The organism is Streptomyces sp. 1331.2 (genome assembly GCF_900199205.1).
Taxonomy (GTDB): domain Bacteria; phylum Actinomycetota; class Actinomycetes; order Streptomycetales; family Streptomycetaceae; genus Kitasatospora.
In genome coordinates this window covers 4,232,095-4,454,718 of record NZ_OBMJ01000001.1, presented here as the reverse complement: position 1 = coordinate 4,454,718, position 222,624 = coordinate 4,232,095, and the positions used below count along the sequence as shown (strand labels likewise).

The window sequence follows — 222,624 nt, the reverse complement described above, 5'->3', positions numbered from 1 at the left end:
GACCAGAACATCCCGGTGGACCAGGCGTCCTCGGGGAAGAGCCGCAGCTCCAGTTCCATCACCGGCGCGATGTCCCACCAGCGCATCGGGCGCAGGGTGGTGCCGTGGTTCACGCCGGGAGCACCGCCTTGTAGCCGGCCGGGACCTGGGCGTCGGGGCGTCGCAGGTACAGCGGGACGTTCGGCAGCAGCTCGCGCCCGGCGGCCAGCTCGGCGGCGGCGAAGCCGGCCAGGGCGCCGGCCGACACGTGCTCGGGGCCGTGCGCGCCCGGGAAGGCGTCGGGGTAGAGCAGCGCGCCGGCGCCGACGGAACGCCTCTGCGGGGTCAGCTCGGCCGGACGGTCCACGCCCGGGCCCTCGGTGCGGCGGCCCTCGGCGTCGTACGAGGCCCAGTAGACCTCCTTGCGGCGCGCGTCGGTGGCGACGGTGAACGGCTGCCCGGCCAGGCCCTCGGCGCGGGCCTGGAAGGCGATCGCGTCCAGGGTGCAGACGCCGTACACCGGCAGCCCGAGGGCGTGCCCGAGCGCGGCGGCGGTCACCAGGCCGACCCGCAGGCCGGTGTACGGGCCCGGGCCGACGCCGACCGCGATCCCGGTCAGCCGGTGCTTGTCCACCCCGGCCGTCCGCAGGACCCCGTCGATCGCGGGCAGCAGCAGTTCGCCGTGGCGCCGGGCGTCGACCTGGTGGGTCTCGGCCAGGACGGCGGTGCCGTCGTGGACGGCGGCGGTAACGGCGGGGGTAGCGGTGTCGAACGCGAGCAGCAGCACGGGTCAAGGTTAGACCGACGTTGGGCCGACCGGCCGATCGGCAGGGCGTACCACCCGGGAACACACATCCGAGGCACTGCGAGCCGGACGGACGGACCTGGCACGATAGGCCGGTACGAAAAGGGACGGCGGCGGGAGCAGCACGTGGCGAAGATGGGTCCTGGAGTTGTGGTCACGGGGCTGACCCTGGGGGCCCTGGCGGTGGTGAGCCTGCTGGCCTTCCAGGCCAACGGCGCCCAGGACCGGGCGGGCGGTGCCAAGCCCACCGTCACCACCACGGCGACCGGCACGGCCACCGCCTCGGCGCCGAGCGCCACGCCGACCCCGGTCGCGCCGCCGCTGCCGGCCACCTCGGGCACCGGCACCCGGGTCGTCTACTCGATCGGCAGCCACTACGTCTGGCTGGTCGACCCGAAGAAGAGCCCGCAGGTCGCGGCCGCGTTCCAGGTCGTCCCGGGCTCGGTCGAGCCCACCCCGGGCAGCTACGCCGTGTACAGCCGCACCCCGACCGGCACCGGTGCGGACGGCCGGCAGATCGAGCACGTGGTGCGCTTCGCCCAGCAGAACGGCGTGGTGTTCGGCTTCGGCGCGGCCGTGGACGGCGCGATGCCGACCGCCGACCCGAAGGCCAAGACCGGCGGCATCCGCAGCGGCCGCGCCGAGGGCCAGCTGCTCTGGGACTTCGCGCCGAAGGACACCAAGGTGGTCGTGGTCGCCTGAGCCACGTCCTGAGGCCCGGGGCTGGCTCGGGGCTTCGGCTTTCGGGGCGGCTCAGGCGGCCCGGGGCGTCTCCGTCCCGGGCTCCTCGGCCTGCCCGGGCTTCGGCTCGGGCGGGGTGGACACCGCCTCGGCGGCCGCGCAGGCGGCCAGCAGCGCCCGCATCGGCTCCCCCGCAGCGCGGGGGGCGGACTCTCCGGCCCCGGCGTCGCGAACGGCGCGCTCCGGGGCGGGGGTGGTGCTCGACATGGCGCCTCCCTAGTTAGGCAGACCTAACCGCAGCACCCATCCCACCACGCGCGGCAGCCCGCCCGCAACATCTTGCCGACAGCCTGTCGGGAAGTCGAGACGCCCCGTGGGCCGGACAGGCCCTACGCCAGCTCCGCCAGCTCCACGCCCGCCCAGCGCGGGCCGATGCCGGTCAGCAGCACCCGGCGCGGGTCGTGGTCGTCCCCGGCGGCGGTGTCGCCCAGGGCGCGCTCGATCCGGACCTCCAGCCGGTCCTCGGACAGCCGCTCGACCTTGCCCTCGCCCCACTCGACGACGATCACCGACTCCGGCAGCGAGACGTCCAGGTCGAGGTCCTCCATCTCGTCCAGGTCCCCGCCCAGCCGGTACGCGTCCACGTGCACCAGCGACGGGCCGCCGACCAGCGAGGGATGCACCCGGGCGATCACGAAGGTCGGCGAGGTCACCGCCCCGCGGACCTGCAGCCCCTCCCCCAGGCCCCGGGTCAGCGTGGTCTTCCCCGCCCCCAGCTCGCCGGAGAGCAGCACCAGGTCCCCCGGCCGCAGCAGAGCGGCCAGCTCCCGGCCGAGCCGGCCCATCCGCTCCGGGGTGGGGACGGTGAGAGTGGCGTGCGAGCCCATGCGCGTGTCTTGCCCTTCGGTCCGTACCGGCGCGCCGACCACCGGCCGCCACCGCTACCGTGCCACATCGCCGCCCCCGGATGCGCCGGGCGGCAACTCCTCGCGAGAACCTGCGAGAACCGGGCGCGCGTCAGGGGGGCGTCAGACGGGCTCGGGGGCCGCGTCGGCGGCCTGCTCCCGGGCCAGGTCGAGGACGGCCGCGGGCAGCGGCGCAGCCCCGGCGACCTCGGCGGCCCGGCACAGCAGCCGCGCCAGCTCACGGTCGACCAGCTCCGGCCGCTCCAGCATCACCAGGTGCCCGGCGCCCTCGGCCAGGACCAGCTCCGCCCCCGGCAGCCGCTCGGCCATCGCCTCGCTGTGCGCCGAAGGCGTCAGCAGGTCCTTCGTCCCGGCCAGCACCAGGGCCGGCAGACCGCGCAGGGCGGCCAGCGCCTCGTACTTCTCGTGCACGCCGAACACCGGGTAGAACTCGGCCACCACGTCGATCGGGGTGCCGTCCAGCAGCTGCTCGGCGAAGCGCACCACACCGGGGTCGACCTCCCGGCTCCCGAAGGAGAACCTGCGGTAGAAGACCGAGGTCACGTCCGAGCCCAGCCGCCTGGTCGCCTCCACCAGGTCCACCTGGCGGCCCAGCAGCTTCACCACCCCGGGCGCGACCTTCTTGAACAGCTTCGCGCCGGCCTTCGGCAGGCCGAGGTTCACGTCGTTCCAGCCGCCCGCGAGCGTGCCGACCAGGGCGACCCCGGCGACCCTCTCCCGGAACAGCTCCGGGTGCTGGTCGGCCAGCGCCATCACCGTCATGCCGCCCATCGAATGGCCCACCAGCACCAGCGGCCCGGTCGGCGCCACGGCGTCGATCACCGCCTTGAGGTCGCCGCCCAGCTGGTCGATGCCGGCCGGCTCGCCCGCCAGGTACGAACGGGAGCGCTCGGAACGGCCGTGGCTGCGCTGGTCCCAGAAGACCAGCCGCATGCCCTCGCGCAGCGCGGCCCGCTGGAAGTGCCAGCTGTCCTGGCTGAGGCAGTAGCCGTGGCAGAAAACGACGGTCAACGGCTCGGGGCTGCTACCCGCCCACTCGCCTCCGGGGCGGGTACTACTGCCGTCCGGCGCGTCCCAGCCGGTGCCGTCCAGTTCGACGTACAGCTCCGTGCCGTCCGGTGCGGCCACCGTCCTCGGGAGCCCGCGCAGCGAGCCGTACGGGGCGCCGGCGTCCAGCTCGGCCCGGGCCCGGCGGCGCATCGCCCGGCCGACCGTCAGCCGTTCGATCGCCACCCCGGCGGCCGCCCCGGCCGCCAGCACGCCGACCGAGATTCCGATCACACCCGCCCGGCTCACCCCGGAGGCGGCGCCGGCCGCCTTGGCCACCGCCGCGACCGCGCCGTCCCCGACCGGTGCCTCCGTCATGCCGACGCACCCTCGGAGTGGCTGCCGCCCAGGTAACGGCGGGGCACCCGGGCACCGATCCGGGTGACGATCTCGTACGAGATGGTGCCGCAGGCGCGGGCCCAGTCCTCGGCGGTCGGCTCGCCGCGCTCGCCGTTGCCGAACAGCAGCGCCTCGTCGCCGATCCCGGGGCTGTCGCCGCCCAGGTCCACCACGAACTGGTCCATCGCCACCCGGCCGGCCACCGTGCGCCACTTGCCGCCGATCTGCACCGGGCCGGTGCCGCTGCCGTGCCGGGGGATGCCGTCGCCGTAGCCGACCGGGACCAGGCCCAGCGTGGTCGGGCCAGGCGTCGTGTAGTGGTGGCCGTAGCTGACCCCGTGCCCGCCGGGGACCTCCTTGACCAGCGCCAGCCGCGCGGTCAGCGACATCACCGGGCGCAGCCCGAAGTCGGCCGGCGAGCCCACCTCGGGCACGGGCGACAGCCCGTACGCGGCGAGGCCGGTGCGGACCAGGTCGAAGTGTGACTGGGGCAGCAGCAGGGTGGCCGGCGAGTTCGCCAGGTGCCGCAGTTCGGGGCGCAGCCCGGCGGCCTCGGCCGTGGCCAGGGCGGCGTGGAAGGAGTCCAGCTGGGCCTGGATCGACGGGTGGCCGGGCTCGTCGGCGGCCGCGAAGTGCGACCAGACGCCGACCACCGTGAGCAGGCCCTCGGCCTCGGCGCGGCGGGCGGCGGCGACCAGCTGCGGCCAGTCGTGCGGCTGGCAGCCGTTGCGGCCGAGGCCGGTGTCCGCCTTGAGGTGCACGCGTGCCGGGATGCCGGTCTCACGGACGGCCGGCAGCAGCTCGTCCAGCGCCCACTGCCCGCTGACCGAGATGTCCAGGTCCGCGCGCAGCGCCTCGCGCCACGGCCCGCCGGGTGTCCACAGCCAGCACAGGATGCGGGCCTGCTCCGGGCGGATGCCCCCGGCCCGCAGCGCCAGCGCCTCGTCGGGCGTCGCGCAGCCGAACCAGCCGACCCCGTTGGCGACCGCCTCCCGGGCGCACTCGACCGCCCCGTGGCCATAGGCGTCCGCCTTGACCGCGAGCATCACCGCCGTGCTGCCGACGCGCTCGCGCAGCGCGGCGAGGTTGCCGCGCAGGGCGCCGAGATCGATGGTCGCCTCGGCCCGTACGCCGTCGGTCAGGGGGCTGTGCCGGTCGTGTTCGCAGTTGTCATCAGGGTCAGTCTCCCAGACGTCCCGGAGTCCTCGCCGAACGGCCCATCGGCGCGGCGGCCGATGCCCGGGCCCCATCGCCCACGCCGACCTGCGACGACCGTTCACCCCCCGCTACAGGGACGCCCGATCGGACTCCCCGGTTCCGCGTGCCGGGGCGTGTCAGACACGCCTTAGGGCCTGTCCGGCGGATCTTGTCGGATCAGCGCGCGGCGTCGGGCGCCCGTCTGGGCGTGCGCCCGAATCGCCCTCGTACTGGGTGTACTTGGACGATTCGGGCGTGCGTCCAGGCGGGATGATCCGGCGTCGTGCGCCCGGCAAGATCCGCCGGACAGGCCCTAGCCCCTCCGCACCGCCCGCCAGACCGCCGGCAGCGCCGCCGCCACCCCCAGCGCCGTCGTCGGCGCGCCCGGGTCGCCCGCCGCCGTGCGGCCCGCCAGCCCGTGCAGGTACGCGGCCACCGACGCGGCGTCCAGCGGCGGTAGACCCGCCGCCAGCAGGGAACCGGCCAGGCCGGCGAGCACGTCGCCGCTGCCGGCGGTGGCCAGCCAGGAGGTGCCGGTGGGGTTGACCCGGACGGCGCCGCCGGGGTCGGCGATCACCGTGGTGGAGCCCTTCAGCAGCACGGTCGCCCGGTAGGCGGCCGCCAGTAGGCGGGCGGTGGCGAGCCGGGTGGCGGCCAGGTCGTCGGCGGCCGGGGGCGCGGTGCCCTCGGCGCCGGCGAGCAGCCGGGCGGCCTCGCCGGTGTGAGGGGTGAGCAGGGTGGGCGCGGTGCGGCCGGCCAGCGCGTCCGGGCCGAGCCGGCCCAGCTCGGTCAGCCCGTCCGCGTCCACCAGCACCGGGACGTCGCCCGCTAGCGCCTCGGTCAGCGCCTGCCGCGCCCCCTCACCGCCGCCCGGCCCGACCACCCAGGCCTGCACCCGCCCGGCCCCGGCCGGCCCGCCCTCGGTGACCAGCGTCTCCGGGAAGCGCCGCACCACCTCGTCGGCCGCCGTGCCCACGTACCGGACGGCGCCCGCGCCGCCCCGCAGCGCCCCGGCGACGGCCAGCAGCGCCGCCCCCGGGTAGGTCGCCGAGCCGGCCGCCACCCCGACCACGCCGCGCCGGTACTTGTCGCTCTCCGCGCCGGGCAGCGGCAGCAGCGCCGCCGCGTCCGCGTGCTGCAGTGCCGTCACCTCCGCCTCAGGCAGCTCCAGCCCGATCCCGACCAGCTGCACCGCGCCCGCGTACGAGGCGCCCGGGTCGACCAGCAGCCCGGGCTTGTACGTGCCGAAGCAGACCGTGACGTCCGCGCGCAGCGCCTCCCCCGGCACCTCGCCGGTGTCGGCGTCCACCCCGCTGGGCAGGTCCACCGCCACCACCACCCCGCGCCGCTCGGCCCGCGCGTACGGCACGGCCTCGGGCCGCAGCCCGCCCCGCCCGCCGATGCCGACGATCCCGTCCAGCACCAGGTCCGCGCGCGAGAAGTCGGCCAGGCCGACTTCCTGCTCCGCCGTCACCCGCCCGCCGACGGCCCGCAGCGCGGCCAGCCCACCCGGGTGCGCCTTCTCCGGCACCAGCAGCACCGCCGTCACCCGCGCCCCGCGCCGGGCCAGCGCGGCCCCGGCGTACAGCGCGTCACCCCCGTTGTCCCCACTGCCCGCCAGCACCACCACCCGGCTGCCGTACACCCGCCCCAGCAACCGGGCACACGTGGCGGCCAGCCCGGCGGCCGCCCGCTGCATCAACGTGCCCTCCGGCAGCCGCGCCATCAGCACGGCCTCGGCAGCCCGGACGGTTTCCACAGGGTGTGCATGACGCATGGCGGGACTCCTCCGACCGTCGACGTACGGACGACGCTAGCCCGCGTCACCGCCCCGCGGCAGCCGCCCCTGCGGCACACTTTCGAGTGACACCCACGTCGATCCCCCGCCGGTGTCGGTCCGTACGCCTACCGTGTGGCTCGGCACGGACCCACAGGAGGGAGAAGGGCCATGGTCGCCATGCCGGCAGTCGAGCACCCGCTGGGCGAGGACGGTCTCCTCCAGACGTTCCTGGAGCTGGACACCCCGCTGGGAAGCAAGGCCGAGTTCATCGAAGGGGAGATCGTCGTGACACCGCCACCGGACGGACACCACGAGGGTGCGGTCTCGAAGCTCGCCAAGCAGTTCTTCCGAAACGCCGCGATCGATCTGGACATCGCCGGTGTCAAGGGCCTGATCACTCCCAAGGGACGGTTCATCCCTGATGGCACGGTCGTCCCGGCCGACCACTTCGACCATCTGGATTCCTGGGCCCCCGCGGGAGGCGTCCTACTCGTCTTCGAGGTCACGTCGATCAACCCGCACAAGGACCGCGAGCCCAAGCGCAAGGGCTACGCCGCCGCAGGAATCCCCTGCTACCTGCTGATCGACCGCAGCGACGGCATGGTCACCCTGTTCACCGAACCCGACGGCGAGGACTACATCACCCAGACCAAGGTCGAGTTCGGCAAGACGATCGACCTGCCTGCCCCCTTCTCCTTCACGCTCGACACGGCGCCCCTGCGGTAGGGCACAGCCACCGCAGGGGCGCCGTAGGAGCCGCTACTCGACGGTGACCGACTTCGCCAGGTTGCGCGGCTGGTCGACCTCGTGGCCCTTGGCCGTGGCCAGCTCGCAGGCGAAGACCTGCAGCGGGACGGTGGAGACCAGCGGCTGGAGCAGGGTCGGGGTGACCGGGATGCGGATCAGGTGGTCCGCGTACGGGACGACGGCCTCGTCGCCCTCCTCGGCGATCACGATCGTGCGGGCACCGCGGGCCCGGATCTCCTGGATGTTGGAGACGATCTTGTCGTGCAGGATCGACCGCCCGCGCGGCGAGGGCACGACCACCACGACCGGCAGCCCCTCCTCGATCAGCGCGATCGGGCCGTGCTTGAGCTCGCCCGCCGCGAAGCCCTCGGCGTGCATGTACGCCAGCTCCTTGAGCTTGAGCGCACCCTCCAGGGCCACCGGGAAGCCGACGTGGCGGCCGAGGAAGAGCACCGAGCGGGCGTCGGCCAGCGAGCGGGCCAGCTCGCGCACCGGCTCCATGGTCTCCAGGACCTGCTCGACCTGCTTCGGCGCGTCGCCGAGCTCCTTGATGATCGTGAAGATCTCGTCGCCCCACTTGGTGCCGCGCACCTGGCCCAGGTAGAGGGCGACCAGGTAGCAGGCGACCAGCTGGGTCAGGAACGCCTTGGTGGACGCGACCGCGACCTCGGGACCGGCGTGCGTGTACAGCACGGCGTCCGACTCGCGCGGGATGGTGGAGCCGTTGGTGTTGCAGATCGCCAGCACCTTGGCGCCCTGCTCGCGGGCGTGCCGCAGGGCCATCAGGGTGTCCATGGTCTCGCCGGACTGCGAGATGGCGATGACCAGGGTGCCCGGGCCCATGATCGGGTCGCGGTAGCGGAACTCGGAGGCGACCTCGACCTCGCAGGGGATGCGGGTCCAGTGCTCGATCGCGTACTTGGCGATCATGCCGGCGTGGAAGGCGGTGCCGCAGGCGACGATGACGACCTTGTCGACGGAGCGCAGGTCGGCGTCGGAGATCCGCAGCTCGTCCAGGGTGAGCCGGCCGTCGGTGCCGATCCGGCCGAGCAGGGTGTCGGCGACGGCCTTCGGCTGCTCGGCGATCTCCTTGAGCATGAAGTAGTCGTAGCCGCCCTTCTCGGCGGCGGAGGCGTCCCAGTCGACGTGGTACTCGCGCACGTCGGCCGCGGTGCCGTCGAAGTTGGTGACGGTCACGCCCTCGCGGCGCAGCTCCACGACCTGGTCCTGGCCCAGCTCGATCGCCTCGCGGGTGTGCGCGATGAAGGCGGCGACGTCCGAGGCGAGGAAGTTCTCGCCCTCGCCGCGGCCGACGACCAGCGGAGAGTTGCGGCGGGCACCGACGACGACGTCCGGCGCGTCGGCGTGCACGGCCACCAGGGTGAAGGCACCCTCCAGCTGACGGCAGACCACCCGCATCGCCTCGGCGAGGTCGCCCTGGTAGGCCTCGCCCAGCAGGTGGGCGACGACCTCGGTGTCGGTCTCGGACCGCAGGGTGTGGCCGCGCTCGGCGATCTCGGCGCGCAGCTGGGCGAAGTTCTCGATGATGCCGTTGTGCACCACCGCGACCCGCTGCTCGTCGTCCAGGTGGGGGTGGGCGTTGGCGTCCGTCGGGCCGCCGTGGGTGGCCCAGCGGGTGTGGCCGATGCCGGTGGTGCCGCCGGGCAGAGGGGTCTCGGCGAGCGACTTCTGGAGGTTGGCGAGCTTCCCGGCCCGCTTGTCGGTGGACAGGCTCCACTGCCCGTCGGAGTCCTGGACCTGCACCGCGACACCGGCCGAGTCGTAACCCCGGTACTCCAGGCGCTGCAGGCCTGCAATTACTACGTCGAGGGCGGACTGCGCGCCCACGTATCCAACAATTCCGCACATGCGTGCCAGCATAAGGGCGGTTCTGTGGCCCTTTTCCCGCTCTGCGCGAACGCTGCGTGACCGACACCACAACCACCGTGAACGCCGCGACGGCTCACAATGGAGCATGTGCTGACCGAACTCTGTACGCGGGGCGCCACCGCGCCCGGCCCGTCCCCGTCCCCCTACGTGGACCTCAGCCGGGCCGAATGGAGCGCGCTGCGCGAGCGTACGCCGCTGCCGCTGACCGCGGAGGAGGTGGAGCGCCTGCGCGGCCTCGGCACCGCCCTCGACCTGGACGAGGTCCGCGACGTCTACCTACCGCTGTCGCGACTGCTGAACCTCTACATCCACGCCACCCACGAACTGCGCGGCACGCTCGGCACCTTCCTGGACACCCCGGACACCGAGCGCACCCGCACCCCGTTCATCATCGGCGTGGCCGGCTCCGTGGCCGTCGGCAAGTCCACCACCGCCCGGCTCCTGCAGGCCCTGCTCGCCCGCTGGCCCGAGCACCCCCGGGTGGAACTGGTCACCACCGACGGCTTCCTGCTCCCCAACGCGGAGCTGCGCCGCCGCGGCCTGATGGCCCGCAAGGGGTTCCCCGAGTCGTACGACCGACGGGCGCTGATGCGTTTCGTCGCGGACGTGAAGGCGGGCAAGGAGCGGGTCAGCGCGCCGGTCTACTCGCACCTGGTGTACGACATCGTGCAGGACGAGCGGCTGACCGTGGAGCGCCCGGACATCCTGATCGTCGAGGGCCTGAACGTGCTCCAGCCGGCCCTGCCCGGCACCGACGGCCGCACCCGCCTCGCCGTCGCCGACTACTTCGACTTCTCGATCTACGTCGACGCCCGGACCGACGACATCGAGCACTGGTACCTGGACCGCTTCCGCAAGCTGCGGCAGACCGCCTTCCAGGACCCGAACTCCTACTTCCGCCGCTTCACCGAGGTGCCGGAGGAGGAGGCGATGGAGTACGGCCGGCAGGTCTGGCGCACCATCAACAAGCCCAACCTGCTGGAGAACGTCCTGCCGACCCGCGGCCGGGCCACCCTGATCCTGCAGAAGGGCGCGGACCACAAGGTCCGCCGGGCGCTGCTGCGCAAGCTCTGAGGCACACCGAAGGCCCCCGCCCGAACTCAAGGTTCCGGCGGGGGCCTTCGGCACGTACGGGCTCAGCGCAGGTGCACGGACCGGCTCAGCCCAGGTGGGTGCGCACGGCCTCGGCCAGCCGCTGCGCGACCGCCTCGGCCTGGGCCGCGTCGGCGGCCTCGACCATCACCCGGACCAGCGGCTCGGTGCCCGACGGGCGCAGCAGCACCCGGCCGGTGGCGCCCAGCTCGGCCTCGGCGCCGGCGACCGCGGCGGCCAGCTCGGTGCTGGTCCTCACCCGGCTCTTGTCGACGCCCTTGACGTTGATCAGCACCTGCGGCAGCCGGGTCATCACGGCGGCGAGGTCGGCGAGCGGCTGCTTGGTGGCGGCCAGCCGGGCGCCCAGCATCAGGCCGGTCAGGGTGCCGTCGCCGGTGGTGGCGTGGTCCAGCAGGATGACGTGGCCGGACTGCTCGCCGCCCAGCGCGAAGCCGTGCTCCTTCATGGCTTCCAGCACGTAGCGGTCGCCGACGGCGGTCTCGACCAGGTCGATCCCCTCGCGCTCCATCGCCAGCTTGAAGCCGAGGTTGGACATCACGGTGGCCACCGCGGTGTTGCCGCGCAGGGTGCCGGCCTCCTTCATGGCGACCGCGAGGATGGCGATGATCTGGTCGCCGTCCACCTCGTTGCCGTCGGCGTCGGCGGCCAGGCAGCGGTCGGCGTCGCCGTCCAGGGCGATGCCGAAGTCGGCCTTGTGCTCCTTCATCGCGGTGCGCAGCCGGTCCAGGTGGGTGGAGCCGACGCCGTCGTTGATGTTGAGGCCGGTGGGCTCGGCCCCCAGGGTGTGGACGACCTCGGCGCCGGCCCGGGCGAAGGCCTCGGGGGCGACGTAGGCGGCCGCGCCGTGGGCGCCGTCGATGACGACCTTGACGCCGTCCAGGCGGTTGGGCAGCACGCCGATCAGGTGGGCGACGTACTTGTCGAAGCCCTCGGTGTACTCGCGGACGCGACCGACGGCGGCACCGGTCGGACGGTTCCAGTCCTCCTCGCCGAGCGTGTGCTTGCGGTAGTGGGCCTCGATCGCGTCCTCGATCCGGTCGTCCAGCTTGTGGCCGCCGCGGGCGAGGAACTTGATGCCGTTGTCCGGCATGGCGTTGTGGCTGGCGGACAGCATCACGCCGAAGTCGGCGCCGAGCGCGCCGGTGAGGTACGCCACGGCGGGGGTGGGCAGGACGCCGACCCGGAGCACGTCGACGCCGGCGCTGGCCAGACCGGCGATGACGGCGGCCTCCAGGAACTCGCCCGAGGCACGCGGGTCACGGCCGACCACCGCGACCGGCCGGTGGCCGTCGAAGGCGCCGGCCTCGCCGAGCACGTGCGCCGCAGCGACCGACAGCCCGAGCGCGAGCTCCGCCGTCAGGCCCTGGTTGGCCACCCCGCGTACGCCGTCCGTACCGAAGAGTCGTCCCACTGTCCCGTCCTCCATCACCACTGCTCGGAACCCACCGATGATCCCGGCCGCCGCACAGTAGCCGGGGAACACGTCGCCCCGGAGTACACGGGGTACTCCGGGGCGACGGTTTCGCGCATCCAGGGGGTGCGCCGCCAGGGCGGACCGCACCCCCGGGGACGCGATTAGCGCTTGCTGTACTGCGGCGCCTTGCGGGCCTTCTTGAGACCGGCCTTCTTGCGCTCGACGGCGCGGGCGTCACGGGTCAGGAAGCCGGCCTTCTTCAGCGCGCCGCGGTTGTTGTCCACGTCGGCCTCGTTCAGGGCACGGGCCACGCCGAGGCGCAGCGCGTAGGCCTGGCCGGAGACGCCGCCACCGGTGATGCGGGCGATGACGTCGTAACGGCCGTCCAGCTCCAGGAGCTTGAAGGGCTCGTTCACGGTCTGCTGGTGCACCTTGTTGGGGAAGTAGCCCTCAAGGGTGCGACCGTTGATCTTCCACACGCCCGTGCCGGGGACGATGCGCACGCGGGCGATCGCCTCCTTGCGACGGCCGAGGCCGGCGCCGGGGACGGCCTCGCCGAAGCGGCCGGCCAGGGACTCGGAGGTGTAGCTCTCCTCGGAGGTGTACTCGCCCTCGACGACGTTCTCGTCGAAGTCGACCTCAAGGGTTTCAGTGGTCTCGGCCACGGTGTTCCTCAGCTCTTTTCAGTGTTGGGGGGCTTGGTGGCCGAATTACTGCGCGACCTGGGTGATCTCGAACGGCACCGGCTGCTGGGCAGCGTGCGGGTGCTGGTCGCCCGAGTAGACCTTCAGCTTCGAGAGCATCTGACGGCCCAGGCTGTTCTTGGGGATCATGCCCTTGATGGCCTTCTCGACGGCCTTCTCCGGGTTGTTCGCCAGCAGGTCGTCGTAGCGCACCGACCGCAGACCGCCCGGGAAGCCCGAGTGGCGGTAGGCCAGCTTCTGGGTCTTCTTGTTACCGGACAGGTGCACCTTGTCGGCGTTGATGATGATGACGAAGTCACCAGTGTCAACGTGCGGCGCGTAGATCGCCTTGTGCTTGCCCCGGAGGAGGTTGGCGGCCTGGGAGGCCAGGCGGCCGAGCACGACGTCGGTCGCGTCGATGACGTGCCACTGACGCTGGACGTCGCCGGGCTTGGGGCTGTACGTACGCACGGTCGTAGCCTTCGCTTTTCAGTGAGTGAGTCCTGACAGGAGCACCCGGACGGAAGAGCAGCCTGATCACCCTTGGACGCAATTCAAGGGGGACCGCTGGTCGTCGACCTGATGTCTCCGGCGTACCGACCTCTCACGTGAGATAGAGCGAGCCAATACGCACATCAAGCGTCCAGGTTACCGGCCCGGCCCGAAGGGGTCAAAAATCGCCGTGGACCCCCCGGGCCGTCACTCAGCGTTCGCGGTCCACCCGGGTGACGTCCCACACCGGCTCCGCCGACTCGTACACCCGGCCGTCGGCACCGAACACCAGGAAGCGGTCGAAGGTCCTGGCGAACCAGCGGTCGTGGGTGACGCACAGCACGGTGCCCTCGAAGGCCTCCAGCCCGGCCTGCAGCGCCTCGGCGCTCTCCAGGTCCAGGTTGTCGGTCGGCTCGTCGAGCAACAGGGCCGTCACACCGGAGAGTTCGAGCTTGAGGATCATCAGCCGGGCCTGCTGCCCGCCGGACAGCGACTCGAACTTCTGCTCCTCCTGGCGGTCCAGCTCGTACCGGCGCAGTGCGCCCATCGCGGCGCCGCGACTGAGCGCGTGCTCCTCCTCGACGATCGAGCGGACGGTACGGCCGAACAGCTCGGGGTGCGCGTGGGTCTGCCGGAAGTGGCCGGGGACGACCCTGGCGCCGAGCTTCCAGTTCCCGGTGTGCGCCACGGTCTCGTCGCCGGCCAGCAGCCGCAGCAGATGCGACTTTCCGGCGCCGTTGGCGCCCAGCACCGCGACCCGCTCGCCGTAGAAGACCTCCAGGTCGAAGGGCTGCATCAGGCCGGTGAGCTCCAGCTGCTCCAGGGTGAAGGAGCGCACGCCGGTGCGCCCGCCCTTGAGCCGCATGGTGATGTTCTGCTCGCGCGGGGGCTCCTCCGGGCGGCCGGCCTCCTCGAACTTCTTCAGCCGGGTCTGGGCGGCGGCGTAGCGGGTGGCGAGCGCGTGGCTGACGGAGGCGGCCTGGCGCAGCGTGACGACCAGCTTCTTGAGCTTGGCGTGCTCCTCGTCCCAGCGCCGGCCCAGCTCCTCGAAGCGGGCGAAGCGGTCCTTGCGGGCCTCGTGGAAGGAGTCGAAGCCGCCGCCGTGCACCCAGACGCTGCTGCCGGCCGCGCCGGACTCGACCGAGATGATCTTGTCGGCGGTCTTCGAGAGCAGTTCGCGGTCGTGCGAGATGTACAGCACGGTCTTCGAGGTGGCCTTGATGGCCTCCTCCAGCCAGCGCTTCGCCGGGACGTCCAGGTAGTTGTCCGGCTCGTCCAGCAGCAGCACCTCCTCGGGGCCGCGCAGCAGCGCCTCCAGCACGAGCCGCTTCTGCTCGCCGCCGGAGAGCGTGTTCAGGCCGCGCCACTGGGCCTTGTCGAAGGGCATGCCGAGGGCCGCCATGGTGCAGACGTCCCAGTCGGTCTCGTAGTCGTAGCCGCCGACGTCGGCCCAGTCGGAGAGCGCCTGGGCGTACGCCATCTGCGTCTTCTCGTCGTCCTGGGCGATCATCGCCAGCTCGGCGGCGTCCACCGCGCGGGCCGCCGTGGCGATCCGCGCGGGGGCGACGGAGACGAGCAGGTCCCGTACGGAGGCGTCGGCGGGCAGCGCGCCCGGCGTGTCCCGCTGGTCCTCGCGGCCGGTGGTGCCGACGAACTGGCGCATCACACCGAGACCGCCGCTGATCGTCACCGAGCCGCCGTGCGGCTGGATGTCCCCCGCGATCATCCGCAGCAGGGTGGTCTTGCCGGCGCCGTTCGCGCCGACCAGGGCGACGGCAGCGCCCTCGCCGACCCGGAAGGACGCGTCGTCGAACAGCACCCGCCCGTCCGGCAGGTAGTACTCAAGGTGCGAAATCTCGACGTGTCCCATGCGGACGATTGTCCCAAGCGGACGCGCCCGGCCAAAACGGATTACCCGACGACCGCCCTGCGCGAGGAAACACGCGGCGGGATGCGCGGCGAAACAGGCGGTGGAACGAGCGGCGCCTACACGCCGGCGACGGGCGGCTGCCCCGGCAGGGTGCGCATCCGCCGCGCCTGGCGGTTGCGCTCGGCCAGCTGGTCGTCCGGCGGGTAGCCGACCTCCTCCAGCGTGAGCCCGTACGGCCGGATCACGTTGACCGCGGAGTTGCGCACTCCGCCGGCCAACACCTCGCCGGGGAACTCCACCGGCCGGTGCCCGTCGCCGACCAGCAGCATCGCGCCGACCAGCGCTCGGACCATGTTGTGGCAGAAGGCGTCGGCCCGGACGGTGGCGACCGCGAGCGAGCCCTCCTGGGCGGCGTAGGAGTCCACCGGGACGCGGTCCCAGTGCAGCTCCAGCAGGGTGCGGATGGTGGTGGCGCCCTCGCGCTTCTTGCAGTACGCGGCGAAGTCGTGCTCGCCGAGCAGCAGCTTCGCGGCGGCGTTCATCCGGTCGACGTCCAGCGGGCGGTCGTGCCAGAGCACGTGGCCGCGCAGCAGCGGGTCCACCCCGCCCGGATGGTCGGCGACCCGGTAGGCGTACCGGCGCCAGATCGCCGAGAAGCGGGCGTCGAACCCGGCCGGTGCCTCGCCGACCCGGTAGATCCGGACGTCCCCGGGCAGCCGGCCGGCCAGTCGGCGCAGCAGCTTCTCCCGGTGCGCCTCCCACAGCTCGGCCGGCAGGTCGACGTGCGCGACCTGTCCGCGGGCGTGCACCCCGGCGTCGGTGCGGCCGGCCACGGTCAGCGGGAACAGCTCCGGACTGCGGGTGACGACCTGCAGCGCGGTCTCGATCTCCTCCTGGACCGTCCGGCGGCCGCCCTTCTGGCGGGCCCAGCCGGAGAACTCGGCGCCCTGGTAGGCGAGGTCGAGCCGGACCCGGACGTACCCGTCGGCCGGGCCGTCCTTCACCGGCGGCTGCTCGGCGCAATCGTTGACCACTGCTTCTCTTCTCCCGGGGGTCCTCGAAGACAAGGAACGGGCCCGCTCCCCCATCGCTGGGAGAGCGGGCCCGCGGAACACCTAGAGGTGTCAGGCCTGCTCGGCGGCCTCGGCCTCGTCGGCCTTGGTCTCGACAGCAGCGGCCTCGTCGGCCTCCTTGACGGCACGCTTGGTGGCGGCCTCGGCCTCGCCGACGGCGGTCTGCGCGACGGTCAGCGCCTCGACCAGCTCGATCACGGCCATCGGGGCGTTGTCGCCACGACGGGGACCGATCTTGGTGATGCGGGTGTAGCCACCCGGGCGGTTCTCGTAGCGCGGCGCGATCTCGGTGAAGAGGGTGTGCAGCACCGACACGTCGGTGATGGTCTTGCGCACCAGGCGACGGTTGTGGATGTCGCCCTTCTTCGCCTTGGTGATCAGCTTCTCCGCCAGCGGGCGCATCCGACGGGCCTTGGCCTCGGTCGTGGTGATGCGGCCGTACTGGAACAGCTCCCGGCACAGACCGGCGAGCAGCAGCGGCTCGTGGTGCGGGCCGCCGCCGAGGCGGGCACCCTTGGTGGGACGCGGCATGGATTACTCCTCGAATCTCCGACTACGGCCGTATCAGGTACCGCAGCGGGCGTACGGGCACTGTGCCCGCACGACTTTCACGACAGCGGAGGCGGTTCCGGAGAACCGCCCCCGCGGTCAAGTCTCTCAGTACTGCTCGGTCTCGGCGTAACCCGCGTCGTCCAGGTCGTCGGCGCCGAAGGCGTCGGCGGCCGCGGTCGGGTCGAACCCGGGCGGGCTGTCCTTGAGGGCCAGGCCCATGCCGGCCAGCTTCGCCTTGACCTCGTCGATCGACTTCGCACCGAAGTTGCGGATGTCGAGCAGGTCGGCCTCGGAGCGGGCGACGAGCTCACCCACGGTGTGGATGCCCTCGCGCTTGAGGCAGTTGTAGGAGCGGACCGTGAGCTCCAGCTCCTCGATCGGCAGCGCCAGGTCGGCGGCCAGGGCGGCGTCCGTCGGGGACGGGCCCATGTCGATGCCCTCGGCGTCGATGTTCAGCTCGCGGGCGAGGCCGAACAGCTCCACCAGGGTCTTGCCGGCCGAGGCCATGGCGTCGCGCGGACGCATGGCGGGCTTGGTCTCGACGTCGACGATCAGCTTGTCGAAGTCGGTCCGCTGCTCGACACGGGTGGCCTCGACCTTGTAGGTGACCTTCAGCACGGGGCTGTAGATCGAGTCGACCGGGATGCGGCCGATCTCCTGGCCGGAGGCCTTGTTCTGGACGGCGGAGACGTAGCCGCGACCGCGCTCGACGGTCAGCTCCATCTCCAGCTTGCCCTTGCCGTTCAGGGTGGCCAGGACCAGCTCGGGGTTGTGCACCTCGACACCCGCCGGCGGGGCGATGTCGGCGGCGGTGACGACACCCGGGCCCTGCTTGCGCAGGTACATCACGACCGGCTCGTCGTGCTCCGAGGAGACGACCAGCTGCTTGATGTTGAGGATGAGGTCGGTCACGTCCTCCTTGACGCCCGGCACGGTGGTGAACTCGTGCAGGACGCCGTCGATGCGGATGCTGGTGACAGCGGCACCCGGGATCGAGGACAGCAGCGTGCGGCGCAGGGAGTTGCCGAGGGTGTAGCCGAAGCCCGGCTCCAGCGGCTCGATCACGAACCGCGAGCGGAACTCGTCGACGACCTCTTCGGTCAGCGAGGGACGCTGAGCGATAAGCATGGGGGTGTTCCTCCAGTTGTCTTCGGCACCCACTATTTGATGCCGACAGGACCAAGCGTACGGGGTCCCGCAAACAGTGACCGAATCAACTGCGCAGGACCCCGTACGTGGTTTAAAGCAGAACCCAGCGTGCCCGAAGGCGCTGCGTCAGACGCGGCGGCGCTTCGGCGGACGGCAGCCGTTGTGCGGGGTGGGGGTGACGTCCTGGATCGAGCCGACCTCCAGGCCGGTGGCCTGGAGCGAACGGATCGCGGTCTCGCGGCCGGAGCCCGGACCCTTCACGAAGACGTCGACCTTGCGCATGCCGTGCTCCTGCGCGCGACGGGCAGCGGCCTCGGCGGCCATCTGCGCGGCGAACGGGGTGGACTTGCGCGAGCCCTTGAAGCCGACGTGGCCGGCGGAGGCCCAGGAGATCACGTTGCCCGAGGGGTCGGTGATCGAAACGATGGTGTTGTTGAACGTGCTCTTGATGTGCGCGTGGCCGTGAGCGACGTTCTTCTTTTCCTTGCGGCGGATCTTCTTCGCGCCGGCAGCCTGACGACCCTTGGGGGGCATAAGTCTGTTCTCCTACTGAGGTGGTCGGTCCGCTGACCCGCGGGCCGGAGGGATGTCCGGTTACGGGACGGACTACTTCTTGCCCGGCTTCTTCTTGCCGGCGATCGCGCGACGCGGGCCCTTGCGGGTACGCGCGTTGGTGTGGGTGCGCTGGCCGCGGACCGGCAGGCCACGGCGGTGACGCAGACCCTCGTAGCAGCCGATCTCGACCTTGCGGCGGATGTCGGCGGCCACCTCACGGCGGAGGTCACCCTCGACCGTGTAGTTGGCGTCGATGTACTGGCTCAGCTTGACCAGGTCTTCCTCGGAGATGTCGCGAACGCGGACATCCGGGTTGACGCCGGTCTCGGCGAGGGTCTGCTGGGCGCGGGTACGGCCGATGCCGTACACGTAGGTGAGGGCGATCTCGATCCGCTTCTCACGGGGGAGATCAACGCCGGCGAGGCGTGCCATTCAAGGCTCCTGTGTTTCTTCAGAGGTCTTGCGTGCTACCTACTCCGACACCTCACGGTGAGGGAGCCCCGGCCTCTGACCGGGGGCGGCAGTCCGTCCGGGACGGATCGGGTAGCCCGCTCATGACGTTTTCGCGTCGCGCGAAGTACTACGAGAAATGCTGGGGAGAGATCAGCCCTGGCGCTGCTTGTGGCGCAGGTTGTCGCAGATCACCATGACCCGGCCGTGACGGCGGATCACCTTGCACTTGTCGCAGATCTTCTTGACGCTCGGCTTGACCTTCATGTTTCAGGTTCTCCGGGTCTAGATCTGACGTTCTTACTTGTAGCGGTAGACGATCCGGCCGCGCGTGAGGTCGTAGGGGCTGAGCTCCACGACAACCCGGTCGTCCGGCAGGATGCGGATGTAGTGCATGCGCATCTTGCCACTGATGTGCGCGAGGACCTTGTGACCGTTCTGCAGCTCGACCTTGAACATCGCGTTCGGAAGAGACTCGATCACGGTGCCCTCGATCTCAATGGCGCCTTGCTTCTTAGCCATGAACTGCGAGATCCACCTTCCGGGACCGGCTACCGTATGCGGAACGCTCGTGCGAACCTGGGTTCACCCCGTCCACAGAGGGAAGAGGGCGTGCTGAAGCACGCTACGAGTGAGCCGACGGTCCATCCTACGCCAGCGCGAGGGATGCGCCAAAACCGGGGTTGGGTCGGGTCGGAACGGGTCAGCGCGGGGACATGACCCGGAGCGGCTCGACGTGCGAGGTGCAGGCCGAGCAGCGGCGCGCCTCCTCCGGGATCTCGGTCAGGCACTCGGGGCAGGGGCGCTTCGGGGCCTTCGGCTTCTTGGGCAGGTACCGCGCGGTGGCCTTGGTCACCGGCAGGACGACGCAGAAGTAGAGCACCGCGGCCGTCATCACGAAGGCGATCAGCACGTTGAGGAACTGCCCGTACGGGAACGTGACACCCGCCACCGTCGCCTTGTACGAGCTGAAGTCGCCGGCCGCGCCGACCACCACGCCGACGAGCGGGGTGAGGAAGGCGGACACGAAGCCCGTCACCACGCCGGTGAAGGCGGCGCCGATCACCACACCGACCGCCATGTCGACGACGTTGCCGCGCATCATGAAGTCGCGGAATCCCTTGAGCACGTGCTGTCTCCTGCTCGCTCGTAAGCCGTTGCGGACCACTGCCAGCCGATAAAAATAGGACAAAAGCCCTGGAGGTCCAAACCTCCAGGGCTTCTGACGCGGCGTCAGGACTACGCGAGCGGGTCCGGAGCTGCGGTGATGCCCAGCTTCGCCAGTTCGGCCTTGCCGCCGTCGAAGGCGGTCAGCACCAGCGGGCCCTGCTCGGTGACGGCCACCGAGTGCTCCCAGTGCGAAGCCCAGGTGCCGTCGTTGGTGACGACCGTCCAGTCGTCCTCCAGCACGGTGGTGTGCGGGGTGCCCAGCGAGACCATCGGCTCGATCGCCAGCACGGTGCCGGGGACGAGCTTCGGCCCCTTGCCGCGGCCGCGCTCCACGTAGTTCAGCACGTGCGGCTCCATGTGCATCGCGGTGCCGATGCCGTGGCCGCCGTAGCCCTCGGTGATGCCCCACTTGCCCTTCGGGGGCAGCGGCTGGCGCCGAATGAAGCCCTCGATCGCCTTGGAGACGTCGACCAGGCGGTTGTTCTTCTTCATCTGGGCGATGCCGGCCCACATCGAGCCCTCGGTCACCCGGCTCAGCATCTCGACCTCGGGGCGGACCTCGCCGACCGCCACGGTGATCGCCGCGTCGCCGTGCCAGCCGTCCAGGATGGCGCCGCAGTCGATCGAGATGATGTCGCCCTCCTGCAGCACCCGGTCGCCCGGGATGCCGTGCACGACCTCGTTGTTCACCGAGGCGCAGATCACACCCGGGAACCACAGGCCGCCGTGGTGGGCGCGGAAGTTCGAGGTGGCGCCGTGCTCGGTGATGACCTTGTCCGCGACGTCGTTGAGCTCCTGGGTGGTCACCCCCGGAGCGACCGCCTCGCGGCAGGCCTTGAGGGCCTCGGCGACGACCAGCCCGGCCGCTCGCATCTTCGCGATCTGCTCGGGGGTCTTGATCTCCACCATCTGGTCACGCCTTCCAAGTCCGGATTACCACTGCCTACCACCGTACGACGCCGAAACGGCCGGGCCACCCGCTGGGCGGGCGACCCGGCCGTACCGTCGTACGTTCGCCGAGAGACTCAGCTGTCCTGCTTCAGCGCCTCGATCGCGCGGGAGGTGACCTCTTCCACCTTGCCGAGGGCCGGGATGGTCACCAGGAGCCCCTGCTCCTTGTAGTAGCCGATGATCGGCTCGGTCTCCGTGTGGTAGACCTCCAGGCGGGTGCGCACCGCGTCCTCGGTGTCGTCCGAGCGCTGGTAGAGCTCTCCGCCGCACTCGTCGCAGACGCCCTCGACCTTCGGCGGGTTGTACGCGACGTGGAACACGTGGCTGCCGTTGTTGCGGCACAGGCGACGGCCCGCGATCCGCTTCACGACCTCGTCCTCGGGGACCTCCAGGTCCAGGACGCCGTCCAGCTTGATGCCCTGCTCGGCGAGGAAGACGTCCAGCGCCTCGGCCTGGCCGAGGTTGCGCGGGAAGCCGTCGAGCAGGAAGCCGTCGGCGGCGTCCTCCTGGAGCATGCGGTCCTTGGCCATCCCGATGGTGACCTCGTCCGGCACCAGCCGGCCCGCGTCCATGTAGCCCTTGGCCTCGAGCCCCAGCGGGGTGCCCTGGCCGATGTTGGCACGGAAGAGGTCGCCGGTGGAGATGTGGGGGATGGACAGGGTCTTGGCGAGCAGGTGCGCCTGTGTACCCTTCCCGGCCCCGGGAGGTCCGACGAGGACGATACGCATCAGCGGAGGAACCCTTCGTAATTGCGCTGCTGGAGCTGGCTCTCGATCTGCTTCACAGTTTCGAGTCCGACGCCGACGACGATGAGGACGCTGGTGCCGCCGAACGGGAAGTTGGTCTGCTGTCCGAAGGCGACCAGGGCGATCATCGGGATCAACGCGATCAGGCCCAGGTAAAGCGAACCCGGCCACGTGATCCGGGTCAGCACGTAGTTCAGGTACTCGGCCGTCGGGCGGCCGGCCCGGATGCCCGGGATGAAGCCACCATACTTCTTCATATTGTCGGCAACTTCTTCGGGGTTGAAGGAGATGGCCACGTAGAAGAAGGCGAAGAAGACGATCAGCAGGAAGTAGGTGGCCATGTAGATCGGGTGGTCACCCTTGACGAAGTTCGTCCGGATCCAGGTGGCCCAGCCCGCCTGGCTGTTGGTCAGCTGGACCACCAGGGCCGGGATGTACAGCAGCGACGAAGCGAAGATGACCGGGATGACACCGGCCTGGTTCACCTTGAGCGGGATGTAGGTCGAGGTGCCGCCGAACGCCCGGCGGCCGATCATCCGCTTCGCGTACTGGACCGGGATCCGGCGCTGGGCCTGCTCCACGAAGATGACCAGCATCACGACGATGACGCCGACCGCGACCACGGAAAGGAACTCGACCCAGCCGCCGCCGATGGTGCCGGAGGTCTTGATCGCCCACATCGAGGACGGGAACTGCGCCGCGATCGAGGTGAAGATCAGCAGCGACATGCCGTTGCCGATGCCGCGGTCGGTGATGAGCTCACCCAGCCACATGATGACCGTCGTGCCGGCGGTCATCGTGAGGACCATGACGGCGATCCGGAACACGCTGGTGTCCGGGACGATCTGGTTGGCCAGCGGGCAGCCGGAGAACAGCGCACCGCTGGAGGCCGTCGCCACGATGCCGGTGCCCTGGAGCACGGCGAGCGCGATGGTCAGGTAACGGGTGTACTGGGTGATCTTGGCCTGGCCGGCCTGCCCCTCCTTCTTCAGCATCTCCAGTCGCGGGATCACGACGGTGAGGAGCTGGAGGATGATGCTCGCCGTGATGTACGGCATGATGCCGAGGGCGAAGATCGTCAGCTGGAGAAGCGCGCCGCCGCTGAACAGGTTGACGAGCCCGAAGAGGCCACTGTTCTTGGTCTCCTTCACGCACTCGTTCACGGCCGTGAAGCTCACGCCCGGCATCGGAATGTGCGAGCCCAGGCGGAACAGCACCATGATGCCCAGCGTGAACAGCAGCTTCTTGCGCAGGTCGGGCGTCTGGAACGCCCGCGCGAACGCACTGAGCACGGTGCCTCCTGCGCCTCCCGCGCGTCGTCGGCGGGAGGGTCGGTCCTGAATGGGGAGTTTGCGGTTCGGGCTCCCGTACAGACGGCACAGGCGAGCCTACGCGCAGCCTACAAGGGAACTCCACGGACTCTAACAGTGCGCAGCCACTCGGAAGAAGCGCGCACCGTCCCTCCCCCACTCACGGGGTACGGGATGCCCGGGTTTGCCACACAAAAGAACGAGGGCCCCGCCGCGGGAAAAGGACGGGAAAAGGCGTGAGCCCCGCACCTCCCGAAGGAGGTGCGGGGCTCACGGCTGAATCAGCGGGCTCAGACGAGCTCGGTGACCGTACCGCCGGCGGCGGTGATCTTCTCGGCGGCGGAGCCGGAGACGGCGTCGACCGTCACCTGCAGCGCGACCGAGATCTCGCCGGTGCCGAGCACCTTGACGAGGGAGTTCTTGCGAACCGCGCCCTTCGCGACCAGGTCCTCGACCGTGACCTCGCCACCCTGCGGGTAGAGCTCGGCCAGCTTGTCGAGGTTGACGACCTGGAACGTGATCTTGAACGGGTTCTTGAAGCCCTTCAGCTTCGGCAGGCGCATGTGGAGCGGCATCTGGCCACCCTCGAAGCGCTGCGGAACCTGGTAGCGGGCCTTGGTGCCCTTGGTACCACGACCGGCGGTCTTACCCTTGGAACCCTCACCACGACCCACACGGATCTTGTCGGTCTTGGCACCCGGGGCGGGACGCAGGTTGTGGATCTTGATCGGGTTGTCGCCCATGATCAGTCCACCTCCTCAACCGTCACCAGGTGACGGACCGTGTGGGCCATCCCGCGGATCTCGGGACGGTCCTCCTTCACCACGACGTCGTGCATGCGCTTGAGACCAAGCGAACGCAGGGTGTCACGGTGGTTCTGCTTGCTGCCGATGTACGACTTGGTCTGCGTGATCTTCAGGCGAGCCATCAGGCGCTCACCCCAGCAGCACGCGCCCGCAGCAGAGCAGCGGGGGCCACGTCCTCCAGCGGCAGACCACGACGGGCGGCGATCTCCTCGGGGCGCACGAGGCCCTTCAGAGCAGCCACGGTGGCGTGCACGATGTTGATCGCGTTGTCCGAGCCGAGCGACTTCGACAGGATGTCGTGAATGCCGGCGCACTCCAGGACGGCGCGCACCGGACCACCGGCGATAACACCGGTACCGGGGGCGGCGGGCTTCAGCAGCACGACGCCGGCGGCCTTCTCACCCTGGATCGGGTGCGGGATGGTGCCCTGGATACGGGGAACCTTGAAGAAGTTCTTCTTGGCCTCCTCAACACCCTTGGCGATGGCGGCCGGAACCTCCTTCGCCTTCCCGTAACCGACACCCACGGTGCCGTCACCGTCGCCCACCACGACCAGCGCGGTGAAGCTGAAACGACGACCACCCTTGACAACCTTGGCGACACGGTTGATCGCGACGACGCGCTCGACGTAAGCGGTCTTCTCGACGGCGGGGGCGTTGCCCCGGTCGTCACGCTTACGGTCGCGCCGCTCGCCACCGCCGGTGCCACCGCCGGCGCCGCTACCGCGGCGCTGGGGTCCAGCCATTGGAATTACCTCTCTCGTTTACGTCCGTCGACAGAGTCGACGAGCGGCTTAGAAGTCGAGCCCGGCCTCGCGAGCCGCGTCCGCCAGGGCGGCGATGCGGCCGGCGTACCGGTTGCCCGCGCGGTCGAAGACGACCGACTCGATGCCGGCGGCCTTGGCGCGCTCGGCGACCAGGCTCCCGACCTTCTTGGCCAGCTCGGTCTTGTCGCCCTCGGCGCCCTTGATGGACACGTCGAGGGTGGACGCCGACGCCAGGGTGTGACCCTTGGCGTCGTCGATGACCTGGGCGACCATGTGACGGTTCGAGCGCGTCACGACGAGGCGCGGACGCACCTCGGTGCCGACGACGCGCTTGCGAACGCGGATCGCGCGGCGCTTGCGAGCGGCGCTCTTGTAGGCGTTGCCCTTGCCGATCTTGACAGAGACGCTCATCGCTTACTTACCACTCTTTCCGACCTTGCGGCGGATGACCTCGCCCGCGTACTTGACGCCCTTGGCCTTGTACGGGTCGGGCTTGCGCAGCTTGCGGATCTTCGCGGCGACCTCGCCGACCTTCTGCTTGTCGATGCCGTCCACGTGGAACTTGGTGGCCGACTCGACGACGAAGGAGATGCCCTCGGGCGCCTCGACGAGGATCGGGTGGCTGTAGCCCAGCTGGAACTCCATGTCGGAGCCCTTCGCCAGAACTCGGTAGCCGACACCGCTGATCTCCAGCGACTTGCGGTAGCCCGCGGTCACGCCGGTGATCATGTTCGCCACCAGCGTGCGGGAAAGACCGTGCAGGGCCTTCGACAGACGCTCGTCGTTGGGGCGGGTGACGAGCAGCGTGCCGTCCTCGCCCTTACCGATCTCGATCGGCGCGGCGACGACGTGGGTGAGGGTGCCCTTCGGGCCCTTCACCGAGACCGCCTGGCCATCGATGGTGACGTCCACGCCAGCGGGGACCTGGATGGGCAGCCGTCCAATGCGCGACATTGCTGTACCTCCGTTTCCCGAATTACCAGACGTAGGCGAGAACTTCTCCGCCTACGCCCTTCTTGGCGGCCTGCTTGTCGGTGAGGAGACCCGAAGACGTGGAGATGATCGCCACGCCCAGGCCGCCGAGCACCTTCGGCAGGTTGGTGGACTTTGCGTAAACGCGCAGACCCGGCTTGCTGATGCGCTTGATGCCGGCGATGGAGCGCTCACGGTTGGGGCCGAACTTCAGCTCGATGGTCAGCTTCTTGCCAACCTCGCCCTCAACGGGCTCCTCAACCTTGTAGGAGGAGATGTACCCCTCCTGCTGCAGGATCTCGGCGACGTGCGCCTTGATCTTGCTAGCCGGCATCGCCACGGAGTCGTGGTACGCCGAGTTCGCGTTACGCAGACGCGTGAGCATGTCTGCGATGGGGTCGGTCATGGTCATGATGGCCTCAGGCCTCTCTCGCCGTGGTTTCTCCGCACCAGGTCCCCCTTCCGCACTCTCGCGAGTTCGTCAGGGGCACAAGCGCAGGGGACCTACGACGTAGTAAGACTGGGTGCGAGCCTTCCAGAAGGACCGCGGGCATCCATGGGGAAGCCGCGGCAGGGGGCCCGACCCCACTACCTTACGGGAAGCCGTACGGCAGGCCCAAAACGGGCCGGTGTGGGATCGGGCACCTCTGCTTCGCTGGGTGCCTAAAGCGCCTGGATTACCAGGAGCTCTTGGTCACGCCCGGCAGCTCGCCGCGGTGCGCCATCTCACGGAGGCAGACACGGCACAGGCCGAACTTGCGGTACACCGAGTGCGGACGGCCGCAGCGCTGGCACCGGGTGTAGGCCCGGACGCCGAACTTCGGCTTGCGCTCGGACTTCGCGATGAGGGACTTCTTCGCCATTGGCTCACGCCTCCTTGAACGGGAAGCCCAGAGCGCGCAGGAGCGCCCGGCCCTCGTCGTCGGTCTGAGCGGTGGTCACGACGGTGATGTCCATACCGCGCTGACGGTCGACCTTGTCCTGGTCGATCTCGTGGAACATAACCTGCTCGGTCAGACCGAAGGTGTAGTTGCCACGGCCGTCGAACTGCTTCGGGGAGAGACCACGGAAGTCACGGATACGCGGCAGGGCCAGCGACACCAGACGGTCCAGGAACTCCCACATGCGGTCACCACGGAGGGTGACGTGGGTGCCGATCGGCTGGCCCTCGCGCAGCTTGAACTGCGCGATGGACTTACGGGCCTTGGTCACGGCCGGCTTCTGACCGGTGATCGCGGTCAGGTCGCGGATCGCGCCCTCGATCAGCTTGCTGTCACGGGCAGCCTCGCCGACACCCATGTTGACCACGACCTTGACCAGGCCGGGGATCAGCATGACGTTCTCGTACGAGAACTGCTCCTGCAGCTGACCCTTGATCTCGGAGCGGTAGCGCTCCTTGAGACGGGGGGTCACCTTCTCAACAGTCGTCTCAGACATCAGATGTCCTCACCGGTTCGCTTGGCAACGCGGATCTTGTTGCCCTCGTCGTCGAAGCGGTAGCCAACGCGGGTGACGACCTTCTTGCCGTCCTTCTCCACGACCAGCTGGACGTTGGAGACGTGCACCGGGGCCTCGACGGTCACGATGCCACCCTGGGTACCCGGACCCGGCTTGGTGTGCTTCTTGACCCGGTTCACACCCTCGACCAGGACCTTGTTCTCAGCCGGCATGGCCTGGATGACCTTGCCCTGCTTGCCCTTGTCCTTGCCGGTGATGACCTGGACCAGGTCACCCTTCTTGATCTTCATGCTGTTCGCCATGGGTTAGAGCACCTCCGGCGCCAGCGAGATGATCTTCATGAACTTCTTGTCGCGCAGCTCGCGGCCCACCGGGCCGAAGATGCGGGTGCCACGGGGGTCACCCTCGGTGTTCTTCAGCACGACAGCGGCGTTCTCGTCGAAACGGATGTACGAGCCATCCGGACGACGACGCTCCTTGACGGTGCGGACGACGACGCACTTGACGACGTCACCCTTCTTCACCGAACCACCGGGGATCGCGTCCTTGACGGTCGCGACGATGACGTCCCCGATACCGGCGTAGCGGCGACCGGAGCCACCGAGAACACGGATGCAAAGGATCTCCTTGGCACCAGTGTTGTCGGCAACACGCAGTCGCGACTCCTGCTGGATCACAGCTTTCTCCTGATCGTCAACGAGAGTCGACGGGCCGGCCGCTGCTCACACCGGCGCCCCCGGGGGGACCCGCTGCACATACGGCCGTACCTCATCGGCTTCGTTACTTGGCCTTCTCGAGGATCTCGACGACGCGCCAGCGCTTGGACGCGGACAGCGGGCGGGTCTCCGCGAGGAGGACCCGGTCGCCGATGCCGCAAGCGTTCTGCTCGTCGTGCGCCTTCAGCTTGTTCGTACGGCGGATGACCTTGCCGTACAGAGCGTGCTTGACGCGGTCCTCGACGGCGACGACGACGGTCTTGTCCATCTTGTCGCTGACGACGAGACCCTCGCGGGTCTTGCGGAAACCGCGCGTCTCGTTGGTGTTCTCAGTCATCAGGCGTTCTCCACCGTCTCGATGCCCAGCTCGCGCTCGCGCATCAGGGTGTAGATCCGCGCGATGTCCTTGCGGACGAGCTTGAGCCGTCCGTGGTTGTCGAGCTGCCCGGTCGCCGCCTGGAAGCGGAGGTTGAACAGCTCCTCCTTGGCCTCGCGAAGCTTCGCAACGAGACCCTCGTTGTCCAGCTGGCGAAGCTCAGCAGCCTTGGTAGCGGCCGACATCAGCTCTCACCGTCCTCGCGCCGGACGATCCGGCACTTCATCGGCAGCTTGTGCGCGGCGCGGGTGAGCGCCTCGCGAGCAACCTTCTCGTTCGGGTACGACAGCTCGAACATGACCCGACCCGGGTGCACGTTCGCGATCCACCACTCCGGCGAACCCTTACCGGAACCCATGCGGGTCTCGGCCGGCTTCTTGGTGAGCGGGCGGTCCGGGTAGATGTTGATCCAGACCTTGCCGCCACGGCGGATGTGACGGGTGATCGCGATACGAGCGGACTCGATCTGACGGTTCGTCACGTAGGCCGGGGTCACGGCCTGGATGCCGAACTGGCCGAACGCCAGCTCGGTGCCACCCTTGGAAGCGCCACGGCGCTTCGGGTGGTGCTGCTTGCGGTGCTTGACCCGACGGGGGATCAGCATTTGGGTCAGGCCTCCGTTCCGGTGTTCTCGGCAGCCGGAGCCTCGACGGCCGGGGCCGCGGGGGCCTCGGCAGCGGCGGGACGACGGCCACGGCCACCGCGCTCGCCACCACGGCGCTCGCCACCGCGGGCGGGACGACCACCCTCGGGACGGGCCGGGCGGTTGCCCGAGCGGGCAGCGGCGTTCTCAGCGCGGACCTCGGCGATGTTCTTGACGTCGCCCTTGTAGATCCAGACCTTCACGCCGATGCGGCCGAAGGTCGTCTTGGCCTCGAAGAAGCCGTAGTCGACGTTCGCGCGCAGGGTGTGCAGCGGCACACGGCCCTCGCGGTAGAACTCCGAACGGCTCATCTCGGCGCCGCCGAGACGACCGGAGCACTGGACCTTGATGCCCTTGGCGCCGGACTTCATGGTGCCCTGCATCGACTTGCGCATGGCACGACGGAAGGAGACGCGGGAGGACAGCTGCTCCGCGACGCCCTGAGCCACGAGCTGGGCGTCCAGCTCGGGGTTCTTGACCTCAAGGATGTTCAGCTGGACCTGCTTGCCGGTCAGCTTCTCCAGGTCGCCGCGGATGCGGTCGGCCTCGGTGCCACGGCGACCGATGACGATGCCGGGGCGAGCGGTGTGGATGTCGACGCGGACGCGGTCGCGGGTGCGCTCGATCTCGACCTTGGAGATGCCGGCGCGCTCCATGCCCTTCGTCATCATGCGACGAATGGCAACGTCTTCCTTGACGTAGTCCTTGTACAGCTTGTCGGCGTACCAGCGGGACTTGAAGTCCGTGCTGATGCCGAGGCGGAACCCGTGCGGGTTAACCTTCTGGCCCATTACCGGGTCCCTTCCTTGCTGCTGACGACCACGGTGATGTGGCTGGTCCGCTTGCGGATCCGGTAGGCGCGGCCCTGGGCGCGCGGACGGAACCGCTTCAGGGTCGGGCCCTCGTCAACGTACGCCTCGGAGATGTAGAGGTCGTCCACGTTGGAGTGGTTGTAGTTGTGCGCGGCGTTGGCGATGGCGCTGTCGAGCACCTTGCCGACCGGCACGGTGGCGGCCTGCGGAGCGAAACGCAGGACGGCCTGGGCCTCCGTGGCATTCATGCCACGGATGAGGTCCACCACGCGGCGGGCCTTCATGGGCGTCACGCGGATGTACCGCGCCTGTGCCCTGGCTTCCATGGTTGTCCCCTTAATGGAGTAAGTCATTGAGTCTTATTGGCGCGCAAGCTCAGCCCGTGGCCAGAGGCCACTGATGGGCTCTCTAGCGACGCTTCGACTTCCGGTCTTCCTTCACGTGGCCACGGAAGGTGCGGGTCGGAGCGAACTCGCCGAGCTTGTGGCCGACCATCGACTCGGTGACGAACACCGGGACGTGCTTACGGCCATCGTGAACCGCGATCGTGTGGCCGAGCATGCTCGGGGAGATCACGGAACGACGGGACCAGGTCTTGATGACGTTCTGGGTACCCGCCTCGTTCTGAGCGTCCACCTTCTTGATGAGGTGGCCGTCGATGAAGGGGCCCTTCTTGAGACTGCGCGGCATCTGACCTGCTCCTAGCGCTTCTTGTTGGTCTTGCGGCGGCGCACGATGAGCTTGTCCGACGCCTTGTTCGGGCGACGGGTACGGCCCTCGGGCTTACCCCACGGCGAGACCGGGTGGCGACCACCGGAGGTCTTACCCTCACCACCACCGTGCGGGTGGTCGATCGGGTTCATGGCGACACCACGCACGGTCGGGCGGACGCCCTTCCAGCGCATGCGGCCGGCCTTGCCCCAGTTGATGTTCGACTGCTCGGCGTTGCCGACCTCGCCGACGGTGGCACGGCAGCGCGCGTCAACCAGACGGATCTCACCGGAGGGCATGCGCAGGTGCGCCATCTTGCCCTCACGCGCCAGCAGCTGGATGCCGGAACCGGCCGAGCGGGCCAGCTTGGCACCGCCGCCGGGACGCAGCTCCACCGCGTGGATGGTGGTACCGACCGGGATGTTGCGCAGCGGCAGGTTGTTGCCCGGCTTGATGTCGGCGCCAGCGCCGTTCTCGATCCGGTCACCCTGCGCGATGCCGCGCGGCGCGATGATGTAGCGCTTCTCGCCGTCCGCGTAGTGCAGGAGCGCGATGCGCGCGGTGCGGTTCGGGTCGTACTCGATGTGCGCGACCTTGGCCGGCACGCCGTCCTTGTCGTGACGACGGAAGTCGATCACGCGGTAGGCGCGCTTGTGACCGCCACCCTGGTGGCGAGCGGTGACACGACCGGCGTTGTTGCGGCCGCCCTTGCTGTGCAGCGGGCGAACCAGCGACTTCTCCGGGGTGGACCGCGTGATTTCTACGAAGTCGGCCACGCTGGAGCCACGACGGCCCGGCGTAGTCGGCTTGTACTTGCGGATGCCCATTTGGCTCTCTCGTCCTCGTCCTAATCGACGATCACGATCTCCTTGTTCAGGAGACCGGACCACCGAAGATGTCGATGCGGTTGCCCTCGGCCAGCGTCACGATGGCGCGCTTGGTGTCCTTGCGCTTGCCAAAGCCCGTCTTGGAGCGCTTGCGCTTGCCCTGACGGTTGATCGTGTTGACAGCCTCGACCTTGACCGAGAAGACCGCCTCGACGGCCTGCTTGATCTGGGTCTTGTTGGCGCCCGGCGACACGATGAACGTGTACTTGTTCTCGTCGAGGAGCGAGTAGCTCTTCTCCGAGATGACCGGCTTCACCAGGACGTCACGGGGGTCCGTGAACGTCTTGCTCGTAACGTCGCTCATCAGGCGGCGCTCCCTTCGAGCTCGCCCTCAGCGGCAACGGCCTTGGCGGACGCGGCCGGACCGGCCACGAAACGCTCGAAGGCGGCCTGGGTGAAGACCACATCGTCGGAGACGAGCACGTCGTAGGTGTTCAGCTGACCGGCGTCCAGGATGTGCACGTGCGGCAGGTTGCGAGCGGACTTCAGGCCCAGCTCGTCCTCGCGCTCGACGACCAGGAGGACGTTCTTGCGCTCGGTGATCTTGCCGAACAGGCTCTTGGCGGCCTTGGTCGACGGCGCCTCGGTCGCGGTCACGCCGGTGACGACGTGGATGCGGTTGTGGCGGGCCCGGTCGGTGAGCGCACCGCGCAGGGCGGCGGCGATCATCTTCTTCGGGGTCCGCTGCGAGTAGTCGCGCGGCACGGGACCGTGCACGACGCCACCGCCGGCGAACTGCGGCGCACGGGTCGAGCCCTGACGGGCGCGGCCGGTGCCCTTCTGGCGGTACGGCTTCTTGCCGCCACCGCGGACCTCGCCACGAGTCTTGGTCTTGTGGGTGCCCTGACGGGCCGCAGCGAGCTGCGCCACGACGACCTGGTGCATCAGCGGAACGCTGACCTTCGCGTCGAAGATCTCGGCCGGCAGCTCGATGCTGCCGGTCTTGTCGCCAGCCGGCGACAGGATGTCAATGGTGCTCATTTCCTCACAGCCCCTTCGCCGCGGTGCGGACGAGGACGAGGCCGCCGTTCGGGCCCGGGACGGCGCCCTTGATGAGCAGCAGACCCTTCTCCGCGTCGACCGCGTGCACGGTCAGGTTCTGGGTGGTCACACGCTCGTGGCCCATCCGACCAGCCATGCGCAGGCCCTTGAACACACGGCCCGGGGTGGCGCAGCCACCGATGGAACCGGGCGAGCGGTGCTTGCGCTGGGTGCCGTGACCGGCGCCGAGGCCCTTGAAGTTGTGACGCTTCATGACACCGGCGAAGCCCTTGCCCTTGGAGGTGCCGGTCACGTCGACCTTGACACCCGCCTCGAACAGCTCGGCGGTGATCTCCTGGCCCAGGGTGTACTCGGAGGCGTCCGAGGTACGGAGCTCGACCAGGTGGCGGCGCGGGGTGACACCGGCCTTGGCGAAGTGGCCCGCGAGGGGCTTGTTCACCTTGCGGGGGTCGATCTCGCCGAAGCCGATCTGGACGGCGTCGTAGCCGGCCGGGCTGTCGGCGGTGTGGACCTGGGTCACGACATTGGGCCCAGCCTTGACGACGGTCACCGGAACGACCCGGTTGTTCTCGTCCCAGACCTGGGTCATGCCGAGCTTCTCGCCCAGGATGCCCTTAATCTGCTTAGCCATCTTCGGTGCGCCTCTCAGAGCTTGATCTCGATGTCGACGCCAGCCGGCAGGTCGAGACGCATGAGCGAGTCAACCGTCTTCGGCGTGGGGTCGAGGATGTCGATCAGACGCTTGTGAGTACGCATCTCGAAGTGCTCGCGCGAGTCCTTGTACTTGTGCGGCGAGCGGATGACGCAGTACACGTTCTTCTCAGTGGGCAGCGGCACCGGGCCTGCGACCTGCGCACCAGTACGGATCACCGTCTCGACGATCTTCTTCGCCGAGGAGTCGATGACCTCGTGGTCGTAGGCCTTGAGCCGGATGCGGATCTTCTGTCCCGCCATGGCTACTCAGTAGTCCTTTGTCCTTAGTCACTTCACGACCCCCCTCCGACCCCCGCGCTCGGGCGTGTCGCCCTCGCGCTTGCAAAAAACCGGCGAAATAACTCGTCGGTTTCGAACTTCGGAATGGGGGGAGCCGGGCCGAGGCCCCGCATACGCTTCCCGGAAGATTCCCGTACTTTCGCCCCGCAGCTGCCGTGGCGTAGAACTCACGCTTGACGGCCATCACGGGAACGACGAGTACATGGGACTCGCTTCCGGTCCTCCCGGCGGGAGGCGCGCAGCATCGGCACTCAACCGAGCAACTTGGACATACTGCCACATGGAGCAGCCCGGATGCCAATCGGGGCCGATGAGGTGCTCCTCACCGGCCCCGATTGGGTGATCACGCAGGTCAGTCCTTGCGCCAGAGGACCCAGCCGTGTTCCTTGCTGTACTTCGCGACGTGCCAGCCCGGGCGCGGCGTGGACCAGCTGGCCTCCGGCGCGACGTCCTGGCCGACCGCCAGCAGCATCGCGGTGGCCTGCTCCGGCGGGTTGTTGCCGTTCTTGACGTTGTCGGTCCAGACCCGGCCCCAGTAGACCTCGTAGGCCAGCGCCATCCGGGTGCCCCAGTCGAGGTCCCAGTCCAGGATCACGTTGTCGCCCTTGCGCAGCCCGGCCTCCTTGGCCAGGCCGACGGCCGGGTACTTGCGGAACTTGGCGTGCGGCTCGGCGACGTTGTCGGTGATCGCGACGGTCGCGTAGGCGGCGAAGAGCGTCACGCAGCCGACCACGGCGGCCACCACCCGGCGCCCGCCGGCCACCCGCAGCAGCAGGCAGGCGGCCAGCACCGCCAGCGCGCCGAGGGTCGTCCGGCCCATGTGCAGGTTGTCCCAGCTCGACGCCAGGAACATCGCGTCCGGCACGGTCCACGGCAGCGCCCAGTCCTTCAGCGCCTTGCCGGCGTACCCGGTGACGGACACCTGGATGATCGCGATCACCGCCGCGCCGACCAGCGCCGACCAGAGCAGCGACCGTGTCCGGGCCCGGAACAGCGCGGCCAGACCGACGACCAGGAACAGCGGCACCAGCACCGCGCAGTACCGGGCGTACACCCAGTTGTCGACGCGGTCGGTGTCCGCCAGGCCCGCCGCGGAGGCCAGCGCGGTGCCGAACAGCATGGCGAGCATGCAGAAGGCCACCACGCGGTCGGCCACCGTGAACCGGCGGCGGAACACGGCCACCACGCACAGCACGAAGGCGATCGCCCCGAAGCCGTACGTGGAGGTCATGAAGTACCAGAGCTGCCCGAAGGTGCGGGCGATGATCGTGCCGATGAACCTGCTGTCCTCCAGGTTCTCGAAGACCTTGTTGCCGACCGTGCTCGGCGGCACGTCCTTGAACTGGTTCTCGACGAAGCCGGCCAGCAGCTTGGCCCCCAGGACGGACGCCCCGAGCCCGGCGAGCCCGGCCAGCGCGGAGAGCCGCGGCGCCCAGCCGACGGCCAGCACCACCAGCAGGGCCAGCGCGGTCAGCGCCACCACCACGCCGCCGCGGTCGTGGGTGGCCATGGTGTAGCCGGCCGCCAGGCCCATCGCCACCGCGTGCAGCGAGCGGCGGCGCGGCGATCCGGGCGAGAGCCAGCCGTGCATCGTGACCAGCCAGGCCAGCAGGAGCACCGGGAGGACGGTGTCCGACATGACGAACTGGGAGTAGAAGATCACCGGCGGCACCAGCGCCACGGCGGTCGCCGACAGGTACGCGTGCGTGCGGGACAGGCCCAGCCGGCGCGCGGCCACGAAGGCCAGCGGGAAGACCAGCGCGTTGAGCACCGCGTTGATGCCCATGATCAGGTGGTACGCGGTCGCCGGGTTGTCGGCGATCCGCAGCGCCGGCGAGATCAGCAGCGGGTACCCGCCGGGGATGACCACACCGACGGGCATCTCGGTGGTCGGCCGGCCGGCCAGCACCCTCGCTATCACGAGGTACGAGTCCTCGTCCGCGTGCACCGACGGGAAGTAGTTGTGGATCGACAGCGCCAGCCGGAACGCCGTCTGCCCGAGGTAGCCCAGCAGCAGTGCCGTCGGCCAGAACCACCGGTGGGCGGCGAGCGCCCGCAGCCGGACCAGAGCGGCCGGCGGCCGGGTCGGGTCGGCGGCCGCGGTCCCGCCGTCCTCCCCCGGACTCCGCCCGTCGGGCGCTTGGGCAGAGTCGATCAGCGGCTGCACCGGGACACTTCCCTACTTGAGTGAGTGGACGATCTCGTCATGGCCGTCTTGACGCGGCGTCGCGAGCTCCGGCCCGCCCCCACCGCTCTTCGGATCGCATCGGCAGTCTGCCACGGGCCGTTCGACCGGGGCCAGCACATCCTGCCCGTCACAGACGACAACGACCGGCCCCGGAACGGCGGTTCACCCTGCGGTGCCGCGCCCGGAGCCGGTCGTACGGCTCAGCCCTCGTGCCGCTGCCCGGAGGTCAGCGCGTGCCGGAACAGGGCCTTGGCGCCGTCCCGCTGACCGCGGCGCAGCGCGCCCGGCAGCATGGTCAGCGCGTGCAGCCGGGAGGCGCTGCGGACCCGGGCCGCACGGGCGGCCTTGGGCCAGCCGCGGGCGTCCATCCGCTCCGCCACCGCGTTGAAGTACCGCTCCGCCTCGGTGAACCGGGTACCGGAGAAGGCCTGCACCGAGGACTCGCTCACCGCGTGCCGGCGGTACTGGAAGACGACCGTGGTGTTGTCCACGATCATCTGCTCGCCGCGCTCCAGCAGGTCGACGACCAGGGCCAGGTCCTGGATCACCGAGTAGTCGTCGCGGAAGTTCACCGCGCGCAGTGCCTCGCCCCGCCAGCAGATCGACGGGAAGTAGAGCCAGTTGCCGCGCAGCACGCTCGCCGCGAGCTCCTCGCCGCCCATCAGGCGCCGGCCCTTGACGGTCGGAGCGTAGATCCGCTCCTTCACGTTGTCGGCCAGGCCCGAGACGGGCGCACCGTTGCCGTCGATCACCTCGACGCCCGGCTGCACCATGCCCACGTCCGGGTTGTCGCGCAGGACGGCCCGGACGGTCTCCAGGTAGTGCGGGTGCAGCAGGTCGTCGCAGCCCATGATGACCACGTGGTCGGCCCGGGACAGCTCCACGCACTTCTGGAAGTTCTTGGTGATGCCGAGGTTCTGCGCGTTGCGCTGGTAGTGCACCCGGTCGTCGCCGAGCTCGGCGAACCAGCCCGGGACGTCCGGCTCCTTGCCGTCGTCGAGGACGGTCAGCCGGAAGTCCCGGTCGGTCTGCGCGAGGATGCTGCGGACCGCGGCCTGCATCAGTGCCACGTCGCCGTAGTACGGCAGCATGAACTCGAAGGTCGCCACGGGATCAGGCCTTGCTGCGGTCGACCGGGGCCGAGACCGGCAGGTCCAGGTCGAAGCGCTCCTCGTTCAGCCGGGCGCCCTCGTTGATCGCCACGGTGCGCGCCAGGTCGGTGAGCTTCTTCTCCAGCGAGCGGAAGCGCAGGAAGGTGTTGAGGGTCAGGAAGCCCATCGCCAGCACCATCACGTACAGAACCAGGTCGGTGCCACGGCCGACGCCCAGCTGGTGGGCGAGCCAGGTCACGTCGGTGGGGCGCAGCACCGCGTAGATGTTCACGACCACGAAGACCGAGAACGCGATGCGCTTCCAGGCGCGGGTGTTGGCACGGTCCCAACGCCGGATGAACATGAAGGCGAGAGTGACCGAGCCGAGAATGAGAACCAGCTGGATCCAGAAGAATTTCATCGGCGGCTACGCTCCCGCAGCGAGATGTCGAAGATGATGTTGACGCCGTTGATCAGGGACTGACCCTTGGCGCGTGAGTAGTCGGTGTACAGGATGTCCACCGGGAGCTCGGCGACCCGCAGGTCGGAGCCGGCCAGGAAGCTGACGATCTCCGAGGCGTGCGCCATGCCGTTCATGGTGATCCGCAGTCGGCCGGCGGCCTCGCGGTTGAGCACCCGCAGCCCGTTGTGGGCGTCGGTCAGCTTGAGCTTGCGCGCCGTCGGGCTGACGGTCGCCGCGGTCCGCAGGACGACCCGCTTGATCCACGGCACCTGGCCGTTCTGCTCGATGAAGCGCGAGCCGAGGACCACGTCGGTCTCGCCCTCGCGCAGCAGCGCGACCATCTTCTCGACGTCGGCGGTCTGGTGCTGACCGTCCGCGTCGAAGGTGGCGAAGTACTTGGCACCGGGCTGGGCCAGGGCGTACGCGAGGCCGGTCTGCAGCGCCGCACCCTGTCCGAGGTTGACCGGGTGGCGCACCAGGTGGGCACCCGTGCCCATGATGTGCTTGGCCGAGTCGTCACCGCTGCCGTCATCGACCACCACGATGTTCGGGAACGTCTTTCGCGCCCCCTCCACAACGTCGGCGATCACCTGGCCCTCGTTGTAGGCCGGGATCACCAGCCAAACATCGTCGTACTGGGACACGGAGGCTCCATGAATGGGGTCTGGCCCGCGCTGCTGCGCGGCGATCTGAAGATGGTGGGCGGACACGGTCATTCACCGGCCGTCCGGCTGCTCAACACCGCGGCGTCCTGGTCGCCCGACTGCTGGACGAGGCCTGCGGAAGTCGTCGCCGAACGGGCGAAACTCTGCCTCAGGACCGCCAGCATACCGACGACGGTGGCCACGGAACCGGCCGCGTAGGCCAGGATCACGCGGGTCGACACCTCCCCCGGCAGGAAGGTCACCCCCGCGAGGACCGCGGTGCCGACCGCCCAGCAGAGCAGCTGGAGGTTGTGCCGTTTGAATACCATCAGCGCCTGGCCGAGCACCATCGCGAACATGTACGCCACGGTTCCGGCGGACAACCAGAAGAAGTCGAGGCAGCCGAGGACCGGCTTCGCCCCGAACAGCACCTGGATCAGCCAGGGGCCGAGGGCGACCGCGGGGATGCCGCCGAGCAGCCCCAGCAGGCCGACCACCGCACCGATCCGGCGGAGCATACCGGTGAACGCGGCCCGGTCCCCCACCGCGATGGCCGCGGAGAGGCCGTTGAGCAGCGAGGCCTGCAACGATCCGAAGACGAACAGCGGCACACGGGCCAGCACCAGCGCGTTGAGCAGGGCGGCGATCAGCGCGGACTCGGTGGGCGCGAGCAGCTTGGTGCTCACCACGGCGGCGTTGACCACGACCTGCGAGAGCAGGGTCGAGCAGATCAGCAGCCCCAGGCCGGAGCAGAGCTCCGACCAGCCGACCTGCTCGCCGGGCTTGACCGCCCGCAGCAGCGGCGGCAGCGTGGCGATGGTGGCCAGGATCGGCGCGACGGCCAGGATCAGGCTGAACGCGAGCGCCGAGTGCACCCCGGCCGCGCCGCAGCCGAAGGCCAGGCCGATCCGCAGGCCGCCGTCCAGCCCCAGCTGGGTGCCGTACGCGCCGAAGCGGCCGAGGCCGGCCAGCACGCCGCGGGTGAGGTAGCAGACCGCCATGCCGGTGAAGGCTCCGCCGAGCGCCAGCACCAGCGAGCGGTCGCCGTGGAACATCGCCCGGGCGATCGGGCCGGAGGCGGCGCCGAGGACGAGCAGGGTCGCGCCGAGGATCCCGCCGGTGAGCAGGGTGGCCCGGCGCAGCACCGGTGCGGCGCCGTGACCGAGCGCGGCTCGTGCGGAGACGATCCGGGTGAGTTCCTGCTCGATCGGGAAGAAGACGCCGATGCCGACGGACATCACGATCGTCCACAGCAGGGAGACGTTCGCCATGTCGTCGACCGACAGGCTGTGGCCGGCCACTCCGAGGTGGATGTAGGAGGCGGCGCCCAATACGACGGTGCCGCCGGCCACCGCCAGGGTTCCCGGCGGCAGCGCGGCAGCGACCTTCGTCAACGCTTTCTTCACTGAGGTCTGTCGCTCTCGGTGGTCCGGGCCGTGGCGGCCAGTTCGGCGAAGACGGGCCGGGCCAGGGCCTCGGCCAGCATGGCCCGCCACTCGGGCAGCGGGGCCAGCCCGGCGGCGGCCCAGCGGTCGTGGGCCAGCACGCTGAAGGCGGGGCGGACGGCCGGGCGGACGAACGCCTCCGAGGTGGTGGGGCGGATCCGCTCCGGGTCGAGCCCGCTCAGCGCGTAGGTCTCGCGGGCCAGCCCGCACCAGGTGGTCCGGCCGCTCGCGGTGCCGTGGTAGACCCCGGCCGGAGCCTCGCCGGCGAGCGCGGCGCGGCCGAGCTCGACCAGCCGGCCGGCCAGCGCGTACGACCAGGTCGGCTGACCGTGCTGGTCGTCGACGACGTCCAGGGTGTCCCGCTGGGTGGCCAGCTTGAGCATGGTGGCCACGAAGTTCGGGCCGTGCTCGCCGTACAGCCAGGCGGTGCGCACCACGTAGCCGTGCTCGGGGAGGAGCTCGGCGACGGCCCGCTCCCCCACCAGCTTGCTGCGGCCGTACGCGTTGACCGGCGCGGTCGGGGCGTCCTCCGGGCAGGGCTCGGTGGCGTCGCCCGGGAGGACGTAGTCGGTGGAGACGTGCAGCAGCCGGACGCCGGCCTTGGCGCAGGCCGCGGCCAGGAGGCGCACGCCGGTGCCGTTGACGGCGGTGGCGGCGTCCTCCTCGGTCTCCGCGGCGTCGACGTTCGTCCACGCGGCGCAGTTGACCACGAGGTCGTGGCCCTCGACGGCGGCCTGCACGGCCGCCGCGTCGGTGATGTCCAGGTCGGCCCGGCGCAGCGCGGTGACCTCGGCGGTCGGGTCGGCGGCGAGCACCGCCAGCACGTCCCGCCCGAGCATCCCGGCCGCGCCGGTGACCAGCCAGCGCACCCGGCCGGCGGCGTTCGCGGTCACTTGGCCAGGGCCGCCTTCTGCTTCAGCGGCTCCCACCAGGCGCGGTTCTCGCGGTACCAGGCGATGGTCGCGGCGAGGCCGTCCTCGAAGCGGACCTGCGGCTCGTAGCCGAGCTCCTCGCGGATCTTGCTGATGTCGATCGAGTAGCGCAGGTCGTGGCCCTTGCGGTCCTCGACGTGCTCGACCATGTCCCAGCCCGCGCCGGCGGCCTCCAGCAGCAGGCCGGTCAGCTCCTTGTTGGTGGCCTCGGTACCGCCGCCGATGTTGTAGACCTCACCCGCGCGGCCGCCGCGCATGACCAGCTCGATGCCCCGGCAGTGGTCCGAGACGTGCAGCCAGTCGCGGACGTTGCCGCCGTCGCCGTACAGCGGAACCTTCTTGCCGTCGATCAGGTTGGTGGTGAAGAGCGGGATGACCTTCTCCGGGAACTGGTAGTGCCCGTAGTTGTTGGAGCAGCGGGTCACCACGACGTCCATGCCGTGCGTGCGGTGGTAGGCCAGCGCCAGCAGGTCGGAGGAGGCCTTGGAGGCGGAGTAGGGGGAGTTCGGCTCCAGCGGCCAGGTCTCGGTCCAGGAGCCCTCGCTGATCGAGCCGTACACCTCGTCGGTGGAGATGTGCACGAAGCGGCCGACACCGTGCTTGCGGGCGGCATCCAGGAGGACCTGGGTGCCCACGACGTTGGTCAGCACGAACGGGCCCGCACCGGCGATCGACCGGTCCACGTGGGACTCGGCGGCGAAGTGCACGACGACGTCGTGGCCGGGCATGACCTGGTCGACCGCGTCGACGTCGCAGATGTCGCCCTGGACGAAGGTGTAGCCCTGGTGGTTCGCCACCGGGGCCAGGTTCTCCAGGACGCCCGAGTAGGTGAGCTTGTCAAAGACGGTGATCCGGGCGCTCTCGTCCGCTCCGAGGAGCTGACGGACGAACTCCGAACCAATGAATCCGGCGCCGCCGGTCACGAGGATGCGCATAATGCGCGTAGTCTACCGCCGCCCGAGCGGCCTCCTGTCCCGCCCCCACCGGCCCCCACCACCCCCCGAGTTCTCGAATAGGGTGCACCCATGCGTGGAATCCTCCTGGCCGGCGGCACCGGCTCACGGCTGTGGCCCTTGACCCGAGCGGTGTCGAAGCAGCTCCTCCCGGTCTTCGACAAGCCGATGATCTACTACCCCCTCTCGACCCTGGTGATGGCCGGGATAAGCGAAATCCTGATCATCACCACCCCGAACGACCGGGACCAGTTCGAACGGCTGCTGGGTGACGGTTCCCAGCTCGGCCTGAAGCTCCAGTACGCCGTCCAGGAGAAGCCCGAGGGCATCGCCCAGGCCTTCGTGCTCGGCGCGGACTTCATCGGCGACGAGCCGGTGGCCCTCATCCTCGGCGACAACATCTTCCACGGCAGCGGCCTGGGCACCGCCCTGACTGAGCACTCCGACATCAAGGGCGGCCGGGTCTTCGCCTACCCGGTGGCCGACCCGACCGCGTACGGCGTGGTCGAGTTCGACGAGAGCGGCCAGGTCATCTCGATCGAGGAGAAGCCGGCCGAGCCCAAGTCCCGCTACGCCGTCCCCGGCCTGTACTTCTACGACAACCGGGTCGTCGAGATCGCCCGCAACCTGAAGCCGAGCGCCCGCGGCGAGCTGGAGATCACCGCCGTCAACGACGCGTACCTGCGCACCGGCGACCTGCACGTCACGATCCTCGACCGCGGCACCGCCTGGCTGGACACCGGCACCTTCGTCTCGATGGTCCAGGCCTCGGAGTTCGTCCGGGTCATCGAGGAGCGCCAGGGCTTCAAGATCGGCTGCATCGAGGAGGCGGTCTGGCGGGCCGGCCTGATCGACGACGCGCAGCTGCGCGAGCTCGCCGAGCCGCTGCTGAAGAGCGGTTACGGCCAGTACCTGGTGACCCTGCTCGACGAGGCGGCCGGCCGGTGAAGTTCCGTGAACTCTCCATCGAGGGCGCCTTCGAGATCACCCCTCAGGTGCACGGCGACCCGCGGGGCCACTTCACCGAGTGGTACCGCTTCGACCGGCTCGCCGAGGTCGTCGGCCACCCGCTGACGCTGGCTCAGGCCAACCTGTCGCTCTCCGCCAAGGACGTCGTGCGCGGCATCCACTTCGCGGACGTGCCGCCCGGCCAGGCCAAGTACGTCGCCTGCACCCGCGGCGCGGTGCTGGACGTCATCGTCGACCTGCGGGTCGGCTCGCCGACCTTCGGCAAGTGGGAGGGCGTGCGCCTGGACGACACCGAGCGCAAGGCCGTCTACATCCCCGAGGGCCTGGGCCACGGCTTCTGCGCGCTCACCGACGACGCGACGCTGACCTACCTCTGCTCGGCGACGTACAACCCGACCGGCGAGCACGGCGTGCACCCGCTGGACCCGGACCTCGGCATCGAGTGGCCGGCCGAGGCCCCGCAGCTGTCGGCCCGCGACGCGGCCGCGCCCTCGCTCGCGGAGGCGATCGCCAGTGGCCTGCTGCCGGACTACGAGGCCTGCAAGGCCTACACGGAGTCGCTGAAGCAGCAGTGACGGCGGCGGTGACGGCAGAGCCCGGAACCACGAAGGGGACGCGTGCCGCGGCACGCGTCCCCTTCGTCGTCACTGCCGCCGTCCGGCCGGCCGTCGTCAGCGCTTCCGGAAGACCCAGACCTTGAGGAGCACGAACCGGGCCACGGTGGCAAGGCCGTTCGCCACGACGAGGCCGGTCACCTCGACCACCCGGGAGGCGTCCGGCACCGCCGCGTCGAGCAGCGCCAAGGCGCCGCTGCTGAGGCCGAGCCCGATCACGAAGGCGACCGCACCCTGGAGCTGGTGGCGCACCGCGCCGTCCGAGCCGGTGATGCCGAAGGTGAAGCGGCGGTTGGCCGCGGTGTTGGCCACCGCACTGACGGCCAGCGCCACCAGGTTGGCCACCTGGGAGGAGGCGAGCAGCCGCAGCAGGACGAACAGCGCCAGGTAGAAGAGCGTGCTCAGCACGCCGATGACCAGGAAGGACGGCAGCTGCCGGCGCATCCCGGGCGAGCCGGGGGCCTGCCCGCCGCGCTCGTCGTTCCCGCCGTGCTCACCGTGCTCGTCGCGGTCGGCGGAGAGGATCTCGTTCACTTGCCCGTCCCGTACCGGTCCTGCTCCTCGGCCGAGTCGTAGCCGACGAAGTAGGCCGGCCGCGCCTGGACCGCCGAGTAGATCCGGCCGACGTACTCGCCGAGCAGTCCGACGCAGACCAGCTGGACGGCGCCGAGGAACAGCATCCCTATGAACAGCGAGGACCAGCCCGGCACGGTGGAGCCGACGGCGTACGCGATCGTGGTGTAGAGCGCCAGCGCGATGCAGACCAGGAAGCTGAACAGCCCGAGCCAGGTGGCCAACCGCAGCGGGGCCGCGGAGAAGTTGGTGACGCTGTCCAGCGCGAGCCGGACCATCTTGGACAGCGGGTAGTGGGTGCTGCCGGCGACCCGCTCCTCGCGGACGTAGACCACCTCGCCGCTGGGGAAGCCCAGCCACGGCACCAGCAGCCGGTAGACCGGCTGGTGCTCGGGCATCGCCTTGAGCGCGTCCACCGCGGCCCGGCTGAGCAGCCGGAAGTCGCCGGCCTGGTTGGGCATCCGCTTGCCGACCAGCTTGCGCATCAGCCAGTAGTACGCCCCGGCGCTGTGCCGTTTGAAGGAGGTGTCGGTGCCGCGGTCGCCGCGGACGCCGTAGACGATGTCCAGGCCCTCCTCCCGGGCGAGCGCCAGCATCTCGGGGATCTTCTCCGGCGGGTCCTGCAGGTCGGCGTCGATCGAGACGACGTAGTCGCCGAAGGCCCGGTGGATGCCGGCGGTGAGGGCGGCCTGGTGCCCGGAGTTGCGGGCGAAGCGGACGATGCGGAACTCCGGCCAGTCCTGGCGGATCTTCTGCATCAGCACCGGCGTCGCGTCGGCGCTGCCGTCGTCGACGCCGACCACCTCGTAGGCCACGTCGAGCCCGTCGAGGATCGGCCGCAGCCGTTCGACGGTCAGCGGAAGCGCCTCCTGCTCGTTGTAGATCGGCATCACGACCGACAACAGCGGTGTGGTTGACATGCGGTGGGTCCCACTTTCCGCGACGGCGGGAGCTTGTTGGTGGCCCGACCATAACAGTCGGCGATGAGCGGTCCGTGAAAGGAGGCACGCCCCCGTGAGTGCCTCATGAAGGAACGCCGAAGGGCCCCGCACACCGAGCGGTGCGCGGGGCCCTTCGGACTCAGCCTGTACGAGGCAGGCAGGTCAGATCGTCAATTACTTGAGGATCTTGGTGACCTGGCCGGCGCCGACGGTGCGGCCACCCTCACGGATGGCGAACTTCAGGCCCTCCTCCATGGCGATCGGCTGGATCAGCGCGACCGTCATGGCGGTGTTGTCGCCCGGCATGACCATCTCGGTGCCCTCGGGGAGGGTCACGACGCCGGTCACGTCCGTGGTACGGAAGTAGAACTGCGGGCGGTAGTTGTTGAAGAACGGGGTGTGGCGGCCACCCTCGTCCTTCGACAGGATGTACGACTGGGCCTCGAAGTCGGTGTGCGGCGTGACCGAACCCGGCTTGATGATGACCTGGCCGCGCTCGACGTCCTCGCGCTTGATGCCACGGAGCAGCAGACCGACGTTCTCACCGGCCTGGCCCTCGTCGAGCAGCTTGCGGAACATCTCGATGCCGGTGACCGTGGTGGTGGTCTTGGTCTCCTTGATGCCGATGATGTCGACAGTCTCGTTGACCTTGAGGATGCCACGCTCGATACGACCGGTGACGACGGTGCCACGACCGGTGATCGTGAAGACGTCCTCGATCGGCATCAGGAACGGCTGGTCCACGGCGCGGGCCGGGGTGGGGATGTTCTCGTCGACGGCGTGCATCAGGCCGACGAGCTTCTCGCCCCACTCCTTGTCGCCCTCCAGGGCCTTCAGGGCGGAGACGCGGACGACCGGCAGGTCGTCGCCCGGGAACTCGTACTCGGAGAGCAGCTCACGGACCTCGAGCTCGACGAGCTCCAGGATCTCCTCGTCGTCCACCATGTCGGCCTTGTTCAGGGCGACGACGATGTAGGGGACGCCGACCTGGCGGGCCAGGAGGACGTGCTCCTTGGTCTGCGGCATCGGGCCGTCGGTGGCGGCGACCACCAGGATGGCGCCGTCCATCTGGGCGGCACCGGTGATCATGTTCTTGATGTAGTCAGCGTGACCCGGGCAGTCGACGTGGGCGTAGTGACGCGCCTCGGTCTGGTACTCGACGTGCGCGATCGAGATGGTGATACCGCGCTGACGCTCCTCCGGCGCCTTGTCGATCTGGTCGAACGGCGTGAAGGGGTTCAGGTCCGGGTACGCGTCGTGCAGCACCTTGGTGATGGCCGCGGTCAGCGTGGTCTTGCCGTGGTCGATGTGACCAATGGTGCCGATGTTGACGTGGGGCTTCGTCCGCTCGAACTTCGCCTTCGCCACTGAGTCCTCCTGAGGACAGTTCCTGTACGCCGTGCTGACGTCAGTTGGTCTTGATCGGGCTGGGTCCGTGGTGCCGGAAGCACCTCGCACCGTCCCGCGGGTAGGGGCCGGAGGCCCCGGGAGGATCCGTCCGGATCCTCCCGGGTCGCCTCCTAATAGCCTAAGGGGTCGGAATCATCCCGAATGTCGGGCTGGTTCCGAGGCCGGCAGAGCCGGACCTACTCGCCCTTGGCCTTGGCGATGATCTCCTCAGCCACGGCCTTGGGGACCTCGGCGTACGAGTCGAACTGCATCGAGTAGCTGGCGCGACCAGAGGTCTTGCTGCGCAGGTCACCGACGTAGCCGAACATCTCGGAGAGGGGCACCAGCGCCGTGACGACGCGGGCACCGTGACGCTCGTCCATGGACCGGATCTGGCCACGGCGAGAGTTGATGTCGCCGATCACATCGCCCATGTAGTCCTCGGGCGTGGTGACCTCGACGGCCATCATCGGCTCAAGAAGGACCGGCTTGGCCTTCTTCGCGCCTTCCTTGAAGGCCATCGAGCCGGCGATCTTGAACGCGAGCTCGGAGGAGTCGACGTCGTGCGACGCACCGTCGAGCAGCGTGACGCGGACACCCTGCAGCGGGTAGCCGGCGAGCACACCGAACTCCATGGCCTCCTGGCAACCGGCGTCGACCGAAGGGATGTACTCCTTCGGCACGCGGCCACCGGTGACCTTGTTCACGAACTCGTAGCCCTCGGCCTGCTCAAGCGGCTCGATCGCGATCTGGATCTTCGCGAACTGGCCCGAACCACCGGTCTGCTTCTTGTGCGTGTAGTCGATGCGCTCGACGGCCGAACGGATCGTCTCGCGGTAGGCGACCTGCGGCTTGCCGACGTTGGCCTCGACCTTGAACTCACGCTTCATACGGTCGACCAGCACCTCAAGGTGCAGCTCGCCCATACCCGCGATGATGGTCTGGCCGGTCTCCTCGTCCGTGTTGACCTGGAAGGACGGGTCCTCCTCGGCGAGACGCTGGATGGCGACACCCAGCTTCTCCTGGTCACCCTTGGACTTGGGCTCGATGGCGACGCGGATGACCGGGGCCGGGAAGTCCATGGACTCCAGGATGACCGGGTTCTTCTCGTCGGCCAGCGTCTCACCGGTGGTGGTCTGCTTCAGGCCCATGACGGCGACGATGTCGCCGGCGCCCACCGACTCGATCTCCTCACGCTTGTTCGCGTGCATGCGGTAGATCTTGCCGATGCGCTCCTTCTTGCCCTTCACGGCGTTCAGCACCGAGGTGCCGGACTCCAGGCGACCGGAGTAGATCCGGACGAAGGTGAGCTTGCCCAGGTGAGGGTCGGACATGATCTTGAACGCCAGCGCAGCCAGCGGCTCGTCGTCCGAAGCCTTACGGGAGATCTTGGTCTCCGGGTCGTTCGGCTTGGTGCCCTCGATGGACTCGATGTCCAGCGGCGACGGCAGGTACTTGACGACCGCGTCGAGCAGGGGCTGAACGCCCTTGTTCTTGAAGGCGGTACCGCAGAAGATCGGGGTGAAGTCCGAGTTCAGGGTGCCCTTGCGGATCGCGTCCTGCAGCAGCTCGACCGGGATGTCCTCGCCCTCAAGGGCGAGCTCCATGATCTCGTCGCTGACGTTCGAGACGGTGTCGATCAGCGCCTCGCGGTACTCCTCCGCCTGCTCCTGCAGCTCGGCCGGGATGTCGACGATGTCGTACATCTCGCCCTTGGCGGCCTCGGCCGACCAGACCAGCGCCTTCATGCGGACAAGGTCGACAACGCCCTTGAAGTCCGCCTCGGCACCGATCGGGAGCTGCATGACCAGCGGGGTGGCGCCGAGGCGGTCCACGATGGTCTGCACGCAGAAGAAGAAGTTCGCGCCCGTGCGGTCCAGCTTGTTGATGAAGCAGATGCGCGGGACGCCGTAGCGGTCAGCCTGCCGCCACACGGTCTCGGACTGGGGCTCGACACCGGCAACACCGTCGAACACCGTCACGGCACCGTCGAGGACGCGCAGCGAACGCTCCACCTCGACGGTGAAGTCGACGTGACCCGGGGTGTCGATGATGTTGATGGTGTGGTCGGCGTCGTCGACCGTCCAGTGACAGGTCGTCGCGGCCGACGTGATCGTGATGCCGCGCTCCTGCTCCTGCTCCATCCAGTCCATGGTGGCAGCGCCATCGTGGACCTCACCGATCTTGTACGAGACACCGGTGTAGAACAGGATCCGCTCGGTGGTGGTGGTCTTGCCCGCGTCGATGTGCGCCATGATCCCGATGTTGCGGACCTTGGCGAGGTCAAGGGAGGTTGCAGCCATGGTGGCTCGTTCTCTCTCTGTCTAGTGACGGGGTACGGACTACCAGCGGTAGTGCGCGAAGGCCTTGTTGGACTCGGCCATCTTGTGGGTGTCCTCGCGACGCTTCACGGAAGCGCCCAGGCCGTTGCTGGCGTCGAGGATCTCGTTCATCAGGCGCTCGGTCATGGTCTTCTCGCGACGGGCGCGGGAGTAACCGACCATCCAGCGCAGCGCCAGGGTGCTGGCGCGGCCCGGACGGACCTCGACCGGAACCTGGTAGGTCGCGCCACCGACACGGCGGGACTTGACCTCAAGGGCCGGCTTGACGTTCTCCAGCGCGCGCTTCAGCGTGACGACCGGGTCCGAGCCGGTCTTCTCACGGACGCCCTCAAGGGCGCCGTAGACGATCCGCTCGGCGGTGGAGCGCTTGCCGTGCAGCAGGATCTTGTTGACCAGCTGGGTGACGACCGGGGAGCCGTAAACCGGGTCGATGATGACCGGGCGCTTCGGGGCGGGGCCCTTACGAGGCATTCTTACTTCTCCTTCTTGGCGCCGTAGCGGCTGCGAGCCTGCTTGCGGTTCTTGACACCCTGGGTGTCGAGCGAACCGCGGATGATCTTGTAGCGGACACCAGGAAGGTCCTTCACACGACCACCGCGCACCAGCACGATGGAGTGCTCCTGCAGGTTGTGGCCCTCGCCCGGGATGTAAGCGGTGACCTCGATCCCGCTGGTGAGGCGCACACGGGCGACCTTGCGGAGAGCCGAGTTCGGCTTCTTCGGGGTGGTCGTGTACACACGCGTGCAGACCCCACGGCGCTGCGGGGAACCCTTCAGCGCGGGAGTCTTGTTCTTCTCGACCTTGTCCTGCCGGCCCTTTCGGACCAGCTGCTGGATCGTAGGCACCGTTTCTCCGTTTTCTGTGTGCCAAGGCTTGGTGGAACTAACCTGCGGTGTCTCCCGCACACACGGCCCCGTGGTCGACCCACGCGGTCGGGTGTGTTGGGCTTGTTACGACACGGAATCCCATGGCTGATGTACAGCGACGGCGCTCTACGCGCGGAGCGCCAGGAGGCGCTCCGGCTCGGCGCGGCGACCGGTGTGCATGCACGCACAAGGACCCGGGGACACCCCAGGCACAAGGTCAGAGCGTACCTAGCGCATGGGGCGCGGTCAAAACAAATGCAACGCCGCAGGTCGCGGGGCTTGTGCCGGAAGCGGTACCGGAGCCGACCCGGAACGGGGCCCCACTACCACAACCGCCCACTCCCCGCACGGCGAAACCCTACGCCTCCGCGTGGGCCCCGGCGAGCCGAGTACGGCCCCCCGCGTCCTCGGCCCCGGCCGCCCCGGACGGCTGCGGCCCGGTCCGCTCCCGGTTGTCCGAGACGGCCGCGAACAGCCCGAACGCGAGCGCTGTCAGCGTGTACACGAGCAGCCAGAGCGGCCAGCTGCCGGGCGGCGACCAGTGGGCCGGGCTGATCAGCAGCGGGCCCTCGGTGCCGTCGGCGTTGCGGCGCAGCGCCCACAGGAAGGCGGCGGCGTTGACCAGGCCGAGCGAGAAGCTGGAGATCACCAGCAGCCGGCGCCAGGCGAAGCCGCCCCAGGGCAGCCGCTCGTGGCAGAGCGCGGCGCACATGATCGGCAGTCCGACGGCGAAGGGCAGCAGGTAGCGGCCCTGCCAGATCATGCCGAGCTGGCGCGCCTGCATGGCCTGTGCCGCTATCGGTATCACCACGATGCCGACCATCACGCCGACGATCGCCAGGGTGTCCCGGAAGCGGGCGTAGCACAGCGCGAGCATCGCCAGGGCGAGCACCACGGCGCACCAGACCAGCAGCGTCGCGGCCGGCGGCTGGGCGTCCAGCCAGCCGAAGTAGCCGATCATGTGCTTCATGTAGAGCAGCCCGTTGTCGAAGGTCTTGCGGGCCGCGTTCAGCGGGGTGAGGTCGCTCGGGGTGTTGATGACCGAGTTGTCCGGGTGGCTCGACGACCAGACCAGGGCCGAGCCCGCCGCCGCCACCGCCAGACCGCCCCAGACCCAGGCCACCTTGCGGCGCAGCACCTCGCGCACCGCGCCCTTCTGGCTCAGCAGCAGTCCGAAGAACAGGGCCCCGGCGAACCAGATCAGCCCCAGCGGGCGGATGCTGATCAGCACCAGCGCGCCGATGCCCAGCCGGGCCAGCCGGCGGTTCAGCAGGTACGGGTCCGGGCTCATCAGCATCGGCAGCCCGGCGCTCCAGACCAGGATTCCCGCCGCGATCTCCGGGCCGCTCGGGTTGACCACGCCGAACATGAACAGGGCCATCGGGGTGGCCGCGGTGATCACTCCGAGCAGGGTGAAGGAACGCCGCCGCCACTCCGCCGCCGAGACCACCGCGCTCGCCACCAGGGCGGAGCAGATCAGCGCCGACATCAGGCGCATCAGGTAGAAGGCCGCCTCGCCGTGGACCAGGAGGCTGGGCCAGCCCACCGCGAAGTAGTACGCGGGGTGGTAGCGGCCCGCGGCCGTGGTGACCAGGGCCGTTCCCGGGCGGTCCTTGAGCGTCGGCGCGCAGGACGCGGACCGCTCGGACACGAAGACGTAGCAGGCGTTGACGTCCTTCAGGTCCTGGTAGATGCGCGGGAGGACGACACCGGTCTCGGCGAACTTGCCGTCGATCCCGCCGACCACGTGCGGGACCATGACCTCACGGCCCTCGACCTGGCCGCGGGCGACCGCTGCCGCGCGGATGAGGTGCGCGTGCTCGTCCGGCGAGGCGCCGGTCGGTGTGGAGAGCGACCAGGAAGCGCTCAGTACGAACAGGATCGCGAACGCCACGGCCCACAGTCGCCTCGGCGAGGACGCGAGCCGGTCGGCGAGGGACTTGACTGCGGTGATCATCATCTGGAATGGGGCCTTCGGGTCAGTCCGAGCTCACGGGGCGGGAACTGGCGCTACTTGATCATGCTGATCCATGACTGGTCGCCGTCCTTCGAGCACTGCCCTCCGGGCGCGAACTTCGGGCAGCTGCCGTCGAGGTTGCGAACGGTGTGCGACACCCACGGCAGGATGCGGTACGTGTTCTCCTTCGCCGGCATGTAGCGGTCGGACATCGACGAGGAGACCGTACCGAACAAGAACAGCAAGGCGAACAGCGTACCGATCACGGCGGCCTGCGGTCCGGGAGGGCCCGCAGGTGCGGGGCTTCCCGCGGCCTCGGCGGCCCGCCGGCGTTCCGCGATCCGCAGTGACACCAGGTGGGCCACCAGGGCGCAGAGCAGCAGGCCGCAGTAGAGCATCTGGTTGTTGGTGCGGGTGTAGAGCTGCACGGTCTGGGTCTCGTACATGTGCGAAGCGATGTACATCCGCATCACCCAGGCGCTCGCGAACATGCAGCAGATGGTGACGACCAGTGGCTTGCGGATGCCGAGCCAGAGTGCGGCGCCGAGTGCGACGAACATCACCACGGCGAACAGGTCCATGCCGCCGAACTCGCCGGGCAGCGGCCATTCGGTGACCTTGCCCGGCATGTCCGTGCGCCACATCAGGAAGTACGCCGGGTCGGTGAAGTTGTCGAACCGGAACGTGGCGTCCTTGGTGTCCTGCCCGTCGGTCAGCATCGTCACCAGGTAGCTGCCGCAGACCAGCAGGTAGGCGGCAACGGTGACGCCCAAGTAGGCCAGGCCCTTGCGGCGGTCGGCCTGCCAGGGGAAGTACATCAGCGCCGCGACCAGCACACCCGCCGCGCTCCACAGGAACCAGCCGGAGTAGGTCAGGAACAGCAGCCCCAGCAGCGCGCCGAAGCCGGCCCCCTTCAGCAGCAGCGACCGCCAGGCCGCCGTCCCGCTGCGGCGCAGCTGCACCACCAGCGCCACGAGGACCGGCACCAGGACCACCAGCACGGTCTGGCTGTACGGCTTGTAGGCGTCGATCAGCGCGAAGGCCGGCAGCACGCCGAAGGCGAGTGCGCGGACCGGGCTGAGCAGCATCCGCCAGCAGAGGTAGACCAGCGGGCCGAACGCGGCGGCGCCGAGGATCTGCAGGTCCTTGAAGGCGTACGCGGTGTTGCCGCCGCGGAACCACTCGGCGTAGTAACCCAGGGTGTACAGCGGCGCCGGCGGGTAGACCGGCGAGCCCGAGGGCTGGCCGTTCGCCACCGCGTGGGCCCACTCGACGATGCGCCCGCTGTCGCCGTTGAGGCCGAACATCGGCCAGGGCGTGCCCAGCAGGGCGATCACCGCGCCGGCCGCCACGAAACCGCTGGCGAGGCCGGCCAGTGCGGCCGAGGAGAAGCGCGCCACCAGGCCGAAGTGCCGGCCGGAGCGGACGCGCCACGCGATCACCACCGCGCCGAGCAGCAGCAGGCCGATCACGGCGAACCGCAGCTGCAGGGCGGCGAGCCCGCTGACCTGGGCGATCCGGTTCAGCGGGTCGAGCTGGAAACCGCGGGCCATCACGGGGAGGATCAGCGCGGCCAGGAAGGCGACCAGCGCCTCGCCCGCGAGCAGCACCGGCGAGGAGGACCAGAACCCGCTGCCGGACCGGCGCTCCGAACGCCCGGTCAGCGAACGTCCGCCCGGCGACGGGACGCGGGAGGCCTCCTGGGCACTGACTGTCACTGGAACGGTCCTCGACTCGTGGTTGCTCACCCGGCCCGCCCGGCGCCTCTTCGCCGACGGGTCGCGGAACGTACGGGGTTCAGGTGCGCGTGGCTGCCCCGGGCATCATAGGTGCTTTGCCCGGCGATGGGCGTCCCGGTCCACGGGCCGTGGCCGCCCGCGGACGCTACGCGAGGGCCAGGAGGATCATCAGGGTCCAGAACGCGCTGCCCATGTAGCCGATCACCAGGCCGAGGACGGCCGCCCAGTCGCCGTCCATGTTGTTCCGGCGGATCTGCGAGCGGGCGATGTGGCCGGTGACCACGGCGGGCAGGGAGAGGCCGGTCACACTGCAGACCAGGGAGAGCACGGCCAGCACGTTGGTCGGGCGGGCCTGCGGGTACGGCGGGGTGGGCAGGAAGGTGGCCGGAACGGGCGGGGCGAGCGGCGCCGACATCGGGCCGGCGGGCAGGTCGGCCACCAGCGCGGCCAGCTGGCCGTAGGTCTGCGCCACGGTGACGGCCTCGTGGCGCTGCTCGTACTCCTCGGCGGAGAGCCGGCCCTCGGCGAACGCGGCCTTCAGCACGTCGACCGTGCGGTCGCGGTCCGCGTGGCCCGCCCGCATCGCGGACTGCGGCGTCGGCGCGGGCTGCGGGACCGGCGCGGGCCACCGGGCGGCGGGCCACCGGGCGTCGCCCCGGCCGTGCTTGTGACCGGGACCGGGTTCGCCCCACGGTTGAACGGACATCCGCCACCTCCCGGTGCCACGGCACCCCCGCGCACGTTCACTGCTCCTCATAGTGCAGGACGAACGACCGCTCCGAGTAGTTGCCGATTCGGCCCGGCAGCCGCCGGGAGGCGGATTCCGGACGGCGCGCCTCACCCGTTCGGCGGACACGCTCAGGGGATCCTCAACTCGGGCGACAGCTCCGTCCGCCGGTGACAGGCTGAGCCCGAGACCTCCGTCCGACCCGAGCAGAGAAGGCCGCGATGCAGCCGTCAGCACCACCGTCCTCCGACCTCCCCGGGCCGGGCACCCCGTCCGCCGTCAGCATCCGAGGACTGTGGAAGCACTTCGGCACCCAGGCCGCCGTGGCCGGGCTGAGCCTGGAGCTGCCCGCCGGCGCCTTCATCGGCCTGGTCGGGCCGAACGGCGCCGGCAAGACCACCACGCTGTCGATGGTCACCGGCCTGCTGCGGCCCGACCAGGGCGCCGTGCTGATCCACGGCACCGACGTGTGGGCCGACCCGGTCACGGTCAAGGCGCGGATCGGCATCCTGCCCGAGGGCCTGCGGATGTTCGAACGGCTCAGCGGGCGCGAGCTGCTGCAGTACACCGGTCGGCTGCGCGGCCTGCCCGGCGCCGAGGTGGACCGCCGGGCCGAGGAACTGCTGGCCGTACTGGACCTCGGCCGGGACGCCGACAAGCTGGTCGCCGACTACTCCACCGGCATGCGCAAGAAGATCGGCCTGGCCGCGGCGCTGCTGCACAACCCCGACGTGCTCTTCCTCGACGAGCCCTTCGAGGGCGTCGACCCGGTCTCGGCGCAGACCATCCGCGGCGTGCTCAAGCGGTACGCGGCGGCTGGCTCCACCGTCGTCTTCTCCAGCCACGTGATGGAGCTGGTCGAACAGCTCTGCGACTGGGTCGCCGTGATCGACGCCGGCCGGGTGATCGCCCAGGGCCCGCTGGACACCGTGCGCGACGGGCAGAGCCTGCACGAGGCCTTCCTCGGCCTGATCGGCGTCCGCGAGGACGACGGCCGGGCGCTCGGCTGGCTCGGCGGCGGCCAGGCCGGGAGCGGGCAGTGAGCGCGGCCGCCACCCCCGTACCCGACGGGCGGACGGTCGTCCGCGCGCTGGTGGCGCTCAAGCTGCGGCTGCTGCGCAACGGGCTGCGGCGCAGCCCCGGCCGTACCGCCGTCTACGTCATCGGCGCCGCCCTCGGCCTGGCCTTCGCGGGCGGCATCGCCTTCGCCATGGCCATGCTGAACGGCCGCTACGCCGGCTCCGGGGACGCCGGCGTGATGCTGCTCGGCGTGCTCTGCCTCGGCTGGGCGGCGCTGCCGCTCTTCCTCTTCTCCAGCGACGAGAGCGCCGACCCGACCCGGCTCACCATGCTGCCGCTGCGGCCGGGGCCGCTGCTGCGCGGCTCGCTGCTGGCCGCGCTGATCGGGCCCGGGCCGCTGGTCAGCCTGGTGCTGGTGACCGGCGCCGCGCTGTCCGGCGCCGACGGCGGCGCCTCGGCCGCGGCCGCGCTGGTCGGCGTGCCGCTCGCGGTGCTCTGCCTGGTCACGCTCTCCCGGGCGGTCGCCGCCGGCAACGCCCGGATGCTCTCCAGCCGGCGCGGCAAGGACTTCGCGATCTTCGGCGGGCTGCTCTTCGCCCTGCTCGTCCAGGCCGCCAACATCGGCTCGCAGAGCATTTTCGGGCGGCCCGGCGATCAGCTCGACCTCAGCCCGCTGAAGCCGATCGCCTCCGTGCTGCGCTGGATCCCGCCGGTCGGTGCGGCGGACGCGGCCCGCACCGCCGGCGAGGGCCGGTACGGGCTCGCGCTGCTCCAGCTCGCGGCGGCCGGCGCCCTGCTCGTCCTGCTGCTGCGCTGGTGGCGGAGCAGCCTGCAGGAGCTGATGGTCACCGCCGACTCCTCCACCCTGGAGGTGGCCCGCGGAGTGCAGGACTCCCGCGGCTGGCGCCTCCTGCCCGGGGGGCGGGTCGGCGCCGTGATGCAGCGCCACCTGCGGTACGCCTGGCGCGAGCCGCGGGCCAAGGCCGCGGTGTTCACGAGCATCGGGATGACCCTGGTGATCTGCGTGCTGTCGATGGTCCAGGGCTGGTCGAGCGTCTACCTGCTGGCGATGACCGGGACCTTCCTCGGGCTGCAGATGCTCAACCTGTTCGGCATGGACGGCTCGGCGTTCTGGATGGTCGCCGCCACCCTGCGCACCGCGGCCGACGCCCGGGACGAGCTGCGCGGCCGGGCGTACGCGGTGCTCTCGTACGCCCTCCCGGTGACGCTGGTGCTCGGCCTCGTGCTGGCCGCCGCCACCGGCGACTGGACCCGCCTGCCGTCCGCGCTCGGCCTCGCGCTGGCGCTGCTCGGCTGCGGGGTGGCGCTCGGCGCGGTGTTCAGCGTGCTGGCGCCGTACACCATGCCCGCCGACAGCAACCCGATGCGCAACGCCGCCCCCGGGCAGGGCGGGCTGATCCTGCTCAACCAGTTCGGCTCGATGGTCGGTGTGGCACTGCTCACCCTCCCGGTGGGCGGCTACCTCGCCTGGGCGCTGCTCTCGGGCGGGCCGAGCTGGCCGGTGCTCCTGATCGGCGCGCTGTACGGCGCGCTGGTCGCCGTCGTCGGGGTGCGGCTGGCGGCCGCCCGGCTGCTGGAGCGCATCCCGGAGATCCTCGCCAAGGCCATCGAGCGCTGAGCCGGACTGCTCCTCCCCGGTTGTACGGTCCCGGGCACCGGCCCGGGCTCCGGCATCATGGGCAGGAGGGATCAGGCCGTCGAGGCGCCGTCGAGGAGAGCAGGGACACACCGTGGGCAAGCGCGCGCAGCAGGGCGGAGACGCCGGACCGCTGCTGGAGCAGGCCGTACGGTCGGTGCTGACGGCCCCGGACGAGGGGCTGGACCTGGCCCTGGACACCGGGGCGTCACTGCTGGCCGCCTCGCCCGGGCAGTGGCCGGCGGTCAGCCGGGCGCTGCTGGTCCACGCGGACACCGCCGTCGGCCGCTGCTGGTCCGCCGGGTGGCGCCCGGCCGACCTGGCGCGGGTGGTGCGGCGCGGGCTGAAGCCCGTCCACCTGGCACTCGCGATCGACCTGATCGCCGCCGAGCACCGCCGCCACCCCGCGGCGGCCCTCGACCGGCGCTGGCAGGAGCAGCTGCGCGAGCTGGAGACCGAGACCTGGTGGCCCGGCGACGAGCAGTACCTGGGCGCCTTCGCCCACCGGCACCGGCTGGACCGCTTCGCGCTCGCCACCGCCGTCCTGGAGCTGCTGCGCACCTGGGGACGGCTGCCGCCGATCGCCCCGGTCGGCCCGGCGCCCGGGCGGGCGCCCCGAGCCGAACGGGCCGGCGGCGGGCCGGTGCCCGGCGAGCCGCGGATGCTGGCCCGGATCCGGGCCCTGCTGGCCAAGGCGGAGTCCACCGAGTATCCCGAGGAGGCCGAGGCGCTGACCGCCAAGGCCCAGCAGCTGATGGCCCAGCACAGCATCGACGAGGCCCTGCTGGCCGCCGCCGGCACCGACCGCGACGCCCCGGCGGCGCTGCGGATCGGCGTGGACAACCCGTACGAGGGCCCCAAGACGATGCTGCTGGACGCGGTCGCCGCGGCCAACCGGTGCCGGGTGGTCTGGGCGAAGGAGTTCGGCTTCTGCACCGTGGTCGGCTTCGACGGGGACCTGGACGGCGTCGAACTGCTCTACACCTCGCTGCTGGTGCAGGCCACCCACGCGCTCAACAAGGCCGGCTCCGGCCGGGACTCGCGCAGCAAGGCCTTCCGGCAGTCCTTCCTGGTCGCGTACGCGGCGCGGATCCGCGAGCGGCTGACCGCCGCCACCGAGCGGACCACCAGCGCCGCCGCGGCCGGCCGGCACCTGCGCGAGGACGGCACCGAGGAGCAGCTGCTGCCGGACGAGCGGCTGCTGCCCGCGCTCGCCGCCCGCTCGGAGGCGGTGGACGAGGAGGTCGGCCGACTGTTCCCGAAGCTGGTCTCGCAGCGAGTCCGGGTCAGCGACGGCGAGGGCTGGGCGGCGGGCCGCGCCGCCGCGGACCGGGCCGCGCTGCACGGGCGCGCCGGGCAGATCCGCGGTTAGGGCCTGCCCGGCGGATCTTGCCGGGCGCCGAGATCCACCGGACGGGCCCGAAGACTCGACGCGAGGTCCCTGGGCACGAAGGAAGACCTGATAGAACGTACTCCGCCACGAACGAAGGGGGATTCGACGTGACGGAGCCGGCGGCCGAGTCGGGGTACCGGGACCGGGTGCGCGGAGCGCTGCTCGGCGGAGCGATCGGCGATGCGCTGGGCTGGCCGGTGGAGTTCCAGCAGCTCCACCAGATCCAGGACCGGTACGGCCCGCAGGGCGTGACGGCGCTGCCGGCCGGCCCCGGGCCGGTCGAGGTCACCGACGACACCCAGATGACCCTGTTCACCGCCGAGGGCCTGATCCGCGGCTTCGTCCGCGGCTGGACGGGCGGCGGCGGCTCCGTCCCCGAGGCCGTGCACGGCGCCTACCGGCGCTGGCTGCTGACGCAGTACCAGCCCGCGCCGGACGCCGAACCGCAGCCCCACCCGTACGACGGCTGGCTGCTGCGGCAGCCGTTCTTGTACGCGCGGCGGGCACCGGGCAACGCCTGCCTCAGCGGGGTGTCCGAGCACCCGGTCTTCGAGGCGCCGTCCGCGATCGGGCGGCCGGGGCCGATCAACCCGGGCTCCAAGGGCTGCGGCACGGTGATGCGCTCGGCGCCGTTCGGGCTGGCCCGGCTGGGCACCGAGCAGGCCTTCGGACTGGCTGTGCAGTGCGCCCAGCTCACCCACGGGCACCCGACCGGCTACCTCGCGGCGGGCGCCTTCGCGGCGCTGGTCGAACGGCTGGCGAACGGGACGGAGCCGTGGGCGGCGGTCGGCGAGACCGTCGATCAGATCCGCGAGCTGCCCGCGTCCAAGGAGACCGTCCAGGCGCTGGCCCGGGCGGTGCGGCTCGCCCAGGAGGCCGAGCCCTCGGCGGAGACGGTGGAGCGGGTCGGCCTCGGCTGGATCGCCGAGGAGTGCCTGGCCGTCGCGGTGCACTCGCTGCTGGCGGCCACCCTCGACCCCGACCCGGTGCGCACCGCGCTGCTGCTGTCGGTGAACCACTCCGGGGACAGCGACTCCACCGGCGCGGTCTGCGGCAACCTGGTCGGGGCCGCGTACGGCGCCTCGGCGCTGCCCGCCGAGTGGGCCGGGGCCGTCGAGGGGCGGGCCGAGCTGCGGCAGGTCGCGGACGACCTGCTGGTGCTGTTCGGCAGCCGCGACCCGCTGCACCCGGGGCTCGGCGGGCGCTACCCGGCCCGGTAGCTACTTCGCCTGCGGATCGACGACCTGGCCGAGGAACAGCGGCCGCCCGCCCGAGGTGTCCCGGATCAGGAACAGGAACGGCCGGTCGATGTGCAGCTGGGCGGCCTGTTGTGGGGCGGGCGCCGCCGCCACGCCGATCCCGACGCCGCTGCCGGCCGCCGCGACCGTGCCCTCCTCGTCCACCTGGACGGTGGCCTTCTGCACCACCGTGCTGACGGCGAGCGGCTGGTCCTTGGCGATGCCGCTGAGGTCGGCGTTGTCGAAGGCCGAGTGCACGCCGAGCGAGCGCAGCGCGGGGGTGAGCTCGTCGGAGGTGTCGAAGTGGAAGCGCGGCAGCTGCAGGTCGACGGGCTGCTCGGCGAGGGCGCCGAGGATCCGGTCGAGCTCGGGCTGGTCCAGCTCCTTGGTGAAGGCCGCGAAGCCGCCCTGTGCGGGGACGATCAGGTCCATCGCCAAGTTTCCACCCGCGTAGGGGAGTTCGATGGCCTGCCAGGGCTCGCCGAGGATCCCGCCGGAGCCGTCGGCGTACTTGAACTCGCCGGTCCGGCTCATCGTGGAGACGTTCGCGGCGGTGCCGTCGAGCTTGTGGAACGGGCGGTCCTCGGTGTGCGAGGGCTTGAACTCGGAGGCCCACTTCGCCTTGAGGTAGAGCGCGTCGGTGAGGACCAGCCTGGTGTCCGGGTTGATCGCCTTCGGGGCGAAGAGGTCCTTGATCCGCCCCTCGGTGGCCTTCTCCACGGCCGCGTTGACCGCCTTGCGGCTGCCCTCGGGGTCCTTCTTGAAGTCGGTGGTGTGCACTCCGGCGTCGAAGTCGGCGGCGAGGGTGGCCAGGTAGTCGGGCTCCACCGGAAAGCCCTGCTGCGTCCAGACCTGGTCGCTCTGGCGCAGGGTGACCTGGTCACCGTTCTTGGCCTGCTGGTCGGACGCGCCGACGGCGAGGGCGTACTGCTTCGGGTCGAGCTCGGTGTGCAGGGCCTTGGCCAACTCGTCGGCCGTCGCCCCGCGGGCGCCGGGGAGCACCATGGCGAGCACGGTGGCCAGGCCGGTCGGGGAGACCACGAGGTTGCGCCCCGCGTCGTCCGGCTTGGCAGTGAGGACGTGCAGGAGGTCCAGCCCGAAGGCGGCGGTGGCCTTCGCGGTAGCCGCCACCTGGGCCGGGTCGACCGCGGGCCGACTCGCCGGCGCGGAGGCCCTGACCTCCGCACCGGCGCCGGCACCGGTACTCCCACAACCGCTGAGCAGCGGCGCGGCAAGCACGGCGGCGAGGAGCAGGGCGGCGCGACGACGGTTTCCGGTGCTGCTGTTCGTCATGGCCCTTCGACGCGCCACCCCCGCTCCGGGTTCCCCGGATCAGTCCCAGAGCGCCCCGAGCTCCAGCAGCTCGTCCCGGTGCTCGATCCGCGCGACCCACTCCCCCGGCCAGGCCTCCTCGCCGTGGTGGGCGCCCGCGAAGGCGCCGGTCAGGCAGGCGAGCGAGTCGGAGTCACCGCCGGAGTAGGCGGCCCGACGGACGGCGGCGACCGGGTCGTCCGGCAGCAGCAGGAAGCAGAGCAGGCCGGTGCCGAAGGCCTCCTCGGCGACCCAGCCCTCGCCGGTGGCCAGGCACGGGTCGGCCTCGACGTCGGGTGCGGCGAGCGCTGCCTCCAGCTGGTCGAGGACGGCGAGGCAGTCGTCCCAGCCCCGGGCGATGACGGCCTGCGGCGAGGCGCCGTACCACTGGTCGGCGAGGTCGCCGAGCCAGAACTCGTCGTACCGCTCGCGGCTCGCCAGCGCGTACGCCCGCAGCACGGCGGGCAGCACGGCCGGCGGAACGCCCTCGGCCAGCTTGCGGACGGCGTACGCGGTGAGGTCGCTCGCGGCGAGCGCGGTCGGGTGGCCGTGGGTGAGCGCGGACTGCAGCTGGGCGGCGCCGGCGGCCTGCCGGGCGTCGAGGTCGCGGATCAGCCCGACCGGGGCGACCCGCATGTTGGCGCCGCAGCCCTTGGAGCCGACGTCGCTGGCCTGCTGCCAGCGGACCTGGTCGTGGCTGAGCCGCTCGCAGGAGCGCAGGCAGGTCATGCCGGGGGCGCGGTTGTTCTCCGGGGAGCGCCACCAGTCGACGAACTCCTCGCGGACCGGCCGCTCCAGGCGCAGGGGCGTCAGTGGCCCACGGGCCAGGGCGGTGCGCAGGCCGCGGCCGAGGGCGAGCGTCATCTGGGTGTCGTCGGTCACCAATGCCTTGGCCGGCAGCGGGAGTTGCCGCCAGTCGGGGTGGTCGGCGGCGATCCGGTCGACGTCCTGGAACTCGGTCGGCCGGCCGAGTGCGTCCCCGATCGCCAGCCCCAGTAGTGCGCCCGTCGCCTTGCCCACGGCAGCCCCCCTCTTTCCGTCACACCTCGACCAGCAGCTCCTTGAGCCCGCGGATCACGTAGCCCGGGTTCCACTCGGGCTCGCGGACCAGCCGCAGGCCCGGGGCCCGGCGCAGCAGTGTGCCGTAGGACTCGGTGAGCTCCAGTCTGGCAAGGGGCGCGCCCAGACAGAAGTGGATTCCGGCGCCGAAGGTGATGTGCGGGTTGTCGGTGCGGCCGAGGTCGAGGCGGTCGGGGTCGGCGAAGCGGTCGGGGTCGCGGTTGGCGGAGCCGAAGAGCAGGGCGATCTCAGCGCCGCGCGGGATGGTGACGCCGCGGACCTCGATGTCCTCCAGGGCCCACCGCTCGAACATCTGCAGCGGGGTGTCCCAGCGCATCAGTTCCTCGACGGCGGTGGGCAGCACTTCGTCCACCGAGCCGCGCAGCCGGGCGAGTTCGTCGGGGTGGCGGAACAGCGCCCACCAGCCGTTTCCGGTGGTGTTGACGGTCGCCTCGTGGCCGGCGTTGAGCAGCAGCACGCAGGTGGAGACCATCTCCTGCTCGCTGAGCGCGTCCGAGCCCTCCTGGGCCTGGATGAGCGCGCTGATCAGGTCCTCCCCCGGGGTCTCCCGGCGTTCGCGGATCAGGGCGCGCAGGTAGTCGGAGAACTCGGTGCTCGCGGTGACGGCCCGGCGGGCGGCCTCCTCGCTCGGGTTGAGCTCGAACATCCCGGTGATGTCGGCGGACCAGGGCCGCAGCAGGTGCCGGTCGCCCTCGGGGATCCCGAGCATCTCGGCGATCACGGCGACCGGCAGCGGCTCGGCGACGGCGGCGATCAGGTCGCCGCCGCCGGTCGCGAGCAGGCCGTCGACCAGTTCGCCGGCGAGGCGCCGGACGGTCGGGCGCAGGCCCTCGACCATGCGCGGGGTGAAGGCCTTGGAGACGAGCCGGCGGATCCGGGTGTGGTCGGGCGCTTCCAGGTCGAGCAGGCCGTGGTCGTTCAGGGTGTGGAAGGGCTCGTGCGCCGGGTCGGGCTCGGGGCGGCCGAACTCCGCGTGGCTGAACCGGTGGGTGTAGGTGCGGCCGAGCCGCCGGTCGCGCAGCAGCGCGCTGACGTCCTCGTGGCGGGAGACGAGCCACTGGTTCGTCGGCTCGAAGTACGTCACCGGCGCGTGCGTGCGCAGGTCGGCGTACGCGTCGTACGGGTGGGCCACGAACGCCGCCGACCAGGGGTCGAACTTCGCCGTCGTCGTCATCGCTCGATCACTCCAGGCCGTGAGAGGAAGCCGGGACGATCATCGTATGCAGGCGGTACGTCCGTAAAGGGTCCTTACGCCCCTTCCCTGACCAGCCTCCGCACCAGCTCGGGCAGCGCCTGCGAGATCGGCTCCCGGATCACCTCGTCCGCGGCCTCGTCGAAGGGGGTCGGCTCGCCGTTCACGACGACCAGCCGGGCACCGCCCTCCAGGGCGATCTGCGGCAGCGAGGCCACCGGGTAGACCTGCAGACTCGTCCCCACGGCGATGAACAGGTCACAGCCCTTGGCGATGGCGTCGGCCTGCTGCAGCACCACCGGGTCCAGGTGCTCGCCGAACATCACCGTGCGCGGCTTGAGGATCCCGCCGCACTCCCGGCAGGCCGGGTCCGGCTCCCCCGCCTCCACCCGCGCCAGCGCCTCCGCCATCGGCCCGACCGCCCGGCAGTCCAGGCACTGCACCTCCCGTGCGGTGCCGTGCAGTTCGAGCACCTTGCGGGCGCTCAGCCCGGCCGCCTGGTGCAGCCCGTCGACGTTCTGGGTGAGCACCCGCAGCGGCAGCCCGGAGCGCTCCAGCTCGACCAGCGCCCGGCGTTCGGCTCGGCGGCCAACGCGCCCGTCTCCAGCCGCAGCCGCCAGGACCGCCGCCGCACCTCCGGATCGGCCAGGTACGGCCCGAGGGTGACCAGCCGCTGGGCCGACGGGTCCTGCTGCCAAAGCCCCTGCGGGCCGCGGTAGTCGGGGATACCGGAGTCGGTCGAGATGCCCGCGCCGGTGAGCACGGCGATCAGGGGGCGCTTCGCGTTCATGCCCGGACGGTACGGCCGCCGGCCCGCCCTCGGCCACCAAAAATGCGGGTGCGCCGCCCCAACTCGGGCCGCACACTGGGCCGGTCAGCCGCCGTACCGCGAAGGAGCCCCGTGCAGGGAGCAGTCAGCGTCTCGCCCGCCCAGATCCCCGAGCTGTTGCTCGGACTGGCCACCGTCCGCCCGGTGTTCCTCTGGGGGGCTCCCGGGATCGGCAAGTCCTCCCTGGTCAGGGCGTTCGCCGAATCGCTCGGCCTGGAGTGCGTGAGCCTGGTCGGCACCCAGCTCGCCCCGGAGGACCTGATCGGCGTCCCGCAGCTCACCCCGGAGGGCCGCTCCCGGTTCTGCCCGCCCGAGCAGATCGCCCGCGACGAGCCGTACTGCCTCTTCCTGGACGAGCTCAACGCGGCCTCGCCGGACGTCCAGAAGGCCTTCTACTCGCTGATCCTGGACCGCCGGATCGGCTCGTACGAGCTGCCGCCCGGCTCGATCGTGATCGGCGCCGGGAACCGCGCCACCGACGGCGCACTGGCCCGCCCGATGGCGTCCGCGCTGGTCAACCGCATGGTCCACGTCCACCTGCGAGCCAACGCCGAGGACTGGCTGCGCTGGGCGGCCGGCGCCGGCATCCACCCCTGGGTCCTCGACCACCTCACCGACCGGCCCGATCACCTGTGGTCCGCCCCGCCCAAGACCGAGGAGCCGTTCTCCACCCCGCGCGCCTGGCACATGCTCTCCGACGCGCTGCACTCCTTCGGCCCGACCCTGGACGAAGAGACCCTCAAGGTGGTCGCGCACGGCCTGCTCACCCCCCAGCACGCGATCGCCTTCTGCGGCTACGCGAAGATCGTCCGCAACTCGTACGGCCTGGAGGCGATCCTCAAGGGCGACGCCCGCTGGCCGCACCGGCTGGAGGACCGGGACCTGCTCTACTACCTGGCCGACGCCTTCCGCGGCCGCCTCGTCAAGGAGCTGCCCGCAAGCAAGGAGCACGCCTCCGGGGCGCAGCGGCAGACCGCCTTCCGGGCCAAGTCGCTGCTGGTGCAGCTGGCCGAGATCTCGGTGGAGGTCGCCCAGACGGTGATCGCCGACGGCGCGGACGGCAACCCGGTGCTGCCCTCCTGGTTCCTGATCGAGGCCGCCCGGGACATGCCCAGGCTGGTCGAGGCCCGCCGGTGAAGCCCGCGGCGGCGAAGGCGAAGAAGCCCGACCCGGGCGCCGAGGTCTTCACCCAGGGCCTCACCCTGCTGCGCCGCAACCCGGCGCTGGCCGCCCTGCCCGCCCAGGTCTGCCGCAGCGAGGACTGCACGGTCGCCCCGCCCGGCGGCTGGGCGGTGGTCGACTCCGACGGCACCGTGCACGTCAACCCGCGCCGCCGGGCCGAGCCCGAGGAGTGGGCCTGGGTGCTCGCGCACTGCCTGCTGCACCTCGGCTTCGGCCACGTCCCGGCCGCCCGCGGCACCCGGGTCCAGCCGGACGAGTGCGCGGCCGCCGCCCGCTGCGCGGTGGTCAACCGCTTCCTCGCCACCTTCCCGGTCGGCCGCGCCCCGGTCGTCCTCCCGCAGGAGTACCCCGGCGGCGACGAGGAGGAGCTGGCCGCCCGCTGGCGCCGCGACGGCCTGCCGTCGGCCGGGACCGCCGGCACGGCCGGGACCGCCGACCGCGACCAGCTGCTGGTCGAGTGGCCCCGCCACGACCGCGTGCCCAAGGACTGGGAGACCGCCTTCGCGGCCGCGCTCACCCGCACCATGTCCGCCGCGATGGACCGGGCCGGCGGCCGGATCGACGAGCAGACCGGCGAGCGGCTGCCCGAACGGCCCTGGACCAGGGCGCTCAACTGGTTCGTCTCCTCGTACCCGCTGCTCGGCGGCATCGCGGCCGCCTTCACCGTGGTCGCCGACGCCGAACTCGCCCGGGCCCACGGCATCGCGGTCGCCGCGGTCAACGCCGAGGTCGGCGAGATCTACGTCAACCCGCTGCGCCGGCACACCGACGAGGAGTGGCGGTTCATCCTCGGCCACGAGATGCTGCACGCCGCCCTGCGGCACGGCGAGCGCCGTGGCGGCCGGGACCCGTTCCTGTTCAACGTCGCCGCCGACTACGTCATCAACGGCTGGCTGCTGGAGATGGGCGTCGGCGACATGCCCGAAGGCCTCCTGCACGACCCGCGGTTGAAGGGCCTGTCGACCGAGGAGGTCTACGACCGGATCGTCGGCGACCAGCGCCGGATCCGCCGCCTCGCCACGATGGCTGGGAAGAACCGTCCGGACATCCTCGGCGAACCGCTGGACCGCGGCCCGCGCGACTACGTGGACCTCGACGACTTCTACCGGCGCGGCCTGCAGCAGGGCTTCGAGCTGCACCAGCGCCAACGCGGCCTGCTCCCGGCCGGGTTGGTCCAGGAGATCCGCGCGCTCGCCCATCCGCCGCTCCCCTGGGACGCACAACTCGCCCGCTGGTTCGACGAGTTCGTGCCGAGCCCGGAGCCGGTGCGCAGCTACTCCCGCCCCGCCCGCCGCCAGTGCGCGACCCCGGACATCCCGCGAGCCGGCCGCTACCGCCCCGAGGAGGAGGTGCCGCGCTGCACCTTCGGGGTCGTCCTGGACACCTCCGGCTCGATGGACCCGACACTGCTCGGCAAGGCGCTCGGCGCGATCGCCTCCTACGCCGCCGCCCGGGACGTCCCGGCCGCCCGGGTGGTGCACTGCGACGCCGCCCCGCACGACGCCGGCTACCTCCCGGTCGAGGAGATCGCCGGGCGGGTCCGGGTGCACGGCCGCGGCGGCACCGTGCTGCAGCCGGGCATCGACCTGCTGGAACGGGCCGAGGACTTCCCGCCCGGGGCACCCGTCCTGGTCATCACCGACGGCGAGTGCGACGTCCTGCGGGTGCGCCGCGAACACGCCTACCTCGTCCCCCGCGGCGCCGGGCTGCCCTTCACCCCGCGCGGCCCGGTCTTCCGCATGACCTGACGGACGCCGCGCCCGCCGTCACGCCGTGCTCGGAGCCGGGCTCAGAGCAGCACCAGCTGCGGTGTCGCAGCGGCCGGCCGGGCCAGCGGGCTCAGCGCCACCAGGAAGCAGGCGGCGGCGAGCGGGATCAGTGCCAGGTCGACAGCCGAGGCGACCGTCCCGAGCAGCACCAGCACCGGGCTCCACCAGCGCAGCGCCCGGGCCGGGCGCACCGCGGCCGCGACCAGCAGCGCCAGCAGCCCGACGTAGAAGAGCAGCGGACCCACCTGGTAGACGGCGGGCAGCACGCCCGGCACGCCCTGCACCCGGTCGAACAGGCGCGACTGCTCGGCCTTGTCCGCCGCCACCAGGCCGACGACCAGGTCGATCCCGATCTGCACCAGGGAGGCCGCGAGCCCCGCGAAGGCCGTTCCCAGCACCGCGCCCGCCGCCACCCGCCCGACCGCCGTGCCGCGCGGGGCGAGCAGCCGGCGCAGGGCGAGGAAGACCGGGGCGAACAGCAGCAGCCCGGCGAACATCGCGGCGTGGCCGGCCGTCCAGCCGAGGCCGGGCTCCCGGGAGCCCGGCACCAGCCGGATCCCGCCGTAGAGGGCCATCAGCGCGGGGGCGCCGACGACGGCGTACGAGGTGACGCGGCTGCTCGGGGTGGCGTTCATCTGCGATCTCCCTGAGTGTCCGTGATCCGGCGATCCGTGATCCCGGATCCGTGGTCCGTGGTCCGTCTGCGACACCGCACAGCCTGTCCGCCGGCCCCCTCGTCGCGGATCGCCCGTACCGGCGAACCGGCCGCCTCCCCCGCAGGGGGGAGCCCGACTCAGGCCTCCCCCGCCACCACCGCCCCCGCCTCGTACGCGAACACCACCGCGTGCACCCGGTCCCGCAACCCGAGCTTGCTCAGCACATTGCTGACGTGCGTCTTCACCGTGTGCTCGCTGACCACCAGCTCCGCCGCGATCTCCGCGTTGGACAGCCCGCGCGCGATCAGCCGCAGCGTCTCCTGTTCGCGCAGGGTCAGCTGCTCCAGCAGCCGGGACGGCGGCCGCACCGCCCGCTCCGGCGCACCCGGGCGCCGGGCGGCGAACTCGCTGATCAGCCGCCTGGTCACCGAGGGCGCGAGCAGCGCCTCCCCCGAGGCGACCATCCGCACCCCGTGCGCCAGGTCGTCCCGCCGGACGTCCTTGAGCAGGAAGCCGCTGGCCCCCGCGTACAGCGCGTCGAAGACGTAGTCGTCGATGTCGAAGGTGGTCAGCATGATCACCTTGGTGGCCGGGAACTCCGCGCACACCCGGCGGGCGGCCTCCAGCCCGTCCATCACCGGCATCCGGACGTCCAGCAGCAGCACGTCCGGGCCGTGCGTGCGCACCGCCTCGACCGCCTCGGCGCCGTCACAGGCCTCGGCCACCACCTCGATGTCCGGCTGCGCGTCCAGGATCATCCCGAACCCGGCCCGCACCAGCTCCTGGTCGTCCGCGACGACCACCCGGATCGGCTTCATCCACCCGCCCTCTCCACCACGCCGTCCGCCCCCAACGGCAGCCGGGCACTCACCACGAAACCCTTGCCCTCCGGCCCCGGGCCGGCCTCGGCCCGCCCGCCGCAGGCCGCCGCCCGCTCCCGGATGCCCACCAGCCCGCGCCCGCCGGACCAGCCGACCACCGTACGGCCGAGGGCCGCCGCCACGCCACGGCCGTTGTCCGACACCACGACCTCCAGCTCCCGGCCGCCCCGCCGCACCCGGATCGCAGCCCGGTCGGCCCCCGAGTGCTTGACCGTGTTGGTCAGCGCCTCCTGCACGATCCGGTAGGCCGTCGCCTCCACGTCCGCGGGCACCGCACCCAGCCCGTCGGCGACGTCGAGGTCCACCCGCAGACCGGCCCGGCGCACCCGCTCCGCGACCTCGCCGAGTTCGGCCAGCCGGGGCTGCGGGGCCAGCTGCGGGCCGGTCCCTTCCTCCTTCAACACCCCGAGCACGCGCCGCAGTTGGACCATCGCGTCGCGCCCGGCGTCGGCGATGGTGTCGAAGGCGCGGATCGCCCGGTCCGGATCGTTGCGCACCACCACCGGCCCGGCCTCGGCCTGGATCACCATCAGGGAGACGGCGTGCGCCAGGATGTCGTGCATCTCCCGCGCGATCCGGGCCCGCTCCTGCGCCACCGCGCGGCCCGCCTCGCTGGCCGCCCGCTCCCCGGCCTCCTGGGCCCGCTCCGCCTCCAGCCGGGCCAGCTGCCGCTGGGCGCGCACCAGCGAGCCGAAGACGTAGGAGCCGACCGAGGTGAGCAGGCTGAAGACCGCGCCGTTCGGGGAGTGCGTCCCGACCAGGTTGCCGACGACCGTGAGGGCCAACACTGACCAGCGCACCCGGTCCGAACACCGTTCCGCCACCGTGTAGAGGCCGATCACACCGGCCAGCGGGACCTGGGCGTTCGCCGAGTGCGCCAGCACCGTCAGCGCGATCTCGGCGGCGCTGTACAGCGCCAGCACGGTCAGTGGCGCCCTGCGCCGCCACGGCAGCGGCAGGGCGGTGGCGACCGCCAGCAGGTAGACCCAGGCCGGCCAGTGCGGGTCGTCGTTGTAGACCGCCCAGGCCGCGACGCCCGCGGACGTCAGCGCCAGCAGCGAGTCCAGCAGGTACGGGTTCAGCCCGGCCGCCCGCATCCGCCACTGCGCCGTACGCTCCACCCCGTCGCCTCCCCCGTGACCAGGGGCGCCGCCCCCGCGGAGAAGATCATGCCCTACCGGGAGGACCTCCGGAACGGCCCGGTCAGACACCCCGGACCGTCACTCCGCCGGACCCGGTCGTCGCCGTGATGCTGTGCGGCGCCCCCGGCTGCGAGGGGATCTCGACATCCACCCCGCCGGAGCCGGACCGCGCGTCCACCGTGTACGCCTCCCCGCCCGGCACCTTCACCGCCACCCCGCCGGCCGAGGTCTTCGCCTCCACCTTCGCGGGCGCCGACGCGAAGTCGACCCGCACCCCGCCGCTCTCGGCGCTCAGCCGGACGTTCTGCGAGGTCAGCCCGGTGGCTTCGACCCCGCCGCTCTGCACCGAGGCCTCCACCTCGGCGGCCAGGCCGGCCAGCCGTACCCCGCCGCTCTGCTCGGTGATCCGCACCTTCGTCCCGGCCGGCACCTGCACGGTGTACCCGACGCCGCAGTCGCTGCAGTCGTACGTCAGCCGCAGCACGCCGTCCTTCACCTCGTGGGTGGTGTTCGGCGGGGTGCCCTGGTAGCTCTGCTTCTCGACCACGTGCACCGCGTCACCGCCGCCGTTCACCACGACCCCGCCGCTGAGCCCGTCGACCACCAGCTCCCTGACCGGCTCGGCCACCCCGTATTCGACCGTCCGGTGCTCCCGGTCGTCCCCGATCGGCAGACAGGCCGACATCCCGACCAGCACGCCCGCCGTGATCGCCATCGCGCCCAGCACCCGCTTCATCCCCGGCCCCCTTCGCAAGCCCGTCATCCCGACGTCGAAAGCCTCCCGCGCCGGCCCCCTCCCCCGCCTCCCTCGCCGGAGCGGTTCGCCGGCCTCCCCCGCACGACGGAGTCGGGGGCCGCCCCGGGAACGACCGGCCCCGGGAACGACGAAGGGCCCGGAGGCTGACTGCCTCCGGGCCCTTCGTTGCTACTGAGTAGCGGGGACAGGATTTGAACCTGCGACCTCTGGGTTATGAGCCCAGCGAGCTACCGAGCTGCTCCACCCCGCGTCGGTGAACACGACCTTACGCGACTTCGCCCGGATTACCTAACCGGATTCCCACCGCCCCCGCCCGGGCCTCCGGAAACGCCCCCGCCCGGGCCCCGGAAACGCCGCAGGGCGGCCACCCCGGAAGGGGTGACCGCCCTGCGATCAGTGACGCGCGACTCAGCCGGTGTACGGGCCGTAGTCGTAGTCGTCCAGCGGAACCGCCTGGCCGGAGCCGGCGCCGAAGGGCGACAGGTCGTAGTCGTCGTAGCCGACGGCCGAGTACATCGCGGCCTTGGCCTCCTCGGTCGGCTCGACCCGGATGTTGCGGTAGCGGGGCAGACCCGTACCGGCCGGGATGAGCTTACCGAGGATGACGTTCTCCTTGAGGCCCAGCAGCGGGTCCGACTTGGCGTGGATCGCCGCGTCGGTGAGGACCCGGGTCGTCTCCTGGAAGGAGGCGGCCGACAGCCAGGACTCGGTGGCCAGCGAGGCCTTGGTGATACCCATCAGCTGCGGACGGCCGGAGGCGGGGTGACCGCCCTCGGCGACGACGCGGCGGTTCTCCTGCTCGAAGCGACCGCGCTCGACCAGCTCGCCGGGCAGCAGCTCGGCGTCGCCCGACTCGATGATCGTCACGCGGCGGAGCATCTGCCGGATGATGATCTCGATGTGCTTGTCGTGGATCGACACACCCTGCGAGTTGTAGACCTTCTGGACCTCGGCGACCAGGTGGATCTGGACGGCACGCTGGCCCATGATGCGCAGGACGTCGTGCGGGTTGGTGGCACCCATGGTCAGCTTCTGGCCGACCTCGACCGCCTCGCCCTCGCTGACGAGCAGCTTGACACGCTTCGAGACCGGGTAGGCGATCTCGTCGGTGCCGTCGTCCGGCGTGATGACCAGCTTGCGGGTCTTCTCGGTGTCCTCGATCCGGACGCGGCCCTGCGCCTCCGAGATCGGGGCCACACCCTTGGGGGTGCGGGCCTCGAAGAGCTCGACGACACGCGGCAGACCCTGGGTGATGTCGTCACCGGCCACACCACCGGTGTGGAAGGTACGCATCGTCAGCTGGGTACCGGGCTCACCGATGGACTGGGCGGCGATGATGCCGACCGCCTCACCGATGTCGACCAGCTTGCCGGTGGCCAGCGAGCGCCCGTAGCACATGGCGCAGGTGCCGACGGCCGACTCACAGGTCAGGATCGAGCGGGTCTTGACCTCGCTGATGCCGTGGCGGATCAGCTCGTCGATCAGCACGTCACCGAGGTCGGTGTTCGCGGTGGCCAGCAGCTTGCCGTCGACGGTGATGTCCTCGGCGAGCATGCGGGCGTACACGCTGGTCTCGACGTCGTCGGCCTTGCGCAGCACGCCGTCCGCACCCACGGAGCCGATCGCCAGCTTCAGGCCGCGCTCGGTGCCGCAGTCCTCCTCGCGAATGATGACGTCCTGGGAGACGTCGACCAGACGACGGGTGAGGTAACCGGAGTCGGCGGTACGGAGGGCGGTGTCGGCCAGACCCTTACGGGCACCGTGGGTGGAGATGAAGTACTCCAGCACGGACAGACCCTCACGGAACGACGCCTTGATGGGTCGCGGGATGGTCTCGTTCTTGGCGTTCGACACCAGACCACGCATACCGGCGATCTGGCGCATCTGCATCATGTTTCCGCGAGCGCCCGAGTCGACCATCATGAAGATGGGGTTCGTCTTCGGGAAGTTCACGTTCATGGCCTCGGCGACCTCGTTGGTCGCCTGGGTCCAGATGCCGATGAGCTCCTGCTTGCGCTCGTCGTTGGTGATCAGACCGCGCTCGTACTGACGCTGGACCTTCTCCGCCTTCGCCTCGTAGCCCTCCAGGATCTGGGGCTTGTTCGGCGGGACGACGACGTCGGAGATCGAGACGGTGACACCCGAGCGGGTCGACCAGTGGAAGCCGGCCGCCTTCAGGTTGTCCAGGGTCGCCGCGACGACGACCTTGGGGTAGCGCTCCGCCAGGTCGTTGACGATCGCGGAGAGCTGCTTCTTGCCCACCTCGTAGTCGACGAACGGGTAGTCCTCGGGCAGCAGCTCGTTGAAGAGCGCGCGGCCCAGGGTGGTGGTCAGGCGGAAGGGCTCGCCGTCGAACCAGTTCGACTGGCCGTCCTCGTCCAGCGGCGGGGTCCAGCCGCGCGGCGGGACGGTGCCGGCCGGCAGACGCAGCTCGATCGGGGCCTGGACGTCCAGGTCGCGGGCGTCGAAGGCCATGATCGCCTCGGCGGTCGACGAGAAGGTGCGGCCGGCGCCCTTCACGTTGTCGCGGTCCGAGGTCAGGAAGAACAGACCGAGCACCATGTCCTGGGTCGGCATGGTGACGGGGCGACCGTCGGCCGGCTTCAGGATGTTGTTCGAGGACAGCATCAGGATGCGGGCCTCGGCCTGCGCCTCCGCGGAGAGCGGCAGGTGGACGGCCATCTGGTCACCGTCGAAGTCCGCGTTGAACGCGGTGCAGACGAGCGGGTGGATCTGGATGGCCTTGCCCTCGACCAGCTGCGGCTCGAAGGCCTGGATGCCGAGGCGGTGCAGGGTGGGCGCACGGTTCAGCAGGACGGGGTGCTCGGCGATGACCTCTTCGAGCACGTCCCACACGACCGGGCGGGCACGCTCGACCATGCGCTTGGCCGACTTGATGTTCTGCGCGTGGTTCAGGTCGACCAGGCGCTTCATCACGAACGGCTTGAAGAGCTCCAGCGCCATGGCCTTCGGCAGACCGCACTGGTGCAGCTTGAGCTGCGGGCCGACGACGATGACCGAACGGGCCGAGTAGTCGACTCGCTTGCCGAGCAGGTTCTGACGGAAACGACCCTGCTTGCCCTTGAGCATGTCGCTCAGGGACTTCAGCGGGCGGTTGCCCGGGCCGGTGACCGGACGACCGCGGCGGCCGTTGTCGAACAGCGCGTCGACGGCCTCCTGGAGCATGCGCTTCTCGTTGTTCACGATGATCTCGGGGGCGCCGAGGTCGAGAAGCCGCTTCAGGCGGTTGTTGCGGTTGATGACGCGGCGGTACAGGTCGTTCAGGTCGGAGGTCGCGAAGCGGCCACCGTCCAGCTGCACCATCGGACGCAGGTCCGGCGGGATGACCGGGACGCAGTCCAGCACCATGCCGTTGGGCTTGTTGGTGGTCTGCAGGAACGCGGAGACGACCTTGAGGCGCTTCAGCGCACGGGTCTTCTTCTGGCCCTTGCCGGTGCGGATGATCTCGCGCAGCCGCTCGGACTCCTCGGCCAGGTCGAAGGTCTCCAGGCGGTCCTTGAGGGCCGCCGCGCCCATCGAGCCGGAGAAGTAGGTGCCGAAGCGGTCGCGCAGCTCGCGGTAGAGCAGCTCGTCGCCCTCCAGGTCCTGGACCTTGAGGTTCTTGAAGCGGGCCCACACCTCGTCGAGACGGTCGAGCTCGCGCTGCGCGCGGTCGCGCAGCTGCTTCATCTCGCGCTCGGCGCCCTCGCGCACCTTGCGGCGCACGTCGGCCTTGGCGCCCTCGGCCTCCAGCTCGGCCAGGTCGGTCTCGGCCTTCTTGGCGCGGGCTTCGAGGTCGGCGTCGCGGCGGTTCTCGATCTGCTGGCGCTCGACGGAGACGTGCGCCTCCAGCGACGGCAGGTCGCGCTGGCGGCGCTCGTCGTCGACCCAGGTGATCATGTAGGCGGCGAAGTAGATGACCTTTTCGAGGTCCTTCGGCGCCAGGTCCAGCAGGTAGCCCAGGCGGGACGGGACACCCTTGAAGTACCAGATGTGGGTGACCGGGGCGGCCAGCTCGATGTGGCCCATCCGCTCGCGGCGCACCTTGGCGCGGGTCACCTCGACGCCGCAGCGCTCGCAGATGATGCCCTTGAAGCGGACGCGCTTGTACTTACCGCAGTAGCACTCCCAGTCCCGGGTCGGGCCGAAGATCTTCTCGCAGAAGAGGCCGTCCTTTTCGGGCTTCAGGGTGCGGTAGTTGATGGTCTCCGGCTTCTTGACCTCGCCGTGGGACCACTGGCGGATGTCGTCGGCGGTGGCCAGGCCGATGCGGAGCTCGTCGAAGAAGTTGACGTCAAGCACTGGTCGTCAAGCCCTCTTTCGTAAGTCGAGAGTCGTTCATGTGGTCTGAGGGGGGCCTGGGGGCGGGCCGGCCGCGGTCGTGCGGCCGGCCCGACCTCCGTCAGACCTCTTCGACGCTGCTCGGCTCGCGCCGGGACAGGTCGATGCCGAGCTCCTCGGCGGCGCGGAACACGTCCTCGTCGGAGTCCCGCATCTCGATGGACTGGCCGTCCGAGGACAGCACCTCCACGTTGAGGCAGAGCGACTGCATTTCCTTGATGAGGACCTTGAAGGACTCGGGAATGCCGGGCTCGGGGATGTTCTCGCCCTTGACGATGGCCTCGTAGACCTTCACGCGGCCGAGCACGTCGTCGGACTTGATGGTGAGCAGCTCCTGCAGCGCGTAGGCCGCGCCGTACGCCTCAAGGGCCCACACCTCCATCTCACCGAAGCGCTGACCACCGAACTGCGCCTTACCACCGAGCGGCTGCTGGGTGATCATCGAGTACGGGCCGGTCGAGCGGGCGTGGAGCTTGTCGTCGACCAGGTGGTGCAGCTTGAGGATGTACATGTAGCCGACCGAGATCGGCATCGGGAACGGCTCGCCGGAGCGGCCGTCGAACAGCCGGGCCTTGCCGGTGGAGTTCACCAGGCGCTCACCGTCACGGGTGAGGGTGGTGTTGTCCAGCAGGCCGGTGATCTCGTCCTCGCGGGCGCCGTCGAAGACCGGGGTGGCGAGGTTGGTGCCACCGTCGACCTGGTCGGCGCCGATCGCCTGCAGGCGCTGGGCCCACTCGTCGGCGAGGCCTGAGACGTCCCAGCCCTGCTTGGCGAGCCACCCGAGGTGGATCTCCAGGACCTGTCCCGGGTTCATTCGGGACGGGACACCCAGCGGGTTGAGGATGATGTCGACCGGGGTGCCGTCCTCCAGGAACGGCATGTCCTCGACCGGCAGGATCTTGGAGATGACGCCCTTGTTGCCGTGACGGCCGGCGAGCTTGTCACCGTTGGTGATCTTGCGCTTCTGGGCCACGTAGACGCGGACCAGCTGGTTGACACCCGGGGGGAGCTCGTCGCCCTCCTCGCGGTCGAACACGCGCACGCCGATGACCTTGCCGGACTCACCGTGCGGGACCTTCAGCGAGGTGTCACGGACCTCACGGGCCTTCTCGCCGAAGATCGCGCGGAGCAGACGCTCCTCGGGGGTCAGCTCGGTCTCACCCTTCGGGGTGACCTTGCCGACCAGGATGTCGCCGGTGACGACGTCGGCGCCGATGCGGATGATGCCGCGCTCGTCGAGGTCGGCGAGGACCTCCTCGGAGACGTTCGGGATGTCCCGGGTGATCTCCTCGGGGCCGAGCTTGGTGTCACGGGCGTCGACCTCGTGCTCCTCGATGTGGATCGAGGAGAGGACGTCGTCCTGCACGAGGCGCTGCGACAGGATGATCGCGTCCTCGTAGTTGTGACCCTCCCACGACATGAACGCCACGAGCAGGTTCTTGCCGAGGGCCATCTCGCCCTCGTCGGTGCACGGGCCGTCAGCCAGCACCTGGCCGGCCTCGACCCGGGCGCCCTCGTCCACGAGCACCTTCTGGTTGAAGGAGGTGCCCTGGTTGGAGCGGGTGAACTTGGCGGCGCGGTACGTGGTGTACGTGCCGTCGTCGTTGGCCACGGTGACGTAGTCGGCCGAGACCTCCTGGACCACACCGGCCTTCTCGGCGGTGATCACGTCGGCGGCGTCGACGGCACAGCGGTACTCCATGCCGGTACCGACCAGCGGGGCCTCGCTCTTCAGCAGCGGCACCGCCTGGCGCATCATGTTCGAGCCCATGAGCGCGCGGTTGGCGTCGTCGTGCTCAAGGAACGGGATCATGGCGGTCGCGACCGACACCATCTGGCGCGGCGAGACGTCCATGTAGTCGATCTCGGTGCCGGGGATGTAGTCGATCTCGCCACCACGGCGGCGGACCAGGACGCGCGGCTCCGCGAAGGTCAGCTCCGCCGTCAGCGGGGCGTTGGCCTGCGCGATGACGTAGCGGTCCTCCTCGTCGGCGGTGAGGTAGTCGACCTGCTCGGTGACGACACCGTCGATGACCTTGCGGTACGGGGTCTCGATGAAACCGAACGCGTTGACCCGGCCGTACGAGGCCAGCGACCCGATCAGACCGATGTTCGGGCCTTCCGGGGTCTCGATCGGACACATGCGGCCGTAGTGCGAGGGGTGCACGTCACGGACCTCGAAGCCGGCGCGCTCACGGGAGAGACCACCGGGGCCGAGGGCGGACAGACGACGCTTGTGGGTCAGGCCCGACAGCGGGTTCGTCTGGTCCATGAACTGCGACAGCTGGCTGGTGCCGAAGAACTCCTTGATGGAGGCGACGACCGGCCGGATGTTGATCAGGGTCTGCGGCGTGATCGCCTCGACGTCCTGGGTGGTCATGCGCTCGCGCACGACGCGCTCCATGCGGGCGAGACCCGTACGGACCTGGTTCTGGATGAGCTCGCCGACGTTGCGCAGGCGACGGTTGCCGAAGTGGTCGATGTCGTCGACCTCGACCACGATGTCGCGGCCCTCGCCGTCACGCCACTCGGTCTCGCCCGCGTGCAGCTTCACCAGGTACTTGATCGCACCGATGATGTCGGGCTCGGTGAGCACGCCGGAGTCCAGCGACTCGGCGTTGCCCAGCTTGCGGTTGACCTTGTAGCGGCCGACCTTGGCCAGGTCGTAGCGCTTCGGGTTGAAGTACAGGTTCTCCAGAAGCGTCTGCGCGGCCTCGCGCGTCGGCGGCTCGCCCGGACGCAGCTTGCGGTAGATGTCCAGCAGCGCGTCGTCCTGGCCCTGGGTGTGGTCCTTCTCCAGGGTGTTGCGCATCGACTCGTACTCGCCGAACTCTTCGAGAATCATCTCGTTGGTCCAGCCGAGGGCCTTGAGCAGCACGGTGACGGACTGCTTGCGCTTGCGGTCGATGCGGACGCCGACCATGTCGCGCTTGTCGATCTCCATCTCCAGCCAGGCACCACGCGAGGGGATGACCTTGCAGGAGTAGATCTCCTTGTCGGAGACCTTGTCCAGGGTGGAGTCGAAGTACACACCCGGGGAGCGGACCAGCTGCGACACGACGACACGCTCGGTGCCGTTGATCACGAACGTGCCCTTGTGGGTCATGAGCGGGAAGTCGCCCATGAAGACCGTCTGAGACTTGATCTCACCGGTCTCGTTGTTGGTGAACTCGGCCGTGACGAAGAGCGGAGCCGCGTACGTGAAGTCGCGGTCCTTGCACTCGTCAATGGAGTTCTTCGGCGGCTCGAAACGGTGGTCGCGGAAGGTCAGGGACATCGACCCGCTGAAGTCCTCGATCGGCGAGATCTCCTCGAAGATCTCCTCCAGACCGGACTTGGTGGGGACGTCCTGACCGTTCTCCAGCGCCGCCTCGACCCGGGACTTCCAGGCCGCGTTGCCGAGCAGCCAGTCAAAGCTCTCGGTCTGCAGGGCCAGGAGGTTCGGGACCTCAAGGGGCTCCTTGATCTTCGCGAAGGAGACGCGGAGCGGGGCGGTGGATGCGGCGGAATTGTTCGAGGCGTTGCGCGGCGCGGCCAAGAGGGGGGTCCTTCCGAGGGCTCGGAGCTCACTACGCGCGTACCAGCCGGGCCTTCACGGGCTTGGTCCCGCCTCCTCGCCACTGGCCTCTGCCGGGGTCGGAACCCCAAGTCAGAGCCGCTTTGCGGAGGCGATGCCAGACCCCTTCAGGGCAACGCAAACTCCGGGCGACGAGTCACGGAGCAGCTAACAGGCAGCGCAAAGGGACAGTGTAGCCAATGGCCACACTGCTGTCCAGCTCTGATTCGGAGACCGAATCGGAGACTCCTCCCGGTAGCCGGCGAGCGCGGGCGCCCACCGGGTACTGCTCTAACTCACGTGGAGTCATTTCCCGCCGGAGCCACTGGTTATGCATCCAGCGGCGGACCAACCGGGCGGACTCGCGCCTTGAGAATCGCGCGCCGCGCCGGGTTCGTCAAGGGCCCGCCGGCGGCGCGGGCCTCGACCCGTCTATCGGTCCGGCCCCCTCCGGCGTTACAGAAGCCGTGGTGGGGGCCGCCCTGACGATGGTGATCACCATACCTCCCGGCACCGACAGTGCCGAGTGGGTCGTCGGCCACACCGGTGGGCCCCGCGGGCCCGAACTGCGGAAGGGGCCGGTGCCACCAGGGGCCCCGGGAACGCGAAAAAAGGCCGGGCCGACCACCCGCAAGGGTGATCGGCCCGGCCGCACGCCCCCTCAGAGGGGGCGCAAGATCACTTGACGGTGACCTTGGCGCCGGCGGCCTCAAGGGCAGCCTTGGCCTTCTCGGCAACGTCCTTGGCAACCTTCTCCAGGACCTTGGCACCAGCGGTGTCAACGAGGTCCTTGGCCTCCTTCAGGCCGAGGGAGGTCAGGGTGCGCACCTCCTTGATGACCTGGATCTTCTTGTCGCCGGCACCGTCGAGGATGACGTCGAACTCGTCCTGCTCCTCAGCGGCCTCAGCGGCGCCACCGGCGGCACCGGCAACGACGACGGCGGCGGCCGGGGCGGCAGCGGTGACGTCGAACTTCTCCTCGAAGGCCTTCACGAAGGCGGCGAGCTCGATGAGGGTGAGCTCCTCGAACTGCGCGAGCAGCTCGTCCTGGGTCAGCTTCGCCATGATGGCGTCCTTCCACTAATTCGGCAGGTGGTGCCGTATGTACGGGTTGGGCGGGCACGGGCCCGCAGCGAGGCGTGAGCCTGCGGAATTACTCCGCGGCCTCGTCCTCGGCGGCGGGAGCCGGCGTACCGGCACCGCCCTGCTCGACCTTGTCGCGCAGCGCGTCCACAGTGCGGACGAGCTTCGACGGCAGGGCCTGGAAGAGCGCGGCAGCCTGGGACTGCTTGGCCTTCAGGGCACCCGCCAGCTTGGCGAGCAGCACCTCGCGGGACTCGAGGTCCGCGAGCTTCTTGATCTCATCGGCGGACAGCGCCTTACCGTCAAGGACACCGCCCTTGATGATGAGAGCGGGGTTCTCCTTGGCGAAGTCACGCAGAGCCTTCGCCGACTCCACCGGGTCACCGGTGACGAAGGCGACAGCCGTCGGACCAGTGAACAGGTCGTCGAGCTCCGTGATCCCGACCTCATTGGCCGCAATCTTGGTCAGCGTGTTCTTCACCACGGCGTACTCGGCGTTGTCGCCGAGCGAGCGACGCAGGGTCTTGACCTGCTTCACCGAGAGACCGCGGTACTCGGTGAGCAGCGCCGCGGAGGAGCCACGGAACTTGTCCGTGATCTCGGCGACGGCGGCAGCCTTGTCGGGCCTGGCCATAGGCTTACGCCTCCTTCCGTGATGTCGAAGTCAGGCCGACCACGAAAGTCGACCAATTCTGCCGGGGACCGGCTGGACGGAAGGAAAGCTCCTGCGAAAATGCAATGAGCCCCGGTGCGCAGGGGCACGGGGCTCGGAACGACCTCGACGGGCGGCCGCGCGGACGCGGTACCCGGAAGTCGAAGCTCCAGACACACCTGCGCGGGCTGCCTGCGACGAAGCGCAGATCCTTCGGCCACCGACTCCCTGACGGGCGCGGCGACAACCAGCGGTCTTTGGCTTCCGACAGACTAGCCGGAGCCGTTCGCAAGGTGCAAATCGCCCTCGGACGGAGTAACCCGGGAGCACCCCCGGGCCCGCGCCGGCCCGGCTCAGCGGGCCAGCGGGGAGACCGTCCGGACGCCGGTGTCCACGGTGTCCGTCTCGGCCGGCGCCTGCGCCGAGAGCAGTGCCCCGGCGAGGTCCGTGTAGAGCACCGAGTCGTCCGCCCGGCCGCTGTCCCCGGTGCCGGTGCGCTGCAGCCTGACCAGCTGGTCCTTGTCGTTGAGCCAGAGGTCCAGGGTGAGCGAGATCGAGCCGCCGGGCGCGAGCGCGGCCCGCAGCCCGTCCCGCCGGGCCTGCGGCAGCTGGGTCTGGGCGGCCGCGTACCTCTCGGCGGTGGTGGTGACCCGGTAGTGCTCGACGGTCGAGTCCTCGTACTTCTCCTCGCCGACGAAGACCGGGTCCACCCCGTCGGCGCCGGCCGCGGCCAGCGCCTCGACCGGGTTCAGCAGGTCGACCAGCCCCGCGTACGGGACCTCCTTGCGGCCGTCCGGGTCCGGCGGGACGGTGAAGCGCTCCCAGTGCTTGCCGCCCTGCCGGGCGGCGGTGGCGGCGTCGCCGCCCTGGTAGGCGACGGTGTCCACGACGATCAGCTGCTCGGCCTCGGCCAGGGTGGAGCGCTTGATCTGCAGCGCCGTCTTGGGCTGCCAGAACAGCGGGCCGGATCCGGCGTCGGCGCCGAGCCGGTAGCTGACCTTGGCCCGGCGGGCGGTCTGCATGGCCAGTTGGGCGGAGAGCAGCACCCCGTGCGGCGAGCGGTCGGTCGGCTTGGCCGGGCTCGGGGAGGCGCTGCTCGGCGGGGCGCTGCTCGGGGACGGGCTGCCCGAGGCGGCGGCCGAGCCGTCGTCTCCCCCGCTGCAGCCGCTCAGCCCGCTCGCCAGCAGGGCGACGACGGCCACTGCCGCCAACCGCTGCCGTCCTGCCACGCCCGTTCCCTTCCTCGCCCTGCTCCCGGCCACCATGCCACCCCTGCCCGCCCGGCCCGGTGGCGGCCCCCTGGCTGAGTCCTTCGAGCCGGGCGGATCCACCGGGTCGGCCGAGTCGGGCGCCGGTGCGGCGCGATCAGCCGGTGGCGCCCTTGTCGAGCTTCGCCAGCTCGGAGAGCTCCACGGTGTCGGACGGGTCCGGCGCGGTCGTGCTGACCGGGGTGCCGTAGTCCGAGTAGCTGACGGTGGCCGTCATCGCGCCGACCTTGGTGTCCGCCTGCTCGGTCCGCTTGACCACCAGCTTGTCGGCGTCGACCCAGACGTCGATCGTCTCGCTGGTGACGCCGGCCGTGGTCAGGTTGTCCTTGATCTGCGCCAGCTCGTCCTGGGTCAGGCCGGTGCCGGTGGCGCCGGCGATGTCGTCGGCGCTGAGCTCACCGGTGTAGTGCGTGGTGGCCTTGCCGTTGACGGTCTCCTGGCCGACCTCGGTCACCTTGCCGCCGGCGATCAGCGTCCGGACGCCCTGCACCGGGTCGGCGCTCTTGAGCTGGTCGGTCGACCCGCCGGAGGCCTTGGCCATGTCGGTCTTGCTGTAGTGCAGCCAGTGCCGCCCGCCGAAGGCGTCGACCGCGTCGCCGCCCAGGCGCATGTACATCGCGTCCTTGGTGTAGCGGTACGGCGCGGTCTTGCCGCCGGTGACCGGCGCCAGCACGCTGCCCAGCGGGGAGTCGGACAGGTCCATGGTGATGTCGCCCTGGAGGCCGTCGGCCCAGGACACCGCGCCCTTGCCCTTCAGGGTGACCTGGCCGACCGTGATCACCTCGGAGATCTTCGCGGACTTCGCGGCGGTGGTCTTCTGGGTGACCTGCTCCAGCAGGACCGCCGGGGTCAGCTTGACCGGCTTGGCGCCGGTGGACGGCGCGTCGGCGGACGGCGTGGTGGAGGTCGGCGCGCCGACCACCGCGGCCGCGGTGGTCGGCGCGGCCGGGGCGGCGTTCCGGCCGCCGTCGTTGCTGTCGTTGCACGCGGTCGCGGTCAGCGCCAGGGCGGCGAGGACGACAGCGGTGGCGGTCTTGCGGGTTCCAGCCATGATTCCCCCCTTGAGGACCCCCGGGCGCGCGGTGCGCCCGGGGTGGTAGCCGGTCGTGCGGGTGGAGCCCCCCGGGCTCCGTTCGTGACCCGGCCGATCAGCCGATCAGCCGAGCAGCTTGAGGAGGTCGGCCTCGCTGCCGAGGTCGGTGGCGGCGGGCACGGTGATCGCGGCGGCCTTGCCGAGCCCCGAGTACTTGACGGTGACGGCGTCCTTCGCCCCGTTCGTGTCGCCGTACTCCTGGTACTGGACGAGCTCCTGCTTGGCGTTCAGCCAGAAGTCGAAGGTGAGGGTCTTGCCGTCCTCCTCCAGCGTCTTCTGGACGGCCTGGCGCTGGTCCGCCGGGAGCGCCGACATCCCGGCCACCAGGGCGGAGGTGTCCTCGACGGCCCGCAGGTGGGTGGTCTGGGCGCCGTCCAGGCTCTCCTGGCCGACCTTGGAGAGCTTGCCGCTCTGGGCCGCGACGGTGAGCACCACGACCGGGTTCAGCATCTGGCCCGCGGCCCGGAAGCCGTCGCCGGCCTCGTTCCCGGCGGGCAGCTTGACCCAGTGCTTGCCGGCCAGGGCCGCGTCGTCGCCGCCGAGGTAGGCGTCCGGGCCGATCACCCGGATCTTGATCTTCTTGCCCCCCATGTCGCCGGCGAGGTCCACGGACGCCTTGCCCGGGTCCTTCCAGTCGGCGTCGCCGGTGCCGCCGCCCTTGGCGTCGCCGGGGCTGATCATGCTGACCTTGCCGTTCCCGGCCTTCTGCATCACCAGCGCGGACGCGGCCAGGGCCGCCTTCGGGTCACCGGTCAGCGCGGCCGCGATCGGGTCACCGCCCTTGGCGTCGCTGCCCTTGGCGTCGCCGGTCTTGGTGTCGTTGCCGCCCTTGCCGCCGCCGCAGGCGGTGGCCCCGGCGAGCAGGAGGGCCGTCGTCGCGACGACCGAGGCGAGGCGCACAGCGCGCATGGAGGTACCCCCGTGAGATCAGATCCGATCCATGGAAGAGCCGATTTTCAGCTCTTCTCAGGCCTTGCTCAGGCGGACTCTAACGGATCGCCGGAGCCGCCACGCACCGGATATCCCTCTCCTGTCAGCCAGTTGCGGCAGGCGCCGGATCGCCCGTCCCCATGGAGGGGACATCCGTCGTGGTCACGATGGTTCCGGCACTGCCCCGGGCCGTCTCACGCAGTCTCAACAGCCGCTCGCCGGGCCCGACCCAGACGTCGAAGCCGATCGCCGCCACCCCGCGCTGCCGGTACCACTCGACCGTCGCCGAGCGCCGCTGCGGGCTCAACTCCTTGTCGGCGCCGAAGAATTCGTCCACCGGGGCGGAGCCCTGGTAGTGCGCGACGGTCGTTCCGGCCAGTTGCTCGCCGCCCAGCGAGCCCAGCCTGACGGTCTGCGCGATCGCGTAGGCGCGGCTGCCCGGGTCGGTGACCAGCGCGGTCATCCAGCCGCCGGCGTAGCCGTCCGGGGCGGGGCCGGCCTGAGGGTCGAGCGACTCCGCGGTGTAGCGGTCGGCGTGCTTGGCCGCGCCGCCCTGGTAGACCAGGTCGACCGCGCCGTCCTTCAGGGCCAGGTGCCCGGCGCCCGCCTCGTCGGTGAGGGTCAGAGCGCCCTCGTCAGAGGCTCCCCAGACCAGCGTGCCGCTCGCGGTGCGCCGGCCGTCCGGGCCCTCCTGCACCACCTCGATCCGGGCGCCGCCGGTGTCGTCCAGCGCCTGCGCGGCCGTCAGCACCACCTGCTTGGGCGGGACGGGCGCGGGGTTGCCGGGGGTGCGGGTGTCCGGGGCGGCCAGCAGGCTGCAGCCGGTGGCGCCGCCGAGCAGCAGCAGGGCCGCCAACAGGGCGGCGGAGCGGGGGGCGGGCGGCACGACACTCTCCGACGGTCATGGATTCTCCACATGATCTGACCGGCAGAGCGTACGACGCCCCGGGCAACCGTTCCCATCCGCCCGGATCCCGATCCGGCAACGACGACGGGCCCGCACCCCCGGTGAAGGGGTACGGGCCCGTCGTACGGACTGCTCTAGAGCACGGAGGCTCAGACCGCGGCCGGGTCCTCCTCGACGAGGAGGTTGCGGGTGCGGTTCGGGTCCACCTGGATGCCGGGGCCCATGGTGGTCGAGAACGCGGTCTTCTTGATGTAGCGGCCCTTGGCGGCGGACGGCTTGGCGCGGAGCACCTCGTCCAGCGCGGCGGCGTAGTTCTCGACCAGCTGCTCGTCGGTGAAGGAGGCCTTACCGATGATGAAGTGCAGGTTCGAGTGCTTGTCGACGCGGAACTCGATCTTGCCGCCCTTGATGTCGTTGACAGCCTTGGCGACGTCCGGGGTCACGGTGCCGGTCTTCGGGTTCGGCATCAGACCACGGGGACCGAGCACGCGGCCGAGGCGGCCGACCTTGCCCATGAGGTCCGGGGTGGCGACGACGGCGTCGAAGTCCAGACGGCCCTTGGCGACCTCGTCGATGAGCTCGTCGGAGCCGACGATGTCGGCGCCGGCAGCACGCGCGGCCTCGGCACGGTCGCCGGTCGCGAAGACCAGGACCCGAGCGGTCTTACCGGTGCCGTGCGGGAGGATCACGGTGCTGCGGACCATCTGGTCGGCCTTGCGCGGGTCGACGCCCAGACGCATGGCGACCTCGACGGTGCCGTCGAACTTGGTGGTGCTGGTGGCCTTGGCGAGGCGGACGGCCTCGAGGGGGGCGTAAAGGCGCTCGCGGTCGACCTGGGCGTCCGCGGCCTTCAGAGCCTTGCTGCGCTTCATAGCTGCTCCTGAATGGTGAATGGAGTTGTGGTGTCACGGGCCTGCGCAGGCCCTACCACAGGGACGAAAAGAGCTGGTCAGCCCTCGACGGTGATGCCCATCGACCGGGCGGTGCCGGCGATGATCTTCTCCGCCGCGTCCAGGTCGTTGGCGTTCAGGTCGGGCATCTTGGTGGTGGCGATGTCGCGGACCTGGGCGCTGGTGAGCTTGGCGACCTTGGTCTTGTGCGGCTCGCTGGAGCCCTTCTCGATACCGGCGGCCTTCAGGATGAGGCGCGCGGCCGGCGGCGTCTTCGTGATGAAGGTGAAGGAACGGTCCTCGTAGACCGTGATCTCCACCGGCACGATCATGCCGCGCTGCGACTCGGTCGCAGCGTTGTAGGCCTTGCAGAACTCCATGATGTTGACGCCGTGCTGGCCCAGCGCGGGGCCGACCGGCGGCGCCGGGTTGGCCGCACCGGCGTTGATCTGGAGCTTGATAAGCCCCGTGACCTTCTTCTTCTTGGGAGGCATGTCTCTCCGGGTCCTTCCGAGAGGTGATTGCTGGTGCGTGCGGAACCGGGGCGACACCCGGCCGCCAGCACACACATCGGACCAGGCTAACGCGTCTGCGCCGCTGGACCAAAACGGATTCGGGGCAGGGCGCTCGGCCCCGCCCCGAATCCGAAGACGGTATGACTAGTTCTTCTGGATCTGGTCGAAGGAGAGCTCGACCGGGGTCTCCCGGCCGAAGATCTCGACCAGGCCCTTGACCTTCTTCGAGTCGGGGTTGATCTCGTTGATGGTCGCCTGCAGGGTCGCGAACGGGCCGTCGGTGACGGTGACCGAGTCGCCGACCTCGAAGTCCAGCACCTGGATCTCGCTCGGCTTGACCGGCGAGGGCTTGCCGGCCTCCTTGGCCGCCTGGCGCTCGACGTCCGGGGCGAGCATCTTGACGACCTCGTCCAGCGTCAGCGGGTACGGGTCGTAGGCGTTGCCGACGAAGCCGGTGACACCCGGGGTGTTGCGCACGACGCCCCAGGACTCCGGGGTGAGGTCCATGCGCACCAGGACGTAGCCGGGGAGCTTGTTCTGGCGGATGGTCTTGCGGTCGCCGTTCTTGATCTGGACGACCTCCTCCTGCGGCACCTCGGCCTGGAAGATGTACTCCTCGACGTTCAGCGAGACGGCGCGCTGCTCCAGGTTCTGCTTCACCCGGTTCTCGTAGCCGGCGTAGGTGTGGATCACGTACCACTCGCCCGGCATGAAGCGCAGGTCCTCGCGGAACTTGGCGACCGGGTCGACCTCGACGGCCGGCTCCTCGGCCTCGACCTCGGCCTCGGTCTCCTCGGCGGCGGCCTCGACCTCGCCCTCCTCGGCGGCGGCCTCGACCTCGCCCTCCACGTCCAGCGCGGCCTCCCCGGCGGACTCGCCGGCCTCAGCCTCGTCGTACGCCTCGACCTCGTCCTCGTCGCTGTCCGCGGCGTCCGCGATCTGCTCGGCGGACTCGGCGTCGACAGCCAGCTCGGCCGCGTCCAGCTCGGCGGCGACATCCGCCTCGCGGACGGTCTCGTCGGCGTCGTACAGGGGGGACTCAGACACGGTGGCTGCTTCTTTCCTGGAGATGGTGAAGGTGGCGCGCTCCGGAACCGGCCCCGGCACGCTGCCGCTGACGCGGGCGCCTGGTTGAGGTCTCGGAGACTTCAACAGTACCGAGTCAACGGTAACGGCGCGTACGACCGCCACCGACAGCTCGACCCGGGCCGAAGGTCGGCCCGGGTCGGGAAGCTGTTTCGAAGGTGGGCGGCTGCGTCAGCCGAAGATCCAGAGGCTCAGCTTGGAGAAGCCGTAGTCCAGACCGGCCACGATGGCCATCATGACCACGACGAACGTGACCACGACCGCGGTGTAGTTGGTCAGCTCGCTCCGGGTCGGCCAGACGACCTTGCGCAGCTCCGCGATGATCTGGCGGTAGAACAGGCCGATCCGGGCGAAGAGGCCCTTCTTGGCCCGCTTGCCGGACTTCTTCTCCCGCTTGCCCGACTTCTTCTCGCCGTCGGCAGGCGTGGTCTCGGCAGCGCCGTCGGCACCCTCAGGGTTGCCGCTCTCAGGCGTTGCGGTGGAGCCCGTGGTCTCCGTCACTCGTCCTCACCTGAATCCGGGTCCTGCCGGTCTTCGCCGCGCACCCGAAGGGGGCACGACCAGAGCCGGCGTAGCGGTGCTGATCGGTGCCATCTCCGCATCAAGCCCGCTCGCTCTGTGGAGCGAACGGGCTGAAAACGGATCTAGCAGCAGGGCAAGAGGGACTCGAACCCCCAACCGCCGGTTTTGGAGACCGGTGCTCTACCAATTGAGCTATTGCCCTACGGTGCCTCGCGGCTCCGGTGGCGACCAACCTACCGCATCTCCCCCCGCTGTCCGTAACAGCGGTGAAAGCTCCGGTCTTTTTCGGCGGGCCGTCGAGCAGCGAGTGTACGTGGTCGAGGGGGGTTTGGTCGAACGTCTTCTCCCGGGAGGCTGCGACGCCCGGCGGATGTGCGGTCCGACGGGGCGTCCGCCGACGGATCGCCAGGGGCCGGGATCCGGACGGAACCGTACGGATACTGGAACCGCGCCGCCCGGTACGTCCGGGTTCTGCGACGATGCAGGCATGAGCGCTTCCACCCCGCAGCCCGACCAGTCCATCCGCCCCGCCGACCGCCGGGTCTCCGCCCGGATCGGCGCGATCGCCGAGTCCGCGACCCTCGCCGTGGACGCCAAGGCCAAGGCCCTCAAGGCGGCCGGCCGACCGGTGATCGGCTTCGGCGCCGGCGAGCCCGACTTCCCGACGCCGGACTACATCGTCGAGGCGGCCGTCGAGGCCTGCCGCGACCCGAAGAACCACCGTTACACCCCGGCGGGTGGCCTGCCCGAGCTGAAGGCCGCGATCGCCGCGAAGACGCTGCGCGACTCCGGCTACCAGGTGGACGCTTCCCAGGTACTGGTCACCAACGGCGGCAAGCAGGCGATCTACGAGGCCTTCGCGGCGATCCTGGACCCGGGCGACGAGGTCATCGTCCCGGCCCCGTACTGGACCACCTACCCGGAGTCGATCCAGCTCGCGGGCGGTGTGCCGGTGGAGGTCGTCGCGGACGAGACCACCGGCTACAAGGTCTCGGTCGAGCAGCTGGAGGCCGCCCGCACCGAGAACACCAAGGTGGTGCTCTTCGTCTCGCCGTCCAACCCGACCGGCGCGGTGTACACCCGGGACGAGGCCGAGGCGATCGGCCGCTGGGCGCTGGAGCACGGCCTCTGGGTGCTCACCGACGAGATCTACGAGCACCTGGTCTACGGCGACGCGACCTTCACCTCGCTCCCGGCCCTGCTGCCCGCGCTGGCCGACAAGTGCATCGTGGTCAACGGCGTCGCCAAGACCTACGCGATGACCGGCTGGCGGGTGGGCTGGGTGATCGGCCCCAAGGACGTCATCAAGGCCGCGACCAACCTGCAGTCGCACGCCACCTCGAACGTCTCCAACGTCGCCCAGCGCGCCGCCCTGGCCGCCGTGGCCGGCGACCTGTCCGCCGTGCACGAGATGCGCACCGCCTTCGACCGCCGCCGCCGGACCATCGTGCGGATGCTCAACGAGATCGACGGCGTCGTCTGCCCCGAGCCCGAGGGCGCCTTCTACGCCTACCCCTCGGTCAAGGGCCTGCTGGGCAAGGAGATCCGCGGTCAGCGCCCGCAGACCTCCGCCGAGCTGGCGAGCCTGATCCTGGACGAGGTCGAGGTCGCCGCCGTCCCCGGTGAGGCCTTCGGCACCCCCGGCTACCTGCGGTTCTCCTACGCGCTCGGCGACGAGGACCTGGTCGAGGGCATCAGCCGGATCCAGAAGCTGCTCGGCGAGGCCCGCGACTGACGCCTGTCGTCAAACCGACATACGGGATTCACCCGGCACACCGCCCTCTTTCACCCCTTCGGGGGATGAAAAGAGGGCGGTTCCCGTTCGGGGCCGCATACGGCAGTATCGGGAGATGGAACGCCTGTTGAACCCGCGAGACGTCAGGGGCCTCCCGAAGGCCCACCTGCACCTGCACTTCACCGGCTCGATGCGCCCCGCCACCCTGCTGGAGCTGGCCGACAAGCACGGCGTCCGGCTGCCGGAGGCGCTCAGCTCCGGCGAGCCGCCCAAGTTGCGGGCCACCGACGAGCGCGGCTGGTTCCGCTTCCAGCGCCTGTACGACACCGCCCGCTCGGTGCTGCGGGACGAGCAGGACATCCGCCGGCTGGTCCTGGAGACCGCCGAGGACGAGCGGCGGGACGGCTCCCGCTGGCTGGAGATCCAGGTCGACCCGACCTCGTACGCGCCCCGGCTGGGCGGGCTGATCCCCGCCCTGGAGCTGATCCTGGACGCGGTGGAGCACGCCGCCGCAGCCACCGGGGTGGGCATCCGGGTGCTGGTCGCGGCCAACCGGATGAAGTCCCCGATGGACGCCCGGACGCTGGCCCGGCTCGCCGTCCGCTACGCCGACCACGGGGTGGTCGGCTTCGGCCTGTCCAACGACGAACGCCGGGGCCTCGCCCGGGACTTCGACCGGGCCTTCGCGATCGCCCGCAACGGCGGGCTGCTGGCCGCCCCGCACGGCGGCGAGCTGGCCGGCCCGGAGTCCGTCCGGGACTGCCTGGACGACCTGGGCGCCACCCGGATCGGCCACGGCGTACGGGCCGCCGAGGACCCGCGGCTGATGCAGCGGCTGGCGGACCGCCAGGTCACCTGCGAGGTCTGCCCCTCCTCCAACGTCTCGCTCGGGGTCTACGAGCACCCCGAGGAGGTCCCGCTGCGCCGGCTCTTCGACGCCGGGGTGCCGCTGGCACTGGGCGCGGACGACCCGCTGCTGTTCGGCAGTCGGCTGGCCGCCCAGTACGAGCTGGTCCGGGACGTCCTGGGCTTCAGCGACGCCGAACTCGCCGAGCTGGCACGGCAGTCGGTGCGCGGCTCGGTCGCGCCGGAGTCGGTCCGCAAGGAGCTGCTGGCGGACATCGACGCCTGGCTGGCGGACGGCCACGCCGCCCCTGTGGACGCGGCCGACGCGACCGCCGTCACCGCCTAGGGCCGGTCAGAGCGCGACGCCCACCATCACCGGCTCGTTCACCAGCTCCACCCCGAAGGCCTCGCGGACCCCGTCCCGGATCTCCCGGGCCAGCTCCAGCAGGTCCTCGGCGGTGGCCGAGCCACGGTTGGTGAGCGCCAGGGTGTGCTTGGTGGAGAGCGTCGCCGGGCCGCTGCCGTAGCCCTTGCCGAAGCCGGCCCGGTCGATCAGCCAGGCCGCGGAGGTCTTGGTGCAGCCCTCCGGCGCCGGGTAGGCGGGGGCGTTCTCGGTGCCCGGGCGGGTCCGGAACGACTCGTACTGGGCGGCCGTGAGCACCGGGTTGGTGAAGAAGGAGCCCGCCGACCAGGTGTCGTGGTCCGCCGGGTCCAGCACCATGCCCTTGCCGGCGCGCAGCAGCAGCACCGCGTTCCAGGCCGCGCCGACCGGCACCCGGTCGCCCTGCTCGACGCCCAGCTGCCGGGCCGTCTCGGCGTAGCGGATGGGGGTGGAGAGCCCGCCGTCGTCCTCCAGGCGGAAGCGGACCCGCAGCACCACGTAGCGGTCCGGCTCGGCCTTGAAGCGGCTGTGCCGGTAGGAGAACGCGCACTCGGCGTTCGAAAGGGTGACCACCTCGTCGGCCGTGCGGTCGTAAGCGACCACCTCGGTGATCGACTGCGCGACCTCCTGGCCGTACGCGCCGACGTTCTGCACCGGGGTGGCGCCGGCCGAGCCGGGGATGCCGGCCAGGAACTCGATGCCCGCCAGGTCGTGGTCCAGCACCGTCCGGCGGACCACCTCGGACCAGGTCTCGCCGGCCGCGACCTCCAGCGCGGTGCCGTCCAGGACGAAGCCCTCGGTGGCGATCCGCAGCACGGTGCCGGGGAAGCCGGCGTCGCCGATGACCAGGTTGGAGCCGCCGCCGAGGACCAGCAGCGGCTCGCCGGCCGCGTCGGCCTCGCGGACGGCGGCGACCACCTCGTCGTCGGTGTGGGCGGTCACCAGCCGGCGGGCCGGGCCGCCGAGCCGGAGCGTGGTCAGCGGGGCGAGGGGGGCGTCGTTTTCTACCAGCACGCCCACCAGCGTACGGGGGAAGGTCCCGCCGAAAGGACACGCTTTCCTTTCGGCGGGACCTTCCGCTCCGCACCCGCTCGGACGCTCAGGCGCTCAGGCGCTCAGGCGCTCGGACGCTCGGACGCTCGGACGCTCGGACCAGGGACCGGACGGCTCAGCCGAGCCGGACGACCGCCCGGGACATCCCGAGGACCTTCTGACCGCCGGTGGTGGCCAGCAGGTCGACCTGCACCCTGCGGTCGTCCAGCTTCTTGGCGACCTTGGCGGAGACCTCGACCACCGCACCGACCCCGTCGTTGGGCACCGGCACCGGACGGGTGAAGCGCACGCCGTACTCGACCACCGCGGCCGGGTCGCCGACCCAGTCGGTGACCACCCGGATCGCCTCGGCCATGGTGAACATGCCGTGCGCGATGACGTCCGGCAGGCCGACCTCCAGGGCGAACTTCTCGTTCCAGTGGATCGGGTTGAAGTCGCCGGAGGCGCCCGCGTAGCGCACCAGTGTGTCGCGGGTCACCGGGAAGGACTGCGCCGGCAGCTCGGTGCCGACCTCGACCTCGTCGTAGCTGATCGCCATCGCGCTCACTCCCCTGCCTCGTCGGCGGCCCGGGCCACCAGCGTCATGACCGACGTCACCACGTGCTCGCCGGTCGCGTCCGTCACCTCACCACGCACGGTGAGCACGTCATTGCCCGCCAGCGACTTGATGTTGTCGATGGTCACCGCGACCGACAGCCGGTCGCCGGCCCGCACCGGGCGGGTGTAGGCGAACTTCTGGTCGCCGTGCACCACCCGGCTGAAGTCCAGACCCAGCTCCGGGTCCTGGACGACCTGGCCGGCCGCGCGGTAGGTGATCACGAACGGGAAGGTCGGCGGGGCGATCACGTCCGGGTGGCCCAGCGCCTTCGCCGCCTCCGCGTCGGTGTACGCCGGATTGGCGTCGCCGATCGCGGTCGCGAACTCACGGATCTTCTCCCGGCCGACCTCGTACGGCTCGGTGGGCGGGTAACTACGCCCGATGAAGGAGGGGTCGAGTGCCATGGCAGCTCCTCGGAACGCGGGTGGATACGAAGCGGACGGATACGAAAATGACTCCGGGCCACACCCCTCATGAGGGATGCGGCCCGGAGTCGAAGACCTGATTTCACACAGGCCCGATGCCCTGCGAGAGGGTCAGCGGGTCTCGCGGTGCGCGGTGTGCGAGTTGCAGCGGGGGCAGTGCTTCTTCATCTCAAGACGGTCCGGGTCGTTACGCCGGTTCTTCTTGGTGATGTAGTTCCGCTCCTTGCACTCCACGCAGGCCAGCGTGATCTTCGGGCGGACGTCGGTGGCAGCCACGGGAGTGCCTTCCTTGGACAACGAATAAGAACACAACAAGAGTAGCCGACCGGGAGTGCGATCTCCCGACCGACTACGCGGGGTAGCGGTGACCGGACTTGAACCGGTGACACAGCGATTATGAGCCGCTTGCTCTACCAACTGAGCTACACCGCCACAGTGATCCGCAGCACAGCCGAAGCTGACCACTTCTCACCAGAGCCCCCATGCGGAATCGAACCGCAGACCTTCTCCTTACCATGGAGACGCTCTACCGACTGAGCTATAGGGGCGAACGAGGAAGAGATTACACGTTTCGCGCCCGGAGGTGAAATCCGTATCCCGCGGCGAAGACCGCAGGTGGGCGACGTGCACGGACGAGCGATCCAAGGCCGGGCGTTCGATCGGCCCGCGAGCCGTAGGGCCGGGGGCGGCAGGAACACGGCCCGACCCGATACGACTATTGCCCGCCTCCCGGCGCCCCGCCCCCGTGCGCCATAGGCTCGACCCTCATTGATCGGGATCGACCGGCCGACCGCACGGGGCCGGCACGAGAAGGAGCCGGCGATGGACAGCGCAGCCGCGGACGGGCCGCACCACGGGCCCGGCTCGGCCGCCAACCCGCTCGGACACGGACCGGTCCTGCTGCTCACCGGCGCCCGGCTGGCCGACGGGCGGGTGGTGGACGTCCGGATCAGCGGCGACCGGATCCAGGCCGTCGGCACCGTGGGCAGCCTCGGCCCGCTGCCCGCCCTGCCCGGCGCCCCCACCGTCACCACCGGCGCCCGGATCGACCTCAGGGGCTACCTGCTGCTCCCGGCCCCCGCCGAGGCTCACGCCCACTACGACAGCGCCTTCTCCGCCGCCCTGCCCGCCCCGCCGCCGGACACCCAGACCGATCTCACCCGCCGGGTCACCGAGGCCGCGCTCACCTCGCTCGGCTACGGCGCCACCGCCCAGCGCACCCACGTCCGGATCGGCGACGTGCACGGGCTGCGCCGGCTGGAGGCGGTGCTCACCGCCCGGCAGGCGCTGAGCGGGCTGGCCGACCTGCAGGCGGTGGCGATGCCCCGGCTGCTCACCGGCCGGGCCGGTGCGGACGGCCGGGCGCAGCTGCGCGAGGCGCTCAAGCTGGGCGCCACGGCGGCCGGCGGCTGCCCGGAGCTGGACCCGGACCCGGCCGGGTACGTCCAGCTGCTGCTGGAGGCCGCCCGGGAGGCGGACTGCCCGGTGGACCTGCACACCACCGCCGGTGACGCCGCCCAACTCGCCCGGCTGGCAGGGGCCTTGGCGCCGCTGCGGCCGCGGGTGACGCTCGGGCCGTGCGGGGCGCTGGCCCGCGGTGCGTCGACGGTGCTGGCGACCAGCGGGGTGCGGGTGGTCTGCCTGCCGCAGAACGGCGGCTGCACCGGCCTGGAGGGCCGGGCGGCGGGCCTGCGGCCGGGCCTGCTGAGGGAGTTGGCGGCGGCGCAGGTGCCGCTGGCGGCGGGCAGCGGGGCACTGCGCGACCCGTCCAACCCGGTCGGCCGGGCGGATCCGCTGGAGTCGGCGTACCTGCTGGCGGCGGGCGGGGAGTTGGGCCCGGAGGCGGCGTACGACGCGGTGGCGAACCAGGCCCGGGCGGCGCTCGGGCTGCCGCCGGTCCGGGTGGACGCCGGGTTCCCGGCGGAGCTGCTGGCGGTGCGCGGGGACAGCCTGACCGGGGCGCTCGCGGGCGGGCACAGCCGGCTGGTGGTGCACAGCGGCCGGGTGGTGAGCCGGACCAGCGCGGTGCGGGAGTTCGCCGACACCGTGGCGCTGGCGCTGCCGCGGCAGTCCGGAAGCACCGAGGACTGACCCAGGACTGACCGACGTGGCCCGGCAGGGCTCGGCGGGGCTTGGCAGGGCTTGGCAGGCAAAGGGGCGCGCGACGGATGGTCGCGCGCCCCTCCCCCACCTGCTGGCCGTCCGTGGACGGCGGCGCGAGCGGCCCCAGGCTTCCCCCACACGGAGCAGGGCCGCTCGCTTCGGTACCGACGCTACGCCCACGGAGCACCGCCGCCGACCGGCCTTGACGCCCTCCTGTCGGCGAACCGGCCGCTCTTGACGGGCCGTTGACGGGCGGGCCCGGTCAGGGCACGTACCGGTACCCGATGCCCGGCTCGGTGATCAGGTGCCGCGGCCGGGCCGGGTCGCGCTCCAACTTGCGGCGCAGCCCTGCCAGGTAGACCCGCAGGTAGTTGCCGCGCCCCTCCTGGGCGGGCCCCCACACCTCGCGCAGGATCTGCCGGCCGGGCACCAGCCGGCCGGGGTTGGCGAGCAGCAGGGTGAGGATCCGCCACTCGGTCGGGGTGAGCCGCACGGTGCCGTGGGGGCCGTGCACCGTGGTGGCCGCGAGGTCCACGGTGTGCTCGCCGATCACCGGCCGGCCGGGGAGGACACCGCTCGGCGGGCGGCGCAGCACGGCGCGCAGCCGGGCCAGCAGCTCGTCCATCAGGAACGGCTTGGTGAGGTAGTCGTCGGCGCCCGCGTCCAGGGCCCCGATCTTGTCGGCGGCGTCGCTCCGGCCGGAGAGCACGATGATCGGCGCCGCGCTGTGGGTGCGCAGACCGCGCAGCACGTCCATCCCGTCGAGGTCGGGCAGGCCGAGGTCGAGCAGCACGGCGTCCGGGGCGGAGTGCGCGGCCCGGTCCAGCGCCTCGCCACCGCTGGCGGCGGTGCGGACGGCGTACTGCCGGGCGCTGAGGTTGATCCGTAAGGTGCGCAGGAGGGCGGGTTCGTCGTCGACGACCAGGATTTCACTCATGCGGCAGTTCCTCCCGGGGTGCGGCGGGCAGGGTGAGCAGCATCGTGGTGCCGCCGCCGGGGGTGTCCTCGACCTCCAGGCTGCCGCCCATGGCCTCGGCGAGGCCGCGGGAGAGGGCGAGGCCCAGGCCGACGCCGGTGGTGTTGTCGGTGTCGCCGAGGCGCTGGAAGGGCAGGAAGACCCGGTCGCGGTCCTCGGGGGCGATGCCCGGGCCGCGGTCGATCACCCGGAGCTCGACCTGCTCGGCGTGGTGGCTGGCGGTGACCAGGACGGGCGCGCCGGGGGCGTTGTGGCGCAGCGCGTTGGTGATGACGTTGGCGAGGACGCGTTCCAGCAGCGGCGGGTCGGCGAGCACCGGCGGGGCGGTGTCGAGGTCCAGCGGCTGGATCGGCGCGTACGGGTCGGTGAGGCTGTCGAGCGCCCTGGGCAGGATCTCGTCCAGGTGGATCTCGGTGACGTGCAGGGTGAGGGCGCCGGCCTGGAGGCGGCTCATGTCGAGCAGGTTGTCCACCAGACGGGTGAGCTTGACCAGGGACTCGTCGGCGGTGGCGAGGAGTTCGGCCTGGTCCTCGGGCGAGAACTCGACGTCGGGGCTGCGCAGCGAGCCGACCGAGGCGCGGGCGGCCGCCAGCGGGGTGCGCAGGTCGTGGCTGACGGCGGCGAGCAGGGCGGTGCGCATCCGGTCGGCGGCCTTGATCGGTTCGACCTCGGCGGCGACCACGGCCAGCCGGTCGCGTTCCAGCGCGGCGCCGACGTGGGCGGCGAAGGCGGTGAGCACCCGCTGGTCGGCGGCGGGCAGCCGGCGGCCGGTGAGCACCAGGAGGGCGTCCGGGCCGACCGGGACCTCGGTGGTCTCGTTCGGCCCGTCGGCCGGGTCCGAGGGGTCGGCCGGGTGCTCGCCCTCACAGTGCGCGAGCACCTCGCCGTCGCCGCGGGAGAGCAGCGCGACGGCCCGCATGCCGAAGGCCGTGCGGGACTTCTCCAGCAGGGCGGGCAGGGCATCGGCGCCGCGCAGCACGCTGCCGGCCAGGGTGGAGAGGGTCTCGGCCTCGGCGGTGGCGCGGGCGGCCCGGGTGGTGAGCCGGCCGGCGTGGTCGACCACGGTGGAGACGGCGAGTGCGATGGCGGTGAAGACCACCAGGGCGACGATGTTGTTGGTCTCGCCGATGGTCAGGCTGTGGACCGGCGGGATGAAGTAGTAGTTCAGCAGCACCGAGGCGATGACCGCGGCCACCAGGGCGGACATCGCGCCGCCGAGCAGGGCGACGATGACCACGCCGAGCTGGAAGATCAGCGCGTCGGTGGTGAGGTTGATCCGGTGGTGGGCCTGGGACAGCAGCGCGGTGAGCACCCAGGGCATGACGAAGCCGGCCGCGTAGCCGAGGACGGTGCGGCGCCTGGAGTGGCGCCGGCCGAGCGAGGGCAGCCGGCCGCGGCCGGTGAACTCGTGGGTGACCATGTGGACGTCGATGTCCTCGGAGCTGTCCACGGTGGTCTGTCCGGTGCCGGGCCCGGTGAGGAAGCGGTTGATCCGGCCGCGGCGGCTGGTGCCGAGCACCAGCTGGGTGGCGTCGTGGGCGCGGGCGAAGGCGAGCAGCGCGGTGGGGACGTCGTCGCCGACCACCACGTGGTAGCTGCCGCCCAGGGTCTCCACCAGCTGCCGCTGCTGGGCGAGCGCGCCGGAGGAGGCGCCGGCCAGGCCGTCGCTGCGGGAGACGTGGACGGCCAGCAGGTCGCCGCCGGCGGTGCGGTCGGCGATCCGGGCGGCGCGGCGGATCAGGGTCTCGCCCTCGGGGCCACCGGTCAGGGCGACCACGACGCGTTCGCGGGTCTCCCAGACCCGGTCGATGCTGTGGGCCGACCGGTAGTCGCGCAGGCCCTCGTCGACCCGCCCGGCGACCCAGAGCAGGGCGAGCTCGCGCAGGGCGGTGAGGTTGCCGACCCGGAAGTAGTTGGAGAGCGCGGCGTCCACCTTCTCGGCTTTGTAGACGTTGCCGTGGGCCATCCGGCGGCGCAGTGCCTGCGGGGCCATGTCGACGAGTTCGATCTGGTCGGCCCGGCGGACCACCTCGTCCGGGACGGTCTCGCGCTGGGGGATGCCGGTGATCTTCCGGACGACGTCGTTCAGCGACTCCAGGTGCTGGATGTTGACGGTGGTGATGACGTCGATCCCGGCGGCGAGCAGTTCCTCGACGTCCTGCCAGCGCTTGGCGTGCCGGCCGCCGGGGATGTTGGTGTGCGCCAGCTCGTCCACCAGGACGACGGCCGGGCGGCGGGCGAGCGCGGCGTCCAGGTCCATCTCCTCGAACTCGGCGTCCCGGTAGGAGCGGTGGGCCCGCGGCAGGACCTCCAGGCCGGCCAGCATGGCCTCGGTGTGGCGTCGGCCGTGGCACTCGATGAACCCGACCACGACGTCGGACCCGCGTTCCTGTCTGCGCCGGGCCTCGTCCAGCATCCGGTAGGTCTTGCCGACCCCGGGGGCGGAGCCGAGGTACACCCTCAGCCGACCGCGGCGCACGCCGGGGCCGGGGGTGAGGTCGCGGGCCATGGGCACTGCTCTTTCCATCGGGAGGTGGTGCACGTCTGCGGACACGGGGCGGCCGGCCCGGACGCGGGGATCCTCCCGTGCCCGGGCCGGCCCGGTCACCAGCTTGTCTGAGCCGGTGTCACTTCTGCTCGCTGAGCGCCTTGTTGAGGAGCACGACGTTGACCGCCTCGTTGCCGAGGAAGCCGGCCGATCGGCTCTCGGTGTACTTCTCCACCAGTGCGGCCACCTTCTCCACCGGCAGGTTGCGGGCCTTGGCGACCCGGTTGACCTGCTCCTTGGCGTAGGCCACCGAGATGTCCGGGTCGAGACCGGAGCCGGAGGCGGTCAGCGCGTCGGCCGGGACGCCCGCCGGGTCGACCCCGTCGAACGCGGCGACGGCGGCACGGCGGTCGTTGACGGCCTTCAGCAGGTCCTCGCTGTTCGGGCCGAGGTTGGAGGCGCTGGACGAGGACGCGTCGTAGCCCGCCCCGGCGGCGGAGGGCCGGGGCTGGAACCACTTCGGGTCCGGCTTGGCCTCCTCCTTCGGGTCGTCCGGGTTCACCTTGGGCAGGTTGTAGTTCTGGCCGATCAGGCTGGAGCCGACCTCCTTGCCGTCGGCCTTCACGATCGAGCCGTTGGCCTTCTCGGTGAAGGCGACCTGGGAGATGCCGGTGACCAGCAGCGGGTAGGCGACTCCCAGGATGACGGTGAGCACGAGGAGCACGCGCAGGGCGGTGAAGTGGGTCCGCACGGTGGCGGGCAGGGGCTTGGACATGGCGGTGGACTCCTCTCTCAGCTGAGGCCGGGGATGAACTGGACGATCAGGTCGATCAGTTTGATGCCGACGAACGGCACCACCAGACCGCCGAAGCCGTAGATCCCGATGTTGCGGCGCAGCAGCGAACTCGCGTCCGAGGGACGGTACTTCACGCCGCGCAGGGCGAGCGGGATCAGGCCGATGATGACCAGGGCGTTGAAGATGATCGCCGAGGTGATCGCGGACTGCGGGCTGTGCAGGCCCATGATGTTGAGGTGGCTCAGGCCCGGGTAGACCCCGGCGAACATCGCGGGGATGATCGCGAAGTACTTGGCCACGTCGTTGGCGATGGAGAAGGTGGTCAGCGCGCCGCGGGTGATGAGCAGCTGCTTGCCGATCTCCACGATCTCGATCAGCTTGGTGGGGTTGGAGTCCAGGTCGACCATGTTGCCGGCCTCCTTGGCCGCCATGGTCCCGGTGTTCATCGCGACGCCGACGTCGGCCTGGGCGAGCGCGGGGGCGTCGTTGGTGCCGTCGCCGGTCATCGCGACCAGCTTGCCGCCCTCCTGCTCCTTCTTGATCAGGGCCATCTTGTCCTCGGGCGTGGCCTCGGCGAGGAAGTCGTCCACGCCGGCCTCCTCCGCGATCGCCTTGGCGGTCAGCGGGTTGTCGCCCGTGATCATGACGGTCTTGATGCCCATCCGGCGCAGCTCGTCGAAGCGCTCCCGCATGCCCTCCTTGACCACGTCCTTGAGGTGGATGACCCCGAGGACGCGGGCGGGCCGGCTGCCGGTCTTCGTGGCCACCACCAGCGGGGTGCCGCCGGCCGCGGAGATGCCGTCGACCAGCGCGGACACCTCGTCGGTGACCTTGCCGCCGTTCTCGGTGACCCAGTTGGACACGGCGGCGGCCGCGCCCTTGCGGACCTGGTGCACCCCGTCGGCCTCGTCGAGGTCGACGCCCGACATGCGGGTCTGGGCGGTGAACGGAACCCAGGTGGCGTGCGTCAACTCGCCCTGGGCGCGGGCCCGCAGACCGTACTCGGTCTTGGCCAGGACCACGATCGAGCGGCCCTCGGGGGTCTCGTCGGCCAGCGAGGAGAGCTGCGCCGCACTGGCCAGCTCGTCCGTGGAGACCCCGCTCACCGAGAGGAACTCGGCGGCCTGGCGGTTGCCCAGGGTGATGGTGCCGGTCTTGTCGAGCAGCAGGGTGTTGACGTCGCCGGCGGCCTCGACGGCCCGGCCGGACATGGCCAGCACGTTGCGCTGCACCAGGCGGTCCATGCCGGCGATGCCGATCGCGGACAGCAGCGCGCCGATGGTGGTCGGGATGAGCGCCACGATCAGGGCGACCAGGACGATCATCGACTGCGGGGCGCCCGCGTAGGTGGCCATCGGCTGGAGCGTGACGACCGCGACCAGGAAGACGATGGTCAGCGAGGCCAGCAGGATGTTGAGCGCGATCTCGTTCGGCGTCTTCTGCCGGGCGGCGCCCTCGACCAGGGCGATCATCCGGTCGATGAACGACTTGCCGGGCTCCGAGGCGATCTTCACCACGATCCGGTCGGACAGCACCTTGGTGCCGCCGGTCACCGCGGAGCGGTCACCGCCGGACTCGCGGATGACCGGCGCGGACTCGCCAGTGATCGCCGACTCGTCCACTGAGGCGACGCCCTCGACGACGTCGCCGTCGCCCGGGATGATCTGCCCGGCCTCGACCACGACGTGGTCGCCAAGTCGGAGCGCGGTGCCGGGCACCTCCTCCTCGTCCTGCGTGGCCGGCCAGTTCGTCAGCCGGCGGGCGACGCTCTCGGTCTTGGTCTTGCGCAGGGTGTCGGCCTGGGCCTTGCCGCGGCCCTCGGCGACGGCCTCCGCCAGGTTGGCGAAGATCGTGGTCAGCCAGAGCCACACGGTGATGGCCCAGGCGAAGACGCTGGGGTCGGCGATCGCGGAGACGGTGGTGACCACCGAGCCCACCTCGACCACGAACATCACCGGGTTCTTGATCATCACCCGGGGGTCGAGCTTCCTCACCGCGTCCGGCAGGGACGCGACGATCAGCTTCGGGTCGAGGAGGCCGCCGGAGACTCTGTGCGGCGCCGCGGGCTCGGCCTGGTCGACCGGCGCGGGAGTGAGCGTGGGAGTGGACATCAGGAGGTGAGACCTTCCGCGAGCGGCCCGAGGGCCAGGGCCGGGAAGTAGGTGAGGCCGACGACGATCAGGATCACGCCCGACAGCAGGCCCACGAACAGCGGCTTGTGGGTGGGCAGGGTGCCCGGGGTCGCCGGGACGGGCTGCTGCTGCGCGAGCGAACCGGCCAAGGCCAGGACGAAGACGATCGGCAGCAGACGGCCGAAGATCATCGCCAGGCCGAGCGCGGTGTCGTACCAGTCGGTGTTGACGGTGATGCCGCCGAAGGCCGAGCCGTTGTTGTTGGCGGCGGAGGTGAAGGCGTACAGCACCTCGGAGAAGCCGTGGGCGCCCGAGTTGAGCATCCCGGCCCGCTCGCCCGGCAGGGCCATCGCCACACCCGTGCCGACCAGCACGATCGTCGGGGTGGTGAGGATGTACAGCGAGGCGAACTTCATCTCCCGGCCGCCGAGCTTCTTGCCCAGGTACTCGGGGGTACGGCCGACCATCAGGCCCGCGACGAACACCGCGACGATCGCCAGGACGAGCATCCCGTACAGGCCGGAGCCGGTGCCGCCGGGCGCGATCTCGCCCAGCATCATGTTGAAGACCGCCAGCCCGCCGCCGAACGGCGTGAACGAGTCGTGGAAGGAGTTCACCGCGCCGGTCGACGTCAGCGTGGTCGAGGCAGCGAACAGACCGGAAGCCGCGATGCCGAACCGCTGCTCCTTGCCCTCCATCGCGGCGCCCGCGGCCTGCAGGGCGCTGCCGGAGTGCTGCGACTCCGCGAAGGTCAGCAGGGCGGTCGAGGCGACCCAGAACAGGCCCATCACGGCGACGATCGCGTAGCCCTGGCGGTTGTCGCCGACCATCCGGCCGAAGGTCCGGGGCAGCGCGAACGGGATCACCAGCAGCAGGAAGATCTCGACCAGGTTGGAGAAGCCGTTCGGGTTCTCGAACGGGTGCGCCGAGTTGGCGTTGAAGAAGCCGCCGCCGTTGGTGCCGAGCAGCTTGATGACCTCCTGGGACGCCACCGGGCCGCCGGGAATCTTCTGCACCTCGCCGCTGAGCGTGGTCACCTCGTGGAAGCCGTGGAAGTTCTGGATCACCCCGGAGGCGGCCAGGACCAGGGCGAACACGATCGAGATCGGCAGCAGCAGCCGCAGGTTGATCCGGACCAGATCCACCCAGAAGTTGCCGACCCGGTCGGTCCGGTTGCGGGTGAAGCCCCGGATCAGCGCCGCCACGACGGCGATGCCGACGGCCGCGGAGACGAAGTTCTGCACCGCCAGGCCGGCCATCTGCGCCAGGTGGCCCATCGCCTGCTCGCCCGAGTAGGACTGCCAGTTGGTGTTGGCGACGAACGATATCGCGGTGTTCCAGGCCTGGTGGCCCTCCATCTGCTGGACACCCAGGCTCAGCAGCAGGTGGTTCTGGAGGCGGATCAGGCCGTACAGGAAGAGGACGGAGACCGCCGAGAAGGCCAGCACCGAGCGCAGGTACACCGGCCACCGCTGGTCGGCGTCACCGTCGACGCCGATCACCTTGTAGATGCCGCGCTCGACTCTGAGGTGCTTCGAGGTGGTGAGGAGCTTGGCGATGTAGTCGCCAAGGGGGCGGTAGCACAGGGCCAGCGCGCCGACGAGGGCGAGGGCCTGCAGCCAGCCCGCGAGAGTGGAGCTCATGTCAGAACTTCTCCGGGTAGATCAGCGCGACGACGAGGTAGCCGACGAGGGCGACGGCCACGATGAGGCCTGCGATGTTCTCGGCGCTCATGCGTCCACCTCGCTGCGCTCGCCGGTCGCTTCGCGCGACACGCGCCCCTGGATGGTCCGCTCGCTACGCTCGCTCACAGCTTCTCCACCCCCGCGCGATCAGGGCGATGACGGCGAACACGACGACCGTGACACCGACGTAGATGAGATCGGACATGGGCTCCACCAGCGCGGTTCGGAAGATGCCGCGACCTGGCCGGAGGGCTCGCGCGGCGCCGGCGGACGACCGGCAGATGCAGCAAATCAGCGGTCAGTGGCACGTTTCGGAGCCCTGACGCCCTCCATACGGGTGATAGCGCCGCGTTGACGCGACCTTGACGCCGACCGGTCGGGAATGGCCGCCGGGACGGGCCCTCGTACGCCGAACGGCCCCTGACAGCGCGTGCTGTCAGGGGCCGTTCGGCGGGCTCTCTCCCCTTGCGACGTCACATCCGCATCCGCAACCGCAGCCGGCAGACCACCGCGTCGGTGTGCGGCGCAGGGCGCGGTCGATCACGGCGCCGCGCCGGTTCTGCAGCGCTTCTGCAGCGCTTCTGCAGCGCCTGCTGCCACCGGCGGGCGGGCTCCACCTCGGGGATCAGTACGGTCAGCCGGTCGTAGGCGTGCTCCGCGCCGAGCTCGTTGACGAAGGCGGCGATCGGCGGGCCCAGCCTGCGGTGACCGCCCGGGATCTCCACCAGCGGGACGCCCGGCTGCCACAGCTCCCGGTCCCGGCGCAGCGCCTCGGCCGCGGCCGAGGCGTGCACCACGGTCACGAGCGGCTTCGACGCCCCCTTGACGCGGCCGCCGCGCCACCTGCGGGCCTCCGGCCCGACGACTGTTGGCGGGGGTGGGGTGAGCCGTTGTCCCGGCGGGCGCCGGTTGGGAAGACGATCAGCTCGGTCGAAGGACTCCCACCCCCGGCCCCCCACTCTGCTGCCTGCCACCCGTAATTGCAAGCAATGCGCAATAACTGCCCCTGCCGACAGCCCGGGCGGGCGGCGCACCACGGCGGGCGCAGCCAACGAAAAAGCCCCCGATCCGCGTTTCCGCAGATCGGGGGCCGTTTCTCTATCCTGTGGCTGGTGCAGGGTTCGAACCTGCGTAGCTTGCGCGACAGATTTACAGTCTGCTCCCTTTGGCCGCTCGGGCAACCAGCCAGGATTTTTGCCGCCCGGGGCGTTTGCCCCGTTCGACTTGGTAAACCATACCTGATGCCATGGGGTGCTCCGCCACTCGATAGATCACGCGATGATCAAGGAGCGCGGTGCGGTCGGCGCGGGCGGGCGCGGGGTGGTGCTGGATAGGCTGGGGCGGCGGTCGCCCCGTGGGGCGGGCCGTGCCAGTGAAGCCAGAGCATCAAGGAGACCAACACCCATGGCCGACTCCAGTTTCGACATCGTCTCGAAGGTCGAGTGGCAGGAGGTCGACAACGCGATCAACCAGACCTCCCGCGAGATCGCGACGCGCTTCGACTTCAAGGGCGTGGGCGGCGAGATCAGCCGCTCGGGCGAGAAGATCGAGATGAAGGCCAACGGCGAGGAGCGCGTGCGGGCCATCCTCGACGTGCTGCAGACGAAGTTCATCAAGCGCGGCCTGTCGCTGAAGGCGCTGGACGCCGGTGAGCCCCAGCTGTCCGGCAAGGAGTACAAGATCTTCGCCGACATCAAGGAGGGCATCACGACGGAGGACGCGAAGAAGGTCGCGAAGATCATCCGTGACGAGGGCCCGAAGGGCGTCAAGGCGCAGGTCCAGGGCGACGAGCTGCGCGTCAGCTCCAAGAGCCGCGACGACCTCCAGGCCGTGCAGGCCCTGCTCAAGGGCAAGGACCTGGACTTCGCGATCCAGTTCGTGAACTACCGCTAGTCGACCGCGTCGGCCTGCGTCGACGCCACCAGGCGGACGGCGGAACGGCTCCGCTCCCGGGTTCGGGAGCGGAGCCGTTTGCGTGTCGGTGGTGGGGCGGGACGAGGCGGGGCGGGTCAGCCGGTGGCGGGGTGGCGGTGCGGCGCGGTGGTCAGGGCGTGGGCCTGGGCGCGGAGGGTGTCGAGTTGCTGTTGCAGGGTGGCGGTGGTGCCGGGTGACGTGGGCGGGGTCGGGACCGTCACCGGCGGGATCGTCACCGGCGGGACGGTCACCGGCAGGGTCGGGAGCTGGCCGATCAGGCCTTGCAGGGCGCTCAGCAGGGCGGCGATGAGCTGTTGGAGGGCGCCGAGGTCGAGGGCACCGGAGGTCACCGACGAGATCAGGCCGGTGAGCTGCTTGATGATGTCGCCGATCGCGGCGGTCGGATCCGGCACGGCGGGGACGGCAGGGGTGTCGGGGACAGCCGGAATGGCGGCGTCGACCGGGTCCGCCGGGTCCGCCGGGTCGGCGGCCGGGAGGGTCGACGGTGCCCCGCCGAGGAGGGCGGCGAGATCGGCGGGGAGGACAGGGGCTGCGGGAACGCCGGGGACACCGGGGACACCGGGGACGGAGACGGTGGTACGGGAGGCCGCGGCTCCATGGCCGGCGGCGGTGGCGGACGCCGTGGCGACCATGGTCAGCACGACGACCATCCGGGTGGCACGCATGGGGACTGCTTCCTCTCACTGTGGATCAGGCGAGATCGCCTGCTTCACAAGGTCGGGCAGTCGTACGGGCACAGCCACCGCAGGTACGCCGAACGGTGCGGGCAGGCCTTCAGTCGGCGGCGGCCGTCGCCCACTCGCGGGTGCTGCGGTGCCGTCCGAGGCCGACCGCGGCGAACTCGTCCGTCCCGCCGTCGCCGGGGTGCGCGCCGAGCAGGCGCAGGGCGCGGGAGATCGGGGTGCCCTCGGGCGGCGCGGGCTCGAACTCGCCGCTGCCGAGCGGGCCGAGGACGATCCGGCCGTCCACCCAGACGGCGGCGCGCTGGGTGCCGCTGCCGCCGGAGTACTCGGCCTCCACGCAGGCGATCGGGCCGGCCTTCGACCAGGCGGCCAGCCGGAGTTCGAAGCCGTCCGCGTGCCGGCCGAACCCGGCCCCGCCGACGGGTTTGTCGGCGCTGCCGTCGCCCTGGAGAGCGGCGAGGACCGAAGAGGTGACCGGGATCAGTGCCAGCCCCTGCCCCAACGGCACCACCCGGGCCGCCGACACCTCCGCCGCCGCCACCTTCAGCAGCTCCAATGTTCCTATCAGCGCCTGGAGTTCATAGGACATGCCGGACATCGTGTCCCACCGCACCGACAGTCGGCCCGGTATTTATGATTCCGTGCCCGCTCGGAGACCGTAGAGCAGGCTGAGCACCGTCACGAATCGGTCTGGGGCCATGACAGTCCGACGGCAACCCGGCGGCAGCCCGACGGCAGCCCGAATGCGCTCCCCGCCTCCCCGTGGCAGGTCACCCACTCGGGTGCCTGCCGCATGCGGCGGCCCCGGCCCCCGGGTGGACTGGCCGGGTACGGCCCGCCCCGGGGGTCTCCCCCGGCTCTCGCCTCGCCGACCGTCGCCGCCCCCCGTTGACGCCGACCGCCACCGGCCGCGCCGGGCCGGGCCGCAGCCGACCGGGCCGTACCGGAGGAGGACAGATGAGTTCCACGGACGCGCCCCCGCCCGGCCGGAGCAGCCCCGACGGCGCCCCGGCAGCAGTTGCCCCGGCAGGAGCCCCGGCCACCCGGGAGCGCACCGGCTCGGTGGCCGGCCGCCTGGCTGCCGCCCCGCGGATGTCCTGGGTGACGCTCGCCCTGATGACGACCAGTTCGGTGGCCAGCCTGCGCTCCGCCCCGACCATGGCGGTCTACGGCCTGGCCTGCGTCTTCCTCTACCTCGTCCCGGCGGTCGTGTTCCTGCTGCCCACCGCGCTGGTCTCGGCCGAGCTGGCATCCGGCTGGGAGGGCGGCGTCTACCGCTGGGTGTCGGAGGGGCTATCGAAGCCGCTGGGCTTCCTCGCGGTCTGGTGCCAGTTCGCGATGACGATCTTCTACTACCCGTCCCTGCTGGCGTACGTGGCCTCGACCATCGCGTACGTGGTGAACCCGAGGCTGGCCGGAAACGGCCCGTACACCGCCCTGGTGATCATGGTGCTGTACTGGACCGGGGTCTGGGTCTCCTCGCGCGGGACGAAGGCGGTGGCCGGGCTGTCCTCGATGGGGCTGGTGATCGGCACGCTGGTCCCCGGCACGCTGCTGGTCGTCCTCGGCTTCGTCTTCCTCGGCGAGGGCAACCCCTCCGCCGCCCCGATGGACGCCGCGCACCTCTTCCCGCAGTGGACCGGGCTGGCCAGCCTGGTGCTGATCGTCAACAACTTCCTCAGCTACTCCGGCATGGAGATGAACGCGGTCCACGTCTCCTCGCTGCGCGACCCGGCCCGGGAGTTCCCGCGCTCGATGTTCACCGCCTCCGCGATGGTGCTGGCGATCTTCATCCTGCCCGCGCTGGCGATCAGCTGGGTGGTGCCGTCCAGCGAACTGAGCCTGACGGCCGGGGTGATGCAGGCCTTCGACGCCTTCTTCCAGTACTTCCACGTCGGCTGGCTCACCCCGGTCATCGCGGTGGCGCTGATCGCGGCCTCGCTCGGCGGCATGCTCACCTGGCTCGCCGGGCCGTCCAAGGGCCTGCTGATGATCTCCCGGCAGGAGGGCTACCTGCCGCCGTTCCTGCAACGGCTCAACAGGGAGGGCGTCCAGCAGAACCTGCTGGTCACCCAGGGCGTGATCACCACCGCCATCGCCCTTCTGTACGCCCTGATCCCGAACGTCTCCAGCGCCTACTGGATCTTCTCGGTGATCACCACACAGGTGTACCTGATCGTCTACCTGCTGATGTTCGCCGCCGCGATCCGGCTGCGCCGCACCCAGCCCGACCACCCGCGCGGCTACCGCGCCCCCGCGCTGGTGCCGATGTGCGTGATCGGGCTGTTCTCCTCGGCCGCCGCGATGGCGATCGGCTTCGTACCGTCCTCGCAGTTCGGCAGCGGCAGCGTCTGGTCGTACATCGGGATCGTCGGCGGCGGCCTGCTGGTCCTCGGGCTGGTGCTCCCGTACTCGTTCCTGCGGCTGCGCAAGCCCGGTTGGCGTTCCCCGGACGCCGCGGCCGAGTTGGCCGCGCAGGAGGCCGCCGAGCTGCACGGCGCCGAGCCGCACGGCACCGCAGGAGGTGCGGCATGACCGCCAACCCGATGGCCTCCCGGCACCGCTGGATCTACCTGGGCTCGATCGCCCTGCTGGTCGCGATGCTGGTCACCGGCCTGCTCTCGTTCACCCAGCTGCACGCCACCGACCTGGCCGACCGGAAGGCCAGGAAGCTTTCCGAGGCGCTGAGTTCGGCCGGCTATCCGGTGCCGACGCAGGAGCAGATCGTGCACACCCTCGGCGAGGACGGCGGGGCCGTCTGCGCGGACCCGGCGAACGCGCTGACCCAGGCGCAGTGGAAGTACGGCATGTCCAACGGCGCCGGCGGGCCCGGCCAGCGGCCGGTGCTCTCCGACCGCGAGGTGGTGCGCGGCGAGGCGATCGTGCTCTCGGTGTACTGCCCCGACAAGCTCGCCGCCATCCAGGACCGGATCGACGACCTCGACCTGCGCGACACCGTCCGCAGGTAGCCCACGCCAGGCAGCCCACGCCGGTAGCCCACGGGAGCTCGAATGACCGACGAACTCGCCCTCCGCATATCCGAGTTGATGCCCAGGGCCCAGGCCGACCTGGCCGAGCTGGTGGCCATCCCGTCCGTCGCCGACCCCCGGCAGTACCCGCCGGAGAAGTGCCGGCAGGCCGCCGAGTGGGTCGCCGCCGCCTTCACCGAGGCCGGCCTGCGCGACGTCCACTTGGAGGAGACCCCGGACGGCAGCCACGCCGTGATCGGCCACCGCCCGCCGCCGCCCGGCGCCCCGACCGTGCTGCTCTACAGCCACTACGACGTCCAGCCCCCGCTGGACGACGCCGCCTGGGAGTCCCCGCCGTTCCGGCTCACCGAGCGCGACGGCCGCTGGTACGGGCGCGGCGCCGCCGACTGCAAGGGCAACATCGTCATGCACCTCACCGCGCTGCGCGCGCTCGGGGAGGACATCCCGGTCGGCCTCAAGCTGGTGGTCGAGGGCTCCGAGGAGCAGGGCACCGGCGGCCTGGAGCGGTACCTGCCCCCGCACGCCGGGGAGTTGCACGCGGACGCGCTGCTGGTCTGCGACACCGGCAACGCCGCCGTCGGCGTCCCGACCGCCACCACCTCGCTGCGCGGGGTCGCCAACGCGGTGGTCACCGTCCGGGCGCTGAAGGGCGACCTGCACTCCGGCATGTTCGGCGGCGCCGCCCCGGACGCCCTCGCCGCGCTGGTCCGGATGCTCGACGCGCTGCGCGACGCCGACGGCGGCACCCGGATCGACGGCCTGGACTGCGACGGGACGTGGAGCGGCGCCGGCTACGACGAGGCGGCCTTCCGCACCGACGCCGGCGTCCTGGACGGCGTCCGGCTGACCGGCTCCGGCACCGTCGCCGACCGGCTCTGGGCCCGCCCCGCCGTCACCGTCCTCGGCATCGACTGCCCGCCGGTGGTCGGCTCGACCGCCGCCGTCCCGGCCACCGCCCGGGCCCGGGTGAGCCTGCGGGTGCCGCCCGGCACCGACGCCGGCACCGCCCTGGACGCGCTGATCGCCCACCTGGAGGCCGCCGCACCCTGGGGCGTACGGGTGGAGTTCGTCCGGGAGAGCGCCGGCTCGCCGTTCCGGGCCGACACCGGCGGGCCCGGGTACGCCGCGCTCGACCAGGCGATGCAGGAGGTCTACGGCCGGCCGATGTCCTTCCTCGGCCAGGGCGGTTCGATCCCGCTCTGCAACGTCCTCGCCGCCACCTACCCCGACGCGGAGATCATCCTGATGGGCGTCGAGGAGCCGCGCTGCCTGATCCACGCGCCGAACGAGAGCGTCGACCCGGGCGAGATCGCGAACATGGCCCGCGTCGAGGCGCTGTTCCTGCGGAACTTCGCCGACTCGGCCGGGCGCTGAGGGAGTTCGAGGAGCATGGAGGCCCAGCAGAGCCCGTCCGCCCCCAGAGGAGGAACCGCCGTGCCCCGACCCTTCACCGTCGAGGACTACGCCGCCCGGATGGCCCGCGCCACCGCCGAGGCGACCGCCGCCGGGCTGGCCGGCCTGGTCGTCGCCCCCGGGCCCGACCTGGCCTACCTGTGCGGCTACACGCCCACCGCGATCACCGAGCGGCTGACCACCCTCGTCCTCACCGCCGGCCGTCAACCCGCCTTGCTGGTGCCCAAGTTGGAGCGACCGGACGCCGCGAAGGCGGTCGGCGCCGCGGCCGTCCGGCTGCTCGACTGGGCCGACGGCGAGGACCCGTTCGCCACCGCCGGCCCGCTGCTCGACCCGGCAGGGCGGTACGGCGTCTCCGACAACGCCTGGGCGATGCACCTGCTCGGTCTCCAGTCCGCGCTGCCCGGCGCCGCCTTCACCTCGCTCACCGAGAGCCTGCCGATGCTGCGCGCGGTCAAGGACACCGAGGAGCTGGAGCGCCTGGCCGCGGCCGGCGGGGCCGCGGACGCCGCGTACCGCAGGATCCTGGAGGTCGGGTTCGCCGGCCGCCGGGAGAGCGACATCGCCGCCGACCTCGGCGCGCTGCTCATCCAGTACGGGCACAGCCAGGTCGACTTCACCGTGGTCGGCTCCGGCCCCAACGGCGCCGACCCGCACCACGAGGCCGGTGACCGGGTCATCCGAAAGGGTGACACCGTGGTGCTGGACTTCGGCGGCCTCAAGGACGGCTACGGCTCCGACACCACCCGGACGGTGCACGTCGGGCCGGACGTCCCGGCCGAGGTCCGGACGGTCCACGACCTGGTCAGGACCGCCCAGCAGACCGCCTTCGAGGCCGTCCGCCCCGGCGTGAGCTGCCAGGAGATCGACCGGATCGCCCGCCGGGTGATCACCGAGGGCGGCTACGGCGAGTACTTCATCCACCGCACCGGGCACGGGATCGGCACCACCACGCACGAGCCTCCGTACCTGGTCGAGGGCGAGGAGCGGCCGCTGGTGCCGGGCATGTGCTTCTCGATCGAGCCCGGGATCTACCTGCCCGGCCGGTTCGGGGTGCGGATTGAGGACATCGTCACCGTCACCGGTACGGGCGGCCGCCGCTTCAACAACACCCCGCACGAGCTGGGCATCGTGGCATGACCGCCCGGCTGACTCCGATACGGGCCTCCGTCGGGCCCGGGACCGGGCCCGGGCCTGGGGTCGGGCCCGGGCCTGGGGTCGGGCCCTGGGCCGGCCGTATGGTCGGCCGGGCCGGCGTCGACCCGACCGCCGTCGACCGGGCCGGCGTCAACCGGCCCGTCAACCGCGCCGCCGACCGGTTCGGGCGTTCTTACGATCCGGTCATGCTTCACCCAGAGTCCTCCAAGTTTGGGTTGCTATTTTCGGTGCGCATGACCAAGACCCTCTCCCCGGCCGCGCCACCCGCGCGGACCGGGCAACCGCGCCCGGTGCCTCCGCCCCGCCCCCGCGGGACGGGCTGGTCGAGACTCCGGTTCCTGGCCTGGCCGCTCTACCTGACCGGCCTCCTCTGGTTCCTGCGCACCGAGGGCATCCCGGCCGCCAACGACGTGCTGTTCCTCTGGCTGATCGGGGCCCTGCTCACCGCCGCCGTGCACAGCGGGCACGGCCGCCGCGGCTTCCTCCTGGTCCTGCGCGACTGGGTCCCGGTGATGGCCGTGGTGTGGACGTACTCGCTGCTGCGCGGCTACGGCGCGCACACCCCGTGGGCCCCGCACTGGCTGCCACAGCTGCGCTTCGACGAGGCGCTGGGCTTCGGCGAGACCTGGACCGTCCGGCTCCAGCACGCCCTCTACACCCCCGGCTCGCCGCACTGGTACGACTACGCGGCGGTGGGCGTCTACCTCTCGCACTTCTTCGTGGTCTTCCTCCTGCTCGCGGTGCTCTGGCGGCGCGCGCACCACCGGTTCCGGCAACTGCTCGCCTGCTACCTGACGCTCACCTTCGCGGGCTTCGCCACCTACCTGCTCTACCCGGCCGACCCGCCGTGGCTGGTCGCCCAGCAGGGCAACCTGCCGCACCTGTCCCGGGTGGTCTGGGAGGTGATCTCGGCGAGCGGGCTCCCGCAGGCCGACTCGCTGCTGGAGAACGGCAGTCAGTTCGCCAACGACGTCGCCGCGATGCCCTCGCTGCACTCCGCCTACCCGGCGATGCTGCTGTTCCACTTCTGGCCCACCGCCCGGCCCTGGCTGCGGGCGGTGCTGGTCGGCTATCCGCTCGCGATGACCTTCACCCTGGTCTACGGCGCGGAGCACTTCATCATCGACGTCTTCGTCGGCTGGGCGTACGCGGCCGCGGTGGTGTTCGGCCTGCGGTGGCTGCGCAGCCGCCGTACGACGCCGTCGAAGGGCACGGCAGACTTGGCCGGGTGAAGTCGCAGACGCCGAGGGAGCCGAGCACCCGGCCCGCCGCCAAACCCGCCGCCAAACCCACCGCCGAACAGCTGCTGGCCGCCAAGGACACCACCATCCCGGACGTCACCGGGCCCGGGCTGCGGGTGCTGTTCTGCGGCATCAACCCGGGCCTGTGGTCCGGCGCCACCGGGCACCACTTCGCCCGCCCCGGCAACCGCTTCTGGCCCGCCCTGCACCGCTCCGGTTTCACCCCGCGCCAGTACCGGCCGGACGAACAGGGCGAACTGCTCGCGCTCGGCCTGGGCATCACCAACGTCGCCCCGCGCACCACCGCCAAGGCGGACGAGCTGACCGCCGAGGAACTGCGGGAGGGCGGCGCCGCGCTCCGCGAGCGGGTGCTGCGGCTGCGCCCGCGGGTGCTGGCCGTGCTCGGCATCGGCGCCTACCGGACGGCCTTCGGGCAACGGCGGGCCGCGATCGGGCGCCAGCCGGAGGGCCTCGGCTCCACCGAGGTGTGGGTGCTGCCCAACCCCAGCGGGCTCAACGCGCACTACACGCTGGACGCGCTGGCCGAGGAGTTCCGGCGGCTCCGGGAGGCCGTGGAGGGCCGAGCGGGCGCCGGGAGCTGAGCGGGCGCCGGGAGCTGACCGGTCTTCGAGAGCTGAGTAGCCGTCGCGAGCTGAGCGGGCGCCAGCCCCACCGGCAGCGGGACGTCGCGCAGTTCGCGGATCAGCGCCCGGACGGCGGCCGTCCCCGCCAGCTCGGGCGTGGTGACGTACCCGACGAAGCGGCTCGGCGGGCGCGGCCCGAGGTCGGTGACGGCGAGCCCGGCCGGGGCGCCGAGCAGGGCGGTCCGGGGCATGATCGCCATGCCGAGGCCCTGGGCGACCAGCGAGAGGGCCACCGTGTCGTCCTCCACGTTCACGGTCGCGGGCGGGATCCAGTCCTGCCGCTGCCACCAGTCCCGGGTGTACGAGCCGCAGTTCTCGTCCCAGTCGACCAGCGGCAGCTCGCGCGGCGCCCGGTGGCCCTGCGGGTGTGCGAGCGCGTACGCCTCCTCGTACAGCCGCACCGCGACCAGCCCGGGCACGGCCGGCGGGCCGCCGGCGTCCAGAGTGGCCAGCCCGAGGTCGGCGCGGCCGTCGGCGACCTCCCCGGCGGTGCCGCGGCCGATCTCCCGGACGATCCGGACGTGCGTGCCGAGCCCGGGGTGGCGCTCGGCGAGCCGGGCCAGGACGGACGGCAGCAGGTGGGCGGCGGCGCTGCGGAAGGCGGCGATCCGCAGGGTGCCGGTCAACGGCCCGCCCGTGCCCGCGCCGCGGACCTCTGGGCCGATCGCGTCCAGCAGCCGTAGGATCCGGCGGGCGTACGCCACGGCGCGGGCGCCGGCCGCGGTGGGGCGTGCGCCGTGGCGCCCGCGCTCGAAGAGCACCGCCCCGAGCTTCCGCTCGCAGGCGCGCACGGCGTGCGAGACGGCGGACTGGGTGGTGTCCAGGCGCGCGGCGGCCGCCGTGAAGCTCTGCTCCTCGTCGACGGCGACCAGGATCCGCAGCTCGTGCGGGGCGAGATCGGTCATGCCCCCGAATCTATCGGCCGGTGGGCCGATCCATCGATCCCGCTCATGGAAAGCGCCGTTCCATCGACGGATGCCCCTGCCCGACCGCTCCCCCGCTTCCTACGGTGGTCACATCCCGCCCGTCCTCACCCGTCCGGAGCACCGATGTCCCGCCCCACCGCCCGCGCCGTCCACCTGGTCTCCCGCCCCGACGGCGCGCCGACCGCCGAGAACTTCGCCTTCGTCGAGGAGAGCATCCCGGCGCTCGCGGCGGGCGAGGCCCTGGTCGAGAACATCTACCAGTCCGTCGACCCGTACATGCGCGAGGAGATGGACGAGGGCGGCTGGGACCTGCACGCCCCGTTGGAGGGCCGCACCGTCGGCCGGGTGGTGGAGTCCCGGACCGACGCCCTGCCCGTCGGGACGGTCATCCTCCACCGCCAGGCCTGGCGCACCCACTCGGTGGTCACCGCCGAAGGCTCCTTCGTGCTGCCCGAGTTCGACGGCGTCCCGCTCAGCGCGCACCTGTCGGTGCTCGGCGGCACCGGCCTGTCCGCCTTCGTCGGTCTGACCCGGGTCGCCCGGCTCCAGCCCGACGAGACGATCTTCATCTCGGCAGCCGCCGGCGGCGTCGGCACCGCCGCCGGACAGCTCGCCCGGCTGCTCGGCGCCGGACGGATCATCGGCAGCACCGGCTCGGCCGCCAAGGCCGCCCACCTCACCGAGAAGCTCGGCTTCGACGCCGCCTTCGACTACCACGACGGCCCGATCGCCGACCGCCTGCGCGAGGCCGCCCCCGAGGGGCTGCACGTCTACCTGGACAACGTGGGCGGCGACCACCTCGCGGCCGCCATCGACACCCTGCGCGACCACGGCCGGATCGCCTGGTGCGGCGCCGTCGCCCAGTACAACAACCCGCAGACCCCGCCGCCCGCGCCGCGCAACCTCTACGACGTCGTCGGCAAGAGCCTGCGGCTGGAGGGCTTCCTGGTCCGCAACCACCTCGACGCCCGGCCGGAACTGTACGACTTCCTCGTCCCGCACCTGCGCTCGGGTGCCGTCGTCCCGGACGAGACGATCGTGGACGGCTTCGACGGTGTGGTGGACGCGTTCCTCGGCATGCTGCGCGGGGCCAACACCGGCAAGATGCTCGTCCGCATCGCCGACTGACGCACCGCCGCCTGACGCACCGCCGCCTGGCGCCACCTCGGGCGGCGCCACCTCGACTGGCGCGGCGCCGGCCGACCCCCTGAGCGGTCGGCGCCGCGTCGGCACACTCCCGCAGCGTCGGCACACTCCGGCAGCACGGCCGGGCTCCTGCACGTCGTCACCGCCGAGCTCACCCGGGCCTCGGACGCCCCCGCGCTGAACGGCCTCCACCCGCTCGCCGTCGAGTCACCGGCGGCGGCCGAGGCAGCCCTCGACGAACTGGCCGCGCCGCTCTGAGCGGTCAGGGCGTCGGCCCTGCACTACAGCGGGGTGACGGCCTTCAGCACCACCAGCAGCGCCACGGCGGCGTTGAGCGCGCACAGCGCCGACGCCGCCGTACCCGCCGCGGCGACCATCGCCGCCAGGCCCGCCGGGGTCTTGGCCGGCGGCCAGTTGCGGGAGGTCGGCACCGGGCCGAGCAGCGCCGCCACCCGGCGCGGCACCGGTCCGGCCGCGGCGGCCGGGGCGGCGAAGGCCGCGAAGCCGGGCGCCGGCACGGCGTGCGAGACCAGGGCCGCCCGGGCCACCGCCCGCGCGGTGATCCGGCGGTCCCCCACGGCCTGCGCCGAGTCCTCGTCCGCCCACCGCTCCGCGCTGTACGCCACCGCGTCCTGCAGCGGCCGCAGGAAGGGGTTGACGCAGGCGGCGAGCTGGGTGGTCAGCAGGTACCGGTGGTGGCGGTGGCGCAGGTGCGCCCGCTCGTGCGCGAGCAGCGCCTCGCGCTCGTCCGCGGCGAGGCCGTCCAGCATCCCGGTGGAGACCACCACCCGCCCGGGCGAGCCGGGCAGCGCGTAGGCGTACGGGCTGCGGTCCGGCAGCACCGCGAGGTCGTCGGACGGCCCGGTACCGGCGGGCAGTCCGGCCAGCGCCCGGCGGGCCCGGGCGCGCACCCGCAGGTGCCGGACGACCGTCCGGGCGCAGGCGAAGCACACCAGCGCCAGCAACCACATCGCGGCCGTGCCGACCGTCTCGTGGTACGGCAGCGCGGCCCGCACCTCCGGGTCGGACCAGCTGTCCGGCAGCGGGTTGCCGGGGATCTGCGCGGTGCCGACGACCCCGATCAGCCCGAGGCAGAGCACGCTGCACACCGCCATCACCGCGCTGATCACGGTCATCAGCCGGGCCGCGCCGCGCGGGTGCAGGTGCTGCTCGGTCAGGCGTGCGATCGGTACCGCGGTGAGCGGCAGGACGAGCGGGAGGAAGACGAAGAAGCCCACGGGTCAGCTCTCACGGTCGGTCGCTGCCGGATCGGCGGACGTCTCCGGATCGGCGGACGTCTCCGGGCCGGTGGACGCGGCGTCGAGCAGCGCCCGCAGCAGTTCCTCGTCGTGCGGCAGCAGCGCGCTGACGAAACTGGCCAGGACGGCGTCCCGGTCCGCCTCCCCGTCGAGCATCCGGCGCATCCGCAGCGCCGCCAGCCCGGCGGCGTCGGCGGAGGCCTGCCACAGGTAGGAGCGGCCGGAACGGGTCCGGGAGACGGCGTTCTTGGCGTGCAGCCGGGACAGGATGGTCATCACCGTGGTGTACGCCAGGTCGCCGTCCAGGCGCTCCTGGACCCACCCGGCGGAGGCCGGGCCGGGCGCCTGCTGGAGCACCGCCAGCACCTGCGCCTCCAGCTCGCCCTGACCGCGTCGTCGGGCCGGCGCGTCCCCGGTCGCCGGGGCGTGCCTCTCGTCTGCCATGACGGCCCACTCCCTCCGGATGCCGCGCCCGGACCGACGGGCGCGCCTTCATCCTAACGAGCGAGGGGCCGCGCCGAACCGGGCCGCGCAAGGGTTCCGGGCGTACGGCGCGGGCCCGGGGGGCCGTACGGCAGACCGCAGCCGGACGGCCGTACGGCCCGCCTCCGGGCGTACGGCGGCTCAGGTCCGGGCGTACGGCGGCTCAGGTCCGGGCGTACGGCGGCTCAGGTCCGGGCGCGCTGGGTCACCGCGATGCAGACCAGCACCACCACCGCCGTGACCGGCGCAGCCGCCGGCAGGTCCTCGCCGAGCAGCAGCACCGACCAGACCAGCGTCAGCAGCGGCTGCGCCAACTGCAGCTGACTGGCCCTCGGCACCCCGATCCCGGCCATCCCCCGGTACCAGAGCACGAACCCTCCGAACTGCGACACCCCCGCGATGTACAACAGCCCCGCCACCGCCTTCGCGCCGAACCGCACCGGCTCGGTGGACAGCCCGAACGCCGAGGTCAGCGCCATCACCGGCAGCGCTGCCAGCACCGCCCAGGCGATCACCTGGGCGCCCGGCAGGTCCCGGGACAGCCGCCCGCCCTCCGCGTACCCGGCGGCGCAGACCACCAGCCCGACGAACAGGTAGAGGTCGGCGACGGTCGGCCGCCCGTGGCTCTGCAGCAGGGTGAAGACGAGTACGGCCGACGCCCCGGCCAGCGCCGCCGCCCAGAACGCCCGGGACGGCCGACGCCCCGTCCGCACCGCCGAGACCACCGCGGTGGCCAGCGGCAGGACGCCGATGACCACCGCCGAGTGGGCGGTCGAGGAGGTACGCAGGGCGAGCGTGGTCAGCAGCGGGAAGCCGAGCACGCAGCCGGCGGAGACCACCAGCAGGCCGGGCCACTGCCGCCGCGTCGGCAGCGGGGCGTCGGAGGCCAGCAGGTAGAGCCCGGCCAGCACCGCGGCCAGGACGCCGCGCAGGCCGGTCGAGGACCACGGGCCGAAGCCGGTCAGGGACCACGCGGTGGCGGGGAAGCTGAGCGAGAAGGAGGCCACCCCGAGGGCGGCGAGAGCGGTACCGGAGGTCCGGTCCTGCTGCGGTGCTACTGCTGCGGGGCGGATAGCGCTATCTTGTTCCGTCATGAACGAGCGTAGCAGTGTGACCGAACTCGCCGACAGTCTGCGGCGGGAGGTCGAGCGCTACCCGGAGGGACGGAAGCTGCCCTCCAGCCGGGCCCTGACGGAGCGCCACCAGGTCAGCCCGGTGACGGTCTCCCGGGCCATCGCGGTGCTCGTGGCCGAGGGCCTGGTGGTCTCCCGGCCGGGCGCGGGGGTGTTCCGGGCGGCAGCCTTCGCCGCGGCCCCGGCCGTCCCCGCCGCACCGGCCGGACGAACCGGCGACCTCTCCTGGCAGGAGATCGCGCTCAGCGCCGACTCCGGCCCGCGCGACCTGCTCGCCGCCCCGGTGTTCGCCACCCTCCGGGTGCCGCCGCCCGACGTGATCGACCTCAACAGCGGGTACCCGCACGCCTCGATGCTGCCCGAGCGCCTGCTCGCCGCCGTCCTCGCCCGGGCCGGCCGACGCCCGGGTGCCTGGAACCGGCCGCCCACCGACGGCCTCACCGAACTGCGCGGCTGGTTCGCCCGCGACATCGGCGGTCACGGCGGACCGATCGGCGCCGGGGACGTCCTGATCACCTCCGGCGGCCAGGGCGGGCTCACCGTCGCCATGCGCGCGCTCGCCGCACCCGGCGCACCCGTCCTGGTCGAGTCGCCGACGTACTCGGGCATCCTGGCCGTCATCCGGGCGGCCGGACTGCGCCCCGTCCCCGTCCCGATCGACGCCGACGGCGTCCGCACCGACCTGCTGGCGGACGCCTTCGCCGCCACCCGGGCCCGGGTCTTCGTCTGCCAGCCGCTGTTCCAGAACCCCACCGGCGCCGTACTCTCCCCCGCCCGACGGGCCGACGTGCTGCGGATCGCCCGGGCGGCCGGGGCCTTCGTGGTCGAGGACGACTTCGCCCGGCTGCTGGTACACGCCGACTCCCCCGCGCTGCCCCGACCGCTCGCCGCCGAGGACCAGGACGGCGTCGTGGTGCACCTGCGCTCGCTCACCAAGGCCGCCTCCCCCAACCTGCGGGTCGGCGCCCTCACCGCCCGCGGCCCGGCCCTCGCCCGGCTGCGGGCCACCCAGGTCGTGGACAGCTTCTTCGTACCCCGCCCGCTCCAGGAGGCGACGCTGGAACTCGTCGCCGACCCGGCCTGGGCCCGCCACCTGCGCACCCTCGGCGCCGAACTGCGCGACCGCCGCACCGCCGCCGTCGCCGCCCTGCACCGCGAGCTGCCCGGCTTCCTCACCACCCACCGCCCCGGCGGCTACCACCTGTGGCTGACCCTCCCGGACGGCACCGACGACGGCGCCCTCACCGCCGACGCCCTGCGCGCCGGCGTCCAGATCACCCCCGGCCGCCCGTACCACGCCGCCGAACCCCCGGCCCCGCACCTGCGCCTCAGCTACGCCGCCGCCGAGAACCCCGCCCAACTCGTCGACGGCATCCACCGCCTCCGCACGGCGTACGAGAAATCGGCCCCCTGACCCCGACGGACACCCCACCACGGCCACGCCGCCCCGGGCAGCGGCCCCTACCGCCCGCGCCCCGCCATCCCCTCCAGCCGGGCGATCCGCTCCGCCATCGGCGGGTGGGTGGAGAACAGCCTCGCCCCGGCCTCGCCCGGCCGGAAAGGGCTGGCGATCATCATGTGGCTCGCCGTCTGGAGCTGGGGCTCGGGCGGGAGGGGGAGTTGCCGGGTGCCGGCGTCGAGCTTGCGCAGGGCGCTGGCGAGGGCGAGCGGGTCGCCGGTGATCCGGGCGCCGTCGGCGTCGGCCTGGTACTCGCGGGAGCGGCTGACCGCCATCTGGATCAGCCCGGCCGCGAGCGGTCCGAGGATCATGATGGCGAGCATCCCGAACAGCCCCGGGCCGTCCTCGTCGTCGTCCCGCCCGAACGGGATCAGCCAGGCGAAGTTCACCAGGAACATCACCACCGAGGCGAGCGCCCCGGCGACCGAGGAGATCAGGATGTCCCGGTTGTAGACGTGGCTCAGCTCGTGCCCGAGCACGCCCCGCAGTTCGCGTTCGTCCAGGATCCGAAGGATGCCCTCCGTGCAGCAGACCGCCGCGTTGCGCGGGTTGCGGCCGGTGGCGAAGGCGTTCGGGGCCGGGGTCGGGGAGATGTAGAGGCGGGGCATCGGCTGCCGGGCCGAGGTGGAGAGCTCGCGCACGATCCGGTACAGCTGGGGCGCCTCGAACTCGCTGACCGGCCGGGCCCGCATGGCCCGCAGCGCGAGCTTGTCACTGTTCCAGTAGGCGTAGGCGTTGGTCCCGAGGGCGATCAGCAGGGCGATCACGAGGCCGGTGCGGCCGAAGAAGCTGCCGATCACCAGGATCAGCGCCGAGAGGCCCCCGAGCAGGACGGCGGTCCTCAGTCCGTTGTGCCGGCGGTGCACGTCAGGCCCTCCTGTGGTGCGGTGGGGAAGCCCTTTCTGCCTCGTCCCTCTTGCCCGCTCAACGGGCGGGGCCAGGGACCTTGTTCCCTTGTGACCGACGTGACACCACCGCGCCACGCCATCGCGACCCGCCACCGCGGCACCGCACTGTCCGCCGCGCCGCTCCCGCCCGGGCGGCGCCGGCTCAGAACAGTGAGCCGCCCGCGACCTGGAGGACCAGCTGGGGTGCCACCGAGAGGACGATCGCGGCGGAGGCGGTGAGCCCCAGCGTCGCGGTCAGGCTGACCGGCAGGCGGCGCTCGTCCGGCGCCTGCGCACCGTCGCCCACGGGGGCGAACAGCCGCGCCGTCCACAGCAGGTAGTAGTACAGAGCGACGACCACGTTGGCGGCCATCACCACGGCCAGCCAGCCCAGCCCGGCGTCGACGGCCGCGCGGAACACCACGACCTTGCCGAACAGGCCGATCACGCCCGGCGGCAGCCCGGCCAGGCAGAGCAGGAAGAAGGCGAGGGCCAGCGCCGTCCAGCGGCGGCGGGCGAACAGGCCGCGGAAGTCGTCCACGCTGGTCCCGGCCCGCCGGCCGACCGCCGCGACCACCCCGAAGGCGCCGAGGTTCACCACGCCGTAGATCAGCGCGTACGCGGCGGTGGCGCCGAGCGGGTCGGCCCCGGTGGGCGCGTAGCCGGCCGCGGCGAGCGGCACCAGCAGGTACCCGGCCTGACCGACCGAGGACCAGGCGAGCAGCCGCACCGCGCTGTACCGGGTGTCGAAGCGCTGCCGCAGCGCGCCGACGTTGCCGACGGTCATGGTGACGGCGGCCAGCACCGCGAGCACCAGCCCCCAGGTGTGGGCGTACGGGCGGAAGGCGATGGTGGTGGCGAGCGCGAGCCCGGAGAGGCCGGCCGCCTTTCCGACCACCGAGAGGTAGCCGGCGACGGGCAGCGGGGCACCGGTGTAGGTGTCGGGCACCCAGAAGTGGAACGGGACGGCGGCGACCTTGAACGCGAAGCCGACCAGGGTCAGCACCGCCCCCGCCTCGGCGAGCGGCTTGAGCTGCCCGGGGGCGTGCTCCAGGCCCTGGGCGACGGCGGCCAGGTGCAGGCTGCCGCTCGCGGCGTAGACGAAGCCGATGCCGAGCAGCATCACGGCGGTGGCGGTGACGGAGGAGACGAAGAACTTGAGCGCGGCCTCGGCGCCCCGGCCGTCCCGGCGCAGCGCGACCAGGGCGAAGGCGGGCAACGAGGCGACCTCCAGGGCGATCACCATGGTGGCGAGGTCGCGGGAGGCGGGCAGCAGGGCGGCGCCGGTGGCGCTGGAGAGCAGCAGGAACCAGTACTCGCCGCGCGGCAGGTCGTCGTCCTCGACGGCGTGGGCCGAGAGCAGGGCGGCGATCAGCGCGCCGCCGAGGGCGAGCAGCTGGAAGACCAGGGCGAAGTGGTCGGCGACGTAGGAGCAGCCGCCGTTGTCAGACCCCCCTGCTACGTTCTGCACGCAGAAGGTCGCTCGGGGTGACCCACCGGTGAGGGGGAGGAGTGCGATGAGGGCGAGGGCGAGTCCGGCCGCGGTGAGGCGGCCGAGCCACTTCTTGTGCCGCTCTGGCAGGAACAGGTCCGTGACCAGCACGGCGAGGGCGGCCACGGCGGCGATCAGCGGGGGCGCGATCGCCACCCAGTCCACGGACTGGATCAGGCTGCCCGGGTTGGCTACGGCGAGGGAGGTCACAGTGTGCTGCCCCGTGGAGTGAGGTCCGAGTGCGGCGGTCTGGGCTGCGAGCACGGTCAGCCACCTCCGAGGAGGTGCTTGACGGCCGGGTTCGAGAGGCCGAGCAGCAGCGCGGGCCAGAGGCCGGCGAGCAGGGTGAGCGCGGCCAGCGGCATCCAGCTGACGGCCTCGTACGGGCGCAGGTCGGCCACCTCGGCCACCGGCGCGGGCTGCTCGGGATCGCCCATGCAGACGCGCTTGACCACGATCAGCAGGTACGCGGCGGTGAGGAGGGTGCCGAGGCCGGCCAGGACCATGTAGGTGACGAAGGCGGGGCGGGACAGCCCCTCGGCGGGGTCGAACGCGCCGAACATGGCGAGCAGCTCGCCCCAGAAGCCGGCCAGGCCGGGCAGGCCGAGGCTGGCGACGGCGGCGAAGGCGAGCAGTGCGCCGAGCCGTGGTGCCCGCCCGTACAGGGCTGCGCCGGTGGCGCCGGAGAGGGTGTCGAGGTCCGCCGTGCCGTAGCGGTCCTTGACGGCACCGACGACGAAGAACAGCAGGCCGGTGATCAGGCCGTGGGCGATGTTCGCGAACAGCGCGCCGTTGACGCCCACCGGGGTGAGGGAGGCGATGCCCAGCAGCACGAAGCCCATGTGGCCGACGGAGGAGTACGCGATCAGGCGCTTGAGGTCGCCCTTGGATCCGGAACCGGAGGCCGCGGAGCGCTTCGAAAGAAGGGTGGTGGTGGGCGACGGGAGGGCGAGCGCCAGACAGGCCAGCGAGCCGTAGACGATGCCGACGGCCGCGAAGGCGCCCAGGTAGGGGGCGAGCGTGGTGGTGCCGCCCGGCACGATCGGGAGGAGGACGCGGACGAGACCGTACGTACCCATCTTCAGCAGCACGCCGGCGAGCAGCACCGAGCCCACCGTCGGGGCGGCGGTGTGCGCGTCGGGGAGCCAGCTGTGCAGCGGCCAGGCGGGGGCCTTGACCGCGAGGCCGACCAGGATCGCCAGTGCGGCGATCACCTGGGTGGTGTGGCTCAGCCCGCTGCCGTGCGCGGCGGCCAGGGCCTGCATGTCGAAGGTGCCGGCCTTGCTGCCGATCAGCAGGAAGCCGAGCAGCATGACGGCCGAACCGAGCAGCGTGTAGAGGATGAACCGGTTGGCGGCCGGGGCCTTGGCGCCGCTCCCCCAGCGGGCGATCAGGAAGTACATCGGGATCAGCACGATCTCGAAGGCCAGGAAGAAGAGCAGGAGGTCCAGCACCGCGAAGGTGGCGAGCATGCCGACTTCGAGGAGGAGGAACAGCCCGACGAAGGCCTGAGCGGAGGGACGGGGCTCATCAGGGGCTCCGCCCCGGGCGTCCCCGTTCGGCAGCCGCTTCTCCGAGTAGAGCGCACAGAGGAAGGTGAGCAGTGCGGTCAGCACGATCAGCGGCAGTGAGACGCCGTCCACGCCGAGGTGGAAGCGCACGTGCAGGGCCGGGATCCAGGACACGTCGGTGGTGGCCTGCATCCGGGCGGGTTCGTCGTGGTCGAAGCCGGCCGCGAGGACGACGGTGAGCAGGAGCACAGCGCCGGTGACGACGGAGTTCAGGCGCAGCGCCCGCCGGTCGGCGACGGCCCGGTCCGCCCCGAACACCGGGGCCAGGGTGAGCGCGGCGCCGAGCAGCGGCAGTACCAGGAGGGCGATGAGGACTGCGTTCATCGGAGGCTCCCGGCGACAGTAGGCGAAACGGAGGTGGAGGACGGCACCGCTACACCGCCACCAGGACGGCCAGCAGGACGACGGCGGCGAGCAGCGCGCTGAGGTAGGTCTGCGCGTTGCCGGTCTGGGCGAGCCGGACGGCCCGGCCGAGCAGGTTGGCGCCGATCCCGCTGCCCTGCACGTAGCCCTCGACGACCTCGCGGTCGAGGAAGCGGACCAGTCGGGCGGCGGCGGCCACCGGGCGGACGAACAGCAGGTGGTACAGCCGGTCGACGCCGAAGCCGTGCCGGGCGGGGCCGAACAGCGGGCCGAGCAGGGTGCGGCCGGGGTCGGCGACGATCACCTCGGCGGCCGGCGCCCCGGCCTGCTCGGGCACCCGGCCGGCGACGGCCGGGGCGGGCCGGCCGGTGCCCAGCCGGGCGGTCGCCGAGCGCCAGGCGCCGTACGCGGCGAGCACGCCGACCACGGCGAGCCCGGTGCCGGTGACGGCGGTGACCGCGGAGGGCCGCAGAGTGCCGCCGTCCAGCAGCGCGGGCAGCCAGTCCGAGCGCAGGCCGGCGATGCCGAAGGCCATGGTCGGCACGGCCAGCACCCAGAGCGGCCAGCGCATCGCGGGCGGTTCGGCGGTGGCCGGGTCGGCCTCGTCCGCCTCGGGCGAGTACGGCGCGTCCGCCTCGTGGTCGGCCGCGACGGCCGCGGTCGTTGCTGCGGTCGCGGCTGCGGTCGTTGCCGTCGCCGTGGCGCGGTCGGCGTCGGGCAGCACCTGCGGTGCGGCCGCGGCGGCACCGGCCGGGCTGTGGAAGGCGACGAGGTAGAGCCTGGTCGCGTACGCGGCGGTGAGCAGCGCGGTGAGCCCGGCGGAGATCAGCACGATCCACCCGGCGGCTTCCGGCACCGCCGAGGCCGGGCCGAGGCCGTTGGTGAGCGCCTCGCCGTTGGCGGCGTGCTCGGCGGCGGTCAGCACCGCCTCCTTGCTGAAGAAGCCGGAGAACGGCGGCAGCCCGACCAGGGCGACGAGCGCGATGCCCATCGTCCAGTAGGCGTCCGGAACGCGCTTGCGCAGCCCGGGAATCCGGGACATCGCGGAGATCGAGTTGGTGTGCGCGGCGTGGATCACCACGCCGGCGGCCAGGAACAGCAGCGCCTTGAACGCGCCGTGGCTGACCAGGTGGAACACGGCGGCCTCGCGGTCCCCGGCGGCCAGTGCGCCGGCCATGTAGCCGAGCTGGCCGACGGTGGAGTAGGCGAGCACCCGCTTGAGGTCGTCCTGGGCGAGCGCGCACAGCGCCGAGCCGATCATCGTCACGGCGGCCATCACCGCCAGCACGACCAGCGCCGCGCCCGACAGCAGGAAGACCGGCAGCAGCCGGGCGACGAGGTAGATGCCGGCCGCGACCATGGTGGCGGCGTGGATCAGCGCGGAGACCGGGGTCGGGCCGGCCATCGCGTCCGGGAGCCAGGTGTGCAGCGGGAACTGTGCGCTCTTCCCGGCGACCCCGGCGAGCAGCAGCAGCGCGATCAGCGTCGGGTGGCCGAGCCTGCCCTCACCCGCGGCGGCCAGTACGTCCGGGATCCGGAAGCTGCCGGCGTCCGCGCCGAGCAGGAAGATCCCGAACAGGAACGGCACGTCGCCGAGCTTGGTGACCAGGAAGGCCTTGAGCGAGGCCGACCGGGCGTCGGCGGTCTCCCAGTGGTGGCCGATCAGGAAGTACGAGCACAGGCCCATGACCTCCCAGCCGACCAGCAGCACGATCAGGTCACCCGAGTAGACCACCAGGAACATCGCCGCGGTGAACAGCGAGACCAGGGCCGCGTACGAGGGGTAGCGCGGGTCGTGCTTCAGGTACGCGGTCGAGTAGACCTGGACGCAGGTGGCGACCAGGCCGACCAGCACGGAGATCAGCGAGCTGAAGCCGTCCAGGTGGAGGGCGAGCGCGATGTCCGGGCCGCCGGTCGGGGTGAGCCGGGTGGCCGCGTCGAGCGCCTGGCCGGTGCCGAGCTGGAGGGCGACCACCAGGGCGAGCACCGCCGAGACGGCGACCGGGACGATGGCCAGCGGCCGGGCCAGGCCGGGCGCCTTCTTGCCGACGGCCAGGGTCGCGGCGGCGCCGAGCGCGGGCAGCGCGGGGACGAGTACGGGCAGGGCGAGGTTCATGCGGCGGCCTGGCCCTTCAGCGCCTCGGCTCCGTTCGGCGCCTCCTCGGTGGCGAACGGCTCGGCCGGGTCGCCGAGCGCGGTGGCCCGGTCGATGTCCGCGGTGCCCCGGGCACGGAACAGCAGCAGGACGATGGCGAGCCCCAGCCCGATCTCGGCGGCGGCGACGGTGATGGTGAACAGGGTGAGCGCCTGCCCGGCGTGCAGCGAGTCGCGCAGCCAGGCGTCGACGGCGACCAGGTTGAGGTTGACGGCGTTGAGCATCAGCTCGACCGACATCAGCACCAGGACGGCGTTGCGCCGGGCGAGCACGCCGTACACGCCGACGGCGAACAGCAGCGCGGCGAGGACGACGGGGTAGACGAGATGCATCAGCTCTCCTCCGACGCGGCGGGCGCAGCGGGCGCAGCGGGCGCAGCAGGTGCGGCCGAAGCAGCAGACGCAGCAGACGCTGCAGCAGGTGCCTCGGCCCGGGGCGCGGTCGCGGCCACCGTCCCGTTCGACCCGACCGGCCGCCCGGGGCGCAGCTTGCCGGCCCGGGGCGCCGGCACCCGGCGCTTCGAGCCGCGCGACAGCACGATCGCGCCGACCAGCGCCGCCAGCAGCAGGACGGACAGCGCCTCGAAGGGCAGCACCCAGTTCCGGAACAGGCTCGCCCCGGTGACGGCGGCGGAGCCGCCGCCCGCGCCGAGGTCGATCCAGGAGGTCCGGAAGGCGTCGACCACCAGCGTGACCAGCGTCCCGGCCGAGGCCAGCGCCACGGCCAGGGCCACCCAGCGGTTCTTGGAGTCGGCGTCCGGCGAGCGCCCGATCGGCGCCTTGGTGAGCATCAGCCCGAACAGCACCAGGACGACCACCGAGCCGAGGTAGATCAGCACCTGCACCCAGGCGATGAACTCGGCCGTGAGCAGCAGGAACTCCACCGCCAGCCCGCCGAGCGCGACGACCAGCCAGAGCGCGGCGTGCACCAGCTGCTTGGTGGTCACGGCGACCACGGCCGAGCCGAGCACGGCGATGCCGACCAGCAGGAAGACGATCTCCTGCCCGGTCGGGGACAGGAACGAACGGGCGGCCGGCTCCAACGAGCCGGTCGCCGCGAGAAGCGTGGCGGCCGTACTCATGCGTCGTCACCCTTCCCTTCCGGAACCTCCGCCGCCGCAGTGGCAGCAGCAGCCAGCTTGTCCGCCGCCTTGCGCGCGGTGGCGATCTCCTTGGGCTCCTCGGCCGCCGGGTCCAGGGCCGGCGGCGCGGGAACGGTCCACATCCACTCGCGGAGCTTCTCCCGCTCGTGGGTCAGCTCGTGGATGTCCGTCTCGGCGTACTCGAACTCCGGGGACCAGAACAGTGCGTCGAAGGGGCAGACCTCGATGCAGATACCGCAGTACATGCAGAGCGAGAAGTCGATGGCGAACCGGTCCAGCACGTTGCGGGTGCGGGCCCGGGCGTTCGGCTCGGCGGCCGGCAGCGTCTCCTTGTGGGAGTCGATGTAGATGCACCAGTCGGGGCACTCGCGCGCGCAGAGCATGCACACCGTGCAGTTCTCCTCCAGCAGCGCGATGACGCCGCGCGAACGCGGCGGCAGCACCGGCTGCACGTCGGGGTACTGCGCGGTGACGCTCTTCTTCGTCATCGTCCGCAGAGTCACGCCCAGCCCCTTGGCGAGGCCGACACCGGGAAAACTCATGAGATCGCCACCTTGATGATGCCGGTGAGGGCCAGCTGGACCAGGGCGAGCGGGATCAGCACCGTCCACGCGAAGCGCATCAGCTGGTCCTCGCGCAGCCGCGGGTAGGTGACCCGCAGCCAGATGACCACGAAGGCCAGCGCGAAGGTCTTGAGGATCATCCAGAGCCAGCCGAGCTGGTCCGGCATCGGCCCGTGCCAGCCGCCCAGGAAGAGCACCGCGGTCAGCGCGGACACCACGAGGATGCCCACGTACTCGGACAGCAGGAAGAGCGCGAACCGCAGGCCGGTGTACTCGGTGTACGCGCCGAAGATGATCTCCGAGTCGGCGACCGGCATGTCGAACGGCGGGCGCTGCAGCTCGGCCAGACCGGCCGTGAAGAAGACGAACGCACCGATGATCTGCCAGGGCAGCCAGTACCACTCCCAGGCGTCCACGATCCCGGGCAGCGAGAGGGTGCCGGCGGCCATCGCCACCGAGGCCGCCGCCAGCACCATCGGCAGCTCGTACGACATCAGCTGCGCGGCCGTCCGCAGACCGCCGAGCAGCGAGAACTTGTTCGCCGAGGCCCAGCCGGCCATCAGCTTGCCGATCACGCCGACGCCCATCACGGCCAGCACGAAGAACAACCCGGCGTCGATCGCCTGGCCGACGAAGCCGTCCGGCCCGACCGGGATCGCCAGCAGCACGAACAGGTACGGCAGCAGCGAGACGGCCGGTGCCAGCTGGAAGATCCGGCGGTCCGCCCCGGCCGGGACGATGTCCTCCTTCTGCGCGAACTTCACGCCGTCCGCGACGAGCTGCGCCCAGCCGTGGAAGCCACCCGCGTACATCGGGCCGAGCCGGCCCTGCATGTGCGCCATCACCTTGTGCTCGGTCTGGCCGATGACCAGCGGGAAGACCAGGAAGACGACGAGGGTGGCGACGCAGCGCAGCAGCGTGTCGAGCAGGTTCACGTGCCGTCTCCGTCCCGGTCGGCCGGGTCGGCCGCCGTCTCGTCCTGCTGCCCCGGCGCAGCCTGCTCGTCCGCGTCCTTCTCGCCCGCGTCCGGCTTGCCCGCGTCCGGCTCGCCCGAGGGCTTCTCCTCGTGGGCCGGCACCGGGTTGTGCCAGGGCGCGTCTGAGGAGGAGGGCCGCGCGGGGGCCGGGCGCCCGGGCGTCGCCTCGTCGGCGGCCTGGCTGACCGACCCGTCGGAGACGGATCGCGTCCGCCGCGGCCGGTCCGCCCGCACCGGCGGCGCCTCCTCAGCCGAAGCGGGGACGGCAGGAGCACCGGCAGGAGCAGCAGCGGCAGGAGCCTCCTGGCTCGCCGAGCCCTCCGACACCGAGCGCGTCCGCCGCGGCCGGTCGGCCCGGACGGGCGCACCCTCGGCAGCGGCAGCAGCACCGCCGGCAGCGGCAGCACCGGCAGCACCCGCCGCCCGAGGCGTGCGCGCCGCCGCACCCGCCGCCCGCGCACCGCGCGCGGGCCGCTCGGCGACCGGCGGCAGGGTGCCCTTGAGCGGCCCCCACTCGTTCGGGTCCGGCACGCCGGCCGGCTGCATCTTGCGCCGGGCCGGCCCGCCCCCGTGGTCCGACTCGCCCGGCTCCTTGGCGCCCGGCCAGTCCTTGGCGACCCGGGCCGCGAGCACGAACTCCTTGCGCAGCGGGTGCCCCTCGAAGCCGTCCGGCAGCAGCAGGGTGACCAGGTGGGGGTGCCCGGGGAAGTCGATGCCGAACATCTCGTGCGTCTCGCGCTCGTGCCAGGCGGCACCGGCGTAGACGGCGACGGCGCTCGGCAGGGCCGCCCCGTCGCGCGGCAGCCTGGTGCGCAGCGCGAGGTGCCGCACGCCCGGCGCCTGGACGGCGGCCAGGTGCGCGACCACGGAGAAGCCCTCGGCGAGCTCGTCGACGGCGCTCAGCCAGTCGAAGAAGCCGAGGCCCAGGGCGTCCCGGGCGTTGGTGAGCGCCTCGACCCAGTGCTCGGCCGGGACGTCGACGGTGATCAGCCCGTACGCCTCGGCGCCGGTCGCCCACTCCCCGACCGACGCCGCGTACTCCTCTGCCGTGGTCACGACACCGCTCCCTCGTTCGAAGGCCCGGCGACCAGCGGACGCCGCAGCGCCGCGGCGGGCGCCGCCGGGGCGGTGTAGCGGCCGGGCAGCGACTCCTCGGCGATCTTCTCCTGCAGCTTGAGGATGCCCTGGAGCAGCGCTTCGGGCCGGGGCGGGCAGCCGGGCACGTAGACGTCGACCGGGATGATCTGGTCCACGCCCTTGGTGACCGAGTACGAGTCCCAGTAGGGCCCGCCGGAGTTGGAGCAGGCGCCGAAGGAGATCACGTACTTCGGCTCGGGCATCTGCTCGTAGAGGCGCTTGACGGCGGGCGCCATCTTGTCGGTGACCGTCCCGGAGACGATCATCAGGTCCGCCTGCCGGGGCCCCGGCGCGAACGGGATGACGCCCATCCGGATGAAGTCGTGCTTGGCCATGGACGCGGCGATGAACTCGATCGCGCAGCAGGCCAGGCCGAAGTTGAAGCACCAGAGGCTGTAGCGGCGGCCCCAGTTGAGCACCACCTTGACCGGGTCCGGCGCGAGCCGGGCCAGCGGGCCGATGCCGCGGCGCTCGACGGCGCCCGGGCGGGCCGGGTCCGGCAGGCCGAGCGGGACGGGGCCGCCCTGCGCGCCGTGGGAGTGCGGGTGGGAGTGCGTCACGTCCATTCCAGAACGCCCTTCTTCCAGGCGTAGAGCAGCCCGACCGCGAGGAAGCCGATGAAGAGGAACATCTCGATCAGCGTTCCGGCGCCGTACCCGGCGGTGGCGAAGACCGTCGCCCACGGGAACAGGTAGATCGCGTCGACCGCGAAGATCACGTACAGGAAGGCGTACACGTAGTAGCGGATCTGGGTGTGCGCCCAGTCCTCGCCCACCGGGTCCACACCGCACTCGTAGGCGAGGAGTTTCTCGGGCGAGTACACCACCGGCCGCAGCAGACGGTTGGCGGTGAACGCCACGGTGACGAAGAGCACCCCGACGACGGCCAGCAGGCCCATCGCGGCGTACGCGTCGAAGTAGCCGCTGCCGGCCGCCGGTCCGGCCACGACGGCAGCCGCGTGCTGCCCCTCCATGCCTTCGCCTCCACCTCGGCCGTGAATCCGCCCCTCAAGGCAGTTCTACGACGTTTCTTCGCACGGTCATAGCCACGATCACAACCACGGCCAATGCGTGAGTCTAAGGGGACGGCCGAACTCCGCCCGAACCCTGCCCGCTCCGCAAGACGCCCCGTGGACACCGCGTGGACACCCCGGTGAACACCCGGCGACCGGGACGGCGGCCGGGCCGGGGTGGGGATAACCCCCGGCCTGGAAGATGTATCACCCCCATGGCCCCCACCGCCCCCGGTTCGGGAAGCTTGGTCCAGTCACACGATCAAGAGGGACGGTAGATCCGGATGAAGCCGCTGCACCGCCGCGCCGTGGACGCCATCAAGGAGCAGGACGCCCGGATGGAGCGCCCGCCGCTGTACGGCGCCCGGATGTGGCGCCAGGCCGGGCGGCTGCTGCTGAACCTGCCGCTGGGCATCGCGGGCTTCGTCCTGGCGGTCGTGACGCTCTCGGTCGGCCTGGGGCTGTCGGTGACCGTGGTCGGCCTGCCTCTGCTGGCCGGCGGGCTGGCCGCCCAGCGCTCCCTGGGCGCGCTGGGCCGGCGCCGGGCCCGGGCGGTGTACGGCTCCGGGATCCGCGAGCCGCAGCCGGTGCAGCCGCGCCGCCCGGGCGTGGTCGGCTTCACCATCGCCCACCTCACCGACCTGCTGAACTGGCGCACCGCGCTCTACAACGTGCTGATGCTGCCCTGGGGCATCCTCAGCTTCACCGTCACCCTGGTCGCGGTCGTGGTGATGTGGCCGGTGCTGCCCTGGGTGATCCGCGGCCTGGCGGCGATCGACCGGATCCTGATCGAGTCGCTGCTCTTCCCCGGGGGCGATCTCGCCGAGCGGGTGCGCGAGCTGGAGGACGACCGCGGCACCGTCGTCGACACCGCCGCCGCCGACCTGCGCCGGATCGAGCGCGACCTGCACGACGGCGCCCAGGCCCGGCTGGTCGCGCTGGCGATGGACCTCGGCATGGCCAAGGAGCGGCTGCGCGAGGTGGAGACCGAGGAGGACATGGCGGCCGCCGCGAAGATGGTCGACAACGCGCACGGCGAGGTGAAGCTGGCCCTGCAGGAGCTGCGCGACCTGGCCCGCGGCATCCACCCGGCGGTGCTCACCGACCGCGGCCTGGACGCCGCGCTCTCCGCGGTGTCCGCCCGCTGCACCGTCCCCGGCGGGGTCAAGGTGAAGGTCGACCTGGCCGGCCCCGACGGCGAGCCGCAGCGCCCGGACTCGGCGGTCGAGGGCATCGCGTACTTCACCGTCAGCGAGCTGCTGACCAACGTCTCCAAGCACGCGGGCGCCCGCACCGCCTCGGTCGACGTCTGGCGCTCGGACGACCAGCTGATGGTGCTGGTCCAGGACGACGGCCGGGGCGGCGCGGCCCCCTACCCGGGCAGCGGCCTGGCCGGGCTGGCCGAGCGGATCCGCGCGGTGGACGGGGTCTTCCTGGTGGACAGCCCGGAGGGCGGCCCCACCACCGTCACCGTCGAACTGCCCTGGCGCACCCACACCGCCCGCCGCTGACCCGCCGAGGCCGACATCGAGGACACACCGAGGACGACAAGAAGCGCCGGGCCCCCGTCGAGGCAGTGACGGGGGCCCGGCGCCGATCCGGTGCGGCAGCCGGCCCGCGGAACCCTTGCGCGGCGTGCGGCCCGGCCCGCCGCACCGGGGCCAGGGGTCCTACGGCTAGGAGGTGGTCTCCAGCGTGCCGAGGGTGACGTCGGCGGTCATGGAGTTGCCGTCCCTGAGGTAGGTGACGGTGACCTTGCTGCCCGGGGTGAGCGAGGCGAGCGCGGTGGTGAGCGCGTTCAGCGAGTCGACCGGGGTGTCGCCGATCCTGGTGATGACGTCCCCGGGCTGCAGCCCCGCCGCGGCGGCCGCGCCGGACGGGCTGACCGCCACGATGACCGCTCCGGCCGGCTGGAACTGCTGGTTGAAGCTGGTCCGGGCGGTGATGCCGAGCGCGGCCCGGCCGGAGTTGGTGACCTTGCCCTGCTTGATCAGCTGGCCGGCGATGTTGGTGATGGTGCTCGCCGGGATGGCGAAGCCGATGCCGGGGGCGGCGGCGCCGTTGGCCTGCGGCTCGGTCGCGGCGAGCGTGTTGATGCCGATCACCTGGCTGTCCAGGTTGACCAGCGCGCCGCCGCTGTTGCCCGGGTTGATCGCGGCCGAGGTCTGCACCATGTTGCCGATGGTGGCGCCGGGCGAGCCGGGGCCCTGGGGTTCGGAGACGGTCCGGCCGATGGCCGAGACGATGCCCTGGGTGACGCTGCTGGAGAGTCCGAGCGGGCTGCCCATGGCGAGGGTGATCTGGCCGAGCTCGACCTTGGAGGAGTCGCCGAAGGTCGCGGGCTTGAGGCCACCGGGCGGGCTGCTCAGCCGGATCACCGCGAGGTCGGAGTCGGGGTAGCTGCCGACCAGCGTGGCGTCCAGCGCCTTGGTGCTGTTGGCGAGGGTCACGGTGAAGGTGTTCGCGGTTCCGACCACGTGGGCGTTGGTGACGATGTCGCCCTTGTCGTCGTAGACGATCCCGGAGCCGAGGCTGTCGCCGGTGGTGATCTGCACCACCGAGGGCAGCACGTCGGCGATCACCTTCTGGTAGGCGTCCTGCAGCTGGTTGGCGCCCTGCGTCGGGGCCGAGGAGGCCTGCTTGGCGCCGGCCGAGGGCGAGGAAGCGGAGGAGGCCGAGGAGGACGAGCCGCTGCTGCAGCCGGCGAGGGTCAGTGCGGTAGCCACCGCGACCGCGACCGCCGCCGGCCACCGCCCCCCGGGCACCGCCTTGGGCCCGGTCGGACGGGGCCCGGCCGGCAGGGGGCGGTTGTGTTCCTTCTTGCGGCTCACCTGGCTGCCTCCGATTCGTCACCACGCCGAGGAGCGCGGGCATGAGGACACGGAAATCTTTGTCAGCATTTCACCGATTTATCCGATTCGCTGGCCGGACTCGCCCGAAAAATCGACCGGAACACGGCCGGAAAGTCGACCGGATCCGAACGCCTAGGATCAGCACATGACTTGGTTGATCACCGGCGGTGCCGGATACATCGGCGGACACGTCGTCCGCCAGCTGCTCGACGCCGGTGAGCGCGTCGTCGTCCTGGACGACCTCAGCACCGGCGACGCCACCCGCCTGCCGTCCGACGTCGTCCTGGTCGAGGGCTCCACCCTGGACCGCAGCGTCCTGGACGCCGCGATCCGCGAGCACGGCGTCCAGGGCGTCCTGCACTTCGCCGCCAAGAAGCAGGTCGGCGAGTCGGTCGAGCAGCCCTTCCTGTACTACCGCGAGAACGTGATCGGCCTGCAGACCGTCCTGGAGGCGGCCGCCGAAGGCGGGGTCAAGCGCTTCCTGTTCTCCTCCTCCGCCGCCGTCTACGGCATGCCGGACGTCGACCTGGTCACCGAGTCGACCCCCTGCGACCCGATGAGCCCGTACGGCGAGACCAAGCTGGCCGGCGAGTGGCTGGTCGCCGCGGCCGGCAAGGCGTACGGCATGTCCACCGTGGCCCTGCGCTACTTCAACGTGGCCGGTGCCGCCTCCCCCGAGCTCTCCGACGCCGGCGTGTTCAACCTGATCCCGATGGTGTTCGAGCGGCTGACCGCGGGCCAGGCCCCGCGGATCTTCGGCGGCGACTACCCGACGCCGGACGGCACCTGCGTGCGCGACTTCATCCACGTCTCCGACATCGCCTCGGCGCACGTGGCGGCCGCCAAGCGACTGGCCGCCGACCCGGCCGGGGAGACCACGCTGGTGCTCAACATCGGCCGCGGCGAGGGCGTCAGCGTCAAGGAGATGCTGGAGGTGATCGGCAAGGTGACCGGCTACGACACCACCGCCGAGGTGACGCCCCGCCGCCCCGGTGACCCCGCCCGGGTGGTGGCCTCCGCCGACCTGATCCACCGCGAGCTGGACTGGACCGCGCGCCACGGCGTGGAGGAGATGGTGGCCTCCGCGTGGGAGGGCTGGTGCAGCCGCCACCCCGAGGCCCGCAAGGCCTGAGCTCCTGAGCCGGGCCCGAGCCCGCTCCTGAGCCGTCCGCCACGGCGGCGGGGCGCCCGCCCCGCCGCCGTACCGGTTCAAGGCACCGGTTCAAGGCACCGGCTCAGCGCACCGGGACGGCCGTGCCGTAGAAGGCGTCCAGCGCGTAGACGCAGCGGTCCTTGGAGCCGACGAAGACCCGCCCGCCGACCGCCACCGGTGAACCGGTGAGCTCGCCCTTGGTGCCGAGCTCCCAGCGCAGCTGACCGCTCGCCAGGTCCAGGGTGTGCAGCGAGTGGTCCCGGCTGCCCAGGTGCACCAGGCCGTCGGCCACCGCCGGGGAGCCGACGATCTCGCCGCGGGCGGTGTAGCGCCAGCGCTCCCGGCCGGTCGCCGCCTCGAAGGCGTACAGCACCTCGCCGCTGCCGACCAGCACCATGCCGTCCCCGACCACCACCGGCTCGGCGCCCTGGCGGCTGCCGGTGACCCCGCGCCAGCGGTCCAGGCCGGTGGCCGCGTCCAGCGCGTAGACGGTGCCCAGGTAGTCGGCCACGTAGACCGCGTCGGCGTCCAGGGCCGGCGGGGTGAACAGCACCACCGGGGCCTCGAAGCGCCAGCGCTCGGCCCCGCTGGCCGCGTCCAGCGCGTACACCCGGGTGCCGGCCGTCACGTACAGCACGCCGCCGCGCTCGACCGGGTGCGAGGGCACGTCCTCGCCGACCGGGAACGACCAGCGCAGGCCGGCGCCGCGCGGGTCGATGCAGCGCAGCCGCCCGGCGCCGTAGTAGTAGGCGGCGCCGCCCACCAGGACAGGGCCGGACTGCGGGTTCTCGTAGTCCTGCTGGGCGTCGTCGGCCCGCCACAGCTCGGCGCCGTTGGCGGCCGAGCGCAGCTGGACGCCGCCGCCCCTGATGCCGCAGCAGAGCACGCCGTCGGCGGCGGAGAGCGAGTAGACCCAGCCCTCCAGCGAGGTGCGCCAGCGCTCGGTGCCGTCCGCGGCGTCCACGGTGTACAGGTGCGGGCCGTCGGCGGCGTGCACCCGGCCGGCGTCCACCGCGAGCGCCCAGGCGACGTCCCGGGTCTTGTAGCGGCGCTCGCCGGAGCCGATGTCCAGCGCGTGCACCTCGAAGCTGGAGACGAAGAGCGTGCCGTCGGCGACGAGCGGGGTGCCCCAGACGTCGTTGGACATCCGGAACCGCCAGGGGCGCCAGCGGGCGGCCGGGGCCGGCACGGGCGGCGGGGTGGGGGCCGTCCGGCGGACCCAGTCGGTCGCGGCCGGAGCGGTGTTCGGGCCGGGCTGCTCGTGCTCGGCGCGCGGCCCCGGGCCTATCCGCACCGAGGCGCCGGACAGCTGCACCTCGACGTCGCCGCTGCCGGCGGGCGCGCGGTGCCGGTTCGGGGCGGCGATCTTCGCGGTCGGGATCTCGGCGTCGGAGGCGTGGCCCGGCTGCGGCGCGCTGTGCACCGGCCCGGCCGGCGACTGCGCGTGCCGCCCGCCCGGGTTGGTGCGCGGGTCGGCCGGCCCGTGGGACTGCTGCGGGTGCGGCGGGGGCGCGTGCGGGTGCGGGTGGGACTGCGGCGGCTCGGACGGGCCGTGCGCGGCCCGGGGCGGCGGCGCGGTCTGCCGGCGGCCGCGCTTGCGCTCGATCAGCTCCAGCGCGTTGGCGGGGAGCCAGTCGCTGGCCTCGCCGGAGGCGTCGTCCCGGGAGAAGAGGTGCGGGGCCAGCTCGGCCTGGATCTGCGCCGGGGTGGGCCTGCGCTCGGGCGCCTGCTGCATGCAGGCCCGGACCAGGTCCATCAGCTCCGGCGGCATGCCGGTCAGGTCCGGCTCCTCGCGCAGCAGCTGGAACACCGTCTCGACCGGGTTGGAGCCCCGGTACGGCGGGTGGCCGGTGGCGCAGAAGACCATCAGCGAGCCGAGCGAGAAGACGTCGCTGGCGCCCCGGACGGTCCGGCTGTCCCGGGCCTGCTCGGGGGACATGTAGGCGGGGGTGCCGACCGCGACGTTGGTCATGGTGAGCCGGGTGCTGGAGACCCCGGCCGCGATGCCGAAGTCGATCACCTTCGGCCCGTCCTCGACCACCAGGACGTTGGAGGGCTTGAGGTCGCGGTGGATCAGTCCGGCCGCGTGGATGGACTCCAGGGCCTCCGCGATGCCGGCGACCAGCCAGCGGGTGGCCTCCACCGGCAGCGGGCCGCAGTCCTCGACCAGGTCCTCCAGCGAGGGGGCCGGGATGTACGCGGTGGCCAGCCAGGGCACCCGGGCGTCCGCGTCGGCGTCCACCACGGCCGCCGTGTAGAAGCCGCCGACCGTCTTGGCGGCCGCGATCTCCCGGGCGAAGCGGACGCGGAACAGGTCGTCCTCGGCCAGCTCCGCCCGGACGGTCTTGATGGCCACCCGTCGGCCGGCCGCGGAGCGCGCCAGGTAGACCAGCCCCATCCCACCCGCGCCGAGCCGCCCCAGCACCTCGAAGGGCCCGATCCGCCTCGGATCGTGCGCCGTCAGCTGGTCCACTCCGCTGCCACCTCCCCGTTGTCCGCACCCGCCGCGTGGTGCCGGACCCGATTCTCCAATGCCGCCCGGTGCATCTCCAACCTCCCCCGCTCGGAGGGCCCGCCGACCCGAGCGGACGACCCGCCGGGCGGGCCCCTGGTCAGCGCGGACGGAACGGCCGGATTCTGACGTCCGCTCCGGCCGCGGCTTGCGCCGGACCCGCCGGACCGTCCACTTCCGGACGGTTCGCCACCGACCCAAGTTCGTCACGCTCTGTCACACGACCATCCCTCAGCGGACTCGCCGTCACGCTGCGAGATCGAAAGCACACGGGGGGGCTTCAACAGGCCCTTCAGAGCCCGGTGAATATCCGTCCGAAGCGGTTCATGCCGCTATACCAACCCCCCGTGCGGAGTAATAGTCGCATCACCGAATCGCGCCAAGATCTTGCCACGGTAAGCTGACGGCATGACAGGACAAGTTCGCACCGTCGACGGTCGCGTCGCCGGGCGACGCGGACAGGAGACGCGGCAGAAGCTGCTCGACTGCCTCCGCGAGATGCTCAGCACGTCGCCCTATCGGGACGTCAAGGTCATCGACGTCGCCCGTATGGCGGGTACCTCCCCCGCGACCTTCTACCAGTACTTCCCGGATGTCGAGGGCGCAGTCCTCGAAATCGCCGAGGAAATGGCCAAGGACGCCGACACCCTCAAAGAGCTGGTGGCCGGAAAGTCCTGGGCAGGGAAGTCCGGACCGACCACTTCGGAAGAACTGGTCGACGGATTCCTCGCCTTCTGGCGCAAGAACGACGCCATTCTCCGAGTGGTCACGCTCGGTGCCGCCGAAGGGGACAAGCGGTTCTTCAAGATCCGCATGACGGTCCTCAACGCGGTCGCCAAGCCGCTCGCGGAGGCCGTCAAGGAACTCCAGGCGAAGGGTCAGGCCGACAAGTCGCTCGACCCCAACGCCGTGGCCGGGGCCCTGGTCTCGCTGCTCGCATCGGCGGCCGAGCACCAGAAGGCCTTCACCTCCTGGGGCGTCAAGGTCAAGGACCTCAAGCCCAACCTCGCTCCCTTGGTGTACCTGGGCGTCACCGGCAAGAAGCCGCCCAAGTAGACCCACCGCCGACCCACCATCCGCTCCGCGCGCAGCCCCGGCCTCCTGTCCGGGGAACGACGGACGGCGGCCGTGTCCTCGGGGGAGGTCCGCCGACGTACCGCAAGCGCGCCAGACATGCCGGTGGGCGGGCACCCCGTGCAAGGGGTGCCCGCCCACCGGCATTTTGCTGCTACTCGCCCGCTCGCCTCCGCGGCGGGACCGTGTGGAGTTACGGGCAGCGGACGACCTGGCCCGCGTAGGCGAGGCCGCCGCCGAAGCCGAAGAGCAGGACCGGGTCGCCGGGCGAGAGCTCGCCGCGCTCGACCAGCTTGGAGAAGGCCAGCGGGATGGAGGCGGCCGAGGTGTTGCCGGAGTCGACCACGTCCCGGGCCACCACCGCGTCACCGAGGCCCAGCTTCTTGGCGATCGCGTCGATGATCCGCAGGTTGGCCTGGTGCGGGACGAAGCCCTTCAGCTCGGACGGGTCGATCCCGGCCCGCTCGCAGGCCTGCCGGGCGAGCGGGGCGAGCTGGGTGGTGGCCCAGCGGAACACCGACTGGCCCTGCTGACTGATCACCGGATCCCAGCCGGTGATCACCACGGCGTCGCCCTTCTCCGGCTCGGAGCCCCAGACCACCGGCCCGATGCCGGGCTCGGCGCCGTCCTCCTGGGCCTCGACCACCGCGGCGCCCGCACCGTCGCCGAAGATCACGCAGGTGGAGCGGTCGGTCCAGTCCAGCGTGTCGGACATCCGCTCGGCGCCGATCACCAGCGCGCGGCGGGCCGCGCCGGCCCGGATCGCGTGGTCGGCGGTGGCCAGGGCGTACGAGAAGCCGGAGCAGACCGTGTTGATGTCGTACGCGGCGGGGGTGCGCACCCCCAGCCGGGCGGCCACGGCCGCGGCGGTGTTGGGGCTGCGCTCGATCGCGGTGCAGGTGGCGACCACGACGAGGTCGATCTCCTCCGCCGTGCGGCCGCTGTTGGCGAGCGCCTTCTGCGCGGCCTCGGTGGCGAGGTCGACCAGGCTCTCGCCCTCGGCAATGTGCCGGGTACGGATGCCCACCCGGGTGCGGATCCACTCGTCGTCGGTGTCGACGAGCGCCGCCAGGTCGTCGTTGGTGAGGACCTTGGGGGGCTGGTAGTGGCCGAGTGCCACAATGCGAGAACCGCTCATGGTGCCATGGAACCGGGTTACCCGCTGGTCAGCGGGGCACGACCGGCGACAGGATCCGGCCCCGCGATCTGTAGGAGATCCACAAGGGGCCGTGCGGCGCCCGGGCCGTCGGGCTTCCGCCGGGGTCAGGTGGCCAGCGTCGGCGCGTCGCCCATCACGATGACGGGGTGGGCGGCCGGGTCCAGGGTGCGGATCAGCTGGGCCATCTTGTCCTCGGGGATCGACACGCAGCCGTGGGTGGGGCCGTCGTGGTCCACGTGGAGCCAGATGCCGCCGCCCTTCCTGGCGCCCATCGGGCGGCGGGTGTCGAGCGGGGAGTTGCCGGCCACCCGGTTGTAGTTGATCGCGACCACGTAGTCGAAGGAGCCGGCCAGCTGGTCGCCGAAGAAGCCGGTGCCGGAGACGACGAAGCTCGGGTCCTTGTCGTACGGGAGCTTGCTGCCCGGGTCGTCCTTGCGGCCGCCCGCGTCGGTGAGGCTGTAGACGCCGATCGGGCTGCGCAGGTCGCCTTCGTTGTGGTCGGCGGTCCAGCCGTTCTTGCCGTTGTGGCCCTGCCAGGTCTCGCCGGCCAGCCAGCGGCCCTCGGGGGTGCGGGTCCAGAGGACGACGGTGTTCTTGTCGGTGTTCCGGTCGGCGCCGGAGGCGACCACGACCTGGGTGGTCTCGGCGGGGATCTTCGCGGTGAAGGTGGCGCCGAGGCCGGGTATCGCGGCCACCGAGAGGTCCGCGCGGGCCTCGCCGCGGGCGGCGGCCGCGGGCGCGGACTGGCGGTCGGCGGCGGCCTGGGCGGCGGCGGGGGCGGGCTGGTCGGGCTTGTTGACGCCCTCCGGGCCGGGGCCGTCGGCGGCGGTGAGGCCGGGCTTGGCGTCGTTCTGGCCGACGGCGTACCAGCCGGCGGTGGCGGCGACCAGCAGCGCGGTGCCGGCCATCACCGCCTTGCCGTGACGTTTCTGCTTCGCCTTGCGGCGCCGGCCGCGGGCGGCGGCCCTGGATCCCGAAACGGGGGCGGCGGCCGCCACGGGCACGACGGGGGCGAGCGGCTCGGGCACGTAGACCGGCTCGGGCTCGTAGGCCGGTTCCGGCTCGTACACCGGCTCGGAGTGCTGGTAGACCGGCTCGGACTGCCCGTAGACCGGCTCCGGCTCGTACACCGGCTCCTGGTGGAACTGCTCCGGCTCCGCCCCGTACGGCTGGAACGGCTGGTCGTACGCCTCGACGTACCCGTCAGGGCTCTGCTGGTACGACTGGTACGACTGGTACCCGCCCTGGCCGTACTCCTGCGGGGCGGGCTGCCCGTACGCCTCGTAGGAGGGGTGCGGCTGCTCGTACGACTGCTCATACGGCTGCTGCGGCACCCCGTACACCGGCTCCTGCATCGGCTGGTACGGCGGGTACTCGGTGGCGCGATGAGAACCGGACATGCTGTCGATCCTGCCAAACGCCGTACCCGTTGGTAAACCCGGGGCGGGTGCGGAGGCCGTGAAGACGCCGCCGCCCGGGCCTGCAGGCGGCCCGGGCGGCGGGGAAGGTCCGCAGGTCGGACGGGGTGTCAGAGGCGCATCGCCTGCGGGGCCTCGCGGCGCATCGGGTCCGGGCCCTCGTACTCGCGGATGACCTCGTAGCGGGTGTTGCGCTCGACCGGGCGGAAGCCGGCGTCGCGGATCAGGCCGAGCAGGTCGTCACGGCCGAGCTTGTTCGGGGTGCCGAAGTTGTCCGCGTCGTGGGTGATCTTGTACTCGACCACCGAGCCGTCCATGTCGTCCGCGCCGTGGCTGAGCGCCAGCTGGGCAGTGGTGACGCCGTGCATCACCCAGAAGACCTTGACGTGCGGCACGTTGTCGAAGAGCAGCCGGGAGACCGCGAAGGTCTTCAGCGCCTCGGCGCCGGTGGCCATCTCGGTGCGGGCCATCAGCTTGTTGCGTACGACGCCGTCCTTGGAGTCGTGGAAGTCGTGCTGGTAGCGCAGCGGGATGAAGACCTGGAATCCGCCGGTCTCGTCCTGCAGCTCGCGCAGCCGCAGCACGTGGTCCACCCGGTGGCGGGGCTCCTCGATGTGGCCGTACAGCATGGTGGCCGGCGTCTTGAGGCCCTTGGCGTGCGCGAGGCGGTGGATCCGCGACCAGTCCTCCCAGTGGGTGTCGTGGTCGACGATGTGCTGGCGGACCTCCCAGTCGAAGATCTCCGCGCCGCCGCCGGTCAGCGACTCCAGGCCGGCGTCGATCAGCTCGTCCAGGATCTCGTCGGCGGACAGGCCGCTGATCTTCTCGAACCAGTGGATCTCGGTGGCGGTGAAGGCCTTCAGCGAGACGTTCGGCAGCGCCGCCTTCAGCTCCCGCAGCGAGCGCGGGTAGTAGCGCCACGGCAGGGTCGGGTGCAGGCCGTTGACGATGTGCAGCTCGGTGAGGGACTCGACCTCCATCGCCTTGGCGAGCCGGACGGCCTCCTCGATGCGCATCGTGTAGGCGTCCTTCTCGCCCGGCTTGCGCTGGAACGAGCAGTACGCGCAGGAGGCGCTGCACACGTTGGTCATGTTGAGGTGGCGGTTGACGTTGAAGTGGACGACGTCACCGTTCTTGCGCGTCCGCACGTGGTGGGCCAGCCCGCCCAGCCAGGCCAGGTCGTCGCTCTCGTAGAGCGCGATCCCGTCCTCGCGGGTCAGCCGCTCACCCGCGTAGACCTTCGCCTCCAGCTCGCGCTTGAGCCCTGCGTCCATGCGGTGCCCCGCCTCCTCCGACTTCGATTCCTTGCCGGAACGAGCGTACGCCTACGCCGACAGGAGCTCCGCGAGCAGGGCGGGCTCGATGTTGCCGCCGCTGACCACGGCCGCCACCGCCTGGCCGCCGGTCTCGGCGGCGCGGTGGAAGTACGCGGCCGGGGCGACCGCGCCCGAGGGCTCGGCTACCAGCCGGCCGCGGCGGGCCAGCAGAGCGACGGTGGCGCGGATCTCGTCCTCGGTGACGGTGACGATGTCGTCCACGTAGGCGGTGATGTGCTCGTAGGGCAGCGCGCCGACGGACGGGGTGCGCAGGCCGTCCGCGATCGTCCGGTAGGTGTCGGCGACCGGCCACTCCACCCGGCGACCGGAGCGCAGGCTCGCCTGCGCGTCGGCGGCCAGCTCGGGCTCCACGCCGATCACCCGGATGCCCGGGCGGGTCAGCTTGAGCGCGGCCGCCGTCCCGCCGATCAGGCCGCCACCGCTGACCGGTACCAGGACGGTGTCCAGCTCGGCCGGGGCGTCCTCGGCGATCTCCAGGCCGACCGTGCCCTGGCCCGCGATGACGAACGGGTCGTCGTACGGGGGCACCCAGACGTAGCCGTGCTTCTCCGCCAGCTCGCCCGGCAGGGTGTCCCGCTCCGCGGGGGACACCAGTACCACCTCGGCGCCGAAGCCCCGGGTGGCGTCCACCTTCACCGCAGGCGAGGTGTCCGGCATCACGATCACGGCCTTGATGCCGAGGATCCGGGCCGCGTACGCCACCGCCTGCGCGTGGTTGCCGCTCGACTGGGCGACCACGCCGCGGGCCCGCTCGGCCTCGCCGAGCGCGGCCAGCCGGTTGAAGGCGCCGCGGGTCTTGAAGGCCCCGGTCGGCTGGAGGTTCTCGGGCTTGAGCCAGAGCCGCCGCTCCCCCTCGGCCGCCCAGGGGGCGGGAACCAGCGGGGTGCGCACGGCGACCCCCGCGATCCGCTGCCGAGCAGCGCGCAGCTCCTCCAGACCGACCAGTGCCATGCGTCACTCTCCTACAGGAGGAAGTTCACTCACCCGGTTCTCCCACTTCGTGGAGAGTACGACGGTGGTGCGGGTCCGGGCCACGCCTTTCGTGCCCGAGATCCGCTTCACCACCGACTCCAGGCCGGCCACGTCGGCCACCCGGACCTTGAGCATGTAGGAGTCGTCACCCGCGATGAACCAGCAGTCCTCGACCTCGTTGAGGTCCTTCAGCCGGAACGCGACGTCCTCGTGGTCCGCGGCGTCCGTGAGCTGGAGGCCGATCAGGGCCGTGACGCCGAAGCCGAGCGAGGCCGGGTTGACCGTCGCCCGGTAGCCGGTGATCACCCCGGCCTGTTCCAGGCGGTTGATCCGGTCCGTGACGCTCGGGCCGGAGAGTCCGACCAGCCGGCCCAGCTCGGCGTAGGACGCACGGCCGTTCTCCCGGAGCGCCTGGATGAGCTGTCTGTCCACCGTGTCCATATACCGTCCGCGTCCTTCCGAACCTCTCCAGACCCACAGATCATTATCCGGATTCAAAGGCGCCGTGCGCCGAAAGACCCGGATATCGCAGAGAAGATACTCTCCCGCCCTCGGTCTCCTTACTCCCCCTCAGCAGTTGCGGCGCCACCGGTGTCGCTCCGGCGGGCCGCCGCCCCCAACTCCCCTTCCCAGCGCAGGTACAGGGAATGCGGCACGCCGACGGCGTCCAGCACCCTTCCGGCCACGAAATCCACGAGTTCGCGCACGGTGGAGCCGCCGGCGTAGAAACCGGGCGAGGCGGGGAGCACGACGGCGCCCTGCGCGTCGAGTTCCACCAAGTGCTTCAACGTCACCCCGTTGAGTGGTGTCTCGCGCACGCAGACGACGAGCGGACGGCGCTCCTTGAGGGTGACGCTGGCGACCCGCTGCAACAGGTCCTTGCTCAGCCCGAGCGCGATCCCGGCCACCGCGCCGGTGGTCGCGGGCACCACCAGCATGCCCTTGGCGGGGTACGAGCCGCTGGACGGGCCGGCCGCGAAGTCCCCGGGGGGCCAGTAGCGGACGTCCTCCAGGCCGCTCTCGTCGACGGCCAGCCAGGCGCCCAGGTCGGTGCGCCAGTGGGCGTCCCGGAAGGAGATGCCGGTCTCGTCCAGGATGGTGAGCCGGGCGGCCCGGCTCACCACGAGGTCCACCGCCTCCCCGGCGGCCAGCAGACCCCGGATCACCGAGGCCGCGTACGGCGTCCCCGACGCTCCCGAGACCCCGACCACCCACGGCTGACGCTTCGCAGTTCCCATGGGGCATTTCTATCCGGCTTCCCCCGGCAGGGCCGCATCCGCGGTCCCCCTGGAAGGATGGGGGCATGGCAGCGACCCTCGTCGACCTCACCCATCAGGTGACCACCGCGATGCCGGTCTACCCCGGCGATCCGGCCGTCCTGCTGGAGCCCGCGCTCACCACCGCCACCGCCGGGGTGAACGTGCTGGCCCTGCACCTCGGCTCGCAGTCCGGGACGCACGTGGACGCGCCGTACCACGTGGACGTGACCTGGCCGACCCTGGACGGACTGCCGCTGGAGCGGTTCACCGGCCCGGCCGTCCTCGCCGACCTGCGCGGGCTGGAGCCCCGGACGGCCGTCACCCCCGAGCAGTTGGCGCCCGCGCTGGAGCGGGCCGCGTACTCCGGCGAGGGCACCGTGCTGCTGCTGGCCACCGGCTGGGCCCGGCACTGGGGCACCGACACCTACCTCGCCCACCCCAGCCTGACCCCGGAGGCCGCGGAGGCGATCGTCGCCGCCGGGGTGCGCACCGTCGGGGTGGACGCGCTGAGCGTGGATCCGACCCCCGACCCGGGCCCGGGCGACCCGGCGGTGGCCGCGCTGCTCGCCGATCTCGCCGACGAGCACGACGCACCCGGAGGAGGGCCCGCCGAGGAGCCGTCGCTCGCCGCGCACCGGGTGCTGCTGGGGGCGCCCGGCGGCGGGGTGATCGCCGAGAACCTGACCGACCTGCGGGCACTGCTGGAGGCGCAGCAGGCCGGCCGCCCGGTGGAGGTCTCGCTGTTCCCGCTGCGGCTGGTCGCAGCGGACGGCGCCCCGGTACGGGCGGTGGCCCGGCTGGGCTGACCCCGCACCGGCCGAGGCGCCCGTCCACCCGCCGGATCGCCCCCGCCCGTACGGGACTTGGTCTAGACCATCCCCCGGTGGCGCCACTAGGCTGTCCGGCCATGGCAGAGATCATCGGAGTGATCGAGCGACTCTGGCGCTACCCCGTGAAATCCACCGGCGGCGAGCGGCTCGACTCCGTCGAGGTGGACGAGCGCGGCCTCGCCGGCGACCGCCTCTACGCCGTCCGCGACGCGGCCGGGAAGCTCGGCTCCGGCAAGAACACCCGCCGCTTCCGGCGGATGGACGGCCTGCTCCGCCTCTCCGCCCGGCTCGGCCACCGGATCGACGGCCCCGAACTGTTCGACCCGCTCGGCCGCCCGGTCGACCGGCCGACCGCCTTCCTGCGCGCCTACCTCCAGCGCGAGGACGTCGAACTCGCCCGCGAGGACGCCGTTTCGCACTTCGACCGGCTGCCGGTCAGCGTGCTCACCACCGCCACCCTGGACTGGATCCGCGAGGCCGTCCCGTTCGCCGCCGTCGACGAACGCCGCTTCCGCCCCAACGTCGTGCTGCGCACCCCGCCCGGCACCCCGCCCTTCGTCGAGGACGACTGGTTCGGCCGCCAGGCCCGCGGCGAGGCCCCCGGCAGCGCCCGGCTCGCCTTCGTCACCTCCAGCGAGCGCTGCACGATGACCGGTGCCCCGCAGCCCGGACTGCCGCACGCACCCGAGATCCTCAAGGCCGTCGTGCACGCCCACGACGGCCGCCTCGACGCCCTCGCCGAGGTCGCCGCCCCGGGCCGCCTGCGCGTCGGCGACCGCATCGTGCTCGACTGACAGCTCGCCAACTCCTCTACCGGGACCCGCCGATCGGGCCGCAAGAGGTGTCCGGCCGGACTCAGTCCGGCCCGGGTCCTGCCGGTGGTTCGGCCGGCGGTTCGGACGGGCGGCCCGGGGGGAACGACCAACGGCATGACGATCCCCCACCGCATGACCGGCACCGGCGACCACCACGTCCTGGTCCTGCACGACTGGTTCGGCACCAGCGCCGGCTGGGGCCCCTTCCTCGACTACCTCGACGGCCGCGCCTTCAGCTACGCCTTCCTCGACTACCGCGGCTACGGCCGGCGCAAGGACGTCACCGGCGACTACACGCTCGCCGAGATCGCCACCGACGCCCTCGCCCTCGCCGACCAACTCGGCTGGGAGCGCTTCTCGGTGGTCGGCCACTCGATGGGCGGCAAGGCGGCCCAGCAGGTCCTCGCCGAGGCGCCGCTGCGGGTGCGCAAGCTGGTCGGCCTGGCCCCGGTGCCGGCCGGCGCCTACCCGCTGGACGAGGCCGGCGAGGCGCTGTTCCACGGCGCCTCAGAGGACCGGGAGAAGCGCCTGGCGATCCTCGACCTGGTCACCGGGCAGCGGGCCGGCCGGGTCTGGCTCGACCGCATGGTCGACCAGTCGCTGCAGCTCTCCACCCGCGAGGCCTTCGCCGGCTACGTCCGCGACTGGACCACCGCCGACCTGGAACGCCGGATCAACGGCAATCCCGTCCCGGTCAAGGTGATCGTCGGCGAACACGACCTCGCCCTCACCGCCGACGTCATGCGCGCCACCTTCCTCACCCACTACCCCAACGCCGTGCTGGAGGAGCTCAGCGGCACCGGCCACTACCCGATGTACGAGACCCCGGTCGCCCTGGCCGCGTCCCTGGAGGCCTTCCTCCACAACTGATGCGAAGCAGGACCCGGACTCCCGCCGGTCCGACGACCGCGAGTGAGCTCGGACGAACAGCGGCCTCGTGGGAATCAGATTCCGAGCCCACGAAGGAGCAGGTCCACCAGCGCGAAGAAGAACAGCGAAATGCCGACGAAGCTGTTCGTCTGGAAGAACGCGCGGTTGAGCTTCGACAGGTCGTTCGGCTTCACGATGGTGTGCTCGTACACGAACGCGCCCGCGACGACCGCGAGGCCGATCCAGAACGCCACACCGGCGTCGGTGAGCACCGCGAACCAGCCCAGCAGAAGCGTCGTGAGGACGTGGCACACCCGCGCGCCCCGGATCGCCGCCGGCACGCCGAAGCGGGCCGGCGGCGAGCCGACACCGTTCTCGCGGTCGGACTCGACGTCCTGGCAGGCGTAGATGAGGTCGAAGCCGCCGATCCAGATGCCGACCGCGCCGCCGAGGACGGCGGCGTCCCAGGACCACGTGCCGGTCACCGCGAGCCAGGCGCCGACCGGGCCCATCGCCTGGGCCAGGCCGAGGATCGCCTGCGGGAAGTCGGTGAACCGCTTGCCGTACGGGTAGACGACCATCGGCACGACGGCCACCGGCGCGAGCGCCAGGCAGAGCGGGTTGAGCAGCGCGGCCGCGCCGAGGAAGACCACCAGGGCGACGGCGGAGCCGACGTACGCGGTCTTCAACGAGACGGCGCCGGTGACGAGTTCGCGCGAGGCGGTGCGCGGGTTGCGGGCGTCGATCTCGCGGTCGATGATCCGGTTCGCCGCCATGGCGAAGGTGCGCAGGCCGACCATGCACACCGTGACGATGAACAACTCGCCCCAGTGCACCCGCTTGTCGGCGAGGAACATGGCCGTCAGCGCGGCGATGTACGCGAAGGGCAGGGCGAAGACCGAGTGCTCGATCATCACCAGGCGCAGGAAGGCCTTCGTGCGCCCGGGGGTCTCAACTGCGGCCGTGCTCATCACAGTCCGTATTCCTTCCAGCGCCGGGAGACCAGCGCAGCCGTCGCCGGGTCGGAGGACACCATCTCCGGCCAGCCGCCGTCCCGGGTGTAGCCCTCCTCGGGGAGTTTCCGGGTGGCGTCGATGCCGGCCTTGCCTCCCCAGAACTGCTGGTACGAGGCGTGGTCCAGGTGGTCCACCGGGCCCTCGACCACGGTGAGGTCCCGGCTGTAGTCGACGTTGCCGAAGGCCCGCCAGGCGACTTCCTGGTAGTCGTGCACGTCGCAGTCGGCGTCCACCACGATGATCAGCTTGGTGAGCGACATCATGTGGGCGCCCCAGATGGCGTGCATCGTCTTCTGGGCGTGCTTGGGGTACTTCTTGTCGATCGAGACGATCACGCAGTTGTGGAAGCCGCCGGCCTCGGGCAGGTCGTAGTCGACGATGTCCGGGATGATGATCTTCAGCAGCGGCAGGAAGAAGCGCTCGGTGAACTTGCCCAGCGGGCCGTCCTCCGTCGGCGGGCGGCCGACCACGATGGACTGCAGGATCGGACGGCGGCGCATCGTCACGCAGTCGATCGTCAGCGCCGGGAAGGGCTCCTGCGGGGTGTAGAAGCCGGTGTGGTCGCCGAACGGGCCCTCGGGCAGCATCTCGCCGGGCTCCAGCCAGCCCTCCAGGACCACCTCGGCGTCGGCCGGGACCTGCAGCGGCACGGTCTTGCAGTCGACCATCCGCACCCGCTCCCCGGCGACGAAGCCGGCGAAGAGGTACTCGTCGATGTCCCCGGGCAGCGGCGCGGTGGCCGCGTAGGTGACGGCCGGCGGGCAGCCGAAGGCGATCGCGACCGGGAGGCGTTCGCCGCGCTTGGCCGCCACCGCGTAGTGGTTGCGGCTGTCCTTGTGGATCTGCCAGTGCATGCCGATGGTGCGGCGGTCGTGCCGCTGGAGCCGGTAGAGGCCCAGGTTGCGGATGCCGGTGTCCGGGTCCTTGGTGTGGGTGAGGCCCAGGTTGAAGAAGGAGCCGCCGTCCAGCGGCCAGGTGAAGAGGGCGGGCAGCTCGTCCAGGTTGACGTCCTCGCCGGTGAGCACGACCTCCTGGACCGGCGCGTCGCCGGACTTCACGTGCCTGGGCGGGACGTGCGCCATCGAGGCGAGCTTGCCGAAGGCGTCGCGGAAACCGGTGAAGCCCTGCGGCAGTTCGGGCTTGAGCAGGCCGGCGATCTTCTCGGCGATGTCGTCCGGGCCCTTGAGGCCGAGCGCCTTGGCCAGGCGCCGCTCGGTGCCGAAGACGTTCATCGCGAGCGGCATCGACGAGCCCTTGACGTTCTCGAAGAGCAGCGCGGGGCCCTTGGCCTTCTGCACCCGGTCGACGATCTCGCCGATCTCCAGGTGGGGGTCGACCTCCGCCTTGATGCGCTTGAGGTCGCCTTCACGGTCGAGGGCCCGGAGAAACGAGCGGAGATCGTCGTATGCCATGCCTGTCAGTATCCGCCACCCGATAGCCTGGCTTGCGTCAAGGGCCCCGGGAAGGCGCCCGCCACCGCCGCCCGTTGGGGGGAGATCGCAGCCATGTTGCGGATTCTGCTGACCGTCGTCCTTCCGCTCGCGCTCTGGGTCTGGGCGTTCGTCGACTGCCTGACCACCCCCGAGGACGAGGTGCGGCACCTGCCGAAGGTGGTCTGGGTGCTGATCGTGCTGCTCTTCCCGCCGCTGGGCCCGATCGCCTGGCTGATCGCGGGCAAGCAGCGCGGCTTCCTGCGGACCGCCGCCGACGGGCACCCGGGGCAGCCGGCCGCCGACGGCCGCGCGGGCCGAACCGGCCACCCGTCCGCGCGCGGCGGGCGCCCGCTCGCGCCGGACGACGACCCCGAATTCCTCGCCTCGTTGAAGAAGGGCAACAACGAGCACGAGGACATGCTCAAGCAGTGGGAGGCCGATCTGCGCCGCCGGGAGCAGGAGCTGCGGGACCGGGACGAGCCCGAGGACGGCAGGAAGAGCTGATCACGGCGGTTCGCGCCCTCCCTCCAACAGCCCACCCGGGCGGCCCCGGGTGGGCTGCGGCGTTTTTGGCGCTTCCCTACGACTGAACGCCCGCTCACCCACATGGCCTCGACCGGGACCCTTGACCCGGGCGGGACGAAGGCGGCCCCCGGGACGACCGGCCCGTACGGCCGCGGGATGGCCCTGACCTGCGCTTTTCTTCACACACAGATCATCTGACTGTCACCTTTGCGACAACCCCCCGTATTCGAACGAACACGGAGCGCTCCCGCCCCGGTGCGCCCTCTTCTGTGCAGCCCTGACAGCTAAACGAACCCGACCTTGTACGGAATCGACGCCGAAACCAGCGCACGGCCCCTCGTACAGTCATAAGTGAAGAAAGTGATTCGCGGCCGGGGGCACAGCAGACGTTGGCTGTCGGACAGTTCCCTCACCCTTGGAGTGGTTCGAGATGACGGTTGTGCATGAGGCGCCGGTCGACGGCGAGGTCCCCGAGGTCCCGGCCGACGCCCGCGGGCGGGTCGCCGAGCTGCACGAGCTGCGCGAGCAGGTCCTCCGCGGCCCCAGCGACAAGGCGACCGAGGCCCAGCACGCCAAGGGCAAGCTGACCGCCCGCGAGCGCATCGAGCTGCTGCTGGACGAGGGCTCCTTCCGCGAGGTCGAGCCGCTGCGCCGGCACCGCGCCCAGGGCTTCGGCCTGGAGGCCAAGAAGCCGCACACCGACGGCGTCGTCGTCGGCTGGGGCACCGTCCACGGCCGCACCGTCTTCACCTACGCGCACGACTTCCGGATCTTCGGCGGCGCCCTGGGCGAGGCCCACGCGCAGAAGATCCACAAGATCATGGACATGGCCATCGCGGCCGGTGCGCCGCTGGTCTCGCTGAACGACGGCGCCGGCGCCCGCATCCAGGAGGGCGTCACCGCCCTCGCCGGCTACGGCGGCATCTTCCAGCGCAACACCAAGGCCTCCGGCGTCATCCCGCAGATCTCGGTGATGCTCGGCCCGTGCGCCGGCGGCGCCGCGTACTCCCCCGCGCTGACCGACTTCGTCTTCATGGTCCGCGAGACCTCGCAGATGTTCATCACCGGCCCGGACGTGGTCCAGGCCGTGACCGGCGAGAAGATCACCCAGAACGGCCTCGGCGGCGCCGACGTGCACGCCGGCGTCTCCGGTGTCGCCCACTTCATCTACGACGACGAGCAGTCCTGCATCGAGGAGGTCCGCTACCTCCTGTCGCTGCTGCCGCAGAACAACCGCGAGATGCCGCCGTCCGTCGTCACCGAGGACCCGGTCGAGCGCCGCAACGACAGCCTGCTGGACCTGGTGCCCGCCGACGGCAACCGCCCGTACGACATGCGCAAGGTGATCGAGGAGATCGTCGACCACGGCGAGTACCTGGAGGTCCACGAGCGCTGGGCCACCAACGTGCTCTGCGTGCTCGCCCGCGTCGACGGCCACGTCACCGGCATCATCGCCAACCAGCCGCAGTCGCTGGCCGGCGTGCTGGACATCAACGCCAGCGAGAAGGCCGCGCGCTTCGTCCAGATGTGCGACGCCTTCAACATCCCGCTGCTCACCCTGCTGGACGTCCCCGGCTTCCTGCCCGGCGTCGACCAGGAGCACGGCGGCATCATCCGCCACGGCGCCAAGCTGCTGTACGCGTACTGCAACGCCACCGTGCCGCGCATCTCGCTGATCCTGCGCAAGGCCTACGGCGGCGCCTACATCGTGATGGACTCCCGCTCCATCGGCGCCGACCTGTCCTACGCCTGGCCGACCAACGAGATCGCCGTGATGGGTGCCGAGGGCGCCGCCAACGTCATCTTCCGGCGCGAGATCAACGCCGCCGAGGACCCGGACGCGATGCGCGCCCAGAAGATCAAGGAATACAAGAACGAGCTGATGCACCCGTACTACGCGGCCGAGCGCGGCCTCGTGGACGACGTCATCGACCCGGCCGAGACCCGCCAGGTGATCGCTTCCGCCCTGGCCATGCTCCGCACCAAGCACGCCGACCTGCCCAGCCGCAAGCACGGCAACCCGCCGATGTAGCAGCGCGGTCCACCGCAGCACGCCGCACCGGCCACCACCTCACACCACAGCCACCGGGGGAGAAACCAGGACATGACCGCTTCCGCCGAACCCCTCGTCCGCATCGTCCGCGGCAGCCTCAGCGACGAGGAACTCGCCGCCCTGACCGCCGTCCTGATGGCGCGCGCCGCCGCCGCGCAGCAGGCCGCCGCCACCGCCCCGGTCGAGCCGATCGCCACCTGGCACCGCCTGGAGCGCCGCCCGGCCTACTTCTCGCCGGTCAGCTGGCAGCAGGCCGCCTGAGACACGCTCTGACGCACCGCGGCGTCCGTCGACGGCCGGTCACCCCGCCCGGGTGACCGGCCGTCGGGCGTACCCGGCCCCGGGCGGCTCGGTAGGATGCCTACTGGACGGTATGCCTCCGCCGCCCCGTCGGCCCCCATAGGATCGGCCGCTGCCGAGGTACCAGAACTTCCCAGGGAGGCTGCGATGGCCAGGCAGGCCCGCGCGCTGGCGACCCGCCAGACGGTGCTGCTCGCGGCGGCCGAGGTCTTCGACGAGCGCGGCTACGCCGCCGCCACGATGTCCGAGATCCTGGACCGCGCCGGCGTCACCAAGGGCGCGCTGTACTTCCACTTCCGCTCCAAGGAGGAGCTGGCGCTCGCCGTCATCGAGGGGCAGGGCGCCTGGATCGCCGGCTGGGAGCCGGCCTCGGACAGCTCGGTGCAGAACCTGATCGACCTCGGGTACGCCTTCGCCCGCGCGCTGCAGTCCGATCCGCTGGTGCGCGGCAGCATCCGGCTGACGATCGAACACGGCAGCTTCACCCAGCCGCAGATCGCGGCCTACCAGGGCTGGATGGACCTGGTCCGGGCGCTGCTGGAGCAGGCCCGGGACGCCGGTGACCTCCACCCGGGCATCGACCTGGTCGCCGCCTCCGGGGTGATCACCGGGGCCGTCACCGGGATCCAGCTGAGCTCCCAAGTGCTGGCCGACCGGCAGGACCTGATCCAGCGGATGGCCGACCTGTGGACGCTGCTGCTGCCCGGCCTGGTCCAGCCGCACGCGCTCGCCCGGCTGAGCGTGGCCGAGCGCACCCCCTCCTGAGGCCCGCACCCGTGGCGTTCCGACGTACGGCGGGGTCGTTCAGAGCCGGTAGCCGGCCCGGCGGTCCGCGGCCACCAGGGCCGGCAGCGCAGCCGTCCAGACTCGCCGCACCGCCTCCGGCCGGGGCCGGTCGCCCTCCTCGCCCGCCAGCAGCACCTGCCCCGCCGCCACCGAGGTGAGCAGCTCGGCGGCGGCCCGCCGGTCCACCCCGGGGTGCAGCTCGCCGGCCTCGGCCGCGCGGTCCAGCAGCCGCTGGACGACGGCGGTGAGGCTGCGCCAGGTGGCGTCGGGCCCGGGCGGGGCGCCCGGGGTGTCCTCCCGGCTCGGCCCCCTGCGGCCGAGCCGGACGCCGGCCCGCACCACCACGTCCTCGCGCAGCATCCGGGCCAGCTCGTGCGAGAGGTCGATCAGTCCCTGGAGGGCCGGGCCGTCGGCGCGCAGGGCGCGCAGCGCGGCCGAGCCGATCTCCCGTCCGGCGGCGCGGCGCACGCCGTCGGCGAGGGCCTGCTTGGACACGAAGTGGAAGTAGAGGGCGCCCTTGCTGACCCCGGCCCGCCGGCTGATGTCGACCAGGCTGGCGGCTTCGAAGCCCACCCGTGCGAAGGTCTCCGCCGCGGCGAGCAGCACGGCCTGCCGGGTCCGCCCAGCCCGTTCCTGCTTGACCACTGGCCCCCCTCCGGACCGAACCGGATTCCACCCGGGCGTGATCCCCGCCCCGCCCGGCTGCTGTCGGCGCGCGCCCCCGGCCAGGAGCGGCGCTCGCATGCGGACGGCACCGGCCGAAACCGCATGGTTGGTATCTAATCTAGCGCCTGTTTCGTCCCCGCCGTCCAGCGGGGACGGTCCCCCGCCCAAGGTCTGCGGCTGCCCTGCGGGGCATCGCCGCAGCCCACAACGGGGTAGCGTGATCGCGCGGGCCGTGCGGCCGGGGCACCCCAGTCGCAGGACAGAAACCGGGTGGTATGTATGTTTTGCTCGGGCGTCCATGGCGGCCGCTCGACCGACACCCTGGGAGCGGGGGCCAGTCATGCCATCGATCGTAGAGCCGGACCCGCACGGCCCGTACGCCCACCCCGGCCCCGGGCCGGGCACCGGCACCGGCACCGGCTACGACTTCCACGACCGGACCGTCTCCCGGCACCTGGTGCACCGCGCCTCGGTCTCCGAGGTCTTCCTCACCGGCTGGCAGGCCACCGGCCCGTACGACTTCCTGCTCGGCGCCCAGTGGCCCCGGCTGCACGGCTTCTACCGGCTTCCCGGCGACCGCTACCACGACCCGGTGCTGATGGCCGAGACCGTCCGGCAGGCCGGGCTGCTGATCGGCCACGCCGGGTTCGGGGTGCCGCGCGGCCACCACTTCGTCATGGAGGACCTCTCCTACGCGCTCGCCGGCCCCGGCCTGCCCGGCCTGGCCGTCGGCACGGAACCGGCCTCGCTGATGCTCGCCGTCGGCTGCGAGGACGTCCGGATGCGGCACGGCCGGCTGGTCTCGCTGCGGGTGCACGCCGACATCACCCGGGACGGCCGGCCGATCGGCCGCGGCTCGGGCCAGCTGCGGGTGCTCTCCCCCGCCTCGTACGACCGGCTGCGCGGGGCCGGCCGGCACGCCGTCACCCCGCTGCTCCCGCCCGCCCCCACCGCGCCCGAGCTCGTCGGCCGGGCGCAGCCCGCGGACGTGGTGCTCAGCCCGACCCTGCGGCCGGACACCTGGGTGCTGCGCGCCGACGCCGCGCACCCGGTGCTGTTCGACCACGCGCTGGACCACGTGCCCGGGATGCTGGTGCTGGAGGCCGCCAGGCAAGCCGCCCAGCGGCTGCGCCACCCCGAGCCGGTCGTCCCGGTCGAGCTGGTCACCGCCTTCGACCACTACATAGAGCTGGACCGCCCCTGCTTCGTCCGGGCCGTCCCCGAACCGGCCGCGGACGGCCGCCGGCTGCCCGTCCGGGTCCAGCTGCTCCAGGACGGGCGGACGGCGGCCGAGTGCCGGCTGCTCACCGAACCGCTGGGCGGCCCGGTGGACGGGCCCGCCGAGGGCCCCGCGGTACCGGCGCGGCGGGACGCCCTCGACGGCCGCCCCGCCGCGCCGGGCCTCGCCGGCAGCCGGCTGCCGCTGGCGAGCTGAGGCGTTCGGACAGGTGCCCCCGTCAGGCGGCCACCAGCGCCGAGGCGGGCCGCCGCCCGGCGTGCATCACGCTGAGGTTGGCCGCCAGCCTGACCGGGTCCTGGGCGAGCCAGAGCCGCAGCGCGGCCCCCAGGGCGGCGCTGGCCGACTCGATCCGGACGTCGGTGATCTGCGCGATCCGGGCCGCGCCGGGCACCAGCAGGTCGGCCAACGGGTTCGGCAGCCAGACCGTCAGGGCGCACGGCGCGGGCATCGCGAGCGCCCCCAGCAGTCGGTAGGCGTCCCCCGGCGCGCTGAGCGTGGGAATGATGTCCAGCAGAGCGTCGGCCACCACCTCGGAGACGTCGCTCCGGTGTCCCTGGGCGAGCCGGCGGAGCAGCATGCGCTCGGCGGCGGTGATTCGGACGGTCAGCATGACCTCGTCGCACTCCATTGCGCGATTTCCTCCTCGTTCCTCCCCGTACCGGCACGGACGGCCGGCACGAACTACCCCTGTCGCACCGCGGCCCGGCTACCTCTCGCGGAAAGCCGGGCCGGTGGGTGTTTGCGCCCCGGTCAGATCCCCGCGTACGAGTGCTTGCCGGTGACGAAGATGTTCACGCCGTAGTAGTTGAAGAGCCAGCAGGCGAAGGCCGCCAGCGCCAGGTAGGCGGCCTTGCGGCCCTTCCAGCCGGCCGTCGCGCGGGCGTGCAGGTAGCAGGCGTAGGCGACCCAGGTGATGAACGACCAGGTCTCCTTCGGGTCCCACTCCCAGTACTTGCCCCAGGCGGCCTCGGCCCAGATCGAGCCCGCGATGATGGTGAAGGTCCAGAGCGGGAAGACCAGGGCGTTGATCCGGTAGGACAGCTTGTCGAAGGTGGCCGTGGCGGGCAGCCGGCGCCAGATCGAGGCCGAGGTGCCCAGCGGGCCGGTGGTCAGGCCGGCCGCCATCCGCTTGTCGAAGGAGTCCTTGCCCAGGTACAGCAGCGTGGCGATGAACGCCGCGTAGAAGGAGCCGCCGCAGAAGATCGCGGTGGAGACGTGGATCGCCAGCCAGTACGAGTGCAGTGCCGGGACGAGCTGCTCGGAGTCGGTGTACAGCACCTGGGTGGCGATGCCGAGGGTCAGCAGCACCGCGAGGACGACCGGCAGGCCGAGCCAGCGGACGTTCTTCCGCGCGGCCAGCAGGACCAGGTACGCCGCCGTCATGGCGAAGGCGAAGGCGCAGGAGAACTCGTACATGTTGCCCCACGGCCAGCGGGACACCGACAGGCCGCGGGCGACGATGCCGCCGCCGTGCAGCAGCGCCGCCAGGACGGTGAGCGACACGGCGATCCGGCCGGCCAGGTCGGCCTTCTCGCTGGTGCCGGCCGCGCCCGGGCCGTCCTCCTCCTCGGCGCCGCGCCCGCTGGTGACCACCGTCGCGCCCTCGCCCGCGATCGCGGTGCGGGTGAGCGTGGTGGTGCCGCCGCCGGCGCCCGCCACGGTGACGGTGACCGTCTTCCCGGTCTTCTTCCCGGCCGTGGCGACGGTCTCGGCCAGACTGCCGGACTGCTCCTTCGAGCGGACGGCGACGGCGCCCTTGCTTCCGAAGGTCCACTCGATCATGTGGGCGAACATGGCGAGCGTGTAGACCGCCATCGCCGAATAGATCAGCTTGTTGGAGAGGTCGGCCAGCTGTGGGTCGACCGCCGAGGCGAGGTGCACCGTCTACTCCTTGGAGTTCTGGTCGGCAGGGACTGCGGGGTCCGAGGCCTCGGCCTCGGGGTCGTCGGGTACGGCGTCGGGCGCGGCGGCGTCCGCGGAGGCGGGGGCGTCGTCCTGGAGGTCCACCGCGAGTTCGGCCAGCTCCTCGGCGATCTTCGCCGACTCGCTGCGGGCCAGGCCCGCCAGCTCCACCTGGGTGCCGCCGCCGGGCAGGGCGACCGCCCGCACCCAGATCCGGCGGCGCTGGATGAACAGCGAGCCGATCAGGCCGAGGATCGCCAGGACGGCGCCGGTCAGGGCGATCGCGTTGCCGGGGCGGTGCGAGACGTTGAAGCTGGCCCACTGCTTGTAGCCCTCGAAGGTGACGGAGCCGTAGCCGTCGGGGAGGTTCCAGCCCTGACCGGGCTTGAGCCGGGCCTTGGCCGGCTGGCCGTCCTGGGTCAGCTGGGTGAGCTTGCGGGTGTTGAGCTGGTAGACGTTCTGCGGCAGGCCGGAGTCGGTGCCGAGGTCGCCCGAGAAGGCGTTCAGCACCAGCTCGGGGGCGGCGTCGCCGGGGAACAGCGAGACCGGGCCGGTGCCCTCGAAGCTCAGCGGCGCGGTCGGCAGGAAGAAGCCGGAGAAGCCCATCTGGGTCTTGTTGCCGTCCGGGCCCAGACCGTAGTCGGAGACCTTCACGACGCCGGTGGAGGTCAGGTTGCCGTCCTGCGGCAGGAAGGGGACGGCGCCCTGGTAGACGACGTCGCCCTTGCCGTTGCGGACGGTGACGACCGGGGCGTAGCCGTGGCCGATCAGGAAGACCTTGCTGCCGCCGATCTCCAGCGGGTGGTTGACCTCGATCGTCGACTTCTTCAGCTTCGACGCGTCGCTGCCCGCGTAGTACTCGACGTTCGCGGTGAACTGCCGGGCGGCGCCGATCTGGTCGCCGTTGGTCTGGAACTTCGAGGTGAAGCCGTCCAGCTTCAGGTAGAACGGGTCGAGGTCCTGGCTGCCGTAGAACCGGGTGCCGTTGAAGTCGTCGAGCTGGGTGATGGTGTTCGAGTAGCCCTCGCCCTCGACCATCAGTTTGCCGCCGGTGCCCGACGCCAGGCTGGCCCAGGCGAACCCGCCGAGCAGGGCGAACAGCGACAGGTGGAAGAGCAGGTTGCCGACCTCGCGCAGGTAGCCCTTCTCGGCGGCCACCGCGCCGCCGGACAGGTCGGCGCGGAAGCCGCGCTTGCGCAGCAGCCGGTGCGCGGCGGCGTTCACCGCCGCGGGGTCCGCCCCGGTGCGCCAGGCCGCGTGGACCGGCATCCGGGTCAGGTTGCGCGGCGCGGCCGGCGGCTGGGCGCGCAGCACGCCGACGAACTGCCAGGTGCGCGGGACGATGCAGCCGGCCAGCGAGACGAACAGCAGGATGTAGATCGCGGAGAACCAGATCGAGCTGTAGACGTCGAACAGCTGGAGCTTCTCGTAGATCGGCGCGACCGTGGTGTGCTGCGCCTTCCAGGCCTCGACCTTCAGCTGGCCCTGGCCGTTCTGGTACTGCGGGATCAGCGAGCCGGGGATGGCGGCCAGCGAGAGCAGGAAGAGCAGGATCAGGGCGACCCGCATGGAGGTCAGCTGGCGCCACATCCAGCGCGCCCAGCCGAACGCCCCGATGCCGGTCGGGCCGTCGGACTCGACCGGTGCGGTGCTGAGCCGCTCGGCGGCGCTGTCGTCCGGCGCCGGCGGCTGCTCGGTCTCGGTCGTGGTGTTGCTCACGGTCAGATTCCGATCCGGAAGTCGGCGGTCCAGGACTGCAGCTGGCTCATCATGGAGTCCCAGACCCCGGTGACGAGCAGCAGACCGACCGCGACGAGCATGCCGCCGCCGATCCGCATCACGAGCGGGTAGTGCTGCTTGACCCACCCGAAGGCGCCCAGCGCCCGGCGGAAGGCCACCGCGGCCAGGATGAACGGTACGCCGAGGCCCAGGCAGTAGAAGGTCGTCAGCAGCGCGCCGCGCTGGGCGTCGGCCTGGTTGAGCGCCAGGTTCTGCACGGCGGTCAGGGTGGGTCCCATGCAGGGCGTCCAGCCGACGCCGAAGACCACCCCGAGCATCGGGGCGCCCAGCAGGCCGACGGCCGGGCGGCGGTGCGAGCGGACCTCGCGCATGCTCAGCCCGGGCACCAGGCCCATGAAGGCCAGGCCCATCAGGACGGTGAGCGAGCCCAGCACGAGGTTGATGGTCCGCTTGTAGTCCTGCAGCTCCTGGCCGAAGTAGCCGAACAGGGCGCCGGTGGAGACGAACACCGCGGTGAAGCCGAGGATGAACAGCACCACGCCGAGCAGCATCCGGCCGCGCCGGGTGCCGCGGGCGTCCGCGAGGTCGGCGGCGGAGAACCCGGTCACGTACGAGAGGTAGCCGGGGACCAGCGGCAGCACGCAGGGCGAGAAAAACGACGCCAGCCCCGCCAGCAGCGCGACCGGGGCGGCGACCAGCAGGGCGCCGCTCTGCACGGTCGAGGTGGTGTCGGCCAGGTGGAGCGCGGCCGGCTGCAGGGGCGGCAGGCTCACTGCTTCTGCTCCGCGACCACCGGCTGCAGGATCGACTCCAGCGCGTCCTCGGTGGTGCCGCCGACGGCGCGGGCCGCCAGCTTGCCGTCGCGGTCGACGATCAGCGTGGTCGGGATGGACTGCGGGTTGAGGCTGCCCTTGGGGAACTTGAGCAGCTGGGTGCCGGCCGGGTCGAAGATGCTGGGGTAGGTGACGCCCTGCTCCTGCTCGAATCGGACGGCGTTGCCCTTCTCGGTGTCCCGGGTGTTGATGCCGAGGAACTGGACGCCCTGGTCCTTGTACTTCTCCGAGACGGCCTGCAGGCTCTTCGCCTCGGCCCGGCACGGCCCGCACCAGGAGCCCCAGACGTTCAGCACCACGACCTTGCCCCGGTAGTCGGAGAGCTTGGCCGGGGCGCCCTCCAGGGTCTCCCCGGTGATGTCCGGGGCGTCCCCGCGCCGGCCGGCGTCCGCCTTCGACAGGTTGGTGCCCTTGACCGTGACGAAGCCGACCTGGCCCTCGCCGCTGCCCGACGAGCCCGCGGAGGAGCATCCGGTGAGGGCGAGCGCAGCGGCGGCGGCGGTGGCGGCAGCGGCTGCGGCGACACGGGGACGGGGGCGCGTCATGGCAGACATGTGAAAAGTTTCGCATGGAGTTCCGGGCAGGTTCGGGGGGGTCCTGCCTTGCGCGTCGCACCGCCTCTGACCTGCGACGAAATCGGGTCACCCGGCGCCCGCCGGGTGACCCGAAGTCATACTTACCTACCGCTTATGCGCCGTACGCGCGGGCGTGTGACGCCGCTCGCACGCCCCGTTCGAGGGGCTAGGCGCCGAAGCTCTTGCCCACCGGCTTGTCGCCCTTGCGGCCCTTGCCCACCAGGTGCGCGGGCAGCAGGTCGCGGGCCGGCTCGCGGTAGCCGACCGAGACGATCCGGTCGCCCTCGAAGGTGAAGCTGGTCAGCGAGGCCAGCGAGCACTGCCGGTTGCGCGGGTCGTGCCAGAGCCGGCGGCGCTCGACGAAGGAACGGACGATCCAGATCGGCAGCTGGTGGCTGACGCAGACCGCCTCGTGCCCGCGCGCGGCGTCCCGGGCGGCGCCCAGCGCGCCCATCATCCGCACCACCTGGTCGAGGTAGGGCTCGCCCCACGAGGGCTTGAACGGGTTGGTGAGGTACTTCCAGTACCCCGGGTTGCGCAGCGAGCCGTCGCCGACGCCGAAGGTCTTGCCCTCGAAGATGTTCTCCGCCTCGATCAGCCGCGCGTCCGCCGCGACGTCCAGGCCGTGCGCCTTGGCGATCGGCTCGGCGGTCTCCTGGGCCCGCTCCAGCGGCGAGGCCACCACGTGGGTGATGTCCCGGTCGGCCAGGTCCTCGGCCACCCGGTCGGCCATCTGCCGGCCCAGCTCGGACAGCCGGTAGCCCGGCAGGCGCCCGTACAGGATGCCCTCCGGGTTGTGCACCTCACCGTGCCGCATCAGGTGGACGACGGTGATCTCTTTGGCGGTCACTTCTCTACTGCTCCTGGGCTCGGATTGGACTAGGCCGTGGCGGCGGCAGCGGCGCGCGCGGCGGCCGGGAGGGCGGCGGCGATCCGCTCGATCGCCCGCTCGTCGTGGGACGCCGAGACGAACCAGGACTCGAAGGCGGACGGAGGCAGGTAGACGCCCTCGGCCAGCATCGCGTGGAAGAAGGCGGTGAAACGGTACGCCTCCTGGGTCTTCGCCTCGTCGTAGTTCGTGACGGCGGCCTCGGTGAAGAACACCGAGAACATGTTCCCGGCGGTCTGCAGCCGGTGCACCACGCCCTCCTTGGTCAGCGCCTCGGAGACCAGGCCGGACACCTCGGCGGCGACCTTGTCCACCGTCGCGTACGCCTCGCCGGTGCAGCCGCGCAGCTGGGCCAGGCCGGCCGCGGTGGCGATCGGGTTCCCGGACAGGGTGCCGGCCTGGTAGACCGGGCCGGCCGGGGCCAGGTACGCCATCACGTCGGCGCGGCCGCCGAAGGCCGCGGCCGGGAAGCCGCCGCCCATGACCTTGCCGAAGGTCAGCAGGTCCGGCGCCCAGCCCTCGTTCGCCGCCTCCAGGCCGTACCAGCCAGCCTTGGAGACGCGGAAGCCGGTCATCACCTCGTCGGAGATGAACAGCGCGCCGTTCTCCCGGCAGAGCCGGGCCAGGCCGCCGTTGAAGCCGGGCAGCGGCGGGACGACGCCCATGTTGCCGGGCGAGGCCTCGGTGATCACGCAGGCGATCTCGCCCGGGTGGGCCGCGAAGGCCCGCTCGACGGCGGCCAGGTCGTTGTACGGCAGCACGATGGTGTCGCCGGCCTGGGCGCCGGTGACGCCAGGGGTGTCCGGCAGGCCGAAGGTGGCCACGCCGGAACCGGCGGCGGCCAGCAGGGCGTCCACGTGACCGTGGTAGCAGCCGGCGAACTTCACCACCTTCGCGCGGCCGGTGAAGCCGCGGGCCAGCCGGATCGCGGACATGGTGGCCTCGGTGCCGGAGGAGACCAGGCGGACCTGCTCGACCGGGGCGACCCGGGCGACGATCTCCTCGGCCAGTTCGACCTCGCCCTGGCCGGGCGTACCGAAGGAGGTGCCGCGGGTGACGGCCTGCTGGACGGCGTCGATCACCGCGGGGTGCGCGTGGCCGAGGATCATCGGACCCCACGAGCACACCAGGTCGACGTACTCGCGGCCGTCGGCGTCGGTGAGGTAGGGGCCGGTGCCGGACACCATGAAGCGCGGCGTGCCGCCGACCGCGCGGAAGGCGCGCACCGGCGAGTTGACGCCGCCGGGCGTCACCACGGAGGCGCGATCGAACAGCGACTGGGACTGGGGGGCTTCGTAGGGGTAGCTCACGTGAGACATGGTCTCAAATCGTGTCCTTGCGCTCTGCATGTCGGACCCGATCATCTGGAACGATGATCCGGGCACTGTTGTCTGTACGGTTGTCCCTACAGCGGGGCCGCTGACGGCTCCGCGGGGCGGGCACGTCAGACTGTGCACACAGAGTGCGCGATCGCTCCGGTTGTGTGCAGGGGTGTGGAGAGGACTGCCGCGTACCGCGAGTGGGTACGGCGGCGCATGACGGGTAAGGAGCACGTCCGGAGGGACGCCGGACGTGCGGGGGTCTGTCGATTCCGGCGAATTCCGGTGAGGATGGTCCGAGTGTCCGAGGCGCAGGACGGCTACGACGAGGCCGCGGGGGGCTCCCGCAGGCCCGCCGAGGCCGCACGCGGGGGTACGGGAGCGGGTACGGGTCGTGGTCGTCGCGGCGGTGAGAGGCGGGGTGAGGGACGCGTGGGGGTGACCTACAAGTACTTCGGGGCCCCGGACCGTGCGACCGCCGCGAGAGTCCCCACCGCGCTCGGCCCCGGCGGGCTCGGCCTGGACGCCGGCGAGCTCGGCTCGCTGGGGCGGCTCGGCGACCTGATGGAGACCAGCGGCTCCCCCACCGGCCACCTCTCCACCAAGATCAAACCGGAGACCATGAGCGCCATGGTCCTCACCGGCATCCAGGGCGTCCCGCTGCACCAGGTGCCGCCGCTGGAGCTCATCGTGCTGCACCCGGACTACGCCGTGGTCCAGCTCCCGCACAACGTCGTCGAACCGCTCCGCAAGGCCGACGAGACCGAGCTCGGCGCCGCCGCCTTCATCTGGTCCACCGTGCCGGACCGGCGCGGGCCGCGGGACGCCTTCGTGATCTACAGCATGCTGCACGAGTGGCAGGACTTCGCCAACCGGCTGCACGACGCCGGGCACCAGCTGTACTGCCTGGTCTGGCCGTAACCGCAGACGCAGCCGCAGCCGCAGCCGCAATGCTTCACCCCGACTCCGCCGAACGCGGGCCGGGGCGAGGCTGATTGACGCTTCGTCAACTCCTGGCGGGCGATCGCAGCACCGCGGCGGCGAGCAGCAGGGCCACCGCCAACAGGCCCGCGGCCACCGCGAAGGCGAGCCGGAAGCCGGCCGTGAGCGCCTCGGCGGCGGGGTGCCCGGCCGCGGTCAGCGCCGCGGTGCGGCCGCCCGCGAGCGTGGTGAGGACGGCGACCCCGAGTGCCCCGCCGACCTGCTGGGTGGTGTTGAACAGGCCCGAGGCGGTGCCCGCGTCCTGCGGTCCGGCGCCCGACATGCCGAGGACGGCGAGCGTGGACAGCACCAGGCCGCCACCGGAGACGAGCAGCATCGTCGGCAGCAGGTGGACGACGTAGTCGGCGTCGGTCGGCAGCCGGACCAGCAGGCCGAGCGCGGCGAGCAGCAGGGCCAGGCCCGCCAGCAGGACGCCGCGCTCGCCGAACCTTGCGCTCAGCCGGGCGGAGAGCAGCAGCGAGACCGCGCCGATCGCGACGGCTGCCGGCAGCATCGCCAGGCCGGTGGCGGCCGCGCCGTAGCGGAGGACCTGCTGCATGTAGAGCGCGACGATGATCTGGAAGCCGAACATCCCGGAGATGGTCAGGATCTGCACCAGGTTGGCGCCGGAGACGTTGCGTGAGCGGAACATCCGCAGCGGGAGCAGGGGTTGGGCCGCCCGGGCCTGGCGGAGCAGGAAGCAGGCCAGCAGGGCGAGCGAGAGCGCGCCGAGGCCGAGGGTGCGGGCGGAGGCCCAACCGTGCCCGGCGGCGCCGACGATGGTGTAGATGCCGAGCATCAGGGCGGCGGTGATCAGCGCGGCGCCGAGGGCGTCGGCGCCGGCCCGCAGACCAGGGCCGCGGTCGGCCTCCAGCACCCGGACGGCGAGCAGGGCGGCGGTGAGGCCGAGCGGCAGGTTGATCAGGAAGATCCAGTGCCAGTCGAGGGCCTCGGTGAGCACCCCGCCGAGGACCTGGCCGATCGAGGCACCGGCCGCGCCGACGAAGCTGAACGCGCCGATGGCGCGGCCGCGTTCGCGCGGCTCGGGGAAGAGCGTGACGATCATGCCGAGGCTGACCGAGGAGGCCATCGCGCCGCCGATGCCCTGCAGGAAGCGGGCGGCGATCAGCATTCCCTGCCCGGTGGCGAGGGCGCAGAGCAGGGAGGCCGCGGTGAAGAGGGCGAGCCCGGCGACGAACACCCGCTTGCGGCCGATCAGGTCGCCGAGCCGGCCGGCGAGCAGGAGCAGGCCGCCGAAGGCGATCAGGTAGGCGTTGACCGTCCAGGTCAGGTCGGCGGGCGAGAAGTGCAGGTCGTCCTGGATGGCGGGCAGTGCCACGGTGACGATCGAGCCGTCCAGGATGATCATCAGCATGCCCGCGCAGAGCACCGCGAGGGCGAGGGTGCGGGAGCGGGCGGGGGCCGTGGGGGCCGTGGGGGGCGCGGCGGGGGCGTGCGTGGTCATGGCGGTTCTCCCGGTTCGTTGGGTACCGGGTAGGAACGCTATCAGATTGTTTTGTTCGGGACTATCTATCTCGGGAGCAGCTTGGGTGAGGGGCTGCAGCGCCTCGGGAGGTGCCTCACCCGCGGGACCGCCGGGCCCGGCGTACGGTCCGCTCGCTCTCCACCGGCTCCGCGAGGTGGTCCTCCACCAGGTGGGTCAGGGCCGAGACGAAGACCTCGCGCTCGGGCTGCGGCAGCGAATCCAGCAGCTCGCGGTGCACCCGGTCGGCGATCGCGGTGCCCTGCACCACGGCCCGCTCGCCCGCCTCGGTGACCGAGATGATCCGGGCCCGGCGGTCGGTCGCGGACGGGCGGCGCTCCGCCAGGCCCGCCTTCTCCAGCTCGTCGACGGTGACCACCATGGTGGTCTTGTCCAGGTCCGACAGCTCGGCCAGCTGGATCTGGGTGCGCTCGGCCTCCTGCGCGTGGAACAGCACGCAGTACGCGCGGGGGGTGATCCCGAGCTCGGTGAAGGCGGCCGCCATCCGGGTCGCCAGCACGTGGCTCGCGTGGTCCAGCAGGCCGGAGATGTCGCGGATCTGGCGCACGGGCGGGGTCGTCGTCATACGCCCGAGGTTAGCAACGGCCCGTCTGCTGCCGGATGATCCCGTTGCCAACCAAAGCCGGGTCTACGGGATGCCCAACTCGAACAGCGCATAGCCCGCGTACCAGCCCGCCGCGATCGCGGGCATCGCGAACAGCCCGACCAGCGAGGAGGTCCGCACCCGGCGCAGCGCGAACGCCAGGCCGATGCAGAGCGGGAAGGCCGGCAGCAGGTAGCGCGAGATGTTGCCGAAGATCTGGTTGCTGCTGAGCGCGGTGATGATGGTCAGCGCGGTGTAGACCCACAGCACCAGCGGCGGCCGGGCGCGCCAGAGCAGCACCAGCAGGCCGGGCAGGGCGATCAGCAGGGCGATGGCGATCAGGTCCGGGACGGGGTTGGACTGCCAGAAGTCCCAGTGGCCGGTGATCACGTCCATGATCGTGCGCAGGGTGGAGGCACCGCCGTCGAAGTAGCGGTTCCAGGCTCCGCGCTGGAGCTTGAAGTAGCCGCCCCAGTCGCCCATCTTCCAGCCGACCCAGGCGACGTAGCCGACCAGCCCCCAGGGAGTGATCAGCATCGCGGTCAGCGGGCGGGCCACGCCGTCGGTGCGGCGCACCAGCGCGACCAGCGCGGCGATCGAGACGGCGGCGATCAGCGCGGCGGCCGTCGGCCGGTTTAGGCCCGCCACCAGCGCCAGCAGGCCGGCCGCGACCCAGCGGCGGGTCATCACGCAGTAGCAGGCCCAGGCGGACAGCGCGACGAACAGCGAGTCCGAGTAGACCGCCCACTCCACGCCGGAGCCCGGGAACAGGCCCCAGATCACCGCGGCCGTCACCCCCGCCCGGAAGCCGCCCAGCCGCTCGGCGATCGCGAAGATCCCGGCCGCCGCGACCAGCGAGGCGAGCACCGAGACCACGATCCCGGACCCGTACGAGCCGAGCCCGGTGACCGCGCCGACCAGCCGCATCAGCCACGGGTAGAGCGGGAAGAAGGCGGCCGAGTTCTCGTAGTAGGTGGCGAGCGGGAAGCCGTGCAGCGGGATCAGCTGCGGGTTGTAGCCGTTCTCGGCGATCCGCTGGTACCAGACGCCGTCCCAGGTGCTCAGCACGTCCCAGGGGTTGGCGCCGCCGCCGCGGCCCGGCTGCTTCTTCAGGTAGTCGCCGGTGTGCGAGAGCAGCAGCAGGAAGACGGTCAGGCCGGTGGCCTTGACCACCGCGTAGGCGCCCAGCGCGGGCGCGAAGCGGTCCACCAGCGCCCCGAACCGCCCGGGCGCCCGGCCCGCCCGCTCCTCGGACGGCGCGCTCGGCAGCGCGGCGGACGCCCCGGGCTCGGTGCTGGACGACTCGGTGCTCGATGCCGTGCTCATGTGCTGTCGGTACTCCCCCGCCCCGCTCCTGGTCCGCGCGGCTCCGGCGCAACGATGTCCCCGAGAGCCTACGGCACGCCTCGCCGGGCCCGGCGCACCCGTGGCTCCCTTGCCGGAAACCGATCCGCCGCCGCCCTGGCGGGGCGGCGGCGGATCACGTCCATGTCCTCGTCAGCCCTTGACGTAGACGATGCCGAGCTTGGTGAGTTGCCAGAGTTGGGTGGGGGCGCCGGTGTCCTGGGCGAGTTCGATGTAGGGGTTGCCCTTGGCGTCGAGGGTGGGGGCGGCGGCGAGGACCTTGGAGGGGTCGGCGGAGTCGGCGACCTTGTAGCGGCCGTCGCCGGTCGGCTTGAACACCCAGTGCTGGTTGCCGCCGCCGTTGCAGCCCCACTGCTGGATCCGGGTGCCGGGGGCGGTGGAGGCGGCGTTGGCGTCCAGGCACATGGCGCGGTTGCCGCTGAAGTCGAGCTCGTAGCTGCCGCCGGCCTTGGCCTCCAGCACGAAGGACTGGTTGAGGCTGCCGGTGGCCGGGTAGCTGATCGCGGGCCGGCCGTCGGTGGAGTCGCCGTAGGTGCCGCCGCCGGTGAGGTCGAGGACGTTGCCGGTGGCCGCGTTGGTGAGCTGGTACCAGGCGCCGTCCTCGGGGACGTCCGCGAAGGGCTGCCCGGGGGTCAGCGGCTGGATCGAGGTGGTGTTCTGCTGGTTGAGCGTGCAGTACGCCTGGGCGAGGTCGGGCCGGGCGTAGAACTGGCCGAGGCAGACGCCCTCGCCGCGGTAGCCGGCCACCCGCAGGTGGTACGACTGGCGGACCATGTTCATGCACAGCCCGGGGATGCCGATCTGCGAGTCGCAGCCGTTGCGCACCCACTCGGAGAGGTTGATGACGTCCCCGTTGCTGTACTCGTACGGGGAGCTCGTCCACTCCGCGCAGACCTCGTGGCCGAAGGAGACCCGTCGCTGGTCCAGGTACCGGACGCCGGGCACCTGCTCGGCTGCCCCGCGCAGCGCGTCACTGAGGGTCGGCACCACCCAGTTGTGCCCCCAGGCGAGGTCCTCGGGGAAGGCCGGACAGCCGTCGGCGACCTTGCCGAGGTAGTCGTTGCGCCGGATGTCCGGGGTGATCGGGTTGAAGTACGACTGGTAGACCAGCTGGTACGAGGAGTCGGCGTAGCCGGCCCTGCGCATGGTCTGCCGGATGTTCTGCAGCGCCGCGACGACCTTGGGCTGGACGCCCTTGGCCCGCCGGCGGATCTCGTCGCTGCCGATGGTGTCGCGGCAGCCCTGGTCCTTGGGGACCGGGAAGTACTGCGCCAGGCAGTGCATCATGATCCCGCTGAAGTCGAAGTCGTCGTTGGCACCGATCGTGACGACGACCATCTTGACGTCGTACTTGGCGGCCGTGTCGGCGAGTTTGACGTCCTGTTTGGGCTCGCCGAAGTCGCCGAAGCCCGGGCCGGTGATCTTCGCCAGTTCCGGGTCGCTGACCAGGTCGCCGGTCTGGGCGCCGGAGCAGGCGAGGTCGATCGGGGTGACCCCCGGGATGTCGGTGACGAAGATCTCCGACTTGGGGTGCCGGTGGCAGTAATTGGTGGGGCTGTCGGTCTCCGGGAAGTAGCCGTCGTTGGTGTCGGTGCCGGCGCCCTCCCCGGAGATGGCGCTGTCGCCGAGGGCGACGACCGCGGCCGGACGGGCACCGACCGGGGCCGGGGCCGGGGCGGAATCGGCGAGGGCGGCGGGGGCGCCGGCCAGGCCGAGGGTGGCGACGAGGGTGCCGGTGGCGAGCAGTGCGGCGTACCGGGAGCGGCCCGCCGGCCTCCCATGGCGCCGTGCCGCCGACAGTCGTGACCTGATCACACGCGACTCCTTGCGGGGGTGGGGGACCGCCCTGGCGGGGGCGCCGAGCGGCGCGGTGCAGGAGAGGAGCTGAAAAGGTGAGCAGGTCTCGCATTCTAGGTACTGACAAGTAACGCAACAAGGCTTGTGACAGCGCGGGGAACTGACGGTGCACCAACCACCCGGGCAGGCGAAGAGCCGCCGCCCCGCGCCCCAGGAGGGAAGCGCGGAGCGGCGGCTCTCACCGGCCGAACCGGGTACGGACTCAGCCCGCGTTGACGCAGTGGTTGCCGAACGCCGGGTTCAGCAGTCCGACGACGTCGACGGAGTTGCCGCAGAGGTTGACCGGAATGTGCACCGGGATCTGGATCTGGTTGCCCGAGATGACACCGGGGGAACCGGCCGCGACGCCCTCGGCGCCGGAGCTGGCCATCGCGGTGCCGGCGCCGGCGGCCACGATGCCCACCACGGCCGCGCCGACAGCGGCGGTCTTCTTGATGCTCATGCGAGCCTCCTGACTGTTCAACAGAGATGCACGGGGAGTGCGACATCAAGAACGAGACCTCCCCGAACCGGTTGCGACGGTGAGCGCACTGTCACCCGTCTGGCGCAACAGCGCCCGCGCCGGGCAGCCGCGACCGGCATTCGGGTGATCAGGAAGCCGGACCGTTTCCCCGCGCGCGGTGCCTCGTTCTCCCTCACGGAACCCGGTCCACCGGCCCCCACAACACGAATCGAGTACCGCTCATGCGCAAGCTCGCCCACGGCGTCGTCGGCAACGCGGCCACCGGCGGCTCGGGTCTCGTGGCGGGCCTCCCGAACGCGGCGTCCGGCAATCCCTGCCGGAACGTCTGACCGGGAATTCCACCTGGTCGCGCCTTTGTCCGAAACTCTCCCGGCCGTGCGGAAGGGATTTCGAGAGGCGCTGCAACACGGCGGCTGCGTCCACGCCCGAGCCATGGGCGGAACACGCCGGTGTGCGCCGTCCGAGTGACAATCACGGCAATCCCAGAAGACCTGGGGCGAGTATTCCCGCTCGCCTGGCTCCCGACAATTCCCTTCCGTCGGGCGGAAATCGGAGGAAAGACATCATGCGCAACATCAAGAAGGCCGCCGCCCTGTCGCTGGCCGCCACCGGCCTGGTGCTCGGTGCCGCCGGCGGCGCGTTCGCCAGCGCGGGCGCCGAGGGCGTGGCCGCCGGCTCCCCGGGCGTGCTCTCCGGCAACCAGATCCAGATCCCGGTGCACATTCCGGTCAACGTCTGCGGCAACACCATCGGGCTCATCACGATCCTGAACCCGGCGTTCGGCAACAGCTGCGCCAACATCGGCTGAAGCGGCGGTCGCCGCACCGGCGACAGCTGACTCACCGAGCACGTGCCGCGCACCACAGTGCCGGAGCGCGGCACGCTCCACCCGTGTGTGATCGAGGAGATCAACCCCCATGCAGAACGTGAAGAAGGCCGCCGTCCTCTCCGCCGCCGCTGCCGGCCTGGTGCTGGGCGCGGCAGGCTCCGCCGCCGCGAGCGCGGGCGCCGAGGGCGTCGCCGCCGGCTCCCCCGGCGTCATCTCCGGCAACCAGATCCAGGTGCCGATCCACATCCCGATCAACCTGTGCGGCAACACCGTCAACGTGATCGGCGCGCTGAACCCGGCCTTCGGCAACAGCTGCGCCAACGTCGAGCTGCCCCCGCCGCCGGCGGACAACTGCTGATCCCCGATCGGCACGTGATCCGGCCGTACTGCCCCCCGACCAGCCGGCCGGGGGGCAGTTCGGCATCCCCGGACGGCCGTCCGGGACCTCCGATCCACCGAAGGGTGATCCGCATGGTTTCGAAGCAGAGCGGGGCCGGTCTGGCCGCCGCCGTCGGTGCCGTGGTGCTGCTCGGCGCCGGTTCGGCGCAGGCCGCCACCGCCCCGGCCGGCCAGGCCCCGGCCGGGCCGGCCACGCTGGCCAGGACCGACGTCGGCCAGGCGCTGAACGGGACGACCTCCGGCCTCGGCTACGGCATCGCGCCGCTCAAGGGCCTGCGTCTGGACCCGTGGGCGAACTCCTCGGCCGACGTGCTCAACAACGGCGCGACCGTCCAGCCGGACCAGGGCCTGGCCCCGATCGGCACCGGCACGCTGACCGGTCCGCTGAGCGCGGGCGGCGGCGTCAAGGACCTCCCGCTGGTCGGCGGGCTGACCGGCGTCCTGCCGGGCTGAGCCCCGGCCGGGCCGAGGGTCCGGACGCGCCGGAGCCCGGCACCCCGCCCGTACGGCGGGTGCCGGGCTCCGGTGTGCTGCCGCCCGGGGCGGAGCCGGATCAGAGCCGGGTGAGGTCGGTCAGCCCGGTCTGCCGCAGCACACCGGTGGCCGTGGCGGTGGTGGCCGCCGGGTCGGCCAGGCCGGTCTGCTGGACCACGCCGGTGGCCGTCGCCGCGGTGGTCATGGTCAGGTCGTCCACCTCGTCGGTGACCGAGAGCCGGTGCTCCTCGCTGCCGAGGCTCGCATTGGCCCCGGGGACGACCTGCACGGCGCCGGTGAGCAGCCGCGGGTCGACCTCGTCCACCCGGAGCCGGCCACCGGCGAGCTGGCCCGCGCCGTCCTGGGCGAGCGAGAGCGGCTTGCCGAGGGTGAGGCCGGGGGTGTCGGCGCGCAGCGGCGCGGCCGGGGCGTCCAGCAGCACCTGCCCGAGGTCGGCGCCCTGGTCGACCAGCGGGAGCGGCAGCTCGGCCTTGGCGCTCGGGCCGACCTTGCCGGTGCTCAGCTGGGGGACGATCCGCTCCGGGACCAGCTCGGTGCTGGTGCTGGTGGTCCGGCCGGGCACCGGCGGCATCAGCAGCGAGGCCGGGATGCCGGCCGAGACGTGGCTGCCCAGCGGAGTGAGCGGTACGTCCGCGGGGACCTGCTGGGTGGCCAGCGCGTCCTCCAGGGCCCCGACCTGTTCGGGGCCGACCGGGGCGGCGGAGGCCGCGCCCTGGGAGGCGAGCATGCCCGCACCGACCGCCAGCAGCATCGCGCCGGCCCGCTTGGAGAACTTCATGCTTTTCACCGTTCTGCTGTCCGTACAGGGGATCACTGAGGAAGGGCTGCGCGGGCGCAGCCGGAAAGCAATCTGCCTCAACGAGTGAGCAGGAGGACGGATTGCGGCGGTTAACCGGATCGGCCTAATAATCCGACCGGAAACCCCCCTTCGTCGTGTCTCCCGGACTCTTTTCAAAAATCCCCGTAACCTTCCGTGCCGTCATTCTTTGATCTGGACGTCAGTGACTGCAGACCGGGTCTGAGCGTTCTACGCGTTGTACGCACGGAATCCAAGAGCATTTCAGAGAGGGATCTCCCCATGATCCAGAAGTCCTTCGCCGCTGCCGGCCTGGCCGTCGCCGCGCTGGCCGCCGCAGCCGCGCCCGCCTCGGCCATCGGTGACGCGGACGGCGCCGCAGCCTCCATCGAGGGCAACGGCGGCACCAACTTCACCGGAACGGTCGGGAACAACAGCCCGAACTTCCACTTCCTGGACAACGCGAACGTCTGCCTCCCCGAGATCCACAACATCGCCGTCGGCGTGCTCGGGGTGGCCGTCCCGGTCGAGGTCCCGATCGCCAACAGCGGTGGCAAGCAGTACTGCACCCAGGGCCAGGGCACCCAGAGCCACGGCGACGCGGGCGTGTCCCACCTGATCGGCTGACGCTCCGTTCAGCTCCCTGCACCACCCCCCGATCCACCCACGAATCGCTCCCCCGATTCACCCCCGAGAGGAAAACCGGAAATGATCAAGAAGTCCCTCGCCGCCGCCGGCCTGGCCGCCGCCGCCATCGCGATGTCCGCCGGCTCGGCCTCCGCCATCGTCGACTCGGACGGCGCCGCCACCTCCGTCCAGGGCAACGGCGGCACCAACCAGACCGGCACCCACGGCAACGGCAGCCCGAACTTCCACACCCTGGACAACGCGAACATCTGCCTGCCGGAGGTCCACAACATCGCCGTCGGCGTGATCGGCGTCGCGGTTCCGGTCGAGGTTCCGGTCCTGAACAGCACCCCGAAGCAGATCTGCAACGTCGGCCAGAACACCCAGTCCTCGGGCGACGCGGGCGTCTCGCACCTGATCGGCTGATCAAGGGGCATGGCACGGACGGAGGGCCCGGGGAGGAAGGTCTCCCCGGGCCCTCCGGGCTTGGCGGACGAAGTGTCCGGACGGCCGCCGCAGCGCGGACCGGCCGGGTGACCGCTCGTCCGGGCCGGCGCGGGGCGCGCGGCCGGACGAACGGATGTGAACACGTGTCAGAGCGTCCGAGCGGGCGCTCCCAGAGAGAGGGCAGATCCATGAAGAGCATGCTGGCCAAGGCCGCGCTGACCGCCACCGCCGCACTGGCACTCGCGGGCGCCGCCACCCCGGCCTTCGCCCACGCCGGCCTGGTCGGCGGCGGCTCGTTCGCCGCCACCGCGAACCAGCCGTTCCTGGCGGCCGAGGGCTTCGGCATCGCCCACACCACGGACACCGCCGCGGGCGGCTTCGGTGCCGTCGCCGCCACCTCCACCGACATCGTCGGCGGCGGCGAGGGCTTCGCCCACATCAAGGGCTGGATGTAGCAAACGGGAAGGCCGGGCCGCTCCCCGCGAGGGGAACGGCCCGGCCTTCTGCGTTGCGGCGCCTGCTACTTGAGCAACCGGGCCGCTTCCACGGCCCAGTAGGTGAGGATCTGCTCGGCACCGGCCCGGCGGATGGAGGTGAGCGTCTCCAGGATGGTGCGCTCGCGCTCGATCCAGCCGTTGGCGGCGGCGGCCTCCACCATCGCGTACTCGCCGGAGATCTGGTAGGCGGACACCGGCACCGGGGAGACGTCGGCGACCTGCCGCAGCACGTCCAGGTACAGCATGGCGGGCTTCACCATCACCATGTCCGCGCCCTCGGCGAGGTCCAACTCCAGCTCGCGCAGCGCCTCGCGGGCGTTGGCCGGGTCCTGCTGGTAGCTCTTGCGGTCGCCCTTGAGCGAGGAGTTGACGGCCTCGCGGAACGGGCCGTACAGCGCGGAGGCGTACTTGGCGGTGTAGGCGAGGATGCTGACGTCCTGGTGGCCGGCCCCGTCCAACGCCCGGCGGATGACCGCGATCTGACCGTCCATCATCCCCGACGGGCCGACCACGTGGACGCCTGCCTCGGCCTGGACCACGGCCATCTCGGCGTAGCGCTCCAGGGTCGCGTCGTTGTCCACGCTGCCGTCCTCGGCCAGCACGCCGCAGTGGCCGTGGTCGGTGAACTCGTCCAGGCAGAGGTCCGACATGACCACCAGCTGGTCGCCGACCTCGGCGACCACGTCGCGGATGGCCTGCTGCAGGATCCCGTCCGGGTTCGTCCCCTCGGAGCCGACGGCGTCCTTCACCTCGGGCAGGCCGAACAGCATGATGCCGCCCACGCCGGCCTCGGCGGCCTCCACCGCGGCCTTCCGCAGGGTGTCCCGGGTGTGCTGGACCACGCCGGGCATCGAGGTGATCGGCTTCGGCGCGGTGATGCCCTCGCTGACGAAGGCGGGCAGGATCAGCTCCGCCGGGTGCAGCCGGGTCTCGGCGACCAGCCGGCGCATCGCCGGGCTCTGCCGCAGTCGGCGCGGGCGTACGTACGGGAATTCAGCGGACACGGCTTCTCTCTCCGAACGGTCGTACAGTGCCGGGGGCGACGAACTGCCGCCCCCGGCACCCTGGTTGAGGGTCAGCGGGCCTTGCGGCGCGAGCCCGGGCGGCGCTCGCTCGGCCGGTAGACCGGCTCGCCCGCCGCCGTCGCGGTGTCACGGCGCTTGGCCCCGAAGTCTGCCAGCGCCTGGGCCAGCGCGGCCGCCGACGGCGCCGGGGCCATCACGTCGACCCGCAGGCCGTGCTCCTCGGCGGTCTTGGCGGTCGCCGGGCCGATGCAGGCGATGACCGTGACGTTGTGCGGCTTGCCCGCGATGCCGACCAGGTTCCGGACGGTCGAGGACGAGGTGAACAGCACCGCGTCGAAGCCGCCGCCCTTGATCGCCTCGCGGGTCTCGGCCGGCGGCGGCGAGGCGCGCACCGTCCGGTACGCCGTCACGTCGTCGACCTCCCAGCCGAGCTCGACCAGGCCGGCCACCAGGGTCTCGGTGGCGATGTCGGCGCGCGGCAGCAGCACCCGGTCGATCGGGTCGAAGACCGGGTCGTACGGCGGCCAGTCCTCCAGCAGACCGGCGGCGGACTGCTCGCCGGAGGGCACCAGGTCCGGCTTCACACCGAAGTCCACCAGGGCCTGCGCGGTGGTCTCGCCGACCGCCGCGACCTTGATCCCGGCGAACGCGCGGGCGTCCAGGCCGTACTCCTCGAACTTCTCCCGGACCGCGCGCACCGCGTTCACCGAGGTGAAGGCGATCCACTCGTAGCGGCCGGTGACCAGGCCCTTGATGGCCCGCTCCATCTGCTGCGGGGTGCGCGGCGGCTCGACCGCGATGGTCGGCACCTCCTGCGGCACCGCGCCGTACGAGCGCAGCTGCTCGGACAGGCCGGTGGCCTGCTCCTTGGTGCGCGGCACGAGGACGTTCCAGCCGAACAGCGGCTTGGTCTCGAACCAGGAGTGCGAGGCCCGGTGGGCGACCTGCTCGCCCACCACGGCTATCACCGAGGTGGCCGGGTCGACCGGGGCGGAGACCGGCGAGGGCAGCACCCGGGCGGCCTTCAGGTCGGCCGCGATGCCGGCCAGGGTGGAGGTGAAGGTCCGCTGGCGGGTGGTGGTGCCGGAGAGCGTCGCGCTCAGCGCCGACTCCGGCTTGCGGCCGTTGGAGACCAGCGCGCCCGCGGTGGCCGGCAGCTGGCCCAGGGTGGTGCGGACCACCAGGGTGGTCTCCGCGCCGCCCAGGTCCACCGGGCCGCCGGACAGCAGCTGGGCGCCGTCCACGAAGCGCACGTCGGTGCCGGCCCCGGCCCGCAGCGGGACGCCCGCGTACGCCGGGACGCCGACCGACTGGGCGACGCCGGGGATCACCTCGAAGGGGATCCCGTCGCCCGCGCAGCTGAGCATCTCCTCGGCGGCGCAGCCGTCCAGGCCAGGGTCGCCGTCGACGGTGCGGACCACGTGCTTGCCGGAGCGGACGGCCTCGGCGACCAGCTTGGCGAGGTCGAAGTCGGCGCCCTCGGCGGCCGGGGTGTGCACCTGCACGGCGGCCGGACAGTGGCTGCGCACGGCGGCCGCGGTCAGCGGGTCGGCGACCAGGACGTCGGCGGTCGACAGCACCTCGACCGCGCGCAGCGTCAGCAGGCCCGGGTCCCCGGGGCCCGCGCCCAGGAAGGTGCACCGTCCGGTGGCGGGCTGTCCCGCCGGGAACAGGTCGTCGGTGGCGGCGGTGGGGCTCATCGGGCTCGCTCCCCCATCAGGGCGTCCGCGCCCGCGCCGAGCAGCCGGTCAGCCAGCGCGCGGCCGAGGGCCGCCGCCTGCTGCTCGGCGGTCTCGTCGAGGACGATCGGACCATTGGCGGACATCTTCAGCAGGGCGGAGCCGTCGGGGTTGCCGACCACGCCGTCCAGCCGCAGTTCGTTCTCCCGGCCCCAGGTGGCCAGTGCGGCCACCGGCGCCGAGCAGCCGGCCTCCAGGGTGGCCAGCAGCGCGCGCTCGGCGGCCACGGCGACCCGGGTGGGGGCGTGGTCCAGGGCCGAGAGCGCGACGGTCAGATCCGCGTTCGCGGTGGTGCACTCGATCGCGAGCGCGCCCTGGCCGGGGGCCGGGATCATCAGCTCGGGGTCGAGGTGCTGGGAGATCTCGGCGCCGCGGCCGAGCCGGTTGAGGCCGGCCGTGGCCAGCACCACCGCGTCCAGCTCGCCCGCGGTCACGTAGCCGATCCGGGTGTCCACGTTGCCGCGGATCGCGACGGTCTCCAGCTGGGCACCGCGGGCGGTGGCCCAGGCGTTCAGCTGGGCCATCCGGCGGGGGGAGCCGGTGCCGATCCGGGCCGTACGGCCGGCGCCGGCGAGCTTCTCCACCAGCTCGTCCAGGGCCAGGCCCTCGGCCGCGACCAGGGCGTCCCTGGTGTCCTCGCGCTCGGGGACGGCGGCCAGCACCAGGCCCGCGGGGGCGGCGGTGGGCAGGTCCTTGAGCGAGTGCACGGCGAAGTCGATCCGGCCCTCCAGCAGCGCGTCGCGCAGCGCGGAGACGAACACCCCGGTGCCGCCGATCTGCGCCAGCGCCTCGCGGGAGGTGTCGCCGTAGGTGGTGATCTCGACCAGCTCGACGGGGCGTCCGGTGAGCCTGGTCACCTCGCGGGCCACCATGCCCGACTGGGCCATGGCGAGGGCGCTGCGCCGGGTGCCGAGCCGCAGGGCCGCGGTGGCCGGAGGCTGCTCCGTGATCGGTTGACCATTCATGAGGTGATCGTCCCGGTGGTACTCGTGGGATGGCTGACGGTTCATCTGCTGCCCCCGGCGGAGGGCTGGGGCGTGCCGCCGACGGGCGTGCCCGACACGGCGTGCACGGCCGCCGGGTCGAGGTCGAACAGCTCGCGCAGGGCCTCCGCGTAGGAGGCTCCGCCGGGCTCGGCGGCCAGCTGCTTCACCCGGACGGTCGGGGCGTGCAGCAGCTTGTCGACGACGCGGCGGACGGTCTGGGTGATCTCGGCGCGGGAGCGCTCGTCCAGGTCGGGCAGCCGGGAGTCCAGCCGGCCCAGCTCGGCGGCGACGACGTCGGAGGCCATCGCGCGCAGCGCGACCACGGTCGGCGCGATCCGGGCGGCCCGCTGGGCGGCGCCGAAGGCGCTCACCTCGTCGGCGACGATCCGGGTGACCTGGTCGACGTCGCCGGCGCCGGGGGTGGCGGCGTGCGCGTGCGACAGGCTCTCCAGGTCGACCAGCAGGGCGCCGGGCAGCTCGTGCACGGCGTGGTCGACGTCGCGCGGCATCGCCAGGTCGAGCAGGGCGAGCGGCTGCGCGGCCGTATGGGAGGCGACGGCGGCGGCCACGTCCTCGGCCCGGATCACCACGCCGGCCGCGCCGGTGCAGGAGATCACCAGGTCGACGTCGGCCAGCACCTCCGGCACCTTGGCGAGGTCCACGGTGCGGGCCACGTCCGGGCCGAGGATCTCGACCAGGCGCTCGGCGCGGGCCGGCGTCCGGTTGGCGATCAGCAGGTCGGTCACGCCGGAGCGGACCAGGGTGGCGGCGGCCAGCGAGCTCATCGAGCCGGCGCCGACCACCAGCGCGCGCTTGCCGGCGATCTCGCCCGCGCCCGCGGCGACCTGCTCCAGGCCGAAGGTGACCAGCGACTGGCCGGCCTTGTCGATGCCGGTCTCGCTGTGCGCCCGCTTGCCGACCCGCAGCGCCTGCTGGAACAGCTCGTTCAGGCCGCGCCCGGCGGTGTGCTCCTCCTGGGCCTTGGCCAGCGCGTCGCGCAGCTGGCCGAGGATCTGGCCCTCGCCGACCACCATCGAGTCCAGCCCGCAGGCCACCGAGAAGAGGTGGTGGACGGCGCGGTCCTCGTAGTGGACGTACAGGTGGGAGGTCAGCTCCTCCAGGTCCACCCCGCTGTGGTGGGCCAGCAGCAGCGACAGCTCGGCGACGCCGGCGTGGAACTTGTCCACGTCCGCGTACAGCTCGATCCGGTTGCAGGTGTTCAGCAGCGCGGCCTCGGCGACGGTGGCGGTGGCCGCCGCGTCGTGCAGCAGCCGGGTCGGCACGTCACCGGTCAGGGCGGCGCGTTCCAGCACCCCGACCGGGGCCGTGCGATGGCTCAGCCCTACGACGAGAAGGCTCATGCCCGCCCCCCACAGCTCTCGGTGTTCATGCGGGCATCACCGCGGAGAGGTCCCCGTCGCCGCCCTTGGCGCTCTTTCCCTTGGCCTGCTCGGCCGGGTCCTTGGCCGCCGACTCGGCGGTGCCGCGGGCCTTGCCGGTGCCGCCGGCCGCGCGGCGCAGCTTGGCCGCGGCGGCCCGGACCGGGCCGGGGGCGCGGTCGAGCACCGACTCGGAGCGGTCGTCCGGCTCCTCACCGGCCTTGCGCTGCTCGTGGAAGGCGAGGATCTGCAGCTCGATGGAGAGGTCCACCTTGCGCACGTCCACGCCGTCCGGGACGGTCAGCACGGTCGGGGCGAAGTTCAGGATGCTGGTGACGCCCGACTCGACCAGCCGGTCGCACACCTGCTGGGCGGCGCCGGGCGGGGTGGTGATCACACCGATCGAGACGTGCTGGCTCTCGACGATCGACTCCAGCTCGTCCATGTGGCGCACCGGGAGCCCGGCCGCGCTGGTGCCCACCACGTTCGGGTCGGCGTCCAGCAGGGCGGCCACCCGGAAGCCGCGGGAGGCGAAGCCGCCGTAGTTGGCGAGGGCGTGGCCGAGGTTCCCGATGCCGACGATGACGACCGGCCAGTCCTGGGTCAGACCGAGCTCGCGGGAGATCTGGTAGACGAGGTACTCGACGTCGTAGCCGACGCCGCGGGTGCCGTAGGAGCCGAGGTAGGAGAAGTCCTTGCGGAGCTTGGCCGAGTTCACGCCGGCCGCGGCGGCCAGCTCCTCGGAGGAGACGGTCGGCACCGAGCGCTCGGAGAGCGCGGTGAGGGCCCGCAGGTAGAGGGGCAGGCGCGCGACGGTCGCCTCCGGGATTCCCCGGGCACGCGAGGGTCGGCGCGCGGCGCCCTGGTCGGGCGTCTGCGAACTGCTCTGTGGTGATCGGCCGATTGCCACGGTGCTCCTGTGGGTGAAGCTGGGCTTTGGCAGCCAGGCTATGCGTTTGTGAACGTGTGCACAAAGATGGTGTCCGATTTGTCCCCGCACAGTGATGCGCATCACGCCGTCGAACCCATAGCACCGGCCCGCGTCAGCACGACCTCCGGGGCCTGCGAACCGGGCAGCCACGGGCCGTACGACGCCTCCCGGCGCAGCAGCGGGACGGCCCCGCCGGACGGGCGGGAACGGGCCCGGCCCAGCCGCGGCCAGGGCACCCGGGCCGCCTCCCGCAGCGGCCCGGCCCAGTCGTCCGGCGGGCAGGACGGGGCGCCCAGGCAGTGCCGCAGCAGCTCCGCCGTCACCCGGGCGTCGCCCAGCGCGGTGTGCGCCGGGTACCACCCCAGGCCGGCCGCCTCCACGCAGGCCGCCAGGCCGTACCCGGGCAGCTCCGGCAGATGGGCGCGGGCCAGCCCCATCGTGCACAGCACCGGGACGGGCGGCAGCGGCACCCCGATCCGGGCGAACTCGCGGTCCAGGAAGGCGTGGTCACAGCTGACGTGGTGACCGACCAGCACCCGGCCGGCCAGCAGCTCCAGCAGCCGCGGGGCGATCTCCCGGAAACGCGGGGCGCCCTCGACGTCGCACTGGCGTATCCGGTGCACATGGGTCGGGCCGACCGGGCCCAGCGGATCCAGCAGGGTGGCGAACTCCCCCTCGGGGCACAGCCGCTCGTCGAGCAGCACCACCGCGACCTCCACCACCCGGTGCCGCCACGGGCTGCGGCCGGTCGCCTCCACGTCCACCACGGCGAAACCTCCGGCCCCGTGCGGGACTCCGGGCGTCCCGGGGATCGGGGCGGGAAGCATGGCGGCACTCCTCGTGTGCTCAGCCCCCCACGGGCGCAAACGCGTTCGATCGTAAGCCGACCAACCCGCCCCGCCTCACGCCGGAACGGGATGGGTTTGGCAACGATTCGGCGAAGCGCCCCCGCCGATCGGCGGGGGCGCGGGCGCTCGTGCGGACGGCCGATCAGCCGCCGAGGGCGGTGCGCAGGCGGCGCTCGTCGACCCGCCAGAAGTCGTGCTGACGGCCGTCGATCAGGGTCACCGGGATCTGCTCCCAGTAGCGCCGGTACAGCTCCTCGTCCTGGGTGATGTCCTTCTCCTCGAAGGACGCCCCCAGCTCGCCCGCCACCCGGACGATCACCTCCCGGGCCTCGTCGCACAGGTGGCAGCCGGGCTTGCCGACCAGGGTCACGGTCCGGCCCGCGGGATCGGGGCTCTTGCGTCGCAGCAGTGGGCTCACCAAGCCATTTTGCGCCATCGCCCACCGGCCCCGGGCCCGGCTCGGGCGAGCGGGGCGGTGGGCCGGCTGTTCACCTTCCGGGCACGGCTTCGTCACGGCCGCTCCGCGTGCGGCTGGCTATGCTCGATGGCATGGCCGTGCTCCGAAGGCTCACCCAGGCGAAGCGCTCCACCAGCGAGCGGAGCGCCCTGGCGGGCGAAGCCGCGGCCGAGGCCGCCGAGGCCGCGCTGCGCGCCGAGCCCGAGCCCGCCGCCGAGGCGACCGCGCCGGCCGCGGCCAAGCCCGGGAAAGCGCCGAAGGCCCCGGCCGGGAACCACACCCCGGAGCCGGGCGACGCCCGCGCCGCCGCCTTCTTCGACTGCGACAACACCATCCTGCGCGGCGCCGCGATCTTCTACCTCGGCGTCGGCCTCTTCCGCCGCGGCTTCCTCACCCGCCGCGACATCGCCCGCTTCGCCTGGCAGCAGGCCTGGTTCCGGCTGCACGGCGCCGAGGACCCGGACCACATCTCGGACGCCCAGCAGTCCGCCCTCGGCATCGTGGCCGGCAAGCGCACCGCCGACCTGGAGGCGATCTGCGAGGAGGTCTTCGAGGAGGTCGTCGCCGACAAGATCTGGCCCGGCACCCGCGCCCTGGTCCAGATGCACCTGGACGCCGGCCAGCGGGTCTGGCTGGTCACCGCCGCCCCGCTGGAGGTGGCCCGGATCATCGCCCGGGGGCTCGGCATGACCGGCGCGCTGGGCACCGTCGCCGAGGCCCGGGACGGCCACTACACCGGCCGGCTGGTCGGCGACCTGCTGCACGGCCCGGCCAAGGCCGCCGCCGTCCGGGCGCTGGCCCGGCGCGAGCGCCTGGACCTCGACCGCTGCGCCGCGTACAGCGACTCCGCCAACGACATCCCGATGCTCTCCCTGGTCGGCCACCCGTACGTGGTGAACCCGGACGGCGCGCTGCGCCGCCACGCCCGGGCCCAGGGGTGGCGGGTGCGGGACTTCCGGACGGGCCGCAAGGCAGCCCGGGTCGGCCTGCCGGCGGCGGCCGCGCTCGGGGCGGCCGCCGGAGCGACGGCGGTCGCGGTGGCGCTGCACCGGCGTCGCCGCCGCGCCTGAGCCCCTTCGCCGCAGACCCCTTCGGAGCCGTCGTCGGGACCGCCGACGGGGCCCGCGGTGCCTTCCCGACGGGCTCGCCCGGGCGGGTGACCGGGCGTCAACCAGGGCCCTGACCTGGCCGCTCTTACGGGCGAACTCCCCTTCGTCGTGCGGCAGTCCGGGGCTCTCGCTCGAACTTGCCAGCCGGTGACCGGTTCTGATCGTTCGCCAGCCGGGGAAAGTCAGGGGTTGCCGGGCCCCAAGACTGGGAAACCGCCCGCCAGACCGCCGAATTGGTCACCCTGGGCACCTGTTCGATCACGTTGAGCCGGATGAAGGATGCCAGCTCCGGTCAGTGTCAGCCGAATATGCACAACAAATGGATCCCAAACGACCACTTCGGCCACACGGTGTAGCTGTCATTGCACAAAGCGTTATTCTCTCCTGGATGCACGTCCCCACGCGTCCCGCTCGAACGGACGCTTCGGGGAGTGCTCTCCGCGCAGGCGGAGGTGATCCGTCCACAGTTCTGCCTCTGGGAGTCCCGTGTACCCACCCGTCCGGAACGACGCGCCTGCACCCTCCCGCCCGTCGTCCGCGCCCCTGCGCCCCCGCACCGGCCACCGCGGCCGACCGACCGCCGAGCGGCAGATCTCCACCGGCCTGGACCTGCTGCGCAGCCTGCTCCGCAGCCAGCTCGCCGCCTCGCCCCAACTCGCGCCCGCCGGAGGATCGTTCGGCCACCCGCACGGCGCCGGCCTGGCGCTGCGCACCACCGCCGCCGGCTCGGCCGGCACCGGCTCGCGCAGCCGCACCGGCACCACCGGCGTCGGCCGCGGCCGCTCCCGGACGGCGGCCGGCCCCGGCTACGAGACCGAGCACAACCCGATCATGGAGCTGGTGGAGCGGGCCCAGGCCGGCGAGAGCGAGGCCTTCGGGCGGCTCTACGACCACTACGCGGACACCGTCTACCGCTACATCTACTACCGGGTCGGCAGCCGGGCCACCGCCGAGGACCTCACCAGCGAGACCTTCCTGCGCGCGCTGCGCCGGATCGGCACCTTCACCTGGCAGGGCCGCGACTTCGGCGCCTGGCTGGTCACCATCGCCCGCAACCTGGTCGCCGACCACTTCAAGTCCAGCCGCTTCCGGCTGGAGGTCACCACCGGCGAGATGCTCGACTCCAACGAGTGCGAGCGCAGCCCGGAGGAGTCGGTGCTGGAGTCGCTCTCCAACGCCGCCCTGCTGGACGCCGTCCGGCGGCTCAACCCGCAGCAGCAGGAGTGCGTCACCCTGCGCTTCCTGCAAGGGCTCTCGGTGGCCGAGACGGCGCGGATCATGGGCAAGAACGAGGGCGCCATCAAGACCCTCCAGTACCGCGCCGTGCGCACCCTGGCCCGGCTGCTCCCGCCCGACGCGCGGTGAGCCGGCCGTGACCGAAGGGGAGATACCCGCCGGGCGGCCCGGTCGGACGTCACCGTCCGCATCCGACCGACACGTCAGGGTGAACGGTCGGTCCGATGATCAGCCGTGCGTAACCGACCGCCCCCACCGATCGTTGGCCAACGTGCAAGCCCCCACCAGGCATACGGTCAAGTCGAATTGTGACCTATCACCCGATGGAGTGGCTTTGGCCCGCCGGGGCAACCGTCCGGCAGGCCGGGGTGTCGACAACGACGAAGGGAGGTGTGGCCCGTGACGGCAAACGTGCTGGAGCACCGGCGGGCGAAGGCCTTCGCCGAGGCGCTGGAGGCCCACCAGGCGGAGCAACGCCCTGCGGCCAACGCGGAATCGGCCAACACCGGTGACACCAAGGCCGGTTCGGCCGCGATGGCCGAACTGGTCGGCCTGACCGACACACTGGGGGCGCTGCCCGGGCCGGAGCTGGACCGTGAGGTCCGAACGGTCCAACGCGCCCAGCTGATGGCCGCCTTCGAGCAGGCCTTCGCCGGCGGGCCGGGCGCCGCGGTGCCCCGCCAACGCCGCCACCGGGCGATCCGGACGGCGCCACGCGGCCGCTGGAGCCGCCGGTTCGCGATCGGCGGGCTCGTCGCCGGGCTGGCCGTCGGCAGCCTGGCCGGCGCTGCCGCCGCGAGTTCCAACGCCCTCCCCGGGGACACGCTGTACGGGCTCAAGCGCGGCCTCGAAGGGCTCCGTCTCGACTTCGCGGGCTCCGACTCCGAGCGCGGTGAACTGCTGCTCGACAACGCCGCCACCCGGCTCGACGAGGCCAAGGTCCTGGTCGGCCGCACCGGCCCGGCCGGCGGGCTCAGCCCGGACACGGTCGAGCAGGTCCGCCACGCCCTGGACGACATGCACGCCGACGCCCTCAGGGGCCGCGAGCTGCTGCGCTCGGTCTACCGCAGCAACGGCTCGCTGGACCCGATGCGCGCGCTGGCCGGCTTCGCCCACGACGAGGACGGCCGCTGGACCGAGCTGCAGGGCAGGCTGCCCGTCCAACTGACCCGGCAGGCCAGCCTGGTGAACCAGCTCTTCGACGACATAAGCGAGGACGTCGCGCCCCTGCGGCTGGCCCAGTCCCCCGCCAAGAGCGGTGGCACGGGCGGCCCCGGAGCGGGCGACGGCTCGGCCGACCCGACCGGCGGCTCCTCCGCCGGTGCCCCGGCGAACGGCACCGGCGCCGCTCCGGGCGACCAGGTCTCCGGCGGAGCGACCGGCGGCAGCCGCCCCGGCGGCGGCGTGGCCCCGGCCAACCCCGGCGCCGGCGCGACGGGCGGCAGCGGCAAGGGCGGCGGCCTGCCGAGCACCCTGCCCACCAGCGCCCCGGACGCCGTCAACGGGCTGGTCGGCGACCTCACCAGCGGGCTCACCGGTGCCAAGCCCGCGCCGAGCGCCGACGCGGCCCCGTCGCAGGCGCCCCAGCCGTCCGGCACGCCCGGCGTCCCGGACGCGGCCCGTCAGCAGGGTGTCGAGGTTCCCCCGCTGGTCCCGGGCCTGCTGCCCGGGCTGCGAATCCTCGGCGGCTGACGTCAGGACTGCGGGGGCCCGGCGGAGTGCGATATCCGCCGGGCCCCCGCTGCGTGGCCGGCCGTTCCGGAAGCCGGCCGTTCCGGAGGAGCCGGGTCGGCAGGAGCGCAGGGCCGGGGGCCGGGGGTCAGAAGAAGACCGAGCGCCGCTGCACCAGCAGCTGGTACAGCGAGTGCTGGATGGTCTCGCGCACCTCGTCGGCCAGGTCGAAGACCAGCATCGGATCGTCCGCCGCCTCCGCCGGGTACCCGTCGGTGGCGATCGGCTCGCCGAAGCGGATCGTCCACTTGGTCGGCAGCGGCAGCACCCCGAGCGGCCCCAGCCAGGGGAAGGTCGGGGTGATCGGCACGTACGGCAGGCCCAGCAGCCGGGCCAGCGTCTTCACGTTGCCGACCATCGGGTAGGTCTCCTCCGCCCCGACGATCGAGCAGGGCACGATCGGCACCTTCGCCCGCAGCGCCGAGGCCACGAAGCCGCCGCGGCCGAAGCGCTGGAGCTTGTAGCGCTCGGAGAACGGCTTGCCGATGCCCTTGAAGCCCTCCGGCCAGACCCCGACCACCTCGCCGCGCTCCAGCAGCGCCTGCGCGTCCTCGTTGCAGGCCAGCGTGTGGCCGGCCTTGCGGGCCAGCTCGTTGATGCCGGGCAGTACGAAGACCAGGTCGGCGGCGAGCATCCGCAGGTGGCGCCGGTTCGGGTGGTGGTCGTGGATGACCACCTGGGTCATCAGCGCGTCCAGCGGGATCGTCCCGGAGTGGTTGGCGACGATCAGCACGCCGCCCTCGGCCGGGATGTTCTCCACGCCCTGGACGTCGATCCGGAAGTACTTCTCGGCCAGCGGGCGCAGCAGCGAGAGCAGCACCTCCTCGGTGAGCTCCCGGTCGAAGCCGAACTCGTCCACCTCGTAGTCGCCGGTGACCCGGCGGCGCAGGAAGGCCAGCCGCTCGGCCGCGCGGCCCTCCCAGCCCTTGCCGAGCAGCCGGGTGGCGGCCGGGCCGAGCGGCCCGGACAGTGCCCCGCCGACCGCCCCGGCCAGCCGGTCGGCCAGCCCGGGACTCTCGGGGGAGCTGTAGCTGGGGGCGGACTCGATCGGGATGACCTTGGCCTCGCCCGGTGCGTTCTCGGCTGCGGCACTCATCGCGGGTTCAGCTCCTCGGTCGGCGGGGGCGGTTCGGTACGGCGCCCGGTGCGGCGGGGTCCGCCCCTTCCGGGCCGAGCAGGGCGCTCAGCCGGTCGGTGACGGCGGCCAGCCGCTCGGGCGGCAACAGGCCCGGCCCCTGGGCGGCGGCGAAGTCGGCGAAGGCCTGCGGGGTGGTGAACGCCGGGCGGTAGCCGAAGGTCTCGCGCAGCCGGGTGGTGTCCACCACCCGGCCGTGGGTGAGCAGTCGCAGCTGCTCCGGGGAGACGTCGACCAGCCGGGTCTGCCGGGCCAGCACGGCCATCCAACTGACGGCGGGCAGCAGCAGCGGCAGGGTGGGCCGGCCGAGCCGGCGGGCGCACTGGGAGAGCAGCAGGACGCCCTCCCCCGCCACGTTGAAGGTCCCGGTGTTGACGGTGCCCGGCTCGGGCTCGACGGCGGCCCGGCAGAGCACGGCGACGGCGTCGTCCTCGTGCACGAACTGCAGCCGCGGGTCGTAGCCGAGGACGGTCGGCAGCACCGGCAGCGCGAAGTACTCGCTGAGCGGGGTGTCCGCGTTCGGGCCGACGATGTTGGCGAAGCGCAGCACCGTCACGGCGACGTCCGGACGGCGCCGGGCGAAGCCGCGGACGTAGCCCTCGACCTCGGCGGCGTCCTTGGCGAAGCCCCCGCCGGGCGGGTCCTTCGGCTGGATCCGCTCGCTGAACACGGCCGGGTCGCGGGGCGCGGATCCGTACACGCCGGTGGTGGACTTCACCACCAGCCGGCGCACCCCGGGGGCCTTCTGGCAGGCGCCGAGCAGCTGCATGGTGCCGATGACGTTGGATTCCTTCACCGCGGAGCGGTTGGTGGAGCCCAGGCCGGTGGCGCTGACGCTGAGGTGCACGACGGTGTCCACCCGGTGCTCGGCGAGCACCCGGGAGAGTGCCGGGCGGCGCAGGTCGAGCTGGTGGAAGCGGTACGGGGCGGCCGGGCCCGCGAACTCCCCTGCGGACTCCTCGGCCGGCAGCCGGGGCGGCTGCACGTCCACGCCGACGACCAGGTCCACGCCGGGGAGGCGGCGGACCTCGGCGGCGAAGCGGGCACCGAGATGGCGTGCCACGCCGGTGACGAGCACGACCACGCCCACGGTGCTGCACCCCATTCCCTCGACCCGAGCGGACTGCGTGCACCGTACCGCGCCGCCGCGCCGGGCCGTGAAACGACACCGCCCGCCCCGGGCCGCAGGGGCCGGGACGGGCGGTGAAAGCGCTGGGCGCGCGGGGCGCGGCCGGGGGCGCTTACTTCTTGTTGCGACGCTGAACGCGAGTGCGCTTGAGAAGCTTGCGGTGCTTCTTCTTGGCCATACGCTTGCGACGCTTCTTGATGACAGAGCCCACGGAACAACCCTCGCTCACTGAGACTCTCGTCCGTGAGAGACGGAGTCCATACGACTGACGTGAGGGCCTAGCCTACCGTCCGCCGGGCCGGGGCCGTAATCGTGCTCCCCGTTGCCGGGAAACTCGCGGGAAATCCGGGGCGAACGGGGCCGGTCCGCGGCTGCGGGCCGGGCCCCGCCGACCCGGGGCCTACGCGCTCTCAAGCCGCACGTACGACTCCTTGAGGTACTCGTGCACCGCCTGCTGGGGCACCCGGAAGGACCGTCCGACCCGGATGGCCGGCAGCTCTCCGCTGTGCACCAGGCGGTACACCGTCATCTTGGACACCCGCATGACCGCGGCGACCTCCGCCACGGTCAGGAAGACGACTTCCTGCAGGGGACGCTCCACGGAACTCATGACCATCACCCGACCCTTACCCGTGTGCAAGGCACCGGCTTCCCCTCCGGTGACTCCACCGGCACACGTGTATCCCCAGAGTAGTTATGGGTGGTACCAGTGGGAAGAGGGGAAGTGCAGTCCTCGTACGGTGAGAGATAGGCCTGTTGCAGTACGTAGCCGCTCGGCGGATCGGACGGGTCTCCGTACGCACCGCCCGGCGGGCCCGTGCTGCGGGCGGCGGGTTCAGGCCAGCAGGCCGTGGTGGGGGAAGACCGCGCGGCGGGCGGCGAGGATGGCCTGATCGAGCCGGTCGGCCGGATCGTAACCCGCGTCGAAGTCGCGCCAGGCCGGGCGGGCGCCGTCGGTCATCCGGAGCGGGGCCGGGCGGCGGGTGCGGCGGTAGACCTCGGCGCGCCAGGGCTCGGGGGTCTCGGTGGCCGGGTCGACGGGCCGGCCGGCGGCGGTGGCGACCAGGTGGGTCCAGCTGCGCGGGACGACGTCCACCACGGCGTAGCCGCCCCCGCCGGTGGCCACCCAGCGGCCGTCGGCGTGACGGTGGGCCAGGTCGTGCAGCTCCTCGGCGATCAGCCGCTGGGCGTCGACGGTGACGGCGAGGTGGGCGAGCGGGTCCTCCAGGTGGGTGTCCGCGCCGTGCTGGGTGACCAGGACCTGTGGCCGGAAGGCGTCCAGCAGTTCGGGCACCAGGGCGTGGAAGGCGCGCAGCCAGCCGGCGTCGCCGGTGCCGGCCGGCAGCGGCAGGTTGGCGGCGGATCCGGGGGCGTCCGGGCCGCCGGTCTCGGTGGGCCAGCCGGTCTGCGGGAAGAGCGTGGCGGGGTGTTCGTGCAGCGAGACCGTGAGCACCCGCGGGTCGTTCCAGAAGGCCTCCTGGACGCCGTCGCCGTGGTGGACGTCCACGTCGACGTAGGCGACCCGTTCGGCGCCGAGTTCGAGCAGCCGGGCGACGGCCAGCGCCGGGTCGTTGTAGACGCAGAAGCCGGAGGCCTTGGCGGGCATCGCGTGGTGCAGTCCGCCGGCGAAGTTGACGGCGTGCGGGGTCTCGCCGCGCCAGACGGCCTCGGCGGCGGCCACGGACTGGCCGGCGATCAGCGCGGAGGCCGAATGGATCGCGGGGAAGGACCAGTTGTCTTCGGTGCCGAGCCCGTGCCGGGGGTCGGACAGCTCGGGGTGGGCGGCGGCGTGCCTGACCGCCTCGACGTACTCCCCGGTGTGCACCAGCCGGAGGGTGGAGTCGCCGGCGGGCGGCGCGGAGCGGACGGTCACCCCGGGGCCGGCGTTCAGGCCGAGGGCCTCGACCAGGCGCATGGTGAGGGCCAACCGGGTCGGGTCCATCGGGTGGCCGGGGCCGAAGTCGTAGGCGGTGACGGCCTCGTCCCAGAAGAGGTGCAGGCCGCAGGGGGTGTCACGCTCGGCTTCGGGCATGGCCTCCACCGTAGCGGGTGGCGGTGGGGCGGTCGGCACCGAGGCGGTGCAGACAAAATCTTCACGGCTCCCTATCCTCTCCGCCATGAAGCCATTCAGCGTGCAACGCCTCGGGGTAATTCTCGCTGCATTACTGGGACTTGGCATGGTCTTTGCCGCCCAGCCGGCCTCCGCCGCGGTCAGTGGCACCACCTTCGCCGTCAACAAGTCGACGGCGGCACCCGGTGACCAACTGACCCTGACGCTGACCCTCGCCAACACCGAGAGCAGCGACATCTACTTCGCCTACGAGTTCATCCAGCCGATCTGGCCGGCCAACCAGCAGGCCGGCGCCTTCAACGTGCTCAGCTGCGCCGGCGACTCCACCGACTGCTCGGTGAACGGCAACAACGCCGCCTTCCACTTCACTGCGCCGATCGCCCCCGGAGCCAGCCGTACCGTCACGCTGACCGTCCAGGTCACCGCGACCCCGACCTGGGGCGCCGGACCGTACACGCTGAACTGGGCGCCGTACGTCTACTACGAGTTCGGCCAGGTGGGCGGGCAGTCCACCACCAAGGACCAGCTGTGGGCCAACGGCCTGCCCGAGCTGCAGACCGTGATCAGCTGACCCCCGTCCCGCCGACCGCTCCAGCCGCCTGCCCCCGCCGTCACGCGACGGCGGGGGCAGGCGCGGGCGCCGGGGCGAAGCGGTCGGCCAGCGGCAGGACGGCGAGCACCAGCAGCATCGGGGCCAGCAGCGCCCAGCGGTACGAGCTCGCGTCGGCGATCGCCCCGACCAGCGGCGAACCCACCAGGAAACCCACGTAGTTGAAGAGGTTGAGCCGGGCCACCGCGGCATCCGAGTCGGCCGGGAAGAGCCGGCCGCCGGCCGCGAACACCTGCGGGATGATCGCGCAGATGCCGAAGCCCAGCACGGTGAACCCGGCGATGCCCGCCCAGGCAGCGGGCGCGACGGCCGCCACCCCGAAGCCGAACGCGGCCAGCGCCGCACCGGAGCGGACCACCGGGACGGCGCCGAAGCGCTGCACCGCGCGGTCCCCCAGGGCGCGGCCGAGCAGCATCGCCACCATGTAGCCGAGGTAGGACAGCTTGGCCAGGTCCTCCCGGCTGCCCAGGCCGTCGGTGAGGTACTTGACGCTGTAGTTGGAGACCGAGGCGTCGGCGATGTAGGCGAAGGCCATCGCCAGGCAGAGCGGCAGCAGCGGCCGCCAAGGGATGGACCGGGCGGCGGCCTCGGCGGCCTCCCGGACGGCGTCGCCGAGCTCGGCGGGCCCGGCGAATCGCGTGCCGGTGAGCACCGCGAGCGGGGCGATCACCGCGGCGGCCGTACCGAACAGCACCGGCAGCCCGAGGTCGTAGTGCGAACCGAGGCCGGCGAGGGCCGCGCCGAGGATGCCGCCGAGGCTGAACGCGGCATGGAAGCCGATCATGATCGAGCGGCCGTAGCGGTGCTGCAGGCCCACCCCGAGCATGTTCATACTGGCGTCCAGCGCACCCACCAGCAGGCCGAACGCGCCCAGCGCCAGGGCGAGTTGCCACAGGGCGCTGCCCAGCCCGGCGGCCGCGAGGCTGAGGCAGACGGCGGGCTGGACCACCCGCAGCACGGCCCGCGCGCCGGTGCGCTTCACCAGCTGCTCGGAGGTGATCGAACCGACCCCGGCCAGGATCGGCACCGCGGCCAGGAAGACCGGCAACAGCCCGTCGCTCAGCCCGTACCGGCGCTGGATCTCCGGGATGCAGGTGACCAGCAGCGCGAAGGTGGTTCCCTGGAGCAGGAAGCTGACGGCCAGCGCGGCCCGCCCGACCCGCAGGCCGGGCGCCGGCGGGGACGGGACGGGCTGCACGGGCGGCGCGGCACTCATACGGACCTCCACACGGGCCGCCACACGGGGCCCTCCACGACGAGCCACCCGGCGGCCTCGCTACCGGCCGGTAGGACGATGTTGGCGAGAGCGTAGGCGGTGCGCCGCGTTTGCGGGAGGGGTCGTGCAGGGACTTCCCCGCCGGCCGGCCCTGCTGCCGAGTCCCCTGTCGGGGGCGCCGCGGACTACTTCCCGCCGGAGGCCAACTCCCGGGAGCGGTCCCGGGCCGCCTCCAGGGCGCCCAGCAGCGCGGCCCGCACCCCGTGGTTCTCCAGCTCGCGGATGGCCGCGATGGTGGTGCCCGCCGGGGAGGTGACCGCCTCGCGCAGCTTCACCGGGTGCTCGCCGGAATCCCGCAGCATCACCGAGGCGCCGATCGCGGACTGCACGATCAGGTCGTGCGCCACCTGCCGGGGCAGGCCGAGCAGGATGCCGGCGTCCGTCATCGCCTCGACCAGGAAGTAGAAGTACGCCGGGCCCGAGCCGGACAGCGCCGTGGCCGCGTCCTGCTGGGACTCGGGCAGCCGCAGCGCCTTGCCGACCGAGCTGAAGATCTGCTCCGCCCGCGCCAGGTGCTCCTCGGAGGCGTGCGAGCCGGCCGAGATGACGCTCATCCCCTCGTCCACCAGGACCGGCGTGTTGGGCATCACCCGGACCACCGGGGTGCCGGCCGCCAGCCGCTCCTCGAACCAGGCGGTGGGGATGCCTGCCGCGGCCGAGATCACCAGCCGGTCCGCAGCAATGTGCGGGGCCAGCTCCTCCAGCAGGGTGCCCATGTCCTGCGGCTTGACCGCGAGGATCAGGGTGTCGGCGAGCTTGGCGGCCTCGGCGTTGGAGACGGCCACCACGCCGTACCGGCCGGCGAGTTCGACTGCGCGCTCGGGGCGGCGGGCGGTCACCAGGACGTCCGCCGGATCCTTGCCGGCCCGCAGCAGACCGGAGAGCAGGGCCTCGCCGATCTTGCCGGTGCCCAGGAAGGCGATCTTCTGTCCGTGTGCTGCGCTGCTGCCCATGGTCCGCTCCTTGCCTCGGTACTTCGGCCATCCTCGCACCGCACGCAGGCACCCGGCGGGACCGTCCGGTCCGTGGTCGCGGGGCCGGACGACCGCAGTGCGAGGACGGACCCTAGGGGTGAGAACCAGGGGGTTCCCCTATGGCCCCCGGGCCGGAGCGGGCGCACCGTGGAGGCATGGCACACGACGAAATGTCCCGACGTGAGAACCGGCAACTCGCCGTCGCCTCGGCGACCGTGGGCCCGTGGCGGACCGCCGCGGGAGTCGGTGCGGTGGTGGGGGCGACAGCCCTGGGGATCGAGGCGATCTCCGGCAGCTGGTCGCTGAGCATGCTGGCCGGACCGGCCGGCTGGGCCCTGTTCTTCTTCTTCCTGGTCGGCACCATCGGCGGCCGACTGCGCCGCGACACCGCCGACCGGCGGCTGCGCCGCTGGGCGAACGACCACCCGTGGCAGTCCGCCCTCCCGGCGGCCGGCGCGCTCCTGGGACTGAACACCCTGGTGCAGCTGTTCCTCGGCGACGCCGGCCTGTTCGGCGCCTTCTTCCTCTCCTTGCTCCCGGCCGGCCTCCTGCTGGCGATCGCCGGGGTGGTGGGGTCGGTCAAGCAGGCCCGCGGCAGGTCCTGAAAGAGCAGGTCACAGGGCCGGAACAGCGGCTCCAGGACGTGAACAGCGGCGCGGTTCCGGACGAAAGGGGTTGAAGCACCCCCGGCGGACACGAGTTCACCACCCGGTGCGCCCCCGATCGACGTGCCGTCACACCCCGTCGTCATACTGGCGCGATGCCGATAGCCGAAGATCCGGAACCGCGCCCCGCCAGGGGCGACGAGCCGGGCGGGTCCGACCCGTCCGGGACGGGCGAGAAGGACCCGTTCGCCGACCTCGTCCTGGACGAGGAGTTCGTCCGCAACGCCAGCGTCAAGGAACAGGCCGGGCGCACCCGCATGCTGAGCGCCCGGTGGAAGCACACCCCGCCGGTCGACCCGGGCGGCCGCCGCTCGGTCAACGACGGCCCCGCGCCCAAGCGCCGGTTCGGCCGCAAGCCGAAGCCGCAGCCGCTCGATCCCTGGGGCAACCCGCGCCCGCGCCGCCGCCGGTTCGCATGGCGCACGCCGCTCTACGTCGCCCTGACCGTCGCCGTGCTGCTCGCGGCGCTGAACACCGGCGCGCTGCGCACCTGGTACGCCGACCACCTCGGCGGCCCCTCCGCGGCCCACACGCCGGTGCCCACCGTCGCCCCCGAGACCGCCAAGCCGACCACCGCCCCGCCCAAGGTCGACGAGCAGCAGCCGACCGTCGACCACCCCTGGGCCGGCTCCCCCGCCGAGGGCTGGCCGAACGGCGCCGACGCCTTCGTCCTCCCCGAGGCCCAGGCCACCGGCGTCTTCTCCGCCGAGCAGGTCGCCGCCCAGCTGAAGTCCGTCAAGGACTACCTGATCGCCGCCAACCTCGACCCGAAGGTCATCGGGGGCGGCCGGCCGGACGCCGCCCTGGCCCTGCTGGAGCGGCAGGACCAGGACGGTGCGAAGACGGCGCTGGACCACCCGACCAAGGAGAACGACCCGACCAGCTGGTTCAGCCGCTTCGACCCGCGCGACGCGATCCCGGTGGGCGACACGGTCAAGGTCCAAGGCCGGATGACCTACGAGGGCGACGGCGACAAGGGCGTCCTGATCCACACCGACTTCAGCTTCGTGTACGCGCTGCGCCCCGGCCCGGACGCCGCCAAGCGGGCCGTGTCGCCCCAGCCGACGCCGGGCGCCCCGCAGCCGACGAAGTCGGCCCCGGCGCAGGGCGGCGGCACCGCCAGGCCGGTGGGTCTGCTGACGCCCTCGGACGACGTGGCCGGGGACACCTGGACCACCCGCACGATCGTGCGCCGGGTGGACACCTTCCGCTTCTACGACCCGGCCCGCTACCAGGTCCAGCCGAAGAAGATCGTCTACGACAAGAGCCAGACCGACCCCGCCAACTCGGCGTGCGACGTCTACGACGGCTACTTCCACCCGCAGTTCGACCAGTTCGCGGCGCTGCAGCAGGACACCCCCGGCTCCCGGCCGACCGGCCCGGCGATCGACCCGTACGACCGCAGCAAGGACATCCAGCAGACCGAGGAGTGCGGCACGATCAGCCGCAACTGACCGGCCCGTTGCGGCTCGTTGCGGCTCGTTGCGGCTCGTTGCGGCTCGTTGCTGCCGATCGGTCGGCCCCGGCTTGTCAGCGCTTGCGCTTGGGCCGGCTCGGCGCCTTGGCGTCGGGCCGGCCGCTGCGGCTCGACTGGCGCTTCTCGTACTGGGCGACCGCCCGCTCGTACGCGGCCCGGTGGACCGCCTCGCCGGGGGCCTCGACCAGGCTGCGGGCGAAGTAGGCGAGCAGGGAGCCGGCGCCGCCGATCAGCCAGACCGCGCCGAGCGACTTGTCCTCGGCCATCCAGCCGGTCAGCTGGTCCTTGCCCTCGGTGAGCACCTTCCAGGTGCGCCGGACGGACATCATCGAGCAGACCGCGATGGCGGCGGTCAGCAGCCCGTTGAGGAAGGTGCCCTGGTCGGAGAGGGCGATGCCCTCGACGCCGAAGCGGAGCACCAGCACCACGGCGGCGGTCGCGACCAGGGCGCCGGCCGACACGGCGACCCGGCGCAGCCAGTAGCCGCCGTCCCGGTTCAGCCAGCTGGTGCCGAACCAGCGGATCGGCTCCGGCTCTGGAGCACCGGCCGGCCTGGGGGCGCCGTCGGGCTTGAGGGCGGGGGTGGGGGGCTGCTCGCTCACGCCGTCGATTATCACCCGGCCGCCGCAGCTGCCGGAGGGGCCGTCCCGTGTGCCGGGACGGCCCCTCCGTCGTTCATCGGCGTCGCCGCCCGGCCTCGGCCGGGCGCGGGACGCCGCTCAGCCGAGCTTGGTCACGTCGCGGACGGCGCCCTTGTCGGCGGAGGTGGCCATCGCGGCGTAGGCCCGCAGCGCCTGGCTGACCTGGCGGTCGCGGTTCTTCGGGCGGTAGCCGCCCGAGGCCTCCAGGGCGCGCCGACGCTCGGCGAGGACCTCGTCCGGGACCTCCAGGGAGATCGTCCGGCCGGGAATGTCGATGGCGATGATGTCGCCGTCCTCGACCAGCGCGATGGTGCCGCCGGAGGCCGCCTCCGGGGAGGCGTGGCCGATGGACAGGCCCGAGGTGCCGCCGGAGAAGCGGCCGTCGGTGACCAGTGCGCAGGCCTTGCCGAGGCCCCGGCCCTTGAGGAAGGAGGTCGGGTAGAGCATCTCCTGCATGCCCGGGCCGCCCTTGGGGCCCTCGTAGCGGATGACGACGACGTCGCCCTCCTTGACCCGCTTGGCCAGGATCGCCTCGACGGCGTCCTCCTGGGACTCCACCACGACGGCCGGGCCGCTGAACGTCCAGATCGACTCGTCCACGCCGGCGGTCTTCACGATGCAGCCGTCCTCGGCGAGGTTGCCGTACAGCACGGCCAGGCCGCCCTCGACGGAGTAGGCGTGCTCGACGCTGCGGATGCAGCCCCGGGCGCCGTCGGTGTCCAGCGACTCCCAGCGCTCGGACTGCGAGAAGGCCTCGGCGGAGCGGACGCAGCCGGGGGCGGCGTGCCACAGCTCGACGGCCTCGGCGGAGGGCGAGCCGCCGCGCACGTCCCAGGTCTTGAGCCACTCGGCGAGCGAGTCGGCGTGCACGGTGTGGACGTCCTCGTTGAGCAGCCCGGCGCGGTACAGCTCGCCGAGGATGGCCGGGATGCCGCCGGCCCGGTGGACGTCCTCCATGTAGTACGAGCCGTTGGGCGCGACCTTGGACAGGCAGGGCACCTTGCGGGAGATCGCGTCGATGGCCCGCTGGTCGAAGTCCAGCTCCGCCTCCTGGGCGGCGGCGAGCAGGTGCAGGATGGTGTTGGTCGAGCCGCCCATGGCGATGTCCAGGGCCATCGCGTTCTCGAAGGCGGCGCGGGTGGCGATCGCCCGGGGCAGCACGGAGGCGTCGTCCTGGCCGTAGTGGCGGTTCGTGATCTCGACGACGGTCCGTCCGGCCTTCTCGTACAGCGCCCGGCGGGCGGTGTGGGTGGCGAGCACCGAGCCGTTGCCGGGCAGGGAGAGGCCGATCGCCTCGGTGAGGCAGTTCATCGAGTTGGCGGTGAACATGCCGGAGCACGAGCCGCAGGTGGGGCAGGCGTTCTCCTCGATGATCGCGATGTCCTCGTCGGAGACGTTCTCGTTGACGGCCTGGGAGATCGCGTCGACCAGGTCCAGCTTGCGCACGGTGCCGTCGACCAGGGTGGCCTTGCCGGCCTCCATCGGGCCGCCGGAGACGAAGACGGTCGGGATGTTCAGGCGCAGCGCGGCCATCAGCATGCCCGGGGTGATCTTGTCGCAGTTGGAGATGCAGATCAGGGCGTCGGCGCAGTGCGCGTTGACCATGTACTCGACCGAGTCGGCGATCAGGTCGCGCGAGGGCAGCGAGTAGAGCATGCCGCCGTGGCCCATCGCGATGCCGTCGTCCACCGCGATGGTGTTGAACTCGCGCGGGATGCCGCCCGCCTGCTTGATCGCCTCGGAGACGATCCGGCCCACCGGCTGGAGGTGGGTGTGGCCGGGGACGAACTCGGTGAAGGAGTTGGCGACCGCGATGATCGGCTTGCCGAAGTCCTCGCGGGCTACGCCGGCGGCCCGGAGAAGCGCCCGGGCGCCTGCCATGTTGCGACCGTGGGTGACCGTACGGGACCTCAGCTCGGGCACTGTGCTCCACTCCTTCGGGGCTCTCGCGGGCGCCCCGCTGGTGGGAGGGTGCGGGGGCCGCTGTGGCTACGAGCCTACGCCCGCCGTCCAGGCGGCGGACCGGCCGTCCGCGATGCGGTCAGGCGGGCGGGCCCTCCGAGGCTGTGGGGGTCAGCCGGGCTTGACGGCCACGGTGAGGTCCAGGGTGAAGGGCTCGACCACGACGCCGTCCGGGAACTCGGCGAGCAGGGCGTCCCGTTCGCCGGCCAGGATCGGGGCACGCTCCTCGGGGGTCAGCGAGGCCATGAAGGAGCGGGAGGTGAGGTCGGTGAGCACGTGCTCGACGCCGGCCCGCCGCTCCCAGCGCAGCCGGGCGCGCCCGACCGCCAGCCCGGCCGGGGCGAAGTGGCCGGTGTGCTCGGTGATCCGGCCGTACCCGTGGTAGCGGTCGGGCAGCGCCGCGGTCAGCCGCTCGACCCGGGCCCGGACCCAGGGCACGGTCTCGTCGTGCACGTTCCACCAGGTGGCGAGCGCGCCGCCCGGCCGCAGCACCCGGATCGCCTCCGGGACGGAGTGCTCGGGGCGGGTCCAGTGGAAGGCCTGGGCGTAGCCGATCAGGTCGGCGGAGCCGTCGTGGAAGGGCAGGTCGTCGCCGTTGCCGCGGACCAGCGGGAGCGACGGGGAGGCGGCCAGGAACTGGGCGGCCATCCCGGCGTACGGCTCGACGGCGATCACGTCCGCGCCGCGGGCGGCCAGCAGCCGGGTCGCGATGCCGGTGCCGGCGCCGACGTCCAGGACCCGGGCCCCCTTGAGACCGCGGCCCCACAGCCGCTCCAGCTCGTCGAACAGCTCGTTCGGGTAGCTCGGGCGGGCACGGTCGTACTCGGCGGCCACCGCGCCGAAGCTCTGGGCCAGTTCACGGAAGTTGCCGAGCTCGCTGAAAAGCCGGTCGTTCGTCACCGCTCCCCCTCCGTACGGAAGTTCGCGCCCCCGTGGGCCAGGCGGCCCCGGTGGGTCGGGCGCCCCGGTGGGCCAGCGCTCAGCGTACGCGCGAGGCGGTGGCGAGGTGCAAGCGGGTGAAGGCCAGGGCCTCGGCCAGATCGGCCTCGCGTTCGGCGGGGGACGCGGACCGGCGGGTGTTGACCTCCAGCACCACGTGGCCGTCGAAACCGGTGCGGGCGAGGTGTTCCAGCAGCTCGGCACAGGGCTGCTTGCCGCGGCCCGGGATCAGGTGCTCGTCCTTGCCGGAGCCGCTGCCGTCGGCCAGGTGGACGTGGGCGAGCCGGTCCCCCATCCGCTCGACCATGGCGAAGGTGTCGATCCGGGACGTCGCGACGTGCGACAGGTCGATGGTGAAGTGCCGGTACTCCTCGTCCGTGACGTCCCAGCCGGGCGAGTACGCCAGCACCTCGCGGTCGCGGTAGCGCCACGGGTACATGTTCTCGACGGCGAAGCGGACGTCGGTCTCGCCCGCCATCCGGTTGATGCCCGCCACGAAGTCCCGGGCGTACTGGCGCTGCCAGCGGAACGGCGGGTGGACGACGACGGCGCTCGCGCCGAGCTTCTCGGCCGCCGCCCGGGCCCGGACCAGCTTGGTCCACGGGTCGGTGGTCCACACCCGCTGGGTGATCAGCAGACACGGCGCGTGCACGGCCAGGATCGGCATCCGGTGGGCGTCGGAGAGCCGGCGCAGGGCGTCGACGTCCTGGCTGACCGGGTCGTTCCAGACCATCACCTCCACCCCGTCGTAGCCGAGCTTGGCGGCCAGCTCGAAGGCGACCGCGGTGCTCGCCGGGTACACGGAGGCGGTCGACAGGACCACCTTGGTGTCGGGGATGTGCAGGGTCGGGTGCGGGGGCAGCACCAGGCGATCGGTGGTGCGCAGCAGCGGCGGGCGAGCGGCCTCCCGGCGGGCGGCCTTGACCGAGCGGACCGACTGGACGGCGGCCTTGGCCGCGCCGGCGGCCCGGGCGGTGCGGGTCTCCTTCGGCGCGGCGGGCGCGGCCTTGGCGGCGGCCCGGCGGGGGGCGGGGCGCTTGGTCGCGGCTGGTTCCGTCGCGGGGTTCGGCGCCGGGTTCTTGGTGGGGGTGCTCTGCTTCGTGGTGGACTTCGCGGTGTGCTGCGTGGTGGTGTGCTGCGTGGGGGTCTGCTTCGCGGTGGGCTTCGTGGGGGTCTGCTTCGCGGTGGGCTTCGTGGGGGTCTGCTTCGCGGTGGCCTTCTTCGCCGAGGCCTTCTTCGCGGTGCGCTGGGCCGCCTGGACGGCCTTGGCGGCCTTGGCGGCCTGCGCGGCGGTGGCGCCCTTGACCGCCTTGCCGAGGCGGCGGCGCGGACTGTCCGACCGCGGCTGCCCGTCCCCGGGAGCGCGGCCCTCCCGCGTTCCGTCCTCGCCCGCTGGTTGCACCACGGGAGACAGCGTAAGCGGAGCGCGGGCCGAACGGGACGCCGTCCTGACGCCGTCCTGACACCGCCCCGGCCTCGCCCGGTACCGCCCCGGCGCCGCCTCGGCCTCGTCCTACGGGGTGAGGGCCGGTCGGCGCCGGTCCGCGGGGCTGTCCATGGCGTCCAGGCGGCGCAGGATGATGCCCTCGCGCAGCGCCCACGGGCAGACGTCCAACTCGTCCAGGCCGAACAGGTCCATCGCGGCGTCGGCGACCAGCGCGCCGGCCAGCAGCTGCTTGGCGCGGCCCTCGGAGACGCCGGGGATCTGCGCGCGCTCGGCGACGGTCATCGTGGACAGCCGTGGCAGCCAGGCGGCCAGCCCGCTGCGGGTGAGCCGACGGTCGGCGTACGGGCCGGCGTCGGCGGGGGCGGCGCCGGTCATCCGGGCCAGCTGCTTGAAGGTCTTGGAGGTGGCGACCGCGTGCTGCGGCGGCCCGAGCCGCGAGATCTCGCCGACCACGGTGGCCATCTCGGCCCGGATGTGGCGTCTCAGCTCGCGCAGCCCGTCCGGGTCGGCGACGTCCCCGGGCAGCCAGCGCGCGGTCAGCCGCCCGGCGCCCAGCGGCAGCGAACAGGCGACGTCCGGCTGCTCGTCCAGGCCGCAGGCGATCTCCAGCGAGCCGCCGCCGATGTCCAGGTTGAGCAGCCGGCCCGAGGACCAGCCGAACCAGCGGCGGACGGCGAGGAAGGTGAGCCGCGCCTCGTCCTGCCCGGACAGCACCCGCAGCTCGACGCCCGTCTCGGCGGCCACCCGGCGCAGCACCTCCTCGCCGTTGGCGGCCTCGCGCACGGCGGAGGTGGCGAACGGCAGGATGTCGACGACGCCCTTGTCCTCGGCGACCCGCAGCGAGGAGGCGATGTGGCCGACCAGTCGCTCGACGCCGGGCCCGCTTATCGCGCCGTCCTCGTCCAGCAGCTCGGCCAGGCGCAGTTCGGCCTTGTGCGAGTACGCGGGCAGCGGGGCAGCGCCCGGATGGGCGTCCACCACGAGGAAGTGGACCGTGTTGGAACCTACGTCGAGCACACCGAGTCGCATAACTCTCCACGCTACGCGATCCGGGTAGGGGCGAGGCGGGTCGGGACGGTATTCGCGCTGGTCCGGCCACCCGTCGCAGGTCGTGCCGCCAGTGGCCGCGCGGGGGCCGTCCCGGCGCTCCGTCAGGCAGTCGGCGTCCGCCCGACGGCAGGCCCGACCCGGGGGCCGGTGATCAGACCGTCGGCGTGCCGGGTGGTCTGCACGTCGGTCTCCAGCCAGTCGGTGCCCTGGTCAAGGGCGGCCGCGAAGGAGGCCCACGGTGTTCTCAGGGGCGTTGCGCGGCGTGGGACGGTGGTCGATCACCACCGGCGCCTCCGGGGCGTGCGCGGTGTCCGGGGCGTGCGATGGACCCGACAGCCCCTCGACGGCCTCAGGTTCCCCGGTGTTCCGTCACAGCAGGCCGTCCCACAGCTGCTCCACGATGACGGCCCACCAGTTCTCGGGGTCGGCGAAGACCGTTCCGTCCACCTCCGCGAGAGCCCGCTGCAAGGTGTCCACGGCCTCGCCCGCGGCCACCGGGCCGAGCCCGCGCAGGGTCGGCCACCAGCCGGCGAAGACCTCCAGGCAGCGGACGAAGGCCCGCAGGTCCGCGTTGCAGTGGCGGGCGGTCGCGTAGTCCGGGTCCACCGCCCGGACCGTGCCCTCCACGGTGTCGAGCGCCATCAGCGCCCAACCGTCCGTCCCCAGCAGCAACAGGCCGGCGAGCGCCTGGCGCTCGCGCTCGGCCGCCCGGGTGCCGCGGCCGAGTGCGGCCAGGTGCGCGGCCAGCGGCGGCAGCACGGTGTCGGGGCGGCTGCCGTCCGCGATCGCCCCGGGGCCGGGGTGGTGCAGTGCGAAGAACCCGGGCACGGCCGTCGGCACGCCCACCGTCAGCAGCAACGCGGCGGCCTCCCCGGGCAGTTCGGCCTGGGCGACGTCCACCGGGTCGAAGCGCTGCACGCCCGCCGGGCCGAACCGCTCCACGAGCCGCGCGGCGAGCACCGCGTCGGGCACCGCGTCGGGTTCGTACGGGCCGCTGCGCGCCGGGCGGGGGAAGGGCACGCGGTTGCGGACCGGCCCGTCGGGCGGTGCGGGCAGGGCCCGTACGGCGGTGGCGCGATGGTCGAAGCGCGGACCGTAGGGAAGGCCGAAGTCGATCCGGGCGTACGGCAGTTCGGCCGCCAGGGCGTGGGCCCAGTAGCCGCCGGGCAGAGCGCTCATGCGCAGGTCGGTCCGGACGGCCAGCACGTCCTCGGCCGCGACGCCCTGCTCACGCAGCCACCACCAGCCGCGCAACGCCGGGTGCGGCAGACCCGCCGCCGAGCGCAGCGCCAGCGACCGCTGCTCGCCCGCACCGTCCCGGTACGTCAGCTCGGCCCTGGCGCCCCGACCGGTCGCCGCGGGAACGGTCGGGTCGTAGCCGCCGGCACCGACGAAGTCCCGGTACAGGCCTACCACTTCGTCCACCGGCGCGGAGGGCCACACGGTGAACCGCCCGTTCTCCCGGTCCACCACGGCACAGGCCGCACCCACGTCCTCGGGCGCCCGCCGCTCCCCCGTCCGCGGATCCACCTCCACGGGCGGGGGCTCCGCCCACACGACCCAGCCGAGCTCGAACTCGTGCGCGACCACCCGCCGCAGCGCCGCACCGGCCCCCTGCGGCAAATCCCCGTTGATCCACCGGTGCCCTGCCTCCACCGCCTGCGCCCGCGAGATCACCCGACCACCCCATCCCCGTCCACAACCCCCGACACCCGGCCCCCACCCGCGCCGCGACCCTACGCCCCCGCTAGGCGCACCCCCTGCCCACCCCCACGCAGCGGAATATGGCGGTCGGTCTACATCACCACTCGCCGGAACAGGAAGTCGGCCTCATCGACTTCCTGTTCCGCGCCACCAGGCCCCCAAGGGCCGGCCGAATATGTAGACCGGTCTACCTATCCATCAAAGCGCCACCCGATCCCTCCGAGCACAGAAAGTCGGCCGGGCCGACTTTTCGTGCAGGAACCCCTTCACGGCCGGCCACGGAGGAAAATATGGCGCTCGGTCTACATACTCGCCGGTTACCTCAACCGAACCACGCGCAAGAAGTCGGCCGGGCCGACTTTTCGTGCGCGCTCTCACCCAGGCACCCCGAAGGAATATGACGCTCGGTCTACATATTTCCCCTAAGCCTCCGACCCTCCATGAGCTGCACAGGAAGTCGACCCAGCCGACTTCTCGTGCACACCCCCCAACCGAATATGACGGTCGGTCTACATAATTCACTGAACGCCCAGCCGGACCACGCACAGGAAGTCGGCGGGGCCGACTTTTCGCGTGCGGGTCTCGCCTTGGCGCGGGAACGAATATGAAGCTCGGTCTACATATTTCTCCCCAGGCCCCACCGCCTCCGGCCGCTGCGTAGGAAGTCGGCCCAGCCGACTTCCTACGCAGCGGTCCCGGCCCCCAGGGGTTCAGGCGGTGGGGGCGAGGTCGAGGGGGTGGCCTTCGGGGGTGAGGGCGATGGCCCAGAGGCCGTGGGTGGCGGGGTGGAGGGGGGTGGGGCTCCGGCGGGCGAGTTGGTGGTCGAGGTAGGTGACGGTGTCCTGGTGGTTGACGGCGTTCCAGGCGTGGGGGCGGCCGAAGCTGTCGCGGGTGAGGAGGACGGCCTGGGCGCCGTGGCCGGCCCGGCGCAGGTCGTCGGCGAGGCGGTCGAAGGCCTGGCCGCCGTCGCCCAGGTCGCGGAAGGGGGCGCCGAGTTCGCGTTCGGCTCGGTCGCGGCCGCCGCGTTCTCCGGCGTCGCCCTCGGTCGGGATGCGCGGGGCCGCGCAGGTGGGGCGGCCGGCGTAGCACTCGACGGCGGACAGGGCGATCTCCAGGCTGTTGTTGGCCCGCCCCGGTTCGCGGTGGCCGCCGTCGTTGACGGCCTCCGTCCAGCCGCCGACCGCCGGGTCGGGGTACCGGGCGGGCAGACCGTCCTCGTCGCGGGGTGCGCGGCGTTCGAGTTCGGCCTGGTGCTGCGGGTCGACCGGGGCGAGCCCACCCGGCAGGCCGTACGGGCGGCTGTCGGTGATGCTGCGCAGTCGGGCGCCCGGGTCGTCCGGGTGGCCGCCGCGCCGGGCGCGCAGGGCGAGTTGGAGGGCCATCGCGTGCGCGGTCGCGACCGGGACGGCGCCCCAGGCGAGGGTGGGGTCGGCGACGGTCGGGGCGGTGTCCCGGCGTCGGGCGTCCCCGGGGTGCGGCTCGGGTCGGCCGATCACCGGTGTGGTGCCGACGATCGGCGGTGCGGCCGGTGCCGGCGGTACGGCCTGGGCGGACGGCGGGCCGGTGACGGGCTGCGGCGCGGCAGCGGCCGGGGTGCGGGGTACGGCCGTCCCGGGCCTGGGTTCGACGCCGGGCTGCGACCCACCGCCGACGACACCACCGCCCACGGTGCCGCCGCCCACGGTGCCGCCGGGCGCGCCCGCCCCGACACCGCTGCCGAACGGCGCCGCACCGTGCGCGGCCCCGCCGCCCACGACGCCCCCCACGCCCCCGACCGCGAGCGGGCCGGGTCCGACGGCGCCGACGGTGCCGACCGTGCCGACCGCCGGGTACCCGCCCCCGTACACCGGCGTCCCAACCGGCCGGACCACCAGCACATCCGGCCCGGGCCCGTACGAGGAGCCGTTGGACCAGGAGCCGTTGGACCAGGAGCCGGCGGCAGGGCCGGATGACACGGACGGCGCGGCGGGTGCAGGCGCGGTCACCGAGTCCGTCCGTAGGGTCACCGGCGTACCGCCCCCGCCGCCACCCCCGCCGTGCGCCGGGGCCGGGGCCGGGGCCGCAGGCGCCTGGAGCGGGTAGTCCCCGTCCGACCAGCCCGCCGACCCACCGCCCTGGCGAACCGGCGCGGCGACGGACCGCGCGGACGCCCCGTCGTCCCGCGACGGCGGTGTCCAGTCGCCACCGGCCGCCGCCCGGTGTTGCCCCTGCCAGCCCCCGGTCGCGTACGAGGACCCCGAGGGCACCGCGCCGACGGTGTCCGCCCCACCCGCAACCCCGCCCACGACCGAACCCGGGTCCGCCACGACGGCCGAGGCCACGGTCAGCCCGCCGGGCCCCGTCGGGTCCTGCTTCCCCGGGGCGCCCTCGGCACCGGCCGCTCGCCCGCCGGCCGGCCCGTCACCCGCCGGCAGCCCGGCGAGCGGCAGTCCGCGGAGATCCCTGCCGTCCGAGCCGGTGAGCACCGGCTGCCCGTGCTCGTCCAGCCGGACGGCGAGGTCGGCCACCCCCACGACCGGTTTGCCGTCCGGCCCCGGCACGACCAGCAGTCCGGACGCGTCGGCCACCTGGCTGCCGTCGGCACGGAGGATGACCGGCCGGCCGTCCTGGCCGAGGACGGGCTGCCCGTGCTCGTCGAGCTTGACGGTGAGCCCGGGCACGCCGACCAGCGGCTTGCCGTCCTTCCCCGTGAGCAGCACCAGCCCGGCGCCGTCCGCGCCGAGCACACCCGGTTCGCGGAGGGCGGCGGGCAGTCCGGCGGCGGTCGGGTCGAAGGCGCCGGTGCGGTACGAGGCGGTGGTGATGCCCGTCCCCGGCGCGGTGCCGAGCCGGAGCAGGGCGACGGCGGCCGGCTCCTTGAGCGCGGTGGCGAGGGCGTCCTTCATGCTGCGGCCGAGTTCGGCGAGCAGCCCGCCGATCTTCAGCGCGGCGGCCTCGACGGCGACGGCCGCCACGCCTTCGGCGACCTGCGCGGTGGCGGCGTTCTTCACCTCGGCCGCGAGGCCGCCGACGGCCTTCTCCAGCCCACCGACCACCCCACTCGGCCCCGAACCGGCTCCCGAGCCCGAACCCGCACCCGCTCCCGACCCGGCTCCCGAGCCCGAACCCGAACCCGAACCCGAGCCACCGTCCTCCGCCGCCACCCGGTCGGCGACCTTGCCCGCCGCCTCCTTGGCCTTGGCGGCCTGCTCCTCGGCCTGCCGGAGGTCGGCGGCAAGCTGCTGCAGCGTCGCGACGATCTCGGCCTTGCAGGTGTCCACGGCCCGCGCGGCCGTGTCGAAGGCCCCGGCGACCAGCCCGACCGCGGTGTGCGTGTCGTCCAGGTGCCCCTTGCCGCCCCCGCTGAAGGCCTGCCAGTACGCACCGAAGGCCTCGACCGCGTGCCCGGAGTTGTCGGCGGTGACGCGGTGGACGGATTCGCCGCAGCGGCGGGTGAGGCGGTCGGCCTCCGTGCCGAACTCGCGCCAGACCCCGGCGGCCTTGCGCAGGCCCTCCTCGTCGGCCTGCGGCCACTGGTGGCCGGTCCTGGCCAGCACCGGGACCAGTTCCTCGGGCAGTTTCCGGGACACGCGCCTTCCCCCTTCGAGCCGGGTCCGTCAGACCGACATGTCCTTGGGGACGACGGTCGCCGCCCCCGGGGTTGCCCCCGGCCCCGGCCCCGGCCCCGATTCAGGCCCAGCCCCGGCCCCGAACCCGGTCGCCGCCGAGCTGTCCGCGTCCGTCGTGCGCTCGGCCATCGCGTGCAGCCCGGCCCCGACCTTCCCGACCCGCCCGGCCAACCCCCGCAGCCCGCCGACGAGTTCGCCGTACGCCGGACCGTACGCGGCGGCGAAGCCACTGCCCGGCTGGTCCGCGCCCCAGGGGGCGCCGAGCGCGGTGAGATCCTGCTCCAGGGCGGTGACGGCCTTCGCCAGCTCGCCCCCGAGCTTCTCGAACTCCCGCCCCTCGCCGTGCAGTTCCCACGGCTTGAGGACGAACGTCCCACTCGCGCGGTCGGACGCCCCGGTGCTGCCGCCTGCCATCCCCGTACCTCCCGTAGCGGACCGGCCGCCATCCTAGGCACGCTCCGGGGCCCGCCCGCAGCGCCCGACGGACCTCTTCACCCCGCCTTCACCCGCACCGAGCCCGACACCGAGCGCCGCACCGTACCCGACGCCGAGCCCGACACCGAGCGCCGCACCGTACCCGACGCCGAGCCCGAGGCCGAGACCGATCTCCACGTCGAGCACCACCCCCAGCACCACACGCACCCCCGCCACACACCACAGCCCCGCCATCACCCCCGCGAAAGCTCTACCCTTGCCGGGTGGCACCAGCTGAAACGTCCAAGAAGAAGGCCAAGGCGAAGCCCGAGGCCTCCCCCGCCCCCGTCGACCTCGCGATGCCGACCCTGCGCCGCGAGATCCCGCGCGACGAGGTCCCGCTCGACTTCCCGCGCGCCTGGGTCGAGTTCGCCGACCCCGCCGACGAGGAGCAGGTCTTCCGCTGCGACCTCACCTGGCTGACCTCCCGCTGGTCCTGCGTCTTCGGCCAGGGCTGCCACGGCATCCGTGAGGGCCGGGGCGAGTCGGACGGCTGCTGCACGCTGGGCGCGCACTACTCGGACGAGGACGACGAGAAGCGCGTCGTGGGGCACGCGGCGCGGCTGACGCCCGAGCTGTGGGAGAACTTCGCGGAGGGCACCGACGCCAAGGGCCGGATCATCTCCGACGTCGCCACCTCCGGCGAAGGCACCTCCGGAAACGGCACCCCCGGCAAGGCCGCTCCCGCCCGCGGCATCACCATGCTGGACGAGGACGGCGATCGCCAGACCCGCCGGGTCAACGGCGCCTGCATCTTCGTGAACAGCCCCGGTTTCGCCGGCGGCGCCGGCTGCGCCCTGCACGCGCTCGCCCTCAAGGAGGGCCGCGAGCCGCTGGAGACCAAGCCGGACGTCTGCTGGCAGCTGCCGATCCGCCGTACCTACGACTGGATCGACCGCCCGGACGACACCCGCTACCTGCAGGTCTCGATCGGCGAGTACGACCGCCGCGGCTGGGGCCCGGGCGGCCACGACCTGCACTGGTGGTGCACCGGCGCCCCGGCGGCCCACCAGGGCGCCGAGCCGGTGTACGTCAGCTACCGCCCCGAGCTCACCGAGCTGATGGGCAAGGCGGCGTACGACGTACTGGCCCGGCTCTGCGAGGAGCGGATCGCCACCAAGGGCGACCGCAAGGTGGCCCCGCACCCGGCCGACCCCGCCAAGAAGGCCGACCCCGCCAAGAAGACGAACCCGGCCAAGAAGACGAACCCGGCCGACAAGACGGACCCGGCCAAGAAGCCCAAGGCCCACAAGAAGAGCTGAGCGGCCCCGACCTCCCCCGGACTGCCGCCCTCCCCGGAGCCCCGCCCTACTTGTCGATGTCCCCCACCACGAAGAACATCGACCCCAGGATCGCCACCATGTCCGCGACCAGCGTCCCCGGCAGCAGCTCGGTCAGCGCCTGCACGTTGTTGTAGGACGCCGAGCGCAGCTTGAGCCGCCAGGGCGTCTTGTCGCCGCGCGAGACCAGGTAGTACCCGTTGATCCCGAGCGGGTTCTCGGTCCAGGCGTAGGTGCTGCCCTCGGGTGCCTTGAGCACCTTGGGCAGCCGCTGGTTGACGGGCCCGGGCGGCAGGGTGGCGAGCTTGTCGAGGCAGGCGTCGGCGAGGTCGAGCGAGTTGGCCGTCTGCTCCAGCAGGCATTCGAAGCGGGCGAGGCAGTCGCCCTCCTCGCGGGTGACGACGGTGAGGACCTGCCGCAGTTCGTCGGAGCCGTACGCGAGGTAGGGCTCGTCGCGGCGCAGGTCGAGGTCGAGGCCGCTGGCCCGGGCGATGGGGCCGCTGACGCCGTACGCCTCGGCCTGGGCGCGGGTGAGGACGCCGACGCCGGCGGTGCGGGCGCGGAAGATCTCGTTGCCGAGGACGAGGTCCTCGAAGACGGGCAGTTGCCCGCGGACGGTGGCGACGGCGGTGCGGACCCGGCCGAGCCAGCCGGCCGGCAGGTCCTCCTTGAGGCCGCCGACCCGGTTGAACATGTAGTGCATCCGGCCGCCGGAGGCTTCCTCCAGGACGTGCTGGAGGTCTTCGCGGCCGTTGAAGGCGTGGAAGACCGGGGTGATGCCGCCGAGTTCGAGCGGGTACGAGCCGAGGAACATCAGGTGGTTGAGCACCCGGTTGAGTTCGGCGAGCAGGGTGCGGATCCACACGGCCCGCTCGGGGACCTCCATGCCGAGCATGCGCTCGACGGCGAGGACGACGCCGAGTTCGTTGGAGAAGGCGGAGAGCCAGTCGTGCCGGTTGGCCAGCATGATGATCTGCCGGTAGTCACGGGCCTCGAACAGCTTCTCCGCGCCCCGGTGCATGTAGCCGATCACCGGCTCGGCGGTGATGATGCGCTCGCCGTCGAGCAGCAGGCGAAGCCGCAGTACACCGTGGGTGGCCGGGTGCTGCGGGCCGATGTTGAGCACCATGTCGGTGGTGCCCGCCTCGCCGGTGAAGTTCTCGGCCCCTGCCCCGATGCCGACCGTGGTCTCCCTCATGACCCCAGAGTCTGCCATCCCGGCAGCCGTTCCAGGCTGTCCGGTACCGGCATGCGGACGCTCTGCACGAGCCAGCCGAAGCCGCCCAGCCCGCTCGGGTCGGTCAGTTCGGCGGCCTCGCCGGCGCCGCTCAGCGCCCGCAGGTAGCCCGCCGGGTCGGAGGAGGCGAGGGTGAGCGGCGGTCGCCCGCCGGTCACGCCGAGCGCGCGCAGCGCCTCCCGCTGGGTCGTCCACAGGCTGTGGAGACCGGGGACGGCGGCGGAGTCCAGCGCGACGTGCGCGGTGACGTCGCAGGTGCCGTCCGGCACCGGGGGGACTTCACGGCCGTCCCGGAAGCCGGTGTACGTGCCGAAGGGGGGCCGGCGGCCGGCGGTGTGCCCGTAGTCGACGGCGACGGCCAGGCCGCGTTCCAGCCCGGCGACGGCCCGGGCCCAGGCGGCGTCCCGGGGGCCGCCGAACTCGACCGCTTCCCCGGGCTCCGCGACCGGCCACCAGCGTTCGGCCCAGGCCGCGTCGGCCGCCGAGACCGGTCCACCGAGGCGCTGCCGGCCGGTCGCGGTGTCCACCTCGACGTAGCGCAGCACCCCGTCCTCGTCGACCTCGCCGGCGTCCAGCGGCACGTTGTCCAGCCATTCGTTGGCGAACAGCAGCCCGGTCAGGCCGCGCGGCAGTTCGTCCGTCCACAGGACTGTGGACGGCAGTGCGGCCGGCCGGTCGGCGATCTCCACGCCGTACGGGCGCAGCCGCGCCAGCACCCGGTCGGGCAGCTCGGCGAGGACGCCGGTGAGCAGTTCCCCCCGCCCGGCCCCGACGTCGACCAGGGCCAGCTCCTCCGGGCGACCGAGGGATTCGTCAACCTCCAGCAGCAGCCGGGCCACCGCACGGGCGAACCCGGGGGAGGCGTGCACGGAGGTGCGGAAGTGGCCGGCGGGGCCCTCCGGGCGGCGGTAGAAGCCCCGGTCGGGGTCGTACAGGGCCTGTTCCATGGCGGGCGCCCACCGCATCCAAGTCATGGGGCCCGACGCTACCGGGCGGCGGGCACCGGAAACGGCGGACCCTCCCCCCGGAACCGGCCGACCCCCTCGGAGCCGGTCGGCCCTCTCCTCGGAACGAGCCGACCCTCCCCATCGGGGCCGGGGCTTCTCCGACCTACGGAGTAGAACGGATCGCCCTACCGGCGGACCTGGACACGCGGAGCGACTGCCTACGCTGGACACGTGCATCGACTCAACGCCTGGCTCCGCCGTCACCCCATGGTGGTCGACGCCGCCTGGGCGGCGATGGTGCTGTTCCTCGGCCTGCTGCCGAACCAGAGCTTCCCCGACGACGACTGGCAGTTCAACGCGGGCGTCCTGGTCGCGCTGCTGCTGCCCGCGCTGATGGTCTTCCGGCGCCGCCACCCCGACGTCACCGTGGCCGCCGCCGTCGGCCTGGGCGTCAGCCAGGTGCTCGCCGACATCGAACCGGCCGGCTCCTCGATCGCCTACCTGGTGTTCGCCTACACCGGCGCCGCCTTCGGCCAGAAGTGGACCTCCCGGCTGGCGCTGACCGCCGGGCTGGCCGCCGGGCCGCTGGTGTTCTGGCAGCTGCACCCGATGAAGACGGTCCGCGAGAGCGGCGACCACTACGTCTCCCGCGGGTACGGCATCGGCGAGGCGGCGGCGCTCATGCTGCTGATGAGCACGCCGTTCATCCTCTGCTGGGCCTGGGGCCGGCTGACCAGGGTGCGCCGCGCCTACCTGACCGAGCTGGAGGACCGCGCGGCCCGGCTGGAGCGCGAGCGGGACGCCCAGGCGAAGGTCGCGGTCGCCGCCGAGCGGGCCCGGATCGCCCGCGAACTGCACGACGTGGTCGCGCACAACGTCTCGGTGATGATCGTCCAGGCCGACGGCGCCGCGTACGTGCTCGACAACTCCCCGCAGCAGGCGAAGGAGGCGCTCGGCACGATCGCCTCCACCGGCCGCCAGGCGCTGGTCGAGATGCGCCGCCTGCTCGGTGTGCTGCGCACCTCCGACACCACCGTCGAGGAGTACGTGCCGCAGCCGGGCGTCGAGGAGCTGCCGGAGCTGCTGGAGCAGGTCCGCACGGCGGGGCTGCAGGTGGACTACGCGACCTCCGGGCACCCGCGCGAGCTGCCGCGCGGCGTCGAGCTGACCGTCTACCGGATCGTCCAGGAGGCGCTCACCAACGTCCGCAAGCACGGCGGCCCGGACGTGCACGCCCGGGTCGCGGTCGACTTCGGCGAGCGCGAGCTGGCCGTCCTGGTGGAGGACGACGGGCGGGGCAGCACCGACGAGCAGCTGGCCGCCGGCGGCACGGACGGCCTGGGCCACGGCCTGATCGGCATGCGCGAGCGGGTCGGCATGGTCAGCGGACGCCTGGACGTGGGCCCCCGCCCCGGCGGCGGCTTCCGGATCCGCGCCGTCCTGCCGCTCAAGGCCGCACACTGACCCTCCGCGCACTTCCGCCCCCTTAGGAGCCACCTTGACCATCCGCGTGATGCTCGTCGACGACCAGGAACTGCTGCGCACCGGCTTCCGGATGATCCTGCAGTCACAGGGCGACATCGAGATCGCCGCCGAGGCGGGCGACGGCGCGCAGGCCCTGGAGCGGCTGCGGCACACCGAGGTGGACGTGATCCTGATGGACGTCCGGATGCCGCGCCTGGACGGCGTGCAGGCGACGCGGCGGATCTGCCTGGCCGAGGACGGCAGCCCGCTGCCGGGCGCCCCGCACGTGCTCATCCTCACCACCTTCGACCTGGACGAGTACGCCTTCGCCGCGCTCAAGGCCGGTGCCAGCGGCTTCCTGCTCAAGGACGTCCCGCCGACCGAGCTGGTGGCCGCGATCCGCGCGGTGCACGGCGGGGACGCGGTGGTCGCCCCGACCACCACCCGCCGGATGATCGACCGCTTCGCCGAGGTGCTGCCCACCCCGCAGAGCGCGCCCGGTTCGAACGTCCTCGACCCGCTGACCGAGCGCGAGCGGGAGGTGTTCCTGCTGGTCGCCCAGGGCCTGTCGAACGGCGAGATCGCGGCCCGGCTGGTGCTCTCCGAAGCGACCGTGAAGACCCACGTCGGCCGGATCCTGGCCAAGCTCAGCCTGCGCGACCGGGTCCAGGCCGTGGTGCTGGCGTACGAGGCCGGGCTGATCCGGGCCGGGACGACCGACTGACGTCTCCCGGCCGGGGCCACGGACCCTCTCCGGGCCGGGGCGACCGACTGACGCGCCCGTACACTGGGGCGGTACGTCCGGTACCCGCAGGTGGACTGGAACGGATGATCAGGGACAAAGGTTGAGTCCTTCCGATTTCGCGGACTTCGGCGACCTCGCCCCGCTCGCCGACGGCCTCGGCGACCCCGGCGATCCCGGCAACCGCCCGGCCCGGCTCGCCGTCGGCGTGGTGGGCACCGGCCGGGTCGGCCCCGCGCTGGGCGCCGCGCTGCAGCTCGCCGGGCACACCGTGGTCGCCGCCTCCGGGGTGTCCGCCGTCTCCCGCCGCCGCGCCGAGGCGCTGCTGCCGGGGGTGCGGATCGTCACCCCGCCGCAGGTGCTGGCCGCCGCCGACCTGGTCCTGCTGACCGTCCCCGACGACGCGCTGGCCGACCTGGTGGCCGGGCTGGCCGCCACCGGCGCCGTCCGGCCCGGGCAGCTGGTCGTGCACACCTCCGGCGCCCACGGCGTCGCCGTGCTGGAGCCCGCCACCCGGGCCGGGGCGCTGCCGCTGGCCCTGCACCCGGCGATGACCTTCACCGGCACCTCGGTGGACCTGGCCCGGCTGGCCGGCTGCCCGTTCGGCGTGACCGCCCCCGAGGAGCTGCGGCCGGTCGCCGAGGCGCTGGTGGTGGAGATGGGCGGCGAGCCCGAGTGGGTGCCCGAGGAGGTCCGCCCGCTCTACCACACCGCCCTCGCGCACGGTGCGAACCACCTGGTCACCCTGGTCGCCCAGGCGATGGAGCTGCTGCGCACGGCCGGCGTCGCCGAGCCCGGGCGGCTGCTCGGCCCGCTGCTGGGCGCGGCCCTGGACAACACCCTGCGCTCCGGCGACGCGGCCCTGACCGGCCCGGTCGCCCGGGGCGACGCGGGCACCGTACGGCGCCACCTGGCGCAGCTCAGTACGGTGTCCCCCGACATCCCGGCGGCCTACCGCGCGATGTCCCGCGCCACCGCGCAGCGGGCGCTGGCCAACGGGACGATCGACGAAGCGTCGGCGGCGGCGCTGCTGGACGTACTGAACGAGGAGAATCACTGATGGCACGCGGCAAGCAGCCGAACAAGCCCCAGCGGACGCCGAAGGTCCACCGGGCCGTCGTCACCCGCACCGTGGACGACTTCGAGGCCGCGTTCTGGCCGGACGAGCAGCCGGTGGACAACGCCGTCGTGATGACCATGGGCGCGCTGCACGAGGGCCACGCCGCGCTGATCCGGGCCGCCCGCAAGCAGGTCGGCCGGGAGGGCCGGGTCGCGGTGACGGTCTTCGTCAACCCGCTGCAGTTCGGCGCCGGCGAGGACCTGGAGCGCTACCCGCGCAGCCTCGACGAGGACGTGAAGCTGGCCGAGGAGAACGGCGCCGACGTGGTCTTCGCGCCGTCCGTCGAGGAGGTGTACCCGAACGGCGAGCCGCAGGTGCGCCTGGCGGCCGGCCCGATGGGCGAGCGCTTCGAGGGCGCCACCCGCCCGGGGCACTTCGACGGCGTGCTGACCGTGGTCGCCAAGCTGCTGCACATCACCGACCCGGACTTCGCCTTCTTCGGCGAGAAGGACGCCCAGCAGCTGGCGGTCATCCAGCGGATGGTCGCCGACCTGGACTTCGACGTCGAGATCGTCGGCGTGCCGACCGTGCGCGAGGAGGACGGCCTGGCGCTGTCCTCGCGCAACCGCTACCTCTCGGAGGAGGAGCGCACCCGGGCCCTCGTCCTGTCCAAGGCCCTGTTCGCCGGCCGCGACGCCGCCGCGCAGGGCCCGAAGGCGGTGCGCGAGGCCGCCTCGGCCGTCCTGGACGGCGCCGAGGGTGTCACCCTGGACTACCTCGCCCTGATCGACCCGCACGACTTCACCGAGGCGGCGGACGACTTCCAGGGCGAGGCGGTGCTGGCCGTCGCCGCGAGGGTGGGCTCGACCCGCCTGATCGACAACGTCCGCATCATCGTTCGCTGAAAGTCCGCCGAAGGTTCGCCGAACCGGTAGCCAGACCCCCTTCAGGCATGCACTCACAGGAGGCGTGACCCGCAATGCTCCGCACCATGCTCAAGTCCAAGATCCACCGGGCCACCGTGACCCAGGCCGACCTGCACTACGTCGGTTCCGTCACGGTGGACGAGGACCTGCTCGACGCCGCCGACCTGCTCCCCGGCGAGCTGGTCCACATCGTCGACATCAACAACGGCGCCCGGCTGGAGACGTACACCATCGCCGGCCCGCGCGGCACCGGCGTGATCGGCATCAACGGAGCCGCCGCCCGTCTGGTCCACCCGGGCGACCTGGTCATACTCATCGCCTACGGGCAGATGGACACGGCCGAGGCCAAGGGCTACGAGCCGAAGGTCGTCTTCGTGGACGAGCGGAACCGGATCACCGGCCTGGGCGGCGACCCGGCCGACGCCCCGGAGGGCACCGGACTGCTCCGCGGTGACGTGGGGGCACCTCCCGGCCGCCAGGCCGGGGGCGCGTACGGTGGCGACGGCGCGGCCACCCCGGCCACGCGCTGAAGGAGCCACTGAGCCATGTCCGTCACCCATCGCCTCACCGCGCCGGCCCCCGGCTGGACCGCCACCACCGACGTGGTCGTGGTCGGTTCCGGGGTCGCCGGCCTCACCGTCGCGCTCAACGTCCGCAAGGCCGGCCTGCGGGCCATGGTGGTCACCAAGGCGATGCTGGACGAGGGCTCGACCCGCTGGGCCCAGGGCGGCGTCGCGGCCGCCCTGGGTGAGGGGGACACCCCCGAGCAGCACCTGGACGACACCCTGGTGGCCGGCGCCGGCGTCTGCGACGAGGAGGCCGTCCGCACCCTGGTCACCGAGGGCCCGGACGCCGTCCGCCGGCTGATCGCCACCGGCGCCCTGTTCGACCGGGGCGAGGACGGCGAGATCCTGCTGACCCGCGAGGGCGGCCACCACCGCCGCCGGATCGTCCACGCGGGCGGGGACGCGACCGGCGCCGAGATCTCGCGCGCCCTGGTCGCCGCCGTCCGCACCGACCCGGACATCGAGCTGATCGAGCACGCGCTCGTCCTCGACCTGCTGACCGACGCGGCGGGCCACGCCGCCGGCCTGACCCTGCACGTGATGGGCGAGGGCCAGCGCGACGGCGTCGGCGCCGTCCGGGCCCGCGCGGTGGTGCTCGCCACCGGCGGCATGGGCCAGGTCTTCTCCGCCACCACCAACCCGGCGGTCTCCACCGGCGACGGCGTGGCCCTGGCCCTGCGGGCCGGCGCCGCCGTCGCCGACCTGGAGTTCGTCCAGTTCCACCCCACCGTGCTCTGGCTGGGCCCGGAGGCCGAGGGCCAGCAGCCGCTGGTGTCCGAGGCGGTCCGCGGCGAGGGCGCCCACCTGGTCGACGCGGACGGCGTGCGCTTCATGGTCGGGCAGCACGAGCTGGCCGAACTGGCCCCGCGCGACATCGTCGCCAAGGCCATCACCCGGCGCATGCAGGAACAGGGCGCCGAGCACATGTACCTGGACGGGCGGCACTTCGGCGCCGAGATGTGGGAGCACCGCTTCCCGACCATCCTCGCCTTCTGCCGCGCCCACGGCATCGACCCGGTCACCGAGCCGATCCCGATCGCCCCGGCCGCGCACTTCGCCTCCGGCGGTGTCCGCACCGACCGGCACGGGCGCACCAGCGTCCCCGGCCTGTACGCCTGCGGCGAGGTCGCCTGCACCGGCGTGCACGGCGCCAACCGGCTGGCCTCCAACTCGCTGCTGGAGGGTTTGGTCTTCGCCGAGCGGATCGCCGCCGACCTGGCGCAGCTGCACGCGGCCGGCGAGCTGCCCGAGCGCCCGGTGGACGTCGCCGCGGCGCGGGCCGCACGGCCGGTGCCGCTGCCGCCCTCCGAGGCCCGGGCCGAGATCCAGCGGCTGATGTCGCGCGGCGCGGGCATCCTGCGCTCGGCCGCCTCGATGGCCGACACCGCGGCCGGGCTGGCCCTGATCGCCGAGCAGGCGTTCGCGCACGTCGCCGAGGAGAAGCCGGCCGACCCCCGGGTGGAGACCTGGGAGGCCGCCAACCTGCTGCTGGTAGCCTCCGCGCTGGTCGCGGCCGCCGCGCAGCGCGAGGAGACCCGCGGCTGCCACTGGCGCGAGGACTTCCCCGAGCGGGACGACGCCCACTGGCGGCGCCACCTGATCACCACCCTCGCCGCCTCCGGCGACCCCGTCAGCACTCCCGAGGAGCAGTAGAACCATGACGCACTCCCACGACGAACTCCCCCTGGCCGACCAGGGCGGCTGCGGCGACGGCTGCGCCTGCGGGGACGGCGAGGGCTACGAGACCGGCCTGGACCCGCAGCTGGCCGAGCTGCTGGAGCAGGCCGGGCTGGACCCGGTCGAGGTCGAGGACATCGCCACCCTGGCGCTGGCCGAGGACCTGGCGGGCGGCGAGGACGTCACCTCGGTGGCCACCGTGCCCGCCGACGCCGTCGCCACCGCCGACTTCACCGCCCGTCAGGCCGGCGTGGTGGCCGGTCTGCGGGTCGCCGAGGCGGTCGTCTCGCTGATCTGCGAGGAGGAGTTCGAGGTCGAGCGGCACGTCGAGGACGGCGACCGGGTGGAGGCCGGCCAGGTGCTGCTCTCGGTCCGCTCCCGCACCCGTGACCTGCTGACGGCCGAGCGCAGCGCGCTCAACCTGCTCTGCCACCTGTCCGGCATCGCCACCGCGACCCGCGCCTGGGCGGACGCCCTGGAGGGCACCGGCGCGGTGGTCCGGGACACCCGCAAGACCACCCCGGGCCTGCGCGCGCTGGAGAAGTTCGCGGTGCGCTGCGGCGGCGGCGCCAACCACCGGATGGCGCTGTCCGACGCCGCCCTGGTGAAGGACAACCACGTGGTCGCGGCCGGCGGCGTGGCCGAGGCCTTTCGGGCCGTCCGGGCCGCGTACCCGGAGCTGCCGGTCGAGGTCGAGGTGGACTCCGTGGAGCAGATCGCGCCGGTCCTGGAGGCCGGGGCGGACCTGATCCTGCTGGACAACTTCACCGTCGACCAGCTGAAGGAGGCCGTCGCGCTGGTGGACGGCCGGGCGAAGCTGGAGGCCTCCGGCGGACTGACCCTGGCCGACGCGCGCGAGGTCGCCCAGACTGGTGTCGACTACCTGGCCGTGGGCGCGCTCACCCACTCCTCGCCGATCCTGGACATCGGCCTGGACCTGCGCGCCTGAGCCGTCAGGGCAAGACGCAGACTCGTCCCGACTCGCAGAAAGCGCCCCATGCTCCTCACCATCGACGTCGGCAACACCCAGACCACACTCGGCCTGTTCGACGGCGAGGACGTGGTGGAACACTGGCGGATCTCCACCGATCCGCGCCGCACGGCCGATGAACTGGCGGTGCTGCTGCAGGGGTTGATGGGCAGCCACACCGCGGTCCGGGAGGCCGCGGTGGAGGGCCTGGCGATCTGCTCGTCCGTTCCCGCCGTGCTCCACGAGCTCCGCGAGGTGACCCGCCGCTACTACGGCGACGTCCCCGCGGTGATCGTGGAGCCCGGCGTGAAGACCGGGGTGCACGTCCTGATGGACAACCCCAAGGAGGTCGGCGCCGACCGGATCGTCAACGCGCTGGCCGCCAACCACCTCTACGGCGGCCCGTGCATCGTGGTCGACTTCGGCACCGCGACCACCTTCGACGCGGTCAACGCCCGCGGCGACTACGTCGGCGGCGCGATCGCCCCCGGCATCGAGATCTCCGTCGAGGCGCTCGGCGTCCGCGGCGCCCAGCTGCGCAAGATCGAGCTGGCCCGCCCGCGCAACGTGATCGGCAAGAACACCGTGGAGGGCATGCAGTCCGGCATCCTCTACGGCTTCGCCGGCCAGGTCGACGGTCTGGTCGACCGGATGGCCCGGGAGCTCGCCAAGGACCCGGACGACGTCCAGGTGATCGCCACCGGCGGCCTCGCCCCCCTGGTCCTCGGCGAGGCCACCACGATCGACGTCCACGAGCCCTGGCTGACCCTGATCGGCTTGCGCCTGGTGTGGGAGCGCAACCGCCCGAGCTGACCCGCTCCCCCGTCGGGCCGACCGTGGGTGGTTCGGCGCGAGGTTACCGACAAATCGGATATTCCTCACGTAGTGTCAGCCCATGCCTACGCCACACGGATCGCGCGGCGGCATGGCCTTCAGCGCCGACGAAGTCCGCGTGCTGCGCCGAGCCCTCGCCCAAGCCCTGCACCCCGCCGTCCCCGTCCACCTCCAGGCGCCCGACCGGACGGCACGCGCCGGGCCGGGCGCCGAACTGTGGGCGGAGGACGTCCAGGACGCCCTGCGCCTCACCGAGGCGATCGACGAGGCCGTCCAGGAGGGCGGCCGGCTGCGCGCCTTCCTCCTCGCCGACCTCGGGCGCTACCGCTCCGCCCTGCCGGGCAGCGCCCCCGGCTACCTGGCTCGGCTGGAGGAGGCGGTGACCGACGGGTACCTGCCCGGGCCCGAGGACCTCACCGCTCTGCGCGGGCTGACCCGCCAGCCCTGCGGGCACGGCGAACGGGCCCGCCGGTCCCGGCTGGCCGGGCGCTGCCACGCGCTGGCCGAGGCCGCCGTCCGCGAACGCCTCGCCCTCACCTCCGGCCAGCCGCGCCACCTGGTGGCCGTGCCGAGCCCCGCCGCACCCCCGAGCAGTCACCCCACCCACGTAGGAGGACGGACCACCATGAGCAGCACCGACTCCCGCCCGGAGCAGCCCGCCGAGCCCGCCGCCGCGAAGACCCCGCCCCGCCCGCACCGGATGCCCACCCCCGCCGAGCTCTTCGGCCGCCGCCCCAAGCCCCCGGCCCGGCCCGCCCCGCCGGTCGAGGAGGAGATCGAACTCCGCACGGGCACCGACTGAGCCACCGGCCACGGAGGGGGGACCGCACCCGCGGTCCCCCCTCTGTCCATGTGTCGACAATCCCGTGATTCCACCGCTGATCGCTCATCACATCTTCATAACCTTCCGGCCGATCCGCAGGTCATTCGGTCCGGACCTGTCGGAATTGCCACCGGATCGACCCGAATGACCGCCCGTAATTGCGCCCGTAATCTTCGGCGTTACGACTTTCGATTCGGGGGGATCCCATGCACTCGACCCGTACGCGCCGGACGCTCGGCGCGGGTGCGGCCACCGTCGTGGCCGCCCTGGCCGTCGGCACGGCCACCCTGCCGGCGCACGCCGCCGACCACCAGCTGAAGATCTTCGTGGCCGGCTCCTACCAGCTGTCGAGCACGCCCGCCCCACAGCCCCAGTGGGGCGAGAACGTCTTCCTGAACGTCGGCCGCACCGGCACCGGGCCCGTCGACAACGTCAAGCTCACCCTCGACGTCTCCGGCCTCGACGGCGTGGCCTCGCTCAGCACCAAGGGCCGCTGCACCACCGCGGGCAAGATCATCACCTGCGACGTCGGCCGGCTGGACTACGAGAAGATCAACATCACCGACAACCTGTGGCTGAGCGCCCTGCCCGGCGTCAAGCCCGGCGCGAGCGGGACGGTCCACGCCACCCTCAGCGCCCCCGGGGCCCAGACCGGCACCGCGGACTTCCGGGTGGACGTCGGCGCGGCCACCTTCCGCACCAAGGCCCCCTCGCGGAACGAGGGCGTCAAGGTCGGCGGCAAGCTGCCCGCGACGCTGGAGTTCGCCAACCACGGCGACCTCCCCGCCAAGCGCGCGATCGTCAACGTCAACCTGACGCCCGGCCTCAAGGTCGACACCTGGCCCTCCAACTGCGAGTACGCCTACGACAAGGGCACCGCGTGGGGCAAGGACGCGCCGATGCCCCTCACGCACGCCATCTGCACGATCGACGGCGAGATCGCCCCCGGCCAGGCCGTCAAGCTCGACGGCCTCGACATCACCGTCGGCTCGGAGGCCTTCTACGACGTCGCCGGCTACACGGTGTTCCCCACCGAGGACGCCTACGCCAACGACGGCGCTGACCTGCGCAAGCGGCTCTCCTTCCAGCACGGCACCGGCAAGCCCGCCACCCTGGTGGACACCGCCGGCACCGGCATCCCGGCCGGCCTGGACGTGAACGGCTACAACACCGAGCAGGAGGTCGTGTCCGACAACGGCGCCGACTTCGAGGCCACCAGCAGCTGGGCTCCCGACGCGTCCGGCACGACCGGCACCTTCACCGTCGGGATGGGCAACAAGGGACCGGGCTCGATCTACGACCGCAGCGGCGGCGAGGGCGCCCCCGACGTCACCGTGCAGTTCCCCGAGGGCGTCACCGTCACCGGCCTCCCCGACACGTGCAAGGCGGACGACTACGTCCTCGGCCAGAAGTCCGACAAGCCGCTGAACAAGTTCGCCTGCGACGGCATCGGCAGCAGCTTCATGCCCAGCGGCGCCACCGTCGCCCACAAGCTGACCCTGAAGCTGCCCGAGGGCACCGGGGAGCTGACCGGGACGGTCTCGCTGCAGAACGAGCAGAGCAGCTTCGAGCCGGGCCACCCCAGCGCCGTCATGCCGTGGGACCACAACCCGGCCAACGACCTGGTCACGGTCTCCCTGCGGGGCGGCGCGTCCGGCACCGGCGGCACGCCGACGCCCACGCCGACCGGCACCCCGACCGAGACCCCGACCGGCACGCCCACCACCCCGGCGCCCACGATGACGCCCACCGTCGCGCCGGCCGGGCTGCACGACTCCGCGTCGCCCGCGCCCGTCGTTGCCTACACCGGCAGCGGTGGTTCCACCACCGTCCAGGCGGCCGGCGGCAGCCTGGCCAGCACCGGCTCCTCCGCCGTCCTGCCGATGGCCGCGACGGGAGCCGCGGCCGTGGTGCTCGGCGCGGCCGGCCTGATCACCGCGCGCCGGCTCCGGGCCCGCCGCGACGGCTGACCCTTCGGGTCGCGACACGGAGGGGGGACCGCACGCCCGCGGTCCCCCCTTCGCGGTCATCCCGTCCCTGCGCGGTCGCCCCGTCCCTGCGCGGTCATCCCGTCGCGGAGCACCGTGTGTGGCTGGCTACCCTTGTGGGGTGAGCGATCAGAGCCTTCTTCCCGCGACCGACGACCTTCCCGAGCAGATGCGCGTCCGGCGCGAGAAGCTCGACCGGCTCCGGGCGGCCGGTGTCGACCCGTACCCGGTCGGATTCCCCCGGACCACCACCATCGCCGACCTGCGCGCCAAGCACCCGGACCTGGAGCCGGACACGGCGACCGGCGAGCGGGCCGGCGTCACCGGCCGGGTGATCCTCTCCCGCACCGGCGGCAAGCTCTGCTTCGCCACCCTGCGCGACGGCACCGGCGACCTGCAGGTGATGTTCTCCCTGGACAAGCTGGGCCCGGAGCGGCTGGCCGCCTGGAAGTCCGACATCGACCTCGGCGACCAGGTCGGCGTCGAGGGCGAGGTGATCACCTCCAAGCGCGGCGAGCTGTCGGTGATGGTGGACCGCTGGGAGCTCACCGCCAAGTGCCTGCGCCCGCTGCCGGACAAGCACAAGGGCCTGACCGACCCGGAGGCCCGGGTCCGCCAGCGCTACGTGGACCTGATCGTCAACCCCGAGGCCCGCGAGATCCTGCACCTGCGCAGCAGGGTCGTCCGCTCGATCCGCCGCACCTACGAGGACCGCGGCTACATCGAGGTCGAGACCCCGATGCTGCAGCCGGTGCACGGCGGCGCCAACGCGCGTCCGTTCAAGACGCACATCAACGCGTACGACATCGACCTCTACATGCGCATCGCCCCCGAGCTGTACCTCAAGCGGCTGGTGGTCGGCGGCGCCGAGAAGGTCTTCGAGATCAACCGCAACTTCCGCAACGAGGGCGCGGACTCGACCCACAACCCCGAGTTCACCTCGCTGGAGTCGTACGAGGCCTACGGGGACTACAACACCCAGGCCGAGCTGATCCGCGAGACGATCGTCAACGCGGCCCGGGACGCGCTGGGCACCACGGTGATCAAGGGCGTGGACGCGCACGGCGTCGAGCACGAGATCGACCTGGCCGAGCCGTGGGAGGAGGTCAGCGTCTACCCGGGCATCTCCGCCCGCCTGGGCGTCGAGGTCACCCCGGAGACCGGCGTCGAGGAGCTGCGCAAGCTCGCCTTCGACCACGACATCCCGTTCGAGAAGTCCTGGGGCCACGGCCAGATCGTGCTGGAGATGGTCGAGCGCCTGCTGGAGGAGAACGCCGTCCGGCCGACCTTCATCAAGGACTACCCGACCGAGGTCTCCCCGCTGACCCGCGAGCACCGCTCGATCCCGGGCGTGGCCGAGAAGTGGGACCTGGTGATCTTCGGCACCGAGATCGGCACCGCCTACTCCGAGCTGGTCGACCCGGTCGAGCAGCGCGCCCGCCTCACCGCCCAGTCCCTGCTGGCGGCCGGCGGCGACGTCGAGGCGATGCAGGTGGACGAGGACTTCCTGCGCGCCCTGGAGTACGCGATGCCCCCGACCGGTGGCCTCGGCCTCGGCGTGGACCGCCTGATCATGCTGCTGACCGGCAAGAACATCCGGGAGACGGTCCTCTTCCCGCTGGTGAAGCCGGAGCCGAAGGCCTCCGCCGCGACGGCGGAGAAGACCGAGGAGGAGTGACCTGATGGACTACGTCAGCGCGATCGTCCCGCCGCTGGTCATGGCGATCGGGTTCGGGTTCCTGGTGCGGGCCATCGTCCGCAGCCAGGGCGGGAACCAGAAGGCCAAGGAAGACTTCGACTGACCGGTCGTCCCGGACGCGCCGCCATTCCCGATTCCCGGGGGTGGCGGCGCGCCGGTTTGGCGCACTTCACAAGATTTGCCCCATTCACTCCCTATCCTGGCCGCACTATGGTCCGGCAACTCGGCGAACTTGAGAACGCCATCATGACCCGGGTGTGGCAGTGGAACCGACCGGTGACCGTTCGCGAGGTTCTCCTGGATCTGCAGTCGGAACGCGAAATCGCGTACACCACGGTGATGACCGTCCTGGACAAGCTCCACAGAAAGGGCTGGCTGCGCCGCGAGCGGGCCGGCCGGGCCTATCGATATGAACCGGTCTCCTCGCGTGAGGCGTACACGGCGGCTCTGATGAACGACGCCTGGGCCACCAGTGACAATCCGGCGGCGGCCCTGGTCCACTTCTTCGGCCTGATGTCGCCCGAGCAGCGCGACGCACTCCGGGACGCCTTGCGGGTGGCCGCTCTGTTCCCGCCCGATCCGCCGGGGGCGGATTCCGCCGCGGAAGGACCGGATACCGGGGAGACCGGGGCGGGGCCGGCACGATAACGTCCCGGCATGGAGGTCACCATCCGCCGCGCACGGACCACGGACGTGCGGGCAGTACGCAGGCTCATCGACGCCTACTCGCGCGAGGGCATTCTGCTGGACAAGCCCACAGTCACACTGTTCGAATCCGTCCAGGAGTTCTGGGTCGCGGAACGCGACGACAACGGCGCGGTGGTGGCCTGCGGCGCCCTGCACGTGATGTGGGAGGACCTCGCCGAGGTCCGGACGCTCGCGGTGGATCCGATCTGCCGCGGCCACGGGATCGGCCACCTGCTGTTGGAGAAGCTGGTGCAGACGGCGCGCTGGCTCGGCGTCCGTCGGATTTTCTGCTTGACGTTCGAGGTCCCGTTCTTCGCGAAACACGGTTTCGTCGAGATCGGGGAGCTCCAGGAAACCGATGATGGTACGACAGACCCGGCGGCGATCGCTACGGATGTCTATGAAGAACTTCTCCGCTCGTACGATGAAGGCGTCGCCGAGTTCCTTGACCTGGAGCGCGTGAAGCCCAACACGCTGGGCAACTCACGCATGCTGCTGCACCTCTGAGCGGCTCCGCCGGGGTCAAGGGTTTGTGTTTTCCGGAGAAAGGCGCTTTCCTTTCCTTAGGCAATGGGTCGTTTAGCGGAAAGGGAAGCCCGTGGCACAGAGGGTGCAGGTCATTCTTGAAGACGATCTCGACGGCGGTTCGGCGGACGAGACGGTGACGTTCGCGCTCGACGGCGTTGCCTACGAGATCGACCTGAAGAGCGCCAACGCGGACAAGCTCCGCGGCCTGCTGGCGCCGTACGTGGAGAAGGGTCGCAAGCAGAGCGGCCGGCTCGCCGGCCCCCGCCGCCCGGGCCGCGGCTCGGCCCAGCGCCCCTCCGGCAGCGCTCCGGACACCGCGAAGGTCCGCGCGTGGGCCAAGGAGCAGGGCATGGAGGTCAACGACCGCGGCCGCGTGCCGAGCACGGTCCGCGAGGCCTACGACAAGGCCAACGCGTCCTGATCCCGGCGCCGCCGGCACACCGGAGCGGAAGCGGGGCCCCGGCGGCCGTGCACGGCGCCGACGACACACGCGCGGGGCGCGGAGGAGTCTCCTCCGCGCCCCGCGGCGCGCGTCCGCCCGGCCGCGGCACCACCGGGACCGCTACCGGCACCGGCACCGGCGCCGGGGAATGTCCGGGGCACGGGCTCCGGCGGCGGAACAATCACGAGCTGTGCAACGCTGTAAGGGCGAAGCGGTAACGCGGACACCCGGGACGGTGCACCGAACCACCCCGGCCGCCGTTGAACCACCGTCACCGCGGCCCGACTTCTCGCCAGGCGAACACCGCCACCGCGGAAACTGCGCGAGAACCGCCCCGATACCGGGTATGAATGCAGGTGGACGGGTTCTTGACCCGTCCAGGGGCAGTATGTGCGACCGGCCGCAGAGGATCCGGCTGCGTCCCGGCGGCGCTTGTTCGCCGATGGCGTAGCGGATTCCGGTGCATCGGGCCCACCTGTGGGAACACCGATTCCCAGCACCAGGTTGGGATTGGTGTCGGCTGGTCGCGCAGCATCTCGCTCCCGTACCGGGGAGTGAATCCGTGGGCCGCGCCGCTGAGCGGGACTAGCATGCGGAAGGACAGGGCGGGGACGGACCCCGAACTGCCCGACCGCTCTGAGGAGCGATAAACGATGTTCGAGAGGTTCACCGACCGCGCGCGGCGGGTTGTCGTCCTGGCTCAGGAAGAAGCCCGGATGCTCAACCACAACTACATCGGCACCGAGCACATCCTCCTGGGTCTGATCCACGAGGGCGAGGGCGTCGCCGCCAAGGCCCTGGAGAGCCTCGGGATTTCTCTTGAGGCCGTTCGCCAGCAGGTCGAGGAGATCATCGGCCAGGGCCAGCAGGCCCCGTCCGGTCACATTCCCTTCACGCCCCGGGCGAAGAAGGTCCTGGAGCTGTCGCTCCGGGAGGCCCTGCAGCTCGGCCACAACTACATCGGCACCGAGCACATCCTGCTCGGCCTG

The 222,624-nt window shown here is 72.1% G+C and carries 219 protein-coding genes, 5 tRNA genes and 1 pseudogene (2 of these 225 cut by a window edge); 63 read left to right on the top strand and 162 right to left on the bottom strand.

Annotated elements, in window-relative coordinates:
* Both rimI and tsaB read right to left on the bottom strand, forming a co-directional pair.
* On the bottom strand, positions 1–86 hold the start of the coding sequence (rimI, locus tag CRP52_RS19120; protein ID WP_097240186.1) for a ribosomal protein S18-alanine N-acetyltransferase. 403 nt of this gene lie to the left of the window's left edge; only the first 86 of its 489 coding nucleotides appear in the window; its start codon is at positions 84–86; its stop codon lies off the left edge, out of view.
* Positions 87–109: 23 nt separating this feature from the next.
* Entirely contained in the window at positions 110–766 is a 657-nt protein-coding gene (tsaB, locus tag CRP52_RS19115) for a tRNA (adenosine(37)-N6)-threonylcarbamoyltransferase complex dimerization subunit type 1 TsaB (protein ID WP_097237507.1), read from the bottom strand.
* 153 nt (positions 767–919) lie between these two features.
* Here tsaB and CRP52_RS19110 point away from each other — a divergent pair, with 153 nt between their 5' ends.
* Complete coding sequence (locus CRP52_RS19110) at positions 920–1,486, top strand: hypothetical protein (protein WP_097240184.1); 567 nt, start codon at positions 920–922, stop codon at positions 1,484–1,486.
* A 51-nt stretch (positions 1,487–1,537) separates the two neighbouring features.
* Here CRP52_RS19110 and CRP52_RS19105 read toward each other — a convergent pair whose 3' ends face one another.
* The 5 genes from CRP52_RS19105 to CRP52_RS19085 all read right to left on the bottom strand — a co-directional run bounded on the left by CRP52_RS19105 (position 1,538) and on the right by CRP52_RS19085 (position 6,751).
* Positions 1,538–1,732 (bottom strand): hypothetical protein, encoded by a 195-nt coding sequence (locus CRP52_RS19105; protein ID WP_097237506.1) that lies wholly within the window; start codon positions 1,730–1,732, stop codon positions 1,538–1,540.
* Between the two features lie 122 nt (positions 1,733–1,854).
* Positions 1,855–2,352: a tRNA (adenosine(37)-N6)-threonylcarbamoyltransferase complex ATPase subunit type 1 TsaE gene (tsaE, locus tag CRP52_RS19100; RefSeq protein ID WP_097237505.1), complete on the bottom strand. Its 498-nt coding sequence runs from the start codon at positions 2,350–2,352 to the stop codon at positions 1,855–1,857.
* A 141-nt stretch (positions 2,353–2,493) separates the two neighbouring features.
* The gene (locus CRP52_RS19095) at positions 2,494–3,756 is read right to left on the bottom strand and encodes an alpha/beta fold hydrolase (protein ID WP_097237504.1); all 1,263 of its coding nucleotides are present in this window, start codon (positions 3,754–3,756) and stop codon (positions 2,494–2,496) included.
* A complete protein-coding gene (alr, locus tag CRP52_RS19090; protein WP_097237503.1) occupies positions 3,753–5,027 on the bottom strand; it encodes an alanine racemase in 1,275 nt (424 codons plus the stop codon). The genes CRP52_RS19095 and alr overlap by 4 nt, the downstream gene beginning before the upstream one ends.
* 260 nt (positions 5,028–5,287) lie before the next feature.
* Positions 5,288–6,751 carry an NAD(P)H-hydrate dehydratase gene (locus CRP52_RS19085; protein ID WP_179852850.1) on the bottom strand — a complete coding sequence of 488 codons (1,464 nt, stop codon included), beginning with the start codon at positions 6,749–6,751 and terminating at the stop codon, positions 5,288–5,290.
* Between the two features lie 171 nt (positions 6,752–6,922).
* Here CRP52_RS19085 and CRP52_RS19080 point away from each other — a divergent pair, with 171 nt between their 5' ends.
* Positions 6,923–7,480, top strand: coding sequence for a Uma2 family endonuclease (locus CRP52_RS19080; protein ID WP_306458873.1), 558 nt, complete (start codon positions 6,923–6,925; stop codon positions 7,478–7,480).
* 33 nt (positions 7,481–7,513) lie between these two features.
* Here CRP52_RS19080 and glmS read toward each other — a convergent pair whose 3' ends face one another.
* Positions 7,514–9,370 (bottom strand): glutamine--fructose-6-phosphate transaminase (isomerizing), encoded by a 1,857-nt coding sequence (glmS, locus tag CRP52_RS19075; RefSeq protein ID WP_097240181.1) that lies wholly within the window; start codon positions 9,368–9,370, stop codon positions 7,514–7,516.
* Positions 9,371–9,469: 99 nt separating this feature from the next.
* On the opposite strand from glmS, the gene coaA reads away from it, so the two are divergent.
* A complete protein-coding gene (gene coaA / locus CRP52_RS19070; protein ID WP_097237501.1) occupies positions 9,470–10,465 on the top strand; it encodes a type I pantothenate kinase in 996 nt (331 codons plus the stop codon).
* A gap of 85 nt (positions 10,466–10,550) precedes the next feature.
* Here the strand turns inward: coaA and glmM are convergent, their stop codons facing one another.
* The 43 genes from glmM to rfbB form a co-directional block, all read right to left on the bottom strand.
* A complete protein-coding gene (gene glmM / locus CRP52_RS19065) occupies positions 10,551–11,915 on the bottom strand; it encodes a phosphoglucosamine mutase (protein ID WP_097237500.1) in 1,365 nt (454 codons plus the stop codon).
* 164 nt (positions 11,916–12,079) lie between these two features.
* Positions 12,080–12,583, bottom strand: a complete 504-nt coding sequence (gene rpsI / locus CRP52_RS19060) for a 30S ribosomal protein S9 (RefSeq protein WP_097237499.1) — start codon at positions 12,581–12,583, stop codon at positions 12,080–12,082.
* A gap of 45 nt (positions 12,584–12,628) precedes the next feature.
* On the bottom strand, positions 12,629–13,072 hold the full coding sequence (gene rplM / locus CRP52_RS19055) for a 50S ribosomal protein L13 (protein ID WP_030055846.1): 444 nt from the start codon (positions 13,070–13,072) through the stop codon (positions 12,629–12,631).
* A gap of 232 nt (positions 13,073–13,304) precedes the next feature.
* Complete coding sequence (locus CRP52_RS19050) at positions 13,305–14,963, bottom strand: ABC-F family ATP-binding cassette domain-containing protein (RefSeq protein ID WP_097237498.1); 1,659 nt, start codon at positions 14,961–14,963, stop codon at positions 13,305–13,307.
* Between the two features lie 116 nt (positions 14,964–15,079).
* Complete coding sequence (truA, locus tag CRP52_RS19045; RefSeq protein WP_257032626.1) at positions 15,080–15,997, bottom strand: tRNA pseudouridine(38-40) synthase TruA; 918 nt, start codon at positions 15,995–15,997, stop codon at positions 15,080–15,082.
* A gap of 90 nt (positions 15,998–16,087) precedes the next feature.
* A complete protein-coding gene (gene rplQ / locus CRP52_RS19040) occupies positions 16,088–16,567 on the bottom strand; it encodes a 50S ribosomal protein L17 (protein ID WP_097237496.1) in 480 nt (159 codons plus the stop codon).
* A 126-nt stretch (positions 16,568–16,693) separates the two neighbouring features.
* The gene (locus CRP52_RS19035; RefSeq protein WP_030055844.1) at positions 16,694–17,716 is read right to left on the bottom strand and encodes a DNA-directed RNA polymerase subunit alpha; all 1,023 of its coding nucleotides are present in this window, start codon (positions 17,714–17,716) and stop codon (positions 16,694–16,696) included.
* Between the two features lie 147 nt (positions 17,717–17,863).
* A complete protein-coding gene (gene rpsK / locus CRP52_RS19030) occupies positions 17,864–18,271 on the bottom strand; it encodes a 30S ribosomal protein S11 (protein WP_014136257.1) in 408 nt (135 codons plus the stop codon).
* A 72-nt stretch (positions 18,272–18,343) separates the two neighbouring features.
* Positions 18,344–18,724 (bottom strand): 30S ribosomal protein S13, encoded by a 381-nt coding sequence (gene rpsM / locus CRP52_RS19025; RefSeq protein ID WP_097237495.1) that lies wholly within the window; start codon positions 18,722–18,724, stop codon positions 18,344–18,346.
* 171 nt (positions 18,725–18,895) lie between these two features.
* On the bottom strand, positions 18,896–19,009 hold the full coding sequence (gene rpmJ, locus CRP52_RS19020) for a 50S ribosomal protein L36 (protein ID WP_003956441.1): 114 nt from the start codon (positions 19,007–19,009) through the stop codon (positions 18,896–18,898).
* Positions 19,010–19,042: 33 nt separating this feature from the next.
* Complete coding sequence (infA, locus tag CRP52_RS19015; protein ID WP_003956442.1) at positions 19,043–19,264, bottom strand: translation initiation factor IF-1; 222 nt, start codon at positions 19,262–19,264, stop codon at positions 19,043–19,045.
* Positions 19,265–19,445: 181 nt separating this feature from the next.
* Positions 19,446–19,871 carry a large conductance mechanosensitive channel protein MscL gene (gene mscL, locus CRP52_RS19010; RefSeq protein WP_097237494.1) on the bottom strand — a complete coding sequence of 142 codons (426 nt, stop codon included), beginning with the start codon at positions 19,869–19,871 and terminating at the stop codon, positions 19,446–19,448.
* A gap of 110 nt (positions 19,872–19,981) precedes the next feature.
* A complete protein-coding gene (map, locus tag CRP52_RS19005; RefSeq protein WP_097237493.1) occupies positions 19,982–20,821 on the bottom strand; it encodes a type I methionyl aminopeptidase in 840 nt (279 codons plus the stop codon).
* A 116-nt stretch (positions 20,822–20,937) separates the two neighbouring features.
* Entirely contained in the window at positions 20,938–21,591 is a 654-nt protein-coding gene (locus CRP52_RS19000; protein WP_097237492.1) for an adenylate kinase, read from the bottom strand.
* Positions 21,591–22,901, bottom strand: coding sequence for a preprotein translocase subunit SecY (secY, locus tag CRP52_RS18995; protein WP_030055837.1), 1,311 nt, complete (start codon positions 22,899–22,901; stop codon positions 21,591–21,593). Before secY ends, CRP52_RS19000 begins: the two co-directional genes overlap by 1 nt.
* A gap of 308 nt (positions 22,902–23,209) precedes the next feature.
* Complete coding sequence (rplO, locus tag CRP52_RS18990; RefSeq protein WP_255752515.1) at positions 23,210–23,662, bottom strand: 50S ribosomal protein L15; 453 nt, start codon at positions 23,660–23,662, stop codon at positions 23,210–23,212.
* A 2-nt stretch (positions 23,663–23,664) separates the two neighbouring features.
* Positions 23,665–23,847, bottom strand: a complete 183-nt coding sequence (rpmD, locus tag CRP52_RS18985) for a 50S ribosomal protein L30 (RefSeq protein ID WP_030055835.1) — start codon at positions 23,845–23,847, stop codon at positions 23,665–23,667.
* Positions 23,847–24,470, bottom strand: coding sequence for a 30S ribosomal protein S5 (rpsE, locus tag CRP52_RS18980; RefSeq protein ID WP_030055834.1), 624 nt, complete (start codon positions 24,468–24,470; stop codon positions 23,847–23,849). Before rpsE ends, rpmD begins: the two co-directional genes overlap by 1 nt.
* Positions 24,471–24,518: 48 nt before the next feature.
* Entirely contained in the window at positions 24,519–24,902 is a 384-nt protein-coding gene (gene rplR, locus CRP52_RS18975) for a 50S ribosomal protein L18 (RefSeq protein WP_030280785.1), read from the bottom strand.
* Positions 24,903–24,905: 3 nt separating this feature from the next.
* Entirely contained in the window at positions 24,906–25,445 is a 540-nt protein-coding gene (gene rplF / locus CRP52_RS18970) for a 50S ribosomal protein L6 (protein WP_097237490.1), read from the bottom strand.
* 22 nt (positions 25,446–25,467) lie between these two features.
* Entirely contained in the window at positions 25,468–25,875 is a 408-nt protein-coding gene (gene rpsH, locus CRP52_RS18965; protein ID WP_030055831.1) for a 30S ribosomal protein S8, read from the bottom strand.
* A 265-nt stretch (positions 25,876–26,140) separates the two neighbouring features.
* Complete coding sequence (locus tag CRP52_RS18960; RefSeq protein ID WP_030055830.1) at positions 26,141–26,326, bottom strand: type Z 30S ribosomal protein S14; 186 nt, start codon at positions 26,324–26,326, stop codon at positions 26,141–26,143.
* Between the two features lie 4 nt (positions 26,327–26,330).
* Positions 26,331–26,900, bottom strand: a complete 570-nt coding sequence (rplE, locus tag CRP52_RS18955) for a 50S ribosomal protein L5 (protein ID WP_097237489.1) — start codon at positions 26,898–26,900, stop codon at positions 26,331–26,333.
* Positions 26,900–27,211 carry a 50S ribosomal protein L24 gene (gene rplX / locus CRP52_RS18950; protein ID WP_030232484.1) on the bottom strand — a complete coding sequence of 104 codons (312 nt, stop codon included), beginning with the start codon at positions 27,209–27,211 and terminating at the stop codon, positions 26,900–26,902. Before rplX ends, rplE begins: the two co-directional genes overlap by 1 nt.
* A 15-nt stretch (positions 27,212–27,226) precedes the next feature.
* Positions 27,227–27,598 carry a 50S ribosomal protein L14 gene (rplN, locus tag CRP52_RS18945; RefSeq protein WP_030232481.1) on the bottom strand — a complete coding sequence of 124 codons (372 nt, stop codon included), beginning with the start codon at positions 27,596–27,598 and terminating at the stop codon, positions 27,227–27,229.
* Between the two features lie 103 nt (positions 27,599–27,701).
* Entirely contained in the window at positions 27,702–27,974 is a 273-nt protein-coding gene (rpsQ, locus tag CRP52_RS18940) for a 30S ribosomal protein S17 (protein ID WP_097237488.1), read from the bottom strand.
* Complete coding sequence (gene rpmC / locus CRP52_RS18935; protein ID WP_030263491.1) at positions 27,974–28,198, bottom strand: 50S ribosomal protein L29; 225 nt, start codon at positions 28,196–28,198, stop codon at positions 27,974–27,976. The genes rpsQ and rpmC overlap by 1 nt, the downstream gene beginning before the upstream one ends.
* Entirely contained in the window at positions 28,198–28,617 is a 420-nt protein-coding gene (gene rplP / locus CRP52_RS18930; protein ID WP_030300385.1) for a 50S ribosomal protein L16, read from the bottom strand. The genes rpmC and rplP overlap by 1 nt, the downstream gene beginning before the upstream one ends.
* Before the next feature lie 5 nt (positions 28,618–28,622).
* On the bottom strand, positions 28,623–29,447 hold the full coding sequence (gene rpsC / locus CRP52_RS18925; RefSeq protein WP_097237487.1) for a 30S ribosomal protein S3: 825 nt from the start codon (positions 29,445–29,447) through the stop codon (positions 28,623–28,625).
* On the bottom strand, positions 29,447–29,794 hold the full coding sequence (rplV, locus tag CRP52_RS18920) for a 50S ribosomal protein L22 (RefSeq protein ID WP_030280773.1): 348 nt from the start codon (positions 29,792–29,794) through the stop codon (positions 29,447–29,449). The genes rpsC and rplV overlap by 1 nt, the downstream gene beginning before the upstream one ends.
* Before the next feature lie 82 nt (positions 29,795–29,876).
* Complete coding sequence (gene rpsS, locus CRP52_RS18915; RefSeq protein WP_030280772.1) at positions 29,877–30,158, bottom strand: 30S ribosomal protein S19; 282 nt, start codon at positions 30,156–30,158, stop codon at positions 29,877–29,879.
* An 11-nt stretch (positions 30,159–30,169) separates the two neighbouring features.
* The gene (gene rplB, locus CRP52_RS18910; protein WP_030232466.1) at positions 30,170–31,006 is read right to left on the bottom strand and encodes a 50S ribosomal protein L2; all 837 of its coding nucleotides are present in this window, start codon (positions 31,004–31,006) and stop codon (positions 30,170–30,172) included.
* 46 nt (positions 31,007–31,052) lie between these two features.
* The gene (rplW, locus tag CRP52_RS18905; RefSeq protein WP_030280768.1) at positions 31,053–31,370 is read right to left on the bottom strand and encodes a 50S ribosomal protein L23; all 318 of its coding nucleotides are present in this window, start codon (positions 31,368–31,370) and stop codon (positions 31,053–31,055) included.
* Positions 31,370–32,047 (bottom strand): 50S ribosomal protein L4, encoded by a 678-nt coding sequence (gene rplD / locus CRP52_RS18900; RefSeq protein ID WP_097237486.1) that lies wholly within the window; start codon positions 32,045–32,047, stop codon positions 31,370–31,372. Before rplD ends, rplW begins: the two co-directional genes overlap by 1 nt.
* Positions 32,048–32,051: 4 nt before the next feature.
* Positions 32,052–32,699: a 50S ribosomal protein L3 gene (rplC, locus tag CRP52_RS18895; RefSeq protein ID WP_031063055.1), complete on the bottom strand. Its 648-nt coding sequence runs from the start codon at positions 32,697–32,699 to the stop codon at positions 32,052–32,054.
* 14 nt (positions 32,700–32,713) lie between these two features.
* The gene (gene rpsJ, locus CRP52_RS18890) at positions 32,714–33,022 is read right to left on the bottom strand and encodes a 30S ribosomal protein S10 (protein ID WP_012785157.1); all 309 of its coding nucleotides are present in this window, start codon (positions 33,020–33,022) and stop codon (positions 32,714–32,716) included.
* Between the two features lie 391 nt (positions 33,023–33,413).
* Positions 33,414–35,228: a phospholipid carrier-dependent glycosyltransferase gene (locus CRP52_RS18885; protein WP_097237485.1), complete on the bottom strand. Its 1,815-nt coding sequence runs from the start codon at positions 35,226–35,228 to the stop codon at positions 33,414–33,416.
* A 221-nt stretch (positions 35,229–35,449) separates the two neighbouring features.
* Entirely contained in the window at positions 35,450–36,358 is a 909-nt protein-coding gene (locus tag CRP52_RS18880; protein ID WP_218893103.1) for a glycosyltransferase family 2 protein, read from the bottom strand.
* A 4-nt stretch (positions 36,359–36,362) separates the two neighbouring features.
* Positions 36,363–36,761: a DUF2304 domain-containing protein gene (locus tag CRP52_RS18875; RefSeq protein ID WP_030232447.1), complete on the bottom strand. Its 399-nt coding sequence runs from the start codon at positions 36,759–36,761 to the stop codon at positions 36,363–36,365.
* Positions 36,758–37,447, bottom strand: a complete 690-nt coding sequence (locus CRP52_RS18870; RefSeq protein WP_218893102.1) for a glycosyltransferase family 2 protein — start codon at positions 37,445–37,447, stop codon at positions 36,758–36,760. The genes CRP52_RS18875 and CRP52_RS18870 overlap by 4 nt, the downstream gene beginning before the upstream one ends.
* A gap of 68 nt (positions 37,448–37,515) precedes the next feature.
* Positions 37,516–38,841, bottom strand: a complete 1,326-nt coding sequence (locus tag CRP52_RS18865; protein WP_179852849.1) for a lipopolysaccharide biosynthesis protein — start codon at positions 38,839–38,841, stop codon at positions 37,516–37,518.
* 8 nt (positions 38,842–38,849) lie between these two features.
* Positions 38,850–39,785 (bottom strand): dTDP-4-dehydrorhamnose reductase, encoded by a 936-nt coding sequence (gene rfbD, locus CRP52_RS18860; RefSeq protein ID WP_259470467.1) that lies wholly within the window; start codon positions 39,783–39,785, stop codon positions 38,850–38,852.
* Positions 39,782–40,759, bottom strand: coding sequence for a dTDP-glucose 4,6-dehydratase (rfbB, locus tag CRP52_RS18855; RefSeq protein WP_097237483.1), 978 nt, complete (start codon positions 40,757–40,759; stop codon positions 39,782–39,784). The genes rfbD and rfbB overlap by 4 nt, the downstream gene beginning before the upstream one ends.
* A 90-nt stretch (positions 40,760–40,849) precedes the next feature.
* Between rfbB and rfbA the strand changes: the two genes are divergently transcribed.
* Positions 40,850–41,725, top strand: coding sequence for a glucose-1-phosphate thymidylyltransferase RfbA (rfbA, locus tag CRP52_RS18850; RefSeq protein ID WP_097237482.1), 876 nt, complete (start codon positions 40,850–40,852; stop codon positions 41,723–41,725).
* On the top strand, positions 41,722–42,321 hold the full coding sequence (gene rfbC / locus CRP52_RS18845; protein WP_097237481.1) for a dTDP-4-dehydrorhamnose 3,5-epimerase: 600 nt from the start codon (positions 41,722–41,724) through the stop codon (positions 42,319–42,321). Before rfbA ends, rfbC begins: the two co-directional genes overlap by 4 nt.
* Before the next feature lie 96 nt (positions 42,322–42,417).
* Here the strand turns inward: rfbC and CRP52_RS18840 are convergent, their stop codons facing one another.
* From CRP52_RS18840 to CRP52_RS18800, 9 genes are all read right to left on the bottom strand, one after another.
* Complete coding sequence (locus CRP52_RS18840) at positions 42,418–42,894, bottom strand: GtrA family protein (RefSeq protein ID WP_257032610.1); 477 nt, start codon at positions 42,892–42,894, stop codon at positions 42,418–42,420.
* Positions 42,891–43,853 (bottom strand): glycosyltransferase family 2 protein, encoded by a 963-nt coding sequence (locus tag CRP52_RS18835; protein ID WP_097237480.1) that lies wholly within the window; start codon positions 43,851–43,853, stop codon positions 42,891–42,893. The genes CRP52_RS18840 and CRP52_RS18835 overlap by 4 nt, the downstream gene beginning before the upstream one ends.
* Before the next feature lie 195 nt (positions 43,854–44,048).
* Positions 44,049–45,242, bottom strand: coding sequence for an elongation factor Tu (tuf, locus tag CRP52_RS18830; protein ID WP_097237479.1), 1,194 nt, complete (start codon positions 45,240–45,242; stop codon positions 44,049–44,051).
* Positions 45,243–45,460: 218 nt separating this feature from the next.
* On the bottom strand, positions 45,461–47,566 hold the full coding sequence (gene fusA, locus CRP52_RS18825) for an elongation factor G (RefSeq protein WP_097237478.1): 2,106 nt from the start codon (positions 47,564–47,566) through the stop codon (positions 45,461–45,463).
* Between the two features lie 39 nt (positions 47,567–47,605).
* Positions 47,606–48,076 (bottom strand): 30S ribosomal protein S7, encoded by a 471-nt coding sequence (gene rpsG, locus CRP52_RS18820; RefSeq protein WP_030055803.1) that lies wholly within the window; start codon positions 48,074–48,076, stop codon positions 47,606–47,608.
* 2 nt (positions 48,077–48,078) lie between these two features.
* Positions 48,079–48,450 carry a 30S ribosomal protein S12 gene (gene rpsL, locus CRP52_RS18815; protein ID WP_014144289.1) on the bottom strand — a complete coding sequence of 124 codons (372 nt, stop codon included), beginning with the start codon at positions 48,448–48,450 and terminating at the stop codon, positions 48,079–48,081.
* A 379-nt stretch (positions 48,451–48,829) separates the two neighbouring features.
* On the bottom strand, positions 48,830–50,431 hold the full coding sequence (locus CRP52_RS18810; RefSeq protein ID WP_097237477.1) for a DUF2142 domain-containing protein: 1,602 nt from the start codon (positions 50,429–50,431) through the stop codon (positions 48,830–48,832).
* 50 nt (positions 50,432–50,481) lie between these two features.
* Positions 50,482–52,146: a hypothetical protein gene (locus CRP52_RS18805; RefSeq protein ID WP_097237476.1), complete on the bottom strand. Its 1,665-nt coding sequence runs from the start codon at positions 52,144–52,146 to the stop codon at positions 50,482–50,484.
* A 166-nt stretch (positions 52,147–52,312) separates the two neighbouring features.
* The gene (locus CRP52_RS18800; protein ID WP_306458872.1) at positions 52,313–52,873 is read right to left on the bottom strand and encodes a DUF1707 and DUF4190 domain-containing protein; all 561 of its coding nucleotides are present in this window, start codon (positions 52,871–52,873) and stop codon (positions 52,313–52,315) included.
* A gap of 242 nt (positions 52,874–53,115) precedes the next feature.
* On the opposite strand from CRP52_RS18800, the gene CRP52_RS18795 reads away from it, so the two are divergent.
* From CRP52_RS18795 to CRP52_RS18780, 4 genes are all read left to right on the top strand, one after another.
* Entirely contained in the window at positions 53,116–53,937 is an 822-nt protein-coding gene (locus tag CRP52_RS18795; RefSeq protein WP_097237475.1) for an ABC transporter ATP-binding protein, read from the top strand.
* A complete protein-coding gene (locus CRP52_RS18790; RefSeq protein ID WP_097237474.1) occupies positions 53,934–55,553 on the top strand; it encodes a transporter in 1,620 nt (539 codons plus the stop codon). The genes CRP52_RS18795 and CRP52_RS18790 overlap by 4 nt, the downstream gene beginning before the upstream one ends.
* A 112-nt stretch (positions 55,554–55,665) precedes the next feature.
* A complete protein-coding gene (locus CRP52_RS18785) occupies positions 55,666–56,943 on the top strand; it encodes a DUF2786 domain-containing protein (RefSeq protein WP_097237473.1) in 1,278 nt (425 codons plus the stop codon).
* A gap of 128 nt (positions 56,944–57,071) precedes the next feature.
* A complete protein-coding gene (locus CRP52_RS18780) occupies positions 57,072–58,184 on the top strand; it encodes an ADP-ribosylglycohydrolase family protein (RefSeq protein WP_257032607.1) in 1,113 nt (370 codons plus the stop codon).
* On the opposite strand, the gene CRP52_RS18775 is transcribed toward CRP52_RS18780, so the two are convergent.
* The 4 genes and pseudogenes from CRP52_RS18775 to CRP52_RS18760 all read right to left on the bottom strand — a co-directional run bounded on the left by CRP52_RS18775 (position 58,185) and on the right by CRP52_RS18760 (position 62,575).
* Complete coding sequence (locus tag CRP52_RS18775) at positions 58,185–59,495, bottom strand: serpin family protein (RefSeq protein ID WP_097237472.1); 1,311 nt, start codon at positions 59,493–59,495, stop codon at positions 58,185–58,187. It lies immediately after the preceding gene.
* 39 nt (positions 59,496–59,534) lie between these two features.
* A complete protein-coding gene (locus CRP52_RS18770) occupies positions 59,535–60,533 on the bottom strand; it encodes an ADP-ribosylglycohydrolase family protein (protein WP_097237471.1) in 999 nt (332 codons plus the stop codon).
* Positions 60,534–60,552: 19 nt separating this feature from the next.
* The gene (locus CRP52_RS18765) at positions 60,553–61,767 is read right to left on the bottom strand and encodes a cytochrome P450 (RefSeq protein WP_097237470.1); all 1,215 of its coding nucleotides are present in this window, start codon (positions 61,765–61,767) and stop codon (positions 60,553–60,555) included.
* 74 nt (positions 61,768–61,841) lie between these two features.
* Positions 61,842–62,575: pseudogene (locus tag CRP52_RS18760) on the bottom strand (SIR2 family NAD-dependent protein deacylase).
* A gap of 111 nt (positions 62,576–62,686) precedes the next feature.
* On the opposite strand from CRP52_RS18760, the gene CRP52_RS18755 reads away from it, so the two are divergent.
* Together CRP52_RS18755 and CRP52_RS18750 are read left to right on the top strand one after the other, a co-directional pair.
* The gene (locus CRP52_RS18755) at positions 62,687–63,751 is read left to right on the top strand and encodes an ATP-binding protein (RefSeq protein ID WP_097237469.1); all 1,065 of its coding nucleotides are present in this window, start codon (positions 62,687–62,689) and stop codon (positions 63,749–63,751) included.
* Positions 63,748–65,544, top strand: a complete 1,797-nt coding sequence (locus CRP52_RS18750) for a vWA domain-containing protein (RefSeq protein WP_097237468.1) — start codon at positions 63,748–63,750, stop codon at positions 65,542–65,544. The genes CRP52_RS18755 and CRP52_RS18750 overlap by 4 nt, the downstream gene beginning before the upstream one ends.
* 41 nt (positions 65,545–65,585) lie before the next feature.
* On the opposite strand, the gene CRP52_RS18745 is transcribed toward CRP52_RS18750, so the two are convergent.
* The 18 genes from CRP52_RS18745 to CRP52_RS18660 all read right to left on the bottom strand — a co-directional run bounded on the left by CRP52_RS18745 (position 65,586) and on the right by CRP52_RS18660 (position 86,046).
* Positions 65,586–66,200, bottom strand: coding sequence for a hypothetical protein (locus CRP52_RS18745; RefSeq protein WP_097237467.1), 615 nt, complete (start codon positions 66,198–66,200; stop codon positions 65,586–65,588).
* A 158-nt stretch (positions 66,201–66,358) separates the two neighbouring features.
* Positions 66,359–67,039: a response regulator gene (locus CRP52_RS18740; RefSeq protein ID WP_097237466.1), complete on the bottom strand. Its 681-nt coding sequence runs from the start codon at positions 67,037–67,039 to the stop codon at positions 66,359–66,361.
* Positions 67,036–68,223 carry a sensor histidine kinase gene (locus CRP52_RS18735; RefSeq protein ID WP_257032594.1) on the bottom strand — a complete coding sequence of 396 codons (1,188 nt, stop codon included), beginning with the start codon at positions 68,221–68,223 and terminating at the stop codon, positions 67,036–67,038. The genes CRP52_RS18740 and CRP52_RS18735 overlap by 4 nt, the downstream gene beginning before the upstream one ends.
* Positions 68,224–68,305: 82 nt before the next feature.
* A complete protein-coding gene (locus CRP52_RS18730) occupies positions 68,306–68,980 on the bottom strand; it encodes a DUF4097 family beta strand repeat-containing protein (RefSeq protein ID WP_179852848.1) in 675 nt (224 codons plus the stop codon).
* A 197-nt stretch (positions 68,981–69,177) separates the two neighbouring features.
* Positions 69,178–69,251, bottom strand: a tRNA-Met gene (locus CRP52_RS18725).
* A 158-nt stretch (positions 69,252–69,409) separates the two neighbouring features.
* Positions 69,410–73,303, bottom strand: a complete 3,894-nt coding sequence (locus CRP52_RS18720; RefSeq protein WP_097237463.1) for a DNA-directed RNA polymerase subunit beta' — start codon at positions 73,301–73,303, stop codon at positions 69,410–69,412.
* Positions 73,304–73,403: 100 nt separating this feature from the next.
* Positions 73,404–76,880, bottom strand: a complete 3,477-nt coding sequence (gene rpoB, locus CRP52_RS18715; protein WP_097237462.1) for a DNA-directed RNA polymerase subunit beta — start codon at positions 76,878–76,880, stop codon at positions 73,404–73,406.
* 696 nt (positions 76,881–77,576) lie between these two features.
* Positions 77,577–77,963 carry a 50S ribosomal protein L7/L12 gene (rplL, locus tag CRP52_RS18710; protein ID WP_097237461.1) on the bottom strand — a complete coding sequence of 129 codons (387 nt, stop codon included), beginning with the start codon at positions 77,961–77,963 and terminating at the stop codon, positions 77,577–77,579.
* An 88-nt stretch (positions 77,964–78,051) separates the two neighbouring features.
* Positions 78,052–78,615 carry a 50S ribosomal protein L10 gene (gene rplJ / locus CRP52_RS18705; protein ID WP_030055779.1) on the bottom strand — a complete coding sequence of 188 codons (564 nt, stop codon included), beginning with the start codon at positions 78,613–78,615 and terminating at the stop codon, positions 78,052–78,054.
* Between the two features lie 371 nt (positions 78,616–78,986).
* Positions 78,987–79,862, bottom strand: a complete 876-nt coding sequence (locus CRP52_RS18700; protein ID WP_143685782.1) for a hypothetical protein — start codon at positions 79,860–79,862, stop codon at positions 78,987–78,989.
* A gap of 136 nt (positions 79,863–79,998) precedes the next feature.
* Positions 79,999–80,952 carry a hypothetical protein gene (locus tag CRP52_RS18695; protein ID WP_097237459.1) on the bottom strand — a complete coding sequence of 318 codons (954 nt, stop codon included), beginning with the start codon at positions 80,950–80,952 and terminating at the stop codon, positions 79,999–80,001.
* A 105-nt stretch (positions 80,953–81,057) separates the two neighbouring features.
* Complete coding sequence (locus tag CRP52_RS18690; RefSeq protein ID WP_143685781.1) at positions 81,058–81,903, bottom strand: hypothetical protein; 846 nt, start codon at positions 81,901–81,903, stop codon at positions 81,058–81,060.
* A gap of 124 nt (positions 81,904–82,027) precedes the next feature.
* Positions 82,028–82,810, bottom strand: coding sequence for a hypothetical protein (locus CRP52_RS18685; RefSeq protein ID WP_097237457.1), 783 nt, complete (start codon positions 82,808–82,810; stop codon positions 82,028–82,030).
* A 170-nt stretch (positions 82,811–82,980) separates the two neighbouring features.
* Positions 82,981–83,703 (bottom strand): 50S ribosomal protein L1, encoded by a 723-nt coding sequence (rplA, locus tag CRP52_RS18680; RefSeq protein WP_045693072.1) that lies wholly within the window; start codon positions 83,701–83,703, stop codon positions 82,981–82,983.
* 77 nt (positions 83,704–83,780) lie between these two features.
* Positions 83,781–84,215: a 50S ribosomal protein L11 gene (gene rplK / locus CRP52_RS18675; RefSeq protein WP_030232334.1), complete on the bottom strand. Its 435-nt coding sequence runs from the start codon at positions 84,213–84,215 to the stop codon at positions 83,781–83,783.
* Between the two features lie 165 nt (positions 84,216–84,380).
* The gene (nusG, locus tag CRP52_RS18670) at positions 84,381–85,283 is read right to left on the bottom strand and encodes a transcription termination/antitermination protein NusG (protein ID WP_179852847.1); all 903 of its coding nucleotides are present in this window, start codon (positions 85,281–85,283) and stop codon (positions 84,381–84,383) included.
* Positions 85,284–85,493: 210 nt separating this feature from the next.
* Positions 85,494–85,823: a preprotein translocase subunit SecE gene (gene secE, locus CRP52_RS18665; protein ID WP_097237456.1), complete on the bottom strand. Its 330-nt coding sequence runs from the start codon at positions 85,821–85,823 to the stop codon at positions 85,494–85,496.
* Positions 85,824–85,973: 150 nt separating this feature from the next.
* A tRNA-Trp gene (locus tag CRP52_RS18660) sits at positions 85,974–86,046 on the bottom strand.
* 285 nt (positions 86,047–86,331) lie between these two features.
* Between CRP52_RS18660 and CRP52_RS18655 the strand changes: the two genes are divergently transcribed.
* Positions 86,332–87,579: a pyridoxal phosphate-dependent aminotransferase gene (locus tag CRP52_RS18655; protein ID WP_179852846.1), complete on the top strand. Its 1,248-nt coding sequence runs from the start codon at positions 86,332–86,334 to the stop codon at positions 87,577–87,579.
* Positions 87,580–87,694: 115 nt separating this feature from the next.
* Positions 87,695–88,771 (top strand): adenosine deaminase, encoded by a 1,077-nt coding sequence (locus CRP52_RS18650; RefSeq protein ID WP_097237454.1) that lies wholly within the window; start codon positions 87,695–87,697, stop codon positions 88,769–88,771.
* Between the two features lie 6 nt (positions 88,772–88,777).
* Here the strand turns inward: CRP52_RS18650 and CRP52_RS18645 are convergent, their stop codons facing one another.
* The 6 genes from CRP52_RS18645 to CRP52_RS18620 all read right to left on the bottom strand — a co-directional run bounded on the left by CRP52_RS18645 (position 88,778) and on the right by CRP52_RS18620 (position 91,431).
* On the bottom strand, positions 88,778–89,821 hold the full coding sequence (locus CRP52_RS18645) for a UDP-N-acetylmuramate dehydrogenase (protein WP_097240171.1): 1,044 nt from the start codon (positions 89,819–89,821) through the stop codon (positions 88,778–88,780).
* A gap of 154 nt (positions 89,822–89,975) precedes the next feature.
* Complete coding sequence (locus CRP52_RS18640; RefSeq protein WP_097237453.1) at positions 89,976–90,398, bottom strand: MaoC family dehydratase; 423 nt, start codon at positions 90,396–90,398, stop codon at positions 89,976–89,978.
* Between the two features lie 5 nt (positions 90,399–90,403).
* Positions 90,404–90,862 carry a MaoC family dehydratase N-terminal domain-containing protein gene (locus CRP52_RS18635; RefSeq protein WP_097237452.1) on the bottom strand — a complete coding sequence of 153 codons (459 nt, stop codon included), beginning with the start codon at positions 90,860–90,862 and terminating at the stop codon, positions 90,404–90,406.
* A 132-nt stretch (positions 90,863–90,994) separates the two neighbouring features.
* Positions 90,995–91,159 carry a 50S ribosomal protein L33 gene (rpmG, locus tag CRP52_RS18630; RefSeq protein WP_006604855.1) on the bottom strand — a complete coding sequence of 55 codons (165 nt, stop codon included), beginning with the start codon at positions 91,157–91,159 and terminating at the stop codon, positions 90,995–90,997.
* Positions 91,160–91,242: 83 nt separating this feature from the next.
* Positions 91,243–91,315: transfer RNA gene (locus CRP52_RS18625), tRNA-Met, on the bottom strand.
* Positions 91,316–91,358: 43 nt separating this feature from the next.
* A tRNA-Thr gene (locus CRP52_RS18620) sits at positions 91,359–91,431 on the bottom strand.
* Between the two features lie 274 nt (positions 91,432–91,705).
* On the opposite strand from CRP52_RS18620, the gene CRP52_RS18615 reads away from it, so the two are divergent.
* The gene (locus CRP52_RS18615; RefSeq protein WP_097240170.1) at positions 91,706–92,974 is read left to right on the top strand and encodes a hydrolase; all 1,269 of its coding nucleotides are present in this window, start codon (positions 91,706–91,708) and stop codon (positions 92,972–92,974) included.
* 274 nt (positions 92,975–93,248) lie between these two features.
* Here CRP52_RS18615 and CRP52_RS18610 read toward each other — a convergent pair whose 3' ends face one another.
* The 8 genes from CRP52_RS18610 to CRP52_RS18575 form a co-directional block, all read right to left on the bottom strand.
* Complete coding sequence (locus CRP52_RS18610) at positions 93,249–93,923, bottom strand: response regulator (protein ID WP_097237451.1); 675 nt, start codon at positions 93,921–93,923, stop codon at positions 93,249–93,251.
* Complete coding sequence (locus CRP52_RS18605; protein WP_097237450.1) at positions 93,916–96,471, bottom strand: sensor histidine kinase; 2,556 nt, start codon at positions 96,469–96,471, stop codon at positions 93,916–93,918. The genes CRP52_RS18610 and CRP52_RS18605 overlap by 8 nt, the downstream gene beginning before the upstream one ends.
* A gap of 118 nt (positions 96,472–96,589) precedes the next feature.
* Complete coding sequence (kdpC, locus tag CRP52_RS18600; protein WP_097237449.1) at positions 96,590–97,225, bottom strand: potassium-transporting ATPase subunit KdpC; 636 nt, start codon at positions 97,223–97,225, stop codon at positions 96,590–96,592.
* Positions 97,226–97,242: 17 nt separating this feature from the next.
* Positions 97,243–99,357, bottom strand: a complete 2,115-nt coding sequence (kdpB, locus tag CRP52_RS18595) for a potassium-transporting ATPase subunit KdpB (RefSeq protein WP_097237448.1) — start codon at positions 99,355–99,357, stop codon at positions 97,243–97,245.
* On the bottom strand, positions 99,357–101,021 hold the full coding sequence (kdpA, locus tag CRP52_RS18590) for a potassium-transporting ATPase subunit KdpA (RefSeq protein ID WP_097237447.1): 1,665 nt from the start codon (positions 101,019–101,021) through the stop codon (positions 99,357–99,359). The genes kdpB and kdpA overlap by 1 nt, the downstream gene beginning before the upstream one ends.
* 1 nt (position 101,022) lies before the next feature.
* On the bottom strand, positions 101,023–101,112 hold the full coding sequence (gene kdpF, locus CRP52_RS18585; RefSeq protein ID WP_097237446.1) for a K(+)-transporting ATPase subunit F: 90 nt from the start codon (positions 101,110–101,112) through the stop codon (positions 101,023–101,025).
* A gap of 424 nt (positions 101,113–101,536) precedes the next feature.
* Positions 101,537–101,866 (bottom strand): hypothetical protein, encoded by a 330-nt coding sequence (locus tag CRP52_RS18580; RefSeq protein WP_097237445.1) that lies wholly within the window; start codon positions 101,864–101,866, stop codon positions 101,537–101,539.
* A gap of 303 nt (positions 101,867–102,169) precedes the next feature.
* Positions 102,170–102,250, bottom strand: a tRNA-Tyr gene (locus CRP52_RS18575).
* A 217-nt stretch (positions 102,251–102,467) separates the two neighbouring features.
* On the opposite strand from CRP52_RS18575, the gene CRP52_RS18570 reads away from it, so the two are divergent.
* The gene (locus CRP52_RS18570; RefSeq protein WP_097237444.1) at positions 102,468–102,956 is read left to right on the top strand and encodes a YajQ family cyclic di-GMP-binding protein; all 489 of its coding nucleotides are present in this window, start codon (positions 102,468–102,470) and stop codon (positions 102,954–102,956) included.
* Between the two features lie 116 nt (positions 102,957–103,072).
* Here the strand turns inward: CRP52_RS18570 and CRP52_RS37680 are convergent, their stop codons facing one another.
* On the bottom strand, positions 103,073–103,663 hold the full coding sequence (locus tag CRP52_RS37680) for a hypothetical protein (RefSeq protein ID WP_097237443.1): 591 nt from the start codon (positions 103,661–103,663) through the stop codon (positions 103,073–103,075).
* A gap of 109 nt (positions 103,664–103,772) precedes the next feature.
* Entirely contained in the window at positions 103,773–104,270 is a 498-nt protein-coding gene (locus CRP52_RS18560) for a hypothetical protein (protein ID WP_097237442.1), read from the bottom strand.
* Positions 104,271–104,638: 368 nt separating this feature from the next.
* Between CRP52_RS18560 and CRP52_RS18555 the strand changes: the two genes are divergently transcribed.
* The 6 genes from CRP52_RS18555 to mug all read left to right on the top strand — a co-directional run bounded on the left by CRP52_RS18555 (position 104,639) and on the right by mug (position 111,085).
* A complete protein-coding gene (locus CRP52_RS18555; protein ID WP_179852845.1) occupies positions 104,639–106,216 on the top strand; it encodes an APC family permease in 1,578 nt (525 codons plus the stop codon).
* Positions 106,213–106,650: a hypothetical protein gene (locus tag CRP52_RS18550; RefSeq protein WP_257032559.1), complete on the top strand. Its 438-nt coding sequence runs from the start codon at positions 106,213–106,215 to the stop codon at positions 106,648–106,650. The genes CRP52_RS18555 and CRP52_RS18550 overlap by 4 nt, the downstream gene beginning before the upstream one ends.
* A gap of 42 nt (positions 106,651–106,692) precedes the next feature.
* On the top strand, positions 106,693–108,045 hold the full coding sequence (locus CRP52_RS18545) for a dipeptidase (protein WP_097237441.1): 1,353 nt from the start codon (positions 106,693–106,695) through the stop codon (positions 108,043–108,045).
* Between the two features lie 15 nt (positions 108,046–108,060).
* Positions 108,061–109,224: an aminopeptidase P family protein gene (locus tag CRP52_RS18540; protein WP_097237440.1), complete on the top strand. Its 1,164-nt coding sequence runs from the start codon at positions 108,061–108,063 to the stop codon at positions 109,222–109,224.
* 251 nt (positions 109,225–109,475) lie between these two features.
* The gene (locus tag CRP52_RS18535; protein WP_179852844.1) at positions 109,476–110,474 is read left to right on the top strand and encodes a phosphatase PAP2 family protein; all 999 of its coding nucleotides are present in this window, start codon (positions 109,476–109,478) and stop codon (positions 110,472–110,474) included.
* A 71-nt stretch (positions 110,475–110,545) separates the two neighbouring features.
* Positions 110,546–111,085: a G/U mismatch-specific DNA glycosylase gene (mug, locus tag CRP52_RS18530; protein ID WP_373560564.1), complete on the top strand. Its 540-nt coding sequence runs from the start codon at positions 110,546–110,548 to the stop codon at positions 111,083–111,085.
* On the opposite strand, the gene CRP52_RS18525 is transcribed toward mug, so the two are convergent.
* Complete coding sequence (locus tag CRP52_RS18525) at positions 111,007–112,032, bottom strand: LysR family transcriptional regulator (RefSeq protein WP_097237437.1); 1,026 nt, start codon at positions 112,030–112,032, stop codon at positions 111,007–111,009. The two genes, mug and CRP52_RS18525, sit on opposite strands and share 79 nt — an antisense overlap.
* A gap of 144 nt (positions 112,033–112,176) precedes the next feature.
* Here CRP52_RS18525 and CRP52_RS18520 point away from each other — a divergent pair, with 144 nt between their 5' ends.
* Positions 112,177–113,181, top strand: coding sequence for an NADP-dependent oxidoreductase (locus CRP52_RS18520; RefSeq protein WP_097237436.1), 1,005 nt, complete (start codon positions 112,177–112,179; stop codon positions 113,179–113,181).
* A 299-nt stretch (positions 113,182–113,480) separates the two neighbouring features.
* Here the strand turns inward: CRP52_RS18520 and CRP52_RS18515 are convergent, their stop codons facing one another.
* The 3 genes from CRP52_RS18515 to CRP52_RS18505 all read right to left on the bottom strand — a co-directional run bounded on the left by CRP52_RS18515 (position 113,481) and on the right by CRP52_RS18505 (position 116,035).
* Complete coding sequence (locus CRP52_RS18515; RefSeq protein WP_097237435.1) at positions 113,481–114,437, bottom strand: M48 family metalloprotease; 957 nt, start codon at positions 114,435–114,437, stop codon at positions 113,481–113,483.
* Between the two features lie 3 nt (positions 114,438–114,440).
* The gene (locus CRP52_RS18510; RefSeq protein WP_097237434.1) at positions 114,441–114,902 is read right to left on the bottom strand and encodes a BlaI/MecI/CopY family transcriptional regulator; all 462 of its coding nucleotides are present in this window, start codon (positions 114,900–114,902) and stop codon (positions 114,441–114,443) included.
* Positions 114,903–115,126: 224 nt separating this feature from the next.
* Positions 115,127–116,035: a DMT family transporter gene (locus CRP52_RS18505; protein WP_097237433.1), complete on the bottom strand. Its 909-nt coding sequence runs from the start codon at positions 116,033–116,035 to the stop codon at positions 115,127–115,129.
* On the opposite strand from CRP52_RS18505, the gene CRP52_RS18500 reads away from it, so the two are divergent.
* On the top strand, positions 116,034–117,488 hold the full coding sequence (locus CRP52_RS18500; protein WP_097237432.1) for an aminotransferase-like domain-containing protein: 1,455 nt from the start codon (positions 116,034–116,036) through the stop codon (positions 117,486–117,488). The two genes, CRP52_RS18505 and CRP52_RS18500, sit on opposite strands and share 2 nt — an antisense overlap.
* A gap of 47 nt (positions 117,489–117,535) precedes the next feature.
* Here CRP52_RS18500 and htpX read toward each other — a convergent pair whose 3' ends face one another.
* The 11 genes from htpX to CRP52_RS18445 form a co-directional block, all read right to left on the bottom strand.
* Positions 117,536–118,399: a zinc metalloprotease HtpX gene (htpX, locus tag CRP52_RS18495; protein ID WP_097237431.1), complete on the bottom strand. Its 864-nt coding sequence runs from the start codon at positions 118,397–118,399 to the stop codon at positions 117,536–117,538.
* A gap of 184 nt (positions 118,400–118,583) precedes the next feature.
* Positions 118,584–120,122: an NADH-quinone oxidoreductase subunit N gene (locus tag CRP52_RS18490; protein ID WP_097240166.1), complete on the bottom strand. Its 1,539-nt coding sequence runs from the start codon at positions 120,120–120,122 to the stop codon at positions 118,584–118,586.
* A 56-nt stretch (positions 120,123–120,178) separates the two neighbouring features.
* A complete protein-coding gene (locus CRP52_RS18485) occupies positions 120,179–121,807 on the bottom strand; it encodes a complex I subunit 4 family protein (RefSeq protein ID WP_097237430.1) in 1,629 nt (542 codons plus the stop codon).
* A gap of 49 nt (positions 121,808–121,856) precedes the next feature.
* Positions 121,857–123,962, bottom strand: a complete 2,106-nt coding sequence (locus CRP52_RS18480) for an NADH-quinone oxidoreductase subunit 5 family protein (protein WP_097237429.1) — start codon at positions 123,960–123,962, stop codon at positions 121,857–121,859.
* On the bottom strand, positions 123,959–124,333 hold the full coding sequence (gene nuoK, locus CRP52_RS18475; protein WP_097237428.1) for an NADH-quinone oxidoreductase subunit NuoK: 375 nt from the start codon (positions 124,331–124,333) through the stop codon (positions 123,959–123,961). The genes CRP52_RS18480 and nuoK overlap by 4 nt, the downstream gene beginning before the upstream one ends.
* Positions 124,333–125,082, bottom strand: coding sequence for an NADH-quinone oxidoreductase subunit J family protein (locus tag CRP52_RS18470; protein ID WP_097237427.1), 750 nt, complete (start codon positions 125,080–125,082; stop codon positions 124,333–124,335). Before CRP52_RS18470 ends, nuoK begins: the two co-directional genes overlap by 1 nt.
* Positions 125,079–125,645, bottom strand: coding sequence for a NuoI/complex I 23 kDa subunit family protein (locus CRP52_RS18465; RefSeq protein WP_097237426.1), 567 nt, complete (start codon positions 125,643–125,645; stop codon positions 125,079–125,081). Before CRP52_RS18465 ends, CRP52_RS18470 begins: the two co-directional genes overlap by 4 nt.
* The gene (gene nuoH / locus CRP52_RS18460; RefSeq protein WP_097240165.1) at positions 125,642–126,595 is read right to left on the bottom strand and encodes an NADH-quinone oxidoreductase subunit NuoH; all 954 of its coding nucleotides are present in this window, start codon (positions 126,593–126,595) and stop codon (positions 125,642–125,644) included. Before nuoH ends, CRP52_RS18465 begins: the two co-directional genes overlap by 4 nt.
* Before the next feature lie 2 nt (positions 126,596–126,597).
* Entirely contained in the window at positions 126,598–127,698 is a 1,101-nt protein-coding gene (locus tag CRP52_RS18455; protein ID WP_097237425.1) for an NADH-quinone oxidoreductase subunit C, read from the bottom strand.
* Complete coding sequence (locus tag CRP52_RS18450) at positions 127,695–128,345, bottom strand: NADH-quinone oxidoreductase subunit B (protein ID WP_097237424.1); 651 nt, start codon at positions 128,343–128,345, stop codon at positions 127,695–127,697. The genes CRP52_RS18455 and CRP52_RS18450 overlap by 4 nt, the downstream gene beginning before the upstream one ends.
* Positions 128,336–128,752 (bottom strand): NADH-quinone oxidoreductase subunit A, encoded by a 417-nt coding sequence (locus tag CRP52_RS18445; protein WP_097237423.1) that lies wholly within the window; start codon positions 128,750–128,752, stop codon positions 128,336–128,338. The genes CRP52_RS18450 and CRP52_RS18445 overlap by 10 nt, the downstream gene beginning before the upstream one ends.
* A gap of 377 nt (positions 128,753–129,129) precedes the next feature.
* Between CRP52_RS18445 and CRP52_RS18440 the strand changes: the two genes are divergently transcribed.
* Positions 129,130–130,302: a sensor histidine kinase gene (locus tag CRP52_RS18440; protein ID WP_257033087.1), complete on the top strand. Its 1,173-nt coding sequence runs from the start codon at positions 129,130–129,132 to the stop codon at positions 130,300–130,302.
* Positions 130,303–130,467: 165 nt separating this feature from the next.
* On the opposite strand, the gene CRP52_RS18435 is transcribed toward CRP52_RS18440, so the two are convergent.
* Positions 130,468–131,556, bottom strand: coding sequence for a S1C family serine protease (locus CRP52_RS18435; protein WP_097240164.1), 1,089 nt, complete (start codon positions 131,554–131,556; stop codon positions 130,468–130,470).
* Between the two features lie 232 nt (positions 131,557–131,788).
* Between CRP52_RS18435 and galE the strand changes: the two genes are divergently transcribed.
* Positions 131,789–132,775: a UDP-glucose 4-epimerase GalE gene (gene galE / locus CRP52_RS18430; RefSeq protein WP_097237421.1), complete on the top strand. Its 987-nt coding sequence runs from the start codon at positions 131,789–131,791 to the stop codon at positions 132,773–132,775.
* A gap of 103 nt (positions 132,776–132,878) precedes the next feature.
* Here the strand turns inward: galE and CRP52_RS18425 are convergent, their stop codons facing one another.
* Complete coding sequence (locus CRP52_RS18425; protein WP_097237420.1) at positions 132,879–135,269, bottom strand: outer membrane protein assembly factor BamB family protein; 2,391 nt, start codon at positions 135,267–135,269, stop codon at positions 132,879–132,881.
* Between the two features lie 447 nt (positions 135,270–135,716).
* Here CRP52_RS18425 and CRP52_RS18420 point away from each other — a divergent pair, with 447 nt between their 5' ends.
* Positions 135,717–136,364, top strand: coding sequence for a TetR family transcriptional regulator (locus tag CRP52_RS18420; RefSeq protein WP_030055725.1), 648 nt, complete (start codon positions 135,717–135,719; stop codon positions 136,362–136,364).
* Between the two features lie 211 nt (positions 136,365–136,575).
* On the opposite strand, the gene CRP52_RS18415 is transcribed toward CRP52_RS18420, so the two are convergent.
* From CRP52_RS18415 to CRP52_RS18390, 6 genes are all read right to left on the bottom strand, one after another.
* Entirely contained in the window at positions 136,576–137,520 is a 945-nt protein-coding gene (locus tag CRP52_RS18415; protein ID WP_097237419.1) for a beta-ketoacyl-ACP synthase III, read from the bottom strand.
* 125 nt (positions 137,521–137,645) lie between these two features.
* Positions 137,646–138,941, bottom strand: a complete 1,296-nt coding sequence (locus CRP52_RS40525; protein WP_306458871.1) for a L,D-transpeptidase family protein — start codon at positions 138,939–138,941, stop codon at positions 137,646–137,648.
* 128 nt (positions 138,942–139,069) lie between these two features.
* Positions 139,070–140,233, bottom strand: coding sequence for an aminofutalosine synthase MqnE (gene mqnE, locus CRP52_RS18405; protein ID WP_097237418.1), 1,164 nt, complete (start codon positions 140,231–140,233; stop codon positions 139,070–139,072).
* A gap of 51 nt (positions 140,234–140,284) precedes the next feature.
* A complete protein-coding gene (locus CRP52_RS18400; RefSeq protein ID WP_097237417.1) occupies positions 140,285–141,247 on the bottom strand; it encodes a threonine ammonia-lyase in 963 nt (320 codons plus the stop codon).
* Between the two features lie 3 nt (positions 141,248–141,250).
* Positions 141,251–141,709, bottom strand: a complete 459-nt coding sequence (locus CRP52_RS18395; protein WP_030055719.1) for an Lrp/AsnC family transcriptional regulator — start codon at positions 141,707–141,709, stop codon at positions 141,251–141,253.
* Positions 141,710–141,828: 119 nt separating this feature from the next.
* Positions 141,829–142,506 (bottom strand): UbiX family flavin prenyltransferase, encoded by a 678-nt coding sequence (locus tag CRP52_RS18390; protein WP_097237416.1) that lies wholly within the window; start codon positions 142,504–142,506, stop codon positions 141,829–141,831.
* Positions 142,507–142,571: 65 nt separating this feature from the next.
* On the opposite strand from CRP52_RS18390, the gene CRP52_RS18385 reads away from it, so the two are divergent.
* From CRP52_RS18385 to CRP52_RS18375, 3 genes are all read left to right on the top strand, one after another.
* Complete coding sequence (locus CRP52_RS18385) at positions 142,572–143,333, top strand: cyclase family protein (RefSeq protein WP_097237415.1); 762 nt, start codon at positions 142,572–142,574, stop codon at positions 143,331–143,333.
* Positions 143,334–143,434: 101 nt separating this feature from the next.
* Positions 143,435–144,151 carry an MOSC domain-containing protein gene (locus CRP52_RS18380; protein WP_097237414.1) on the top strand — a complete coding sequence of 239 codons (717 nt, stop codon included), beginning with the start codon at positions 143,435–143,437 and terminating at the stop codon, positions 144,149–144,151.
* Positions 144,152–144,286: 135 nt separating this feature from the next.
* A complete protein-coding gene (locus CRP52_RS18375; RefSeq protein ID WP_097237413.1) occupies positions 144,287–145,042 on the top strand; it encodes an alpha/beta fold hydrolase in 756 nt (251 codons plus the stop codon).
* A gap of 74 nt (positions 145,043–145,116) precedes the next feature.
* On the opposite strand, the gene mqnP is transcribed toward CRP52_RS18375, so the two are convergent.
* Both mqnP and CRP52_RS18365 read right to left on the bottom strand, forming a co-directional pair.
* Positions 145,117–146,013 carry a menaquinone biosynthesis prenyltransferase MqnP gene (gene mqnP, locus CRP52_RS18370; protein ID WP_097237412.1) on the bottom strand — a complete coding sequence of 299 codons (897 nt, stop codon included), beginning with the start codon at positions 146,011–146,013 and terminating at the stop codon, positions 145,117–145,119.
* Complete coding sequence (locus CRP52_RS18365; protein WP_097237411.1) at positions 146,013–147,470, bottom strand: menaquinone biosynthesis decarboxylase; 1,458 nt, start codon at positions 147,468–147,470, stop codon at positions 146,013–146,015. The genes mqnP and CRP52_RS18365 overlap by 1 nt, the downstream gene beginning before the upstream one ends.
* A 93-nt stretch (positions 147,471–147,563) precedes the next feature.
* Here CRP52_RS18365 and CRP52_RS18360 point away from each other — a divergent pair, with 93 nt between their 5' ends.
* The 4 genes from CRP52_RS18360 to CRP52_RS18345 all read left to right on the top strand — a co-directional run bounded on the left by CRP52_RS18360 (position 147,564) and on the right by CRP52_RS18345 (position 151,134).
* Complete coding sequence (locus CRP52_RS18360; protein ID WP_097237410.1) at positions 147,564–147,995, top strand: PLD nuclease N-terminal domain-containing protein; 432 nt, start codon at positions 147,564–147,566, stop codon at positions 147,993–147,995.
* A 451-nt stretch (positions 147,996–148,446) separates the two neighbouring features.
* Entirely contained in the window at positions 148,447–150,048 is a 1,602-nt protein-coding gene (locus CRP52_RS18355) for an acyl-CoA carboxylase subunit beta (protein WP_097237409.1), read from the top strand.
* Positions 150,049–150,120: 72 nt separating this feature from the next.
* Complete coding sequence (locus CRP52_RS18350; protein WP_097237408.1) at positions 150,121–150,330, top strand: acyl-CoA carboxylase subunit epsilon; 210 nt, start codon at positions 150,121–150,123, stop codon at positions 150,328–150,330.
* A gap of 186 nt (positions 150,331–150,516) precedes the next feature.
* A complete protein-coding gene (locus CRP52_RS18345; protein WP_179852843.1) occupies positions 150,517–151,134 on the top strand; it encodes a ScbR family autoregulator-binding transcription factor in 618 nt (205 codons plus the stop codon).
* Positions 151,135–151,173: 39 nt separating this feature from the next.
* Here CRP52_RS18345 and CRP52_RS38330 read toward each other — a convergent pair whose 3' ends face one another.
* Entirely contained in the window at positions 151,174–151,800 is a 627-nt protein-coding gene (locus CRP52_RS38330) for a ScbR family autoregulator-binding transcription factor (RefSeq protein WP_097237406.1), read from the bottom strand.
* Positions 151,801–152,161: 361 nt separating this feature from the next.
* On the opposite strand from CRP52_RS38330, the gene CRP52_RS37675 reads away from it, so the two are divergent.
* Positions 152,162–153,256 carry a ScbA/BarX family gamma-butyrolactone biosynthesis protein gene (locus CRP52_RS37675; protein WP_179852842.1) on the top strand — a complete coding sequence of 365 codons (1,095 nt, stop codon included), beginning with the start codon at positions 152,162–152,164 and terminating at the stop codon, positions 153,254–153,256.
* 22 nt (positions 153,257–153,278) lie between these two features.
* Here the strand turns inward: CRP52_RS37675 and CRP52_RS18330 are convergent, their stop codons facing one another.
* From CRP52_RS18330 to hemL, 7 genes are all read right to left on the bottom strand, one after another.
* Entirely contained in the window at positions 153,279–153,689 is a 411-nt protein-coding gene (locus CRP52_RS18330) for a hypothetical protein (protein WP_097237405.1), read from the bottom strand.
* A 122-nt stretch (positions 153,690–153,811) separates the two neighbouring features.
* Entirely contained in the window at positions 153,812–154,942 is a 1,131-nt protein-coding gene (gene ccsB / locus CRP52_RS18325; protein WP_097237404.1) for a c-type cytochrome biogenesis protein CcsB, read from the bottom strand.
* A 3-nt stretch (positions 154,943–154,945) separates the two neighbouring features.
* Positions 154,946–156,682, bottom strand: coding sequence for a cytochrome c biogenesis protein ResB (gene resB / locus CRP52_RS18320; RefSeq protein ID WP_257032554.1), 1,737 nt, complete (start codon positions 156,680–156,682; stop codon positions 154,946–154,948).
* 2 nt (positions 156,683–156,684) lie between these two features.
* Positions 156,685–157,461 carry a cytochrome c biogenesis CcdA family protein gene (locus tag CRP52_RS18315; RefSeq protein ID WP_373560563.1) on the bottom strand — a complete coding sequence of 259 codons (777 nt, stop codon included), beginning with the start codon at positions 157,459–157,461 and terminating at the stop codon, positions 156,685–156,687.
* 11 nt (positions 157,462–157,472) lie between these two features.
* Positions 157,473–158,090, bottom strand: coding sequence for a TlpA family protein disulfide reductase (locus CRP52_RS18310; protein ID WP_097237402.1), 618 nt, complete (start codon positions 158,088–158,090; stop codon positions 157,473–157,475).
* 187 nt (positions 158,091–158,277) lie between these two features.
* Positions 158,278–158,928: a histidine phosphatase family protein gene (locus tag CRP52_RS18305; RefSeq protein ID WP_097240161.1), complete on the bottom strand. Its 651-nt coding sequence runs from the start codon at positions 158,926–158,928 to the stop codon at positions 158,278–158,280.
* A gap of 62 nt (positions 158,929–158,990) precedes the next feature.
* Entirely contained in the window at positions 158,991–160,319 is a 1,329-nt protein-coding gene (gene hemL, locus CRP52_RS18300; RefSeq protein ID WP_097237401.1) for a glutamate-1-semialdehyde 2,1-aminomutase, read from the bottom strand.
* A 438-nt stretch (positions 160,320–160,757) separates the two neighbouring features.
* Here hemL and CRP52_RS18295 point away from each other — a divergent pair, with 438 nt between their 5' ends.
* Positions 160,758–161,240: a hypothetical protein gene (locus CRP52_RS18295; RefSeq protein WP_097237400.1), complete on the top strand. Its 483-nt coding sequence runs from the start codon at positions 160,758–160,760 to the stop codon at positions 161,238–161,240.
* An 85-nt stretch (positions 161,241–161,325) separates the two neighbouring features.
* On the opposite strand, the gene CRP52_RS18290 is transcribed toward CRP52_RS18295, so the two are convergent.
* The 5 genes from CRP52_RS18290 to CRP52_RS18270 all read right to left on the bottom strand — a co-directional run bounded on the left by CRP52_RS18290 (position 161,326) and on the right by CRP52_RS18270 (position 167,051).
* Positions 161,326–162,765: an MFS transporter gene (locus CRP52_RS18290; RefSeq protein ID WP_097237399.1), complete on the bottom strand. Its 1,440-nt coding sequence runs from the start codon at positions 162,763–162,765 to the stop codon at positions 161,326–161,328.
* A gap of 115 nt (positions 162,766–162,880) precedes the next feature.
* Positions 162,881–163,369 (bottom strand): MarR family winged helix-turn-helix transcriptional regulator, encoded by a 489-nt coding sequence (locus CRP52_RS18285; protein WP_097237398.1) that lies wholly within the window; start codon positions 163,367–163,369, stop codon positions 162,881–162,883.
* A gap of 63 nt (positions 163,370–163,432) precedes the next feature.
* Entirely contained in the window at positions 163,433–164,713 is a 1,281-nt protein-coding gene (locus CRP52_RS18280; RefSeq protein WP_097237397.1) for a glycosyltransferase family 39 protein, read from the bottom strand.
* Positions 164,714–164,884: 171 nt separating this feature from the next.
* Positions 164,885–166,567, bottom strand: a complete 1,683-nt coding sequence (locus tag CRP52_RS18275) for an RICIN domain-containing protein (RefSeq protein ID WP_257032552.1) — start codon at positions 166,565–166,567, stop codon at positions 164,885–164,887.
* Positions 166,568–166,811: 244 nt separating this feature from the next.
* Positions 166,812–167,051: a chaplin gene (locus CRP52_RS18270; protein WP_097237396.1), complete on the bottom strand. Its 240-nt coding sequence runs from the start codon at positions 167,049–167,051 to the stop codon at positions 166,812–166,814.
* A 586-nt stretch (positions 167,052–167,637) separates the two neighbouring features.
* Here CRP52_RS18270 and CRP52_RS18265 point away from each other — a divergent pair.
* From CRP52_RS18265 to CRP52_RS18255, 3 genes are all read left to right on the top strand, one after another.
* Entirely contained in the window at positions 167,638–167,880 is a 243-nt protein-coding gene (locus CRP52_RS18265) for a chaplin (RefSeq protein ID WP_097237395.1), read from the top strand.
* Between the two features lie 109 nt (positions 167,881–167,989).
* Positions 167,990–168,259, top strand: coding sequence for a chaplin (locus tag CRP52_RS18260; protein WP_097237394.1), 270 nt, complete (start codon positions 167,990–167,992; stop codon positions 168,257–168,259).
* A gap of 113 nt (positions 168,260–168,372) precedes the next feature.
* Positions 168,373–168,753 (top strand): hypothetical protein, encoded by a 381-nt coding sequence (locus tag CRP52_RS18255; RefSeq protein WP_097237393.1) that lies wholly within the window; start codon positions 168,373–168,375, stop codon positions 168,751–168,753.
* A 100-nt stretch (positions 168,754–168,853) separates the two neighbouring features.
* On the opposite strand, the gene CRP52_RS38325 is transcribed toward CRP52_RS18255, so the two are convergent.
* Positions 168,854–169,573, bottom strand: coding sequence for a hypothetical protein (locus tag CRP52_RS38325; protein ID WP_179852840.1), 720 nt, complete (start codon positions 169,571–169,573; stop codon positions 168,854–168,856).
* 300 nt (positions 169,574–169,873) lie between these two features.
* Here CRP52_RS38325 and CRP52_RS18245 point away from each other — a divergent pair, with 300 nt between their 5' ends.
* From CRP52_RS18245 to CRP52_RS18235, 3 genes are all read left to right on the top strand, one after another.
* Positions 169,874–170,218, top strand: a complete 345-nt coding sequence (locus tag CRP52_RS18245; RefSeq protein WP_030232098.1) for a hypothetical protein — start codon at positions 169,874–169,876, stop codon at positions 170,216–170,218.
* A gap of 81 nt (positions 170,219–170,299) precedes the next feature.
* Positions 170,300–170,644 (top strand): rodlet layer protein, encoded by a 345-nt coding sequence (locus CRP52_RS18240; RefSeq protein ID WP_097237392.1) that lies wholly within the window; start codon positions 170,300–170,302, stop codon positions 170,642–170,644.
* Between the two features lie 209 nt (positions 170,645–170,853).
* Positions 170,854–171,120 (top strand): hypothetical protein, encoded by a 267-nt coding sequence (locus tag CRP52_RS18235; RefSeq protein ID WP_143685779.1) that lies wholly within the window; start codon positions 170,854–170,856, stop codon positions 171,118–171,120.
* A 65-nt stretch (positions 171,121–171,185) separates the two neighbouring features.
* Here the strand turns inward: CRP52_RS18235 and hemB are convergent, their stop codons facing one another.
* The 7 genes from hemB to CRP52_RS18200 form a co-directional block, all read right to left on the bottom strand.
* The gene (hemB, locus tag CRP52_RS18230) at positions 171,186–172,166 is read right to left on the bottom strand and encodes a porphobilinogen synthase (RefSeq protein ID WP_097237390.1); all 981 of its coding nucleotides are present in this window, start codon (positions 172,164–172,166) and stop codon (positions 171,186–171,188) included.
* A gap of 71 nt (positions 172,167–172,237) precedes the next feature.
* Positions 172,238–173,887 carry a uroporphyrinogen-III synthase gene (locus CRP52_RS18225; RefSeq protein WP_097237389.1) on the bottom strand — a complete coding sequence of 550 codons (1,650 nt, stop codon included), beginning with the start codon at positions 173,885–173,887 and terminating at the stop codon, positions 172,238–172,240.
* Positions 173,884–174,891 (bottom strand): hydroxymethylbilane synthase, encoded by a 1,008-nt coding sequence (gene hemC / locus CRP52_RS18220; RefSeq protein ID WP_097237388.1) that lies wholly within the window; start codon positions 174,889–174,891, stop codon positions 173,884–173,886. Before hemC ends, CRP52_RS18225 begins: the two co-directional genes overlap by 4 nt.
* A gap of 41 nt (positions 174,892–174,932) precedes the next feature.
* Positions 174,933–176,273 carry a glutamyl-tRNA reductase gene (locus tag CRP52_RS18215; protein ID WP_097237387.1) on the bottom strand — a complete coding sequence of 447 codons (1,341 nt, stop codon included), beginning with the start codon at positions 176,271–176,273 and terminating at the stop codon, positions 174,933–174,935.
* A 25-nt stretch (positions 176,274–176,298) separates the two neighbouring features.
* On the bottom strand, positions 176,299–177,201 hold the full coding sequence (locus CRP52_RS18210; RefSeq protein WP_257032551.1) for a redox-sensing transcriptional repressor Rex: 903 nt from the start codon (positions 177,199–177,201) through the stop codon (positions 176,299–176,301).
* A gap of 101 nt (positions 177,202–177,302) precedes the next feature.
* Positions 177,303–178,049, bottom strand: a complete 747-nt coding sequence (locus CRP52_RS18205) for a 3'-5' exonuclease (protein WP_097237385.1) — start codon at positions 178,047–178,049, stop codon at positions 177,303–177,305.
* 163 nt (positions 178,050–178,212) lie between these two features.
* Positions 178,213–178,506, bottom strand: a complete 294-nt coding sequence (locus CRP52_RS18200; protein WP_097237384.1) for a glutaredoxin family protein — start codon at positions 178,504–178,506, stop codon at positions 178,213–178,215.
* A 113-nt stretch (positions 178,507–178,619) separates the two neighbouring features.
* Between CRP52_RS18200 and CRP52_RS18195 the strand changes: the two genes are divergently transcribed.
* The 3 genes from CRP52_RS18195 to CRP52_RS18185 all read left to right on the top strand — a co-directional run bounded on the left by CRP52_RS18195 (position 178,620) and on the right by CRP52_RS18185 (position 182,564).
* On the top strand, positions 178,620–179,597 hold the full coding sequence (locus CRP52_RS18195; protein ID WP_097237383.1) for an HAD family hydrolase: 978 nt from the start codon (positions 178,620–178,622) through the stop codon (positions 179,595–179,597).
* Positions 179,598–180,179: 582 nt separating this feature from the next.
* On the top strand, positions 180,180–181,001 hold the full coding sequence (locus CRP52_RS18190; protein ID WP_097240159.1) for an ECF subfamily RNA polymerase sigma factor, BldN family: 822 nt from the start codon (positions 180,180–180,182) through the stop codon (positions 180,999–181,001).
* 270 nt (positions 181,002–181,271) lie between these two features.
* Positions 181,272–182,564 carry a DUF5667 domain-containing protein gene (locus CRP52_RS18185; protein WP_143685778.1) on the top strand — a complete coding sequence of 431 codons (1,293 nt, stop codon included), beginning with the start codon at positions 181,272–181,274 and terminating at the stop codon, positions 182,562–182,564.
* Positions 182,565–182,691: 127 nt separating this feature from the next.
* Here CRP52_RS18185 and CRP52_RS18180 read toward each other — a convergent pair whose 3' ends face one another.
* The 5 genes from CRP52_RS18180 to CRP52_RS18160 form a co-directional block, all read right to left on the bottom strand.
* Positions 182,692–183,699, bottom strand: coding sequence for a lysophospholipid acyltransferase family protein (locus CRP52_RS18180; RefSeq protein WP_097237381.1), 1,008 nt, complete (start codon positions 183,697–183,699; stop codon positions 182,692–182,694).
* 7 nt (positions 183,700–183,706) lie between these two features.
* Positions 183,707–184,828, bottom strand: coding sequence for an NAD-dependent epimerase/dehydratase family protein (locus CRP52_RS18175; protein ID WP_097240158.1), 1,122 nt, complete (start codon positions 184,826–184,828; stop codon positions 183,707–183,709).
* Positions 184,829–184,979: 151 nt separating this feature from the next.
* A complete protein-coding gene (locus CRP52_RS18170; protein WP_003948845.1) occupies positions 184,980–185,078 on the bottom strand; it encodes a 30S ribosomal protein bS22 in 99 nt (32 codons plus the stop codon).
* 189 nt (positions 185,079–185,267) lie between these two features.
* Positions 185,268–185,477 (bottom strand): helix-turn-helix domain-containing protein, encoded by a 210-nt coding sequence (locus tag CRP52_RS18165; RefSeq protein WP_045699258.1) that lies wholly within the window; start codon positions 185,475–185,477, stop codon positions 185,268–185,270.
* 225 nt (positions 185,478–185,702) lie between these two features.
* Positions 185,703–186,899 carry an acetoin utilization protein AcuC gene (locus CRP52_RS18160; protein ID WP_097237380.1) on the bottom strand — a complete coding sequence of 399 codons (1,197 nt, stop codon included), beginning with the start codon at positions 186,897–186,899 and terminating at the stop codon, positions 185,703–185,705.
* A gap of 145 nt (positions 186,900–187,044) precedes the next feature.
* Here CRP52_RS18160 and CRP52_RS18155 point away from each other — a divergent pair, with 145 nt between their 5' ends.
* Positions 187,045–187,509 (top strand): hypothetical protein, encoded by a 465-nt coding sequence (locus tag CRP52_RS18155; RefSeq protein WP_097237379.1) that lies wholly within the window; start codon positions 187,045–187,047, stop codon positions 187,507–187,509.
* A 40-nt stretch (positions 187,510–187,549) separates the two neighbouring features.
* Here the strand turns inward: CRP52_RS18155 and CRP52_RS18150 are convergent, their stop codons facing one another.
* Together CRP52_RS18150 and proC are read right to left on the bottom strand one after the other, a co-directional pair.
* A complete protein-coding gene (locus CRP52_RS18150) occupies positions 187,550–188,764 on the bottom strand; it encodes an MFS transporter (protein WP_097237378.1) in 1,215 nt (404 codons plus the stop codon).
* 185 nt (positions 188,765–188,949) lie between these two features.
* Positions 188,950–189,777 carry a pyrroline-5-carboxylate reductase gene (proC, locus tag CRP52_RS18145; RefSeq protein ID WP_097237377.1) on the bottom strand — a complete coding sequence of 276 codons (828 nt, stop codon included), beginning with the start codon at positions 189,775–189,777 and terminating at the stop codon, positions 188,950–188,952.
* A 176-nt stretch (positions 189,778–189,953) separates the two neighbouring features.
* On the opposite strand from proC, the gene CRP52_RS18140 reads away from it, so the two are divergent.
* The gene (locus CRP52_RS18140; protein ID WP_143685777.1) at positions 189,954–190,403 is read left to right on the top strand and encodes a hypothetical protein; all 450 of its coding nucleotides are present in this window, start codon (positions 189,954–189,956) and stop codon (positions 190,401–190,403) included.
* 155 nt (positions 190,404–190,558) lie between these two features.
* Positions 190,559–191,917 (top strand): SCO2583/SCO2584 N-terminal domain-containing protein, encoded by a 1,359-nt coding sequence (locus tag CRP52_RS37670; protein ID WP_097237375.1) that lies wholly within the window; start codon positions 190,559–190,561, stop codon positions 191,915–191,917.
* Between the two features lie 76 nt (positions 191,918–191,993).
* Here the strand turns inward: CRP52_RS37670 and CRP52_RS18130 are convergent, their stop codons facing one another.
* The 9 genes from CRP52_RS18130 to CRP52_RS37660 form a co-directional block, all read right to left on the bottom strand.
* Positions 191,994–192,542, bottom strand: a complete 549-nt coding sequence (locus tag CRP52_RS18130) for a hypothetical protein (RefSeq protein WP_097237374.1) — start codon at positions 192,540–192,542, stop codon at positions 191,994–191,996.
* A 117-nt stretch (positions 192,543–192,659) separates the two neighbouring features.
* Positions 192,660–194,504, bottom strand: coding sequence for a dihydroxy-acid dehydratase (ilvD, locus tag CRP52_RS18125; protein WP_097237373.1), 1,845 nt, complete (start codon positions 194,502–194,504; stop codon positions 192,660–192,662).
* A 150-nt stretch (positions 194,505–194,654) separates the two neighbouring features.
* Complete coding sequence (locus CRP52_RS18120; RefSeq protein WP_097237372.1) at positions 194,655–195,443, bottom strand: class I SAM-dependent methyltransferase; 789 nt, start codon at positions 195,441–195,443, stop codon at positions 194,655–194,657.
* 79 nt (positions 195,444–195,522) lie between these two features.
* Entirely contained in the window at positions 195,523–196,326 is an 804-nt protein-coding gene (locus CRP52_RS18115) for a sugar phosphate isomerase/epimerase family protein (RefSeq protein WP_097240156.1), read from the bottom strand.
* 669 nt (positions 196,327–196,995) lie between these two features.
* Positions 196,996–197,958: a Ppx/GppA phosphatase family protein gene (locus tag CRP52_RS18110; RefSeq protein ID WP_097237371.1), complete on the bottom strand. Its 963-nt coding sequence runs from the start codon at positions 197,956–197,958 to the stop codon at positions 196,996–196,998.
* Positions 197,959–198,348: 390 nt separating this feature from the next.
* Positions 198,349–199,602, bottom strand: a complete 1,254-nt coding sequence (locus CRP52_RS37665; protein WP_179852839.1) for an SUKH-4 family immunity protein — start codon at positions 199,600–199,602, stop codon at positions 198,349–198,351.
* 791 nt (positions 199,603–200,393) lie between these two features.
* A complete protein-coding gene (locus tag CRP52_RS18100) occupies positions 200,394–203,252 on the bottom strand; it encodes a toxin glutamine deamidase domain-containing protein (protein WP_097237370.1) in 2,859 nt (952 codons plus the stop codon).
* A 27-nt stretch (positions 203,253–203,279) separates the two neighbouring features.
* Positions 203,280–203,705, bottom strand: a complete 426-nt coding sequence (locus tag CRP52_RS18095) for a hypothetical protein (RefSeq protein ID WP_097237369.1) — start codon at positions 203,703–203,705, stop codon at positions 203,280–203,282.
* 33 nt (positions 203,706–203,738) lie between these two features.
* Entirely contained in the window at positions 203,739–203,933 is a 195-nt protein-coding gene (locus tag CRP52_RS37660) for a hypothetical protein (RefSeq protein ID WP_143685775.1), read from the bottom strand.
* A gap of 131 nt (positions 203,934–204,064) precedes the next feature.
* On the opposite strand from CRP52_RS37660, the gene CRP52_RS18085 reads away from it, so the two are divergent.
* Positions 204,065–205,027 (top strand): hypothetical protein, encoded by a 963-nt coding sequence (locus tag CRP52_RS18085; protein WP_257033085.1) that lies wholly within the window; start codon positions 204,065–204,067, stop codon positions 205,025–205,027.
* Between the two features lie 46 nt (positions 205,028–205,073).
* On the opposite strand, the gene CRP52_RS18080 is transcribed toward CRP52_RS18085, so the two are convergent.
* Both CRP52_RS18080 and CRP52_RS18075 read right to left on the bottom strand, forming a co-directional pair.
* Positions 205,074–206,243, bottom strand: coding sequence for an NADH-quinone oxidoreductase subunit D (locus tag CRP52_RS18080; protein ID WP_097237367.1), 1,170 nt, complete (start codon positions 206,241–206,243; stop codon positions 205,074–205,076).
* Positions 206,240–207,256, bottom strand: a complete 1,017-nt coding sequence (locus CRP52_RS18075; protein WP_097237366.1) for an SAM-dependent methyltransferase — start codon at positions 207,254–207,256, stop codon at positions 206,240–206,242. Before CRP52_RS18075 ends, CRP52_RS18080 begins: the two co-directional genes overlap by 4 nt.
* 204 nt (positions 207,257–207,460) lie before the next feature.
* On the opposite strand from CRP52_RS18075, the gene CRP52_RS18070 reads away from it, so the two are divergent.
* The 15 genes from CRP52_RS18070 to CRP52_RS18000 all read left to right on the top strand — a co-directional run.
* A complete protein-coding gene (locus CRP52_RS18070; RefSeq protein ID WP_097237365.1) occupies positions 207,461–208,693 on the top strand; it encodes a sensor histidine kinase in 1,233 nt (410 codons plus the stop codon).
* Positions 208,694–208,727: 34 nt separating this feature from the next.
* Entirely contained in the window at positions 208,728–209,417 is a 690-nt protein-coding gene (locus CRP52_RS18065) for a response regulator (protein ID WP_097237364.1), read from the top strand.
* 121 nt (positions 209,418–209,538) lie between these two features.
* Positions 209,539–210,495: a Rossmann-like and DUF2520 domain-containing protein gene (locus CRP52_RS18060; RefSeq protein WP_097237363.1), complete on the top strand. Its 957-nt coding sequence runs from the start codon at positions 209,539–209,541 to the stop codon at positions 210,493–210,495.
* Complete coding sequence (gene panC / locus CRP52_RS18055) at positions 210,495–211,400, top strand: pantoate--beta-alanine ligase (RefSeq protein ID WP_097237362.1); 906 nt, start codon at positions 210,495–210,497, stop codon at positions 211,398–211,400. The genes CRP52_RS18060 and panC overlap by 1 nt, the downstream gene beginning before the upstream one ends.
* A gap of 74 nt (positions 211,401–211,474) precedes the next feature.
* Entirely contained in the window at positions 211,475–211,951 is a 477-nt protein-coding gene (gene panD / locus CRP52_RS18050; RefSeq protein WP_257032549.1) for an aspartate 1-decarboxylase, read from the top strand.
* A gap of 15 nt (positions 211,952–211,966) precedes the next feature.
* Entirely contained in the window at positions 211,967–213,640 is a 1,674-nt protein-coding gene (locus tag CRP52_RS18045) for an L-aspartate oxidase (protein WP_097237361.1), read from the top strand.
* A gap of 4 nt (positions 213,641–213,644) precedes the next feature.
* Entirely contained in the window at positions 213,645–214,613 is a 969-nt protein-coding gene (gene nadC / locus CRP52_RS18040; RefSeq protein WP_097237360.1) for a carboxylating nicotinate-nucleotide diphosphorylase, read from the top strand.
* Positions 214,614–214,661: 48 nt separating this feature from the next.
* Positions 214,662–215,447, top strand: coding sequence for a type III pantothenate kinase (locus tag CRP52_RS18035; RefSeq protein ID WP_097237359.1), 786 nt, complete (start codon positions 214,662–214,664; stop codon positions 215,445–215,447).
* Positions 215,448–215,529: 82 nt separating this feature from the next.
* A complete protein-coding gene (locus tag CRP52_RS18030; RefSeq protein WP_097237358.1) occupies positions 215,530–216,270 on the top strand; it encodes a hypothetical protein in 741 nt (246 codons plus the stop codon).
* 227 nt (positions 216,271–216,497) lie between these two features.
* A complete protein-coding gene (locus CRP52_RS18025; RefSeq protein ID WP_097237357.1) occupies positions 216,498–218,261 on the top strand; it encodes a hypothetical protein in 1,764 nt (587 codons plus the stop codon).
* Positions 218,262–218,400: 139 nt separating this feature from the next.
* On the top strand, positions 218,401–219,957 hold the full coding sequence (gene lysX, locus CRP52_RS18020) for a bifunctional lysylphosphatidylglycerol synthetase/lysine--tRNA ligase LysX (protein ID WP_097237356.1): 1,557 nt from the start codon (positions 218,401–218,403) through the stop codon (positions 219,955–219,957).
* 231 nt (positions 219,958–220,188) lie between these two features.
* Positions 220,189–220,626: a BlaI/MecI/CopY family transcriptional regulator gene (locus CRP52_RS18015; protein ID WP_097237355.1), complete on the top strand. Its 438-nt coding sequence runs from the start codon at positions 220,189–220,191 to the stop codon at positions 220,624–220,626.
* 9 nt (positions 220,627–220,635) lie between these two features.
* Complete coding sequence (locus tag CRP52_RS18010) at positions 220,636–221,172, top strand: amino-acid N-acetyltransferase (protein WP_097237354.1); 537 nt, start codon at positions 220,636–220,638, stop codon at positions 221,170–221,172.
* 91 nt (positions 221,173–221,263) lie between these two features.
* Entirely contained in the window at positions 221,264–221,614 is a 351-nt protein-coding gene (locus CRP52_RS18005) for a histone-like nucleoid-structuring protein Lsr2 (protein WP_097237353.1), read from the top strand.
* A gap of 674 nt (positions 221,615–222,288) precedes the next feature.
* Positions 222,289–222,624 carry the beginning of an ATP-dependent Clp protease ATP-binding subunit gene (locus CRP52_RS18000; protein ID WP_097237352.1) on the top strand. It continues 2,184 nt past the right edge of the window, so only the first 336 of its 2,520 coding nucleotides appear in the window; its start codon is at positions 222,289–222,291; the stop codon falls past the right edge of the window.

Excerpts from the sequence above, each read along its gene's own strand:
- rfbB (WP_097237483.1), bottom strand. The coding sequence starts at position 40,759 with ATGCGCATCCTCGTGACCGGCGGCGCCGGATTCATTGGTTCGGAGTTC.
- CRP52_RS18695 (WP_097237459.1), bottom strand. The coding sequence starts at position 80,952 with ATGGCTGGAACCCGCAAGACCGCCACCGCTGTCGTCCTCGCCGCCCTG.
- CRP52_RS18285 (WP_097237398.1), bottom strand. The coding sequence starts at position 163,369 with ATGACGACGACCCCGCCCGTGCGCCAGATCCGCGACATCTCCGGCCTG.
- tsaE (WP_097237505.1), bottom strand. The coding sequence starts at position 2,352 with ATGGGCTCGCACGCCACTCTCACCGTCCCCACCCCGGAGCGGATGGGC.
- panC (WP_097237362.1), top strand. The coding sequence starts at position 210,495 with ATGGCACGCGGCAAGCAGCCGAACAAGCCCCAGCGGACGCCGAAGGTC.
- CRP52_RS18225 (WP_097237389.1), bottom strand. The coding sequence starts at position 173,887 with ATGAGCCCCACCGCCGCCACCGACGACCTGTTCCCGGCGGGACAGCCC.
- hemL (WP_097237401.1), bottom strand. The coding sequence starts at position 160,319 with ATGTCTCACGTGAGCTACCCCTACGAAGCCCCCCAGTCCCAGTCGCTG.
- CRP52_RS18045 (WP_097237361.1), top strand. The coding sequence starts at position 211,967 with ATGTCCGTCACCCATCGCCTCACCGCGCCGGCCCCCGGCTGGACCGCC.
- CRP52_RS18655 (WP_179852846.1), top strand. The coding sequence starts at position 86,332 with ATGAGCGCTTCCACCCCGCAGCCCGACCAGTCCATCCGCCCCGCCGAC.
- CRP52_RS18550 (WP_257032559.1), top strand. The coding sequence starts at position 106,213 with ATGACCGCCAACCCGATGGCCTCCCGGCACCGCTGGATCTACCTGGGC.
- CRP52_RS18390 (WP_097237416.1), bottom strand. The coding sequence starts at position 142,506 with ATGGGAACTGCGAAGCGTCAGCCGTGGGTGGTCGGGGTCTCGGGAGCG.
- CRP52_RS18080 (WP_097237367.1), bottom strand. The coding sequence starts at position 206,243 with ATGAGGGAGACCACGGTCGGCATCGGGGCAGGGGCCGAGAACTTCACC.
- CRP52_RS18200 (WP_097237384.1), bottom strand. The coding sequence starts at position 178,506 with ATGGCGCAAAATGGCTTGGTGAGCCCACTGCTGCGACGCAAGAGCCCC.
- CRP52_RS18095 (WP_097237369.1), bottom strand. The coding sequence starts at position 203,705 with ATGGCAGGCGGCAGCACCGGGGCGTCCGACCGCGCGAGTGGGACGTTC.
- rpsG (WP_030055803.1), bottom strand. The coding sequence starts at position 48,076 with ATGCCTCGTAAGGGCCCCGCCCCGAAGCGCCCGGTCATCATCGACCCG.
- CRP52_RS18150 (WP_097237378.1), bottom strand. The coding sequence starts at position 188,764 with ATGAGTGCCGCGCCGCCCGTGCAGCCCGTCCCGTCCCCGCCGGCGCCC.
- CRP52_RS18445 (WP_097237423.1), bottom strand. The coding sequence starts at position 128,752 with ATGGAGGGGCAGCACGCGGCTGCCGTCGTGGCCGGACCGGCGGCCGGC.
- rpmJ (WP_003956441.1), bottom strand. The coding sequence starts at position 19,009 with ATGAAGGTCAAGCCGAGCGTCAAGAAGATCTGCGACAAGTGCAAGGTG.
- nadC (WP_097237360.1), top strand. The coding sequence starts at position 213,645 with ATGACGCACTCCCACGACGAACTCCCCCTGGCCGACCAGGGCGGCTGC.
- CRP52_RS18280 (WP_097237397.1), bottom strand. The coding sequence starts at position 164,713 with ATGAGCACGGCATCGAGCACCGAGTCGTCCAGCACCGAGCCCGGGGCG.
- rplB (WP_030232466.1), bottom strand. The coding sequence starts at position 31,006 with ATGGGCATCCGCAAGTACAAGCCGACTACGCCGGGCCGTCGTGGCTCC.
- CRP52_RS18240 (WP_097237392.1), top strand. The coding sequence starts at position 170,300 with ATGATCAAGAAGTCCCTCGCCGCCGCCGGCCTGGCCGCCGCCGCCATC.
- CRP52_RS19095 (WP_097237504.1), bottom strand. The coding sequence starts at position 3,756 with ATGACGGAGGCACCGGTCGGGGACGGCGCGGTCGCGGCGGTGGCCAAG.
- CRP52_RS18480 (WP_097237429.1), bottom strand. The coding sequence starts at position 123,962 with ATGAACCTCGCCCTGCCCGTACTCGTCCCCGCGCTGCCCGCGCTCGGC.
- kdpC (WP_097237449.1), bottom strand. The coding sequence starts at position 97,225 with ATGTCCAAGCCCCTGCCCGCCACCGTGCGGACCCACTTCACCGCCCTG.
- CRP52_RS18560 (WP_097237442.1), bottom strand. The coding sequence starts at position 104,270 with ATGTCCTATGAACTCCAGGCGCTGATAGGAACATTGGAGCTGCTGAAG.
- CRP52_RS18505 (WP_097237433.1), bottom strand. The coding sequence starts at position 116,035 with ATGACGGAACAAGATAGCGCTATCCGCCCCGCAGCAGTAGCACCGCAG.
- rpmC (WP_030263491.1), bottom strand. The coding sequence starts at position 28,198 with ATGTCGGCCGCTACCAAGGCTGCTGAGCTTCGCCAGCTGGACAACGAG.
- CRP52_RS18365 (WP_097237411.1), bottom strand. The coding sequence starts at position 147,470 with ATGGCATACGACGATCTCCGCTCGTTTCTCCGGGCCCTCGACCGTGAA.
- CRP52_RS18075 (WP_097237366.1), bottom strand. The coding sequence starts at position 207,256 with ATGACTTGGATGCGGTGGGCGCCCGCCATGGAACAGGCCCTGTACGAC.
- CRP52_RS18485 (WP_097237430.1), bottom strand. The coding sequence starts at position 121,807 with ATGAACGCAGTCCTCATCGCCCTCCTGGTACTGCCGCTGCTCGGCGCC.
- CRP52_RS18265 (WP_097237395.1), top strand. The coding sequence starts at position 167,638 with ATGCGCAACATCAAGAAGGCCGCCGCCCTGTCGCTGGCCGCCACCGGC.
- CRP52_RS18155 (WP_097237379.1), top strand. The coding sequence starts at position 187,045 with ATGGTCTTTGCCGCCCAGCCGGCCTCCGCCGCGGTCAGTGGCACCACC.
- CRP52_RS18110 (WP_097237371.1), bottom strand. The coding sequence starts at position 197,958 with ATGCGACTCGGTGTGCTCGACGTAGGTTCCAACACGGTCCACTTCCTC.
- CRP52_RS18615 (WP_097240170.1), top strand. The coding sequence starts at position 91,706 with ATGGACAGCGCAGCCGCGGACGGGCCGCACCACGGGCCCGGCTCGGCC.
- CRP52_RS18765 (WP_097237470.1), bottom strand. The coding sequence starts at position 61,767 with ATGACGACGACGGCGAAGTTCGACCCCTGGTCGGCGGCGTTCGTGGCC.
- CRP52_RS18650 (WP_097237454.1), top strand. The coding sequence starts at position 87,695 with ATGGAACGCCTGTTGAACCCGCGAGACGTCAGGGGCCTCCCGAAGGCC.
- CRP52_RS18440 (WP_257033087.1), top strand. The coding sequence starts at position 129,130 with ATGGAGCGCCCGCCGCTGTACGGCGCCCGGATGTGGCGCCAGGCCGGG.
- CRP52_RS18305 (WP_097240161.1), bottom strand. The coding sequence starts at position 158,928 with ATGCGGCACGGTGAGGTGCACAACCCGGAGGGCATCCTGTACGGGCGC.
- CRP52_RS18745 (WP_097237467.1), bottom strand. The coding sequence starts at position 66,200 with ATGAACGCCACCCCGAGCAGCCGCGTCACCTCGTACGCCGTCGTCGGC.
- rpmD (WP_030055835.1), bottom strand. The coding sequence starts at position 23,847 with ATGGCTCGCCTGAAGATCACGCAGACCAAGTCGTACATCGGCAGCAAG.
- rplR (WP_030280785.1), bottom strand. The coding sequence starts at position 24,902 with ATGAGCGTCTCTGTCAAGATCGGCAAGGGCAACGCCTACAAGAGCGCC.
- rplK (WP_030232334.1), bottom strand. The coding sequence starts at position 84,215 with ATGCCTCCCAAGAAGAAGAAGGTCACGGGGCTTATCAAGCTCCAGATC.
- CRP52_RS18520 (WP_097237436.1), top strand. The coding sequence starts at position 112,177 with ATGTCCCGCCCCACCGCCCGCGCCGTCCACCTGGTCTCCCGCCCCGAC.
- CRP52_RS18195 (WP_097237383.1), top strand. The coding sequence starts at position 178,620 with ATGGCCGTGCTCCGAAGGCTCACCCAGGCGAAGCGCTCCACCAGCGAG.
- rplX (WP_030232484.1), bottom strand. The coding sequence starts at position 27,211 with ATGAAGATCAAGAAGGGTGACCTGGTCCAGGTCATCACCGGCAAGGAC.
- rpsS (WP_030280772.1), bottom strand. The coding sequence starts at position 30,158 with ATGCCGCGCAGTCTCAAGAAGGGCCCCTTCATCGACGGCCACCTCATC.
- CRP52_RS40525 (WP_306458871.1), bottom strand. The coding sequence starts at position 138,941 with ATGTCCGGTTCTCATCGCGCCACCGAGTACCCGCCGTACCAGCCGATG.
- CRP52_RS18500 (WP_097237432.1), top strand. The coding sequence starts at position 116,034 with ATGAACGAGCGTAGCAGTGTGACCGAACTCGCCGACAGTCTGCGGCGG.
- coaA (WP_097237501.1), top strand. The coding sequence starts at position 9,470 with ATGGAGCATGTGCTGACCGAACTCTGTACGCGGGGCGCCACCGCGCCC.
- rplE (WP_097237489.1), bottom strand. The coding sequence starts at position 26,900 with ATGTCTGAGACGACTGTTGAGAAGGTGACCCCCCGTCTCAAGGAGCGC.
- CRP52_RS18875 (WP_030232447.1), bottom strand. The coding sequence starts at position 36,761 with ATGAAATTCTTCTGGATCCAGCTGGTTCTCATTCTCGGCTCGGTCACT.
- CRP52_RS18160 (WP_097237380.1), bottom strand. The coding sequence starts at position 186,899 with ATGCCCGAAGCCGAGCGTGACACCCCCTGCGGCCTGCACCTCTTCTGG.
- CRP52_RS19110 (WP_097240184.1), top strand. The coding sequence starts at position 920 with ATGGGTCCTGGAGTTGTGGTCACGGGGCTGACCCTGGGGGCCCTGGCG.
- CRP52_RS18270 (WP_097237396.1), bottom strand. The coding sequence starts at position 167,051 with ATGAGCATCAAGAAGACCGCCGCTGTCGGCGCGGCCGTGGTGGGCATC.
- CRP52_RS18205 (WP_097237385.1), bottom strand. The coding sequence starts at position 178,049 with ATGCTTCCCGCCCCGATCCCCGGGACGCCCGGAGTCCCGCACGGGGCC.
- mqnE (WP_097237418.1), bottom strand. The coding sequence starts at position 140,233 with ATGGACGCAGGGCTCAAGCGCGAGCTGGAGGCGAAGGTCTACGCGGGT.
- CRP52_RS18290 (WP_097237399.1), bottom strand. The coding sequence starts at position 162,765 with ATGACCACGCACGCCCCCGCCGCGCCCCCCACGGCCCCCACGGCCCCC.
- CRP52_RS18450 (WP_097237424.1), bottom strand. The coding sequence starts at position 128,345 with ATGGACGTGACGCACTCCCACCCGCACTCCCACGGCGCGCAGGGCGGC.
- CRP52_RS18835 (WP_097237480.1), bottom strand. The coding sequence starts at position 43,853 with ATGTCAACCACACCGCTGTTGTCGGTCGTGATGCCGATCTACAACGAG.
- glmS (WP_097240181.1), bottom strand. The coding sequence starts at position 9,370 with ATGTGCGGAATTGTTGGATACGTGGGCGCGCAGTCCGCCCTCGACGTA.
- CRP52_RS18740 (WP_097237466.1), bottom strand. The coding sequence starts at position 67,039 with ATGAAGCCGATCCGGGTGGTCGTCGCGGACGACCAGGAGCTGGTGCGG.
- CRP52_RS18215 (WP_097237387.1), bottom strand. The coding sequence starts at position 176,273 with ATGAGCCTTCTCGTCGTAGGGCTGAGCCATCGCACGGCCCCGGTCGGG.
- CRP52_RS18180 (WP_097237381.1), bottom strand. The coding sequence starts at position 183,699 with ATGAGTGCCGCAGCCGAGAACGCACCGGGCGAGGCCAAGGTCATCCCG.
- CRP52_RS18775 (WP_097237472.1), bottom strand. The coding sequence starts at position 59,495 with ATGACGAACAGCAGCACCGGAAACCGTCGTCGCGCCGCCCTGCTCCTC.
- CRP52_RS19105 (WP_097237506.1), bottom strand. The coding sequence starts at position 1,732 with ATGTCGAGCACCACCCCCGCCCCGGAGCGCGCCGTTCGCGACGCCGGG.
- CRP52_RS18610 (WP_097237451.1), bottom strand. The coding sequence starts at position 93,923 with ATGAGTGAAATCCTGGTCGTCGACGACGAACCCGCCCTCCTGCGCACC.
- CRP52_RS18355 (WP_097237409.1), top strand. The coding sequence starts at position 148,447 with ATGACGGTTGTGCATGAGGCGCCGGTCGACGGCGAGGTCCCCGAGGTC.
- CRP52_RS18375 (WP_097237413.1), top strand. The coding sequence starts at position 144,287 with ATGACGATCCCCCACCGCATGACCGGCACCGGCGACCACCACGTCCTG.
- rplW (WP_030280768.1), bottom strand. The coding sequence starts at position 31,370 with ATGAGCGACGTTACGAGCAAGACGTTCACGGACCCCCGTGACGTCCTG.
- CRP52_RS18035 (WP_097237359.1), top strand. The coding sequence starts at position 214,662 with ATGCTCCTCACCATCGACGTCGGCAACACCCAGACCACACTCGGCCTG.
- CRP52_RS38325 (WP_179852840.1), bottom strand. The coding sequence starts at position 169,573 with ATGAAGTTCTCCAAGCGGGCCGGCGCGATGCTGCTGGCGGTCGGTGCG.
- rplO (WP_255752515.1), bottom strand. The coding sequence starts at position 23,662 with ATGGGCGACAACCCGATCAAGATCCACAACCTGCGTCCCGCCCCGGGT.
- CRP52_RS18380 (WP_097237414.1), top strand. The coding sequence starts at position 143,435 with ATGGCAGAGATCATCGGAGTGATCGAGCGACTCTGGCGCTACCCCGTG.
- CRP52_RS19035 (WP_030055844.1), bottom strand. The coding sequence starts at position 17,716 with ATGCTTATCGCTCAGCGTCCCTCGCTGACCGAAGAGGTCGTCGACGAG.
- CRP52_RS18605 (WP_097237450.1), bottom strand. The coding sequence starts at position 96,471 with ATGGCCCGCGACCTCACCCCCGGCCCCGGCGTGCGCCGCGGTCGGCTG.
- CRP52_RS18960 (WP_030055830.1), bottom strand. The coding sequence starts at position 26,326 with ATGGCGAAGAAGTCCCTCATCGCGAAGTCCGAGCGCAAGCCGAAGTTC.
- alr (WP_097237503.1), bottom strand. The coding sequence starts at position 5,027 with ATGGGGCCCGGGCATCGGCCGCCGCGCCGATGGGCCGTTCGGCGAGGA.
- CRP52_RS19050 (WP_097237498.1), bottom strand. The coding sequence starts at position 14,963 with ATGGGACACGTCGAGATTTCGCACCTTGAGTACTACCTGCCGGACGGG.
- rpsQ (WP_097237488.1), bottom strand. The coding sequence starts at position 27,974 with ATGACTGAGAACACCAACGAGACGCGCGGTTTCCGCAAGACCCGCGAG.
- CRP52_RS18385 (WP_097237415.1), top strand. The coding sequence starts at position 142,572 with ATGGCAGCGACCCTCGTCGACCTCACCCATCAGGTGACCACCGCGATG.
- kdpF (WP_097237446.1), bottom strand. The coding sequence starts at position 101,112 with ATGAGCGCCGAGAACATCGCAGGCCTCATCGTGGCCGTCGCCCTCGTC.
- nuoK (WP_097237428.1), bottom strand. The coding sequence starts at position 124,333 with ATGCATCTCGTCTACCCCGTCGTCCTCGCCGCGCTGCTGTTCGCCGTC.
- CRP52_RS18730 (WP_179852848.1), bottom strand. The coding sequence starts at position 68,980 with ATGAAGCGGGTGCTGGGCGCGATGGCGATCACGGCGGGCGTGCTGGTC.
- CRP52_RS18140 (WP_143685777.1), top strand. The coding sequence starts at position 189,954 with ATGGCACACGACGAAATGTCCCGACGTGAGAACCGGCAACTCGCCGTC.
- CRP52_RS18245 (WP_030232098.1), top strand. The coding sequence starts at position 169,874 with ATGATCCAGAAGTCCTTCGCCGCTGCCGGCCTGGCCGTCGCCGCGCTG.
- kdpB (WP_097237448.1), bottom strand. The coding sequence starts at position 99,357 with ATGTCCACTCCCACGCTCACTCCCGCGCCGGTCGACCAGGCCGAGCCC.
- rfbA (WP_097237482.1), top strand. The coding sequence starts at position 40,850 with ATGCGTGGAATCCTCCTGGCCGGCGGCACCGGCTCACGGCTGTGGCCC.
- CRP52_RS18015 (WP_097237355.1), top strand. The coding sequence starts at position 220,189 with ATGGTCCGGCAACTCGGCGAACTTGAGAACGCCATCATGACCCGGGTG.
- CRP52_RS18400 (WP_097237417.1), bottom strand. The coding sequence starts at position 141,247 with ATGGCACTGGTCGGTCTGGAGGAGCTGCGCGCTGCTCGGCAGCGGATC.
- panD (WP_257032549.1), top strand. The coding sequence starts at position 211,475 with ATGCTCCGCACCATGCTCAAGTCCAAGATCCACCGGGCCACCGTGACC.
- CRP52_RS18470 (WP_097237427.1), bottom strand. The coding sequence starts at position 125,082 with ATGAGTACGGCCGCCACGCTTCTCGCGGCGACCGGCTCGTTGGAGCCG.
- rplF (WP_097237490.1), bottom strand. The coding sequence starts at position 25,445 with ATGTCGCGCATTGGACGGCTGCCCATCCAGGTCCCCGCTGGCGTGGAC.
- CRP52_RS18640 (WP_097237453.1), bottom strand. The coding sequence starts at position 90,398 with ATGGCGATCAGCTACGACGAGGTCGAGGTCGGCACCGAGCTGCCGGCG.
- CRP52_RS18555 (WP_179852845.1), top strand. The coding sequence starts at position 104,639 with ATGAGTTCCACGGACGCGCCCCCGCCCGGCCGGAGCAGCCCCGACGGC.
- CRP52_RS18165 (WP_045699258.1), bottom strand. The coding sequence starts at position 185,477 with ATGAGTTCCGTGGAGCGTCCCCTGCAGGAAGTCGTCTTCCTGACCGTG.
- rpsH (WP_030055831.1), bottom strand. The coding sequence starts at position 25,875 with ATGACCATGACCGACCCCATCGCAGACATGCTCACGCGTCTGCGTAAC.
- rplL (WP_097237461.1), bottom strand. The coding sequence starts at position 77,963 with ATGGCGAAGCTGACCCAGGACGAGCTGCTCGCGCAGTTCGAGGAGCTC.
- CRP52_RS18350 (WP_097237408.1), top strand. The coding sequence starts at position 150,121 with ATGACCGCTTCCGCCGAACCCCTCGTCCGCATCGTCCGCGGCAGCCTC.
- CRP52_RS18030 (WP_097237358.1), top strand. The coding sequence starts at position 215,530 with ATGCCTACGCCACACGGATCGCGCGGCGGCATGGCCTTCAGCGCCGAC.
- CRP52_RS18085 (WP_257033085.1), top strand. The coding sequence starts at position 204,065 with ATGCCGACCCTGCGCCGCGAGATCCCGCGCGACGAGGTCCCGCTCGAC.
- CRP52_RS19080 (WP_306458873.1), top strand. The coding sequence starts at position 6,923 with ATGGTCGCCATGCCGGCAGTCGAGCACCCGCTGGGCGAGGACGGTCTC.
- CRP52_RS18635 (WP_097237452.1), bottom strand. The coding sequence starts at position 90,862 with ATGGCACTCGACCCCTCCTTCATCGGGCGTAGTTACCCGCCCACCGAG.
- infA (WP_003956442.1), bottom strand. The coding sequence starts at position 19,264 with ATGGCTAAGAAGCAAGGCGCCATTGAGATCGAGGGCACCGTGATCGAG.
- galE (WP_097237421.1), top strand. The coding sequence starts at position 131,789 with ATGACTTGGTTGATCACCGGCGGTGCCGGATACATCGGCGGACACGTC.
- CRP52_RS18795 (WP_097237475.1), top strand. The coding sequence starts at position 53,116 with ATGCAGCCGTCAGCACCACCGTCCTCCGACCTCCCCGGGCCGGGCACC.
- rplC (WP_031063055.1), bottom strand. The coding sequence starts at position 32,699 with ATGGCTAAGCAGATTAAGGGCATCCTGGGCGAGAAGCTCGGCATGACC.
- CRP52_RS18010 (WP_097237354.1), top strand. The coding sequence starts at position 220,636 with ATGGAGGTCACCATCCGCCGCGCACGGACCACGGACGTGCGGGCAGTA.
- map (WP_097237493.1), bottom strand. The coding sequence starts at position 20,821 with ATGGTGGAGATCAAGACCCCCGAGCAGATCGCGAAGATGCGAGCGGCC.
- kdpA (WP_097237447.1), bottom strand. The coding sequence starts at position 101,021 with ATGAGCTCCACTCTCGCGGGCTGGCTGCAGGCCCTCGCCCTCGTCGGC.
- CRP52_RS18330 (WP_097237405.1), bottom strand. The coding sequence starts at position 153,689 with ATGGAGTGCGACGAGGTCATGCTGACCGTCCGAATCACCGCCGCCGAG.
- CRP52_RS18255 (WP_097237393.1), top strand. The coding sequence starts at position 168,373 with ATGGTTTCGAAGCAGAGCGGGGCCGGTCTGGCCGCCGCCGTCGGTGCC.
- CRP52_RS18260 (WP_097237394.1), top strand. The coding sequence starts at position 167,990 with ATGCAGAACGTGAAGAAGGCCGCCGTCCTCTCCGCCGCCGCTGCCGGC.
- CRP52_RS18310 (WP_097237402.1), bottom strand. The coding sequence starts at position 158,090 with ATGTCTGCCATGACGCGCCCCCGTCCCCGTGTCGCCGCAGCCGCTGCC.
- CRP52_RS18465 (WP_097237426.1), bottom strand. The coding sequence starts at position 125,645 with ATGAGTTTTCCCGGTGTCGGCCTCGCCAAGGGGCTGGGCGTGACTCTG.
- rpsE (WP_030055834.1), bottom strand. The coding sequence starts at position 24,470 with ATGGCTGGACCCCAGCGCCGCGGTAGCGGCGCCGGCGGTGGCACCGGC.
- CRP52_RS18690 (WP_143685781.1), bottom strand. The coding sequence starts at position 81,903 with ATGCGCGCTGTGCGCCTCGCCTCGGTCGTCGCGACGACGGCCCTCCTG.
- rpsK (WP_014136257.1), bottom strand. The coding sequence starts at position 18,271 with ATGCCCCCCAAGGGTCGTCAGGCTGCCGGCGCGAAGAAGATCCGCCGC.
- CRP52_RS18360 (WP_097237410.1), top strand. The coding sequence starts at position 147,564 with ATGTTGCGGATTCTGCTGACCGTCGTCCTTCCGCTCGCGCTCTGGGTC.
- hemC (WP_097237388.1), bottom strand. The coding sequence starts at position 174,891 with ATGAATGGTCAACCGATCACGGAGCAGCCTCCGGCCACCGCGGCCCTG.
- CRP52_RS18525 (WP_097237437.1), bottom strand. The coding sequence starts at position 112,032 with ATGACCGATCTCGCCCCGCACGAGCTGCGGATCCTGGTCGCCGTCGAC.
- CRP52_RS18800 (WP_306458872.1), bottom strand. The coding sequence starts at position 52,873 with ATGTCCGTTCAACCGTGGGGCGAACCCGGTCCCGGTCACAAGCACGGC.
- rplQ (WP_097237496.1), bottom strand. The coding sequence starts at position 16,567 with ATGCCGCGTCCCACCAAGGGTGCCCGCCTCGGCGGCGGCCCGCACCAC.
- CRP52_RS37680 (WP_097237443.1), bottom strand. The coding sequence starts at position 103,663 with ATGCGTGCCACCCGGATGGTCGTCGTGCTGACCATGGTCGCCACGGCG.
- rplA (WP_045693072.1), bottom strand. The coding sequence starts at position 83,703 with ATGAAGCGCAGCAAGGCTCTGAAGGCCGCGGACGCCCAGGTCGACCGC.
- CRP52_RS18345 (WP_179852843.1), top strand. The coding sequence starts at position 150,517 with ATGGCCAGGCAGGCCCGCGCGCTGGCGACCCGCCAGACGGTGCTGCTC.
- rplV (WP_030280773.1), bottom strand. The coding sequence starts at position 29,794 with ATGGAAGCCAGGGCACAGGCGCGGTACATCCGCGTGACGCCCATGAAG.
- CRP52_RS18420 (WP_030055725.1), top strand. The coding sequence starts at position 135,717 with ATGACAGGACAAGTTCGCACCGTCGACGGTCGCGTCGCCGGGCGACGC.
- CRP52_RS18395 (WP_030055719.1), bottom strand. The coding sequence starts at position 141,709 with ATGGACACGGTGGACAGACAGCTCATCCAGGCGCTCCGGGAGAACGGC.
- CRP52_RS18540 (WP_097237440.1), top strand. The coding sequence starts at position 108,061 with ATGGAGGCCCAGCAGAGCCCGTCCGCCCCCAGAGGAGGAACCGCCGTG.
- CRP52_RS19085 (WP_179852850.1), bottom strand. The coding sequence starts at position 6,751 with ATGCGTCATGCACACCCTGTGGAAACCGTCCGGGCTGCCGAGGCCGTG.
- CRP52_RS18415 (WP_097237419.1), bottom strand. The coding sequence starts at position 137,520 with ATGAGCGGTTCTCGCATTGTGGCACTCGGCCACTACCAGCCCCCCAAG.
- rplJ (WP_030055779.1), bottom strand. The coding sequence starts at position 78,615 with ATGGCCAGGCCCGACAAGGCTGCCGCCGTCGCCGAGATCACGGACAAG.
- CRP52_RS18570 (WP_097237444.1), top strand. The coding sequence starts at position 102,468 with ATGGCCGACTCCAGTTTCGACATCGTCTCGAAGGTCGAGTGGCAGGAG.
- rplP (WP_030300385.1), bottom strand. The coding sequence starts at position 28,617 with ATGCTGATCCCCCGTCGGGTCAAGCACCGCAAGCAGCACCACCCGAAG.
- proC (WP_097237377.1), bottom strand. The coding sequence starts at position 189,777 with ATGGGCAGCAGCGCAGCACACGGACAGAAGATCGCCTTCCTGGGCACC.
- CRP52_RS18025 (WP_097237357.1), top strand. The coding sequence starts at position 216,498 with ATGCACTCGACCCGTACGCGCCGGACGCTCGGCGCGGGTGCGGCCACC.
- rpsM (WP_097237495.1), bottom strand. The coding sequence starts at position 18,724 with ATGGCACGCCTCGCCGGCGTTGATCTCCCCCGTGAGAAGCGGATCGAG.
- rpsJ (WP_012785157.1), bottom strand. The coding sequence starts at position 33,022 with ATGGCGGGACAGAAGATCCGCATCCGGCTCAAGGCCTACGACCACGAG.
- CRP52_RS18810 (WP_097237477.1), bottom strand. The coding sequence starts at position 50,431 with ATGATGATCACCGCAGTCAAGTCCCTCGCCGACCGGCTCGCGTCCTCG.
- rplD (WP_097237486.1), bottom strand. The coding sequence starts at position 32,047 with ATGAGCACCATTGACATCCTGTCGCCGGCTGGCGACAAGACCGGCAGC.
- mqnP (WP_097237412.1), bottom strand. The coding sequence starts at position 146,013 with ATGAGCACGGCCGCAGTTGAGACCCCCGGGCGCACGAAGGCCTTCCTG.
- fusA (WP_097237478.1), bottom strand. The coding sequence starts at position 47,566 with ATGGCTGCAACCTCCCTTGACCTCGCCAAGGTCCGCAACATCGGGATC.
- rpsC (WP_097237487.1), bottom strand. The coding sequence starts at position 29,447 with ATGGGCCAGAAGGTTAACCCGCACGGGTTCCGCCTCGGCATCAGCACG.
- CRP52_RS19000 (WP_097237492.1), bottom strand. The coding sequence starts at position 21,591 with ATGCGTATCGTCCTCGTCGGACCTCCCGGGGCCGGGAAGGGTACACAG.
- CRP52_RS37670 (WP_097237375.1), top strand. The coding sequence starts at position 190,559 with ATGCCGATAGCCGAAGATCCGGAACCGCGCCCCGCCAGGGGCGACGAG.
- CRP52_RS37675 (WP_179852842.1), top strand. The coding sequence starts at position 152,162 with ATGCCATCGATCGTAGAGCCGGACCCGCACGGCCCGTACGCCCACCCC.
- CRP52_RS18510 (WP_097237434.1), bottom strand. The coding sequence starts at position 114,902 with ATGGCAGACGAGAGGCACGCCCCGGCGACCGGGGACGCGCCGGCCCGA.
- CRP52_RS18545 (WP_097237441.1), top strand. The coding sequence starts at position 106,693 with ATGACCGACGAACTCGCCCTCCGCATATCCGAGTTGATGCCCAGGGCC.
- CRP52_RS18235 (WP_143685779.1), top strand. The coding sequence starts at position 170,854 with ATGAAGAGCATGCTGGCCAAGGCCGCGCTGACCGCCACCGCCGCACTG.
- CRP52_RS18535 (WP_179852844.1), top strand. The coding sequence starts at position 109,476 with ATGACCAAGACCCTCTCCCCGGCCGCGCCACCCGCGCGGACCGGGCAA.